The 229,125-nt window shown below is 61.1% G+C and carries 224 protein-coding genes, 2 tRNA genes and 4 pseudogenes (1 of these 230 only partly in view); 113 read left to right on the top strand and 117 right to left on the bottom strand.

Annotated features, from left to right (window positions below):
- Nucleotides 1-274, bottom strand: partial view of a response regulator transcription factor gene (locus tag KHO23_RS01140; protein WP_211608753.1) — the 5' end (the start) only. The gene continues 563 nt to the left of window position 1, outside the view; the window shows 274 of its 837 coding nt (coding positions 1-274); the start codon lies at nt 272-274; its stop codon lies off the left edge, out of view.
- Nucleotides 275-453: 179 nt separating this feature from the next.
- Complete coding sequence (locus KHO23_RS01135) at nt 454-1,770, bottom strand: MFS transporter (protein ID WP_211608752.1); 1,317 nt, start codon at nt 1,768-1,770, stop codon at nt 454-456.
- Between the two features lie 98 nt (nt 1,771-1,868).
- On the opposite strand from KHO23_RS01135, the gene KHO23_RS01130 reads away from it, so the two are divergent.
- The 7 genes from KHO23_RS01130 to KHO23_RS01100 all read left to right on the top strand — a co-directional run bounded on the left by KHO23_RS01130 (nt 1,869) and on the right by KHO23_RS01100 (nt 8,530).
- A complete protein-coding gene (locus tag KHO23_RS01130) occupies nt 1,869-2,756 on the top strand; it encodes a LysR family transcriptional regulator (protein WP_211608751.1) in 888 nt (295 codons plus the stop codon).
- Nucleotides 2,757-3,238: 482 nt separating this feature from the next.
- Nucleotides 3,239-3,955, top strand: a complete 717-nt coding sequence (locus KHO23_RS01125; RefSeq protein WP_211608750.1) for a c-type cytochrome — start codon at nt 3,239-3,241, stop codon at nt 3,953-3,955.
- Nucleotides 3,952-5,334: a c-type cytochrome gene (locus tag KHO23_RS01120; protein ID WP_407946024.1), complete on the top strand. Its 1,383-nt coding sequence runs from the start codon at nt 3,952-3,954 to the stop codon at nt 5,332-5,334. The genes KHO23_RS01125 and KHO23_RS01120 overlap by 4 nt, the downstream gene beginning before the upstream one ends.
- A gap of 26 nt (nt 5,335-5,360) precedes the next feature.
- Nucleotides 5,361-5,537, top strand: a complete 177-nt coding sequence (locus KHO23_RS01115) for a hypothetical protein (protein ID WP_211608749.1) — start codon at nt 5,361-5,363, stop codon at nt 5,535-5,537.
- A 2-nt stretch (nt 5,538-5,539) separates the two neighbouring features.
- Nucleotides 5,540-6,112 (top strand): cupredoxin domain-containing protein, encoded by a 573-nt coding sequence (locus tag KHO23_RS01110; RefSeq protein WP_211608748.1) that lies wholly within the window; start codon nt 5,540-5,542, stop codon nt 6,110-6,112.
- On the top strand, nt 6,099-7,724 hold the full coding sequence (locus KHO23_RS01105; protein ID WP_211608747.1) for a b(o/a)3-type cytochrome-c oxidase subunit 1: 1,626 nt from the start codon (nt 6,099-6,101) through the stop codon (nt 7,722-7,724). The genes KHO23_RS01110 and KHO23_RS01105 overlap by 14 nt, the downstream gene beginning before the upstream one ends.
- Entirely contained in the window at nt 7,721-8,530 is an 810-nt protein-coding gene (locus tag KHO23_RS01100; protein ID WP_211608746.1) for a c-type cytochrome, read from the top strand. Before KHO23_RS01105 ends, KHO23_RS01100 begins: the two co-directional genes overlap by 4 nt.
- Nucleotides 8,531-9,325: 795 nt before the next feature.
- On the opposite strand, the gene KHO23_RS01095 is transcribed toward KHO23_RS01100, so the two are convergent.
- Nucleotides 9,326-10,906, bottom strand: coding sequence for a methyl-accepting chemotaxis protein (locus tag KHO23_RS01095; RefSeq protein ID WP_211608745.1), 1,581 nt, complete (start codon nt 10,904-10,906; stop codon nt 9,326-9,328).
- A gap of 311 nt (nt 10,907-11,217) precedes the next feature.
- Here KHO23_RS01095 and KHO23_RS01090 point away from each other — a divergent pair, with 311 nt between their 5' ends.
- On the top strand, nt 11,218-12,018 hold the full coding sequence (locus KHO23_RS01090; RefSeq protein ID WP_211608744.1) for a bestrophin-like domain: 801 nt from the start codon (nt 11,218-11,220) through the stop codon (nt 12,016-12,018).
- Between the two features lie 35 nt (nt 12,019-12,053).
- On the opposite strand, the gene KHO23_RS01085 is transcribed toward KHO23_RS01090, so the two are convergent.
- From KHO23_RS01085 to KHO23_RS01065, 5 genes are all read right to left on the bottom strand, one after another.
- Complete coding sequence (locus KHO23_RS01085) at nt 12,054-12,437, bottom strand: GtrA family protein (protein ID WP_211608743.1); 384 nt, start codon at nt 12,435-12,437, stop codon at nt 12,054-12,056.
- A 7-nt stretch (nt 12,438-12,444) separates the two neighbouring features.
- Nucleotides 12,445-13,179 (bottom strand): class I SAM-dependent methyltransferase, encoded by a 735-nt coding sequence (locus KHO23_RS01080; RefSeq protein ID WP_211608742.1) that lies wholly within the window; start codon nt 13,177-13,179, stop codon nt 12,445-12,447.
- Between the two features lie 18 nt (nt 13,180-13,197).
- Nucleotides 13,198-14,247, bottom strand: coding sequence for a glycosyltransferase (locus tag KHO23_RS01075; RefSeq protein ID WP_211608741.1), 1,050 nt, complete (start codon nt 14,245-14,247; stop codon nt 13,198-13,200).
- 104 nt (nt 14,248-14,351) lie between these two features.
- Nucleotides 14,352-15,635 (bottom strand): glycosyltransferase family 87 protein, encoded by a 1,284-nt coding sequence (locus KHO23_RS01070; protein ID WP_211608740.1) that lies wholly within the window; start codon nt 15,633-15,635, stop codon nt 14,352-14,354.
- Nucleotides 15,632-16,864, bottom strand: coding sequence for a glycosyltransferase family 87 protein (locus KHO23_RS01065; protein ID WP_211608739.1), 1,233 nt, complete (start codon nt 16,862-16,864; stop codon nt 15,632-15,634). The genes KHO23_RS01070 and KHO23_RS01065 overlap by 4 nt, the downstream gene beginning before the upstream one ends.
- A gap of 1,073 nt (nt 16,865-17,937) precedes the next feature.
- Here KHO23_RS01065 and KHO23_RS01060 point away from each other — a divergent pair.
- From KHO23_RS01060 to KHO23_RS00980, 17 genes are all read left to right on the top strand, one after another.
- Nucleotides 17,938-18,108 carry a Flp family type IVb pilin gene (locus tag KHO23_RS01060; RefSeq protein WP_211608738.1) on the top strand — a complete coding sequence of 57 codons (171 nt, stop codon included), beginning with the start codon at nt 17,938-17,940 and terminating at the stop codon, nt 18,106-18,108.
- A gap of 150 nt (nt 18,109-18,258) precedes the next feature.
- Nucleotides 18,259-18,423, top strand: a complete 165-nt coding sequence (locus KHO23_RS01055) for a Flp family type IVb pilin (RefSeq protein ID WP_236066715.1) — start codon at nt 18,259-18,261, stop codon at nt 18,421-18,423.
- A gap of 109 nt (nt 18,424-18,532) precedes the next feature.
- A complete protein-coding gene (locus KHO23_RS01050; protein WP_211608737.1) occupies nt 18,533-18,718 on the top strand; it encodes a Flp family type IVb pilin in 186 nt (61 codons plus the stop codon).
- Between the two features lie 28 nt (nt 18,719-18,746).
- Nucleotides 18,747-19,283 carry an A24 family peptidase gene (locus tag KHO23_RS01045; RefSeq protein ID WP_211608736.1) on the top strand — a complete coding sequence of 179 codons (537 nt, stop codon included), beginning with the start codon at nt 18,747-18,749 and terminating at the stop codon, nt 19,281-19,283.
- A gap of 89 nt (nt 19,284-19,372) precedes the next feature.
- On the top strand, nt 19,373-20,770 hold the full coding sequence (locus KHO23_RS01040) for an ATP-binding protein (RefSeq protein ID WP_211608735.1): 1,398 nt from the start codon (nt 19,373-19,375) through the stop codon (nt 20,768-20,770).
- A 37-nt stretch (nt 20,771-20,807) separates the two neighbouring features.
- Entirely contained in the window at nt 20,808-21,644 is an 837-nt protein-coding gene (gene cpaB / locus KHO23_RS01035) for a Flp pilus assembly protein CpaB (protein ID WP_211608734.1), read from the top strand.
- A gap of 104 nt (nt 21,645-21,748) precedes the next feature.
- On the top strand, nt 21,749-23,701 hold the full coding sequence (locus KHO23_RS01030; RefSeq protein WP_211608733.1) for a type II and III secretion system protein family protein: 1,953 nt from the start codon (nt 21,749-21,751) through the stop codon (nt 23,699-23,701).
- 21 nt (nt 23,702-23,722) lie between these two features.
- Nucleotides 23,723-24,034, top strand: coding sequence for a hypothetical protein (locus tag KHO23_RS01025; protein WP_211608732.1), 312 nt, complete (start codon nt 23,723-23,725; stop codon nt 24,032-24,034).
- Between the two features lie 23 nt (nt 24,035-24,057).
- Nucleotides 24,058-25,311, top strand: coding sequence for a TadE/TadG family type IV pilus assembly protein (locus KHO23_RS01020; protein WP_211608731.1), 1,254 nt, complete (start codon nt 24,058-24,060; stop codon nt 25,309-25,311).
- Nucleotides 25,312-25,350: 39 nt separating this feature from the next.
- Entirely contained in the window at nt 25,351-25,860 is a 510-nt protein-coding gene (locus KHO23_RS01015; protein ID WP_211609806.1) for a TadE/TadG family type IV pilus assembly protein, read from the top strand.
- Entirely contained in the window at nt 25,857-26,321 is a 465-nt protein-coding gene (locus KHO23_RS01010) for a TadE/TadG family type IV pilus assembly protein (RefSeq protein ID WP_211608730.1), read from the top strand. The genes KHO23_RS01015 and KHO23_RS01010 overlap by 4 nt, the downstream gene beginning before the upstream one ends.
- 26 nt (nt 26,322-26,347) lie before the next feature.
- Nucleotides 26,348-27,556 (top strand): AAA family ATPase, encoded by a 1,209-nt coding sequence (locus KHO23_RS01005; RefSeq protein ID WP_211608729.1) that lies wholly within the window; start codon nt 26,348-26,350, stop codon nt 27,554-27,556.
- Nucleotides 27,557-27,576: 20 nt separating this feature from the next.
- On the top strand, nt 27,577-28,947 hold the full coding sequence (locus tag KHO23_RS01000) for a CpaF family protein (RefSeq protein WP_211608728.1): 1,371 nt from the start codon (nt 27,577-27,579) through the stop codon (nt 28,945-28,947).
- Between the two features lie 51 nt (nt 28,948-28,998).
- Nucleotides 28,999-29,976, top strand: a complete 978-nt coding sequence (locus KHO23_RS00995) for a type II secretion system F family protein (RefSeq protein WP_211608727.1) — start codon at nt 28,999-29,001, stop codon at nt 29,974-29,976.
- 48 nt (nt 29,977-30,024) lie between these two features.
- Entirely contained in the window at nt 30,025-30,987 is a 963-nt protein-coding gene (locus KHO23_RS00990; RefSeq protein ID WP_211608726.1) for a type II secretion system F family protein, read from the top strand.
- 273 nt (nt 30,988-31,260) lie between these two features.
- Nucleotides 31,261-32,685 carry a sigma-54 dependent transcriptional regulator gene (locus tag KHO23_RS00985; protein ID WP_211608725.1) on the top strand — a complete coding sequence of 475 codons (1,425 nt, stop codon included), beginning with the start codon at nt 31,261-31,263 and terminating at the stop codon, nt 32,683-32,685.
- A gap of 299 nt (nt 32,686-32,984) precedes the next feature.
- Entirely contained in the window at nt 32,985-34,082 is a 1,098-nt protein-coding gene (locus KHO23_RS00980; RefSeq protein ID WP_268963869.1) for a hybrid sensor histidine kinase/response regulator, read from the top strand.
- Nucleotides 34,083-34,118: 36 nt separating this feature from the next.
- Here KHO23_RS00980 and KHO23_RS00975 read toward each other — a convergent pair whose 3' ends face one another.
- From KHO23_RS00975 to KHO23_RS00950, 7 genes are all read right to left on the bottom strand, one after another.
- The gene (locus KHO23_RS00975; protein ID WP_211608723.1) at nt 34,119-34,457 is read right to left on the bottom strand and encodes a hypothetical protein; all 339 of its coding nucleotides are present in this window, start codon (nt 34,455-34,457) and stop codon (nt 34,119-34,121) included.
- Nucleotides 34,458-34,739: 282 nt separating this feature from the next.
- Nucleotides 34,740-35,366, bottom strand: coding sequence for a class I SAM-dependent methyltransferase (locus tag KHO23_RS00970; RefSeq protein ID WP_211608722.1), 627 nt, complete (start codon nt 35,364-35,366; stop codon nt 34,740-34,742).
- A gap of 166 nt (nt 35,367-35,532) precedes the next feature.
- Nucleotides 35,533-35,748 carry a GDCCVxC domain-containing (seleno)protein gene (locus KHO23_RS34930; RefSeq protein WP_236066714.1) on the bottom strand — a complete coding sequence of 72 codons (216 nt, stop codon included), beginning with the start codon at nt 35,746-35,748 and terminating at the stop codon, nt 35,533-35,535.
- Nucleotides 35,748-36,035 carry a mercury resistance system periplasmic binding protein MerP gene (gene merP / locus KHO23_RS00965; protein WP_211608721.1) on the bottom strand — a complete coding sequence of 96 codons (288 nt, stop codon included), beginning with the start codon at nt 36,033-36,035 and terminating at the stop codon, nt 35,748-35,750. Before merP ends, KHO23_RS34930 begins: the two co-directional genes overlap by 1 nt.
- A gap of 9 nt (nt 36,036-36,044) precedes the next feature.
- Nucleotides 36,045-36,395, bottom strand: coding sequence for a mercuric transporter MerT family protein (locus tag KHO23_RS00960; protein ID WP_211608720.1), 351 nt, complete (start codon nt 36,393-36,395; stop codon nt 36,045-36,047).
- A gap of 863 nt (nt 36,396-37,258) precedes the next feature.
- Nucleotides 37,259-37,804, bottom strand: coding sequence for a single-stranded DNA-binding protein (locus tag KHO23_RS00955; protein WP_211608719.1), 546 nt, complete (start codon nt 37,802-37,804; stop codon nt 37,259-37,261).
- 123 nt (nt 37,805-37,927) lie between these two features.
- Nucleotides 37,928-39,115, bottom strand: coding sequence for an MFS transporter (locus KHO23_RS00950; RefSeq protein ID WP_211608718.1), 1,188 nt, complete (start codon nt 39,113-39,115; stop codon nt 37,928-37,930).
- 283 nt (nt 39,116-39,398) lie between these two features.
- Between KHO23_RS00950 and uvrA the strand changes: the two genes are divergently transcribed.
- The 3 genes from uvrA (at nt 39,399) to KHO23_RS00935 (ending at nt 44,875) form a co-directional block, all read left to right on the top strand.
- On the top strand, nt 39,399-42,272 hold the full coding sequence (uvrA, locus tag KHO23_RS00945) for an excinuclease ABC subunit UvrA (protein WP_211608717.1): 2,874 nt from the start codon (nt 39,399-39,401) through the stop codon (nt 42,270-42,272).
- A 34-nt stretch (nt 42,273-42,306) separates the two neighbouring features.
- On the top strand, nt 42,307-43,392 hold the full coding sequence (locus KHO23_RS00940) for an AI-2E family transporter (protein WP_211608716.1): 1,086 nt from the start codon (nt 42,307-42,309) through the stop codon (nt 43,390-43,392).
- Between the two features lie 229 nt (nt 43,393-43,621).
- A complete protein-coding gene (locus tag KHO23_RS00935; protein ID WP_211608715.1) occupies nt 43,622-44,875 on the top strand; it encodes a PepSY-associated TM helix domain-containing protein in 1,254 nt (417 codons plus the stop codon).
- 163 nt (nt 44,876-45,038) lie between these two features.
- On the opposite strand, the gene purU is transcribed toward KHO23_RS00935, so the two are convergent.
- From purU to KHO23_RS00910, 5 genes are all read right to left on the bottom strand, one after another.
- Nucleotides 45,039-45,908 (bottom strand): formyltetrahydrofolate deformylase, encoded by an 870-nt coding sequence (gene purU / locus KHO23_RS00930; RefSeq protein WP_211608714.1) that lies wholly within the window; start codon nt 45,906-45,908, stop codon nt 45,039-45,041.
- A gap of 122 nt (nt 45,909-46,030) precedes the next feature.
- Nucleotides 46,031-46,879 (bottom strand): NUDIX hydrolase, encoded by an 849-nt coding sequence (locus KHO23_RS00925; RefSeq protein WP_211608713.1) that lies wholly within the window; start codon nt 46,877-46,879, stop codon nt 46,031-46,033.
- 72 nt (nt 46,880-46,951) lie between these two features.
- Nucleotides 46,952-47,566 (bottom strand): LysE family translocator, encoded by a 615-nt coding sequence (locus KHO23_RS00920; protein WP_211608712.1) that lies wholly within the window; start codon nt 47,564-47,566, stop codon nt 46,952-46,954.
- Nucleotides 47,567-47,611: 45 nt separating this feature from the next.
- On the bottom strand, nt 47,612-48,178 hold the full coding sequence (locus KHO23_RS00915; RefSeq protein WP_211608711.1) for an adenine phosphoribosyltransferase: 567 nt from the start codon (nt 48,176-48,178) through the stop codon (nt 47,612-47,614).
- A gap of 128 nt (nt 48,179-48,306) precedes the next feature.
- Nucleotides 48,307-50,310: a monovalent cation:proton antiporter family protein gene (locus KHO23_RS00910; protein ID WP_211609805.1), complete on the bottom strand. Its 2,004-nt coding sequence runs from the start codon at nt 50,308-50,310 to the stop codon at nt 48,307-48,309.
- 161 nt (nt 50,311-50,471) lie between these two features.
- Between KHO23_RS00910 and kdsD the strand changes: the two genes are divergently transcribed.
- From kdsD to KHO23_RS00855, 11 genes are all read left to right on the top strand, one after another.
- Nucleotides 50,472-51,455, top strand: coding sequence for an arabinose 5-phosphate isomerase KdsD (kdsD, locus tag KHO23_RS00905; protein WP_211608710.1), 984 nt, complete (start codon nt 50,472-50,474; stop codon nt 51,453-51,455).
- Entirely contained in the window at nt 51,455-52,015 is a 561-nt protein-coding gene (locus tag KHO23_RS00900; RefSeq protein ID WP_211608709.1) for a KdsC family phosphatase, read from the top strand. Before kdsD ends, KHO23_RS00900 begins: the two co-directional genes overlap by 1 nt.
- Entirely contained in the window at nt 52,012-52,620 is a 609-nt protein-coding gene (lptC, locus tag KHO23_RS00895; RefSeq protein ID WP_211608708.1) for an LPS export ABC transporter periplasmic protein LptC, read from the top strand. Before KHO23_RS00900 ends, lptC begins: the two co-directional genes overlap by 4 nt.
- Nucleotides 52,621-52,640: 20 nt before the next feature.
- A complete protein-coding gene (gene lptA / locus KHO23_RS00890; protein ID WP_211608707.1) occupies nt 52,641-53,312 on the top strand; it encodes a lipopolysaccharide transport periplasmic protein LptA in 672 nt (223 codons plus the stop codon).
- Nucleotides 53,309-54,094, top strand: coding sequence for an LPS export ABC transporter ATP-binding protein (gene lptB, locus KHO23_RS00885; protein ID WP_211608706.1), 786 nt, complete (start codon nt 53,309-53,311; stop codon nt 54,092-54,094). Before lptA ends, lptB begins: the two co-directional genes overlap by 4 nt.
- Before the next feature lie 187 nt (nt 54,095-54,281).
- Entirely contained in the window at nt 54,282-55,799 is a 1,518-nt protein-coding gene (locus KHO23_RS00880; RefSeq protein ID WP_211608705.1) for an RNA polymerase factor sigma-54, read from the top strand.
- Between the two features lie 171 nt (nt 55,800-55,970).
- Entirely contained in the window at nt 55,971-56,327 is a 357-nt protein-coding gene (hpf, locus tag KHO23_RS00875; protein ID WP_028199089.1) for a ribosome hibernation-promoting factor, HPF/YfiA family, read from the top strand.
- Between the two features lie 317 nt (nt 56,328-56,644).
- Complete coding sequence (locus KHO23_RS00870; protein WP_012431657.1) at nt 56,645-57,160, top strand: PTS sugar transporter subunit IIA; 516 nt, start codon at nt 56,645-56,647, stop codon at nt 57,158-57,160.
- A 142-nt stretch (nt 57,161-57,302) separates the two neighbouring features.
- Entirely contained in the window at nt 57,303-58,271 is a 969-nt protein-coding gene (gene hprK, locus KHO23_RS00865; protein WP_211608704.1) for an HPr(Ser) kinase/phosphatase, read from the top strand.
- 105 nt (nt 58,272-58,376) lie between these two features.
- Nucleotides 58,377-59,270 carry an RNase adapter RapZ gene (gene rapZ, locus KHO23_RS00860; RefSeq protein ID WP_211608703.1) on the top strand — a complete coding sequence of 298 codons (894 nt, stop codon included), beginning with the start codon at nt 58,377-58,379 and terminating at the stop codon, nt 59,268-59,270.
- 39 nt (nt 59,271-59,309) lie between these two features.
- Entirely contained in the window at nt 59,310-59,942 is a 633-nt protein-coding gene (locus KHO23_RS00855) for an LON peptidase substrate-binding domain-containing protein (RefSeq protein ID WP_211608702.1), read from the top strand.
- 27 nt (nt 59,943-59,969) lie between these two features.
- Here KHO23_RS00855 and mutY read toward each other — a convergent pair whose 3' ends face one another.
- Together mutY and mutM are read right to left on the bottom strand one after the other, a co-directional pair.
- Nucleotides 59,970-61,085 carry an A/G-specific adenine glycosylase gene (gene mutY / locus KHO23_RS00850; RefSeq protein WP_211608701.1) on the bottom strand — a complete coding sequence of 372 codons (1,116 nt, stop codon included), beginning with the start codon at nt 61,083-61,085 and terminating at the stop codon, nt 59,970-59,972.
- Nucleotides 61,086-61,092: 7 nt separating this feature from the next.
- Complete coding sequence (mutM, locus tag KHO23_RS00845) at nt 61,093-61,923, bottom strand: bifunctional DNA-formamidopyrimidine glycosylase/DNA-(apurinic or apyrimidinic site) lyase (protein WP_211608700.1); 831 nt, start codon at nt 61,921-61,923, stop codon at nt 61,093-61,095.
- 87 nt (nt 61,924-62,010) lie between these two features.
- Between mutM and KHO23_RS00840 the strand changes: the two genes are divergently transcribed.
- The 8 genes from KHO23_RS00840 to hisC all read left to right on the top strand — a co-directional run bounded on the left by KHO23_RS00840 (nt 62,011) and on the right by hisC (nt 69,269).
- Nucleotides 62,011-63,852: a tetratricopeptide repeat protein gene (locus tag KHO23_RS00840; RefSeq protein WP_211608699.1), complete on the top strand. Its 1,842-nt coding sequence runs from the start codon at nt 62,011-62,013 to the stop codon at nt 63,850-63,852.
- Nucleotides 63,852-64,484: a lipoprotein insertase outer membrane protein LolB gene (gene lolB / locus KHO23_RS00835; RefSeq protein WP_211608698.1), complete on the top strand. Its 633-nt coding sequence runs from the start codon at nt 63,852-63,854 to the stop codon at nt 64,482-64,484. The genes KHO23_RS00840 and lolB overlap by 1 nt, the downstream gene beginning before the upstream one ends.
- A 65-nt stretch (nt 64,485-64,549) precedes the next feature.
- Entirely contained in the window at nt 64,550-65,431 is an 882-nt protein-coding gene (gene ispE, locus KHO23_RS00830; protein WP_211608697.1) for a 4-(cytidine 5'-diphospho)-2-C-methyl-D-erythritol kinase, read from the top strand.
- 50 nt (nt 65,432-65,481) lie between these two features.
- Nucleotides 65,482-65,558 (top strand) — tRNA-Gln (locus tag KHO23_RS00825).
- A 46-nt stretch (nt 65,559-65,604) separates the two neighbouring features.
- Nucleotides 65,605-66,561, top strand: coding sequence for a ribose-phosphate pyrophosphokinase (locus KHO23_RS00820; RefSeq protein WP_120297551.1), 957 nt, complete (start codon nt 65,605-65,607; stop codon nt 66,559-66,561).
- 164 nt (nt 66,562-66,725) lie between these two features.
- The gene (locus KHO23_RS00815) at nt 66,726-67,346 is read left to right on the top strand and encodes a 50S ribosomal protein L25/general stress protein Ctc (protein WP_211608696.1); all 621 of its coding nucleotides are present in this window, start codon (nt 66,726-66,728) and stop codon (nt 67,344-67,346) included.
- 158 nt (nt 67,347-67,504) lie between these two features.
- Nucleotides 67,505-68,110: an aminoacyl-tRNA hydrolase gene (gene pth / locus KHO23_RS00810; protein WP_211608695.1), complete on the top strand. Its 606-nt coding sequence runs from the start codon at nt 67,505-67,507 to the stop codon at nt 68,108-68,110.
- A 79-nt stretch (nt 68,111-68,189) separates the two neighbouring features.
- The gene (hisC, locus tag KHO23_RS00805; protein WP_211608694.1) at nt 68,190-69,269 is read left to right on the top strand and encodes a histidinol-phosphate transaminase; all 1,080 of its coding nucleotides are present in this window, start codon (nt 68,190-68,192) and stop codon (nt 69,267-69,269) included.
- Between the two features lie 101 nt (nt 69,270-69,370).
- On the opposite strand, the gene KHO23_RS00800 is transcribed toward hisC, so the two are convergent.
- From KHO23_RS00800 to rsmD, 3 genes are all read right to left on the bottom strand, one after another.
- Nucleotides 69,371-69,628, bottom strand: a complete 258-nt coding sequence (locus KHO23_RS00800; RefSeq protein ID WP_211608693.1) for a YfhL family 4Fe-4S dicluster ferredoxin — start codon at nt 69,626-69,628, stop codon at nt 69,371-69,373.
- Between the two features lie 63 nt (nt 69,629-69,691).
- Complete coding sequence (coaD, locus tag KHO23_RS00795) at nt 69,692-70,207, bottom strand: pantetheine-phosphate adenylyltransferase (RefSeq protein WP_120297547.1); 516 nt, start codon at nt 70,205-70,207, stop codon at nt 69,692-69,694.
- 112 nt (nt 70,208-70,319) lie between these two features.
- Nucleotides 70,320-70,934: a 16S rRNA (guanine(966)-N(2))-methyltransferase RsmD gene (gene rsmD, locus KHO23_RS00790; protein ID WP_211608692.1), complete on the bottom strand. Its 615-nt coding sequence runs from the start codon at nt 70,932-70,934 to the stop codon at nt 70,320-70,322.
- A 239-nt stretch (nt 70,935-71,173) separates the two neighbouring features.
- Between rsmD and ftsY the strand changes: the two genes are divergently transcribed.
- Nucleotides 71,174-72,316, top strand: a complete 1,143-nt coding sequence (ftsY, locus tag KHO23_RS00785) for a signal recognition particle-docking protein FtsY (RefSeq protein ID WP_211608691.1) — start codon at nt 71,174-71,176, stop codon at nt 72,314-72,316.
- 82 nt (nt 72,317-72,398) lie between these two features.
- Here ftsY and maiA read toward each other — a convergent pair whose 3' ends face one another.
- Nucleotides 72,399-73,043, bottom strand: a complete 645-nt coding sequence (gene maiA / locus KHO23_RS00780) for a maleylacetoacetate isomerase (protein ID WP_211608690.1) — start codon at nt 73,041-73,043, stop codon at nt 72,399-72,401.
- A gap of 25 nt (nt 73,044-73,068) precedes the next feature.
- Entirely contained in the window at nt 73,069-73,767 is a 699-nt protein-coding gene (locus KHO23_RS00775; RefSeq protein ID WP_211608689.1) for a fumarylacetoacetate hydrolase family protein, read from the bottom strand.
- Between the two features lie 242 nt (nt 73,768-74,009).
- Here KHO23_RS00775 and ybiB point away from each other — a divergent pair, with 242 nt between their 5' ends.
- Both ybiB and KHO23_RS00765 read left to right on the top strand, forming a co-directional pair.
- Entirely contained in the window at nt 74,010-74,981 is a 972-nt protein-coding gene (gene ybiB / locus KHO23_RS00770) for a DNA-binding protein YbiB (RefSeq protein WP_211608688.1), read from the top strand.
- Nucleotides 74,982-75,491: 510 nt separating this feature from the next.
- Nucleotides 75,492-76,475, top strand: a pseudogene (locus KHO23_RS00765) (2-isopropylmalate synthase); the annotation flags it as partial.
- A 129-nt stretch (nt 76,476-76,604) separates the two neighbouring features.
- On the opposite strand, the gene KHO23_RS00760 reads toward KHO23_RS00765, so the two are convergent.
- Complete coding sequence (locus tag KHO23_RS00760) at nt 76,605-76,988, bottom strand: nuclear transport factor 2 family protein (protein WP_074285529.1); 384 nt, start codon at nt 76,986-76,988, stop codon at nt 76,605-76,607.
- 43 nt (nt 76,989-77,031) lie between these two features.
- The gene (locus tag KHO23_RS00755; protein ID WP_211608686.1) at nt 77,032-77,595 is read right to left on the bottom strand and encodes an acyloxyacyl hydrolase; all 564 of its coding nucleotides are present in this window, start codon (nt 77,593-77,595) and stop codon (nt 77,032-77,034) included.
- Between the two features lie 361 nt (nt 77,596-77,956).
- Between KHO23_RS00755 and rpoH the strand changes: the two genes are divergently transcribed.
- The 5 genes from rpoH to cydX all read left to right on the top strand — a co-directional run bounded on the left by rpoH (nt 77,957) and on the right by cydX (nt 82,391).
- Entirely contained in the window at nt 77,957-78,892 is a 936-nt protein-coding gene (rpoH, locus tag KHO23_RS00750; RefSeq protein WP_211608685.1) for an RNA polymerase sigma factor RpoH, read from the top strand.
- Nucleotides 78,893-79,235: 343 nt separating this feature from the next.
- Nucleotides 79,236-79,496 (top strand): cytochrome oxidase putative small subunit CydP, encoded by a 261-nt coding sequence (cydP, locus tag KHO23_RS00745; RefSeq protein WP_211608684.1) that lies wholly within the window; start codon nt 79,236-79,238, stop codon nt 79,494-79,496.
- Entirely contained in the window at nt 79,486-81,075 is a 1,590-nt protein-coding gene (locus KHO23_RS00740) for a cytochrome ubiquinol oxidase subunit I (protein ID WP_211608683.1), read from the top strand. The genes cydP and KHO23_RS00740 overlap by 11 nt, the downstream gene beginning before the upstream one ends.
- Before the next feature lie 34 nt (nt 81,076-81,109).
- Nucleotides 81,110-82,246 carry a cytochrome d ubiquinol oxidase subunit II gene (gene cydB / locus KHO23_RS00735; RefSeq protein WP_211608682.1) on the top strand — a complete coding sequence of 379 codons (1,137 nt, stop codon included), beginning with the start codon at nt 81,110-81,112 and terminating at the stop codon, nt 82,244-82,246.
- A 28-nt stretch (nt 82,247-82,274) separates the two neighbouring features.
- Nucleotides 82,275-82,391, top strand: coding sequence for a cytochrome bd-I oxidase subunit CydX (cydX, locus tag KHO23_RS00730; RefSeq protein ID WP_211608681.1), 117 nt, complete (start codon nt 82,275-82,277; stop codon nt 82,389-82,391).
- Between the two features lie 147 nt (nt 82,392-82,538).
- On the opposite strand, the gene nagE is transcribed toward cydX, so the two are convergent.
- From nagE to KHO23_RS00705, 5 genes are all read right to left on the bottom strand, one after another.
- A complete protein-coding gene (gene nagE, locus KHO23_RS00725; protein WP_211608680.1) occupies nt 82,539-84,317 on the bottom strand; it encodes an N-acetylglucosamine-specific PTS transporter subunit IIBC in 1,779 nt (592 codons plus the stop codon).
- 97 nt (nt 84,318-84,414) lie between these two features.
- Nucleotides 84,415-86,979, bottom strand: a complete 2,565-nt coding sequence (gene ptsP / locus KHO23_RS00720) for a phosphoenolpyruvate--protein phosphotransferase (RefSeq protein ID WP_211608679.1) — start codon at nt 86,977-86,979, stop codon at nt 84,415-84,417.
- 38 nt (nt 86,980-87,017) lie between these two features.
- The gene (locus KHO23_RS00715; protein WP_211609804.1) at nt 87,018-88,025 is read right to left on the bottom strand and encodes an SIS domain-containing protein; all 1,008 of its coding nucleotides are present in this window, start codon (nt 88,023-88,025) and stop codon (nt 87,018-87,020) included.
- Entirely contained in the window at nt 88,018-89,121 is a 1,104-nt protein-coding gene (nagA, locus tag KHO23_RS00710; protein WP_211608678.1) for an N-acetylglucosamine-6-phosphate deacetylase, read from the bottom strand. The genes KHO23_RS00715 and nagA overlap by 8 nt, the downstream gene beginning before the upstream one ends.
- Before the next feature lie 67 nt (nt 89,122-89,188).
- On the bottom strand, nt 89,189-89,923 hold the full coding sequence (locus KHO23_RS00705; RefSeq protein ID WP_120297531.1) for a GntR family transcriptional regulator: 735 nt from the start codon (nt 89,921-89,923) through the stop codon (nt 89,189-89,191).
- 373 nt (nt 89,924-90,296) lie between these two features.
- Here KHO23_RS00705 and KHO23_RS00700 point away from each other — a divergent pair, with 373 nt between their 5' ends.
- Complete coding sequence (locus KHO23_RS00700) at nt 90,297-91,223, top strand: bifunctional helix-turn-helix transcriptional regulator/GNAT family N-acetyltransferase (protein ID WP_211608677.1); 927 nt, start codon at nt 90,297-90,299, stop codon at nt 91,221-91,223.
- An 18-nt stretch (nt 91,224-91,241) separates the two neighbouring features.
- On the opposite strand, the gene KHO23_RS00695 is transcribed toward KHO23_RS00700, so the two are convergent.
- Both KHO23_RS00695 and KHO23_RS00690 read right to left on the bottom strand, forming a co-directional pair.
- The gene (locus KHO23_RS00695) at nt 91,242-92,054 is read right to left on the bottom strand and encodes a MetQ/NlpA family ABC transporter substrate-binding protein (RefSeq protein ID WP_211608676.1); all 813 of its coding nucleotides are present in this window, start codon (nt 92,052-92,054) and stop codon (nt 91,242-91,244) included.
- Between the two features lie 163 nt (nt 92,055-92,217).
- A complete protein-coding gene (locus KHO23_RS00690; protein WP_211608675.1) occupies nt 92,218-93,783 on the bottom strand; it encodes a methyl-accepting chemotaxis protein in 1,566 nt (521 codons plus the stop codon).
- Nucleotides 93,784-94,059: 276 nt separating this feature from the next.
- On the opposite strand from KHO23_RS00690, the gene KHO23_RS00685 reads away from it, so the two are divergent.
- Nucleotides 94,060-94,350 (top strand): YciI family protein, encoded by a 291-nt coding sequence (locus KHO23_RS00685; protein ID WP_211608674.1) that lies wholly within the window; start codon nt 94,060-94,062, stop codon nt 94,348-94,350.
- 76 nt (nt 94,351-94,426) lie between these two features.
- Here KHO23_RS00685 and KHO23_RS00680 read toward each other — a convergent pair whose 3' ends face one another.
- The 5 genes from KHO23_RS00680 to KHO23_RS00660 form a co-directional block, all read right to left on the bottom strand.
- On the bottom strand, nt 94,427-95,056 hold the full coding sequence (locus KHO23_RS00680) for an SCO family protein (RefSeq protein WP_211608673.1): 630 nt from the start codon (nt 95,054-95,056) through the stop codon (nt 94,427-94,429).
- A gap of 5 nt (nt 95,057-95,061) precedes the next feature.
- Complete coding sequence (gene cyoE, locus KHO23_RS00675; protein WP_201072274.1) at nt 95,062-95,967, bottom strand: heme o synthase; 906 nt, start codon at nt 95,965-95,967, stop codon at nt 95,062-95,064.
- A 6-nt stretch (nt 95,968-95,973) separates the two neighbouring features.
- Nucleotides 95,974-97,083: a COX15/CtaA family protein gene (locus tag KHO23_RS00670; RefSeq protein ID WP_211609803.1), complete on the bottom strand. Its 1,110-nt coding sequence runs from the start codon at nt 97,081-97,083 to the stop codon at nt 95,974-95,976.
- Nucleotides 97,084-97,114: 31 nt separating this feature from the next.
- Nucleotides 97,115-97,777, bottom strand: coding sequence for an SCO family protein (locus KHO23_RS00665; protein ID WP_211608672.1), 663 nt, complete (start codon nt 97,775-97,777; stop codon nt 97,115-97,117).
- A 72-nt stretch (nt 97,778-97,849) separates the two neighbouring features.
- A complete protein-coding gene (locus KHO23_RS00660; RefSeq protein ID WP_211608671.1) occupies nt 97,850-98,566 on the bottom strand; it encodes an SURF1 family protein in 717 nt (238 codons plus the stop codon).
- 111 nt (nt 98,567-98,677) lie between these two features.
- On the opposite strand from KHO23_RS00660, the gene KHO23_RS00655 reads away from it, so the two are divergent.
- Nucleotides 98,678-98,887 (top strand): twin transmembrane helix small protein, encoded by a 210-nt coding sequence (locus tag KHO23_RS00655; RefSeq protein WP_007179452.1) that lies wholly within the window; start codon nt 98,678-98,680, stop codon nt 98,885-98,887.
- Nucleotides 98,888-99,085: 198 nt separating this feature from the next.
- On the opposite strand, the gene KHO23_RS00650 is transcribed toward KHO23_RS00655, so the two are convergent.
- The 8 genes from KHO23_RS00650 to KHO23_RS00615 form a co-directional block, all read right to left on the bottom strand.
- The gene (locus KHO23_RS00650) at nt 99,086-99,943 is read right to left on the bottom strand and encodes a cytochrome c oxidase subunit 3 (protein WP_211608670.1); all 858 of its coding nucleotides are present in this window, start codon (nt 99,941-99,943) and stop codon (nt 99,086-99,088) included.
- 133 nt (nt 99,944-100,076) lie between these two features.
- The gene (locus KHO23_RS00645) at nt 100,077-100,286 is read right to left on the bottom strand and encodes a DUF2970 domain-containing protein (protein ID WP_211608669.1); all 210 of its coding nucleotides are present in this window, start codon (nt 100,284-100,286) and stop codon (nt 100,077-100,079) included.
- A gap of 35 nt (nt 100,287-100,321) precedes the next feature.
- Nucleotides 100,322-100,936, bottom strand: a complete 615-nt coding sequence (locus tag KHO23_RS00640; RefSeq protein ID WP_211608668.1) for a cytochrome c oxidase assembly protein — start codon at nt 100,934-100,936, stop codon at nt 100,322-100,324.
- A gap of 43 nt (nt 100,937-100,979) precedes the next feature.
- Nucleotides 100,980-101,114 (bottom strand): cytochrome oxidase small assembly protein, encoded by a 135-nt coding sequence (locus KHO23_RS00635; RefSeq protein WP_211608667.1) that lies wholly within the window; start codon nt 101,112-101,114, stop codon nt 100,980-100,982.
- A 123-nt stretch (nt 101,115-101,237) separates the two neighbouring features.
- Nucleotides 101,238-102,851 (bottom strand): cytochrome c oxidase subunit I, encoded by a 1,614-nt coding sequence (gene ctaD / locus KHO23_RS00630; protein WP_211608666.1) that lies wholly within the window; start codon nt 102,849-102,851, stop codon nt 101,238-101,240.
- Between the two features lie 44 nt (nt 102,852-102,895).
- Nucleotides 102,896-104,509 carry a cytochrome c oxidase subunit II gene (coxB, locus tag KHO23_RS00625; RefSeq protein ID WP_211608665.1) on the bottom strand — a complete coding sequence of 538 codons (1,614 nt, stop codon included), beginning with the start codon at nt 104,507-104,509 and terminating at the stop codon, nt 102,896-102,898.
- 66 nt (nt 104,510-104,575) lie between these two features.
- Entirely contained in the window at nt 104,576-105,049 is a 474-nt protein-coding gene (locus KHO23_RS00620) for a DUF2244 domain-containing protein (protein ID WP_211608664.1), read from the bottom strand.
- A 267-nt stretch (nt 105,050-105,316) separates the two neighbouring features.
- The gene (locus KHO23_RS00615) at nt 105,317-106,282 is read right to left on the bottom strand and encodes a methyltransferase domain-containing protein (protein WP_211608663.1); all 966 of its coding nucleotides are present in this window, start codon (nt 106,280-106,282) and stop codon (nt 105,317-105,319) included.
- 84 nt (nt 106,283-106,366) lie between these two features.
- Between KHO23_RS00615 and KHO23_RS00610 the strand changes: the two genes are divergently transcribed.
- Nucleotides 106,367-107,161, top strand: a complete 795-nt coding sequence (locus KHO23_RS00610) for a ComF family protein (RefSeq protein WP_211608662.1) — start codon at nt 106,367-106,369, stop codon at nt 107,159-107,161.
- Between the two features lie 18 nt (nt 107,162-107,179).
- Nucleotides 107,180-107,650 (top strand): tRNA (uridine(34)/cytosine(34)/5-carboxymethylaminomethyluridine(34)-2'-O)-methyltransferase TrmL, encoded by a 471-nt coding sequence (trmL, locus tag KHO23_RS00605; protein ID WP_035553679.1) that lies wholly within the window; start codon nt 107,180-107,182, stop codon nt 107,648-107,650.
- Here trmL and KHO23_RS00600 read toward each other — a convergent pair.
- The 5 genes from KHO23_RS00600 to KHO23_RS00580 form a co-directional block, all read right to left on the bottom strand.
- Complete coding sequence (locus KHO23_RS00600; protein WP_211608661.1) at nt 107,623-108,171, bottom strand: O-acetyl-ADP-ribose deacetylase; 549 nt, start codon at nt 108,169-108,171, stop codon at nt 107,623-107,625. The genes trmL and KHO23_RS00600 overlap by 28 nt on opposite strands.
- A gap of 94 nt (nt 108,172-108,265) precedes the next feature.
- Complete coding sequence (locus KHO23_RS00595) at nt 108,266-109,264, bottom strand: NAD(P)H-dependent glycerol-3-phosphate dehydrogenase (RefSeq protein ID WP_211608660.1); 999 nt, start codon at nt 109,262-109,264, stop codon at nt 108,266-108,268.
- Between the two features lie 21 nt (nt 109,265-109,285).
- Complete coding sequence (gene secB, locus KHO23_RS00590) at nt 109,286-109,756, bottom strand: protein-export chaperone SecB (RefSeq protein ID WP_028199036.1); 471 nt, start codon at nt 109,754-109,756, stop codon at nt 109,286-109,288.
- 177 nt (nt 109,757-109,933) lie between these two features.
- Nucleotides 109,934-110,194, bottom strand: a complete 261-nt coding sequence (gene grxC, locus KHO23_RS00585; RefSeq protein ID WP_167048431.1) for a glutaredoxin 3 — start codon at nt 110,192-110,194, stop codon at nt 109,934-109,936.
- Nucleotides 110,191-110,616, bottom strand: coding sequence for a rhodanese-like domain-containing protein (locus KHO23_RS00580; RefSeq protein WP_211608659.1), 426 nt, complete (start codon nt 110,614-110,616; stop codon nt 110,191-110,193). The genes grxC and KHO23_RS00580 overlap by 4 nt, the downstream gene beginning before the upstream one ends.
- Nucleotides 110,617-110,753: 137 nt before the next feature.
- Between KHO23_RS00580 and gpmA the strand changes: the two genes are divergently transcribed.
- The 3 genes from gpmA to KHO23_RS00565 all read left to right on the top strand — a co-directional run bounded on the left by gpmA (nt 110,754) and on the right by KHO23_RS00565 (nt 114,369).
- Entirely contained in the window at nt 110,754-111,500 is a 747-nt protein-coding gene (gene gpmA, locus KHO23_RS00575; protein WP_211608658.1) for a 2,3-diphosphoglycerate-dependent phosphoglycerate mutase, read from the top strand.
- 304 nt (nt 111,501-111,804) lie between these two features.
- Nucleotides 111,805-113,385, top strand: coding sequence for a S41 family peptidase (locus KHO23_RS00570; RefSeq protein WP_211608657.1), 1,581 nt, complete (start codon nt 111,805-111,807; stop codon nt 113,383-113,385).
- A gap of 225 nt (nt 113,386-113,610) precedes the next feature.
- Nucleotides 113,611-114,369 (top strand): HesA/MoeB/ThiF family protein, encoded by a 759-nt coding sequence (locus tag KHO23_RS00565; protein ID WP_211608656.1) that lies wholly within the window; start codon nt 113,611-113,613, stop codon nt 114,367-114,369.
- An 80-nt stretch (nt 114,370-114,449) separates the two neighbouring features.
- Here the strand turns inward: KHO23_RS00565 and ptsP (KHO23_RS00560) are convergent, their stop codons facing one another.
- The 7 genes from ptsP (KHO23_RS00560) to KHO23_RS00530 all read right to left on the bottom strand — a co-directional run bounded on the left by ptsP (KHO23_RS00560) (nt 114,450) and on the right by KHO23_RS00530 (nt 122,244).
- The gene (gene ptsP, locus KHO23_RS00560; RefSeq protein WP_211608655.1) at nt 114,450-116,198 is read right to left on the bottom strand and encodes a phosphoenolpyruvate--protein phosphotransferase; all 1,749 of its coding nucleotides are present in this window, start codon (nt 116,196-116,198) and stop codon (nt 114,450-114,452) included.
- A 303-nt stretch (nt 116,199-116,501) separates the two neighbouring features.
- The gene (locus KHO23_RS00555; RefSeq protein ID WP_211608654.1) at nt 116,502-116,771 is read right to left on the bottom strand and encodes an HPr family phosphocarrier protein; all 270 of its coding nucleotides are present in this window, start codon (nt 116,769-116,771) and stop codon (nt 116,502-116,504) included.
- A 108-nt stretch (nt 116,772-116,879) separates the two neighbouring features.
- On the bottom strand, nt 116,880-117,407 hold the full coding sequence (locus KHO23_RS00550; protein WP_211608653.1) for a PTS sugar transporter subunit IIA: 528 nt from the start codon (nt 117,405-117,407) through the stop codon (nt 116,880-116,882).
- Nucleotides 117,408-117,754: 347 nt separating this feature from the next.
- A complete protein-coding gene (gene gshB, locus KHO23_RS00545) occupies nt 117,755-118,711 on the bottom strand; it encodes a glutathione synthase (RefSeq protein WP_211608652.1) in 957 nt (318 codons plus the stop codon).
- 101 nt (nt 118,712-118,812) lie between these two features.
- Nucleotides 118,813-120,102 carry a glutamate--cysteine ligase gene (gshA, locus tag KHO23_RS00540; RefSeq protein WP_211608651.1) on the bottom strand — a complete coding sequence of 430 codons (1,290 nt, stop codon included), beginning with the start codon at nt 120,100-120,102 and terminating at the stop codon, nt 118,813-118,815.
- A 242-nt stretch (nt 120,103-120,344) separates the two neighbouring features.
- A complete protein-coding gene (locus KHO23_RS00535) occupies nt 120,345-121,862 on the bottom strand; it encodes an ammonium transporter (protein WP_211608650.1) in 1,518 nt (505 codons plus the stop codon).
- A 43-nt stretch (nt 121,863-121,905) separates the two neighbouring features.
- Nucleotides 121,906-122,244: a P-II family nitrogen regulator gene (locus KHO23_RS00530; RefSeq protein WP_006048089.1), complete on the bottom strand. Its 339-nt coding sequence runs from the start codon at nt 122,242-122,244 to the stop codon at nt 121,906-121,908.
- 397 nt (nt 122,245-122,641) lie between these two features.
- Here KHO23_RS00530 and KHO23_RS00525 point away from each other — a divergent pair, with 397 nt between their 5' ends.
- From KHO23_RS00525 to KHO23_RS00515, 3 genes and pseudogenes are all read left to right on the top strand, one after another.
- Nucleotides 122,642-122,899: an accessory factor UbiK family protein gene (locus KHO23_RS00525; protein ID WP_074285568.1), complete on the top strand. Its 258-nt coding sequence runs from the start codon at nt 122,642-122,644 to the stop codon at nt 122,897-122,899.
- Nucleotides 122,900-123,020: 121 nt separating this feature from the next.
- Nucleotides 123,021-123,774, top strand: a pseudogene (locus KHO23_RS00520) (magnesium chelatase domain-containing protein); the annotation flags it as partial.
- Nucleotides 123,775-123,916: 142 nt separating this feature from the next.
- A tRNA-Ala gene (locus tag KHO23_RS00515) sits at nt 123,917-123,992 on the top strand.
- A 192-nt stretch (nt 123,993-124,184) separates the two neighbouring features.
- Here the strand turns inward: KHO23_RS00515 and KHO23_RS00510 are convergent.
- Nucleotides 124,185-125,396: a hypothetical protein gene (locus KHO23_RS00510; protein ID WP_211608648.1), complete on the bottom strand. Its 1,212-nt coding sequence runs from the start codon at nt 125,394-125,396 to the stop codon at nt 124,185-124,187.
- 635 nt (nt 125,397-126,031) lie between these two features.
- Here KHO23_RS00510 and KHO23_RS00505 point away from each other — a divergent pair.
- Complete coding sequence (locus KHO23_RS00505) at nt 126,032-126,697, top strand: hypothetical protein (RefSeq protein ID WP_211608647.1); 666 nt, start codon at nt 126,032-126,034, stop codon at nt 126,695-126,697.
- A gap of 643 nt (nt 126,698-127,340) precedes the next feature.
- Here the strand turns inward: KHO23_RS00505 and KHO23_RS00500 are convergent.
- Both KHO23_RS00500 and KHO23_RS00495 read right to left on the bottom strand, forming a co-directional pair.
- Nucleotides 127,341-127,763, bottom strand: coding sequence for a PIN domain-containing protein (locus tag KHO23_RS00500; RefSeq protein WP_211608646.1), 423 nt, complete (start codon nt 127,761-127,763; stop codon nt 127,341-127,343).
- A complete protein-coding gene (locus KHO23_RS00495) occupies nt 127,764-128,090 on the bottom strand; it encodes a hypothetical protein (protein WP_211608645.1) in 327 nt (108 codons plus the stop codon).
- 492 nt (nt 128,091-128,582) lie between these two features.
- On the opposite strand from KHO23_RS00495, the gene KHO23_RS00490 reads away from it, so the two are divergent.
- Nucleotides 128,583-129,893: a DNA cytosine methyltransferase gene (locus KHO23_RS00490; protein ID WP_211608644.1), complete on the top strand. Its 1,311-nt coding sequence runs from the start codon at nt 128,583-128,585 to the stop codon at nt 129,891-129,893.
- A 64-nt stretch (nt 129,894-129,957) separates the two neighbouring features.
- On the opposite strand, the gene KHO23_RS00485 is transcribed toward KHO23_RS00490, so the two are convergent.
- Nucleotides 129,958-130,881 carry a hypothetical protein gene (locus tag KHO23_RS00485; RefSeq protein ID WP_211608643.1) on the bottom strand — a complete coding sequence of 308 codons (924 nt, stop codon included), beginning with the start codon at nt 130,879-130,881 and terminating at the stop codon, nt 129,958-129,960.
- 89 nt (nt 130,882-130,970) lie between these two features.
- Between KHO23_RS00485 and KHO23_RS00480 the strand changes: the two genes are divergently transcribed.
- Entirely contained in the window at nt 130,971-131,405 is a 435-nt protein-coding gene (locus tag KHO23_RS00480) for a very short patch repair endonuclease (protein ID WP_211608642.1), read from the top strand.
- 13 nt (nt 131,406-131,418) lie between these two features.
- Here the strand turns inward: KHO23_RS00480 and KHO23_RS00475 are convergent, their stop codons facing one another.
- On the bottom strand, nt 131,419-131,766 hold the full coding sequence (locus KHO23_RS00475) for a helix-turn-helix domain-containing protein (RefSeq protein ID WP_211608641.1): 348 nt from the start codon (nt 131,764-131,766) through the stop codon (nt 131,419-131,421).
- Between the two features lie 271 nt (nt 131,767-132,037).
- Here KHO23_RS00475 and KHO23_RS00470 point away from each other — a divergent pair, with 271 nt between their 5' ends.
- From KHO23_RS00470 to KHO23_RS00430, 9 genes are all read left to right on the top strand, one after another.
- On the top strand, nt 132,038-132,376 hold the full coding sequence (locus KHO23_RS00470; protein WP_211608640.1) for a hypothetical protein: 339 nt from the start codon (nt 132,038-132,040) through the stop codon (nt 132,374-132,376).
- A 188-nt stretch (nt 132,377-132,564) separates the two neighbouring features.
- On the top strand, nt 132,565-133,767 hold the full coding sequence (locus KHO23_RS00465; protein ID WP_211608639.1) for an FG-GAP repeat domain-containing protein: 1,203 nt from the start codon (nt 132,565-132,567) through the stop codon (nt 133,765-133,767).
- A gap of 83 nt (nt 133,768-133,850) precedes the next feature.
- Nucleotides 133,851-134,390, top strand: coding sequence for a hypothetical protein (locus KHO23_RS00460; RefSeq protein WP_211608638.1), 540 nt, complete (start codon nt 133,851-133,853; stop codon nt 134,388-134,390).
- A 41-nt stretch (nt 134,391-134,431) separates the two neighbouring features.
- Nucleotides 134,432-134,788, top strand: coding sequence for a lysozyme inhibitor LprI family protein (locus tag KHO23_RS00455; protein ID WP_211608637.1), 357 nt, complete (start codon nt 134,432-134,434; stop codon nt 134,786-134,788).
- Nucleotides 134,789-134,932: 144 nt separating this feature from the next.
- Nucleotides 134,933-135,262: a hypothetical protein gene (locus KHO23_RS34920; protein ID WP_236066684.1), complete on the top strand. Its 330-nt coding sequence runs from the start codon at nt 134,933-134,935 to the stop codon at nt 135,260-135,262.
- 426 nt (nt 135,263-135,688) lie between these two features.
- Entirely contained in the window at nt 135,689-136,831 is a 1,143-nt protein-coding gene (locus KHO23_RS35535; protein WP_407946031.1) for an SIR2 family NAD-dependent protein deacylase, read from the top strand.
- Nucleotides 136,832-137,013: 182 nt separating this feature from the next.
- Nucleotides 137,014-137,607, top strand: a complete 594-nt coding sequence (locus tag KHO23_RS00440; RefSeq protein WP_211608636.1) for a hypothetical protein — start codon at nt 137,014-137,016, stop codon at nt 137,605-137,607.
- Nucleotides 137,600-138,517 carry a Kiwa anti-phage protein KwaB-like domain-containing protein gene (locus KHO23_RS00435; RefSeq protein WP_211608635.1) on the top strand — a complete coding sequence of 306 codons (918 nt, stop codon included), beginning with the start codon at nt 137,600-137,602 and terminating at the stop codon, nt 138,515-138,517. Before KHO23_RS00440 ends, KHO23_RS00435 begins: the two co-directional genes overlap by 8 nt.
- A gap of 254 nt (nt 138,518-138,771) precedes the next feature.
- The gene (locus tag KHO23_RS00430; protein ID WP_211608634.1) at nt 138,772-139,731 is read left to right on the top strand and encodes a hypothetical protein; all 960 of its coding nucleotides are present in this window, start codon (nt 138,772-138,774) and stop codon (nt 139,729-139,731) included.
- Nucleotides 139,732-139,861: 130 nt separating this feature from the next.
- Here KHO23_RS00430 and KHO23_RS00425 read toward each other — a convergent pair whose 3' ends face one another.
- The 9 genes from KHO23_RS00425 to KHO23_RS00385 all read right to left on the bottom strand — a co-directional run bounded on the left by KHO23_RS00425 (nt 139,862) and on the right by KHO23_RS00385 (nt 148,210).
- Nucleotides 139,862-140,038, bottom strand: a complete 177-nt coding sequence (locus tag KHO23_RS00425) for a hypothetical protein (protein WP_211608633.1) — start codon at nt 140,036-140,038, stop codon at nt 139,862-139,864.
- 82 nt (nt 140,039-140,120) lie between these two features.
- Nucleotides 140,121-140,714, bottom strand: coding sequence for a tyrosine-type recombinase/integrase (locus tag KHO23_RS00420; RefSeq protein ID WP_211608632.1), 594 nt, complete (start codon nt 140,712-140,714; stop codon nt 140,121-140,123).
- A 381-nt stretch (nt 140,715-141,095) separates the two neighbouring features.
- Entirely contained in the window at nt 141,096-141,428 is a 333-nt protein-coding gene (locus KHO23_RS00415; protein WP_211608631.1) for a hypothetical protein, read from the bottom strand.
- A 126-nt stretch (nt 141,429-141,554) separates the two neighbouring features.
- Nucleotides 141,555-141,893 carry a hypothetical protein gene (locus KHO23_RS00410; RefSeq protein ID WP_211608630.1) on the bottom strand — a complete coding sequence of 113 codons (339 nt, stop codon included), beginning with the start codon at nt 141,891-141,893 and terminating at the stop codon, nt 141,555-141,557.
- Nucleotides 141,894-141,977: 84 nt separating this feature from the next.
- Nucleotides 141,978-145,067 (bottom strand): plasmid replication protein, CyRepA1 family, encoded by a 3,090-nt coding sequence (locus KHO23_RS00405; RefSeq protein WP_211608629.1) that lies wholly within the window; start codon nt 145,065-145,067, stop codon nt 141,978-141,980.
- A 173-nt stretch (nt 145,068-145,240) separates the two neighbouring features.
- Nucleotides 145,241-145,798, bottom strand: a complete 558-nt coding sequence (locus KHO23_RS00400; RefSeq protein ID WP_211608628.1) for a ribonuclease E inhibitor RraB — start codon at nt 145,796-145,798, stop codon at nt 145,241-145,243.
- Between the two features lie 148 nt (nt 145,799-145,946).
- The gene (locus KHO23_RS00395; protein WP_211608627.1) at nt 145,947-146,399 is read right to left on the bottom strand and encodes a ribonuclease E inhibitor RraB; all 453 of its coding nucleotides are present in this window, start codon (nt 146,397-146,399) and stop codon (nt 145,947-145,949) included.
- A gap of 91 nt (nt 146,400-146,490) precedes the next feature.
- Nucleotides 146,491-147,177: an H-NS histone family protein gene (locus tag KHO23_RS00390; RefSeq protein ID WP_211608626.1), complete on the bottom strand. Its 687-nt coding sequence runs from the start codon at nt 147,175-147,177 to the stop codon at nt 146,491-146,493.
- 190 nt (nt 147,178-147,367) lie between these two features.
- Nucleotides 147,368-148,210 (bottom strand): hypothetical protein, encoded by an 843-nt coding sequence (locus tag KHO23_RS00385; protein ID WP_211608625.1) that lies wholly within the window; start codon nt 148,208-148,210, stop codon nt 147,368-147,370.
- A gap of 163 nt (nt 148,211-148,373) precedes the next feature.
- On the opposite strand from KHO23_RS00385, the gene KHO23_RS00380 reads away from it, so the two are divergent.
- Nucleotides 148,374-148,589, top strand: a complete 216-nt coding sequence (locus KHO23_RS00380; RefSeq protein ID WP_211608624.1) for a hypothetical protein — start codon at nt 148,374-148,376, stop codon at nt 148,587-148,589.
- Nucleotides 148,590-148,636: 47 nt separating this feature from the next.
- Here the strand turns inward: KHO23_RS00380 and KHO23_RS00375 are convergent, their stop codons facing one another.
- The 5 genes from KHO23_RS00375 to KHO23_RS00355 all read right to left on the bottom strand — a co-directional run bounded on the left by KHO23_RS00375 (nt 148,637) and on the right by KHO23_RS00355 (nt 155,035).
- On the bottom strand, nt 148,637-149,041 hold the full coding sequence (locus KHO23_RS00375) for a DUF4145 domain-containing protein (protein WP_211608623.1): 405 nt from the start codon (nt 149,039-149,041) through the stop codon (nt 148,637-148,639).
- 823 nt (nt 149,042-149,864) lie between these two features.
- Nucleotides 149,865-150,491, bottom strand: coding sequence for a hypothetical protein (locus KHO23_RS00370; RefSeq protein WP_211608622.1), 627 nt, complete (start codon nt 150,489-150,491; stop codon nt 149,865-149,867).
- A 268-nt stretch (nt 150,492-150,759) separates the two neighbouring features.
- Complete coding sequence (locus KHO23_RS00365; protein ID WP_211608621.1) at nt 150,760-152,085, bottom strand: hypothetical protein; 1,326 nt, start codon at nt 152,083-152,085, stop codon at nt 150,760-150,762.
- 130 nt (nt 152,086-152,215) lie between these two features.
- Nucleotides 152,216-153,157 (bottom strand): DUF4365 domain-containing protein, encoded by a 942-nt coding sequence (locus tag KHO23_RS00360; RefSeq protein ID WP_211608620.1) that lies wholly within the window; start codon nt 153,155-153,157, stop codon nt 152,216-152,218.
- Nucleotides 153,158-153,202: 45 nt separating this feature from the next.
- On the bottom strand, nt 153,203-155,035 hold the full coding sequence (locus tag KHO23_RS00355; RefSeq protein ID WP_211608619.1) for a recombinase family protein: 1,833 nt from the start codon (nt 155,033-155,035) through the stop codon (nt 153,203-153,205).
- A 106-nt stretch (nt 155,036-155,141) separates the two neighbouring features.
- Between KHO23_RS00355 and KHO23_RS00350 the strand changes: the two are divergent.
- Nucleotides 155,142-156,008 (top strand): annotated as a pseudogene (locus KHO23_RS00350) (YifB family Mg chelatase-like AAA ATPase); the annotation flags it as partial.
- Nucleotides 156,009-156,151: 143 nt separating this feature from the next.
- On the opposite strand, the gene KHO23_RS00345 reads toward KHO23_RS00350, so the two are convergent.
- Nucleotides 156,152-159,193, bottom strand: a complete 3,042-nt coding sequence (locus KHO23_RS00345) for an autotransporter family protein (RefSeq protein ID WP_211608618.1) — start codon at nt 159,191-159,193, stop codon at nt 156,152-156,154.
- A 346-nt stretch (nt 159,194-159,539) separates the two neighbouring features.
- On the opposite strand from KHO23_RS00345, the gene KHO23_RS00340 reads away from it, so the two are divergent.
- Nucleotides 159,540-159,719 carry a hypothetical protein gene (locus KHO23_RS00340; protein WP_211608617.1) on the top strand — a complete coding sequence of 60 codons (180 nt, stop codon included), beginning with the start codon at nt 159,540-159,542 and terminating at the stop codon, nt 159,717-159,719.
- A 1,010-nt stretch (nt 159,720-160,729) separates the two neighbouring features.
- Here KHO23_RS00340 and KHO23_RS00335 read toward each other — a convergent pair.
- A complete protein-coding gene (locus tag KHO23_RS00335; RefSeq protein WP_236066682.1) occupies nt 160,730-161,407 on the bottom strand; it encodes a hypothetical protein in 678 nt (225 codons plus the stop codon).
- Nucleotides 161,408-161,591: 184 nt separating this feature from the next.
- Here KHO23_RS00335 and KHO23_RS00330 point away from each other — a divergent pair, with 184 nt between their 5' ends.
- Nucleotides 161,592-162,122 carry a TlpA disulfide reductase family protein gene (locus KHO23_RS00330; RefSeq protein WP_211608616.1) on the top strand — a complete coding sequence of 177 codons (531 nt, stop codon included), beginning with the start codon at nt 161,592-161,594 and terminating at the stop codon, nt 162,120-162,122.
- Nucleotides 162,123-162,199: 77 nt separating this feature from the next.
- Here the strand turns inward: KHO23_RS00330 and KHO23_RS00325 are convergent, their stop codons facing one another.
- The 9 genes from KHO23_RS00325 to KHO23_RS00285 all read right to left on the bottom strand — a co-directional run bounded on the left by KHO23_RS00325 (nt 162,200) and on the right by KHO23_RS00285 (nt 172,598).
- Nucleotides 162,200-163,552, bottom strand: coding sequence for a sigma-54-dependent transcriptional regulator (locus KHO23_RS00325; RefSeq protein WP_211608615.1), 1,353 nt, complete (start codon nt 163,550-163,552; stop codon nt 162,200-162,202).
- A 16-nt stretch (nt 163,553-163,568) separates the two neighbouring features.
- Complete coding sequence (locus tag KHO23_RS00320) at nt 163,569-165,569, bottom strand: sensor histidine kinase (RefSeq protein WP_211608614.1); 2,001 nt, start codon at nt 165,567-165,569, stop codon at nt 163,569-163,571.
- A 60-nt stretch (nt 165,570-165,629) separates the two neighbouring features.
- On the bottom strand, nt 165,630-166,910 hold the full coding sequence (locus KHO23_RS00315; RefSeq protein WP_211608613.1) for a dicarboxylate/amino acid:cation symporter: 1,281 nt from the start codon (nt 166,908-166,910) through the stop codon (nt 165,630-165,632).
- A gap of 440 nt (nt 166,911-167,350) precedes the next feature.
- Nucleotides 167,351-168,421, bottom strand: coding sequence for an ABC transporter ATP-binding protein (locus KHO23_RS00310; RefSeq protein WP_211608612.1), 1,071 nt, complete (start codon nt 168,419-168,421; stop codon nt 167,351-167,353).
- Between the two features lie 32 nt (nt 168,422-168,453).
- Entirely contained in the window at nt 168,454-169,245 is a 792-nt protein-coding gene (locus tag KHO23_RS00305; RefSeq protein WP_211608611.1) for an ABC transporter permease, read from the bottom strand.
- Entirely contained in the window at nt 169,242-170,180 is a 939-nt protein-coding gene (locus KHO23_RS00300) for an ABC transporter permease (protein ID WP_211608610.1), read from the bottom strand. The genes KHO23_RS00305 and KHO23_RS00300 overlap by 4 nt, the downstream gene beginning before the upstream one ends.
- Nucleotides 170,181-170,337: 157 nt before the next feature.
- A complete protein-coding gene (locus KHO23_RS00295) occupies nt 170,338-171,450 on the bottom strand; it encodes an ABC transporter substrate-binding protein (protein WP_211608609.1) in 1,113 nt (370 codons plus the stop codon).
- Between the two features lie 116 nt (nt 171,451-171,566).
- Nucleotides 171,567-172,352: a glycerophosphodiester phosphodiesterase gene (gene ugpQ / locus KHO23_RS00290; protein WP_211608608.1), complete on the bottom strand. Its 786-nt coding sequence runs from the start codon at nt 172,350-172,352 to the stop codon at nt 171,567-171,569.
- 54 nt (nt 172,353-172,406) lie between these two features.
- Entirely contained in the window at nt 172,407-172,598 is a 192-nt protein-coding gene (locus tag KHO23_RS00285) for a hypothetical protein (RefSeq protein ID WP_211608607.1), read from the bottom strand.
- Between the two features lie 196 nt (nt 172,599-172,794).
- Here KHO23_RS00285 and KHO23_RS00280 point away from each other — a divergent pair, with 196 nt between their 5' ends.
- Nucleotides 172,795-173,565: a DeoR/GlpR family DNA-binding transcription regulator gene (locus KHO23_RS00280; protein ID WP_211608606.1), complete on the top strand. Its 771-nt coding sequence runs from the start codon at nt 172,795-172,797 to the stop codon at nt 173,563-173,565.
- A 9-nt stretch (nt 173,566-173,574) separates the two neighbouring features.
- Here KHO23_RS00280 and KHO23_RS00275 read toward each other — a convergent pair whose 3' ends face one another.
- Complete coding sequence (locus tag KHO23_RS00275; RefSeq protein ID WP_211608605.1) at nt 173,575-175,242, bottom strand: Na/Pi cotransporter family protein; 1,668 nt, start codon at nt 175,240-175,242, stop codon at nt 173,575-173,577.
- 225 nt (nt 175,243-175,467) lie between these two features.
- Between KHO23_RS00275 and KHO23_RS00270 the strand changes: the two genes are divergently transcribed.
- On the top strand, nt 175,468-176,151 hold the full coding sequence (locus KHO23_RS00270; RefSeq protein ID WP_211608604.1) for a histidinol-phosphatase: 684 nt from the start codon (nt 175,468-175,470) through the stop codon (nt 176,149-176,151).
- A gap of 39 nt (nt 176,152-176,190) precedes the next feature.
- On the opposite strand, the gene KHO23_RS00265 is transcribed toward KHO23_RS00270, so the two are convergent.
- From KHO23_RS00265 to tauA, 3 genes are read right to left on the bottom strand one after another with little or no spacing between them, the layout of a single operon-like run.
- A complete protein-coding gene (locus KHO23_RS00265; RefSeq protein ID WP_211608603.1) occupies nt 176,191-177,060 on the bottom strand; it encodes an ABC transporter permease subunit in 870 nt (289 codons plus the stop codon).
- Complete coding sequence (locus tag KHO23_RS00260) at nt 177,057-177,854, bottom strand: taurine ABC transporter ATP-binding protein (protein WP_211608602.1); 798 nt, start codon at nt 177,852-177,854, stop codon at nt 177,057-177,059. Before KHO23_RS00260 ends, KHO23_RS00265 begins: the two co-directional genes overlap by 4 nt.
- A 42-nt stretch (nt 177,855-177,896) precedes the next feature.
- A complete protein-coding gene (gene tauA, locus KHO23_RS00255; protein WP_211608601.1) occupies nt 177,897-178,919 on the bottom strand; it encodes a taurine ABC transporter substrate-binding protein in 1,023 nt (340 codons plus the stop codon).
- A 241-nt stretch (nt 178,920-179,160) separates the two neighbouring features.
- On the opposite strand from tauA, the gene KHO23_RS00250 reads away from it, so the two are divergent.
- Nucleotides 179,161-179,640, top strand: a complete 480-nt coding sequence (locus tag KHO23_RS00250) for a hypothetical protein (protein ID WP_236066681.1) — start codon at nt 179,161-179,163, stop codon at nt 179,638-179,640.
- Between the two features lie 54 nt (nt 179,641-179,694).
- Nucleotides 179,695-179,829: a hypothetical protein gene (locus KHO23_RS35335; RefSeq protein ID WP_268963863.1), complete on the top strand. Its 135-nt coding sequence runs from the start codon at nt 179,695-179,697 to the stop codon at nt 179,827-179,829.
- Nucleotides 179,830-179,945: 116 nt separating this feature from the next.
- Here the strand turns inward: KHO23_RS35335 and lipA are convergent, their stop codons facing one another.
- The 3 genes from lipA to KHO23_RS00235 form a co-directional block, all read right to left on the bottom strand.
- On the bottom strand, nt 179,946-180,953 hold the full coding sequence (gene lipA / locus KHO23_RS00245) for a lipoyl synthase (protein ID WP_211608600.1): 1,008 nt from the start codon (nt 180,951-180,953) through the stop codon (nt 179,946-179,948).
- A gap of 13 nt (nt 180,954-180,966) precedes the next feature.
- On the bottom strand, nt 180,967-181,692 hold the full coding sequence (lipB, locus tag KHO23_RS00240; RefSeq protein WP_211608599.1) for a lipoyl(octanoyl) transferase LipB: 726 nt from the start codon (nt 181,690-181,692) through the stop codon (nt 180,967-180,969).
- Between the two features lie 145 nt (nt 181,693-181,837).
- Nucleotides 181,838-182,164, bottom strand: coding sequence for a DUF2917 domain-containing protein (locus KHO23_RS00235; RefSeq protein ID WP_211608598.1), 327 nt, complete (start codon nt 182,162-182,164; stop codon nt 181,838-181,840).
- 98 nt (nt 182,165-182,262) lie between these two features.
- Here KHO23_RS00235 and KHO23_RS00230 point away from each other — a divergent pair, with 98 nt between their 5' ends.
- On the top strand, nt 182,263-183,231 hold the full coding sequence (locus KHO23_RS00230) for a transcriptional regulator GcvA (protein ID WP_211608597.1): 969 nt from the start codon (nt 182,263-182,265) through the stop codon (nt 183,229-183,231).
- A 15-nt stretch (nt 183,232-183,246) separates the two neighbouring features.
- Here the strand turns inward: KHO23_RS00230 and KHO23_RS00225 are convergent, their stop codons facing one another.
- From KHO23_RS00225 to KHO23_RS00180, 10 genes and pseudogenes are all read right to left on the bottom strand, one after another.
- Nucleotides 183,247-183,516: a DUF493 family protein gene (locus KHO23_RS00225; protein ID WP_201072189.1), complete on the bottom strand. Its 270-nt coding sequence runs from the start codon at nt 183,514-183,516 to the stop codon at nt 183,247-183,249.
- Nucleotides 183,488-183,726 (bottom strand): annotated as a pseudogene (locus KHO23_RS00220) (D-amino acid aminotransferase); the annotation flags it as partial. The pseudogene KHO23_RS00220 and the gene KHO23_RS00225, both read right to left, overlap by 29 nt.
- A 124-nt stretch (nt 183,727-183,850) precedes the next feature.
- Entirely contained in the window at nt 183,851-185,080 is a 1,230-nt protein-coding gene (locus KHO23_RS00215; RefSeq protein WP_211608596.1) for a D-alanyl-D-alanine carboxypeptidase family protein, read from the bottom strand.
- 323 nt (nt 185,081-185,403) lie between these two features.
- Nucleotides 185,404-186,048: an alpha/beta hydrolase gene (locus KHO23_RS00210; RefSeq protein ID WP_211608595.1), complete on the bottom strand. Its 645-nt coding sequence runs from the start codon at nt 186,046-186,048 to the stop codon at nt 185,404-185,406.
- An 8-nt stretch (nt 186,049-186,056) separates the two neighbouring features.
- Entirely contained in the window at nt 186,057-186,380 is a 324-nt protein-coding gene (locus tag KHO23_RS00205) for a (2Fe-2S) ferredoxin domain-containing protein (RefSeq protein WP_211608594.1), read from the bottom strand.
- Nucleotides 186,381-186,607: 227 nt separating this feature from the next.
- Entirely contained in the window at nt 186,608-187,765 is a 1,158-nt protein-coding gene (locus tag KHO23_RS00200) for a VanZ family protein (RefSeq protein ID WP_211608593.1), read from the bottom strand.
- Nucleotides 187,766-187,796: 31 nt separating this feature from the next.
- Nucleotides 187,797-188,423 carry an ABC-type transport auxiliary lipoprotein family protein gene (locus KHO23_RS00195; RefSeq protein ID WP_211608592.1) on the bottom strand — a complete coding sequence of 209 codons (627 nt, stop codon included), beginning with the start codon at nt 188,421-188,423 and terminating at the stop codon, nt 187,797-187,799.
- A 34-nt stretch (nt 188,424-188,457) separates the two neighbouring features.
- On the bottom strand, nt 188,458-189,432 hold the full coding sequence (locus tag KHO23_RS00190; RefSeq protein WP_211608591.1) for an MlaD family protein: 975 nt from the start codon (nt 189,430-189,432) through the stop codon (nt 188,458-188,460).
- A 16-nt stretch (nt 189,433-189,448) separates the two neighbouring features.
- On the bottom strand, nt 189,449-190,327 hold the full coding sequence (locus KHO23_RS00185) for an ABC transporter ATP-binding protein (RefSeq protein WP_115781701.1): 879 nt from the start codon (nt 190,325-190,327) through the stop codon (nt 189,449-189,451).
- Nucleotides 190,324-191,457 carry an MlaE family ABC transporter permease gene (locus KHO23_RS00180; protein WP_211608590.1) on the bottom strand — a complete coding sequence of 378 codons (1,134 nt, stop codon included), beginning with the start codon at nt 191,455-191,457 and terminating at the stop codon, nt 190,324-190,326. The genes KHO23_RS00185 and KHO23_RS00180 overlap by 4 nt, the downstream gene beginning before the upstream one ends.
- A 106-nt stretch (nt 191,458-191,563) precedes the next feature.
- On the opposite strand from KHO23_RS00180, the gene KHO23_RS00175 reads away from it, so the two are divergent.
- The 3 genes from KHO23_RS00175 to KHO23_RS00165 all read left to right on the top strand — a co-directional run bounded on the left by KHO23_RS00175 (nt 191,564) and on the right by KHO23_RS00165 (nt 193,585).
- Nucleotides 191,564-192,469, top strand: a complete 906-nt coding sequence (locus KHO23_RS00175; RefSeq protein WP_211608589.1) for a biotin--[acetyl-CoA-carboxylase] ligase — start codon at nt 191,564-191,566, stop codon at nt 192,467-192,469.
- Nucleotides 192,466-193,281, top strand: coding sequence for a type III pantothenate kinase (locus KHO23_RS00170; protein ID WP_211608588.1), 816 nt, complete (start codon nt 192,466-192,468; stop codon nt 193,279-193,281). The genes KHO23_RS00175 and KHO23_RS00170 overlap by 4 nt, the downstream gene beginning before the upstream one ends.
- Before the next feature lie 64 nt (nt 193,282-193,345).
- Nucleotides 193,346-193,585 carry a hypothetical protein gene (locus KHO23_RS00165; protein ID WP_120297474.1) on the top strand — a complete coding sequence of 80 codons (240 nt, stop codon included), beginning with the start codon at nt 193,346-193,348 and terminating at the stop codon, nt 193,583-193,585.
- A 92-nt stretch (nt 193,586-193,677) separates the two neighbouring features.
- Here the strand turns inward: KHO23_RS00165 and rfaE2 are convergent, their stop codons facing one another.
- The 6 genes from rfaE2 to KHO23_RS00135 form a co-directional block, all read right to left on the bottom strand.
- A complete protein-coding gene (gene rfaE2 / locus KHO23_RS00160; RefSeq protein ID WP_211608587.1) occupies nt 193,678-194,160 on the bottom strand; it encodes a D-glycero-beta-D-manno-heptose 1-phosphate adenylyltransferase in 483 nt (160 codons plus the stop codon).
- Nucleotides 194,161-194,280: 120 nt separating this feature from the next.
- Nucleotides 194,281-195,153, bottom strand: coding sequence for a ferritin family protein (locus KHO23_RS00155; protein ID WP_211608586.1), 873 nt, complete (start codon nt 195,151-195,153; stop codon nt 194,281-194,283).
- A gap of 594 nt (nt 195,154-195,747) precedes the next feature.
- Complete coding sequence (locus KHO23_RS00150; RefSeq protein ID WP_211608585.1) at nt 195,748-196,542, bottom strand: PhaM family polyhydroxyalkanoate granule multifunctional regulatory protein; 795 nt, start codon at nt 196,540-196,542, stop codon at nt 195,748-195,750.
- A 178-nt stretch (nt 196,543-196,720) separates the two neighbouring features.
- Nucleotides 196,721-197,617: an enoyl-CoA hydratase/isomerase family protein gene (locus KHO23_RS00145; RefSeq protein WP_211608584.1), complete on the bottom strand. Its 897-nt coding sequence runs from the start codon at nt 197,615-197,617 to the stop codon at nt 196,721-196,723.
- A gap of 93 nt (nt 197,618-197,710) precedes the next feature.
- Complete coding sequence (locus tag KHO23_RS00140; protein WP_211608583.1) at nt 197,711-198,940, bottom strand: ABC transporter substrate-binding protein; 1,230 nt, start codon at nt 198,938-198,940, stop codon at nt 197,711-197,713.
- A 322-nt stretch (nt 198,941-199,262) separates the two neighbouring features.
- A complete protein-coding gene (locus KHO23_RS00135; RefSeq protein WP_211608582.1) occupies nt 199,263-200,246 on the bottom strand; it encodes a fumarylacetoacetate hydrolase family protein in 984 nt (327 codons plus the stop codon).
- Nucleotides 200,247-200,513: 267 nt separating this feature from the next.
- Here KHO23_RS00135 and KHO23_RS00130 point away from each other — a divergent pair, with 267 nt between their 5' ends.
- The 9 genes from KHO23_RS00130 (at nt 200,514) to KHO23_RS00090 (ending at nt 210,443) form a co-directional block, all read left to right on the top strand.
- On the top strand, nt 200,514-201,401 hold the full coding sequence (locus tag KHO23_RS00130) for an IclR family transcriptional regulator (RefSeq protein ID WP_211608581.1): 888 nt from the start codon (nt 200,514-200,516) through the stop codon (nt 201,399-201,401).
- A 161-nt stretch (nt 201,402-201,562) separates the two neighbouring features.
- Complete coding sequence (locus KHO23_RS00125) at nt 201,563-202,849, top strand: DUF3108 domain-containing protein (protein WP_211608580.1); 1,287 nt, start codon at nt 201,563-201,565, stop codon at nt 202,847-202,849.
- 155 nt (nt 202,850-203,004) lie between these two features.
- Nucleotides 203,005-203,793, top strand: coding sequence for an alpha/beta fold hydrolase (locus tag KHO23_RS00120; protein WP_211608579.1), 789 nt, complete (start codon nt 203,005-203,007; stop codon nt 203,791-203,793).
- Nucleotides 203,794-203,910: 117 nt separating this feature from the next.
- A complete protein-coding gene (locus KHO23_RS00115; protein ID WP_007179533.1) occupies nt 203,911-204,168 on the top strand; it encodes a BTH_I0359 family protein in 258 nt (85 codons plus the stop codon).
- 273 nt (nt 204,169-204,441) lie between these two features.
- Nucleotides 204,442-205,521 (top strand): homocysteine S-methyltransferase family protein, encoded by a 1,080-nt coding sequence (locus KHO23_RS00110; RefSeq protein ID WP_211608578.1) that lies wholly within the window; start codon nt 204,442-204,444, stop codon nt 205,519-205,521.
- A gap of 31 nt (nt 205,522-205,552) precedes the next feature.
- Nucleotides 205,553-206,650, top strand: coding sequence for an AAA family ATPase (locus tag KHO23_RS00105; protein WP_211608577.1), 1,098 nt, complete (start codon nt 205,553-205,555; stop codon nt 206,648-206,650).
- The gene (locus KHO23_RS00100; RefSeq protein ID WP_211608576.1) at nt 206,650-207,354 is read left to right on the top strand and encodes a DUF4276 family protein; all 705 of its coding nucleotides are present in this window, start codon (nt 206,650-206,652) and stop codon (nt 207,352-207,354) included. Before KHO23_RS00105 ends, KHO23_RS00100 begins: the two co-directional genes overlap by 1 nt.
- Nucleotides 207,355-207,358: 4 nt before the next feature.
- On the top strand, nt 207,359-210,076 hold the full coding sequence (gene metH, locus KHO23_RS00095; RefSeq protein ID WP_211608575.1) for a methionine synthase: 2,718 nt from the start codon (nt 207,359-207,361) through the stop codon (nt 210,074-210,076).
- Nucleotides 210,077-210,233: 157 nt separating this feature from the next.
- On the top strand, nt 210,234-210,443 hold the full coding sequence (locus KHO23_RS00090) for an acid-shock protein (protein ID WP_211608574.1): 210 nt from the start codon (nt 210,234-210,236) through the stop codon (nt 210,441-210,443).
- Nucleotides 210,444-210,581: 138 nt separating this feature from the next.
- Here the strand turns inward: KHO23_RS00090 and KHO23_RS00085 are convergent, their stop codons facing one another.
- A complete protein-coding gene (locus KHO23_RS00085) occupies nt 210,582-210,908 on the bottom strand; it encodes a DUF1840 domain-containing protein (RefSeq protein WP_211608573.1) in 327 nt (108 codons plus the stop codon).
- A gap of 447 nt (nt 210,909-211,355) precedes the next feature.
- On the opposite strand from KHO23_RS00085, the gene argS reads away from it, so the two are divergent.
- The 6 genes from argS to KHO23_RS00055 all read left to right on the top strand — a co-directional run bounded on the left by argS (nt 211,356) and on the right by KHO23_RS00055 (nt 218,410).
- Nucleotides 211,356-213,146 (top strand): arginine--tRNA ligase, encoded by a 1,791-nt coding sequence (gene argS / locus KHO23_RS00080; RefSeq protein WP_211608572.1) that lies wholly within the window; start codon nt 211,356-211,358, stop codon nt 213,144-213,146.
- Between the two features lie 61 nt (nt 213,147-213,207).
- The gene (locus tag KHO23_RS00075; protein ID WP_211608571.1) at nt 213,208-214,017 is read left to right on the top strand and encodes an SPOR domain-containing protein; all 810 of its coding nucleotides are present in this window, start codon (nt 213,208-213,210) and stop codon (nt 214,015-214,017) included.
- A 208-nt stretch (nt 214,018-214,225) separates the two neighbouring features.
- A complete protein-coding gene (locus KHO23_RS00070) occupies nt 214,226-214,864 on the top strand; it encodes a thiol:disulfide interchange protein DsbA/DsbL (RefSeq protein ID WP_211608570.1) in 639 nt (212 codons plus the stop codon).
- Between the two features lie 15 nt (nt 214,865-214,879).
- A complete protein-coding gene (locus KHO23_RS00065) occupies nt 214,880-215,653 on the top strand; it encodes an SDR family oxidoreductase (RefSeq protein WP_211608569.1) in 774 nt (257 codons plus the stop codon).
- A 3-nt stretch (nt 215,654-215,656) separates the two neighbouring features.
- Entirely contained in the window at nt 215,657-216,490 is an 834-nt protein-coding gene (locus tag KHO23_RS00060; RefSeq protein ID WP_211608568.1) for a helical backbone metal receptor, read from the top strand.
- A gap of 333 nt (nt 216,491-216,823) precedes the next feature.
- Complete coding sequence (locus KHO23_RS00055; RefSeq protein WP_211608567.1) at nt 216,824-218,410, top strand: ABC transporter substrate-binding protein; 1,587 nt, start codon at nt 216,824-216,826, stop codon at nt 218,408-218,410.
- Nucleotides 218,411-218,508: 98 nt separating this feature from the next.
- Here the strand turns inward: KHO23_RS00055 and KHO23_RS00050 are convergent, their stop codons facing one another.
- On the bottom strand, nt 218,509-219,579 hold the full coding sequence (locus KHO23_RS00050; RefSeq protein ID WP_211608566.1) for an MBL fold metallo-hydrolase: 1,071 nt from the start codon (nt 219,577-219,579) through the stop codon (nt 218,509-218,511).
- A gap of 188 nt (nt 219,580-219,767) precedes the next feature.
- On the opposite strand from KHO23_RS00050, the gene KHO23_RS00045 reads away from it, so the two are divergent.
- The 8 genes from KHO23_RS00045 to KHO23_RS00010 all read left to right on the top strand — a co-directional run bounded on the left by KHO23_RS00045 (nt 219,768) and on the right by KHO23_RS00010 (nt 228,437).
- Entirely contained in the window at nt 219,768-220,175 is a 408-nt protein-coding gene (locus KHO23_RS00045) for a MerR family transcriptional regulator (RefSeq protein WP_120297453.1), read from the top strand.
- Between the two features lie 122 nt (nt 220,176-220,297).
- A complete protein-coding gene (aceK, locus tag KHO23_RS00040) occupies nt 220,298-222,127 on the top strand; it encodes a bifunctional isocitrate dehydrogenase kinase/phosphatase (RefSeq protein WP_211608565.1) in 1,830 nt (609 codons plus the stop codon).
- 103 nt (nt 222,128-222,230) lie between these two features.
- Complete coding sequence (gene can / locus KHO23_RS00035; protein ID WP_211609798.1) at nt 222,231-223,022, top strand: carbonate dehydratase; 792 nt, start codon at nt 222,231-222,233, stop codon at nt 223,020-223,022.
- Entirely contained in the window at nt 223,015-224,208 is a 1,194-nt protein-coding gene (locus KHO23_RS00030) for an acetyl-CoA C-acetyltransferase (protein ID WP_236066680.1), read from the top strand. Before can ends, KHO23_RS00030 begins: the two co-directional genes overlap by 8 nt.
- A gap of 39 nt (nt 224,209-224,247) precedes the next feature.
- Nucleotides 224,248-224,925 carry an SDR family oxidoreductase gene (locus tag KHO23_RS00025; protein WP_211608563.1) on the top strand — a complete coding sequence of 226 codons (678 nt, stop codon included), beginning with the start codon at nt 224,248-224,250 and terminating at the stop codon, nt 224,923-224,925.
- Nucleotides 224,926-224,961: 36 nt separating this feature from the next.
- On the top strand, nt 224,962-226,092 hold the full coding sequence (locus KHO23_RS00020; RefSeq protein WP_211608562.1) for an acyl-CoA dehydrogenase family protein: 1,131 nt from the start codon (nt 224,962-224,964) through the stop codon (nt 226,090-226,092).
- A gap of 7 nt (nt 226,093-226,099) precedes the next feature.
- Nucleotides 226,100-226,549: a YchJ family protein gene (locus tag KHO23_RS00015; RefSeq protein WP_211608561.1), complete on the top strand. Its 450-nt coding sequence runs from the start codon at nt 226,100-226,102 to the stop codon at nt 226,547-226,549.
- A gap of 595 nt (nt 226,550-227,144) precedes the next feature.
- A complete protein-coding gene (locus KHO23_RS00010; protein WP_211608560.1) occupies nt 227,145-228,437 on the top strand; it encodes a dienelactone hydrolase family protein in 1,293 nt (430 codons plus the stop codon).
- A 321-nt stretch (nt 228,438-228,758) separates the two neighbouring features.
- Here the strand turns inward: KHO23_RS00010 and KHO23_RS00005 are convergent.
- Nucleotides 228,759-229,125, bottom strand: a 367-nt coding sequence (locus KHO23_RS00005; protein ID WP_211608559.1) for a transposase, incomplete at its 5' end; no start/stop codon positions are given.

Raw genomic sequence — 229,125 nt, 5'->3', positions numbered from 1 at the left:
CAATGGTGACGCCGTCATGCATTTCCAGCGCGGCCCGAACGCCTAGCAGAACGAAGGGATGATCGTCGGCCAGAATGACTCGAAGGTTCACTATGAATTCTCTCGGCTGTTGTAGGTGTATTCGGCGACCACGCAAGGGAAATCCCGCACGCTTCACACTTTCCTTGACGACCTCCCGGTTTGGGAAGACGTGCCAAGGGCGGCCATAAAACCACCGCCACAACTGAGCGAAAATCAGAGCACTCCGAAACCGGCAGACAATTTGATAGTCCATTGCGGCGCTATCAAAGTAGAAATACGCAATTATGCGAATCGAATACGCGAGAGTTTTTTCTCGCTGATTATTTCCGGCTGAAAAGCACTACAGCGATGAGAGCGCGTCCCGCCGCTCCCATCGCAGAGAAAACAACGAATGGAACCGGCAGCATCACGCTGCCGGCCACTATCGCGCCATCATGCAGCATCACAAGTGCGCACCGCCGCCAGCTTGCTGGCGCGCGCCGCGCGTGGAAATACGGGTAACGCGATCAATGCGCACACACTGGCTACCGCCCACACTATCGGCCACGAACCCACCGACAACAATGGCGGAATCGCGAGCGGAGTCAGGAACAGCGTGAGAAAGACACACGTGTTGCCGATCGCGAGTGCGGTACCGGCGCGGCTCGTCCCTGCGAGCGTCGCGAGTTCCGTGAAGGCAACGCCATGCCATGCGGACGCGCTGATGCCGCCTAGCACGATCATCAGCGCGAACACCGCTGTCATCGCCGCGTGGTGCATGCCGGCGAGACCCGTCACCAGGGCAAGCGATGCGAACAGCACGGCGGTCAGGACACTGCAGGCGCGCATGTAAGCGCGCCGATTGCCGCGCCGGTCGGTCCACGCACCGCTCCAGACCCGTGCAATCGCAGCGCCCAGTTGCACCGCCGCCATCGTCACGCTGATCGCCAGCACGCCGGCCCGGCTGAAGTCGTGAAGGAATACGGTACCGAACGTCACGACGGCAAGCTGCGGCACGCACAGTGCGCCGGCGCCGAGCGCTACACGCCATATGCCGATATCGCGTAACGGCGATACCTTCACTGGCACTGCGCCCGCAACGGCCGCGCTGCGAGCCGGTTTCGCGCCGTTGCCTTCAACATGCGCAGGTTCGTGCAACCAGCGCCATGCGAACACCGCGGTAATCGCGCACGCAAGCGCGAGCACCGTGTACGCGCTGGCAAAGCCGAATCTCGATGCGAGCACCGGCAAGACCAACGCCCCCAGGCCACCGCCAGCCGGCACCGCGGTCTGCCGGATGCTCATCGCGAGCCCGCGCTCACCTTCGCGAAACCAGGCCATCACCGCGCGGCCACTCGAACCGTTGACGCTGCCGCCGAGCAGGCCGACCAGCAACAAGCCGAGCGCGAGTGTCGCCATGTTCGGCACGTGCGCGCCGGACGGCACCACGAACAACGCCAGTCCGGCTAGCGCCGCGGCAGTCGAAAGAAGTCCGAGCAACAGCACGCGGCGATCGCCCCAACGGTCGGTCAGAAGTCCCCATGGCAATTCGCTAGCCGCAATGCCCAAACCAAGCATGCCGAGCACCAGCCCCAACCCTTCGTTGCCGAGGTGATAACCCGAGCGCAAAAACACGGCCGTAGTCGGAATTCCGGAAAAAGCGGCCGAAAAACTCGCGTTCGCCGCAAAACCAACTCCCAGCACCTTCCACCGATGGCTCGCTGCGCGCGCAGCCGGCACCCGTATCGCCGCAATCGATTCGTTTCTCATGTCAGCCTCCGCAATGAATGAATTGGCGGTATCCTACGGCTGACACAACCATCGGAAAAGCCGGAATTTCAGATGACTTCCATCGGATATACCGAATCATGAGTTCGCGCGGATTTGACCTCACACAACTACGCACTTTCGTCGCTGTCGCCGAGTCGGGCAGCGTCTCGGCGGGCGCGGAACGCGTGTTCCTGTCGCAGTCGTCGGTGAGCGAGCAGTTGAAGAAACTCGAGGAGCGCGCGGGCCAGCCGCTCTTCGTGCGCAGCAAGCAAGGTGTGACCGCCACGCCGGCCGGCAGCCGCCTGCTCGACCACGCGCGACGCATCATCGCAATGAGCGAAGCGGCGTTCGAAGACCTGCAAGGCCGCTCGCTCGACGGCGAGCTACGCATCGCCATCACGGACTACTACCGTCCACTCGACATCGCGCGCATTCTCAAAACGTTTTCGGAACAGCACCCCCGCCTGAAACTGCACGTCACCGTGCTGCCGAGCGCCGTGATCGACAGCAACGCCGGCGACGACGCATCGTTCGACATCGGCCTCTCGTTGCGGCTCGTCACCGGGAACATCAAATCCGGCAGCCGGCGCGCCGACGCGCAAAGCACAGTAGTGCGGCGCGAGAAACTGCTATGGGTCTGCGCGGCCGATGCCAGTCCGCGGCCGGCCACGCCTTATCCGCTGGTATTGCTGCCGTCGAGTTGCCAGTTGCAGCGCTTCGTCGTGAAGTTGCTCGACGAACACAAGGTGCCGTATCTGGTGTCGCATTCGGCCTCCGGCGTGGCCGGGCTGCAACTGGCATTGCGGGCCGGGCTGGGCATTTCCTGCCTGAACGAATCGTCGATTGGCGGTGGCGTGGCGGCGTGTGCGCCGAGCATTGGATTGCCCGCATTGCCTGCTGTCGAGTTTCATCTGTTGCCAGGGCGAATCGGCGAAAGCGAACGCGTTAGCAATGCACGCACCGCATTGATGCGTCTCTTCAGTTGACGTGCGGGGCGTCGATGCATGCGCCATGACTCATTAATCCCGGCTGAAACGCAGACCGGCAAATCAATCGCATTCGGCGATGCGGGCCACCTTCAATCCAGACGCAAAATAAATATTGAAGGCGCGCTAATCGACATCTATGCTGATCGGGTGCGCTGCCGATTGGTCCCTGAATTTTTATTGACGCATCGGATAAATTCCTGCAACCTGCTACACACCTACTAAACGCATCAGGCGTTATTACCATAGCCCGAAAGCCGTCATTCATCGGCGCACTCAGGCAGATCATTGTTTTGCCGAACAATTGCATTCCGGTATCTATTCAACGCTGTGCCTCCTTAATCAGTCCGTTTCGATTTGCTGTTCATGCAGTCGTTATATAAGAACGAATAGCAGGCTTGTCACGCATCGTTCATGGAATCCATGAGCGAACCCGTGAGAAATAAATAGCGAAAATAACCGTTCCCCCGACGAGGCCCGGCGTGCATCGTAGAACTATCGGATTTTCGATCCTGTTGGTGTTTTACGTCATGTGGCGTGGCGCGGCGTTCGCAGCCACTAACGCACCAGACGCGATGCCCTCGGCAATGGACGAGCGCGTGCGCGCTTGCACCTCGTGTCATGGCGTGCAAGGCCAAGGCCTGAACAACGACTATTTCCCGCGTATCGCCGGCAAACCGGCGGACTATCTGTTCAATCAGTTGACCGCGTTTCGTGACGGCGGCCGCACCTATCCGCCGATGGGTTATCTGGTCGCCTTCCTGCCCGACGACTATCTGCGCAAGATCAGCCAGTACTTCGCCGACCTGCAACCGCCCTACCCCAATTCCGATCACACCGAAGTCTCACCGGCAGTGCTCGCGGCCGGACAGCGGCTCGTCACCCAGGGCGATCCGGCGCGCAAGATCCCGGCGTGCATCGCCTGTCATGGAGCACGTATGACGGGGACGCAACCTGGCATCCCCGGTCTGCTCGGACTGCATGCGAGTTACATCGCCGGGCAGATGGGAACGTGGCGCTCGGGCACGCGTCACGCGCTTGCGCCGGACTGCATGCATTCGATCGCCGTCAAGCTGACCGACAAGGACATCACCGCGGTATCGAGCTGGCTCGCGCGCCAGCCGCGCCCTGCCGATCCGCGACCCGCGCCGGCGTCCGCGGAGCGGCTGCCGCTCGCATGCGGGAGCCAACCGCAATGAAGCCGACCTTCCGTTCGATCCGCCCTGTTTCGTATGCCATGACGACGCGCCGTCGCACTGCTGTTTCGCTCGTATCCGGCTTGCTGATTGCCGGCTTGATCGTCGCCGGCGGCGCCGTGCTTTCCGGCGGACAGCGAACGTTGCTAATCGCAGAAGCAAGCGCCGCTGAAGCCGTGCCTGCTGCCACGAATGCAACCGCCACTGCCGACAAAGCCGACACGCGCCCCGACATCGTCAAACGCGGCGAGTATCTGGCGCGCGCCGGCGACTGCGTCGCCTGCCATACCGCGCCGCGCGGCAAGCTGTTCGCCGGCGGCCTCGCCATGGAGACGCCGTTCGGCACGCTGTATTCGCCGAATATCACACCGGACGCGCAGTACGGCATCGGCACATGGAGCCAGGAAGCGTTCTTCAAGATGATGCGCACCGGCCGCACGCCGGACGGCGCGATGCTCTACCCCGCAATGCCGATCGCCCAGTACACCAAGGTGACTCGTGAAGACTCGGACGCGATCTTCGCCTATCTGAAGTCCGTGACGCCGGTACGTGAGCCGAACCACAAGCACACGCTGCGCTTCCCGTTCAATCAGCGCAAGCTCCTGTACGGCTGGCGCACGCTGTATTTCCATGAAGGCGAGTTCAAGCCGGACCCGACCAAATCGGTCGAGTGGAATCGCGGCGCGTATCTGGTCGAAGGGCTCGGGCACTGCACGATGTGCCACACCAAGATCAACATGCTCGGCGGCTCGTCGCAACGCGAGCAGTTCGCCGGCGGTCTGATTCCGGTACAGAACTGGTACGCGCCGTCGCTCACGTCGGATAAAGACGGCGGTCTCGGCGACTGGAGCATCAAGGACATCGTCGACCTGCTGCAGGCGGGCATTTCCGATCGCGGCGCCGTGTACGGGCCGATGGCCGAAGTCACCTATCACAGCCTTCAGTACATGACGGAAGAAGACGTCAAGGCGATGGCGGTCTATCTGAAAACACTGCCGGACAACCAGGGCCGCAAGTCGGGGCCGTCCGCGCCGACCAATACCAACGTGTTCGCGCTCGGCGAAAAGATCTACGCCGACAAGTGCGCGCTATGCCACGGCGCGAATGGCGAGGGCCAGTTGCAGCACTACCCGCCGCTCGCACGTAACCAGTCGATCGAGATGGACTCGTCGGTCAATCCGATCCGCATCGTGCTCAATGGCGGATTCCCGCCCGGCACCATGCGCAATCCCGAGCCATACGGCATGCCGCCCTTCGGTCAGGAACTATCCGATACCGATGCCGCCGCCGTCGTCACTTATATCCGCACTGCGTGGGGCAATCACGGCAAACCGGTGACGGCCCGCGAGGTCAACGAGTTGCGCAAGGCGCCGCTGCATTGAGTCGCTGAGCACTGGAGAATCTTTTGATGGAAGCGAACGATAGCCGCAGCCCGGCCCCACCTACGGATGAAGAAGTGGAACGCGTCGTCGCAGCCGGCCCGCATGGCGCGATCGCCGTGGCCGGTGTCGCCACCCTGATCGTCATGGCGATCTGGTTCGGCTTCTACTTTCTTGTCTTTCTGCCGCGCGGCGTCATCCACTGACCATGTCGACTGATTCCAATCACCAACCGGGCGCCGGCCACGAAATCGCCTTGCGTGCCGAGCGCCGCTGGGCGATTTTTGCCACGGCGCTGATCGTTCTGATGCTCGCCGTCATCGTTTTCTCGGGGCTGCATTGGGCGATGATGCCGCCTTCGCGGGTCGAGACGATCGATCCTTCGCGACTGCAACTATCCGGCGAATTCGTCGAAGACAACCTCGGCAGCGCCGTCGAGCCGGATGGCTCGGTGGTCGTCCGTTTCATCGCGCAGCAGTATTCGTTCACGCCGCAATGCCTGCTGGTGCCTGCCGACACGCCGATCACGATCCGCACGACCAGCGCCGATGTCGTGCACGGCCTGCTCGTCACCGATACCAACATCAACACGATGGTCGTGCCCGGCTATGTCGCCACGCTGAACACGCGCTTCGACAAACCCGCCGACCACACCATGCCGTGTCACGAGTTCTGCGGCTTCGGCCACCAGACCATGTGGGCGCATGTCAAGGTAGTCGACAAAGCGACCTTCTTCGAGCAAGCCCGACAATCACGGAGGCTCAGCTGTGTTTCACGCTAAGCGACTCGTTCTCGCGCATTTCTGGCTAGCCTTCATTGCGTTTCTGATCGCGCTGCTGCTCGGCGCGTGGCAGATGTTGGTACGCAGCCCGCTGGTGCCGTGGGTTGGCGACCCCGAGCTCTACTATCGATCGGTGACCGCGCATGGCTCGGTGATGGCTTACGTGCTGCCCACCCTGGTTTCGATGGGCTTTGGCTACGCGATCGTCGAACTCGCGCTGGCGCAGCGGCTCGTCGGTCTCAAGTGGGCGTGGGCCGCATTCATCATGCTTGCAGTTGGCGCGGTGATGGCGATGGTGCCGGTCGCGCTCGGCAAGGCCTCGGTGCTCTACACCTTCTATCCACCGATGATCGGCAGTCCATTCTATTACCTCGGTGTGGTGCTGGTGGTGGTCGGCTCCTGGATCTGGGTCGCGCTGATGCACGTCAATCTGCGCGTCTGGAAGCGCGCCAATCCTGGCAAGCCCATTCCACTCGCGATGTTCGCCAACGTGGCGGGCGCGTATCTGTGGGCGTGGACTGCGGTCGGCGCGGCGCTCGAAATCCTGTTCCAGATATTGCCGGTTGCCTTCGGCCTGACCAATACGATCGACGCCGGCCTCTCGCGCATCCTGTTCTCGTGGACGCTGCACGCGATCGTCTACTTCTGGCTGATCCCGGCTTATATCGCGTACTACACGCTGGTGCCGCGTGCGATCGGCGGACGGCTCTACAGCGATTCGATGGCGCGCGTGTCGTTCATTCTGTTCCTCGTGTTCGCGATGCCGATCGGCATTCACCACCTGTTCGCCGATCCACAGGTCGGCTCGGGGTTCAAGTTCCTGCATGCGGTGTTCACCGGCATGGTGTCGGTGCCGACGTTGCTGACGGTGTTCACCATCTGCGCATCGGTGGAAATCGCCGGGAGGCTGCGCGGCGGCAAGGGCGCGTTCGGCTGGTTGACCGCGTTGCCGTGGCAGAACCCGATGATGCTGGTGATCGCCTTTTCCTTCGTGATGCTGGGTCTTGGCGGTGCCGGTGGTCTGATCAACATGAGCTATCAGTTGAACTCGACTGTGCACAACACGCAGTGGGTGACCGGACACTTCCATCTGATTTTCGGCGGGGCGATCGTCATCATGTACTTCGCGATCGCGTACGAACTGTGGCCGCAACTGACCGGCCGCGCGATTGCGTCGGTGAAGCTGGTGCGTACGCAACTATGGCTGTGGTTCATCGGCATGATGGTGGTGACGATACCGTGGCATTACGTCGGCTTGCTCGGTGCGCCGCGCCGCATGGCGTATTACGACTACAACATGCCAGGGATGGAATCGCAGGCGTTCTGGGTTGGCGTGTCGGCGGTGGGCGGATTGATTCTGGCGGTGTCCGGCGTGCTGTTCATTTACATCCTCGCGAAGTCGCAATTCGGGCCACAGGTGCAACAACAGAGTTTCCGCTTTGCGAGCGCGGTGCAGCCGGTGGAGCACGTGCCTGCCGCGCTCAATAGCTTCGGCTTGTGGGTGGCGTTGATGATCGGGCTGACGGTCGTCAACTACAGTGTGCCGATCGTTCAGTTGCTCAGATTGCCGCAGACGTCGGTGCCGGCAGTTGTCGTTGGAGCGCAGCGATGAGTCAGGAACGCGTATTCAGCTTGCGCAACCCGTGGTTCACAGTGAGCCTGGGCGGCACGATTGCGATTGCCGTGGTGGCGATATTGATCGGCTTCATCTGGTTGCCGTCGGCGAATAGCGGTTTCAGCGAGCGTGGCTTGTGGGCGACGATTTGCAGCGCGGCGGGTGCGCCATCGAGTTGGTACGGCGGTGCCAATATTGCCGGCCCCGCGCCGAGCGAGGTCGTGGTCTTGCCGCCTTTGCGGCGGGTGCGTGCCGACGCGGATTCGATTGGCCGCGGCGCGACGATCGCGACGCAGAATTGCTCGATGTGTCATGGCGTGCTGGGCACGGTGCAGGTGACGGCGCCCGCGTTGGCTGGGCAGTATGCCGACGTGGTCTATAAAGAGTTGCGCGACTATCAGAACGGCGTGCGGCAGAACGCGGTGATGCAGCCGATTATTGCGGCTCGTAGCGATCAGAATCTGCATGATCTGGCGGCTTATTATGCGTCGCTGTCTCGCGCACCGGCGGCTGAGGTTTTGCCTACAGGCGTTGGACCGGATGCGAATGCTGTGAAGCTTGCGATGCAGGGCGATCCGCAGCGGAATATTGCGCCCTGTGCTGCCTGTCATGGACAGTTGGATCGTAAGGGGGCAGCGCCCTGGCTTGGGGGACAGTCGTCCATTTATCTCGCTGCGCAGATGCGGGCGTTTGCTTCCGGTGCGCGGCATAACGATATTAATGAGCAGATGCGGAATGTGGCGAGGCAGATGACTTCTGATGAGATTGATAGTGTGGCTAAGTATTACGCGGCTATGCAGTGAAGGTTGAGGATTTGCCTAGATTGCGCTTTTTTGTCTGTGTTTTTATGGCGTTGGTCTTTCCTTGATCTGTTTGCCTGCTCGGCGCTTTGTTTGGTTGTTTGACTGGGGCGTTGGCCTTTCCTTGTTTTCTTGGTGGTCTATTAGCGTTCCCCCTGTGCGGGGGGGCACCTACTTTTCTTTGCCTGCCGCAAAGAAAAGTAGGCAAAAGAAAGCGGCTTAAACCGCTAATTTTTAAGCGGGTCCCCCGCGCAGCCACGGTAGTGGTGCATCTGGAATCCGTGTCCTCGCACACTCCGCGTTAGTGACAAAGGTGTCATCCGCTCCCACTCCGCACTGCGTGCGTCGCGGACCGGTCTGCACGGGAAACCTTGGGGCTTCGGTTACGCGCAGCGGGAGCCATCGGCTTCGCCTCGGCGAGGCGCCGAATGCGCAAACACGATGGGATTCTGGAAGTGCCCCAAACCGAGTGCAGCAGGATCGCGAAACCGAAAAGATGGCTCTATGAAATACGCGTCGGCGCGCGCAGCGCCGCCGGAAGTATGACGGCCTTGTCACTCACGCCGAATGTGCGAGAACACCGATTCCAGATGCACCACTACCTCCTCCGAGCCAGGGGACCCGCTTAATAGTTAGCGGTGTGAGCCGCTTTCTTTTGCCTACTTTTCTTTGCGGCAGGCAAAGAAAAGCAGGTGCCTGCCCCGCACAGGGGCGACGCTAATAGACCGATAAGAAATCAAGGAAAGGCCAACGCCGCAGGCAACCAGACAAGCAAGCGTCGCGGAGACAAAAAAAACCTCAAACCGCGACAACCCCACCCCCGCTCCCCGTCTGAAACACAGCCACCGCCGAAGTCAACCTACGAGCCTGCTCTTCCAGCGAACCAGCCGCCGCAGCAGCCTGCTCAACCAACGCAGCATTCTGTTGAGTCACCTCATCCATCTGCGCAACAGCCAGGTTCACCTGATCGATCCCGGTACTCTGCTCAAGCGCAGCAGCCGCGATCTCACCCATGATCGAACTCACACGAGAAATCGCCTCGACGATCTCGGTCATCGTCGACCCCGAACGCTCGACCAGTTGCGAGCCAGCCTGCACTCGCGCTGTCGAAGCATCGATCAACCCTTTGATCTCCTTCGCCGCCGTGGCGCTTCGCTGTGCCAACGAACGCACTTCACTCGCCACCACCGCAAACCCACGCCCCTGCTCGCCCGCACGCGCCGCCTCGACCGCAGCGTTCAACGCCAGAATATTGGTCTGGAAAGCAATCCCTTCGATCACGCCGACAATGTCGGCAATCCGCCGCGAGTCGTCGACGATGCCATGCATCGTGCCCACCACCTGCCCGGTCAGATCGCCGCCCTGTGCCGCCAGACTCGACGCACCCTGCGCCAGCGCACTCGCCTGCTTCGCGTTGTCCGCCGTCTGCTTGACCGTCGAAGTCAGCTCTTCAATGCTGGCTGCCGTCTCTTCGAGCGATGCGGCCTGCTCCTCGGTACGTTGCGACAAATCGGTATTGCCTGCCGCAATCTCGCTCACGCCCGTATCGATGGACTCCGTGCCGTGACGCACGGCATTCACCGTCTCGATCAGCGAGTCCTGCATCTTGCGAAGCGCCGCGGCGAGACGACCCATTTCGTTGTTGCTCGTCACGTCTATCTGGCTGGTCAGATCGCCGTTGGCGATCCGCTGAAACTGCGCAATGGTCGCGTCGACGGGACTCACAATTGCGCGCACCATCACAGCCCGCCCGATCAACGAGCCCAACAGCGACAACGCCATGCCGATCGCCACCGCAACGCAGATTGCGTAGAACAAATCCTGCGCGTCCTGATAGCGCTGGGCGCCATGGTCGAGTTGCAATTGCTCAAGTGTGAGCATGGCCTTCTCGTACGCGCTGTAGAGCGACGGCAACCTGTGCGCCTGCAACTGCTCAAATGCCGTCTTGTCGCCGGACTTGAGCGCGGCCAGCGCCGGATCGACGCCCTCGTGCAGGAAGGTGTCGCGCTTGTCCTGCATGTCCTTGATCAGGCGCTGTTCGTCAGCATCCGTGCTCGCGCGGCTCACATAGTGGGCAAGACGATCGTCCGATGCTTTCTGGTACTGATCGAAGCGCTTGAGCACCGCGTTCGCACCGTCCTGATCGTTCAGGTCGACCAAAGATGCGTAGGTCGCCAGAGCCAGACGCAGGCGCAGCAACTGTCCGGCGCTGCCTTCGAGGTCGGCGACTGCGGGCGTGTCCACCGTGTACATCTGCTGCAGCGACGCGTTGCTCGAACGCAACGACAACAGTCCGGCGGCGGCGCCGACCAGCAGCACCACGCCGAAGAACACGATCATCAGAGTAAGGGAGGTTCGAATCGACAGATTTTTCAGCATCGGGTTGGTCTCCATTGGGCCGCCCGACCGAACGTTCAGAAAACTACCCTCGGCCACGCGTGCTGCGCCCAAGCCCATACGGCTAGGTTCGCAACGCTTGTTCAAAATTTAAGCGAACGCCACATAGATGGTCTACGGCGGGACGACAGAAAACTTTATGGTTGATGGCGCATACGGTTGCGATACATCAACATACGAGCGGAGGTCCGCCGCTGTTTGAGCAGGGGCATTTTCATTTGCGGGACTACCCGGGTGGTCGGCGGACTGCGGTTGGTAGAAAGTGACGAGGCGCGCATCTCCGGAGCATTTCTATGTCAGAAATAGGCTCGGCTCTGCTGGTTTTCGCTTTATTGCTTGTCGGAACCGGCTTGGGTGTGTGGGCGCGGCCGCTGCTGCCTGAGGAGCATAAGGCGCACGAAACCGTGCAACTTATCCAACTGGTTATGGGCATGCTTGTGACGTTTGCCGCTTTGGTGCTCGGGTTGATGACGGCGTCCGCAAAATCCAGTTTCGATACCGAATCGAATGACTTGCGCGCCTTTGCGGCCGACCTGATCGAATTCGACACGACCATGCGGGAATACGGCAGCGATACCGATGAGGCCCGACATCTGCTGCGCGTGTACACCGCGGCGGCGATTGCATCGACATGGCCCGGCGAGCCGGCGCCAACTGGTGACTATCCGAGAGACATCGGAACTCAGGACAACTCGCAGAAACTGGAGAACGTGCGGCTCGGCGATATGCTGACTGCGGTGGGCAGACAGTTGCGGCCATTGCGGGCGCATGATCCGTTACAACAGCGCGCGCTCGATGACGCGTTGACGCAATATCGGCGAACGGTGGATGCTCGATGGAAAATCATCGAAGAAGCACACAGCTCAATTTCTCTGCCATTCTTCATGACGCTGACGTTCTGGCTGTGCGTGATTTTTCTCAGCTTCGGATTGATCGCGCCGCGCAATGCGTTGGCACTGGTCACGATCACGCTTGGGGCGGTGTCGATTGCTTCCGCCATCTATGTCATCGTCGATCTGGATACGCCGTTCTCCGGGCCAATTGTGATTTCCAGTTTGCCGATGAGAGACGCGCTGGAGCACCTCAGGCGGTAAGAGGTTGTCACCTTTGATAGCCGTGGTGTGCGCACTCACGACTCTGCGTATGTCCACCGACGATGTGTGACAAAAGAAAGCGGCGTGACTGCGCAAATGACCATCGCAATCCCTATCCACGGTCCGGCCCCCGTAACCTGCGCGAGATACGACACCAGTCCGGTCAGAGCCGCACCGCCAAGCGACACGGTGACAAATCGCCAGACGTTCCGCACACGCAGCGAAGACGAAAAACTCCAGAGCGTATTGACGAGGTACGACCAGCAAGTCGCGCAAGCGAACGCGACCGTATTGGCAAGAGATTGCGACATACCCACGTGCAATATCAGCACGACGGCCACGCCGATATGCAGGCCGGTCGCCGACAGTCCGCATACGCCGAAGCGGATCAGTTTTATCAACTCAGTGCCTTTTTTCATGCCGGCGTCACTTCGCCGTCAGCACGGCGAGCAGCGACACGCCGCACGGCAACCCGCCATGTGAAACCCAGTGACGCTCGGCGCTGAAGATCCGATAGAGGAGCATGTTCAAAGCACCGGCTGGCGTGGTATCGCCACTCGACCGGTCGCGCCTGAGCAGACGATCGATAAACCGCACGGCAATCGCCAGCGGAAGCAGCAGCGTGTTGAAGTAAGTCACGCGTTCGATTCGATATCCTGCTTTGTCGGCGCACGCCGCGAGCCTCGACCGATCGTAGCGTCTGTGATGGTGAAGATAGACGTCGTGCGCGCTCCATAGCCATTGGTACGCCGGCACCGTCACGACGACCTTTCCGCCAGGGGCCAGTACCTCCCGCATGCGCGCAAGCGAGCCAACGTCGTCGGCGATGTGCTCAAGGCAATCGAAAAAGCAGATCAGATCGAAGCGTTCGCCGTCGAAAGGCAAGTCATCCGGGCAGCGCCCTGCGCGGATATCGAAACGCGTTCCGGTATTTTTCGCGGTGAGCATCCGCGCCGTCTCGTCCATCTCCATACCACTCACGCTGCCGAACTCGGCCAGCATGTCCAGATTGCCGCCGGTTCCGGAACCCACTTCGAGCACACGCGCACGGGACGGCAATGCAAGGCGGTGCAACACCGAACTCAAGACATCGCGCCGACCGCGAAACCACCAATGTCCGGCCTCGGTCTCGGCCATCTGCAGATAAGCATCAGGGGACATGATTCACGCCTCCACGAATCAGCGGCCGGCGAACCGCACGCGCTTGCGTGACGATTCGAGCCGGAGCGTGTTCGGCATGCGCGAGCTGTTGCGCCCGACGGGCAGCGTGCTGATTTTGCTATTTTCCTGATAGCGGCGACGCACGAGATAGACAGGCCGTCCCTTCGTCTCGTAGTAGATTCGGCCGATGTATTCGCCGACCACGCCAATCCCGATCAACTCGATACCGCCCATGAACAGCATCACGGAAAGCAGTGACGCGTAGCCCGGCACGGGATTGCCGAGCCACAGCGTGCGGCCAATGACGAAGCCGCCATACACAAAGGCCGCCGTGGCGATCGCAAGACCAATATAGCTCCAGCTCCGCAGCGGCACGGTGCTGAAACTCGTGATGCCTTCGAGCGCGAAATTCCACAGCCGCCAGCCGGAGAACTTCGAATGGCCGGCGCTGCGCGGTTCGCGCTGGTATTCGACAATCACGGTCCGATAGCCAACCCACGCAAACAGCCCTTTCATGAAGCGCCGCCGCTCCGGCAAGTTGCGCAATGCGTTGACGACCTGACGGTCCATCAAACGAAAATCGCCGACGTTTTCCGGAAGCTTCACTTCAGACAGCGCATTGTGAACGCGGTAGTAAATCGCGGCAGCGGTACGTTTCGCGAACGTGTCGCAAGCACGGTTGGTCCGTTTGGCGGCGACGACTTCCGCTCCTTGCCGCCAATGTTCAACCATGACCGGAATCAGGCTCGGCGGATCCTGCAGATCCGCATCGATAGGAATCACTGCGTCGCCCCACGCTTCGTCGATTCCGGCTGTGAGTGCCGCCTCCTTGCCGAAGTTTCGCGTGAGGTCGATCACACGTATGCGCGCATCACGCACGCTGGCGGCGATCAGCTTATCGAGCGTGCCATCGCTGCTGCCGTCGTTGACGCAGACTATTTCGAAACGCGTCGATTCAATCCCCTCGAGAACCGGAAGGATCTCGCTGAAGAACTGACCTACCGCCTCGCCTTCGTTATAGAACGGCACCACCAGTGAAATCAATGAAATATTATTTTGTTCAGACATGATTACCTCCCCGTAATTCTGATTTGACTCTGTGAGCCGGTGCGAAGCCAGGGCGCACATCGCTCACGTTTGTCGCCGGCGTTTCCTGCTCGCTGTGGTGATCTTCACTCGTCGGCGTAACGTTCGAACACCGGGGGCGCACGCCTTTCTAGCGCGATGCGCCGCACCAGCATCCCGAGCGTTGTCAGCGAGATCAAAGGCAAAAACTGGAACGGCCCGCAGGCAATAATCAACATGCCCCCGAGCGGCGCGATCCAGAGCACGATCAGCCATTCCCGTTCACCGCGCGCCCAGCCCGCGACCAGCGCGTGCCGGCAATACCACGCGATCAGCACACCGAACCAGGCGAGATCGTAGTCGTAGAGATAGGGGCTCACGAGCAGGCTCGCGCAGATCAAAGTTGCCGCACGCAGGGCGTACGAGCATTCACGGCTCCATGCGTAACAGACGGCTGCCGCGGCGATCAGCGCACTTGCGCCCTGCGCCGCGTAGGCGAGCACAACGGGTGCATGAACCAGCGTAGCGAGCGCGAATACACTCGGCACGCGTGCAAGCGTGGCGTGTGCTGACTCGATGCTGTAAGTGGCAATCCCGGTGTTATGCAGAAATGCTGTCAGCGTGTCCGTGCCGAACGCGAGCACCGCGAGCGCAAGCGTGACCCCGGCCGTCAACACGAAAGCCGCCAGCGCACGCCACGAACGGGCGCACAGCAGCGCCAGCGGAAACAGCACGACGAGCTGTGGCTTCATGCACAACAGGCCCAGACAGATCCCTGCAGCGACCGGCCGGCGACGCAACCATACAAGTCCGCCCCCTGCGAGCGCGGCTGTCAGCAAGCCGTTTTGCCCGACGCTGATGACGAAAAGCGCGCCGGGAAAGAACAGCACGGGCAGGATGGCCTGCCGATCCGGCACGATGGCCCGGATCGTCTTGACGAAGAGCACGTACGCGCCACCGAGCCACACCACCGCAGCGGCTTTATAGGGAAGGAGCGCGAGCGGAACGATCAGCAGCAGCGTGCTGGGCGGATACAGCCACGGCAGGATGCCGTTGACGGCGCCCAGGTACGGCACCGTGCCGATCTCGATCACGGACAGCGCGTGGACGTTATAGGCGTCGACTGCGTGCCCATGCAGGGCAAGAACTGCTGCGCTCCAGAACGGCAGGAAATCCACCACGAATGGGTTCATGCCGCTCAGCCCTTTCTGCTCGCTCAGCCGGATCAGAAAGATTGCGATGAACAATGTGTAGCACCCAAACGCGGTGATCGGGTATAGCCGCAGACGATCCGCGTTGAGCCAATGCGGACGTCTCTGCGGACCCGCTGCGTGCAATGCCGGCAACGGCCGGCATTTCGGCGACGCATGGCGGAACGCGTGCAGGTTCATGCCGCCTCCTGCACATCGAGCCGCGTGCGCCGCACGATAACGAGCAGAACAAGCAGCAACACGACCGGTCCGATTTGCGGCAAGTGAGTCACGCGATTGAAGAATTCATGTACCGGCAGCAGCCACGCAAGTACCAGAACGGCCTGCTCGCCGCGCCGCCAGCCCTTTTCAAACCCGCACGCAGCAAGACAGACGAGCGCAACACCGAGCCAGGTCAGTTCGTAGAACCATACGTAAGGATTCGCGAGCAGCGTGGCCACCGCAATCACCGCGGCACGCATCCGCAAATCGTCTGTGCGTCGCCATACATAGCACGCGGCCGCAGCAGCGATCAATGCGACACTGGCCTGTACGGCATAAGCCATGACGGCAGACGCATCCGCGAGACGCAGCGCGGCAAACGGCGTCGGAGAAGAAGGCCAGTACAGCGCGCGATTCTCGAGCACCAATTCTCGCGCCATGCTAGTGCCGACCATAAATGCGCGGAGCGACTGTGTGCCGCACACGAGCACACTGATTCCAACAAACCCCGCAGCACTGATTGCTGCGGCCCACATGGTTTTCCACGCACGCGCTGCGATCAGCACAACTGGAAATAACACGGCTAATTGCGGTTTGATTGCCAGCAAACCGATGCAGATGCCCGCGCGTACAGGATGCCGCTCGGTCCAGCGAACCGCGAACGCCATCAGCGCGGCGGTAATCAACGCATTCTGCCCAACGACTGCTGCAGCAAAGACGCCTGGATACGCAAGCACGACGAGGGCGGCAAATTGCGGGCGTCGAAAGTGAGCAGCGAAACCGGCAACGCCCTGCGTGCCGGCCGCAAACAGCCAGGCGCCGACGCACACGAACAGCAGATAGCAGATCGCGTACGGCAATAAGGAAAGCGGTGCAACGAGCAGCAGCAGTGTGGGCGGATAGAGCCACGGCAAAAAACCGTGCGCCCCAAAGAGCTCCGCTTCGGCCCGTGCAAACGTCGGATAGTCGTAGACCGCGGCCGGTGAACCGTTCAGCATCATGTGCGACGCAGTCCAGAATACTGAAAAGTCGACGCCGGGTCGGGAGACGTCCGTTGCCATGAAACCGCTGCTAGTCCACCCCCATGCCGCCAGCAGGATGGCGCAAAGCACGAGCATCGCGCAGCTGTACAGCAGCACGCGTTCGCGTGTCAGCCAGTTATGGATGCAACGTTCGGCGCCGAGCGCACCCCGATCCGAAAAGTACATGATCCCCGCCTCGCACGAAAGCCGGATATTTTTCTCATCCGGTCTATCTGATTTTTTGTTTCCATTCCTAAGCGAACGAAAGGATCATCGCGCGCTTGTGGTCGATTCATTGTTGTAGGAAATATTCTGACTTTCAAGCCATCGTTTTCCTAACCGACGGCGGCACCCGTCAGCAGCACGCGTCACCGCACAAATCCGACGCGTTTTTTAGCGTCCCGGAGGAGTCGCGTTTCAACATTGAAACGATTTGGACTGGCGAGCCCGCGGAAAGGATGCCGATCTGATCGATGCCGGCGTCCGAGCCGAACCAGGGTAAATCGCGAGACATTTTCCGCAGCGCGCCGAACGGCGGACCTCTCCGGGATTTCGCGCCTGGCGCATTGGGGTCCGAAATCGTCGCAGATTAGAAACACCCTGTGCGCCGGGAGTGGAATCGGGCGACAGCCAAATCGGGCTCAGCGCCGTATTTCCTGGCATTTGGGGAAGCTGGCCCAGAGCTTGCGAAGGAAAGGGCGCGGAAGTCGATGACGAGACGACCAGCACGATTCGGGTAGCAGGGACGAGGGAGAGCCTGAAGTGCGACTGGCGTCAACCACGGGGATGTTTCTCCACCTACGCAGCTGCGATCATTAAAGACAGCGCGGATGGAAAGAGAATAGCGGGTAGTCGCCGACTGACTAGCGGGCTCCGGCTTCGGCCGGAAGCCAATAACGAGCAACAGAAGGCGAGGACCACGACAATGAAGACCGATCAAACAAAACGACGGCCCCACCGTCGCCATAGCGACACCGGCTTCGCGTTCCCGGCAGCAATCACATCGATCATTCGCTGCGTGTGCCATCGCACAGACAATGATCTCCACAGACCATCCGCCCGGCAATTCGCCTTGCACGTGCTCTGCGGCCCGTTTTCTCGCAGTGACTCTTTCAACCCGATCGGCTTGCACGCATTAGCTTGCATTCCAACACGGTTGGCCTAGTCTCAGCGCCCTTTTTTTCTGCAGTGCCCAGCAGTACCTCCCCTCAGCCAATTCGGGCCAAGGGTTTTTAATTAGCTATCCAAAGGAGTTTGCCATGCAAAACATCATCGCCCAAGCTAAGCGTTTCGTTCGTGACGAAGATGGTGTGACCGCCATCGAATACGGACTGATCGCATCCCTGATCGCCGTCGCCATTATCGTCGCCGTAACGGCCGTTGGCTCAAAGCTGAGTACGCTCTTTACCACGATCGCGAGTGACCTGTAAGCGGCGCGCTGACGGACGATGACCAGCCGTTGAATTGTCCGTCTCCGCCGGGTCTTCGATTCAAGCAGCACTCCCTAACCAAGACAGGAGCGACCTATGAATGCGATGAGAGAAGCAGCACGACCCGTCGCGCCGCTTCAATTCCTCTGGATTGACGCAGCCCGTACCAAACGTTTCGTGCTGGACGAACAAGGCGTGACGGCCATCGAGTACGGCCTTATCGCGGCACTTATTGCGGTGACCATCATCGTTGCCGTAGCGCTAGTCGGGACAGATCTGAACGCGGTGTTCAACACCATCTCAAGTGAACTGTAGAGACGGGATTTGACGGGTGATCGGTTCTCCGTCTCTCCCGTCTTCCCAAGGACCATGACGTGTTTCACCGTCGAGCGGAACCGACGACGAGCCAATTCGGGAGATAGCCATGTACGCATGGAGCGACGTTGCAAATCAGTTGTTGCGGGACGACGGCGGTGTCACGTCGATCGAGTACCCGCTGATCGGGTCGCCCATTGCCGTGACGATCCTCGGCGCGGTCGCAACGCCAGGCAGCTCCGCGGGCAATCTCCATCAGCGCATCGCGACCAGAATCGCGACCGCGCGTGGATAAATGTAGACGAACCGGATCGAGACACGCCATGTTTCTGCCCCCACAACCTATTCCTGCATGCGTGATCGCGCTGGCCATCGTGACAGCCAGCACGGATCTCACTTGCCGGCGAATTCCAAACCGGATCATCGCGATCGGCCTCGCCGCTGCGCTTGTCGTGCAGGTCTGGCTAAACGGCCCGCTGGCCGGCAGTGCGGATTGGCTCGCAGGCGCCCTGACCGGTTTCGCGGTGTTGCTGCCCTTCTATCTGTTGCGGGGCATGGCCGCCGGCGACGTGAAGCTGCTGCTGACGATCGGCGCCTGGGTCGGACCGGCGATGACCGTCCGTATCGCCCTGGCAACGTTTGTCGCAGGCGGGGTCTGGTCGCTGTACGTCATCTTGCGTCACCGTCGCACGAGGCAATTGCTCGTGAATCTCTGGTGCATCGTTGGCAGCGCGTGGCGCCCTGGACAACAGATGGCCGGGAATCCTCACTACCAGCAGATCGAATCGGTTGGATCACTGCCTTACGGCGTCGCCATTGCCGTCGGGACATTAGGAGTGTTGTTCGCGTCGGCTGCCTAGCCGAAGAATCCGGGGCTGCCGCCCGCATGGGCAGCCAGAGCCGTACAGCCTGTGATGCCGGTCGCAATCCGGCGCTGGAGAAAAGAGCGATGAACCAGCAGAGCCATGAAAGCGGAAGTGTCGCGCAGGTTACGCACCTCCCGGAACCTGAACCGTCGTACGGCCGTCATGCGGAGGAATCCACCGTGTCGCTGCGTGCGCCGCGCACGCTCGCGGAAACCGGCCTGCCGCAGGAGTTCGTGACGCGTCTCGTACTCAAGTCCGTCCTGCTGCACGGCAAGTCGAATTTCGCGGATCTCGCCGAGCGGCACAAGCTGTCGGTGGGCGTACTCGACGACGTGCTGGCATTTCTCGTGCGCGAGCACCTGGTCGAGATCACCCACCGTGGCACGCATGACATCGACGTGCAGCTTCGTCTCACGGACAGCGGCCGCAATCTCGCACAAGACGAAATGACGCGCTGCAGATATTGCGGCCCTGCCCCCGTCGCGTTCGACAGCTATGCGGCAAGTGTGCGCGAACACTCGATTCGCTGGGTCCGCATCACGCAGAGCGACGTCAGTGCGGCATTCCACGACGTGGTTATCGACCACGCGCTGCTCGATGCAGCCGCGGCATCGCTCAATGCCGGACGGCCTTTGATGCTGCACGGCCTCGCCGGCAGCGGCAAGACGTTTCTCGCCGAGCGGCTCGGACTGCTGCTGCGCGGCAACGTGCCGATTCCCTATGCACTCTACGTCGGCGGCGAAATCGTGCAGCTTTACGACACGCTCGTGCATCGCGATGCACCCGAGCAGAATCAGGCGCAGGCGAGCGACCGGCGCTGGCGCATGTGCTCCCGCCCCGTGGTGATCTCCGGCGGCGAACTGACGCTCGAATCGCTCGACCTGCGCTATGACGCCACGGCCGGTTTCTACCAGGCGCCGCCGCACATGAAAGCGAACATGGGTCTGTATATCGTCGACGATCTTGGGCGCCAGCGTATCGCGCCGCACGACCTGCTCAACCGCTGGTTGATGCCGCTCGATCGGGGTGTCGATCAGTTCACGCTGCAATCCGGCTCGCGCTTCATTGCGCCGTTCGACGTGTGGCCGGTGTTCTCGTCCAATCTCGCTCCGGCCCAATTCGACGACGCATTCCTGCGCCGGCTCGGCTCGAAGCTGTACGTCGGCCCCTTATCGGTCGACGACTATCGCGCGGTCTTCAACGCGCGCTGTGCCGCGCTCAAGCTCACGGCCGTGCAAACCTCATTCGATTACCTGCTTCACAACCTGCATCTCCCAAGCGGCAAACCGTTCCTGGCCTGCTATCCAGGCGATCTGCTCAATCTGGTCGCCGCCACGGCGCACTACCGCGGCACGGCGCGCGAAGTGACGGGGGAAGGACTGCGCGAAGCATGGCACAGCTATTTCGGCACCGCGATGGACCACGACAGTACCTACCCACCTACGGCCGACCGGCCGGGCCAACAGTTGGCCGCCGGTTGACCGGTAAGTGTCCAACGACCTACGCAGGAGTATCACCATGAAAAACAGTCGCGCTTTAGTCATGCTGGCCGTCGCCATGCTGGCCGGTCTGGCCGCCGTGGTTTTTGCTTCACGATGGCTGATCCAGACCTCGTCGAATGCGGTCACGCCGATCGCCGTCGCAGCGGGCGACGTCAGTCTCGGCGAGCCGCTCAACGCCAGCCTGATCCGCACCGTCAACTGGCCGACGGGAAGTGTGCCGCCCGGTGCATTCACCGATCCTAAAACGCTCGAGGGCCGTGTGGTGCGTACAAGTCTCGGACGCGGCGAGCCCGTGATCGAGTCGAAGCTCGCACCGGTCGGCACCAAAGGCGGCCTCTCCGCTGTCATAGGCGAAGGCAACCGCGCCATCACGGTTCGTGTCAACGACGTGGTCGGCGTTGCAGGCTTCGCGCTGCCGGGCAACTACGTCGACGTCATCGTGAACACGCAGGAGCCAGGCAAGAGCGACGCTCAACAAAGCATCTCCAAGATCGTGCTGGAAAAGATCCTGGTGCTCGCGGTGGCCCAGCAGGTCAATCGCGACGACACGGCGCCAAAGGTTGTCAACGCGGTCACGCTCGAAGTCACGCCTGACCAGGCGGAAAAACTCGACCTCGCGCGCAGCGTCGGCACGTTGTCGCTGGTGCTGCGCAACCAGGTTGACAAGGCCACGCTGCCGACCGGCGGCGCCACGAAGTTCACGCTGCTCGGCACGCCTGTCGCCGCACCGGCCTCGGCACCGGCAGCGTTACCCGCACGTCCGGCGCGCGTGCACTACGCCGCACGACCAGCGGCGAAGCGAGACTGCGTCGGCGTGCTCTCGGGCGTGCTGGGCAGTGTCGAATGTTTCTAGGCCGGATGCGGCGGTATCGGCGAAGACGAGCCGCCGCAACTGGCACCACCAAGGCAAATAACGGAAGTCTCGATCGACCGATGTCGAGAAACGGGGGCAGGAAAATGAAAACGAAACTGAGGTTCTCAACCGGTGGTGCGATGCGTAGCCGCTCGCTGAGCGGCGTCGTACTCGCCTCGGCGTTGTGCACCGGATTGCTTGTCGCACAAAGCGGCGCAGCGCAGGAAGCGGTCGAGGGCCCCGCGCTCGCGAAGGCCCGGCCGAATGCACCGCTGCCGGTAGGCCGCGCGCCAACGCCGATGCTGGTCAGCATGGCACCGATGCCAGCCGGCGGGGCAGGCAGCGCTTCCGCGCCGCTGCGCGGCCCGAACTGTACCGGCGAGATCCACGAGCAGACCAGCGTCGTCGTGCCGGTTGGCAAGTCGACACTCCTGCCGCTCGCCGAACCGGCACGCAACCGCACGCTCGGCAATCCAACGATCGTGCAAGCCACGCTGGTGTCGCCGCGCACGCTTTACCTCGTGGGCATGGCGGTCGGCACGACCAACATGATCGTTCAGGGACGCAGCGGTGGATGCCAGATCATCGACGTGATCGTCAACATCGACGCCAACGGCTTGCAGCAATCGCTTGGGCAACTGTTGCCCAACGAGCGCGGCATCCGCGTATCGACCGCCGCGGGCAACCTGGTACTCGGGGGTCACGTGTCGAGTTCACCGTCTGCCCAGCAGGCCCTGGAGATCGCCAGGGCCTATGCGAGTGCCCAGCCCACCCAGCAATCGCAGAGCGGGTCCGGCACCCTCGGCAGCGGGCCCAACGTGAACCAGCAGAGTTCGAGCACCAGCAAGGCAGCCGACGTGATCAACATGATGACGGTCGATGCGCCGCAACAGGTGATGCTCGAAGTCAAGGTGGCCGAGGTGTCGAAGACGCTCATCAACCAGATGGGTGCGTCGCTCAACATTCAGGGCGGTTTCGGCTCATGGAGTGGCGCGCTCGTAAGCAATCTGCTGGCCGGCGTCACGAGCCTCATCGCGGGTAGCAAGGCGAACAACCGTCCGCTCAACTTCGCGATCGATGCGCAGAAGACGGACGACCTAGTCAAGATCCTCGCCGAGCCGAATCTGGTGGCGATCAGCGGCCAGGAGGCCACCTTCCTCGCCGGCGGCAAGATCTTCATTCCGGTGCCGCAGAGCAGCAGCACGGGCGCCACGACCATCACGCTGCAGGAAGAGGAGTTCGGCGTCGGCCTGAAGTTCACGCCGACCGTGCTGACCAATGGCCGCATCAACCTCAAGGTCGCACCTGAAGTGTCCGATCTGTCGCCGACCGGCATCACGCTCAGCGCAACCAACGTGAGCGGCGTGTCGATTCTGCCGCTCATCACGACGCGCCGTGCATCGACGATGGTCCAGATAAGCGACGGCGAGTCCTTTGTGATCGGCGGGCTCATGAAGAGCAACGTGACCGGGGCGCTGAAAGCCATACCCGGCATCGGCGAAGTGCCGGTGCTCGGCGCGCTGGCGCGCAGCACGTCGTTCCAGCAGGACCTGACGGAACTGGTGTTCATTATCACGCCGCATCTCGTCAAGCCGCTGCAAACCGCCGACCTCCCGCTGCCTACGGACAGCTTCTCACAAGCGAACGAGGCCGACGTCTACGCGACCGGCAACATGGAAGGCCGTCACCCGAAAATGCGTGCCGCGCCTGCCGGCGCTGCTCCGGCCGCTTCGCCGATGCCGGCTCCGGCTTCGGTGAGCCCACCGGCACCGCTGCCCTCGCCCGCACCGGCGCCGCAACCGCCCACCGGGCCCGTTGCAACAGCGTTGCCGCAGGCGGACCCGCAGGCCGCGGCGCCCAGCACCGACCGGTCGCGCGTCATGCCAGATGCGGCGCCCGCCAAGGCGGCCGCGCCAGCGGACACGGCGCCATCCGCGCAGACCGAACAGGCGGCCCGTGCCGCCCGTATCGAAAGCGCTGCGGCAAGGATCGCCGCCCGCAAGGTTCGGCAAGACGTCGCGAATGCGGACGCTTCCACCCACGCGGTCGAACATTGATGTGATGCCAAGGGGAATCTCATGAAACACGAACACTTTGCTTTCGCACGCTGGGCCGCGCTCATCGTGCCGGTCTGTGCAGCGCTGGGCGGTTGCCTGTCCAGCACGCCGATCTGGGACGCGCATTTTGGCGAGGCGCTCAAAACCGTCACCCAGGCGCAGATCATCGATCCGCACGCAGCAGAACACGCACAGTCGGCTCAGGGCGTGGACGGCAAGTCCGCCGCTTCGGCGATGGACACCTACGACAAGTCATTCCAACAACCCGCACCATCGCCGAACGCGTTTGTCATCGGCATCGGCAGCGGGGGCGGCGGGGCCAGCGGTCAGTAATAAAAACAGGCACGGGGGGCGTCATGCGTAGCGGCAATCAGTCAGGCAGGTGCGGTGCAACTCGTCGAGGCGAGCGCGGCGCCGTGTCCATCATCGTTGCGGTGTCGCTCGTGGCACTGATCGGCTTCGTCGGTCTCGCGCTCGATCTCGGCAAGCTGTACGTGACCCGAAGCGAGTTGCAAAACAGCGCCGATGCCTGTGCGCTGGCCGCCGCGCGCGATCTCACCGGCGCGACTGTCAATCTGTCTGTCTCCGAGGCGGCCGGCATCACAGCCGGCCACCTCAACTACGCGCTGTTCCAGAGCGGCGCCGTGCAGATGACAACAGAAAGCAGCGTGCTGTTCAGCGATTCGCTGAACAATCCGTTCCTGCCGAAGAGCTCTGTCGCCACTCCGGCCAACATCAAGTACGCGAAATGCACGACGTCTAAAGCGAACATTGCGAACTGGTTCATCCAGGTGCTTGGCGCGTTCAGCGGCACGAGCATAGCCAATGCAACCGTGTCCGCCACGGCCGTCGCAACTGTCGGTGCCGCGCAAACCACGTGCGCGATTCCGGCGTTCATCTGCAAGGCGGGAACGGAGACCACGCCGCCGACTGCAGGCGAGACGTATACGGTCGGGCAGTGGATCGCGTCGAAAACCGGCGCCTCGCCGGCTTACGGCCCCGGAAACTTTGGATGGGCGGCCCTCGACGGCAGCAACAGTGCCAATGAGATCAAGAATGAATTGACCGGGAATTATTGCGCCCTACCCGCCGTCGGCGCGAATATCGGCTCGACCGGCAACAAGGTCGCCGACTCAGGAGCCTGGAATACTCGGTTTGGTATCTATGGCACCTCGTACAAGGGACCTGCCGACGGCGAGCCCGATTTCACAGGGTTCGCGTACACCCCAACGACGTGGACCGCGCAGAGCAACGCATATAGCGACTTCGTCAACGAACGCAAAACGTTTCAGCCCTATCAGGGCGACAAGGTCACCGGCTCCAGCACCAAAGGCACGTATAGCGCCAGCAACTACCCGCTCGGCGCCGACCGGCGTCTCGCACTCGCCCCCGAACTGGATTGCGGCGTACTGGCGAGCAGCCACCAGGCTCCGGTCACTTCCTGGGATTGCGTGCTGATGCTCGACCCGATGGACACCGGCGGGACAGCCGGCCCCGTCCATCTGGAGTACCGCGGTTCATCGTCGAATCCGGGAAGCCCATGTGCCACGCAAGGCGTTCCTGGCTCCGGCAGCTCCGTCGGGCCGCAAGTACCTGTGTTGCTGCAATAGGGGACTGTCATGAACAAACGCTCTAACCGTCCAGCACGCATGCGCGGTGTCGCCGCGGTGGAATTCGCCATCGTGCTGATTCCGCTCGTGACGCTCGTCGCCGGCGTGGCCGAATTCGGCCACGCGATTTACCAGTACGAAGCACTCACGAAAGCCACGCGCGACGCCGCCCGCTATCTGTCCACTTACCTGCCGTCCGATACCGCCTACCCGATCGCGCAGGCTCAGTGCCTCGCCGTCTATGGCAGTACGACGTGCCCGGCGTCGGGCAGCGGAACGGAGCTCGTCACCGGTTTGACGACCTCGATGGTGATCGTGTGCGACAGCGCGCACACAACCAGTTGCGCCGACGCCTCCGACCCGGCGCAGTTCGCCAGCGTCCCGACCTACGACAACGACAACGGAGTCGGTCCTTCGAACGCAGCCGGCAGCATCAACCTCGTCGAAGTCAAGATCAAGGGGTATCCGTACTCCCCGATCCTGAACTACTTCAATCTGTCGACGCTGAGGTTCGGCAACATCGTCACCGTGATGAGGCAAGTGTCATGAACCAGCGCTCTGTTTCCCGGCCATTCCGGCTGCGCGCACAACGTGGTGCTGCCGCCGTGGAGTTCGCGCTGGTCGCAGGCATCCTGTGCACCTTGCTGATCGGCGTTTGCGAACTGGGCCGTGTGCTCTTTTACTGGAACACCGCGAGTGAAGCCGTGCGCCTCGGCGCGCGTACCGCCACGGTTTGCGATGCCGATGCCGCGGTGATCAAAAGCAGGATTACAAACCTGCTGCCTCTGCTCGCCGCGTCCAACGTGAACGTCACGTACACACCGTCCGGTTGCGATTCCGACGCCACCACGGCACGCAACACGTGCACGTTAGTCACCGTCAGCGTGACCAACGTCAGCGTGAGAACCATGATTCCGTTCGTGCCCCTCACGCTCACGATGCCCCCGCTCACGACCACCCTGCCGCGCGAAAGTCTCGCGTCGTCGACGGGCGGCACCGTCTGTCAATAACACAACATATCCAGGCAGCCACGATCATGATCAACATTCTCATTACTTCGGAAAACGCCGCACGGTTGGCCCAAATCGTGAGTCTGATCGGCGAATGCGGCAACTACCGCACGACCCGCATGGCCGGCAAACCATCGTCGCTGGTAGAGCGCGGCGACAGCCTGGACGCCTTCGATGTGCTGATCGTCGACGCATCGTCGCTCGAAGGCGCCGAGCTTCCGGTCGTCGGCAAGCTGTGCCATCAGCGCCCTCACGTCACGTCCATCCTGGTGATTCCCGATGCGTCGCAGCAGACGCTGATCGAAGCCATGCGTGCCGGCTTTCGCGACGTGCTCGGCTGGCCGCTCAACAAGGCTTCGCTCTGTGAAGCGCTTTCGCGCATCGAGAGTCAGCGGGCGTCGAGCGCCGCGCACGAAACGCAGATCGTGTCGTTCCTGTCCTGTAAAGGCGGAGCGGGAACCAGCTTCATCGCGAGCAACGTGGCTCATGCGATCGCAGAGAGTCAGCAAAAACGTGTGCTGCTGATCGACCTCAATCAGCTTTTCGGCGACGCGGCCTTTCTCGTCACCGACGAAAAACCACCCTCGACCCTGCCGCAAATGTGCGCGCAGGTAGAACGGATGGACGCGGCCTTCCTCGACGCCTGCCTCGTGCACGTGAGCGACACGTTCCATATACTCGCCGGCGCCGGTGACCCGATCAAAGCATCGGAGATCAAGGAAGAAAGACTCGAATGGATTCTGGGCGTCGCCGCTCCGCGCTACGACCTGGTGATCTTCGATCTCGGCCAATCGATCAATCCACTGTCCATCCTGGCGCTCGATCGCAGCAACCAGATTCATCTCGTCCTGCAGGCGAGCATGCCGCATGTACGCGCGGGCCGACGTCTGCAGGAGATTCTGGCGTCGCTCGCCTATCCGCCTGACCGTACCCGGCTGCTTCTGAACCGGTACACGCGCCATGGGGAACGCGCACGGGCCGCGCTGGAGGAAGTACTCGGCATGCGTCCCTATCAGGTCATCCCGGAAGACACCGAGACCGTCTCGGAATCCGTGAACCATGGCGTGCCTATCGCGAAGCTGAACCGCAATAACGCCGTGTCGCGCAGTCTGCTTGCGCTCGCGAACAACATTGTCAGCCTGTCGGCAGGATCCGAGGGCGGCCGCGTAAGGGGCGAGCCGCTGCTCACCCGCTTCTTCGGACGCAGCCCGGCACCAAAGCTCAAGGCTATGTGATACCACTCCAGGAGACCATCATGTCACTGCGTGAACAGATTTCCGCTCAAAACGTGCAGCCGTTCGGCGGGCGCGAAAACAGCCAGCACTCGCCGACTCACATGGCACGGAGTGCTTATCAGAAATTGAAACGAGAAATACATCAGTGCGTGCTCGATCGCGTCGAACTGGAACGTCTGGCGCGGATGCCGGTCGAGCAGGTGCGCCACGAAATCGGCGCGCTCGTTACGCGTATTCTCGAAGAAGAGAAGGCGCCGGCCAACGACCTCGAACGCCGGCAGCTGGTGATCGACGTCTATGACGAGATGTTCGGGTTCGGCCCCCTGGAAAGCCTGCTGCGCGATCCGACGATATCCGACATTCTCGTCAACACGCACCAGCACACCTACGTCGAACGCAAAGGGCGGCTCGAACTGACCGACGTGACGTTCTACGATGACGCGCACCTCATGAAGGTGATCGAGAAGATCGTGTCGCGCGTCGGACGCCGGATCGATGAATCGAGCCCGATGGTCGACGCACGTCTTCCAGACGGCTCACGGGTCAATGCAATCATTCCGCCCTCCGCCGTGGACGGACCGCTGCTCTCGATCCGGCGCTTCGCCGCCAATCCGCTGCAAGTCTCCGACCTGATCCAGTTGCAGAGCCTCACGCCGCCGATGGCGGAAGTGCTCGATGCCCTGGCGCGCGCCAAGGTGAACATCCTGGTGTCGGGCGGGACCGGCAGCGGCAAGACAACCCTGCTCAACGTGCTGTCGGGATTCATTCCGGACGATGAGCGCATTGTGACCATCGAAGACGCGGCGGAACTGCAGATGCGGCAGCAGCATGTGCTGCGGCTCGAAACGCGTCCGCCGAACATCGAAGGACGCGGCGAGATCACGCAACGCACGCTAGTGCGCAATGCCCTGCGGATGCGGCCCGACCGCATCATCCTCGGCGAGGTGCGCGGAGCCGAGGCGCTCGACATGCTCAACGCGATGAACACCGGTCACGAAGGATCGCTCGCCACCATCCACGCGAATACCCCGCGCGATGCGCTAACTCGCCTCGAAAACATGATCAACCTCGGCGGCCTGTCGCTGCCGACCAAGACCATGCGCCAGCAGATTTCATCGGCGATTTCGGTGGTGGTCCAGGCGGCCCGGCTGACGGACGGGCGACGCAAGATTGTCAGCATTCAGGAAATTACCGGCATGGAAGACGACATCGTCAACATGCAGGAAATCTTTGCGTTCAGGCGAACCGGTATCGATGAGAACGGCAACGTGCGCGGGCGGTTTTGCGCGACCGGCGTCCGGCCCAAATTCGCCGAGCGCCTGCACGCATTCGGCATCGCTCTGCCCGACTCGATCTACGATCCCGGACGCCATTTCGAAACAACCACGTGATCCAGCCGACCCAATCCGCTGACTGACTCGTTGCGGTCTCAGGAGACACGCATGACCCCGATCTTTTATGCATTCGCCATCTTGCTGTTCCTCGCTGTCGTGCTCGCACTCGAGGGCGGTTATCAGTGGTGGAACAATCGTCACGGTCCGGCCGCCCGCAGGATTGAATCGCGTATCCGGGCATTGTCCGCCGGCGGCCAGGTTCATAAGGAACGCTTGACGATCCTGAAGCAGCGCATGCTGAGCGAGTCGGCACTGCTCGACAAGCTGCTGATGCGACTGCCTCGCATCCAGACGCTCGACCTGTGGATCCAGCAATCCGGGCTCAAGTGGTCGATTGCGAGGTTGATCGGTACGACCTTCGTTCTGCCTGCAACCGTGCTCGCCGTGGCCACACTCACGCCCGTACCGACGATGTTCGCCGCACTCGGCGCCTTGTCCGCATCGGTGCTGCCGTTCCTCCATGTGAGCCGGCGGCGTAGGCAGCGACTGCGCCAACTTGAACGCCAGTTGCCTGACGTTGCCGATATGATTAGCCGCGCGTTGCGAGCAGGACATGCGTTCTCTAGCGCAATCGGCATGGTCGGCACCGAGTTCGCCGAGCCCATGGGGGGTGAATTCCGCATCACCTTCGACGAAATCAACTACGGTGTCTCACTGAACGAGGCCTTGATGAATCTCGCGACGCGCGTACCGATCCGTGATCTGCGTTACTTCGTGATCGCCGTCCTCATTCAGCGTGAGACGGGCGGCAATCTCGCGGAGATACTGGACAGCATTGCAACGCTGATCCGCGAACGCATGAAGCTGTTCGACAAGATCCGCGTGCTGTCGGCCGAGGGCAAGTTGTCGGCGTGGATACTTGGCCTGCTGCCGTTTGTCACTGCGGGGCTCATGATGGTCCTTAACCCCACTTTCCTTGAAGTGCTGTGGCAGGACCCGGCCGGCATCAAGGTCATCGAGACGGTGGTGTTCTCTATGTTATGCGGCGTGCTGTGGATGCGGCGCATCGTGAAGATTCGCGTCTGACTGCACTTTTCGCACACGCGCCGCAGATCAGGATATTAAGGAGCTGTCATGCAAACGCTCGACTCGATGCATATGCTGTTGCTGGTCGGCCTTTTCGCCGTGGTGTTCGGCGCGGTACTCGCCGCAATGTTGCTATTCTCGCCGCGCGATATGCGACGGCGTATCGAACAGGCAGGCGGGACCAGCCTCCCCATGTCCGACCCCGGCAGCATGCCGACAGGCTCAGCATGGCTCGAAAAGCTCGCCGAGATTTCGCAGCCGATTTCGAAACTGTCGATCCCGGCTGAGGGCTGGGAAAACTCGGCACTGCGCGTGCAAATGATGAATGCGGGTTGGCGCACGCAGGGGGCCGCCGCGCTCTATTTCGCCGCGAAAACCTTGCTCGCGCTCGCGCTGCCGCTGACTGCACTGACGTGGCTGGCCAATAGCTCGCTCGCGACGCAGCAGTACCTGTTGGTGTCCTTGCTCGCCCTGCTCGGCGCGATCGGCTACTACCTGCCGAATTTCGTGCTGACGCGCCGCATTGCATGGCGCAAACGCGCAATTTTCGAAGATTTTCCCGACGCGCTCGACCTGCTAACGGTGTGTGTCGAAGCGGGCCTCAGCCTCGACGCGGCGTTGATGAAAGTGGCGGGAGAAATCGAACTGCGCAGCCCGGTGGTCGCCAGCGAATTTCAACTGATGCTGCTCGAAATGCGCTCCGGATTTGCCAAGGAGAAGGCGTTACGCAATCTTGCCCTGCGCACCGGTGTTGAAGATGTCGATTCCTTTTGCGCAATGCTGGTTCAGGCCGAACGCTTCGGCACCAGCATCGGCGCCTCGTTGCGCGTGCTGTCGGACATGCTGCGCTCACGCCGCCGGACGCGCGCCGAAGAACAGGCGTCGAAGATCGCGCTGAAACTGCTGTTTCCGCTCATTTTCTGTATCTTTCCTGCCCTTCTTACCGTCCTGCTGGGGCCGGCATTTATCCATATCTACAGGACTCTCCTCCCCACTTTGAGCGGCGGCTAGCAGGTGGTCGAACGGGTTGGACTGCCAGGGCAACCTAGGTATAAACACACATTTATCCGCTGGTGAATCGGGACGTTAACCCTGTATAGAAGCTTTGCGTACCTCGTTGCGGCAGCATCAAGATTCTTTTTTTGCGGCGTTCGCAGCGAGTAGCATCGACCTGTCGGACGACGTTGCGGCGCCGATTTTCGGGCGGGCAGTGAAGTAAGAAAGAAGGAAAGGGGAAATATCGTGCCAAAATCACCTGACCGTTTTCCGACGAGCTCCTGCGTGATGGCCTGCTCAACTCTATCCGCGCCCCCGCCCCAGCCGGACACCCAGCGCCGTGTCATCTGCGTGGCTCGCGCCCCGGACGAGGCGCTCCTCGCGGAAATACGCTCGGCCGGCTGGGAAGTTGTCGTGGCGAAAACCGCCGCCGGCGCCGAGGCGGCAACGAGGAAATCAGGCGTCGCCGCGGGTCTCATCGATTTCGACAGTTTCACGCCGCGCGACTTTCCTGCCCTCAAGGCCTGTCTGAGCCAGACTGCGATCGGCTGGGTGGCAATCACGGCTGAAAGCCAATCGGCAAGCAAGGCAGTGCGCGAACTGATTCGCAACTATTGTTTCGACTACATCACGCTGCCGCTGGCGCCCGGCTGGATCTCGCACGCGCTCGGGCACGCGCGAGGCATGGCCGCCTTGGACTACGTCGATACGGCCACCGATACCCCGCTCGCGGATGGCAGCGCGATGGTAGGCACCAGCGAACCCATGCAGCAGCTTTTCAGCACTATCCGCAAAGTGGCCAATACGAACGCCAGCGTGTTCATCTTCGGCGAATCGGGTACCGGAAAGGAGCTCACCGCCCTCGCGATTCACAAGCGCTCGCCTCGCCAAAAAGCGCCTTTCGTGGCGATCAATTGCGGCGCGATTCCGCATCATCTTATGCAGTCTGAACTGTTTGGCTACGAACGTGGCGCGTTCACAGGCGCGGACGAGCGCAGGATCGGCCGCATCGAATCGGCGAACGGTGGCACCCTGTTTCTCGATGAAATCGGCGACATGCCGCCCGAAGCCCAGGCGGGCCTGCTGCGCTTTCTGCAGGAAGGCAAAATTGAACGGCTCGGTGGCAACGAGTCGATTTCCGTCGACATACGCATCATTTCAGCGACCCACGTCGACCTCGAAGCCGCGATCGACGCAGGACGCTTCCGGACCGACCTGTTCCATCGCCTGTGCGTGCTGCGCGTCGACGAACCGCCGCTGAGCGCACGCGGCAAGGATATCGAAATCCTCGCGCACTATGTTCTGCAGAAGTACAAGACCGACAGCACCCACAAGATTCACGGTTTCGCGCCATCGGCCATCGACGCCATGTGCAACTACCACTGGCCAGGGAACGTGCGCGAGTTGATCAATCGCGTGCGCCATGCGCTAGTCATGGCCGAAGGCAGGCTGCTGACGGCCTACGATCTCGACCTCGAATCGCAGACGTCCAGAGAGACGACGACGCTCGACCGTGTCCGCGAAAAGGCCGAGCGCAGTGCAATCGAAACCGCCTTGCTACGCCACGATTACCGGCTGGGAGAAACCGCGACGGCCCTCGGTATCTCGCGCGTCACGCTATACCGGATCATGAAAGCATATGGAATGCGGGTTGCGGGGGGCGCTACTTTGGACGATTCGGATGCTGAACTGGGCGGGGAAGCTTCCATTTGATAAAGGAAAACCCCGCATAAAGGCGGGGTTGATGTTTACGGTTTCTGGTTACAACAGGTCCGAACGGTTCTGCTCACCAATCCTGTGTCAACTAGGTAGGGATTCAATACTTGCATTGCTCTTGTGGATTCATCGCAAAAATTTCGCAAACAAAGTTGGCCTTTGGGCAGCAGTTGTTTACGTTTTTTGTCGGTATCTCTCTCTGGCGTCAGGGGGTGCGGAGGGAGCTTGAAGGGGGAGTTATCCACACACTCTTGAATTGATCGGTAACGAAGCATTAGGCGCGCAAGGACGACTTCATTGCAATGCTCGGCCACGAACTGCGCAATCCCATTGCGCCCATTGATAGCGCACTGACTGCAGCGCGGAAACTCTCCACCGGACACCCCGCCGTCCTGTCTGCGCTGGATATCGCGGCACGGCAGACGCGACTACTGAAGCGACTGGTCAGCGACCTGCTCGACGCGTCGCGGATAAGGCACGGCAAACTTTCAGTCCGTCCATCGTATGGGTTGCTGCAGGACATCGTGGCCGACGCGGTGGCTGCGGTGAAGGCCGACCTTAGCAACGGTCAGCACCGACTGCGCGTCACGGTTCCGACATATCCCGTCCGCGTTCATGCTGACCCCGCCCGCCTCACTCAGGTCGTGGCGAATCTATTGTCGAACGCTTTCAAATACACGCCGCCCGACGGCGACATCGCCCTGGTGGTCGAAGCACCGGATGTCAGCATTGAGTCGATGCACAACGCTTCGCCTCGCAGCGCTGTCATCACGGTGACGGACAACGGCACGGGCATTTCAGCTTCCATGCTGCCCCACGTCTTTGATATGTTCGCCCAGTCACCTTCAGCACGAAAGCGCGCGGAAGGGGGGCTTGGAATCGGACTGGCAGTCGTGAAGAATCTGGTGGGCGCACACAACGGCACCGTCACCATCGCGAGCGCAGGCGAAGGTCAGGGTACGGAAGTTACCGTGCGATTGCCGATTGTCTGCGAGGGTACGAAAGAGCCCGCCGTGGCCACGATGCTCAGGGTGGCACCGGTTCGCATCCTTCTGGTGGACGACAACGCCGACACCACGGAAGCACTGGGCACTTTGCTGGAACTGGAAGGCCACGAAGTGAGACGAGCGCAGAGCGGGCCTGAAGCGCTATCGATAGTGGAGTCGTTCACTCCCGATGTTGCCCTGATTGATATCAGCATGCCCGGCATGAATGGCCTTGAGCTGGCGCGACTCCTCAGGCAACGCGCGCAGTGTTCCCTGACGAAGCTGGTGGCTGTGACGGGCTATACCCATGACGCCAGCAGACTTCAGACGGACGAACGGGTATTCGACTTTTATCTTACCAAACCACTGTCGCTGGACGACCTCGCGGATGTCGTGTTGTGCCCGTAGGGCCGTGTGAGCATATTGGCCAAGACCTCTGCAGCCCTACGTCGGAGTAAATATCACTGCTCCAACGTCGGCGATGTGCGTGAAGCTTCGGACAAACCGGTAGGTCTGGTCGCCGACCGTTATCCGGTTTATACCAGCCTGCGTCAGCTCGAGTATCTCGTCAGCCACGCCCGCCGCAATGGTTCCATGACCCGTCAGCTCGTTGTCCTCGTCCGCCGGGTTGCCGATGTAGACAGCACAGACGTCTGTACCGTGGCGCATCATGACGACGCACTCCCCCTCATCGAGCGAGAGTTCGAGATATTCGAGCAGCGTCACCAACGACCCAGGCATCGGTCCCTGCGGGTCGTAAGCCAAACCAGAATCAGTAGTCATATTTCCCCCCGTCAAATCTGTCGGTCCTGAACAGAAAGCTCGCCCTCGGGCGCCGCTGGCTTAACTATAACCGCCCATGTTCGAATGCGGGACATATTGGAACGTCCAACGAGAAACAGCTTCGCACACGTGCGCCGATAGCGTAACTTCCTCCGCCCTGAGCTTCATCAGAGGGTCATTGTTGGCGAGCACGCTGGATCACGGCGACTCGCAACCGTCGGTACCACAAGGAGAGGCTTCGATTGTTTGGGATAACGGCGCCTGCGCCGCGCGCTTCGCGCGCTACTCAGGCCCGCTTGAGCTCACGCAGTAGCAGTACGTAAACTGTTGAATTGAACCCGCCGGCGTCTGATGAATCTCCGTTAGATGTTTCACGAGTTCAAAGCGGGCGCCGAATTCATCGTGTAGAGCATCGGGGTCATAGCGGACAACTTCGAGACCACTGCACCTGGTTGGGCCGTCAGGACCAAAGGTTGCAACGATGACGTGGCCGCCGGGCCTAACGGCGTTCGCGACCTGGCGCACGTACCTCGCACGCTCATTGGCATCAGTCAGGAAATGAAAGACAGCTCTGTCGTGCCACACGTCATATTCGTGCTGTACGAAAGGAAACGTCGTCACATCACGACACAACCAGTCTACGTCTGCCGATTTGCTTCCAAGACGCTCTCTTGCCACGGACAACGCCGTCGAGGAAATATCAAGAACTGACGGTTTTTGATAACCGTGCGCCAACAGGTCATCGACCAACGTAGACTCGCCGCCGCCGACATCGATGACGCGGGCGTCACGATTGGGGGCAGCTTCTTCGATGAGTTGAAGTGACAACTCCAGGTGGGGTCGATACCAGCTGACCTCGGTCGGCTGCTTCGTTTGATAAACCGTTTCCCAGTGAGCTTCCGATTTCACGATTTTCTCTCGTGCTGTCCCGTTTGGTTACGGTAAATGAGGTACTGGCGTTTCGTGATTGTTCAAACTGCCCGTCGCGCGGGGTTGCTACCTGTCGGAGCGCCAGCTTTCGGAAGGGCGCGCTGATTCTGTTCGGGCCATGAAGATAGGCTACGACGCATCGGGTTTAACCAGCGCAGCACGAGCCGGACTGCTGCATCGGTGGGCACTTGCTGGTGCCGTACGAGCAGTACACGCAGCAATCGCCGGATTTCGGTCTGAATACTGTCTTGCAATGCTCGCATTCGTAAAACCACACACAGGCGTCGGTGGGCATCGTCTCTACTTTCCTGTGCCCGCACGCCGGGCACGTGATGCACGAATCCAGCACGACCGCAGTCATCATTGCACCTGCTTTACGTGAGACGGATAGCCCGCATCAGTCGTCGCGTTCGTCAACGCGTCGACCGAAGCCTTCTTCGGGTCAAATACGACCTCCGCGCGTTTGCTTGCGAAATCGACTTTTGCCGATGTCACCCCGGGCACTTTCTCAAGTGCTTTGCGAACGGTAATCGGGCACACAGCGCAATCCATGTTCGTGACGTCAAGGGTGGCCGTGCGAAGCCCCTCGGCGAGAGCCGTGGATGCGGTCAGCGCAGTCGCGACAAGCACAGCAATCAGTTTCTTCATGGCAGGTACTCAATAGAAGAGCGGCGCATACAGGGGGAACGACATCAGTGCGAGCGCGGCCGGCACCACGACCCAGAAAATGACGCGTTGACGATTTCGCACCGAAGGCACCGCGCAGGCTTGGCCCACCGCACATTCTTCCGACCTGGCGTAGAGCCTGCGGAAAGCGACCGCGAAAAAGGCGATGGATAGGGCGACAAATAGGGGTTGCAACGGATGCAATGCGGTCAGGCGCGAGCCCCAGGTGCCCCCGACTCCCAGCACGACAAGGAGCAAGGGACCCGCGCAGCATGCGGACGCCCCAAATGCGGCAGTAGCTCCCGCGAGCAGGGAGCCCGTGGTGGCCCAACGAGGTCGCATGGCACTTCCTTTTCGGACTGGTTGAGTCTAGTCTAGGTGCGTACCTAGGTACGGAGTCAAGTGCACCATGCAGGAAATGACCATCGGGCAGTCGGCTGAAGCGGCGGAGGTCAACGTCGAAAGGCAAGGTGTCGTGCCCACTCATCGACACGCTCATGAACGACAGTGAAATAACCCAGTGAGCGCGTTAGCGTGACGCGTGCCGGTAACGTCATTGACCGCCACCATGTTGCCGGTCTGCTCAAAGATTTCGTTCCGATGCGATAGCACAGGAGTATCTCCATATTCATCGTCAGCACCGCAGTGCGTGGACATGGGAGGTCGAACTGCGGCCTTGGGTAGAGAAGTTTTAGGTGGCGCCGTACGCTTGATCAGGCGGATTCGGGCGTGACGCTTATCGGCAGATAGCGAGACTGCACTCGTCTTGGTACAAAGAAAGATTTTTCTGTCTGTCCCGTGATGATTAGCCCCGATAGGCGCTTTTTCAGGGTGGGCGAGGATGCAAGATTCGGAATCGCAGCCGCGCCTCATTGGGCGCGAAGCGCCACGACATGTGGCTGATACGGGCAGGAATATGAGCGCCTCAAAAAGCGCCCAGGGATGCGTGTGCGGGATGAATCGCGAACGCGGACGGACACTGACAGGGACAACCGAGGAAAACGACGATGGGCATGCCGGCGCGGTGCCGACAGCGCGAGTCACCGAATGAAACTGTTTTGTTTCGACGGGGCGTTCGTGCGCCTATAGAAATGAGAAGGCGAGAGGAAACTTGCGTCTCGCCCTCGCCCGGAAAATCATTCTGAATCAGTCTCCTGCGTCAGAATCCGCCCGCTGGAACTTGCGGACTTCTGCTCACTCGACCCTCAGAACGGAATATCGTCGTCCATCTCATCAAAGCCGCCGCCGGCCGGCGCGCTCGGACGGCTCGAACCGCCGCCGCCACCGCTGCCGCCACGCGAAGCGCCGCCGCCCGAAACCGCACGGCCGCCACCACCGCCACCGCCGCCGCCGCTACGCTCCGACGGCTCACCGCGGCTGTAACCGCCTTCGTCGCCACCGCCGCCCATCGAGCCGCCACGGCCACCCAGCATTTGCATCTGCTCGGCGACGATTTCGGTCGAGTAACGGTCGGTGCCGTCCTGAGCCTGCCACTTGCGGGTACGGATGCGCCCTTCCAGGTACACCGACGAGCCTTTCTTCAGATACTCGGACACGATTTCTGCAAGCCGGCCGAAGAACGACACGCGGTGCCATTCGGTTGCTTCCTTCATTTCGCCGGACGCCTTGTCCTTGTACCGGTCCGTCGTAGCAAGGCGGATGTTCGCCACTGCGTCGCCGCTCGGAAGATAACGGACTTCCGGATCGGCTCCGAGATTGCCGACGAGAATGACCTTGTTCACGGATGCCATGAGTTTCTCCTGTTGATTCCGTTGCGGGCGGCGCGGCAATGCACGATTCGCGTCTCAAGCCAGCGGGCCGGAGACCGGAACTGCGCCTCAGCCCGCCGCCAGGTGAGTTCTGAGTGAGCCTTTTTACGCCTTGCGCGGCGGCTGTTTCATCTGTGCGGCGATTATAAGCCAGCACAAAACAAGCCCCGAACAAGTAAAGAAAACGGCGCTCTGACCGTCCGCTTTCAGCAGCAAGCCGCCGACCACGCCGCCCAGCGCAAGACCGATCGACTGGGTGGTGTTGTACACGCCGGCTGCCGCGCCCTTACGGGTTCCCGGCGCCAGTTTCGACACCAGCGAAGGCTGCGACGCTTCAAGAATATTGAAGCCGAGAAAGTAGACAAAAAGGATCGCCGCCACACTCAGAATCGTATGCGGTGCGACGCCCAACAACAACTGTCCGATCAGGATAAGACCGATCGCCGACAGCAGCACGATTTTCATTTTCCCGCGTTTTTCCGCGGCAATGATCGCCGGGACCATCATCACGAACGAGAGGCCCATCACCGGCAAATACACCTTCCAGTGCGACGCGACCGGCAGGCCGCCCGCTTCGAGAATGCGCGGCACGACGAGGAACAATGCGGTTTGCGTGGCATGCAGCACGAGCACGCCAAAGTTCAGGCGCAGCAGTTCGACGTTATGCAGCACCTCGGCGAACGGCGCGCGCACATGCACGGGCTTGGGCGCATCGGGCACGACCCACAGCACGAGGCCGACCGCCAGAATCGAGAAAATGCCGACCAGCGTGAACAAGCCGCTCATGCCGACCCACTGGAACACAATCGGCGCACCGACGATCGCCACCGCGAACGAAATGCCGATGCTGCCGCCGACCATCGCCATCGCCTTGGTGCGATGCTCCTCGGAGGTGAGGTCGGCGATAAACGCGATCACCGCGGACGACACCGCGCCCATGCCCTGAATCACCCGGCCGACGATGATCCACGTCATGTCGTGCGCGCCCGCCGCGACGAAGCTGCCGAGCGCGAAGATCAGGAGACCGGTCGCAATGACCGGTTTGCGGCCGATTTTGTCGGAAATCCAGCCGTAGAAGATGTACAGCATCGACTGCGTCACGCCGTACGCGCCGAGCGCGATACCCACCAGCAGCACGTTGTCGCCGCCCGGGATGGTCTTCGCGTAGATCGAGAACACCGGCATGATCATGAAGAGACCGAGCATGCGCAGCGCGAAGATGGCGGCGAGCGACACGGTCGCGCGCATTTCAGGCGCGCTCATGCGTGAGGATGTAGCGGACGGATTGGACATCGGGAGCGTTCTTTGAATGAGCGGGGCGGCAGGCAAGCGGCGAGCCATTCGAGCCGGCAGCCTTGCTACACGCTCGTCTGGCGTCTCGCGGCGCCTTGTACTCGCGGAAGATGGCCCCAGTTAAACCTCTTTCCCGCAGCGTTCGGCCGCTGCCTTACAGCTTGCCTTGTGCCTTCTTCGGGCTGTCAGGAAGCCGTAACGGCGGTCTTGAAAAGTCGTTATAGTAGCAGGTTTAGCCTCTTCCTCTTTCCGCCAGGTCATGGGCCAAGTCTTGGAATAACGCGTGGAACAAATCCGTATCCGTGGGGCTCGCACCCACAACCTGAAGAACGTCAATCTCGACCTCCCCCGTCACAAGCTCGTCGTGATTACGGGCCTGTCCGGCTCGGGTAAATCGTCGCTCGCGTTCGATACGCTCTATGCGGAAGGACAGCGGCGCTACGTCGAAAGTCTCTCCGCTTATGCCCGCCAATTCCTGCAATTGATGGAGAAGCCGGACGTCGATCTGATCGAAGGCCTGTCACCGGCGATCTCGATCGAACAGAAGGCGACTTCGCACAATCCGCGTTCCACGGTCGGCACCGTCACCGAAATTCACGACTATCTGCGCCTGCTGTTCGCGCGGGTCGGCACGCCGTATTGTCCGGACCACGAAATTCCGCTGGAAGCGCAAAGCGTCTCGCAGATGGTCGACGCGGCGCTCGCCCTGCCGGAAGAAACCAGGCTGATGATCCTCGCGCCGGTGGTGGCGAACCGCAAAGGCGAGCACGTCGAACTGTTCGAAGAGATGCAGGCGCAGGGCTTCATCCGTTTTCGGGTCCGTTCGGGCGGCGGCACGGCCAACGAAGGCGTCGCGAAGATCTATGAAGTCGACTCGCTGCCGAAACTCAAGAAGAACGACAAGCACACGATCGACGTCGTCGTCGACCGTCTGAAAGTGCGCGGCGATATGAAGCAGCGTCTCGCTGAATCATTCGAAACGGCACTGCGTCTCGCTGACGGTCGCGCGATCGCGCTGGAAATGGACACGGACAAGGAGCACCTGTTCAGCTCGAAGTTCGCCTGCCCGATCTGCTCGTATTCGCTGCAGGAACTGGAGCCGCGCCTCTTTTCGTTCAACAACCCGATGGGCGCGTGCCCGGAGTGCGACGGCCTCGGCCAGATCACTTTCTTCGATCCGAAGCGGGTGGTCGCGCATCCATCGCTGTCGCTCGCGGCGGGCGCGGTGAAAGGCTGGGACCGGCGCAACCAGTTCTACTTCCAGATGCTGCAAAGTCTCGCGGCCTTCTACGAATTCGACATCGACACGGCCGTCGAAGACCTGCCGGAGAAAGTCCGCAAGATCCTGCTGTTCGGTTCGGGTAAGCAGGAAATCCCGTTCTCGTACATCAACGAACGCGGTCGCACCTCCGTGCGCGAGCATGTGTTCGAAGGGATCATCCCGAATCTGGAGCGCCGTTACCGCGAGACCGATTCGGTCGCGGTGCGCGAAGAGCTCGCCAAGTATCAGAACAACCAGCCCTGCCCAGCCTGTGCCGGCACACGGCTGCGACGTGAAGCGCGCTTCGTGCGGATCGGCGCGGACGGCGACGCGCGCGGCATCTTCGAAATCAGCGGCTGGCCGTTGCGCGACGCGCTCGGCTATTTCCAGACGCTGCGGCTCGAAGGCTCGAAGCGCGAGATCGCCGACAAGGTGGTCAAGGAGATCGTCGCGCGGCTGATGTTCCTGAATAACGTCGGGCTCGACTACCTGTCTCTCGAACGCAGTGCGGAAACGCTGTCGGGCGGCGAGGCGCAACGCATTCGACTCGCCTCGCAGATCGGCTCCGGTTTGACCGGCGTCATGTACGTCCTCGACGAGCCGTCGATCGGCCTGCATCAGCGCGACAACGACCGGCTGATCGCCACGCTCAAGCATCTGCGCGATCTCGGCAACTCGGTGATCGTCGTCGAACACGATGAAGACATGATCCGCATGGCCGACTACGTGGTCGACATGGGGCCGGGCGCGGGCGAACACGGCGGCATGGTGATCGCCGAAGGCACGCCCAAGCAGGTGGAGGCGAACGCGGCATCGATGACCGGGCAGTACATGTCCGGCACCCGCAACATCGAATACCCGGACGAACGCAAGGAACCGGACGAGCGCCGTCTGCGTATCGTCGAGGCATACGGCAACAATCTGCAGCACGTGTCGCTCGATCTGCCGGTCGGCCTGCTGACCTGTGTGACCGGCGTGTCCGGGTCGGGCAAGTCCACGCTGATCAACGACACGCTGTATCACGCGGTCGCGCATCACCTGTATGGCTCGTCCACCGAGCCGGCGCCGTACGAATCGATCGAAGGACTGGAGCATTTCGACAAAGTCATCAACGTCGACCAGTCGCCGATCGGCCGCACGCCGCGTTCGAATCCGGCCACGTACACGGGACTGTTCACGCCGATCCGCGAACTGTTCGCGGGTGTGCCGGCGGCGAAGGAACGCGGCTACGAAGCGGGCCGCTTCTCGTTCAACGTAAAGGGCGGCCGCTGCGAATCCTGCCAGGGCGACGGCGTGCTGAAGGTGGAAATGCACTTTTTGCCGGACGTGTACGTGCCTTGCGACGTTTGCCACAGCAAGCGCTACAACCGCGAAACGCTCGACGTGCAATACAAAGGCAAGAACATCAGCGAAGTGCTCGACATGACGGTGGAGAGCGCCTATGAGTTCTTCAAGCCGGTGCCGGTCGTGGCGCGCAAGCTGAAAACTTTGCTGGACGTGGGTCTAGGCTATATCCGGCTGGGTCAGTCTGCCACCACCCTGTCGGGCGGCGAGGCGCAGCGCGTCAAACTATCTTTGGAACTGAGCAAGCGTGACACCGGTCGCACGCTATACATCCTGGACGAGCCGACCACCGGTCTGCACTTTCACGACATAGCGTTGCTGCTGGAAGTGATTCATCGTTTGCGAGACCAGGGTAATACCGTCGTGATCATCGAGCATAATCTCGATGTAATAAAGACCGCCGACTGGGTCATCGATCTCGGCCCCGAGGGTGGAGCCGGTGGCGGTCAGATCATCGCGCAAGGCACGCCGGAGCAGGTTGCCAAGTCAAAGGCAAGTTTTACCGGTAAGTATCTGGCGCCGCTGCTGAAACGCATTGCCAGTAGAAAGTAACGCTGTACAACACGGGTTGGAGACGGAATAAGCCATGGCCAAGCGGAATCAGGCGAGCGACGACGGGCAAGTGCAGGACCTACGCCCACGCCCGGTCAGGCTGACGAGCGACATGAGCCTGCCGAAGCTATCGGCGGTCGAAATCGGCAGTTACGTGCTGATGCTGATCGGCATGTGGGCGGTCATCGAACTGAAGCTGCTCGGCGCCTTGCTGGCCGGGCTGCTGGTGTTTCAACTCGTGCACACCATCGCGCCGCGCATCGAACGGCACATGTCGAGCCAGCGCGCGCGCTGGCTCGCGGTGGTTATCCTGTCGACCGTCATTGTGGGTGCGCTGACAGGCCTCACGCTTGGCATTATCGAGCATTTTGAAAACGACGTGCCGAGCGTCCAGATGCTGCTCGACCAGGCGATGCAGTTGATCGACCAGGCGCGCGGCCGGATTCCGCAATTTATCGCCAACACTCTGCCAGTCGATACCGAGCAGATGAAGACGAAGGCAGCCGAGTTGATGCAGACGCACGCGAACATGTTGCAGCAAAGCGGCAAGAGCGCCGCACGCGGCTTCACGCATATCCTGATCGGCATGATCATCGGCGCGATCATCGCGGTCGGGGCACAGAAGCATATGCAACGGCTGCCGCTGTCCACGGCGTTCGTCACGCGCGTGACCCGTTTCGCCGACGCCTTCCGCCGCATCGTATTCGCTCAGGTCAAGATTTCCGCGATCAACGCGTTCTTCACCGGCATCTTCCTGCTGGTAATCCTGCCGATCTTTCACGACACGCTGCCACTCTCCAAAACGCTGGTGCTGGTGACGTTTATCGTCGGCTTGCTGCCGGTGATCGGCAATCTGATCTCGAACACGATCATCGTCGCGGTGGCGCTCTCGGTGAGCTTTCCGGCGGCGGTCATGTCGTTGATATTCCTGATCGTGATTCACAAGCTGGAGTACTTCCTGAACGCGCGTATCGTCGGTGGTCAGATTGAGGCGCGCGCCTGGGAACTGTTGATCGCGATGCTTGTAATGGAAGCCGCGTTCGGTCTCCCCGGCGTGGTCGCGGCGCCGATTTTCTATGCGTATATCAAGCGGGAATTGATTTATCTGCGGCTGGTGTGAGCGCGAACCCGTCTGCGATGCGGGCTTAGCGGATGCGGTGAATAGCGGCGCTTCGGTGCCGCTTTTTTTACCTGCGCCGTCTTCAGAAGGCCAGATCCGCGCGGCGCCCAGCGCTTACTGAAAACTTGCAGCAGGCCACACGATTCGCATAAGATGAGAACAATTCCCATTTACAACGCGACACCGTGACCCGCCGTTTCCCCTCGTTTTCCAATTCGCCGGCTCGCTTATGAGGCGGCAGCTCGTCCGCCTGCACCGCTGGTTCGGTATCGCCATTGCGCTGTTTCTGTTCGTCGCCGGCCTGACTGGCGCGATCATCGCGTGGGACCACGAACTCGATGCGGCGCTGAACCCGTCGTTCTTCAAAGTGCGCACCGCCGGCCCGGCGCTATCGGGGCTCGAGTTGGCACGTCGCGTCGAAGCGGCCGATCCGCGCCTGCAGGTAACGTATTTGCCGCTCGCCGCTGAACCCGGCCACACGTTGCAGATGATGGTGCTGCCGCGCACCAACCCCGCCACGCAGCAGCCCTACCCGCTCGGCTTCAATCAGATTGCCGTCGATCCCGCCACCGGCAATATCCAGGCGCGGCGCGAATGGGGCGCCGTGTCGCTCGCGCGGCTCAATCTGGTTCCGTTCATCTACAAGCTGCACTACACGCTGCAATTGCCATTCACCGGCGGTGTCGACATCGGCACGTGGCTGATGGGCATGGTCGGGATCGTGTGGCTGTTCGATAGTGTGATCGCGCTATGGCTGTCGTTTCCGAGCTTCAAGGCATGGCGCAAGTCGTTCGCGTTTCGCCTCGGGCGCGGCGGCTATGCGCTCACCTTCGATCTGCACCGCTCAGGCGGCGTGTGGATCTGGGGCTTGCTGGCGATCGTCGCGCTGACGTCGGTGTCGATGAATCTGTCGGCACCGGTCGTTCGGCCAATCGTGTCGCTGTTCTCGACGCTCACGCCGAATCCGGTCAACAACCCCGAAATCCTGCGCGCGCCGCAGCCCGGCGACCCGTTGCTGAGTCGCGAGCGTGTGGTGCAACTCGCAGAACAAGCCGGTCAAGCGCAGAACCTGAAGGTGCCGCCGGGCGGTCTTTACTACGCTGAATACCTGCACGCCTACGGCGTCGGCTTCTACGCAACCGGCAATGATCACGGCGACATCGGCCTCGGCAATCCGTGGATGTATTGGGACGCGGCAACCGGCAAACTACTCGGCGCGCAAATTCCCGGCAAGGGCACGGCGGGCGACATCTTCATGCAGGTGCAATTCCCGCTGCACTCGGGACGCATCCTGGGTCTCGGCGGCCGGATTCTGATTAGCGCGGTGGGGATTGCGGTCGCCGTGCTCAGCGCAACGGGACTGCTGATCTGGCTGAGAAAACTGAATGCGCGCGGCCGTTCGGCGCAAAACGCACAACTCGCACGACTCGCACGAGTTGCACACGACACGCGGGATGAGGGCGGCTCCGCGATACGCTCCTGACCTGACGAACCTGACGAGCACGCACCGGACTCATTCGGCCCGCACTTGCGGCGGCTCGCGCTGCCCTGAAAGAAGAGCGCGCCGAACAGCCCCCTTTGAACGCTTGCAGCAGGGTCATGCGGCCATGGTTGGCCGCCCCCACTGCAAAGTGCATCAACAACGCTTAACGAAACACCACGGTCTTGCTGCCGTTCAACACGACGCGATGCTCGACGTGCCACTTCACCGCACGCGCGAGCGTCACGCATTCGACGTCACGGCCGATCGCCGTCAGCTGCTCCGGCGTCATGCTGTGATCGACCCGCTCCACTTCCTGCTCGATGATCGGACCTTCGTCGAGATCCGTTGTCACGTAATGCGCGGTCGCGCCGATCAGTTTCACGCCACGGTCGAACGCCTGGTAATACGGCTTCGCGCCCTTGAAGCTCGGCAGGAACGAATGGTGAATATTGATCGCGCGGCCGGCGAGCGATTCGCACAGCTGCGGCGACAGAATCTGCATGTAGCGGGCGAGCACCACCAGATCGGCTTGATGCTCGTTGATCACTTCGAGCACGCGTGCTTCCTGCGCGGCCTTGGCATCCGGCGTGGCGCCCATCAGCGGGAAGTGATGAAACGGAATGTCATAGCTGGCCGCGAGCTGATAGAACTCCTTGTGGTTCGAGATGATCGCCGGAATCTCGATACCCAGTTGACCGGTGCGGTAGCGGAACAACAGGTCGTTCAGGCAATGGCCGATCTTCGACACCATGATGACGACGCGCGGTTTCACCGAAGCATCATGCAATTCCCAACGCATGCCGAACTGCTCAGCGAGCGTCGCGAACGACGTACGCAACAGGTTCAGGCCCGGATCGCCGCCCACCTGCTGGAAATGCACGCGCATAAAGAACTCGCCGGTGCGGCTGTCGCCGAACTGTGCGGAGTCGAGAATATTGCTGCCACGCTCGAACAGAAAGCCCGAAACCGCGTGGACGATGCCGGGCCGGTCGGCGCACGACAGTTTGAGAATAAAGCTGTGATCGGTCGACATGACCTGGGTGACTCCCTTCTTTTGTGCGTGATTTGTTCGGTGCGTCCTGCTTGATGCAGCGTGCTACGGTGTGACCCGGCGTGCTCGTCGCAGCAGCGCCTGGCAGGTGCTTACTCAGGTGCCTATCCAGGCGCCGGCGGTGCAAACAATGTCTCGATGCCCGGACACGCGTCTTCGTCGATCCAGCGCCGGCGCAGCAGGCAATCCAGCGTCGCGAGGCTCGCGTCCACCGTCATCGCGCCTTCTTCGATCCAGCGCGCCGCTTCGTCGATGCGCGCAAGCCGGTGTTCGCCCACTTCCCCGTCCTGGTTACGCGGCGCGAAATCGGCCGGCAGCGCGAGGTCGTAGATGAAAATCTGTTCGGCCTGTGTGCCTTCCGGCAACGATTGCAGCACATGCGCGGTGCGGCCAGCCGTGGCGCGCGCGGCAATCTCCTCGGGAATGCCGGCTTCTTCCCAACACTCCTTGATGATCGTCGCCTCGATGCCGAAGCCCCAGCCGATCCCGCCTGCCACGACATTGTCGAGCATGCCCGGGTCGGTCGCCTTGGTGTCGCTGCGGCGCGCGATCCATAGTTGCGGGGCGCCATCCGCGTATTCTACGACGCCGTTCAGATGCACCGCGTAGGTCATCGTGCCGAAGAAGCGCGACGCCGCGCGTTCGATGTACGCGAGCGGCGGCGCATCGAACCCATTGCGGATCGCGTAAGTCTCATTGCGCCAGCCGGGAATACGGCCCTCGGCGGCAAGCGCACCGATTACGGAACCGAGCGCGGCACTGCGCAAATCTGCGGTGTTGAACGCAGGCGCGAGCGTCATGCGCGTGGCGTCGATTTCAAACACATCGGGCCAGCGCGCGAGCAACGGCACATCGCTCGAGCGAACCCAGCCGACCTGCTCGGCGTCGATCCAGAACGGCAGATGCGCGTGGCTATCAAAGCGGCGCGCGGCGGTGATGCAAGGCAAAGTCATTCAAAGCTCCAAACTGGTCTTCTGGCGCGCCCCGTTGCCGACGTTCGCCCAGTCGCTTAAACGGTCTCTCTTTCAATCGCGCAAGGCGACGCGAATCCCGATCGCGATGAAAGTCGCGCCAGCGAGCCGGTCGAGCCACACACCCACGCGCGGCCGGCGCTTCAGCCAGCCACCGATCATTCCCGCGCATACGCCGAACAGCGAAAACACCACCACGGTCTGCAACATGAACAACACGCCGAGTTCCAGCATCTGCACCGTGACGCTTTGCGTGCCGTGCGGCTGCACGAACTGCGGCAGGAACACGACAAAGAAGAGCGTCACCTTCGGATTCAGCAGATTGCCGAGCACGCTCTGACGGAACACCGCCTTCAACGGTTGCGGCGCGCGCTCGTGCGCGGTGGCGAGGCCCTGGCTGCGCAGCGCCTTGATGCCGATCCAGACCAGATACGCGGCGCCGGCCAGCTTGATGACTTCAAACGCGACCGGCGACGAACGCAGTAACGCGGCCACGCCAAGCGCGGCCAGGGTCGTATGGAACGTGATGCCGGCCGCAAAACCGAGCGCGGCGACGAGACCCGCCGCGCGGCCTTGCGAGATGCCGCGCGCGAGCACTTGCAGATTGTCGGGGCCGGGCGCCATCGTGATGGCGATCGAGGTTGCGAGGAACAACAGGAAGTTGGGCATCTTTCTTACCTTCTTTGAGTGCAGGAAGAAGTTCGCGTTTCGCGATCAATGGCCGCCGAATTCAGTCACGGTATAGAGCGGCAGGCCGCCTTTACGCAGCAAGGCCGAGCCGCCGAGTTCGGGCAGATCGATAATCGCCGCACCTTCGACCACCACCGCGCCGAGCCGCTCCAGCAGAATCTTGCCGGCCATCATCGTGCCGCCGGTGGCGATCAGATCGTCGATGATCACGACACGGTCGCCCGGCTTGCAGGCGTCCTCGTGAATCTCGACGGTCGCGGTGCCGTATTCGAGCTCGTAGGATTGCGCGACCCGCTTGTACGGCAGCTTGCCCTGCTTGCGGATCGGAATGAAGCCGAGGTTCAGCTCGTAAGCCAGAATCGGCCCGAAGATAAAGCCACGCGCATCCAGCCCGGCGACGTAGTCGAGCTTCGCGTCGATATAGCGCTGGACGAACAGGTCGATCAGTACGCGCAGCGACTTCGGCTCCTGCAGGAGCGGCGTGATGTCGCGAAACTGCACGCCCGGCTGCGGCCAATCGGGCACAGTGCGGATATGACTTTTGATGTAGTTGGCCGCATCGAGCGGCGCGCTCGCGAGCGCGTTGGACATGATGTCTCCGGATGGACCTCGACGGGTCCGATGAAAGGCTAAATCAGGTGCGGCCGGCCAGGTGCGGCCGGCTCAGGTGCGGCCGCCAGCGCCGACCCGGTGAAAGCATGCCAGGCCGACCGTACTCGTTAGGCCGCAGCCGCGCCCGCGCGGCGATGCTTCGAGAGCCGCTCCTCGGCTTCGGCCAACTGTTCGGGCAAACCGCGCAACACCACGATATCGCTCGCGCGCAGCTTGGTGGACGGGTCCGGCTCGACGCCACGAATGCCGTGCCGGCGAATTGCCGTTACCTCGACGCCCAGCTCGAACAGCCCCAGTTCCGCCAGCGTTCGACCCACCGCGTCCGAATTTTCGTCGACCGGCACCGATTGTAGCCGCACCTGTTCGTGGCCGTCGTCGTCTTCCACGTCGTCCGCGCCATGGAAATAGCCGCGCAACAGCGCATAACGCTCGTCACGCATTTCCTCGACTCGCCGCACCACGCGCCGCATCGGCACGCCCATCAGCACCAGCGTATGCGAAGCCAGCATCAGGCTGCCTTCGACGATCTCAGGAATCACCTCGGTCGCGCCGGCGGCCAGCAGCTTTTCCAGATCGGCGTCATCCACCGTACGAACGATTACCGGCAGCGTGGGCTCAAGCTCGTGAATATTGTGTAACACGCGCAATGCCGACGGCGTGTTCGCGTAGGTAATCGCGATCGCCGCGGCGCGATGGATACCGGCCGCAAGCAGCGATTCGCGCCGCCCCGCGTCGCCGAACACCACGGACTCGCCCCCCGCAGCCGCGGCCTGCACGCGATCGGGATCCAGGTCCAAAGCGACGTACGACAACCCCTCGTGTTCCAGCATGCGCGCCAGATTCTGCCCGGCGCGGCCGTAACCGCAAATGATCACGTGACCGCTCTGCTTCAGGCTCTGCGTCGCGATCCGCGTCATCTGCAAGGACTGCATCATCCATTCCGTCGAGGACAGCCGCAGGACGATGCGGTCCGCGTTCTGGATCAGGAACGGCGCGGCCAGCATGGACAGCAGCATCGCCGCGAGAATCGCCTGCAGCAGAGTGGCGTCGACGAGATGTTTGTCGAGAATCAGATTCAGCAGCACGAAGCCGAACTCGCCGGCTTGCGCGAGCCCGATACCGGTGCGCATCGCGACGCCCGGTGAGGCACCGAACAGGCGCGAGAGCCCCGTCACCATCACCGCCTTCAGCAAGATCGGACCGACCAGGAAACCCAGCACGATGAACGGGTGTTCCCAGATCACACGCGGATTCAGCAGCATGCCGGTCGTGACGAAGAAGAGCCCCAGCAGCACGTCGCGAAATGGCTTGATGTCCTCTTCCACCTGATGCCGGTAAGGCGTCTCGGCGATCAACATACCGGCAATGAACGCGCCGAGCGCGAGAGACAAGCCGAACTTGTCCGTGATGAACGCCGCGCCGAGCGTCACCAGCAGCAGATTGAGAATGAACAGTTCCTGCGAGCGGCGGCGAGCAACCACGTTGAACCAGCGCGTCATGAAGCGCTGCCCAACTATTAACAATAGCGCCAACGCCACGACAATCTTGATGGCCGCCAGCCCGAGCGCGCTGACGAGATCTTTCGAATCGCCGCCCAGTGCCGCGATGACGATCAACAGCGGCACCACCGCCAGATCCTGGAACAGCAGCACGCCGAAGATATTGCGGCCGTGCTCCGTTTCGATCTCGAGCCGCTCGGCCAGCATCTTGCTCACGATCGCCGTTGACGACATCGCGAGCGCGCCGCCCAGCGCCACGCTCGCCTGCCACGTGATATGCACCCAGCGCTCCAGCACGAAACCGAGCGAGACCGCCACGGCAATCGTGCCGATCACCTGAAGCAGGCCGAGGCCGAACACCAGCCGGCGCATTGAGCGCAGCTTGGAAAGCGAAAACTCCAGCCCGATGGAAAACATCAGGAACACGACACCGAATTCGGCGAGGTTCTGCGCGCCCACCGAGTCGGGAATCAAACCGAGCGCGTGCGGCCCGACCACGATGCCGACCGTCAGATAGCCGAGCATCGGTGGAAGATTCAGAAAGCGAAAGATCACCACGCCCGCCACTGATGCCAGCAGCAGGAACAGCGTCATTTCGAGCGGGGAAATCATCGGCAAAAACGCATCGGTAAAGCGCCCTCGTTCGTCAGCGGAACCGCGCACGCAAACCGCCGTGCGACAAGGTTGTGGGGCCGTTAAAGACAGCAATAAAGGCAGCGGCTTGGCACAGCAGGCCCGGCGCGGCGAACAAGCGCCTTTGCTATACTCCGCGAATGATAGCGAAAATCAATGGCGACCGGGCACTCGCGCTCGCTCGCGACGTGCTCGACATCGAAGCGGACGCCGTGCGCGCGCTTCGCGATCAACTCGACGATGGCTTCATCGGGGCGGTCGACTTCATCCTGGGTTGCCGCGGGCGCGTCGTCGTTTCCGGCATCGGCAAATCCGGCCATGTGGCCCGCAAGCTCGCGGCCACGCTCGCCAGCACCGGTACACCGGCGTTCTTCGTTCACCCGGCGGAAGCCAGCCACGGCGACCTCGGCATGGTCACGGCAGACGACGTGTTCCTCGCGCTGTCCAATTCCGGCGAAACTGAAGAACTCGTGGCGATCCTGCCGCTCATCAAGCGAATCGGCGCGAAGCTGATTGCAATGACAGGCCGTCCGTCGTCGAGTCTCGCACAACTGGCCGACGTGCACCTGAATTCCGGCGTATCGAAAGAAGCCTGTCCGATGAATCTTGCGCCGACCGCCAGCACCACCGCCGCGCTGGCACTCGGCGATGCGCTCGCGGTCGCGGTGCTGGACGCACGAGGCTTTGGCCGGGACGACTTCGCCCGCTCGCATCCGGGCGGCGCGCTGGGCCGGCGCCTGCTCACATATGTGCGCGACGTGATGCGCACCGGCGACCAGGTGCCGAAGGTGACGCCCGATGCAACCGTGCGCGACGCGCTGTTCCAGTTGACCGCCAAGCGCATGGGCATGACGGCGATCGTCGATCATAACGACCATGTAACCGGCATCTTCACCGACGGCGACTTGCGCCGCGTGCTCGAACGCGACGGCGATTTCCGCGAACTGTCGATTGCCTCGGTCATGACCGCCGGCCCGCGTACCATCGGCCCGGATCACCTTGCTGTCGAAGCCGTGGAACTGATGGAGCGTTACCGCATCAATCAGATGCTGGTCGTCGACGAAGCAGGCAAGCTGATCGGCGCACTCAACATGCACGACCTGTTCTCGAAGAAGGTGATCTGATGCCCGTCGCCCCCCTTACCGCCACTGAACGCGCAAGCCGCGTGAAGCTGATGATTTTCGACGTCGACGGCGTGCTGACCGACGGCGGCCTGCTGTTTACGGCGGAAGGCGACACGATGAAGGCATTCCACTCGATGGACGGCCACGGCATGAAGCTGCTGCGCCAGGCCGGCATCGAAACGGCGATCATCACCGGGCGCCAGTCGGGCATCGTCGCGGCGCGGGCGAAGGAAATGAATATCACCCACGTCTATCAGGGCGTGCAAGACAAACCCCAGGCGTTTGCCGACCTGCTCAAGCAAACCGGCATGACGGCGGAAGAATGCGGCTATATGGGCGACGACTGGGTCGACCTCGGCGTCATGCTGAAGGTCGGCTTCGCGGCGGCGCCGGCCAACTCGCATCCTGAAGTGATCGCGCGCGCCCATTGGGTCAGCGAGGCGCGCGGCGGCCACGGTGCGGCGCGTGAAGTCTGCGATACCCTGCTGCGCGCGCAGCACAAATATGACGCACTGCTCGCGGCAGCCTGTAGCGGCGAACAGCGAGGCCTCGTCGGATGAATCAGTTTCGCTGGACCTCGCTGATTCCGCTCGTCGCGATGGCGGCGCTCGCCGGCATTACATGGTGGCTGCTGCAAGCCACGCTGCCGCGCCAGAACGAAAGTGTGGTGCGTCCCAAAGAGCACACGCCAGACTACTTCGCAGACAACTTCTCGGTTTCCGAACTCGATCAATCGGGCTCGACGCAATACCGTCTGACCGCCCAGTCGCTGATCCATTACGAGGACGACGAGCTGAGCGACCTGGTCAAGCCGGCCATGCGAGCCTTCCAGCCCGGCAAGCCGATCGTCACCGCGACCGGCGACACCGGCAAGGTGAACGCCGACGCCTCGATCGTCGATCTGTATGACAATGCGCGCATCCTGCGGGCCGCCGGCAACGGCGATCCGCAGATGCAAGCGGATTCGCAGCATTTTAGGGTGCTGGTCAACGACGATGTGATCGAGACCGAAAAGCCGGTTAAACTTCAGCGCGGCATGTCTGTGATGACTGCCAGCGGCATGAATTACAACAACGTCACCCGGGTGATGCAGCTGTTCGGCAATGTGAAGGGCGCGATTGCCGCGTCCGAAGGCTCCGCCAGCTCGCCCAAGCAACCCGGGTAATCCATTCCAGGCGTGACTGCATGAACGAATCGTTCCCCCGTTTTGATACCGGCCGCTCGCGCACCCTGTCCGCGTGCCGCGCCGGACTCGCTGCGCTGATTGTCGCGTTGCCGCTCGCCGGCTTCGCGCCGCTTGCGCACGCCGACCGCGCCGACAAGGACAAGCCGCTGAACGTCGAAGCGGACAACATGACTTATGACGACCTCAAACAGGTCAACATTTTCACCGGCCACGTGGTCGCGACCAAGGGCACGATCGTGATCAAGGCCGATCGGGTCGAGGTGACGCAAGACCCGCAGGGCTATCAATACGCCACCGGCACCTCGAGCGGCGGCAATCTGTCGTATTTCCGCCAGAAACGCGAAGGCCTCGATGAATACATCGAAGGCACGGCCATTCGTATCGACTACGACGGCAAGCAGGATCTGACCACGCTCACCACCAACGCCACCGTGAAGCGCCTGCAAGGCCTCTCCACGGTCATGGACCAGGTGCACGGCAGCGTCATCACCTATGACGGCCAGAACGACTTCTACACCGCGAAGGCGGGCAAGGACGTCGCCGGTCCGGGCAACCCGACCGGCCGCGTACGCGCGATGCTGGCGCCGCGCAATGGCGGCGCCGCGCCGCTGAACGGCGCGTCGGCCACGCTCGCGCCGTCCACCACGATCCAGGGAGCACCGAACCAGTGAGTTCTTCCGCGTCCCTCCCCAATCGCAAACCGGCCGGCACCAGCAGTTCACTGGTGGTCCGCAACCTGAAGAAGCGTTACGGCTCGCGCACGGTCGTCAAAGACGTCTCGCTCGACGTGAAAAGCGGCGAAGTGGTCGGCCTGCTCGGCCCCAACGGCGCCGGCAAGACCACCTCGTTCTATATGATCGTCGGCCTCGTGCCGCTCGATGCAGGTGAAATCGATCTGGACGGCAAGTCGATCAGCTTGCTGCCGATTCACAAGCGCGCGTCGCTGGGCCTGTCGTATCTGCCGCAGGAAGCGTCGGTGTTCCGCAAGCTCACCGTCGAGGAAAACATTCGCGCGGTGCTGGAATTGCAGCACGAAGACAACGGCAAGCGGCTCAGCAAGGACACCATCACGGCCCGTACCGAGGCATTGCTCGACGAACTGCAGATCGCTCATCTGCGTGAGAATCCGGCGCTGTCGCTGTCCGGCGGCGAGCGCCGACGGGTGGAAATTGCGCGTGCGCTGGCCACCAATCCGAGCTTTATTCTGCTCGACGAACCGTTCGCGGGCGTCGATCCGATCGCGGTGCTGGAAATCCAGAAGATTGTCAAATTTCTGAAGCAGCGCAATATTGGCGTGCTAATCACCGATCACAACGTGCGCGAGACCCTCGGCATCTGCGACCACGCCTACATCATCAGCGACGGCAGCGTGCTGGCCGCCGGTGCGCCGAGCGACATCATCGAAAACGAAAGCGTGCGGCGCGTCTACCTGGGCGAACACTTCCGCATGTAAGTGCACAAAGGAGACGGCCGGCCGTGCGAGCGAGCACCCGCCGGCCTCTTTGCGGCATCCGCACATCCGCTTTTTTGACCTGGGCCGTTCCGCGCCCAGCGCCGCCGAAAACGGGCGCACGCGTAATTGCGCATGTCGCAATGTATCGCGGTCGTGGCAAACTCTCTACAATGAATCTCAACTTGCCATGAAAGCCAGCCTCCAACTCCGCCTATCGCAGCATCTTGCGCTGACCCCGCAACTGCAGCAGTCCATCCGGCTGCTTCAGCTGTCCACGCTCGAACTGCAGCAGGAAGTCGCAATGGCGATCTCGCAGAATCCGCTCCTCGAGAACGAGGACGACTGGATCGCGAGTCCCCTGCGCGTGGCGGCCGACGGTTCGCTGATCACCCAGTCGCCCAATTCCTCCGCGCCGCCCGACCAGATGGGCGGCAATACGTCGTCTTCGTCCACCAGCAGCAGCGAGCGCGCCGAGAACGGCGAGCCGCAGGGTGTCGACGAGTACAACGGCCTCGCGAACGACGGCAACGGCGAGTCGTCGCAATGGGATCTCGGCGACTACGGCCGCTCCGGCAATGCCTCGGACGACGACGATCTGCCGCCGCTGCAAGTCCACGAATCGAGCACCTCGCTGCGCGATCACCTGATGGCGCAACTTCGCGTCACCCAGGCGAGCCAGCGCGACCGCGCGCTGATCACCTTCCTGATCGAATCGCTCGACGACGACGGCTATCTTGCCGCCACGCTCGACGAAGTGCTGAACGACCTGCCCGAAGAGCTCGAAGTCGATCTCGACGAAATGAACGCCGCGCTCGCGCTGCTGCATAGCTTCGACCCTGCAGGGGTCGGCGCACGCTCCGCGTCGGAATGTCTCAAGTTGCAATTGTTGCGGCTCGAACAGTCGCCTACGCGCACACTGGCGCTCGACATCGTTGCCCATTATCTGGAACTGCTCGCGGCACGCGACTTCACGCGCCTGCGCAAGCATCTGAAGGCGAACGACGACGATCTGCGAGATGCGCATATGCTGATCCGCTCGCTCGAGCCATTTCCCGGCGCCGCTTACGGCAAGGCGGAAGCGGACTATGTCGTGCCGGACATCATGGTGCGCAAAACGGCACAGGGCTGGCAGGCGGAACTCAATCCGGATGTGGTGCCCAAGCTGCGCATCAACCATCTGTACGCGAATATTCTGCGCAATAACCGGGGCGATCCGGGTAGCGGATCGTTGCGTCAGCAACTGCAGGAAGCACGCTGGCTGATCAAAAATATCCAGCAACGTTTCGAGACCATCCTCCGGGTCGCACAAGCCATTGTCGAGCGTCAAAAGAGCTTTTTTGTGCACGGCGAAATTGCCATGCGCCCCTTGGTTTTGCGAGAAATTGCTGATACGCTGGGCCTACACGAGTCAACTGTCTCGCGTGTGACAACCGGTAAATACATGCTGACCCCATTCGGGACGCTTGAATTTAAGTTCTTCTTCGGATCACACGTTTCGACTGACACGGGCGGCGCGGCGTCTTCAACGGCGATCCGTGCGCTCATCAAGCAACTGATAGGAGCGGAAAACCCGAAATCTCCTCTTTCAGACAGTCGCATAGCCGAACTGCTGGCTGAACAGGGCTTCGTGGTCGCACGGCGTACCGTGGCGAAATATCGCGAAGCGCTCAAGATTCCGGCAGTCAACCTGCGCAAGTCTCTGTAGCCCGCCGCCTCCCGCGACGGGCATTTACCGGCCGCTCCGCAGTTTGGCGGACAGGCCGGCCGATGCGACCTGCCAGAAGTCAGTCACCGGGGGGCGACTCAGGCAAGCCGACAGATCGACCGGACCTACGTCATCGTGCGGAACAAGCGGCCTCTAGCTTGGAGAAGCACTATGAATCTGCAGATCAGTGGACACCACCTCGAAGTAACGCCTGCGTTGCGCGAATACGTGATCACCAAACTGGATAGGGTGCTAAGACATTTCGATCAGGTCATCGACGGCAGTGTGGTCCTCTCGGTCGACAACCACAAGGAAAAGGAAAAGCGTCAAAAGGTTGAAATCAACCTGCATCTTAAGGGTAAAGATATCTTTGTCGAGAGTTGTGACAGCGATCTCTACGCTGCGATCGATCTGATGATCGACAAGCTCGACCGTCAAGTGATACGCCATAAGGATCGCCTGCAAGGCCATCAGCACGATGCGATCAAGTACCAGCCGGCACCGCTACTGGATGTGCCGCCGCAATAAGGGAAATTAGAAGGCATCTTTACTTTCCTTCGTTTTTCCTCATTTGCCCGCATTGGCTCGTATTTGCCAATACCCAGCCAAACCGCCCGAGACCGGGCGGTTTTTCGTTTCAGGGCACCTTTTTCGCGCAGTGGCACAGATCGGATCGATCTCGCAAAGAAACCCATGATGCATCGATGGCGCGCCGCACCATCCGTGGCTACCCTGTTCTATAATGTTCCGGTTACCATCGGGGTCAAGTTAGCTCAAACGGAAATCGGTCGGCCGGAGTCCTGCGCTTTCGGACTCCACTGCACGTCGCCGTGAGCATCAAACGAATGGAACGCCACTCAAACGCCCCAGCGAGGAGAACCCAGGCCACGTTTTCGCCTGTCAACATGAATCGTTTAGCCAAATTTCTTCCCCTCGAGAACGTCGTTGTCGGTCTATCGGTCACCAGCAAAAAGCGCGTGTTCGAGCAAGCGGGCCTGATCTTCGAGAACCAGAACGGCATCGCCCGCAGTACGGTCACTGACAATCTGTTCGCGCGTGAGCGCCTCGGATCGACTGGGCTCGGCGAAGGCGTCGCGATTCCGCATGGCCGGATCAAAGGCTTGAAGCAACCGCTCGCCGCGTTCGTTCGCCTCGCGGAACCCATCCCCTTCGAATCGCCCGACGGCCAGCCCGTCTCGCTGCTGATCTTCCTGCTCGTGCCCGAGCAGGCCACCCAGCAGCACCTCGAAATCCTTTCGGAAATCGCCCAGTTGCTGTCCGATCGCGAGGCCCGCGAGCGTCTGCACACGGAAGAAGACCGCGAATCATTGCATCGCCTGCTCACTCAGTGGCAACCTTGATGCATCGGCGGTTATCCGCACGCCGGTGATTCACCCCGTTACCCGCCTAAGTGCGGGTACAACAACCTGGCAAGGCAAACGGCCCGCGTTAGCACGGCCGCCCCTTCGCCCGGCAAGCGGCCCACACTGGAGTCACTGACTCATGGATACGTCCAGCATCAACGCCCAGAGCATTTTCGACGACAACGCCGCCATGCTGAAGCTGAGCTGGCTGACGGGGCATGAAGGCTGGGAGCGCGGCTTTTCTTCGGAATCGGTCGCCAACGCCACGTCGAGCGCCGACCTTGTCGGCCACTTGAACCTGATCCACCCGAACCGGATCCAGGTGCTCGGCGACGCCGAAATCGACTACTACACGCGTCAAACCGACGAAGACCGCTCGCGCCATATGGCCGAGCTGATCGCGTTGGAGCCGCCGTTTCTGGTGGTGGCGGGCGGTGTCGCGGCGCCGCCGGAGCTGGTGCTGCGCTGCACGCGCTCGTCCACGCCGCTCTTCACCACGCCAATGTCCGCCGCTGCGGTGATCGACAGCCTGCGCCTGTACATGTCGCGCATTCTCGCGCCGCGCGCCACGCTGCACGGCGTATTTCTCGACATTCTCGGCATGGGCGTGCTGCTCACCGGCGATTCCGGCCTCGGCAAGAGCGAGCTCGGGCTGGAATTGATCAGCCGCGGGCACGGCCTCGTCGCCGACGACGCGGTGGATTTCGTGCGCCTCGGCCCGGATTTCGTCGAAGGACGCTGCCCGCCGCTGCTGCAAAATCTGCTCGAAGTTCGCGGTCTCGGCCTGCTCGACATCAAGACGATCTTCGGTGAAACCGCGGTGCGTCGCAAAATGAAGCTGAAACTGATCGTGCAACTGGTGCGCCGTCCCGACGGCGAATTCCAGCGGTTGCCGCTGGAAAGCCAAACCGTCGATGTGCTCGGTTTGCCGATCAGCAAAGTCACGATTCAGGTTGCGGCCGGCCGCAACCTCGCGGTGCTGGTCGAAGCGGCCGTGCGCAACACGATCCTGCAACTTCGCGGCATCGATACGCTGCGCGACTTCATGGATCGTCAGCGTCTGGCCATGCAGGACCCGGATAGCCAGTTTCCCGGCAAATTGATCTAAATCCGCGACACCCCGCAGCGCCGTGTCAGGACCGCCAACGGCGGCTGCGGCGGCACGCGCACGGGGACCAGATGCTATGATGAACTGTACGGATTCCACGACTCCATGCGCATAATCCTGATCACCGGTATTTCCGGCTCCGGCAAGTCAGTTGCCCTGAACGCGCTTGAAGACGCAGGCTATTACTGCGTCGACAATTTACCGCCGCGTTTTTTGCCGCAACTGGCCAACTATCTCGCCGACGACGGCCACGAACGCCTCGCGGTCGCCATCGACGCGCGCTCGAGCGCCTCGCTCGACGAAATGCCTGCGATGATCCGCGACCTGTCGCGCGCCCACGACGTGCGCGTGCTCTTTCTGAACGCAAGCACGCAGTCGTTGATTCAACGTTTTTCCGAAACGCGCCGTCGTCATCCACTGTCCGGTTCCACCGCGCACGATGCGGACGTCGGCTTGCTGACGTCGCTCGGTGAAGCGATCGAACGCGAACGCGAACTCGTGGCGGGCCTCGTCGAATTCGGCCATCAGATCGACACCAGCAATCTGCGCGCGAACGTGCTGCGTGCATGGGTCAAACGCTTCATCGAGCAGGAAGATGCGGGGCTCGTGCTGATGTTCGAGTCTTTCGGCTTCAAACGCGGCGTGCCGCTCGACGCCGATTTTGTTTTCGACGTCCGCACGCTGCCGAACCCGTACTACGATCATGAGTTGCGACCGCTCACGGGCCTGGACAAACCGGTGATGGATTTTCTCGACGCGCTGCCGGTCGTGCATGAAATGATCGACGACATCGAAAAATATCTCGTCAAATGGCTGCCGCATTTCCGTGACGACAATCGCAGTTATCTAACGGTCGCGATCGGTTGCACGGGCGGCCAGCACCGCTCGGTGTTCATTGCGGAGACGCTCGCCGCGCGTCTCGCAACGTCGGCAAATGTCATTGTGCGGCACCGCGATGCGCCGGTTCCTATCGGCGAATCATCGAAGTTAGTGGCTTAACCGGCCGCGTCGCGCGGCCTCAACTCGAAGCGTTGCGCCATGTCTTCTTCTACTGTGCTTGCCGATGTGCCGCTGTTTCCGCTGCATACGGTGCTGTTTCCCGATGGACTGCTGCCGCTGAAAATCTTCGAAGCACGCTACCTCGATATGGCGCGCGACTGTCTGCGAGACAAAACGCCGTTCGGCGTGTGTCTGCTGAAAAGCGGCGCCGAAGTGGCACGCGCCGAAGAGCCCTCGGTGCCTGAAGCAATCGGCTGTCTCGCCGAAATCGAAGAGTGCGATGTCGAAGCCTTCGGCATGCTGCTGATTCGCGCACGCGGCACGCGGCGGTTTCGCCTGCTTTCCCATCGTGTGGAGAGCAGCGGCTTGCTGGTCGGCATGGCGGAGCCGCTCGGAGAAGACATCCCGCTCGAGGGCAATGAGCAACTGGCCAAATTCGGCGCGTGTGCGGAAGTGCTTGAACGGATCATCGCAACGATCCGCGAACGCGATCCGGACAGCCTGCCGTTCGCGGAGCCGTTCAGGCTGGAAGATCCGTCATGGGTGTCGAACCGGCTCGCGGAAGTGCTGCCGATCGCCCTTCGTGCAAGACAAAAACTGATGGAATTGCAGGACGCAGGCGCCCGGATCGACGTGGTTCATCACTATATGCAGCAACATCAGCTGCTTTGATTTGACGTGCTTTTTGCTCGGGGTTGGCTAGAGCAGCGAGCCGTGCAAACTATCCAGCAGTTTGCGCACCGGCGCGGGTACGCCGAATGAATCGAGATCGCTTAACGCGACCCATGCAGTGTCCGCGTCGCCTAGTGCAGCCAACGCGCCTGCGCCACGATCCAGCTCGGCAAGCCGCGGTTCGATATCCAGCTTGAAATGCGTGAAAACGTGGGTAAGCGGCGCGAGCGGCGAGACCGCTCCGTCACCGCCGAAAGCACGCGCACGCTCGGCCAGCGTAGCTTCGTCGGCGGCTTCCGGCAGGCTCCATAAGCCGCCCCAGATGCCCGACGGGGGGCGCTTTTCCAGCATCACGGCGTTACCGTTGCGTAGCACCAGCATCCATGTGCGGCGCGTCGGCACAGCTTTCTTCGGTCGTGCCGTGGGCAGTTCGCGCTGACGTCCGGTCACGTTGGCCACGCAGTCGGGAGCGAACGGGCAGCGTAGGCAGTCCGGCTTGCCACGCACACATAACGTTGCGCCAAGGTCCATCAGGCCCTGCGTGTAGGCACTGACATCGTCGTCCGATGCGTTGGACGGCAGCAGCGATTCCGCCAGCGTCCACATCGCGTTCTCGACTTTCTTTTCGCCCGGAAAGCCCTCGACGCCAAATACGCGCGCCAATACGCGCTTCACGTTGCCGTCGAGAATCGTGGCACGCGCGCCGAATGCGAACGAGGCGATCGCCGCGGCCGTCGAGCGGCCGATGCCCGGTAGTTCAGCAAGCGCGTCGGCAGACGCAGGGAACGCCCCGCCATGCTGCTCGACGACGACCTGCGCGCAGCGGTGCAGATTGCGCGCGCGAGAGTAGTAGCCGAGGCCTGCCCATAACGCCATTACGTCGTCTGCCGGCGCGGCGGCGAGCGAGGCAACATCCGGACAACGCGCAAGAAACTTTGCGTAGTACGGAATGACCGTCGATACCTGGGTCTGCTGCAGCATGATTTCCGACAACCAGATGCGATACGGATCGCGCGTGTTCTGCCATGGCAGATCATGACGGCCGTGCTGGCGCTGCCACGCAATCAACCGCGCGGAAAAATCAGACATGACTGGAAAAGCAGGCGCGGCAGACGCGGCAGAAGGGCTTAAACGAGAAGGCATTGATAATTTAGCGCTGGCAGGTGGGACAGAAATACGTGGAACGCTGCCCCTGCACGATCTGTTTGATCGGCGTTCCACACACGCGGCATGGCAGGCCCGCGCGATCATAGACGAAATAGTCGAGCTGGAAGTAACCGCTTTCGCCGTCGCTGCCGACGAAATCGCGCAGCGTGCTGCCGCCCTTCTCAATCGCCGCGGCGAGCGTGATACGCACCGCGTCCGCCAGCAACGCGTAGCGCACGAGCGAGACACGACCCGCCGCGGTGGTGGGCCGGATACCGGCGCGAAAGAGGCTTTCGGAGGCGTAGATATTACCCACGCCGACCACGATCTCCCCTGCCAGCAGCGCCTGCTTCACCGACACCTTGCGCCCGCGCGTGAGCCGGTGCATCAACGCGCCGGAAAACGCCGGCGAAAACGGTTCGACACCGAGGCCCGCGAGCAGCGGATGCTCGAGTACGTCGCCGGCTTCGCGCGGGTGCCACAGCACCGCGCCGAAACGCCGCGGATCGCGATAGCGCAAAATGAATTCGTCGAAAATCCAGTCGACGTGATCGTGTTTCGCCGCGGCCGGCGGATGCGGCACATGACGCAGCACACGCAGCGTGCCGGTCATGCCCAGATGCACGATGAACCAGCCGGCATCAATCTCGAACAGCAGATACTTGCCGCGCCGCTCGACCTTGCGCACCACGCTGCCGCGCAAGGTTTTCGCAAGGTCCGCCGGAATCGGCCACCGCAGCGCGGGCGTACGCACCTCGACGCGTTCAACCTTGCGCCCGGACACATACGGTTCGATTCCCCTTCGGGTAACCTCAACTTCTGGCAACTCTGGCATGTCTAACTGGTCTGCAACTTGCGTCGTTGGTTGTGCGCGTATTGTAGCGAGCGCGTTACAATCGTCCGAAACATTGAACGGATTTCCATGAACTTGTCCTTCGTGAAGCTGTTTTCGAAGCGCCCGGCTAGCGCATCCCGCGTGCCGAACGCCGTGTCCGCTCGCCGCATGCTCGGTGCCGCCGCGCTCGCCGTCTGGGCGCTGGCTGCCGTGCCCGCGCACGCGCAGGATCCATCGCCGGACTCGGATGACACGTCTGTCACCCTGCCTGACCCGCTCGGTCCGGCGACGGCAGAAGACCAGAAGTCTCTGCCGGGCGTGCCGCTGTCCAGCCAGATCGTATTCCAGGTGCTCGCCGCCGAGGTCGCATTGCAACGCGACCAGCCGGCGCCCGCCTACCAGACCTACCTCGCGCTCGCGCGCGACACGCACGATCCGCGCATGGCGCAACGCGCCACGGAAATCGCGTTGGCCGCGCAAAGCCCGTCGGACGCTTTGGCCGCCGCGCAATTGTGGCAGCAGTATGCGCCGAATTCGGAACGCGCCGCGCAACTTGACGCGTCCCTGCTCGTGTTGTCCGGCAAGCCTGACGACGCTGAACCGATCCTCGCCGGGGAACTCGCGAAAGTGCCCGCCGACAATCGCGGCAGTGCGATTCTGGCGTTGCAGCTGTTGCTTTCGCGCGGTCCGAACCGGATCGGCGGCCTGCATGTCCTGCAAGACCTGCTGAAAAACGACCTGAACCGGCCGGAGGCGCAACTGGCCATCGCGCGCCAGCAACTTGTTTCCAACGACGCGCCGGGCGCGCGCAAGTCGCTCGAACAGGCGCTCGCGCTCAAACCAGACTATTTGCCGGCCGCGCTGACGCTGTCGCAGATGGGTCCGGAGGAGCGCAAGGAAGGCATCGCGTCGCTCGAGAAGTACGTGCAGCAGAACCCGAAATCGCATGACGCGCGCCTCGCGCTCGCGCAGATGTATCTCGCGAGCGACCGTCTGGACGACGCGCAGAAGCAGTTCGAGATCATGCACAAGAACAACGCGGCTGACCTCACGCCGCTGATGGCGCTCGCGCTGATCAAGATCCAGCAGAAGAATTTCAACGACGCGCAGACCTACCTGACCCAGTACGCACAGCAAGCCGAAAAAACGCCGAACGCCGATCCGGGCCAGGCGTATATCTATCTTGCGCAACTGTCGCTCGAACAGAAGAACGAGGCGGCAGCGAGCAGCTGGCTGAACAAGGTTTCGACATCGAGCCAGCAATATATGCCTGCGCAGATCACGCGTGCGCAATTGCTCGCCAAGCAAGGCAAGACGGAAGACGCGCGCAAACTGCTGGCGGGCCTGCAGGCACCCGATCCGCGTGACCAGGCGCTGATTGCCCGCACCGACGCGGCCATTCTGTTCGACGCGAAGCGTTACCCGGAGGCGGAATCACGCCTGCAACAAGCAACGGCGGCCTTCCCCGACGATCCCGATCTCACCTACGACTACGCCATGGCCGCCGAAAAGACCGGCCATTACGACGTCATGGAAGCGCAGTTGCGCAAGCTGATCCAGACGCAGCCGGACAATCCGCAGGCGTATAACGCGCTCGGCTATTCGCTGGCCGATCGCAATCAGCGCCTGTCGGAAGCGGATAAGCTGGTCGAGAAGGCCTCGTCGCTGGCACCGAACGACGCCTTCATCATGGACAGTGTCGGCTGGGTCAAGTACCGGATGGGCGATACATCGGATGCGATCAAGCTGCTGCGCAAAGCGTACGACCTCCAGCCGAACGCCGAAATTGGCGCGCACCTCGGCGAAGTGTTGTGGAAAACCGGCGCGCAGGATCAGGCTCGCGCCGCTTTCCGTGACGCGCGCAAGCTCGAACCGGACAACGACACCCTGGTTAAAACGCTGCAACGCCTTCAGGTGAACGATCTTTGATGCGTCTTTCCCGCTTGATCTCCTATCCCGGGGCGCCGCGCGGCGCGGCGCTCGGATTCGTAGCGGCGGCGGTTGTCGCGTTGGCCGGTTGTGCATCGGTGAAGCCGCAGGGGCCGTCCACGTCGAATGCGGCGACATCCGTCTCCACGCAGACCACCCGTGCCTATCAAGGCCGGTTCGCGATCCAGTACAACGATCAGAACGGCCAGCAGCGCAATGCTTATGGCAACTTCACCTGGCAGGAAACGGGTGACACGGTCACCCTGCAATTGCGCAATCCGCTCGGTCAGACACTGGCGATCGTGACTTCGTCGCCCGCTTCGGCCACGCTTGAACTGCCGAACCGTCAACCGCTCACCGCCGACAATGTCTCCACGCTGATGCAGAATGCGCTCGGATTTGTGTTGCCGGTCGAAGGGCTGCGCTACTGGCTGCAGCCTTCGCCGGCACCGACTTCGCGCGCCAGGACCGAGAAGGATCCGGATCAGCCCTCGCGCTTGAAACAGATCACGCAGGACGGCTGGACGATCGATTACCTGGCCTATGCCGAGGCGCCGGCCACCGGCGTGAAGCGTCTGAACCTGAGCCGCTCGGAACCGCCGCTCGACATCAAGCTCGTGCTGGACCAATAGTCGCGCGTGTTCGCACAACCCTTGCCGCATCTTTGGCGCCACTATGGCGCATGTAGCCCTGACTCATGATTGAAACGACCGATTCGCTGCGCGATTGCCTCGCGCCCGCGAAACTCAACCTGTTCCTGCACATCACCGGCCGCCGGGCAGACGGCTATCACACGCTGCAAACCGTCTTCCAGTTGCTCGACTGGGGCGACACCCTGCACTTCAAGCGGCGCGACGACGGCCTCATCACGCGCAGCACCGAAATCGCCGACGTTCCGCCGGAACACGATCTCACCGTGCGCGCCGCATCGCTCCTGAAGGCGCATACGGGCTCGCCCGAGGGTGTCGATATCGAAATCGAAAAGCGCCTGCCGATGGGCGCGGGCCTCGGCGGTGGCAGTTCCGATGCGGCCACCACACTACTCGCGCTCAACCGTCTCTGGAAACTCGATTTGCCGCGACTGGAGCTGCAGGCGCTGGCGCTGAAACTCGGCGCCGACGTGCCGTTCTTTATTTTTGGAAAAAATGCGTTCGCCGAGGGTGTCGGAGAAGCTTTGGACGTTGTACAATTGCCGCCGCGCCATTTCCTAGTAGTGACGCCGAGGGTTCATGTTCCGACTGCAGCGATTTTTTCCGAAAAAGCGTTGACAAGAGATTCGAAACCCCTCATAATTACGGACTTTCCTGCAGAACTTAGCTGCAACACTGAATGGCCAGAAAGTTTCGGCCGCAATGACATGCAGCAGGTTGTCGTGGGAAAATACGCGGAAGTAGCGCAAGTGCTGCGGTGGTTTGAAAACATCGCACCAGCGCGGATGTCTGGGTCAGGTGCAAGTGTATTTGCAGCGTTCCGTAGTCAAGCTGAAGCAGAAGCGGCGCAAGCCAAACTGCCCGGCGAATGGAACAGCGCAGTGACTGCAGGTCTCGATCAGCATCCACTCTTTGCTTTCGCGTCATAAGTTTTGCCTCGTCGAACGTTCCCTCGTTCGGTGAAGCTCAAAGTTAGTGTAGGGGAGTCGCCAAGTTGGTTAAGGCACCGGATTTTGATTCCGGCATTCGAAGGTTCGACTCCTTCCTCCCCTGCCAAAAATTCTCGCATTTCCCTCGCCCCCCAGCCTGAAGCAGGTGCACGATGAGCAGCCATGACGGCCTGATGGTTTTTACTGGCAACGCAAATCCCGCGCTTGCACAGGAAGTCGTCAAAATCCTCGGTATTCCCCTCGGCAAAGCAATGGTTAGCCGTTTCTCGGACGGTGAAATCCAGGTCGAGATTCAGGAAAACGTGCGTGGCAAGGATGTCTTCGTCCTGCAGTCCACCTGCGCACCGGCGAATGACAATCTGATGGAACTGATGATCATGGTCGATGCGCTCAAGCGCGCATCCGCCGGCCGGATCACCGCAGCCATCCCCTACTTCGGTTATGCCCGTCAAGATCGTCGCCCGCGTTCAGCGCGCGTCGCCATCTCGGCGAAGATCGTGGCGAACATGCTGGAAATCGCCGGTGTCGAGCGGATCATTACGATGGATCTGCACGCCGACCAGATTCAAGGCTTCTTCGACATCCCGGTCGACAACATCTACGCTACGCCCGTGCTGCTCGGCGATCTGCGCAAGCAGAACTACGAGAACCTGCTGGTCGTTTCACCGGACGTCGGCGGCGTGGTGCGTGCCCGTGCATTGGCCAAGCAACTGAATTGCGATCTCGCGATCATCGACAAACGCCGCCCGAAGGCGAACGTTGCCGAAGTGATGAACATCATCGGTGAAGTCGAAGGCCGCACCTGCGTGATCATGGACGACATGGTCGACACCGCAGGCACGCTTTGCAAGGCAGCTCAGGTTTTGAAGGAACGCGGTGCGAAGCAGGTGTTCGCTTACGCCACCCACCCGGTTCTGTCGGGCGGTGCAGGCGAGCGTATCGCAGCTTCGGCACTCGACGAAGTCGTTGTCACCGACACGATCCCGCTCGGCGAAGAAGCTCGCTCGTGCCCCAAGATTCGTGCGTTGAGCAGCGCCGGCCTGCTTGCCGAAACGTTCTCGCGGATTCGCCGCGGCGATTCGGTGATGTCGCTGTTCGCTGAAAGTTAAGTATTTGCGAAGGCGCCGCGCGCATTGCAGTACCGCGCGCTGCGCTTTTGCACAATTGGCATGAACGAACGAAGGTTCGTGCCATCGCTCTGGGGCCTCAGCCGAAAAGGCTTGGAGGCCCCGTTTTTACTGCCTGGTCGCGGGCAGTGCATTGGAGATTTAACATGAAAGTAGTCGCTTTCGAGCGTTCTTTGCAAGGTACGGGTGCGAGCCGCCGCCTGCGTATCTCGGGTAAGACCCCGGGCATCGTATATGGCGCTGGTGCTGACACGCAATTGGTCGAACTGGACCACAACGCACTTTGGCACGCGCTGAAGAAAGAAGTTTTCCACTCGTCGATTCTCGACCTGGAAATCGGTGGCAAGTCGCAACAGGTTCTGCTGCGCGACGTGCAATACCATCCGTTCCGTCAGCTCGTGCTGCACGTGGACTTCCAGCGCGTCGACGCGAAGAAGAAGCTGCACACCAAGGTGCCGCTGCACTTCATGAACCAGGAAACCAACCCGGCAGTGAAGCTGTCGAGCGCGGTGATCTCGCACGTCCTCAACGAAATCGAAATCGAGTGCCTGCCGTCGGCACTGCCGGAATTCCTCGAAGTCGACCTGGCGAAGATCGAAGCGGGTCAGTCGCTGCACGCCAAGGACATCGCTCTGCCGGCAGGCGTGGCACTGGTTGCTCACATTGAAGCAGAAAACCCGGTCATCGCAACTGCGACGATCCCGGCTGGCGCAATCGCTGAAGGCGACGCCGCTGCTGCTGCTGAAGGCGAAACGCCGGCTGCCTAAGGTCCTCTTGGCCCTTTCGGCACCAAGCAAGCAATCCTCTCGATCCGTTTCAATGAAACGGTCGACGTCACCCGCCGAGGTTCGCCCCGGCGGGTTTTTTTTCGGTTTTTTTCGGCTCGGCCGTGTTCGGCGTCCGGGCCAGATGGACCTACGCAATCATGATCAAGCTGATCGTCGGGCTCGGCAATCCGGGCGCTGAATACACCGCGACGCGCCACAATGCCGGCTTCTGGCTGGCCGATCAACTGGCGCGCGAAGCCGGCACGACAATGCGCGACGAGCGGCGCTTCCACGGTTTCTACGCGAAGGCCCGGCTTCACGGCGAAGAAGTGCATCTACTGGAACCGCAGACATATATGAACCGCTCGGGGCAGTCGGTCGTGGCGGTCGCTCAGTTCTTCAAGATTCTTCCGGACGAAATCCTGGTCGCACACGACGAACTCGATATGCCGCCCGGCAGCGTCAAATTGAAACTCGGTGGCGGCAGCGGCGGCCATAACGGGCTGAAGGACATCACCGCGCATCTGTCCTCGCAACAGTATTGGCGGCTGCGGATCGGCATCGGTCATCCGCGCGATCTCATTCCCGAAAGCGCGCGAGCCGGTGCCAAGCCGGACGTCGCCAATTACGTGCTGAAACCGCCGCGGCGGGAAGAACAGGAAGTGATCGATGCGTCGATCGAACGCGCGTTGGCCGTGATGCCACAGATCATCAAAGGCGAACTCGAGCGGGCGACGATGCAACTGCATCGCAATAATCCCTGAGCGACGGCTTGCTCGCGCCTACATCGCTTTATCACCGTTTCGCCCATTTCGCCCGTTTCGCCATCGCCAGGAGAATCGCTTGAGCCGCTACTGGAGTGACATCGTCCACCGTCTGACGCCGTATGTGCCGGGCGAGCAGCCCGTGGTTGCGCATCCGGTGAAGCTGAACACCAACGAGAATCCTTATCCGCCGTCGCCGCGCGTGCTTGACGCGATCCGTCATGAACTGGGCGACGCGTGCGAGTCACTGCGGCGCTATCCCGACCCGACCGCGCGAAAGTTGCGCGAAACGGTAGCCGCGTACCACGGCATCCGGCCGGAACAGGTATTCGCGGGCAACGGCTCGGACGAAGTGCTCGCGCTCACCTTTCAGGCCTTGCTGAAGCACGACAAACCGTTGCTGTTTCCGGATATCACGTACAGCTTCTACCCGACCTACGCGCGGCTCTTTGAAGTCGACTATCGGACGGTCGCACTCGACGACAGCTTTGCCATCCACGTCGACGACTACGCAACGCCCAACGGCGGCGTACTGTTCCCGAACCCGAACGCGCCGACTGGACGACCGCTGCCGCTCGCCGATATCGAGCGCCTGGTGGCGAGAAACACCGAATCGGTCGTGGTAATCGATGAGGCCTATGTCGATTTCGGCGCCGAATCGGCCATCGCACTGATCGACCGCTATCCCAACCTGCTGGTGATCCAGACAGTCTCGAAGTCGCGTTCGCTGGCCGGCATGCGCGTCGGCTTCGCGTTCGGCAATCCGGAATTGATCGACGCACTGAACCGCGTGAAAGACAGCTTCAACTCGTATCCGCTCGACCGTCTGGCACAAGTCGCGGCCGTCGCCGCCTACAAGGACGATGCGTGGTTCCGCGACAACTGCGCCAAGGTGATTGCCAGCCGCGAGCGGTTGGCGGCAGGCTTGACGGCACTGGGCTTCGAGGTGGTACCGTCGGCGGCGAATCTGCTGTTCGCGCGTCACGAAGGCTACGACGCGGCGACGCTCGTCGCACGGCTAAGGGAAAGGGAAATCTTCGTGCGCCACTTCAAGGCGGCGCGAATCGACCAGCACCTGCGAATCTCGGTCGGCACGGATGCCGAATGCGGCATTCTGCTGGATGCACTGCGCGACATTTTCAGCGCTTACGTTGGGTAACGATCAGGCAACGATCGGGACAGCCACGCGCCCAACACCGGGCGTTGTTGTAAAAGAAAACGGCGAGGCAGACGCCTCGCCGTTCACGATCATTCAAACCCTCACGCGCCCTTCGCAGCCTGCAGCGCGTGGTACTTCGCCATCAAACCGTCCGCCGTTTCCAGATGCTCAGGGTCGCGCGGAATGCACTCGACCGGGCACACCTGAATACACTGCGGCTCGTCGAAATGGCCGACACACTCGGTGCATTTCTTCGGGTCGATCACGTAGATTTCCGGGCCCATCGAAATCGCGTCGTTCGGGCACTCGGGCTCGCACACGTCGCAATTGATGCACTCGTCGGTAATCATCAAGGCCATACTTCTCTCACTTCGCGCCGGCCGAAGCCAGCTTTGATCCGTCAATCCGACAGTTTACGCCGGTTACGGTTGTCCCGCCGAGACGCCGTCATTCGGATCCAGCGCGGCAACCTTCTCGGTCAGCCATTTTTCGACCGACGGGAACACGAACTTGCTGACGTCGCCGCCCAGTTGCGCGATCTCACGCACGATGGTGCCGGAGATGAACTGGTATTGATCGGACGGCGTCATGAACATGGTTTCGACGTCCGGCAGCAGATAGCGGTTCATGCCGGCCATCTGGAACTCATATTCAAAGTCCGAGACGGCGCGCAGGCCGCGCACGATTACGCGCGCGTTATTGCTGCGAACGAAGTCCTTCAATAGCCCTTTGAAGCTCATCACCTGAACGTTCGGGTAGTGCCCGAGCACTTCATGAGCGATGTCCAGACGCTCTTTCAGGGTGAAAAATGGCTTCTTGTTACGGCTGTCGGCAACGCCCACCACCAACGTATCGAAAATGCTCGACGCGCGTCGAACGAGGTCTTCGTGACCGCGCGTCAGCGGGTCGAACGTGCCCGGGTACACGGCGACTACCATGAGACTTCTCCTCTCTTCAGACAAAAGGGCACGTCAAAGCGTCCACGCGACGCATTTGGCACCGACCGCACGCGTGACGGTAACCCATCCGCGGCTTGTTTTGGAACGCGCATTATTCCTTATTTTCGCGCTGCAGCAAATGAAAGTGGACAGCCCCCGCTTTGCCATGCCGCACGATTTCCCATCCAGCGAGTGTCTCGTTCCCATCGAGTTCGAGCGGAACGCCCGCCTCCACATACAGAAACCCTTCCGGGCTCAGCAGCGGCACGGCCAGAGCAAGCGCCTTGTCGAGCAGATCGCCGCCGAACGGCGGATCGAGGAAAACCACGTCGAACGATCCCGGTGCGAGACTCGCCGCGAGGCGCAAGCCGTCGGCTTCCGCGATTTCGATGGTGCGCGCCGACAGGTGCTCCTGGTTCGAGCGCAACTGGTTGGCGGCCCGCGCATTGCGCTCAACCATTAACACCCGCGCCGCGCCGCGCGAGGCGGCCTCGAAGCCAAGCGCGCCGCTACCGGCGAACAGATCGAGGCAGCGCTGGCCGTCCAGCCGTTGGCCGAGCCAGTTGAACAGCGTTTCGCGCACGCGGTCGGGCGTGGGGCGCAGGCCGTCGAGGTCGAGGACGGGCAGCGGCGTGCGCTTCCAGTCGCCGCCGATGATACGGATGGCGTGCGGCTTGCCGCCTTTGGACGAAGCGCCGTGAGCGCGTGAAGGAGCAGAACGGGGCATGCAGTTTCGAATACGTGATAGGGACGCCCGCGACGCCGATGCGCGTGGGTTGGAGGCCAACGTTACCACAGGGGCGCGCGGCGTCCAGCCTGGCCATTCGGTCAATACGACGGGCGGCGGCGCGCCTGATAAAATATGCGGCTTCCAGCGCCTTGCATCCCGCATCGCAACGCTGCCTGCCGCTCCCACGGGCTTGTCCCGGCTGCGCGCATCGGCGCGCGCTCTCACCACGCCAGATCATGTTCAGCTTTTTCAAACGATTCAAGGGTTCGAAAGAGTCCGATAACGCGCCAGAAGAATCGCAGACTGCGCCGGAAGCCTTGGCGCCAGAGCCCGTCGCGCCGCCGGCTCCGCAGCCGGCAGATCCGGTTAGCGCCGATACGCAGCCGGCAACCGCGGTGTCAGTCAATGAACCGGAACCCGAGACAAGCGCGCTCGAAACCGTCGAAATCGTCCCGCCACCCATGCAGGACGCAAGCGCAAAGCGCTCGTGGCTCACTCGCCTGAAGACCGGCCTGTCGAAAACGAGCTCGAGCCTGACCGGCATTTTCGTCGGCACGAAGATCGACGAGGATTTGTACGAAGAACTCGAGACTGCACTGCTCATGTCGGATGCGGGTGTGGAAGCCACGGAGTTCCTGCTCGAATCGCTGCGCGAGAAGGTGCGCAGCGAGCGCCTCACCGATCCTCTGCAGGTGAAAGCAGCGCTGCGTACGCTGCTGATCGACCTGCTCAAGCCGCTGGAAAAATCGCTGATGCTCGGCCACGCGCAGCCGCTGGTCGTGATGATCGCGGGCGTGAACGGCGCGGGCAAAACCACCAGCATCGGCAAGCTCGCCAAGCATTTGCAGAGCTTCGATCAGTCGGTGCTGCTGGCTGCGGGCGACACCTTCCGCGCCGCCGCGCGCGAGCAACTTGCAATCTGGGGCCAGCGCAACAACGTGACCGTGGTGTCGCAGGAAAGCGGCGACCCGGCAGCCGTGATTTACGACGCGGTGGGCGCCGCGCGTGCACGCAAGATCGACGTCATGATGGCGGACACGGCCGGCCGTCTTCCGACCCAGCTGCATCTGATGGAAGAACTGCGCAAGGTGAAGCGCGTGATCGGCAAGGCGCAAGACGGCGCGCCGCATGAGGTGCTGCTGGTGATCGACGCGAACACCGGCCAGAATGGCCTCGCGCAAGTGAAAGCCTTCGACGACGCACTCGGCCTCACTGGCCTGATCGTCACCAAACTCGACGGCACAGCGAAGGGCGGCATTCTTGCGGCAATCGCCCGTCAGCGCCCGATCCCGGTGTACTTCATCGGCGTCGGCGAAAAGGTCGAGGACTTGCAGCCTTTCAGCGCCGAAGAGTTTTCAGACGCGTTGCTGGGCGGTTGAATATCGCAACGTTCGTCGCAGAACAAGCAAAAAGGGCACTCTTCCGAGTGCCCTTTTTTCATTCAACATTCAAGCCACGGTGTCATTCCGCGTCGGGCTGAACACCAGGCGCGGCACGAGCGAACACGTCGAGTTGCATCGCATGATCGTAGATGCGCTGAATCGTTGGAAACCTCGCCGTGTCGACGTTGAAGCGCTGCGCGTTGAACACTTGCGGAATCAGGCATGCGTCGGCCAGAGTCGGGCTGTCGCCGAAGCAAAGCTTGCCGGTGCGCGAATCGCCCGCCAGATGCGCCTCGAGCGTCGCAAAGCCCGCTTCGACCCAATGCTTGTACCACGCGTCCTTCGCGTCGTTGTCCGCACACAGCGTGTGTTTCAGGTACTTCAGCACGCGCAGATTGTTCAGCGGATGAATCTCGCACGCCACCTGCAACGCTACCGAGCGCACATACGCGCGATCGGCCGCCGTCCCGGGCAATAGCGGCGGTTCCGGATGCATTTCCTCCAGATACTCGATGATCGCGAGCGACTGCGGGATCACTTCGTTGCCGTCGACGAACGTGGGCACGATGCCATCCACATTCACCTTGCGGTACTCAGGCTTCAGTTGCTCGCCGCCATCGCGCACGAGGTGCACCGGGACATAGTCGTACGGCAGATTCTTCACGTTCAGCGCGATGCGCACGCGATAAGACGCCGAGCTTCGGAAGTAGCTGTAAAGCTTCATGTTGTGTGTCTCCTCCAACCGCTCGTCAGACTACGCGCACGCTGAGCTCGCCGAGCCCGTCCACGCCGCCTTTCATGAGGTCGCCCTGCACCACCGCGCCGACGCCTTCCGGCGTGCCGGTGAAAATCAGGTCACCCGGTTGCAGTTCGAACAACGTCGACAGACAGGCAACCGTCTCGGCCACCGACCAGATCAGTTGCGACACGTCCGAGTTCTGCTTTTCCTCGCCGTTCACCGACAACCAGATCGCGCCCTTGCCGACGTGGCCGACCGTCGTTACCGGATGAATCGGGCCGAGCGGCGCCGACTGATCGAAGCCTTTCGCGGTATCCCACGGACGGCCCAGCTTCTTCGCTTCGGCCTGCAGATCCCGGCGCGTCATGTCGAGACCGAGTGCATAGCCATACACGTGGTCGAGCGCGCTTTCGGCTGGAATGTTCTTGCCGCCTTTGCCGATCGCCGCCACCAGTTCCATCTCGAAGTGGACGTTCTTCGATTGCGGCGGATAGGGAAATTCACCGGTCGCACCCGGCGCGACATACAGCACGGCATCGGCCGGCTTGGTGAAGAAGAACGGCGGTTCGCGGTCCGGATCGTGCCCCATCTCGCGCGCGTGCGCCTCGTAATTGCGGCCCACACAGTAGATGCGACGCACCGCGAACTGCTCGCTGGCCCCCACGACCGGCACCGCGACTACCGGTGCGGGTGCAAATACGTAACTCATCCCGTTCTCCGTTTTTTGAATTGCGCCGCGCCCGCGCGGCCATAAAACATCGAGTGTAACGCGCAGCAAAGCGCAGCGCAGCCGATCGGCGCAGGCACGCGAACCGGCGCTCCCGGCAGATCGTCTCACCGGAGCGCCGGACCGCCGAACCGCCATAGATGCGATACTCACACTGAAGAGTGTCCCTTGAATACCGTAGCCGACCGCCCAAGGCGGTACGCCACCTCGTCCCACTGCGCCCGATGACCGACTCCGCCGACACCGCCAATCCTTTCCCCTGCGCCCGCTATATCAAGGAAATCGGCCGCGGCCCGAATGGCGCCCGCGCCCTGACCGCTGAGGATACGCGCGCGCTGTACGGCGCCATGCTTGACGGCCGCGTGGCCGATCTCGAACTCGGCGCCGTGCTGCTCGCGTATCGCGTGAAAGGCGAAACCGCCGACGAGCTCGCCGCCATGCTGGCCGGCGCGCATGCGTCGTTCGAACCGATTCATTTGCCGCACGCGGCATTTCGCCCCGTATCGATTCCCACGTACAACGGCGCGCGCAAACAGCCCAATCTGGTGCCTCTGCTCGCGCTGCTGCTGGCGCGCGAGGGTGTGCCCGTGCTGGTGCATGGCGTCACCGAAGATCCCGGCCGCGTGACGAGCGCCGAGATTTTCACGCATCTGCAGATCCCGCACGCGCAATCGCACGCCGATATCGAAGACGGTCTCGCCGAGCGGCGTCTCGCCTTCGCGTCGATCGAGGTCCTCGCACCGAAGCTCGCGCGCCTTCTTTCGCTGCGCCGGCGAATGGGCGTGCGCAATTCGACGCATACACTCGTCAAGATCCTCCAACCGTTCGCGCCTGCGGGACTGCGGCTCGTGAACTACACGCATCCGCCGTATCGTGACAGTCTCACGCAACTGTTCAGCACGCATCCGGACGCCGCAGCGGGCGGCGCCCTGCTCGCGCGCGGCACCGAAGGCGAAGCGGTGGCCGACACGCGGCGCCAGGTACAAGTGGATTGGCTGCATGACGGCATCTGCGAAACGCGCGTGCCGCACGAGCGCTCGTCGCCCGACGCGCCTGAAGTCGACTTGCCCGAAGCTCGTGACGCCGCGACCACGGCCGCGTGGATCGGCGCCGTGTTGCGCGGCGAGGCGCCCGTGCCGAGCGCGATCGAACGGCAAGTGGAGTTGATCGTCGACGTCGCGAGAACATCCGTGTAACGCGCAAGGTGTGAGTGCAAAGCAGCGCGCTCACACACCGAATATGAAAGCCGCGGGTTGACAGGCCACTGCGAGCCGTCATACATTGGATCCATGCGTTCCCTTCCGAACACCCTCCGAGTTACCTCCGGCCGCCTAGCGCGGCCACTATCGCTACGTCTAGCGTAAGTCAGGCGTAGCGCCGCGCATTGGCAACTTTCGTTGCCCACAGCGCGGTCCTCAAAAGCAGTTCCGCAGTTCCCAGCATTTCCCGTTTCACCCCCGACCGTAGTTCTTCACAACCTGTAGTCGTTTGCATTCGTCCGTTTACCGCTCGGACGAAGCGCGAGGGTCAAATGCACGTTGCATGGGCATCATCCACATTCGTTTTCGCCGTCACCATGACGTTGTTCGTTCGTGCCCGTTCGTTGTTGCCGCTAGCCACCGGCTGGGGCGCCGTGCATCCGTGGCAGCCCGCCAGCCACTCGAGGCCACACCCTTTCGCATACGACACAACGAACGAGGCTCTTCATGTTGCGCAATCCCGCTGAGAAATACCGTCCCTTCCCCACCGTGCGCCTAACCGGCCGCAAATGGCCGAGCCGCACGATCAATCAGGCGCCGATCTGGATGAGCACCGATCTGCGTGACGGCAATCAGGCACTGATCGAACCGATGAATGCCGCGCAAAAACTCGAATTCTTCGAGATGCTGGTGGCGATCGGCTTCAAGGAGATCGAAGTCGGTTTCCCCTCGGCCTCGCAAACCGATTTCGATTTCGTCCGCAAACTGATCGAAGAAAACCGCATTCCCGACGACGTGACGATCGAAGTGTTCGTGCCCTCGCGCGCCGAACTGATTGCGCGCACGTTCGAAGCGCTCGAGGGTGTGCCGCGCGCTATCGTGCACCTGTACAACGCGATCTGCCCGTCGTTTCGCAAGATCGTCTTCAACCAGTCGAAGAACGAAATCAAGGCGCTGGCGATAGAAGGCACACGCATCATCAAGGAATGCGCTGAGGCGCGGCCCGATACGCACTGGACGTTCCAGTATTCGCCCGAGACCTTCAACACGACCGAGCTCCCGTACGCGCGCGAAGTATGCGACGCGGTGGCGCAAACCTGGCGGCCCACACGCGATCACAAGATGATCGTCAACTTGCCGGCGAGCGTCGAAGCCGCGACACCCAACGTGTTCGCCGACCAGATCGAATGGATGGACCGCAATCTGAGCTATCGCGACAGCATCGTGCTGTCCGTGCATCCGCATAACGACCGCGGCACCGCCGTGGCCGCTACGGAACTGGCGCTGCTGGCGGGCGCGGATCGCGTCGAAGGATGTCTGTTCGGCAACGGCGAGCGCACCGGCAACGTGGACCTCGTGACGGTCGCGATGAACCTTCACATGCTTGGCGTCGACCCGGGCCTCGACTTCACCGATATTGATGCGGTGCGGCGCGTGGTCGAGCGCTGCAACCAGATTCCGGTGCATCCGCGGCATCCGTATGCGGGTGATGCGGCGCAGCGGCCGGTGTGCAGCGATGAGGATTTGCAGCGCGTAGCGGCTTAAGCGGCCGCTCGTGCAGTCCGAGCGCTCACAAGGCGCAACGGGCGAAACGGGCGAAACGGAGTGAGCTCACAAGGCTCACTCGATCGCGCAACGCGTCGCCTGCCAGGCGATCAGACGCCATTGTCCGTCTTCCTGTGTATGAATCGCCGTGTACGCGATCGGAAACAGCAGCGCCCCGTTATTCGCCTCCATTTCGATCAGCGCGCGCCCGGTGACGACGCAGGTCTCGCGCCCCACCGGCAGCACCTCCTGGGACTGCACTTCGATCTGCCGATAGCGGCGGCGCCCCGCGGTAATTCCGTCGATGAACTGCCGCTTCGTTTCGCGTTTGCCGTTCGTATGGACATAGCTCACGTTGTCCGCGAGCAGCGTATCGAGCGACTGCCCGTCGCCGTCGACCATCGCACGAAAGCGCTCCCGCTCGAGCCCGCGAATCGCTTCGATTATCTTTGCCGCCATTGCTCAGCCCCTCGCACCGGTGAGCCGAACATGGCCACGGTCGTCAGAAGTTATATTGCAAATATAGCTGGTGGAAATTTATACCAGGATTGGGCTCTTTGATACCGCCGTTGGAAATATGCTGGAAGCGGTAGCCCGCCTGGTACTGCTGGAGGTTGCCGAACTGCACGCCAATGCCCGCCATGGAGGCGAACTGGAACGCCGTGGAGACCGTGTAGTCAGAAGAGATTGTGGGACTCGACAACAGCCGGATGCCCGCCCCCGCTTCAATATAAGGGCGAATCGCTCCCGAGCCCTTGATGAAGCGGATGATTGGCGTCACGCCGAATTCGCCGATGTTCTCGTGCACGTCGCCTTCGTTCGTATGCCACCAGGCCACGTGAGCTTCGCCGATCAGCGAAAAATGCCAATCGCCAATTTTCCACCACGTCAGATTCGGGTCCCAGACGAGGCCGAGATCGAGTTTTTCCAGGTGGTGATCCGCCACGCCGGCGGCGACCTGCACACCGAACTGGTCAGCTGAAGCGAATCCCGCCGCGCCGAACAGAACAGCCGCCGAAACGCCTTTTAGAGCCAGACCACGCAAAACGTTTTTTTTGTTCTTCATGGGGCACCCGAGCTAAGCGAACGTGGGTCAGCGGACACCGTCCCGCTTGTTCTAACGACAATCCCGATTCGGCGGATCGTATGAAGAAATCCAATTCTTAGCAATTAGTCTCTTCAGATTTAAAGAATAGTGGTCATTTATGGGAATGAAGGCACTCTATCGGGTAAATCCTACTGCTAGCGTGCGGTCGGCAACAGAAACGCCTCATGGCTATCAAAACCTAAATTTCAATAGGAAAATACGGAACTTGGATGCCCCTACGGCCTCTAAGTATTAGCACTCGGCAAATCAGAGTGCTAACATCCAACGCTGGAGTCGTTACCTGAACACGCTTTTGTCTGATTCCAAAGGAGTTTCCTACGTGAGCCATGCAATGACCCTTCCGAGTACTTTGAGCCCGTCGTCGGCTAAGGCCGCTTCGGCAGGTGCGCTGGCGCTCTCGCATTCCTCGCTGCTGCCCGGTCAACTGGGCAATATCGACGCCTACATCCAGGCCGTAAATCGGATTCCGATGCTGACGCCGGGGGAAGAACGCCAGTTCGCCACCGAATTTCGCGAGCAGGACAACCTCGAGTCCGCGCGCCGTCTCGTCCTGTCGCACCTGCGGCTGGTCGTATCGATCGCGCGCAACTATCTCGGTTATGGACTGCCGCACGCCGACCTGATCCAGGAAGGCAATATCGGCCTGATGAAGGCCGTGAAGCGCTTCGATCCGGAGCAGAATGTACGGCTGGTGTCGTACGCCATGCACTGGATCAAGGCTGAGATCCACGAATACATCCTGCGTAATTGGCGGATGGTGAAGGTCGCCACCACCAAAGCGCAGCGCAAGCTGTTTTTCAACCTGCGCAGTCACAAGCAGGGCCTGGGTGCATTCACGCCGGACGAGATCGAAGGTCTCGCCACAGAGTTGAATGTGAAGCGCGAAGAAGTCGCCGAGATGGAAACGCGCTTGTCCGGCGGCGATATTGCGCTGGAAGGCCAGGTCGAAGACGGCGAAGAATCGTATGCGCCGATCGCCTACCTCGCCGACTCGCATAGCGAGCCGACCGCCGTGCTGGCCTCGCGTCAGCGCGACAAGCTGCACAGCGACGGTATCGCGAGCGCGCTGGATGCGCTGGACGCCCGTAGCCGCCGCATCATCGAGGCACGCTGGCTGAAGGTGGAAGACGACGGTTCGGGTGGCTCGACGCTGCACGAACTGGCCGACGAGTTCGGCGTGTCGGCCGAACGCATTCGTCAGATCGAAGCGAGCGCAATGAAGAAAATGCGTGGCGCGTTGGCTGAATATGCGTAAGGCTTAAAACCTTTCGTCGTGCCGGCTCGTCCGGCACGCGCCGGCTAGCCGCAAAGCCCTGCCCTCACAAGAAGGCAGGGCTTTTTTTTGCACGCTCGACGATGCCTGCGCTCGATCGCAGGCGCACCCACTCAAGAACATGCCCACTAAACACGTGTTTCTTGACGTATCACAACCCTCATAGCAATACTGTGCGCGCGCGGTGACGTTCGCGACCCAATGCCGCAGCGCTGAACTTACGCGCGCAAGGTCCTTGCTCCTAGAATCTGGATGCACTCGCCAGACCGCTCAGGCGGCCTGGACTCAGCCGGATTCACCGGTAAGAAGTCGCCTTCGACCGATCATGACCATAGCCCTGAATCGCCATAACACCCCTCGCTCGAGCCTGCGCAAACGGCTCGCCGCGTGGGCGCGCGGTCCGACGCTGGCGCGGGATATCGCCATCGTCCTCGCCATCAAATTCGCACTGCTGATGGTGCTCAAGTACGCGTTCTTCAATCATCCGCAGGCGGAGCATATGTCGCTGCCGCCTGAACAAGTCGCGCAGGCGCTCCTGTCCGCGCCTGCCTCGCATCCGTCCCAAGGTGATCAACATGCCCGTTAGCGAAGTCGTAGAACTGTCGCGCCTCCAGTTCGCCATCACGGCGCTTTATCACTTTCTGTTCGTGCCGCTCACGCTCGGTCTGTCCTGGTTGCTCGTCATCATGGAGTCGGTCTATGTGATGACCGGCAAGCAGATCTACAAAGACATGACCCAGTTCTGGGGCAAGCTGTTCGGCATCAATTTTGCGATGGGCGTCACCACCGGTCTCACGCTGGAATTCCAGTTCGGCACCAACTGGTCGTACTACTCGCACTATGTCGGCGACATTTTCGGTGTGCCGCTGGCTGTTGAAGGTTTGATGGCGTTCTTCCTCGAGTCGACCTTCGTCGGCCTGTTCTTCTTCGGATGGAAGCGGCTCTCGAGAGTGCAGCACGTGTTCGTCACGTTCCTCGTCGCACTCGGCTCGAACCTGTCGGCGCTGTGGATTCTGGTGGCCAACGGCTGGATGAACAATCCGGTCGGCGCCACCTTCAACTATCAGACCATGCGCATGGAACTCGACAGCATCTTCTCGGTGCTGTTCAATCCGGTCGCCCAGGTGAAGTTCGTGCACACCGTATCGGCCGGTTACGTCACCGCTTCGATGTTCGTGCTCGGCGTATCGTCGTGGTATCTGTTGAAGCGCCGCGACACCGAATTCGCCTTGCGCTCGTTCGCCATTGCCGCCGGCTTCGGTCTGGCGTCGACGTTGTGCGTAATCGTGCTCGGCGACGAATCCGGCTACCGTACCGGTGAAGTTCAGCAGGTCAAGCTGGCTGCGATCGAATCCGAATGGGAAACGGCGCCCGCCCCGGCACCGTTCACGATCATCGGCATTCCGAACCAGAAGGAAGAACGCACCGACTACGCGATCCGTATTCCGTATGCACTCGGCCTCATCGCCACGCGCTCGATCGACGAACCGGTGGTCGGCCTGAAAGACCTGATGGCGGAGAACGAGGTACGCATCAGGAACGGCATGCTCGCCTACGCCGCGCTGCAAAAGCTGAAGCTGGGCGACGCCACGGACGAAGCCAAAGCCGCTTTCGACGCGCACAAGCGAGACCTCGGCTACGGCCTGATGCTCAAGCAGTTCACCCCGAACGTCACTGACGCCACACCGGATCAGATCGCGCAGGCCGCCAAGAAGACGATTCCGCCGGTGGCGCCCGTGTTCTTCTCGTTCCGCCTGATGGTCGGCCTCGGCATCCTGTTCCTCGCGACCTTCGTGCTGGCGTTCTGGTTCTGCGCGCAGCGCTCCCTGCTGCTGGAGAAGCGCCGCTGGTTCCTGCGCTGGGCCGTGTGGGCAATTCCGCTCCCGTGGCTTGCCGCGGAGTTCGGCTGGATCGTCGCTGAAGTAGGCCGTCAACCGTGGACCATCGCCGGCATTCTGCCGACCGCATTGTCCGCCTCGAGCCTGACACCGGGCGATCTCTACTTGAGCATTGCCGGCTTCGTCGTGTTCTACACGGTGCTGTTCATCATCGAAATCATGCTGATGTTCAAGTACGCGCGGCTCGGACCTTCGTCGCTGCATACCGGGCGCTATCACCACGAACAGCCGCTGAATCAGCCGCTGCCGACCAACACGGCCGCATGATTCGCCGCCACTCTGTTCCAAGGGAAAGATCATCATGGATTACGCAACCCTCAAACTGATCTGGTGGGTGTTGATCGGCGTGCTGCTGATCGGCTTCGCGCTCACCGACGGCTTCGACATGGGCGCGGCGATTCTGCTGCCGTTCATCGCGAGAACCGACGCGGAGCGGCGCATCGTCGTGAACACGGTCGGCGCGACGTGGGAAGGCAATCAGGTGTGGCTCATCACCGCGGGTGGCGCGATGTTCGCCGCGTGGCCGCTGGTCTACGCCGCGTCGTTCTCGGGCTTCTACTTCGCAATGCTGCTGGTGCTGTTCTCGCTGTTTTTCCGGCCGGTCGGCTTCGACTACCGCAGCAAGCGTGAAGACCCGCGCTGGCGCAGCGCGTGGGATTGGGCGTTGTTTGTGGGCGGCTTCGTGCCTGCGCTGGTGTTCGGCGTAGCGTTCGGCAACCTGCTGCAAGGCGTGCCGTTCTCGTTCGACACGGATTTGCGCGTCACCTATCACGGCAGTTTCTTCGCGCTGCTCAACCCGTTCGCCGTGCTATGCGGGCTTGTTAGCGTGTCGATGCTGGCCGCGCACGGCGCAGCCTTCGTGAAGATGAAGGCGGACGACGTCGTGGCCGAGCGTGCATCGCTCGCGCTGCGGATTGCTTCGTTCGCCGCCGTCGTTCTATTCCTCCTAGCCGGCGCCTTGATCGCCACGATGATCGGCGGTTATCAGATCGTCGACGCCGCGCCGTTCGATACCGTTGCTAATCCGTTGCTGAAGAACGTGATCGGCGCACCCGGCCTGTGGCTCACCAACTACGCAAACTATCCGTGGATGGTGATCGCGCCGGTGGCCGGCCTGGTCGGTGGCGTTCTGGCTTTGTTGCTGGCGCGTTCGCGCTTTGAAAAGTGCGCCTTCCTGTCGACCTCGTTGATGGTCATCGGCGTGATTCTGACGGCAGGCTTCTCGATGTTCCCGTTCATCATGCCCTCCTCGCTCGATGGCCGCAGCAGCCTCACCGTTTGGGATTCCACCTCGAGCCGCATGACGCTGCAGATCATGCTGATCGCCGTGATCATCTTCCTGCCGATCATCCTGATCTACACGAGCTGGGTGTATCGCGTGATGCGAGGCAAGGTGACCGCCGCGGCGCTCGAAGAAAATCATCATTCGATGTATTGATCAGCAATACGATTAACAGGAGTTTGTGATGTGGTATTTCAGTTGGCTTCTCGGCATTGGCGTGGCGTTGGCGTTCGGCATCATCAACGTAATGTGGCTGGAATCGCGCCGGCCTTTGGAAGCAGGCAAGCAGAAAGCACGTTGATGCATTCGTTGCAGGATGAGCGCCATTAGGCGCAAGCCGGTAAACGCAAAAGCGGCACCTTGAATTCAAGGTGCCGCTTTTTTATTGCCGCGTCATCGGAAGATAAGCGCGGCAATGGAGCAGCGCAGGCCGCTCCTTAACGTTGCATTACGCGGGCTGCGGCGCCGTACCGGCCCCCGTATCGGGCGACAGACGCGTCGCCAGTTGCGCGGCGTAGCGCTGGGCCGCATCACCCACTACGATATGGAACGTATCCGCCGAGACCCACGCCGTATCGAGCGTAGCAAGACGTTGACGATCGACCGCCGACGGATCGCGAACCACGATACGCAGGCGCGTTGCCGCCACGGCATCCAGCGACACGACGTTACCCGCGCCGCCGAACACGGCGAGCCAGCGCAGCGGGTCCGGGTCGAGCGAACCGCCATGAGCAGCGCTTGCGGCCGCCACAGGAGTTGCAGCGACAGCAGACACCGGAGCAACCACCGGCTTCACAGCATGGCCACCGCCTTGCGCGATCACCGTGCGAATTTCATCGGCGATGATGTCCGCTTCCGGTCCGATGATCACCTGTACGTTGGTCGAGCCGCGCTTGAGCACACCACGCGCGCCGATCGTCTTCAGTTCGCTTTCCGAGACCTTGGTGGAATCGACCACCGACAGACGCAGACGCGTCGTGCAGGCATCCACCACCGACAGATTCGACGCGCCACCGAGCGCAGCGATATAACGCTGTGCGCGCGGCACGGCGGCACCCGCAACCGGCGAAACGAATCCGCCTGCCGTGAACGACTCGATCTGTTCTTCTTCGGCGGCGGGTTCGCGGCCCGGCGTTGCCATGTTGAACTTGCGGATGAAGAATCGGAACAGCCCGTAGTACACCACCGAGTACACGAGCCCGATCGGAATCGCCCACCAGCCCTTGGTCGACAGGCCGTAGTTCAGCACGTAGTCGATTGCGCCTGCGGAGAACGTGAAGCCGAGGTGAATGCCGAGCGCCGAGCAGATTGCCAGCGACAGACCGGTCAACAAGGCGTGGATCACGTACAGCACCGGTGCGAGGAACATGAAGCTGAATTCGATCGGCTCGGTCACACCCGTCAGGAACGACGTCAGCGCCATCGAGAACAGCAGGCCGCCAACAATCGCACGGCGCTCCTTCGGTGCTTCATGGAACATCGCGAGACACGCGGCCGGCAGGCCGAACATCATGACCGGGAAGAAGCCCGTCATGAAGGTGCCCGCAGTCGGGTCGCCTGCAAAGAAGCGATGCAGGTCGCCCGTCACCGCGACGCCGCCCGGCGGCGTGAAACTGCCGAACACGAACCACGTCAGCGAATTGAGGATGTGATGCAGGCCCGTGACGAGCAGCAAACGGTTCAGCACGCCGAACACGAATGCGCCGAGCGCACCTGCCGTAGTCAGCCAATGGCCGGCCGTATCGATCACGGCCTGCACCGGCTGCCACACATAACCGAACGCGATGCCGAGACCCAGACAGACCACGCCGGTGACAATCGGCACGAAGCGTTTCCCTCCGAAGAATGCGAGGTAGTCGGGCAGCTTGATGTCCTTGTACTTGTTGTACAGCAAGCCCGCGACGATACCCGCCACAATCCCGGACAACACGCCCATGTTGAGCTTGTCGTTGATGTCCTTCATCACCGCGACTTCGATCAGATAACCGATCGCACCCGCGAGACCTGCCACGCCGTTGTTGTCTTTCGCGAAGCCGACCGCCACGCCGATTGCGAACAGCAACGGCAGGTTATCGAAGATCGCGCCGCCGGCGTCGGCGATCATCTTGATGTTGAACACATCGGGTTGGCCCAATCGCAGCAGCAGGCCGGCAACCGGCAGCACTGCAATCGGCAGCATCAGCGCCCGACCCAGGCGCTGAATCTTCAGAAACGGATTCCCATCCATTGATACCTCCAATCCTTGTCTCGTTGTCGACTGTTGTCGTTGAGTTTTGTTGCAATACGTCCTGACTATGCGAAGCTGGTTGCGGACTGTGTGGGGTTCAGTCCAAAGGCCAGGTTTCGCGGCTCACTGCTCTTACCGCCTGCGCCGACTCGAGCGCCAGGGCATCCTGGGCGCGTTGACGGCACAGCTGATAATCGAGATTGCGCACACGCGCCTTGATGCCCGGCACCGATACCGGATCCACCGAAAGCTCGGTCACGCCGAGGCCGATGAGCAGCGGCATGGCCAGCGGATCGCCCGCCAATGCGCCACAGACGCCAACCCATTTGCCATGCTTGTTCGCGCCCTGCACGGTCGCTGCGATCAGGCGCAGCACCGCGGGATGCAAACCGTCCGCCTGCGCCGCGAGATCGGCCTGGCAACGGTCCATGGCAAGCGTGTATTGCGTCAGATCGTTGGTGCCGATCGACAGAAAATCCGCGTGTTGCGACAGTTGATCGGCGAGCAACGCAGCCGACGGCACTTCGATCATCACGCCGACTTCGATCGGTTCGGTACGGCCCGATTCCCGGGCGAATTCGTCGATGCGTTTGCGGATGCGGATCAATTCGCCGACATCGGTCACCATCGGCAGCAGAATGCGTACGGCGCCGAGCGGCTGCACCGCCAGCAGACCGCGCAACTGATCGTCGAGCAGATCCGGGCGCACTTGTGCGAGGCGGATGCCGCGCAGGCCAAGCGCCGGATTCGGTTCGGGCGGCAGCGTCAGGTAGTCGACTTCCTTATCCGCACCGACGTCCAGCGTGCGAATGATTGCGGTGCGCCCGCTCAATGCATCGACGATGGCCTGGTAGCTCTGGCGATGTTCGTCGGTGGTCGGCGCTGCGGCGCGGTGGATGAACAGCAGTTCGGTGCGCAGCAGGCCGACGGAATCGGCACCGTTATCGACGGCGGTCTTCGCGTCGTCGAGCGTGGCGATGTTTGCGGCGACTTCGATCGCGCGTCCATCGGAAGTCACTGCCGCCTGCTGCGACGTGCGGCGGTTCGCTTCGCGCACGTCGGCAAGACGGTTGCGCTCGAGACGTGCGCGTTCCACGTCGAGTTCGGTCGGCGCAAATTCGAGGCGGCCGGTGGTGGCGTTCACCACGACCTGCGTGCCTTCGGGGATCGCGAGCAACGCATCGCCGACTGCCACCAGCGCCGGAATACCGGCCTGACGCGCAAGAATCGCCGCGTGCGAAGTCGCACCGCCGCGCGCCATCACGAGTGCGGTGACGCGCGAGCGATCCAGTGACGACAGATCGGACGGCGTGAACTCTTCAGCCGCCAGCACCGCTTCTTCCGGCAGCGTGCGCGCCGCCGCATTCGTATAACCGAGCGCGCGCAACACGCGCTTCTCAATGTCGCGCAGATCGGCTGCACGTTCCGCGAGCAATGCGTCTTCGATATTCGTCAGGATGGCGATCTGTGCACGGATCGCTTCGCGCCACGCAAAACCCGCGCTCTTGCCGAGGCTGATCAGATCGCGCGCGGCGTCGACCAGCGTGGGATCTTCGAGCAGGACGCGATGCACCGCGAAAATGCCCGCCTCACCCACAGCACCGCGTTGCGACGCATCGCGCACGGTGGTACCGAGGTCGGCGTCGACGCTAGCAATCGCCTTGTCGAGCAACCGGCTTTCAGCCGCCGACGTGCCGTTCGCCTTTTCCGGCGGATCGATATCCGCATCGTCCCAACGCACCAGCTTGCCGACGGCGACGCCCGGCGACGCGCACACACCCGCGAGCGTATTCGGCGCGAGCGCTTCGCCCGCCGCATGCGCAATCACTTGCGGCGCCGGTGAGCTTTGACGTGCCGGCTTTTCTTCGACTTCGCCGTGCGCTTCACGTGTCAATTCGTGGGCAATCGCTTCGATCGCGGCTTTGGCTTGCGGGCCGACGCCGAGCAACTCGACGGTTGCACCCTCGCCGGCACCGAGACCGAGCAAACCGACCACGCTCTCGATCGCAGCCTTACGCCCTTCATAACGCACTTCGACGCGCGCATCGAAACCACGCGCGGCTTCACGAGCACGCGCCGCCGGCCGCGCATGCAAACCGCCGGCATGGATCAGCGTGACTTGCTGACGGGCTTCTTCGGTTACGTTGGTGGCACTCGCCTGGCGCGAGGCGTGCGCCGCCTCGCCGCCGCGAGCGCGCAGCAGCAGCAACGGCGTTTCGCCTGCCTTCAGCATGCCGTCTTGAGCGCGCTCGACAATCTCGAACGCATCCGAATTGGCAATCGCGATGACCGAGACGAGACTCGGCGCGTTCAGCGCGACCTGGTCCTGATCGAACTCGATCAGGATGTCGCCGGTGCGCACCTGCGCGCCTTGAGCGACCATCGGCGCAAAACCCTTGCCGTTCAGCTCTACCGTGTCGATGCCGATATGCAACAGAATCTCCACACCGTCGGCCGTCGCGAGCGTGACCGCGTGACCGGTGCGCGCGAGATGGGTGATGGTGCCGTCGCACGGTGCGACGAGTCGCCCCTCGAGCGGATCGATGCCGATGCCGTCGCCGAACATGCCGCCCGAAAACACAGGGTCGGGCACGTTGGCCAGCGGCACGACCGGACCGGTCATCGGCGCGAGCAAAACAATATGGCCTTCAGAATGGCTCATCAAGCGGGACTCCTCGACACGTCGCATCTGATTTCTCGTCAGTGAGTTTCGGTGACTTTGTTGAGATGGCGTGGCGCGTCAGGATTGCGCCCGCGCGCGGCGGCAAGGCCGGCGGCCATCACGTAAAAGGACAGGATCGCGGCGATCGGATCGAGCGCCGCATGAGCGGTGGTGGCGAGCGGCAGCGTCGCTTCGGGCACGTCGCTCGGTGCGGCAAGCAGCACGCGGGCGCCGCGCGCCTGCATGTCGCGCGCGAGTTGCAGCAAGCCGGCTTGCTCAGGACCGCGCGGTGCGAAGACCAGCAGCGGATAGTCGCGGTCGATCAGTTCCATCGGACCGTGCCGCACTTCCGCGCTCGAAAACGCTTCGGCCTGAATGCCGGAGGTTTCCTTCAATTTCAGCGCGGCTTCCTGCGCGATCGCGAGACCCAGACCGCGGCCGATCACAATCATGCGTTCAATGCCGCGCAGTTCATCCACCGCCTTCGACCAGTCGAGTTTGCCTGCGGCGTGCAGGGCGTCGGGCAACGTGTTCAACGCGCCGAGCAGCGCGCGGTCTTTCTGCCAGTGAGCCACCAGTTGCGCGGAGATCGACAGCATGGCGATGTAGCTCTTGGTCGCCGCGACGCTCAGTTCCGGACCGGCCATGAGCGGCAAGTGAAATTCACACGCGTCGGCCAGCGGCGAACTCGGCGCATTCACGGCGGCCACCGTCAGCGCGCCGGCGTTGCGCAACGCTTCCATCGTGCCGACCAGATCCGGGCTCTTGCCCGATTGCGAGAACGCCAGCGCGAGTTGATCGCGCACCTGCAGCGGCGCTTGCTGGAGCGTCGCAACCGACATCGGCAGCGAGGCGACCGGCACACCGAGGCGGCTCATCGTCAGGCTTGCGAAGTAACTCGCTGCGTGATCCGAGCTGCCGCGCGCGACTGTCAGCGCGACATGGCGTGGTTGCTGGGCGAGCTTCGCCGCCAACGCCTCGACGCGCGAGGTTTCCGTGAGTTGCACGGCGACCGTTTCTGCGGACGCCAGCGCCTCTTTAAGCATATTCGACAATTGCTTCTCCTTCGACGTATGTCGCGGTCAACGCCAGTTCACGATCGAACACGACCACATCGGCCCACGCGCCGCGTGCGATGCGGCCGCGGTCTTCGATGCCGAGGTAGTCGGCGGCGTAGCGCGACAAACGGTTTGAAACATCGGCGATCGGCAAGCCGATCGATACGAGATTGCGCAGCGCCTGATCCATCGTCAGGGTGCTGCCGGCGAGCGTGCCATCGGCGAGGCGCACGCCGCCGAGGCACTTCGTCACATGCTGGCTGCCGAGGCGGTATTCGCCGTCGGGCATGCCGGTGGCCGAGGTGCTGTCCGTCACCACGTACAGACGCGGAATCGCGCGCAACGCGGCGCGGATCGCGCCCGGATGGACGTGCAGCAAGTCGGGAATGATTTCGGCGAATTCGGCGTGCGCGAGCGCGGCGCCGACAAGACCAGGATTGCGGTGATGCAACGGCGACATCGCGTTGAACAGATGCGTGAAGCCACACGCGCCATGCTTGAGCGCGGCAACGGCGTCGTCATAGGTGCCGAGCGAATGGCCGAGCTGCACGCGCACGCCGCGCGCCGCCATCTCGGAGATGATCTCCATATGGCCGGCGATTTCCGGCGCCAGCGTGACCACGCGAATCGGCGCGATCGACAGATATTTCAGCACTTCGTCCATCACTGCCGACACGGCGGCGTCAGGCTGCGCGCCGAGCTTGCCGGGGTTGATATACGGCCCTTCCAGATGGACGCCGAGCACGCGCGCGCCGCCTGGCGTGCGAATCCGCGCGTTGTTGCCCAGACCCGCGACGACGCTCATCAGTTCGTCGCGAGGTGCGGTCATCGTGGTGGCAAGCAGGCTGGTCGTGCCGTAACCCGCATGCGTACGGGTGATGGTTTCGATCGCGTCGCCGCCTTCCATCACGTCGGAACCGCCACCCCCATGCACGTGCAGATCGATGAAGCCGGGCAGGATGTAGGGCGCGTCGTTCTTCGACGGGTCGGCGCGTTCGCCGGTCAGTGCCGTGATGCGGCCGTTTTCGAATTCGAGCGTGCCGTGAATCCACCCATCGGTGGTGAGTATGTTTCCGGTCAGCATGAGTCTCTCTGGTGAGGCGTAATGCGGGGTGTGACTGAAATGCGCTCGATGGCGCCGCACGTGCTGCTCAGGTGCGCAATTCAGCAACAAAATCGTAGTAATCGTCGCGGCAATAGGTGTCGGTCAGTTCGATCGCACGCTGGTCCGCGCTATAGCCGATGCGGGTAATGACCAGCAGCGCCGAGCGCGGTTCGATATCCATCAGTGAGGCAATCTCGCTCGAAGCATTGACCGCGCGAAAGTGCTGCAAGGCGCGCACGACAGCGGCGCCGCGCTGTTCGAGATAGCTGTATAGCGACACGCCGATGGCTTGCGGGTCGGGCACGATCGCCGCCGGCAGCGCCGAATGCTCGACCGCCATGACGATGCCGTCCGCGCGCCGCAAGCGCCGCAGACTCGCCACCGCCGCACCGGGTGATAGACCGAGGTGCACCAGCTCATCACGGTTGGCGGCGCGGATATCGCGCTCGAGCCATACCGAATCTGGCCGGAAACCCCGTTGCTGCATCTTCTTCGTGAAACCGGTGAGCCGAGACAGCGGGTCTTCGACGCGCGGCGTAATGAAGCTGCCCGCGCCCCGCGCCCGACGAATCAGGCCTTGCTCGACCAGCAACTCGATCGCTTTGCGCGCGGTGATGCGCGACACGCCGATCGCATCGGAGAGCGTGCGCTCCGACGGCAGCGCCTCACCCGCCGACCACACGCCGCAGTGGATCGCCGTCGCCAGATTGCGCGCGAGCTGCAGATAGAGCGGCGTGACGTTGCGGGCGTCAGGCATCAGTGCGGACCAGCGAGTTTCCATGGGGCTCCGGCGGTCGTCTCGAAGAATGCGGCCTACGAAAATGAGAGCCCATTATATAACCAACATAATACCAGTCAATCGACTGGTCCCATGGTGGTATGGATTGGCGGAAAGCCTTGCTGGATAAGGGTGAGGCGGTGATTTGGGGGCTTGGGAGGGCGGTTTGCAGGGATCGGGATTTACCCGTATTCGAGATGCTGGACAGCATCGCCGTGGTTCATATTGGTTCTCTACCTGGCTGGCCGGATGCCCCAAAATCGATACCTTTTCGATACCAGTTTGATACACGACTGACCCGCACAGCTTTTTTAATGAGATGCCTTCCAATATAGTGCTGTGTAGCAAGCCAAAAAAATCCCCCGGGGAGCCGCATTTGACAGATTCCGAGGCGCTGCGGCGCGCTCAGGCCGTCCGCCATTTCAACCGCTTCTATACCCAGCACATCGGCGCTCTGCATGAGCATCTGGCAAAGAGCGCCTTCTCGCTGACGGAGGTGCGTGTTCTGCACGAACTGTCGCGCGGACGCGCGCAGACGGCCTCAGTGCTCGGGCGCAATCTCGGCCTCGACAGCGGCTACCTCAGCCGCCTTCTGACCAGCTTCGAACGACGCGATCTGATTACGCGGCGCCCCTCCGACTCGGACGCGCGCCAATGGCTGATTGCCCTTACCGACAACGGACACGCGGCCTACGCGCCGCTCGACGCAGCGGCGATCGAGGAAGTATCGGCGCTGCTGAACGGTCTGACGGTGCTCTCCCAGGATCAGTTGATCACCGCGATGAAGGTGATCGAACGGCTTCTCGACACCAAGCCGAAGCACGAACTCGTGATCCTTCGGCAACCACGTGCCGGCGACTGCGGCTGGCTCGTGCATCGGCAAGCGCAGTGGTTCGGGGCGCAATACGGCTGGGATCAATCGTTTGAAGGCTTGCTCGCGCGTGTCGTCGCCGATTACTCGCAGCGCAGCGACCCGGTGCGCGAGATGTGCTGGGTCGCCGATCAGGAAGGGATGGTGGTCGGCTCGGTGTGCATCGTCGGGGTCTCGACGACGGTGGCAGGCGTCCGGCTCCTGTGGGTCGAGCCGGACGTGCAGCGGCTTGGCATCGGCACGCAATTGATGAGCGAATGCGTGCGCTTCGCCCGGCGCGCGGGTTACACGAAACTCACGCTGACCACGGCCAGCACACTCAAGGAGCCGCGGCGCCTATGCGAGCGCGCCGGCTTCCAGCTCGCCTGCACAACCGCGGAGCGGCGCTTCGGCAAGGATCTGATGATCGAGCGATGGGAGTTGGAGTTGTAGGATCGGACGTGGCCGCGCTTAGAACGACGGGACCACCGAACCCTTGAACTGCGTCTTGATGAACTGGCGCACGTCTTCCGACTGGTAAGCCGCAACCAGCTTCTTGACCCACGGCTTGTCCTTGTCCTGCACGCGCACGGCGATCAGGTTCGCGTACGGGCTGCGGATGTCTTCGAGCGCGATCGCATCTTTGGTCGGCTGCAGACCGGCTGCCAGCGCAAAGTTCGTGTTGATCGCCGCAGCGTCGACATCCGACAGCGAGCGCGGCAGTTGTGCTGCGTCGAGCTCGACCAGCTTGATCTTCTTCGGATTCTCGGCGACATCCAGCGCTGTGGCGTTATTGCCGTTCGTCCCCGCGCCGGCCTTCAGCTTGATCACGCCTTGCGCCTGCAACAGCAGTAGCGCGCGGTTTTCATTCGACGGGTCGTTCGGCACCGCGACCTTCGCGCCTTGTGCAAGATCCTTCAGCGACTTGAGCTTCTTCGAATAGACGCCGAGCGGCGAAATGTACGTCAGGCCGGCATTGACGATCTTGTAGCCGCGTTGCTTGATCTGGCTGTCGAGGTACGGCTGGTGCTGGAAGCTGTTGGCGTCCAGATCGCCTGCATCGAGCGCGGCGTTCGGCTGCACGTAGTCGTTGAATTCGACGACCTTCACGTTCAGGCCTTCGCGCTTCGCCACTTTCGAGACGACTTCCCAGATTTGCGCATCCGGGCCACCGATGGTGCCGACCTTGATGACCTTGTCGTCCGCGTGTGCGCCGAAGCTGGTAACGAGCGCCGCACCGGCGACCACGGCCGAGAGGGCTTTAAGGATGTTTCTGCGCTGCATGTAGTTCTCGCTTTTTCTGATCGATGTCAGATTCGGGTGGAAGCCGGCGGGAGCGCTGCTGCGCTTGCGCGCTGCGGTTGAGTGCTCCGGCAGCGTGCCGCCAACTGGACCGCAAATGGTCTCATATGCCCGGCGAGATGGGAAATATCACAATCGCATATCGTTATACGTCTTGAGCGGCCGCGCTCACGCGAAATGCGCTGACGGTGTCGCGCAGACGCCCCGCCTGATCCTGCAATGACGCCGCGGCAGCCGCGGCCTGTTCGACCAGCGCCGCGTTCTGCTGCGTCACTTCGTCCATCTGCGTGACCGCGCGGCCCACCTGCGCAATACCGCTGCTCTGCTCTTCGGACGCCGCCGCGATTTCGCCCATGATGTCGGTGACGCGCTGCACCGCTTGCAGAATCTCGCCCATCGTCGTACCGGCCTGCTGGACCAGCGTCGAACCGTTGTGCACCCGCTCCACCGAGGCGCCGATCAACTGCTTGATCTCCTTGGCCGCCGTACCCGAGCGCTGCGCGAGGCTGCGTACTTCCCCGGCGACAACCGCAAAGCCGCGGCCCTGTTCGCCGGCGCGCGCGGCTTCGACCGCCGCGTTCAGCGCCAGAATATTCGTCTGGAACGCGATGCCTTCGATCACACCGATGATGTCGGCGATCTGCCGCGAGCTGTCGTTGATCTCGCCCATCGTACCGATCACACGGCTCACCACGTCGTTGCCGCGCATCGCGATGTCCGACGCGTTGTGCGCCAGCCCGCTCGCCTGGCGCGCGTTGTCCGCGTTCTGCTTGACCGTCGCGGTGAGCTCTTCCATGCTCGCCGCCGTCTCCTGCAACGAGGCCGCCTGCTGCTCGGTGCGCTGCGACAGATCGCCATTGCCGGCGGCGATCTGCTGGGTCGCCGAGGCAATCGATTCCGCCGAGTGGCGAATCTCGCCGATGGTCCGCTGCAAGCGGTTCTGCATCTCGTGCATGGCCGCCATCATGCTGGTCTTGTCGTGCGGACGAACATCGACGATCTGCGTGAGATCGCCTCTCGCGATGCTCGCGGCAAGGCGCGCCGCCTGGTCCGGCTCGCCGCCAAGACTCGCGCGCACGTTGCGGATGATCAGCACCATTGCCAGCGAAATGATCGTGCCGATCACCAGCACGACGAGCAGGTGGCCTAGCAGTGTTTCGTAGTAGATCGTGTCGATGTCCTTAATGAACACGCCGCTTGTGATGTTCCAGTCCCACGGCGCGAAACGCACCACGTAGCTGATTTTCGGCACCGCGGTTTCGCTGTGCGGCAAGCGTCCGCGATATTGCGCGAAACCTCGGCCGCTCGACCTGGCGGCGTCGACGATCGTCACATACAGCAGCTTGCCGTCCGGGTCCTTGAAATCGCCGACGGGTTTGCCGGTCATTTGCGGCAGCGTCGGGTGCATCAGCACGACCGGCTTCGAGTCCATCACGAACAGATAGCCGGACTCGCCGTAACGCATCGTGGCGAGACGGGCGAGCGCCTCGCGCTGGGCGTCGGCCTCGCTCATCTTGCCGCTCTGCGAAAGCGCGTAGTAGCCGTTCACGACGCCTTGTGCCGCGTCGACGAGATTCACCATGCCCGCCTTGCGCTCGGCCAGCATCGTGCTACGCGTTTCGATTGCGCTCCACAGCCCGACGCCAAGCAGCCCCAGCCAGACGAGCGCGAGCGACAGCCATAGTTTGCGATTCAAACTCATCCTGCTCATTGTTGTGGTCTCTCTCGTGTGATTCGTGTTCTGTTTGCGGGCCGGCGGCGCCATCCGCTTGCGCGGTGCGAACGCGCTAACAAGCTGACGCGCAAACGATTGCCACAGGTATATCGGCATCGCGGCCGGTCAACTTGAGGCAAGCTGTAAGGAAGCGACGGCCGGGGCGAGCGATGTGCCGACGCTCACCGTGCGCAATGAATCGTTCGTTGACCGATAATCGAAGGCCCATGCCGCGAACCCAGGCGGCCTTTTTATTCGCTTACGAGAATGCCCATGTACGTCATCAATCTCATCTACACCGCATCGCTCGAACGCATCGACGACGCACTCGAAGCGCACCGCGCGTTTCTGGCAAAACAGTTCGAAGCAGGGGTATTCGTGGCCGCCGGACCGAAGGTGCCGCGCGACGGCGGCATCATTCTGGCGGTGCGCATCGAGCGCGATAAGCTGGATGAGATTCTCGCCAGCGACCCGTTCGCCGAACAGAAGCTCGCGCGTTACGAGGTGACGGAGTTCAAGACGACGCGGCTAGCGCCGGGGATGAATTTGCCGATGCCGGCTTGAGGACGACAGCGAAGGAAATTGAATTCGGACGGCTAAGGGCGCGTGGCAAACGCACGCGCCCGCCTGCATCAATGCATCAATCGAGCAGCAGCTTGATATCGTGCACCCAGGGCGTGGCGCCCTGGCCGTCGCGCGCGAACAGACGCAGCTTGCCGTCCGTGTCGAACACATAGCTCGCCGCCGTGTGGTCCATCGTGTAGCTATCGGGCGTCTTGCCCGGCACTTTCGCGTAGTAGACGCGGAAGTCTTTGGTGATCTTCGTGAGTTGCGCCTGGTCTGCAGGACGCAAGCCGACGAACGTCGGGTTGAACGCCGGCACATATTGCCCAAGCAGGGCCGGCGTGTCGCGGTCGGGATCGACGGTGACAAACAGCACCTGCACACGCTTCGCGTCTTCCGGGCCGAGTTGCTGGAGCGCTTGCGAGAGCTCGGCCATCGTGGTCGGGCAAACGTCCGGGCAGTGCGTGTAGCCGAAGAACAGCACCACCACCTTGCCCTTGTAGTCCGCCATTGTGCGAACCTTGCCGGACGTGTCGGGCAGCGAGAAGTTGCTGCCGAATTGCGTGTTGCCGGTAATGTCGAGGTTCTGGAACGCCGGCGGCTGCTTGCCGCAGCCCGCTACCAGCAGCGCGCCGCCGAGTGCGCAAGCGATCACGGTGACACGCGCGGCGGCACGCGCCGTGCGCACAAAGCGTTGTGTGAGCATGGGTGTTACGCGCCGATCACGACGCGCGCATAGTGATCGATCAACAGCGCGGCGAAAAGCAGCGACAGATAAACGATCGAGTAACGGAAGGTCTTACGCGCCAGGTCGTCGGAATATTCCCGATAGATCTTCCACGCATAGGCGAGGAATACGGCGCCGAGCAACACCGCCGCCGCGAGGTACACCACACCGCTCATGCCGGAGATGAACGGCATCATGGTGACGGCGAACAGGATCACCGTGTACAGCAGAATATGCAGGCGCGTGTACTTTTCGCCGTGCGTGTTCGGCAGCATCGGCAGACCGGCATTTTCGTAGTCTTTGCGGCGATACAGTGCGAGCGCCCAGAAATGCGGCGGCGTCCACACGAAAATGATCAGTACGAGAATCCATGCGTCGCCCGGCACATGACCGGTGACGGCGGCCCAACCCAGCGCCGGCGGCATTGCGCCGGACGCGCCGCCGATCACGATGTTCTGCGGCGTGGCGGGTTTGAGCAGCAGCGTATAGATAACCGCATAGCCGACAAAGGTGGCGAGCGTGAGCCACATGGTCAGCGGATTGGCGAACGTGTAGAGCGTCCACATGCCAAGCCCGCCGAGCACGGCCGAAAAGAGCAGGATTTGCGGGGTCGTAATTTCGCCGCGCGCGGACGGCCGCCACGACGTGCGGCGCATCTTCGCGTCAATCTTCTGTTCCATCAGGCAATTGATGGCGAATGCCGCTCCGGCCAGCAGCCAGATGCCGACGGTGCCGCCGATCAGGACGGTCCACGGCACCATGCCAGGCGTCGACAGAAACATGCCGATGACTGCGCAAAACACAGCGAGCTGCGTGACGCGCGGCTTCGTCAGGGCGATGTACTGGGAGACCCGGCTACCGGGCGTTTGGGAGAGAGTTGTGCTGTCCATGTGGGGTCACGCTGGCGCGGCATCGCGCGCAGGCAACACGGCGCGGCCGGGACGGCTATAAGCGATTCGAAAGTTTAACATAACGAGCAGAAGCAGCAGGATTGCGGCCCCCCCGTTATGCGCGACCGCAATGGGCAACGGCCATTGCAGGACGATGTTCGACAGGCCGGTGATGAACTGGATCAACACCACCAGCAACACGCCGTTTGCCGGCCGCCGCAGCGACTCGAAACGGCGTAGTTTCAGCGCGAACCACACCAGATAAGCGACCACGACGATCGCGAACGTGCGGTGGGTCCAGTGAATCGCGACTAGCGCATCTTGCGTGATCATGTCGCCGTCGCCGGTCATGCCCAGGGCCCGCCACAGGTGAAAGCCGTGCGCGAAGTCCATCGGCGGGATCCATTGGCCGTTGCAGGTCGGGAAGTCCGTGCAGGCGAGCACAGCGTAGTTGGTGCTGACCCAACCACCCAGTGCGATCTGCGCGACCAGCAGCACCAACCCGGCAATCGCCGCCGCGCGCCAGCGCGCGGCTTCTGGCTCATAGGCGGGCAAAGGTGTCTGCCGGGCGGCCAGCCAGCCGAGCGTGCCGAGCAACGCGAGGCCGAGCAGCAAATGGGTCGTCACGATGATCGGCTGCAACTTCATGGTCACCGTCCACGCGCCGAACGCGCCCTGCACGAGAATCAGCAGCAGCAGCGAAGTCGGCCACCATGGCGACACATGCAGCGGACGGCGCTTGAACCGTGCAGTCCACGCAATCAAGGTCTGCGCGATGATCAGCACACCGATCGCCATCGCAAAGTAACGGTGGATCATCTCGATCCAGGCTTTGGTCATGCTGACCGGGCCGGTGGGCATTAATTGATGCGCGGCGGTAATCGCGGCGTGCGCAATGAACGGCGACGACGTGCCGTAGCAACCGGGCCAGTCGGGGCAGCCGAGACCGGAATCGGTGAGGCGCGTAAAACCGCCGAACATCACCAGGTCCAGCGTCAGGAAAGTGGTGAGCCACACCAGCTTGCGGAATTTGTTGTCGTCGGCCTTGCCCCATACATAGGACAGCGGCAACAGCGCGATACACAAGCCGATCAGGGCCAGTTGCAGAAGTTGCAATGCGGACATCTTTCTTACCCTGGTTGCGGCATCAGCCGATGCTCGACCATTTGAGCAGCTTGGTCACGTCGCCCTTGATCTTGCTGGGGTTCGGATCTTTCGGGAAACGCATCATCAGATTGCCGTTCGGATCGACCAAGTAGATGTGGTCGGTGAGTTGAGTGCCGGCGTCGGCCGGCAACCAGGCGGACACCTGCGCCGGATTGGCGACCAGCATGTCGGTGTCGGGATAGGCCTTTTGTATCACGTCGGACACGTTGCCCGCATCGGTGCGCAGCCACACTTCGACGACGCGTTCGCGTTCCGGGCCCTGAGCTGCGCGGATTTGTCGCATGAAGTACAGCTTGGTGGCGCAGGCTTTGTCGCACGCGCTGCTGTCGACGGAGATCATCAGCCAGCGGCCGCGCAGCGACGCGAGCTTGAGCGGCTTGCCGTCTTCGCCCGTCACGACGAGCGAATCGGGAATCGGCCGCTGCGGTTCGACCAGCGTGCCATAGCTCGTGCTGCCGCCGGTCGGCTTGACCACGTAATAGACGAAATACGAAACGGCGATCGGCGCGGCGCAGATGACCGCCAGCAACAGCAACATCCAGCGACCCCGCTTCCACGATCCCTCGCCGTTGGGTTGACCAGGCATCACTTTCGAAGCTGCGGGTTTGCCGGCTTGCGGCGAACGGGGAGATTGCGTCGGCACTACAGGACCTCTTTCAAAGATTGCGCGGCTTCGATGCCCTTGCTCGGGGTACGGGAAGCCGCAGGCGATGCGTTACACGCTCGGCGCGTGCTCTTTCTTTGCGGCGCGGCGCGCGGCGTACAGGCCGAAAACGAGCGCCGCGGCCGCCATGCCCCACCACTGGAACATGTAGCCGTAGTTGGTTTCAACGCCGGTTGTTGGCGCCGGCCAGTCGCGCACCAGCTTGTCCCCGTCGTCGCTCAATTGCTGGATCACGAACGATTGCAACGGCAGCCCGGTTTCCGCAGCGTAGGCTGCGGTATCCAGATTCTGGCGGATCTTCTGATGAGCGTCCGACCCGCCCTGCCCCAACTCGAAAGCACGCGTGGCATCGGCACGCGCAATGCCTTCGATTTCGATCTCGCCTTGCGGCGTGGTGTACGGCGCGATGGTTTCGCGATTGCTCATGTTGCGCGGCAGCCAGCCGCGATTCACCAGCACATAACCGCCGTCGGCCAGTTTAAAAGGCATCACGACATAAAAGCCCGGCTGATCGTTATACGGGCGATTATCCAGATAGACGACTTTGTCCGCGACGAAACTGCCACGCGCCTTCACGCGATGGAATTCGATGTCCTTCAGCACGACCGGCGCAGCGCTGACAGGCTGCGCGGGCGCGTCTTCGAACTGCGTGATGTGGGCTTCGAGCGCTTCCTTCTGATGCGCGCGGTCGCGCTGCCAGAAACCGAGCCGCACCGTCACCACGATGACGAGCAGAATCAACAGTGCGGGACCGAGGCGGAACTTCATCGGACGCGCTCCACCAGCGCTTGCGGCCTCGTCTGGAACGTGCGGCAGACGCTCGCGCGCGGTGCGATAATAAACGCCTTGCCTCTGCGCTTCCTGGTTTCAGTTGGTTCCATGCACATTCTCGTTCCCATCGCCTTCGTCCTGATCATCGCCAGCATGGTGTCGGCGTTGTATTTCATGATGCATGACAAGGGCAAAACCAAGCGGATGGTCTGGTCGCTCGCCACGCGAGTGGGCCTGTCGATCTCGCTGTTCCTGTTCATCCTGTTCGCCCACTGGATGGGTTGGATTCAGTCGACCGGCATTCCTTACGGGCGTTGATTCGGCGGATAGAACTTCACGCCACACGACTCACCCAACGCACCCACCGCGCCAAACTCACCAAACAAAACGCCGCCCTGACAGGGTCGAGGGCGGCGCTGCATAACGTGCGTACTGCTTGTGCGCGGCGCCCTGAGAGGCGATGCGCAAACGGCCTGCACCCGTTCCGAAAAAACGGTCGGCGCAGGCCAGACTGCGTTACAGCCAGTACACGACGATGTACAGCCCAAGCCACACGACGTCCACAAAGTGCCAGTACCAGGCGGCGCCTTCGAATGCAAAGTGATGCTCCGCCGTGAAGTGGCCGCGGATCATCCGCACCAGCACCACAGCCAGCATCGTGCCGCCGAGGAACACGTGGAAACCGTGGAAGCCCGTCAGCAGGAAGAACGTCGAACCGTACACCCCCGAGGACAGCGTCAGGTTCAGTTCGTTATACGCGTGGAAATACTCGAAGCCTTGCAGGAACAGGAAGCAGACGCCGAGCACCAGCGTAGCGGCCAACCAGATGATCGCCTTCTTGCGATGATCCTCACGCAGTGCATGGTGCGACACCGTCAACGTAGCGCCCGACGACAGCAGCAGCGCCGTGTTGATGGTCGGCACCGGCCACGGCTGCATCGACTTGAAGGTCGAGACCAGCGCTGCCGGACCGTTGTTCGGCCACACCGCCGAGAAATCCGGCCAGATCAGCTTGTAGTCGAGGCTGCCGAGCTGATGCAGCGCGATTTCGCGTGCATAGAACAGCGCGCCGAAGAAAGCACCGAAGAACATCACTTCGGAGAAGATGAACCAGCTCATGCTCCAGCGGTACGACTTGTCGACATTCTTGCCGTACATACCGCCTTCGGATTCTGCGATCGCGTCGCCGAACCAGTGCCACAACGTATAAAGCAGCCACAGCAGACCGACGACGACGCCAAGCGGTGCCCAGTCATGATCGTTGATCCAGGCCGCAAGCGATCCGAGCATGACCAGCAACCCAACAGCGGCGCTGATCGGATGCCGCGACGGATGCGGTACGAAATAGTACGGGCTCTCGTTTTGACCGCTCATTCTTGATTCTCCACTTCAGTCCAGTTGTTCCGGAATCTCCGGCTGTATCTTCGGCGGCGCGTCGATACCGCACCGCTTCACTCTAATTCGTGGGCTTCTGCTTCGCCCTTTACTACGCGTGAGGCTGAACGCCTCAGCCCACCACCGCGCGCACGATCAGGATCAGCACGCCGATGAAAACGGCCGCACTGATCAATGCCGCCACGATCACATGCACCGGGTTCAGCTGCGCGGCGTCGGCTTCCAGATCGCGGCGCTTGCGCACGCCAAAAAACGACCAGAACACGGCCCGCATCGACTGACCAAAACTGCTCTTGCGCGGACTACCGCCGTTATCGCTCATGTTGTCCCGGTTTCCTTCACCCGCGGGGTGACCCGTCAGGCGGGATTGGCGGCGGTTGCCGCCGTGTTGGCCGTGGGCGCTGCGCCCCCGGCCGTCGCCGCTGCCGGCGTATTCAATTCAAAGAACGTGTACGACAACGTGATCGTTTTCACGTCCTTCGGCAACTTCGGATCGACCACGAACACCACCGGCATCCGCTTCGTCTGATTCGCCGTCAACGTCTGCTGCGTAAAACAAAAACACTCGATCTTCTTGAAGTACTCAGTGGCCTGCTTCGGCGCGTAGCTCGGAATGGCTTGCGCCTGGATCGTGCGCGCCTGCTCGTTGCTGACCTCGTACATCACTGTCGTCACTTCGCCCGGATGCACGTCGAGACTGCGCTGCTCCGGCTTGAAACCCAGCGGGCCGCGCGCGTTCGCATCGAATTCGATCGAAATCGTGCGGCTCATGTCGACCTGCGTATTCTTGGCCTCGCGCGCCGTGGCATCACGCTGCACGAGGTTGTTGATGCCGGTAATCTGGCAGATTGCGCGGTACATCGGCACCAGCGCAAAACCAAAACCGAACATCATCAACGCGACGACGAACAGCTTGATCAACATCGAACGGTTAAAAGAGCGATCGGCCTGAGCCGGCGGTTGCGTCGACATCTCAATCCTCAACAAACCTGCAAATCAGACTTGAACCACCGCGTCAGGTGAACCACTTCTGATGAATGATGACGCTCGCAAAAAAAACCGCGGCGATGACAAACATCACAATACCGATCCGCCGGTTGCCCGCGCGAACCTGCTCGGGCGTACGTCTTTCTTGAGGATTGCGCGTCATGCTCGACTTTCTGAATACTTTTGTGACTACAGGGGGCCGCCATTGCTGCTCGCGTGGCGAGCCCGGTTCTGGCGGCGGCTTACACACGCCGCTGCCTGAACCGGCACCCTCATTGAACGCCGATTACTCGACGGTCGGCGGGTGTTCGAACGTGTGGAACGGAGCCGGGCTCGGCACGGTCCACTCGAGGCCCGTTGCGCCGTCCCACGGCTTGTCGCCAGCCTTTTCGAGTTCGCCGCCGCCACGGTAGGCCGGCAAGGCAACCGCGAACAGGAAGTAGACCTGTGCCAGACCGAAGCCGAAGGCGCCGATCGAAATGACCTGATTCCAGTCGGTGAACTGTGCCGGGTAGTCAGCATAACGACGCGGCATACCTGCGAGACCGACAAAGTGCATCGGCAGGAACGCGAGGTTGAAGAAGAACATCGACGCCCAGAAGTGGATCTTGCCGCGCGTTTCGTTGTACATCCAGCCGGTCCACTTCGGCGCCCAGTAGTACCACCCGGAGAACAGCGCGAACAGAGAACCCGCCACTAGCACGTAGTGGAAGTGCGCCACCACGAAATAGGTACCGTGATACTGGATGTCGAGCGGCGCCATAGCGAGCATCAGGCCCGACAGACCGCCGAACGTGAACACCAGCAGGAAGCCGACCGCGAACAGCATAGGCGTTTCGAAGGACAGCGAACCGCGCCACATCGTCGCGACCCAGTTGAACACCTTCACACCGGTCGGCACGGCGATCAGCATCGTCGCGTACATGAAGAACAGCTGGCCCGTCACCGGCATGCCGGTCGCGAACATGTGGTGCGCCCAGACCATGAACGACAGAATCGCGATCGACGAAGTTGCGTACACCATCGAGCTATAGCCGAACAGCGGCTTGCGCGAGAACGCCGGGATCACCTGCGACACGATCCCGAACGCCGGCAAGATCATGATGTACACCTCGGGGTGCCCGAAGAACCAGAAAATGTGCTGGTACATCACCGGGTCGCCGCCGCCTGCCGCGTTGAAGAACGACGTGCCGAAGTGGCGATCGAACAGCACCATGGTGATCGCGCCTGCCAGAACCGGCATCACGGCAATCAGCAGATACGCGGTGATCAGCCACGTCCAGACGAACATCGGCATCTTCATCAGCGTGAGGCCAGGTGCGCGCATGTTCAGGATCGTCACGACGATGTTGATCCCGCCCATGATCGACGAAGCACCCATCAGGTGGACCGCGAAAATCGCGAAGTCCATGCCCGGGCCCATCTGCGTCGACAACGGCGCGTACAGCGTCCAGCCCGCGGCGGTCGCGCCGCCCGGTGCGAAGAACGAACCGACCAGCAACACCGCAGCCACCGGCAGCAGCCAGAAGCTGAAGTTGTTCATCCGCGCAAAAGCCATGTCCGATGCGCCGATCTGCAGCGGCACCATCCAGTTCGCGAAGCCGACGAAGGCCGGCATGATCGCGCCGAACACCATGATCAGGCCGTGCATGGTGGTCAACTGGTTAAAGAACTCGGGGCGCATGATCTGCAGACCCGGCTCGAACAGTTCGGCACGGATCATCAGCGCCATCACGCCCCCGGAGAGGAACATGGTGAACGAGAAGATCAGGTACAGCGTACCGATGTCCTTGTGATTGGTTGCGAACAGCCAACGACGCCAGCCATGCGGCGTTTCGTGGGCGTGGTCGCCGTGCACGTGCTCGTGGCCCGCGACTACATCGTGTCCGATGCTAGACATGACAATCTCCTAATGCGAATTCTGCGGTGCTGACCATGAACACGTCAGGCAGCCGGGCTGATCTGGACACGCCGGGCTTCTTTCGCGTCGGTGCCGCCCGTGATCGTTTCCGGCTTCTTCAAAATGATGTGGTCTTCGGCAATGCCAGCTGCTTTCAGTGCGTCGCGCACGGCTTCGGCGCGCGTCTTCGCGAGCTTCGCGTTGACTTCGGCGGAACCGGTTGCGTCGGTGAAACCCGACAGCGTGAACTTGGCGTCCGGATGCGCTTTCGCGTAGGCCGAGGCCGCATCGACCGCTGCTTTCGCGTCGGCCGGCAGCGTGCTCTTGCCGGTGTCGAAGTAGATGCTTGCCGGCAATGCCGCTGCTTGCGTCGCCGCAGCACTGTCCGAACCGGCTGCGGCCGCTTCGGCACCGGAGGCACCTGCTGCGCCGCTAGCTGCCGCACCTGTGTCGGCCAGATGATTGCCGCCTTCCGGCATCTTGCCGTTGCGCGCATCGAGCACCTGCTTCGGCTGGAGAATGTCGCCGGTGTGGTTGCCCCACGAGTTACGTTCGTACGTGACGACCGACGCGATTTCGACGTCGTTCAGCGTCGGTGCCCACGAAGGCATCGCGTTCTTGCCCTTCAGCACCAGACTCACGTGCTCGGCGATCGGGCCATTGGCGATCTTGCTGCCGTCCAGCGCCGGGAATGCGCCTACGCCCTTGCCGGTCGGCTGGTGGCAGACCGCGCAGTTCGCTGCGTACACCTTGCCGCCGCGCTCCATCAGCTCAGCCATGGTGTAGGTCTTGTTCGGGTCGTCCTGGCCAGCGGCCATTTTCTGCTTCTGCGTGTCGACCCACTTCGCGTAGTCGTCTGCCGACAGCACCTCGACTACCACCGGCATGAACGCGTGTTCCTTGCCGCACAGTTCGGTACAGAAGCCGCGGAACGTGCCGGTCTTGTCAGCCTTGAACCACGTGTCGCGCACGAAACCCGGAATCGCATCCTGCTTCACGCCGAAAGCCGGCACGTACCAGGAGTGGACCACGTCGTTCGCGGTGGTGATGATGCGGATTTTCTTGTCGACCGGGACGACCAGCGGATTGTCGACTTCCTGCAGATACGTGGTGGAAATCGGCTGACGGCCATCGGTTTCCGCACGCGGCGTGGCCAGCGTGGACAGGAAGCTGATGCCTTCACCCGGACCCTTCACGTAGTCGTAGCCCCACTTCCACTGGTAGCCGGTGACCTTGATGGTGACGTCGGCATTCGTGGTGTCCTTCATCGCGACGACGGTCTTGGTGGCGGGGAGCGCCATCAGCACGACGATGACGAACGGCACGATCGTCCAGATGATTTCGACGGTGGTGCTTTCGTGAAAATGGGAAGCCTTGTGGCCTTTCGATTTGCGGTGCGCAAACATCGAATAGAACATCACTGCGAACACGCCGACGAAGATCACCGTGCACAGGATCAGCATGAACGTGTGGAGGCTGTAGAGCTCCTCAGCGATTTTCGTCGCCGGCGGCTGGAGATTGATCTCGTTGACGGCAGGGCCGCCCGGAACATCGCCCACTGCCAGGGCCGCACCGGCGAAAAGCAGTCCGCTCATCGCCAGCACGCCCATGAGGGCTCGCTTGATTGTTTTCATAGCTTCCTTACCCAAAATTTCCATTCAAACCCTCGACCCCGCTGGCAGGCTGCCTCGCGCTCCCCGTGAACGCCGCACGTCTCAACACGTCTAACACCGCGTGAGCCACATACGCAGTTCGCCTGCAAACTGCGCGCGCCGATACTGCGCGAGATGTTGCCCGATCATGATCGTCTGGCCGCGCGAGACCAGTTTGATCTGGTCACGCGGCGTTGCGCCCGGTTCGATCCGCACCCAGCGCGGATTGAATTCGAACTGCGTGAGCCGCTCGGCGCTGACCTGCTCGATCACGAGCCGGTTCGGAAACAGCCGGACACGCTCGTAATCGACAGCATGACGCGCATATATGGCAAACGCGATGCCCACCGCCAGCAATTCGATACCGGTGAACGGCAACACCAGCCAGGCGCCGACCAGAACCAGCATGAAAGCAATTGCCAACGAGAACAACGCAAGCGACACGTAGAAACATACAAACTGCTGCGGCGATATTGAACAGTTGCGCTTCATCGTCCAGTCTTTCAGAACGGGTTCTGAATCCGCCAGCAGATCAGATGCTTCCATCGCTGCCTCCTGCCGACCGTCACCAATCACCGCCGCGTCACTTCATATTGCAGCCCTGTGCCTCGGGCCTGCCGCCCCAAATGTGGGAACTCCGGGCGACAAACTGACGCATTATAGGCGCGATCCATGGCATCCACAAGCAAGCCTCAATCGGCTCACAAGCCAGGTGCGACAAGCCTCCGCGCCGTTTTGACGCAGCTTTCGCGCGTCTTTTGAAGCGGTAATTTCAGACATAACAGATGTCCTCTTTACCGCCTCACTGATTCCTCACCGACTCCTCGACGAACCTCGCCCGATATCCTCGATCCGCACGATCCCATGACCTTCGGCCGTGGTACGCGGCACGGCTTTCCAGGCGTGGCCGTAGATCACTTCGAAGGTCAGCGCGATCGTGCCGTCGGCACGCCGGCGGGCTTCGAGCGCCGCCAGCAAAGCCTTGTGCAGCCTACGCGCGACGGCATTCGAGGTGGCCTCGCGCTCGAACGGATAAGCGCCCCAGCGGCGCACGTCCGCGAGCAGCGACTCGGGTGACTTATACGTAATAGTGAGCGTCTCCTGGTCCATCACGGGAATCTCGAAACCGCTCTCGACCAGCATATCGCCCAGGTCATGCATGTCGACAAAGTCGATCACATGTTTGCGCGACGCCACGCCGTGCGCGGCCTCGACCTCGGCGTAGGCACCGCGCAATTCCTTCAGCGAATCGGGACCGAGCGTGCTGAACATCAACAGCCCATTTACTTTCAGCACCCGTTGCCACTCGGGAAACACAAGGTCGGGCCGCGAGTGCCAGTGCAGGGCGAGATTGGACCAGATGAATTCGAAGGCGCCGGCCGCGAACGGCAGTGCCGAAAAGTCGGCCTGCGCGAAACGCGGACCGCGGGCGCCGAGCGCCTTGCCGAGCGTGGCCGGCAGAAAGCGCCGCCAGCTCGTGTCGCCGGAATCGTGAAGGAGTGCGCGGCTGAGCATTCCGTGCGACAGGTCGGTGCCGAACACCGGTGCCTCGGGGAAGCGTTCGCGCAATGCGGGGATGTCTTCGCCCGCGCCGCAACCGGCGTCGAGCACGCTCGCCGGCGTCACCTTGATGTAGTCGAGTCGCTCGCGCATGCGCTGCGCGATTTCGCGCGGCAGGAACGCGACGTTGTCGAAGGTGGCCGCACGGCGGTCGAAAATCTGCCTGAGGCGCCGGGAATCATAGGCCGGACGGCCAGTTTGAGACGAAGTTGGGGGCATGGGTGTCGTACTGGCGTAGAGCACGAAGTATACTCGCTCGCTTCCGTCCATTCAGCGTGAAAGGCCTTCGCGGGCGGTCCCATCATGCCATTCCGAAAAAATTCCTCGTCTCCCGGCGGCTCGAACGCACTTTTTGCACGCTTCACGCGCGGCTTATATTCGGCGTGGCCGCATATGATGCACGCCGCACTGCCAAACTTGTGCGCGCTGTGCGGCAATTTGTCGCACAAGACGCTATGTGCCGGTTGTGACGAGACATATTGGAACGAAGGCAGGTTGCGTTGCACGGTGTGCGCGGTCCCGTTGTCCGGAATGCGCTGGGCGGGTCACGCGCAATATCGTTGCGCGGATTGCATCGGCGAGCCGCCGCCGTTCGAGGCGACCTTTGCTCTCGCCGATTACCGCCAGCCGCTCGACGCCTTGGCACTCGGCCTGAAATTCCGCGCCCGGCTGATGCTGGCGCGCGAGTTCGCACATCGTCTTGCGCGTCTCGCACAAGACAACTGGATAGAAGCGGCCGAAAAACCCGATGTGCTCGCACCCGTGCCGCTAGCCGACAAACGTCTTACCGAGCGCGGCTACAACCAGGCCTGGCAGATTGCGAGGCCCCTGGCTCGCGCGCTGAACGTACGCAGCGACGCCACCTTGTTGCATCGTGTGATCCACACCGCGCCGCAGTCGCGGCTTGATCTGGACGCGCGCCGCCTGAACGTGGGTCGCGCGTTCCGGGTCGCCAAACCGGTACGCGACCTCCATGTCGGCATCGTCGACGATGTGATGACGACCGGCGCGACGCTCGAAGCGCTGGCACGTACGCTCAAAGCGGCCGGCGCGCGGCGCGTCACCAACTTCGTCGCCCTGCGTACGCCGAAAAACTAGTCTCTACCTGAAACCATCATGTTCAATGTCGTTCTCGTCGAACCGGAAATCCCGCCGAACACCGGCAACGTTATCCGCCTCTGCGCCAATACCGGCGCACGGCTGCATCTGATCGAACCGCTCGGCTTTCCGCTCGACGACGCCAAGTTGCGCCGTGCCGGACTCGACTATCACGAGTATGCGCAGATGAACGTGCATGCCGATTGGGCCGCGTTCGTCGCCAAAGAGACGCCCGATCCCGCGCGGATGTTCGCCTTCACCACCCGTGGCTCGGGCCGGTTTCACGAGCATGCGTTTCAATCCGGCGACTGGTTCGTGTTCGGCGCCGAAACGCGCGGCCTGCCTGACACGGTGCTCGATCAATTTGCCAACGAGCAGCGCGTGCGTCTGCCAATGCGGCCAGGCAACCGCAGTCTGAATCTCTCGAATACGGTGGCCATAGTCGTGTTCGAAGCGTGGCGTCAGACCGGCTTCGACGGCGGCGCCTGACGGCATTTCAACTCGGCCTCGTAAAGCGCGAGCATGGCTTCGTCGAAACAGGCGAATATCACGCGCTCGATTGTTGGCGTGCGCGGCAAGCTTTCGAGTACGGTGCCGACGGCGATCCGCACCGCCTCGTCGGCGGGAAAATGGTAGATGCCGCAACTAATCGCGGGAAACGCAATGCTCGCGCAATGCGCCTGATGCGCCACCTCGAGCGAGCGCTGATAGCAGGAGGCGAGTAGGTCGGCCTCGCCATGCGCACCGCCCCGCCACACTGGGCCGACCGCGTGAATCACATATTTGGCCGGCAAGCGGTACCCGCGGGTGAGCTTGGCGTCGCCGGTCGCGCAGCCGCCCAGCGCCTCGCACTCATGCACCAATTCCCTGCCGGCCGCGCGGTGAATCGCGCCATCCACGCCGCCACCGCCTAGCAACGAGGTATTCGCGGCGTTGACGATCGCATCCACGGCGAGCGTCGTGATGTCGACCGCGCGCGCTTCTAGCGTGCAATTCTTGAAACTGAGCATGGGAACCTCGCTGATCCGAAGCGTCGATAAAACGTGGACAGCGATAGCGGGCAGCCGTTCAGCGCTTTCGCGCCAAACGGCTGAAAAACAAGACTTATTCTGCCTTCGAATCGCGCCGCAGCAGGGCGCTGACGGCGTCGCGAGGCGCTACGCCGTCGAACAGCACGGCGCAGACTGCCTGCGTGATCGGCATCTCGATCGCATGAGCGCGAGCGATCGCCAGGACGGCTTGCGCACAACGCACACCCTCTGCCACATGACCGAGCCCGCCGAGGATATCGTCGAGCGTACGGCCCGCGGCGAGCTGCACGCCGACCGTGCGGTTGCGCGACAGATCGCCGGTGGCGGTCAGGATCAGATCGCCCAGGCCGGTCAAACCGGTGAACGTCTCCGCCCGTCCGCCGAGCGTTACGCCGAGGCGCGACATTTCAGCGAGACCACGCGTAATCAGCGCCGCACGGGCATTGAGACCGAGGCCGAGGCCATCGGAAATTCCTGTGGCAATCGCCAGCACGTTCTTCACCGCACCGCCCACTTCTACACCGACGATGTCGTCGCCGGTATAGATGCGCATGGCGCCATGATGGAACGCGGCAACCGTGCGCTCGCGGCACGCCAACGACGCACTCGCGATCGTCAACGCGACCGGCAAGCCCTGCCCGACTTCGCGCGCGAAGCTTGGACCCGACAGCACGCCGTTGCTGCCGTGCCCCGGCAATTCAGCCGCGACCACCTGATGCGGCAACAACTGCGAATCGGCTTCGAAACCTTTGCACAGCCACACCACATGCGCCGGCACTTTGCCCGCGTCGTGCATCGCCCGGAACAGACCCCGCAGACCGGCGACGGGCGTCGCCACGACGCATAACGCGTCGTCGGCGAGCGCATGGTCGAGCGCCGCGTTCAGATCGGCTTCATAGCGAACGGACGGCGGCAAGGCAACGCCCGCCAGATAGCGGGCGTTTTCGTGCGAAGCGGAGAGCTCGGCGATGAGCGCGGGTTCACGCGCCCACAGCACCGTGTCGTGCCGCGCGGCCAGATGGCCGGCGAGGGCTGTGCCCCATGCACCGGCGCCGAGGACAGCGACCTTCATAGCCGGCACCGTACGGACGCGTTAATGCGTGACGCCGTTTTGCACCGCGCCTTCCTGGCCGCCCATTTGCGCGAGACGTTGCTCGTACAGCGCCTGGAAGTTGATCTCGGCGAGGTGGATCGGCGGGAAGCCTGCGCGTGTGATCGCGTCGGCGATGTTCGAGCGCAGGTACGGGAACAGGATCGTCGGGCAGGCAATGCCGACCAGCGGGTCGATCTGCTCAGCCGGAATATTGCGGATGTCGAAAATGCCGGCTTGCTTGGCTTCGATCAGGAACGCAACCTTGTCCGACACCTTGGCCGTGACCGTGCCCGTGACGAGGATTTCGAACACGGTGTCGGCGAGGCGCTCGGCCTTCACGTCGACTTCGACTTCGACCGACGGCATTTCCTGCTCGAGGAAGATGCCCGGCGAATTCGGCTGCTCGAGCGACATGTCCTTCAGGTAGATGCGCTGGATATTGAAGAACGGCTGGTTATTCTCGTCGGACATGATTGAGTGATTCCCTGATAGGTATGCATGGCGGCGGCCCATGGCTTCATGGGCCGCCAGATCGTTGCGGCGCATCGCCTGCCCTCGAAGGTGTCCCTGAAGGGCCGGCATGCGCCGACTTGTATTTCACCCGCCTCATTCACGCACCGGCCGGCGCATGAATTCAGGCAGTTTGACTCAGGCGGCTTCGAGCAGAGGCATCAAACCGCCCGCGCGATCGAGCGCGGACAGGTCATCGTACCCGCCCACATGCGTCTCGCCGATGAACACCTGCGGCACCGTACGACGACCGGTCCGGGTCATCATTTCGTCACGACGGGCCGGGTCTTTGTCGATCAGTACCTTTTCAACGTGCTCGACGCCGCGCGACTTTAAAAGACGTTCGGCCATCTGGCAATACGGGCACACCTGGGTGCTGTACATGATCACTTTGTTCACTTGGCTGCTCCTTGCTTCACAACCGGCATACCGGCTTTCTGCCAGGCGTCGACACCGCCTTCGAGAACGTGGACTTCGGCATACCCTGCATCTTGCACGATACGCGCTGCCTTGTTCGACTGCAGGCCGGTCTGGCATACCAGCAACACCGGGTTGCTCTTGTTCTTCACGAGTTGCGCGACTTTCGCCTGCAACTCTGCAAATTCAAGGTGCCGTGCCGCGGGCAGATGACCCTTGGCAAAGTCGGCGGACGGACGCAGATCGATGACCGCCGCATTGCGCCGGTTGATCAGTTGAGTCGCCTCAGCGGCCGACAGGCCGCCGCGGCCACGCCGGCTGATCGTCGGCCACAGCAGCAACCCACCGGAGATGAGGACGATTGCGATCAGTACAAGGTTTGTGTAATCAGTGAAAAACTTCACGGAAAATCCGCCGAAAAAGAGAGAAATCGAAAAGGGCAATCCACCCATTATAAAATAACCGTCTGACGCGATGGCGACGCTCCTCTAGAGGACCCTCGCAACGCTTTACCGCTTCCTTACTACCGACCGGCAATCTCATGTACAAACTCGTTCTCATCCGCCACGGCGAATCGACGTGGAACAAGGAAAACCGCTTCACAGGCTGGGTCGACGTCGACCTGACCGAGAAGGGCAATCTTGAAGCGCAACAAGCGGGCGTGCTACTGAAAGAATCGGGCTACACCTTCGATATCGCCTACACGTCGGTGCTCAAGCGCGCGATCCGCACGTTGTGGCACGTGCAGGACCAGATGGATCTGATGTATCTGCCGGTCGTGCATTCGTGGCGTCTGAACGAGCGCCACTACGGCGCGCTTTCGGGTCTGAACAAGGCGGAAACTGCCGCCAAGTTCGGCGACGAACAAGTGCTGGTGTGGCGCCGCAGTTACGACACGCCGCCGCCGGCGCTCGATCCGTCGGACGAACGCGCCCCCTTCAGCGATCCGCGCTACGCCAAGGTGCCGCGCGAACAATTGCCGCTCACCGAGTGCCTGAAAGATACCGTCGCGCGCGTTCTGCCGTTGTGGAACGAATCGATTGCCCCGGCCATCAAGTCGGGCCGCAAGATCGTGATCGCCGCGCACGGCAACTCGATCCGCGCCATGGTGAAGTACCTCGACAATATTTCGGACGACGACATCGTCGGCCTGAATATCCCGAACGGCGTACCGCTCGTCTACGAACTCGACGAAAACCTGAAGCCGATCAAAAGCTACTATCTGGGCGACCAGGACGCGATTGCGAAGGCGCAAGCCGCTGTTGCCCAGCAAGGCAAGGCGGGCTGAGCCCGTCCTCGAGCCGCAACCCCGCGCGGAACAACGCGGCCGGGTTGCGGCAAACTGGCCGCGCCGCCGGGCGGCACATACCGGCCGGCGCGTCCCGCACCTCCCGAATGCGCCATCTGGCCGCCATCCTGCTGTTACCGGACATTACTTCACCGCCGCGGCGCCGATCTCCCGAACCAGGCCCGGCCCGTGCTGTCGAATCACGATTGCCTGTGCTGCGCCCTGACTGGGCGGGTGTGCAGTTATACTTGTCCGTCCCCATCTCTATCGACGCTGCCACGCGCTTCCGACCGCAACAGACTCTATGCGAAAGAACCTGAAAAATATCGGCCTGATTGCCGCGGGCCTTGCTACCGGCGCATTTGCCACCCTGCAACTCTCCGCTTCGGCCCAGCAACCCGCCAGCGCCGCCTCGAGCGCCGTTGCGCCGTTGCCGCTGGACCAGCTCAGGCTCTTTGCCGAGGTTTTCGGGCAAATCAAGCATGAATACGTCGAACCGGTCGACGATAAGAAACTCCTCACCGCCGCCATCAAGGGCATGGTGTCGAGCCTCGACCCGCACTCGTCGTATCTCGACAAGACCGATTACGAAGAACTGCAGGAGCAGACCAAGGGTCGCTTCGCGGGTCTCGGTATCGAAATTTCGTCTGAAGATGGCCTGATCAAGGTGATCTCGCCGATTGAAGACACGCCTGCATTCCGCGCCGGCATCCGTCCGGGCGACCTGATCACCCGCATCAACGACAAACCTGTGCGCGGCATGACGCTCGACCAGGCCGTCAAGCAGATGCGCGGCGATCCGGGCACCAAGGTCACGCTGACCATCTTCCGCAAGACCGACGACCGCACGTTCCCGCTCACGGTGACGCGCGCGATCATCAAGGTCCAGTCGGTCAAGATGAAGATTCTTGCGCCGGGCTACGCGTATGTCCGCATCACCAGCTTCCAGGAACGCACCACGCCTGATCTGGCTGCCAAGCTGCAGGACATCGCCCGACAACAGCCGAACCTGAAGGGTCTGGTGCTCGACCTGCGCAATAACGGCGGCGGCCTGCTGCAAAGCGCGGTCGGCGTGGCCGGCGCGTTCCTGCCGGCGGATTCGGTGGTGGTGTCCACCAATGGCCAGATTCCGGATTCGAAGCAGGTCTACCGCGACACGTACGATAACTACCGCCTGCAGTCGTTCGACAGCGATCCGCTGAAAGATGAAGCACCGATCTTCAAAACTGTGCCGATGATCGTGCTGACCAACGCCTACTCGGCGTCGGCTTCGGAAATCGTCGCGGGCGCGCTGCAGGATCAGCATCGTGCACTGATCGTCGGCAAGACCACCTTCGGCAAGGGCTCGGTGCAAACCGTCCGCCCGATGACAGCCGAGACGGCACTGCGTCTGACCACGGCGTACTACTACACGCCGAGCGGCCGTTCGATCCAGAACAAGGGCATCCGTCCTGACATCGCGGTCGATCAGTACGCGGAAGGCGATCCGGACGACGCACTGGTGACCCGCGAAGTCGACTACTCGAACCACCTTGCGAACACGCAGGATCCGAACGAGAAGAAGGAAGCGGATCAGCGCGAACAGGAGCGCATGGACCAACTGCGCCAGCTTGAAGAGCAGAACGACAAGAAGACGCCGGAACAGCGTCAGAAGGATCGTGAGCGCAAGCCGGTCGAGTTCGGTTCGACCGACGACTTCATGCTGCAACAGGCGCTGAACAAGCTGGAAGGCAAACCGGTGATGGAGTCGAAGTCGTTGACCGAGCGGCGCCTGGCGCAGAACAAGCCGGCAACGTCGGCGTCCGCGCCGGTGGCGGTGAAGCCGACGCAACCGGTACCGGGCGCATCGGTCCCAGCCTCGGCACCTGCTGCGCAAAGCAACTAAGCCGCAAACCCAACGTGCCTTCGCAGCGGAACATGCTGCGAAGGCACGTCGCAGTGGACGTCGCAGTACACCTTGCCGCACACATCGCGGCAGACATTGCTGCAGATACTGGAATACCCAGCCCCAGCACGAACACCCGCTCCCCCGCGCGATTAAAATAACGAAACCGCGCACGGCAGACCACCGGTCCTGCATCTCATTGCGCGACACTCCACGCGCCCCGCCATGAATGACGATCAACTCCTCCGCTATTCCCGCCATATCCTCGTCGACGAAATCGGTATCGAGGCGCAGCAGCGCTTTATCGACGCGCACGCGATCGTCGTCGGTGCGGGCGGGCTAGGTTCGCCTGCAGCGATGTATCTGGCGGCGGCAGGCGTCGGCCGCTTGACGCTGGTCGATGCCGATACGGTCGACCTGACCAATCTGCAGCGGCAAATTCTGCATGTGACCGCATCGGTCGGGCGCAAGAAGGTGGAGTCCGGGCGCGACGCGATCGCGCAGATCAATCCTGAGGTCGTGGTGAACGCGGTCGCCGAACGCGTCGACGATGCATGGCTCGATCGCGAAGTGCCGCACGCCGCCGTCGTGCTCGATTGCACCGACAACTTCGCGACGCGCCACGCGATCAACCGGGCATGCGTGAAACATGGCGTGCCGCTGGTGTCGGGTGCGGCGTTGCGCTTCGACGGCCAGATCAGCACCTTCGATTTCCGCGACGCCGCGTCGCCCTGCTACGCGTGCGTCTTCCCTGAGGATCAGCCGTTCGAGGAAGTCGCGTGCTCGACCATGGGCGTGTTCGCGCCCACGGTCGGCATCATCGGTTCGATGCAAGCCGCTGAGGCGCTGAAAGTGATCGGCGAAATCGGTACGCCGCTGGTGGGCCGCCTGACGATGCTCGATTCGCTGCGAATGGAATGGAACACGATGCGCATTGCGCGCCAGCCGGATTGCCCGGTATGTGGGCAACAGCATCAGACCTGACGCCATGCCAAGACGCTGAATGAAAAAACGCCGCACATGTGCGGCGTTTTTTCAGTTGAGCCCAATCCGGGCTTTCAGTTTCAGGCCAGCACCACGCGCTTGAGCGCCGCCTGGACTTCTTCCGGTTCGAACGACGCCAGCACGTCGGCCACCGGCTTCTCGAGCGTCTTCAGATGCGAGCGCAGCACTTCCTGCTTGACCAGCAGCAACTGGCTCGGATGCATTGAAAACTCGGTGAGGCCCATGCCGAGCAACAATCGCGTCAACGCCGGATCGCCCGCCATCTCGCCGCACACCGACACCGGCACGCCCGCCCGCTTCGCCTCGCGCAGCGTGAAGGCGATCAGATGCAGCACCGCCGGATGCAGCGGGTCGTACAGGTGCGCGACCGAGTTATCCGCGCGATCGATCGCCAGCGTGTACTGGATCAGATCGTTCGTGCCGATCGACAGGAAATCCAGCCGCTTGAGAAACAGCGGTAACGCGATCGCGGCGGCCGGAATCTCGATCATCGCGCCGACCTGCACGTTTGGATCGTAGGTGATGCCGGCATCGTCCAACTGACGCTTGGCTTCGCGAATCAGGTCGAGCGTCTGATCGATCTCCTGTGCGTGCGCGAGCATCGGAATCAGAATCTTCACCTTTCCAAACGCCGACGCGCGGAGAATAGCGCGCAGTTGCGTCAGGAACATTTGCGGTTCCGAGAGACTCCAGCGAATCGCCCTCAGCCCCAAGGCGGGGTTCGGTGCGGTTTCGTATCCGTCGCCCCCGCCCATCGAATCGAGCGGCTTGTCGGCGCCGACGTCGATTGTACGGATCGTCACCGGCAAGCCGTTCATCAACTCCACCGCACGGCGGTACGCACCGAACTGCTCTTCCTCTTCCGGCAAATGGTGCTTGTGGTTCATGAACAGAAACTCGGTGCGGAAGAGGCCCACTCCGGTTGCGCCCGAATCGACCGCCGCGCGCGCGTCGTCCGGCAACTCGATGTTCGCGCACAGCTCGATGCGTGTGCCGCACAGCGTTTGCGTAGGCGAAAACTTCAGCCGTTGCAGCTTGCGCTGCTCAAGCGCCTTTTCGCTCTGACGGTATGAGTATTCCTCCAGCACGATCGGCGCGGGATCGACGATCACAATGCCGTGATCGCCGTCGACAATGATCAGGTCGTCCTGCCTGATCAGCTGGCTCGCATGCTGCACGCCGACCGCCGCCGGAATGCCGAGGCTGCGCGCGACGATCGCCGTGTGCGAAGTCCGCCCGCCCAGATCGGTGACGAAACCCTGAAACGTTTGCGTTTTGAATTGCATCATGTCGGCCGGCGCGATGTCGTGCGCGACCACGATCATCTCGTCGCAAGCACCGTGCACACCATCCGCCAGCGCCCCCGAAGCGCCGGCGAGCGCCTTCAGCACGCGCTCCACCACCTGTTCGATGTCGGCTTTGCGCTCACGCAGGTATTCGTCTTCGATATCGTCGAAATGGCGCGACAGGCGCTCGAGTTGTTCGGTCAGCGCCCACTCGACGTTGTAGCGGCGCGTGCGGATCAGGTCGATGGTTTCCTGGACGAGCATCGCGTCGTTCAGGATCATGGAATGGACGTTGATGAACGCGCCCATTTCGCTCGGTGCATCCACGGCAAGATCGGCACGCAACGTGTCGAGCTCGTAATGCACGTGTAGCTGGGCCGCGCGAAAACGCTCGATCTCGCCCTCGATCTGGGCGGGTTCGATCAGATAGTGGTCTACGTCAAGTGCAGCCGGGGCGATCAGATAAGCCCGCCCGATGGCGATACCGCGTGACACGGGAATTCCATGCAGCGTGAAGGACACGCGCACCTCCTCTAGTTGTGTAATGCCGCGGCAAACCGCTGCAATGCTCTCAGACTCTCACGATCATTATAAATTCCGCGCCCTTTGCAAGTACGCCAGGGCTGTGTGCAGCGCAGCACGAAATACCGTAACCGACCACGACAAGGCGCCCTCATCCACCTTGCGCTCCGGCAGCACTCTCCACGCGCCGCCAGCCCTATCGGCTCATGGCCCCTCGCACCGATCGCGCAGCGATTGTCTCGCGCTAAAAAAAATGCCGCGGACAACCGCGGCATTTTGCTTCAGGCAAGGGACCGCGCGAATTTACTGACCTTCACCGAATTTATCGGCAATCAGTTTCAGCAATGCGTCCATGGCTTCTTTTTCGTCGGCGCCTTCCGTTTCGATCAGCACCGAGCTGCCTATACCCGCGGCCAGCATCATCACACCCATGATGCTCTTGGCATTGATACGGCGGCCATTGCGGCTCATCCAGATTTCCGCCTGGTAGTTGCCCGCGAGTTGCGTCAACTTGGCCGACGCGCGCGCGTGCAGCCCCAGCTTGTTCACAATAGTCGTTTCCTGTTGCAGCATGTGATGGTCCGAAGCGCGGGTAAGTGTTGTGGTGAAAGGTGAAACTGCAAACCAGCTGCGCTCGGGTCGCAACCCGATCGCAATCGTTTTTAAAGCCGTGCGATCCGCTTACAACCCGGTCGAGCCGGCTTTCTGAGTCAGGTCGGCCTCGGGCGGCAACGCGGGCAAACAGTTCGCGGCAGCGGCATCAGGCGGCAAAGCCGGCAAACAGTCGCTGCACCCCGCGGGTGGCGCAACCGGCGCCGGCGTGGCAGGCCCGATTGCGTGCACGCCCTTGGTGGCCCCGGCGAGCGCCTTGTCGGCCAGCGTGTCGAGCGGCGTCGCGCGATAACAGACCGCGCGCACCAGCATCGGCAGATTGACGCCGCACAGCACACGGACGTTCGGCACCGAAGCGAGCCGCCCGGCGATATTCGCCGGCGTGGCGCCGAACATATCGGTGAGCACAAGTGCGCCGTTTTCTTCCTTGAGCCGCTCGATTTCCGAATGCGCGAACGCGACCTGCTGGGCGGGATCGCAATCCGGCGATACGTCGATCACGCCGATACGAGCCGGCAAGCCACCGTAAATGTGCGAAATACAATCGCGCAACGCGGTGGCGAACGGAGCGTGCGCGATGATCAGAATGCCTGCCATGTCAGCCTTACTGCAAAAGAACGGCCCCGAACCGTGGACCGGGACAAAGCCCGGTTCGTAAGCGCCCTCGACCGGCCGTGGGTCGTGAGGACCGGAACGCACCATCTGACGAGCGGTCCGCGGCGCCTGATGCCGCGGCGGCGTGCGCGGAAAACCGCTCGCTTACAGTCCGAAATAGTCCGCAATCCATGCCTGCAGTGTCCTGCAGACGCCATCGATTCGGCTTGGCGCGGGAGAGCGGGCATTGTATCAGGCTCATTTTCGCGCCAAAGCCGGTGTTTCGCTTGATGCGGATTTACTACACCTTCACAGTTTGGGGGCGATGGCGGCCATTCAAGGGTTGCGCCTCAAGCTGCCGCGCGCTCCAGTGCATCGATGAACATCGCGGCGACGTCGAAGCCCGTCTGATCCATGATCTCGCGAAAACACGTCGGGCTCGTGACGTTCACCTCGGTGAGCCAGTCGCCGATCGCGTCCAGCCCGACCAGCAGCAGGCCGCGCGCGGCGAGCACCGGCGCGAGCGTGTCGGCGATTTTGCGGTCATGCTCGGTGAGCGGGCGCGCCACGCCCAGTCCGCCGGCCGCCAGATTGCCGCGCACCTCATTGCCCTGCGGGATCCGCGCGAGCGAAAACGGCACCGCTTCGCCGCCGATCAGAAGAATGCGCTTGTCACCCTCCTTGATCTCGGGGATAAACTTTTGCGCCATCACCGAACGCGCGCCGTCGTGGCTCAGCATCTCGATGATCGAGCCGAGATTCATGCCGTCGGCCTTCACGCGAAACACGCCCATGCCACCCATGCCGTCTAGCGGCTTCAGGATCACGTCGCCGTGTTCTTCGTGGAAGGCGCGCAAACGGGTTGCGTCGCGCGTCACCAGAGTCGGCGCCACGAACTGCGCGAACTCGCCGATCGCCAGCTTTTCCGAGTGATCGCGAATCGCCTGCGGCTTGTTGAAAATGCGCGCGCCGCCGCGCTCGGCCATTTCCAGCAGCCACGTCGACGTCACATATTCCATATCGAACGGCGGGTCTTTACGCATCACGACCGCGCTGAAGGACTTCAGCGATTTCGGCGCCGCGGCTTCAGCAGCGTACCAGGTGTCGCGATGCAGATCCGTTACGTCGCCGACAATCGCAAAACGCTGCACGTTCGCCTCGACGTCGCCGCCCGTCCACGCCAGATGCTTCGGCTCGCACGTGTAGAGCGCGTGACCGCGGCGCGCGGCTTCGGCCATCATCGCGTAGGTCGAGTCTTTGTAGATCTTGAACTGCGTAAGCGGATCGGCAATGAAAAGAATGTCCATGAGGATTCCGGTGCGCCCTTAGGGCTTGGCATTGATCGTAAATATAGTCGCTGAAAATGGCGATGGCGGCACGTATGCCGCCATCGTCCACCTCGCGAGGCTCAGACCTGAATCGCTTCCGGATCGGTCTTTTCCAGCTCGACCGATGCGGCCAGCAACCCGAGCCGCGCCACCACGCCGTACATATAGAAGCGGTTCGGCACCGCCGCGCCTGGCTTGGCGTGAGCATCCGGCAGCGCCGTATGTTCGAACCCGAGCGGCACGAAGTGCATGCCGGGCGCGTTCAGATTCTGATCGCGCTCGCGGCTGCCATGCACGCGGTAGAAGCCGCCCACCACGTAACGGTCGATCATATACACGACCGGCTCGGCAACTTCCTCGCCGATCCGCTCGAAGGTGTACACGCCTTCCTGCACGATCACGTCATGCACTTCGAGGCCGTCTTTGGTGGTAGCCATCTTGGCGCGTTCGCGCTTGGTCAGCGCGGCCACTTCCGACGCGTCGTGCACGGTCATCACGCCCATGCCATAGGTGCCGGCATCCGACTTGATGACAACATACGGTTTCTCGGAAATACCGTACTCGCGATACTTCTTGGCGATCTTCTTGAGCACGCCGTCGATCGCATCCGCCAGCGCTTCTTCGCCGGTGCGTTCCTGGAAATCGACGCCTTCGACGTGCGCGAAGTATGGATTGATCATCCACGGATCGATCTCGACCATCTTCGCGAACTTCTTCGCGACGTCGTCATAGCAGGAGAAATGCGTCGATTTGCGGCGAACCGCCCAGCCGGCATGCAACGGCGGCAGCAGATACTGCTCGTGCAGGTTTTCCAGAACCGGCGGAATACCGCCTGACAGATCATTGTTCAGCAGAATCGAACACGGGTCGAAATTCTTCAGACCGAGTCGCCGCGGCGAGCGCTCGAGCGGTTCGAGCACGAGCTTCTGCCCGTCGGACAAGGCAATCGTGACCGGCCCGACGATGCTTTCGTCGAGCGTGCCGAAACGCACGTTCAAGCCGGCCTGACGCATGATCGCGGCCAGACGGGCGACATTCTCGAGATAAAACGCGTTACGCGTATGGCGCTCCGGAATCACCAGCAGATTCTTCGCGTCCGGGCAGATCTTCTCGATCGATGCCATCGCGGCCTGCACGGCAAGCGGCAGCACTTCCTGCGGCAGATTGTTGAATGCGCCGGGAAACAGATTGGTGTCGACCGGCGCGAGCTTGAAGCCCGCGTTACGCAGATCGACTGAACAATAGAACGGCGGCGTGTGCTCCTGCCATTCGAGCCGGAACCAGCGTTCGATGGCGGGCGTAGCGTCGAGGATCTTCCGCTCGAGATCGAGCAGCGGGCCGTTTAACGCCGTAACTAGGTGCGGAACCATTGATCACTCGCAGACTGGAGAAAAAAGATTGTAGAGCAAATGCTTTGTCCATTTGGGGACGGTTTCTCCATTCGCAAGCCGATACGAATGCATTCTCGCTATCGCCATGATAGGCGGAGAAAACTGCTGTTTACAAGATACAAGATACGCGCCAAGAAAAAAGCCCGCCATGAAGGCGGGCCAAAGTCGCTGCGCTTGATTCTGATCCGCAAGCCCTGGAGCTTGCGGTGACGAAACGGTCCTTATTCGACGTGTTCGCCGTGCAGGCTCACGTCCAGGCCTTCGCGTTCCTCTTCTTCCGTCACGCGGATGCCCATCACCATGTCGATGACCTTCAGCAGGATGTAGCTCACCACGCCGCTGTAGATCAGCGTCGTCAGCACGCCCTTGGCTTGCAGGATCACGCTGCCGTCGGCGCCGCCGATGTCCTTGACCGCGAACACGCCGGTCAGCAGCGCACCCACGATACCGCCGATGCAGTGCACGCCGAACGCGTCGAGCGAGTCGTCGTAACCGAGCTTGTGCTTGAGCCACGTTGCCGACCAGTAGCAGATCACGCCTGCCGCGATGCCGATCACGAGCGAACCCGTCATACCGACGAAGCCCGAAGCCGGCGTAATCGCCACCAGACCTGCCACGGCACCCGACACGATACCGAGTACCGACGGCTTACCCTTGGTTGCCCATTCGGCGAACATCCATGCGAGTGCTGCCGCTGCGGTTGCCACTTGCGTTGCGAACATCGCGAAACCGGCACGGCCGTCTGCCGCCACCGCCGAACCCGCGTTGAAGCCGAACCAGCCTACCCACAGCATGGCGCCACCGATCAGCGTGAGCGTCAGGTTGTGCGGCGCCATCGCTTCCTTGCCGTAGCCGACACGCTTGCCGAGCACCAGTGCGCAGACCAGCGCCGCGATACCGGCGTTGATGTGCACCACCGTGCCGCCCGCGAAGTCGAGGATGCCTGCGCTAGCCAGCCAGCCGGTCGGTTCCCAGACCATGTGCGCGATCGGCGAGTAGACGATGATCGACCACAGCGTCATGAACACCAGCATCGCCGAGAACTTCATACGATCTGCAAACGCACCCGTGATCAGTGCCGGAGTAATGATCGCGAACGTCATCTGATAAACGACGTAGACGGTTTCCGGGATCGTCGGCGCGAGGTGGCTGACGGTCAGCGTCGTGGCCTTGTCGCCGTGGATGTAGTTCATGCCTTGCATGAAGAAGCGCGACAAACCACCGATGAACGAACCGCCCGGCGTGAAGGCGAGGCTGTAGCCGATCACAACCCAGATGATCGACACGAGGCAGGTGATCGCGAAACTTTGCATCAGGATCGCGAGCACGCTCTTCTTGCGGACCATGCCGCCGTAGAACAGCGCCAGACCCGGGATCGTCATGAACAGCACGAGCGCGGTGGAGGTCAGCATCCAGGCGGTGTCGCCCGAATTGATCTTCGACGAATCGACCGAGAACGGCGCGGTCGGCGCTGCCGGTGCGGCGGCAGCGGATGCGGCCGATGCATCAGGTGCGGCTGCGGCGCTGGCGGCCGGTGCGGCGGACGCGTCAGCGGCCGGTGCCGACGCCGCGGCGGCAGCAGGGGCTGCCGAGGCGTCCGGTGCCGGCGCGCTCGCCGTCGTATCGGAAGCAGCTGCCGAGGCGGCTGCGGGGGCGGAAGCGTCGTCCGCGAGGGCGGCGCCGATACCGCCCGCGAGCAGCGAACCGGCCATCAGCATGGACATCAATAATTTGCGCATCTTCGTTTCCTCTTGTCGCTATCTGTGTCGCTATCTTTTGGTATTACAGAGCGTCCGCGCCGGTCTCCCCGGTGCGAATCCGAATCACTTGCTCGATCGGGGTGACAAAAATCTTGCCGTCGCCAATCTTGCCGGTGCGTGCCGCGCGTTCGAGCGCCTCGATCGCCTGGTCGACGATGTCGTCCGAGACAGCTGCCTCGATCTTCACCTTCGGCAGGAAATCGACGACGTATTCAGCGCCCCGATACAGTTCCGTGTGGCCCTTCTGACGACCGAAGCCTTTGACTTCCGTCACCGTGATGCCCGAGACGCCGATGGCCGACAAGGCTTCGCGCGCCTCATCGAGCTTGAACGGCTTGATGATTGCGGTAATGAGTTTCATGACATCCCTCTCTTAGTTGCGTAACCCGTTGCGTAACCTGTTCGCGTACCCGTAACCCGCTCGAGTGGTCTCGTTTCGCTGCCGGTAAAAAGCCGCCGGCAGTGCGCGCGGGGCAGTAACAGCAACTCGCGTGCCATGTTGTGTCAGACTTCGCCTGGGGCGCGTTGCAAAAGGGGCGCAAGCGCCCCTGGCCGGATGGCCAACGTTGGCGGGGCATGCTGGCGCGGCGCATGGATCGTTGCTAGAGTGTTCGAAGGCTTTTAACGTTTGAGCGCGCACCAAACGGGCTCATGCGGCAGCGGCAGGCAACCGGTCATGCACCAAGACGGCCCATTCCACGTGACAAAGCACAGACGCAACGAAACATGCACATTTTTTGTGCACCAAAGGAAACGCCATGAAACAACCGAACGACGTCTTTAACGATTTTCAGGCCCGCATGAGCGAGCTGTTCAAGAACTCGCCGGCCAAAGATGTCGAACGCAACGTGAAAGCCATGCTGTCGCAGGGCTTCTCGAAGCTCGACCTGGTCACGCGTGAGGAATTCGATACGCAGACCCAGGTGCTGGTGCGCACCCGTGCGCGCCTCGAAGAGCTGGAGCGCCGCGTCGCCGAGCTCGAGCAGAAGCTGCCGGTCACCACGCAAACGTCTTAAGGATTTGCTCGCAGCGCCTTAGCTGCGCAGTGCTGCTCATCACTGGCAAGCGAGCCGTGACGTCATCAGCGTTTTAGGGGACTCGCGCGCGCCCTCGGCGCGCCGTCCGACGGGAGAAAACATGTCGCTTGCCGTGGTGCGCAGTCGCGCGCCGGCCTCTGGCCGCGCGCCCGAAGTAACCGTCGAGGTTCACCTCGCGAACGGATTACCCTCTTTTTCGATTGTCGGCCTTCCCGATCTGGAAGTGCGCGAAAGCCGCGAGCGCGTGCGCGCGGCGCTGCAGAACTGCAGCTTCGATTTCCCCGTGCGGCGTATTACCGTCAACCTCGCGCCGGCCGATTTGCCGAAGGAGTCCGGCCGCTTCGATCTGCCGATTGCTTTAGGCATTCTGGCGGCGAGCGGGCAGATTCCGCCGGAATCGTTGCTGCACCGTGAATTCGCCGGTGAGCTGTCACTGACCGGGGCGCTGCGGCCAATGCGCGGGGCTTTCGCGATGGCGTGCGGAACGGCGCGCAGTCGTGCTTCTCACGGTGGCTCGGTCGGCGCTTCTGCTTGTAGTTCAACTTTCAATACGTCCGGCGAGCAGACGACGCCCGGAGGGTGCATTCAGCACACGCCGCAGCTCTATCTGCCTGCGGCAAGTTCAGCCGAGGCCGCGCTCGTGCCGGGTGTCGATGTCTACGGCGCCGCCGATCTGCCGTCGCTTTGCGCGCATCTTGCGGGAGCGCCTGACGCGCGACTCTACCCGGTCGCGGCACCCGACCTTGGCGAGAACGCACCCGCCGCCATTGCTGACATGACCGACGTGATCGGCCAGCGCGGCGCGCGCCGCGCACTTGAAGTCGCCGCGGCCGGCGGACACCACGTCTTACCTTGTGGCCAATTAAACCCGTCACAAGGGATTCGCCGGACTTCTGAGTTCGTCCCCTGGTATGTCGACACCAATTCCGACGCGTCGCCGTTAGCCATTACGAATTGCCCCCTAAAAATCGCCTGTGATAGACTTGGTTCAACGTTGGGGGGGTAGCTCAGCTGGGAGAGCGTCGCGTTCGCAATGCGAAGGTCGGGAGTTCGATCCTCCTCCTCTCCACCACGAATCTGCTTTAGAAACAACGCACTACGTCTTGCGCCGTAGTGCGTTGTTTTTTTCTGAAGCAGGTTTTGGCACACTAGGTGTGGCCGGTTTGGGGCACCGGGTGCCGACATAGGCGAGAAAACACTTCTTTTCTGACAAGATTTTTTTAGCTAGGCTCGCGTCTGCATTGACAGAGGTGCTTCCACCCCATTAGAGGGTAGGGCTGAAACCAGGCGTCGCACCGTACTCCGGAGTGGATGTAGCGAGCGGGTCAAGTTTGGACGCCACAGCGAGTGCCCAACTCGCCCATTCATTACGATCGCCGTCAAATGCACGCGTTGCCATTGCCGTCGGCGACGACAGGACTTCATCGACATATGCACGAATCTGCTGAGCCTGCTGGCGCGCGCTGATCTGCTCAAGAAGCCGGGTGATCTGGTCGCGCTCGGTCTGCAGGCGCGCTTCGCGTTCGAGTCGTTGAGCTTCGTCGCGTGCCCGGCGGGCTTTGTCGACCCTCTCGTCAAAGCTGTGCCTGTTCATCCAATATGAAAACGCCCGCGATTTCCGATACTGCCGCTCGCCGGCCAGCACGATCGCAACGCCAATTTCCCGCAGACGGTCTTCCAGTTTGCCCTCTTCGTCATCACGCCAGAACAGCTTTTCTTCGGGTTCGCCATGCTGCCAGCGGGCGACTTCGACCTCGACCGCCATCGATTCCTTTTTTGTGCTGGCTGTCCGGGTGCGCGGTCGCAGCACGGCCAGCATTTCTACCCGGAATTTGACGTACTGATCACCGACATGCGCGTTCACCTCGCGGCCATCATGCCCCCGCGCGAAACCCTGCGCGTCGAGCCGCCCAAGCAATGTGAACAGGTTGCTCAGGAACACGAGGCGCCGCTGTTCGAAGCGGCTTTCGAAACGGGGCTTGTCCCACGCGAAGCGGTTTCTCGTAATCGCGTCGCGGCGCTCGTCGTCTTCCCGCAGCAACCGTGCGATCTGGGGGTGCGCACTTTCCAGCGTGCGCGCGAAGCGGAACTTCGTTGGCAGCGCGCGACGGATCCGCGCTTCGACTTCGTCCAGTGTTTCGTCATGGACCGGCGGAGTGGGGGGCAGCTCCTCCCTCACGCTGACGTCAGCGTCTCGACTGCAGAGATGCCCCTCATCACGCTCCGGCTGGAATGCCTGCGGCCGCCCGGCGCCTACCGTGACGTGGTCCGACATGCCAGGCCCGCGTCGCGGTAGCGGCGTGCGCGCGACACGCTGACCTGCGGCCAGCCTCGCCCAGTAGCCGCGGGGCGGAACCGGAATGTTGCTGCGTCGGCACGCCTTTGCAAGCCCAACACCAGAAATGCCCAGTGACTTCGCCTGCGTCGTCATCGGCCCGGCCCAGACCAGGTCGTAGAGCTGCTGCCGCGTGAACATATATCCCATAAGAGGCTCCCTGATGGACTGTGGCAAGACACGGGAGCAACTATTTTCTCCTCGTCAATCTGCGCGGTGTTCGCCTACCATGCATCGACAACATGAAAACCATGATGGACACCTACCGTGACCTGTAGCTGACGACTGATGTCATCGTCCTGATGTCTCCCGAACATCCGAAAGCGGGCACATGATTCGATACGTCCTGAGAGGCAGCTCAGGTCGAAATCTGTCGCTTATCGATCCCGAGTGTGTTTCGAATGCGAACGTGCACTCATACGAATGCGTGTGGACATCGTTCGTCGGTCACAGCGATTCAATGAGTTTGCGTGTCGAATCTTGGCACGCCGAACACTCTTAACCCGTAGCCAATTAAACCCAATCGCACCAACTTTGCCCTGATCCCGATCTTGCTGCCGGGATGTTCGCACCAATCCGACTAACCGGACTAGCCGATTCGAGCGAGTACGGCCAAACGCGGTCGACCGACATGGATAGTGAGATCGTTGGTACTCATCAGTTGGCCCGTCTCCGAGGAAAAGGAGAGAAAGAATCTAGACATAAATTCCTTTCCTGCATTTTTCTATGGACGTGCTACACTTATTTCTACGCATACGAAAAGGAACGGGGAAGAAATGACAAACGTCTACCAAACGCCGGAAAAATTCTCGACGAAGACAACTCTTTTTCGTATTGGGGAAGAGTCGTTGCGGAAGGAAGGGTGGGAGGTAAATTCCGTGCCTGGCGCCGGAGCGGGAAGCGTGCGGCGAATTACGCGCGGGAACGAGAGCAAGCTGGTCAGCATCCGGACGACGCAGGACACCTATATCGCATTCCCGCGCGACCGCGAGGACAAGCGGTGGGTGACCCTCTCGGACGTGGATGCCGTGGTGGCAGTGTCTGTCGATGACCGGCACAACCCACAGAACGCCAACGTTCACTTTCTCGACGCCGAGGAGGTGCGAGCCCGCTTCGACCGCAGCTATGCTGCTCGGATGAAAGCAGGTCACAGGATTCCCATTGGCCGCGGTGTGTGGGTTGGTCTTTACCAAAAAGAGGCCGCACATCCGCCTAGTCATGTCGGCGGTGGCATTGGCCTCATGTATCCGCCGATCGCACAAGTCCCACTCTCTGCCGAGTTCCGTGCATCCGCGACTTCGGAAGAGGAGGAGCTTGCGGTAGATGCAGCGCAGCCCGAGGAAAAGTCCGAAGCGCCCCTCACTATCACTGAGGCGAAGCGCCGCTTGGCGGAGACTTTCGGAGTCTCGCCGGACAGCATCAAAATCACGATCGAAGCCTAGAGGGCACCCGGCATTGACGCACGCGAGCCCAGCGTCGCTCGAAGACGGCGGCTCGCGCTGGATTACTGGAGCTCATTTGGCCGCTTTACGAGGCAATGATTGGGGCCCTGCCCTGTTGCGCCATCGCCTCGCGATCCTATCGGCATCAATGAGTCACAACGGCTCCATCTTCGGGTTGACGTCCGTTACGGAGCAATCTGGGTCGAGATCTGCCGCTCGTCCGTTCCTAACGAATACATTTCGAATGCGAACGACCATTCATAGCGAACGCAAGCGGGGGATGTTGTTCGAACAGCTGGCCGGATCAATGCAACGAGTCAGCGGCGTTCTTCGGTGCGCCGAATGTTTTGACTTGTGGCCAATTAAACCCTATTTGTAACCGAGCTAGCCTGGCGTCTGTTTGCTCGTGGTCGCTCATGCGACCAACTGATGGCCTCACTACAAATAGGCGCCAAATGAGTTCTCCTTCCCGCAATCGGCGACTGTCGGCCAAGAAGCGACGCTCACCCACTTCGCCGGTGAGACATTCGATTGTCGCTATCGCGGCATTTAGCGGTCACTCGCGCATTACATAAATCGTGGGGCGATTCATTTACTCTGTAGGCCAACTCAGAGAAAGCGCTGGATCGAGGTTTAAATGCAGCTATTCGAGGCCCAGCAGTTCAACGTCATACTTGGCGCATACATCGAAAAAGTCCTTATTGTTGGAGGTCACTAGCGCGTTAACCGATAGGTTCACGTCTTCGATCATCGCTCGTAGCATGAAGTCAGTAAGGCTGAAATTGCCTCGCGGGTTGCCAAAAACACCTTCCATCGCTCCAGGGCGGTATGGAACATCACTGATCAGCTCCGCATTTTCCCCTTCTACGAAACTCCGGAAGCGAATCGAGTCCTCCCGTCTCCGGGCAAGCCGAGTATCGACGAACTCGAACATCGTCGGCCAAGGTATCAATATCCTATGGCGGCTAATGTATTCTTCGAGCTTTTGCGCCGCTTTGTAGTGCCGATCGCGTTCGTAGAAAAGCCCTATCCAGTAACACGTGTCTACCAACACCTTCTTGGCCATTTATTGATCGTCCTGAGTCTGCGCCCGGTCTCCGAATCCTTCCCAAGGCGATGCCTTTCTCTTGCCGATTATGAATCGCCCCTTGTTGCGGCTGTCCTCATCGTTTCGCCAGATCAGATAAACGCGATCGCTTTTTCCGAAAGAGACATTGGCGTTCAGTTCCTCCGCCACGAAATCGGGTACGTTTCTACCGTTTGGGACCTCGACCGAGAAATACGCGAGGCTATCTCCGCACTCGAAAGCTTCCACGTTGTCAAGCCACTTATAAAGGCCCTCGTAATCACCTTTGACCCCCAAATCGTAAGATAGCCAAACCGTCTTTTGCATCTTCGCTCCGCAAGTAAGTGTAAACGCCCAAAGGATACACTCGCCATCGATCGAAACTGGTCTTTCCGGCTAACCCATCGCCGGAGCAAGCCTCGCTTTCGGTAAGCCGAACCGAACGGCCGTTGCGCCTGGAAGCCGCCGTTGATTTTGTCCATGCGTGGAAGGCTGTTCGGGGTCGATACCTGCCGCACCAGTTCGGAACGAACACATTTGAACGCTGCCGTGTATCCATTGCGAACACAAAGAGGTGGGACATCGTTCGAACCGCCAGCGTGATCGATACAACGAACACCGCCATCGATTTCGGTGCCCCGAACATCTTGACTTGTGGCCATTTAAACCCTCTTTTACCCACCCAATTACGGTGGCCATAGACGGACGCGCCCAAGATTACACTCCGCATAGATCGGACCCCAAAAAACCGATCGACAATGGCTGATCGGCAAGATAAAATGCGGCGATTCATGCATGTACTATCGAGGTGGAGAGATTATGGCGCGTCCTATCGGGATCGACCTGTTCGCGGGAGCGGGCGGGTTGTCGCTAGGTTTTGAACAAGCAGGTTTTGACATCGCAGCAGCAGTCGAGATCGACCCGATTCACTGTGCGACCCACGAGTACAATTTCCCAAAGACGAAAACTATCTGCGCCAGCGTAGTCGATCTCTCAGGGGAGGAGATCCGTCAGCTTAGTGGCATCCAAAACGGAGAAATCGATGTAGTATTCGGCGGAGCTCCGTGTCAAGGTTTTTCGATGATTGGAAAACGGGCGCTGGATGACCACCGAAACCAGTTGGTGTTCCACTACGTTAGACTGGTCAATGAACTTCAACCCAAATATTGCGTTTTCGAAAACGTCAAAGGCTTGACGCTGGGCAAGCACGCGCAATTTTTGAGGGAACTCATCGACGCGCTGGGTGACGCCGGTTACAACGTTGTGCTGCCCTATCAGGTGCTGAACGCCTCCAACTTTGGCGTGCCGCAGTCAAGGCAGCGACTGTTCTTGATCGCTGCTCGCAAGGACCAGACGATGCCGACGTACCCAACCGGGCCGGAGACTACGGCAACGACGGTGCGCGAAGCAATCGCCGACCTTCCCGATGCGGACCAATTTGCCGAACTTCAGATCAGTGATTCTGTGCGCGTTGGATGGATAACCGAATCCACTTACGCTCGTCGCCTGCGCGGCATGGCCGAAGATGACACCGACTATAGCTATAGGCGAGTGTTCGATCCAAACATCCTCACGTGTAGCTTGATCACCGAGCACACAGAGGTATCGAAAGCTCGCTTTCTCGCGACGCCTCCGGGTCAGACAGAAAAGATAAGCCGCTTTTTGCGACTTGATCCCGAAGGTCTTTGCAATACCCTCCGCGCCGGCACAGACAGTGCACGTGGCGCGCATACTTCACCACGGCCAATTCACCCCGTGTACCCGAGAGTACTTACGGTTCGGGAAGCCGCAAGACTACACTCCTACCCCGATTGGTTCAGGATGCACGTTACCAAATGGCATGGCTTCCGGCAGATCGGCAATAGCGTTCCACCATTGCTCGGACGGGCCGTCGCGTCGACGATCATGCATGCTTTGGGACAGACGGCAACAAGGCCCGAAGAAACGCTCGATTTGGGAGAACAGTCATTGCTCTCGATGAACATGGGAGAAGCGGCGACTTACTTTTCCGTTTCTCGCCATGTCATCGCTCAGCGAGACCGGAAGTCGACGGATAAGAGAACTGTTGAGAACATCGAAGACCATGGCATCGAGCCCGCCGTCGAGCACTTCGAACTGACGCCGTCTTAATAGCAAGTCGCCGCTGGGTCCTCTCCATAGTCGCCGGCCGCTCGCAAGAGCGGTCGGATGCCCCTCAGATACCTTTTACGGTCGGAAGAAGGGTATACATGGCGTCACGGTGAAAAACGGGCGAACTGAAACTCGGTGCTTCGGCACGACTAACCGCGCTGAATTCGACCACGTACACGCCCTTGCCGCGGACTGCGGCTATCGCAATCGGTATAACGATGTCGTTATCGGTTGACTCAAAAGCCGCTTTTACCTGCCTGGCAATCTGCTCAGTCAGAATTCGCTGATTGCCCTGCTTAGCCTCCACTGTGATCAGCACTCCGCCCGATTGGTTCTCCAAACCGGGCTCGCATTTCGCTAAAAATAGCGCGTCGATCTGAACGCGCCGGAGCTTGACGTCCATTTGTAGGTGGTTCAGCTCTACAGCTTCTATCTGCTTTTTCTCGCCAATGGCAAAATGGCTTTCAACGATACGGAGGTTAACAGCTACCTGCAAAAGCCACGACTCGTCCGTACGCCCCAGCGCCTTCGACGCTACGGGAAGGCTTAGGCTTTGAACAGGAAAGGTCGGCGTGTCAGCGGTCGGGCGAAAATTAACCTCAAATCCTTCCGAGGTGCCCGCCACGACGGGAAGAAATTCGAATACCTTGCCGTCGCCGGTCGCTTGTTCGCCGACAAATCCCAGTTGGCGCACCCTGTCTGGCCATATTCTCGCCGCGCCCGTTCCTCGAACGATATCCTTCATGAAGTTGAAGGGATTACTGTCCAGTTTTATCGTCGTCCCGTGATGCTCATTGCAGAAGCGTTTTGCGTCTTGCACGTCGGTCGCGGTGACTATGGTTCTTTCAAGCCTGCCTGAGACCGGGTCGTACAGGCTGTCGAAGATGTGCTCTATAACAATGGTTTTTTGGCTTTTAGGCATGAGGCGTGCATAGTTGTCTTCTGAAAGCTCAGTCAGCTTACCAAAAATCCCGCGAATCCCTGGCACGATTCGCGCTCAACAGCGTAAAGGCTGCGCATCGGATTTTTGTTGCGACCGTTAATTTAGATACATCCTAGCCAGTGGTAACTGTGCAAATGGACAAACTATCGCGCGAGAAACGCAGTTGGCTGATGTCTCGAGTAACGTCGAAGAACACCACTCCCGAACTCTTCGTTCGCGGCTTGTTGCACCGGATGGGCTACAGATTTCGGCTGCACGGACCAAATCTACGCGGCAGACCCGATATCGTTTTTTCTAAGAAGAAAAAGGTTATTTTCGTCCACGGATGTTTCTGGCACGGACACCGAGACTGTCGGCTTGGGCGACTGCCGCGCACCAACTTGGACTTCTGGGCCCCTAAGATCGAACGCACGCGAGCGCGAGACACCGAAACGGTCGCCGCCCTCGAAGCACTGGGGTGGAAAACACTTGTGGTCTGGCAATGCGAATTGAAAAACGTTGAATTGCTGACTGAACGCCTTGAAGAATTTTTAGGCACTGCACGATCAACAGCGTCAGCGGCCCATTAGGGAGTCACCGCTGTCAACGCTCACCGAAACCTTGCGCAATCTGTCTGATGATGCTGACGAGTAGCTGGCGCTTGTCATCGGCCAATCCGTCAAACAAGTCCACCATAGTCCTCGCCTGATCGATTCTTCTGCTTGACACATCGGTCAACAGCTCCTCTATCCCACAGCTGAAAATTTCCGCTAGTTCGGCAAGTCGCACGACTGATGGAACTGCTACGCCTGTCTCCATTCGAGACACCGCTTCCCGTGTGATCCCCAGCGCCTCCGCAACTCTTTCTTGCGATAGCCCAGCGGCAGCACGCCGCAATGCTATAGCTTGCCCAACGGCCTTCACTAACCCGGCCTTCTGTAGCTCGTCCATATGTGACCTTTTACGCACGGTCGTAATGGTCCGCTGAGCCCTAAAGAAATCCCATGAAGTGCCGTATCACAGTGTGACGTTTAACATCATATTTTCAAAAGAAATTTGTCGAAGATGCAATGTTCCGGCTTTCAAGTGTATTTCGTCGCCCGACGCGGTCACCCAAAGATTTGAAGCGTAAACCATTGATTTTTCTAGCAAACATATGTACGAATCCCCAAACTCTGGATAGTATTTAACTGTCGATTTGACGAACCATTTGGAGAAAGCTATGAACACGAAACCGGAATCGAAAACGACGGCTGCCCCTGTGACCACTGCCGAAGTACCGGCAAGCACGAACGCGAAGCCCGTCCGCAAATCTCCCGCAACCGAGACGCCGGAGAAATTCCGCGCTGCCTTGCAGGAACTGGACGCGGAACGCACGGCACTCGCGAAGTCGGCAATCGAAGATTTGAAGCCCGGGCGCCCGTTCGATCCGGTGGTCATCCGTCAGATCAACCGGATCGAGACGAAGAAAAACCGCCTGCTGATTTCCCGCTTTGCGTCGTTGCTTCGCAAGAACGATCCGGAAGTGCAGGCCATCGTCTATCAGCTCGTCCAGCTCTAATCGCGAACCGTGCCTGACGTATTGAATAACCGGGCGTACAAGGATGCGCCCGCGCTCCGAATCTGCGTTGCCTCGTCAATGACGTGGCAGCGCGTTTGGCCGTTGAGTTTGGCTACATAGCCATCGGGCATCGTGCGTCAAACTCAACGTAATCGAAGAAGCAATACCAACTCAGACGAGAACAAAAAATGATGTTGAAAGTTGCAACAGCATTGGCTATCGGGGTAAGCGCAGTATTGGTTTCAGCTTGCGGAGGTGGTGGTGGAAGTAGTTCGCCAGCGTCTGCACCCGCAGCGGCATCGACACCAGCAGCAGCCACGCCCATTCCGGTCCAAAAGACTTCGTACCTGAACAAGGTCACGGCCGCTGCCGCGCTAGGTCCACAAACGCTACCGGTTGAAGTCACGCAAAGCAATTCTGTGGCCTTTGCCGACTTCTTTCATGACGGCACGTATTCGATGGTTACGCACAGCCTCGAATACAATCCGAGCGACCCATCGACAGCGAACAAATACGGCCACATCCATTTCTACAAGAGTGTGAATGGTCAGTGGATCGATCACACGTCCGATATCTTGTCGAACAACGTTGGCTGTCTCCATCCCCGAAAGGCCATCGTCGGCGATCTCAACGGTGACGGTAAGCCTGATGTGTTCTTCGCCTGCACGGGTTTCGATGCAGCGCCGTACTCGGGCGAACAGCCTCACATGCTCCTGAGTCAGCCTGACGGCACGTACAAAAACGTCACTCTGCCATACACGGGGTACTTCCATAGCGCTTCGGCGGCCGATTTCAATAGCAACGGCTACGATGATATTGTTGTGACCGACACGAATGTGGCGAAAACCCCATACTTCCTCACCAACAACAAAGACGGCACATTCAGCCAAAACTTTACGCGCCTGCCGAAGGTCATTGCATACGGAACAGATGGAACGCCGCTTGGCGGCAACTGCCCCTCGTGCTTTGCCGAAATCTTCACGGCCGAGCTAATCGACTTCAACAACAGTGGCAAGCTCGATCTGTTCTTCGGCGGCAATGCGCCGGACGACAAACAAGGCAACTGGGTGCCGACAATTTTCAAAAACAACGGCGACAACACGTACTCGCAGTCCAACATAACCGAGCTTCCGTATAACCAGCAATTCGAAACGGCACTCGACATCCTGTCAGTGAATGGAGCGATCTACACCACGAACGTTCACCTGACATACGACGCTAGCATCTACGGCTTCAGCGATGTCGAAAAGATCGTTGGTAATGTGAACACTCAGATCTACTCGAACAACGCAGCGTTCCCCAATGGCATCACTTGGCTGAACTGGATCATTCCGTATCAAGGAAAGATCGACAGCTTGTCTGCAAGCTACGGGGTTTCGGTCACGCAGTAATCGGTCGTAACCATCATCACCTGCCACTGAGAATCTCGCGCTATCCGTTGGGTAGCGCGAATCCAACGTTGAGATAGCCCATCATGCATACGCTCGCCATACTGTTCGCAGCAGCCACAGTTGGATTTTTCGTTCTGCTAGTTCGCCCGCAATTGGCATTACGCACCGGCAACAGTGTCCCATCGCGGCGCAAACTTCTGATTCCGTTTTTTGCGTGTTGGATACTCGCCGCAGTCATGTCTCACGCTGCGCGGAAGTCAAACGATAGTAACGACTTTCAATCCTCTAACGGCGGCGAAAATTCGTCCGTAATTCGAGCATCCTACGCATCCCCTGAGCGCAAAGAGCTTGCCGCCATATTTGCAGGAATAAAAAAGCTAGCTGATCTTTCCGACAACGGTGAACTACAGGAACAGCAGCGTCCGGGTTGTAACGCGAGTGTCGTTCAGTTAGTCCACGCAACGGTGCCTTTGAGCGACAATATCCATGCCCATCTGAATGCGCTCCGAAATAGCAAAACTCCTGATGCTGAAAATGACCTGAGCATGTCGCCCGTCTATCAAGAGGCTTCCCAGATGCTCGGTGCGAGGCTCCGCAACACAGAACGGGTTTGTGGGATGTAACGCGCCCGTCTATCCACCCTCTACGACAACACATAGAAAAAATGAAAACCCGCATTGTCTTCGCTTCGCTCATGCTAGCCGCGTCAACAGCAGCGTTCGCCGATGGCCCGGCCTTCAACTGTGCGAAAGCCTCGTCCAAGGTCGAGAAGATGATTTGCGCCGATTCGACGCTATCGTCTGCCGACTCGGTCAACGCCGATATGTACAAAGAGGCGCTACAGGCATCAGACAATCCGAATCACGTCAAACAGGAACAGCGCCTGTGGCTCAAGACACGAAACACCTGTCAGACCGTCGATTGCATCGCGAAGGCGTATGACACGCGATACAACCAGCTTCAACATGAACGCCTCGTGAATAGCGGGGCAGTCAATACGGACGGGTCTATCGGACATTGATGTTCTCGATTCCCATCGTAATGAGGTGGCGATCCAGCCACCTTCACACGACACGGTCGCTGATCCGACCAACGAACCAGGGCACCCGCCCTGGTTTTTTTTCGCCTATCGAAACCACATTACCGCTGGCAAGGAGTAAACGAAATGTCCGACACCAATGACCGCACCACATCGGCGACCAATGATCGGTTCGCGGGTTTCGCTTTCCCGTTGATCGAACTCGGTCGAGTCGTTGTCACTCGCGCCGTACTCGAACACCTCGAACGTGAAGCCGCCGATATCTATCCGTACCTACATCGTCACGAACATGGCGATTGGGGCGACGTCACGCCGAACGATGCCGAAGCAAACCTGTTGGGAGCGATCCACGGCGGACGCACGTTTTCGGCATACGAGGTCGCGGGCAAGCGAGTGTGGATCATCACGGAAGGCGACCAGTCCTCAACGTGTGTACTATTTCCGAGTGAATATTGAGCGCGGCAGTCGAACGCGAGCACCGATACGATGACAACGACGAGCATAGCGGACCTGCTAATCAATACCCAACGTGACCTGCGCGTGACTGACGATATCGCAGCGGGAGCATTGACAGAAACCGTCAAGCTTCTGAAGGCGGCGATACCGTTTCTGTTACCGGTACGCATCGTGACCGGACATTTCTCGCCACTCGAAATCGCTCGCGAAGCTGCCGACGAGCCGTACACGCAGATCGTTCTGAAATGGTTCATCGAATTTGCGACGCACCCCAAGTGGGAAGTCGATGATCTGACTGATTTCATTGGCAAGGCCCGGCATGTGGTCTCCGATCAGATCGAACACTTCCTCAAACAGAAACAAAGCGACGTACCACGATCCCTACGCAAGCTCGCCCAGCTCGAATGCGACCTTTGCGATGGCGTGATGATCCGGTGGCTATCTGTCACAAATTTCGTTCGACTGTTTGATCTTGCTTTTCGTTGGGACATTCATTGCCTGACGAACGATACGCAGGGTGTACTGGATGAACTCGGATTGACCAAAGAGTCGATGTTCGATCTGCCTGATTCGGAAATCGTCAGGCTCCAACTGCTCGAACGGATCAAAGCCGAGAACAAACAACACGTCGCCGATTTTGAGACGTTCCTTCGTGACGATTTGGAGGGCGTCAAGCTCGAACAGATCGTGATCAGCGTGACGAATGCCCACGCTGCCGTGCACAGCGAATCGATATACCGATCACTGGCCATGACCACCATAAACGAACAACTGAAGATCGCCGACTGGCTACGCGACGCTGACGGAATCCTGATTACGGCTGGCGCAGGTATGGGCGTCGATTCGGGATTGCCGGACTTCCGTGGCGAGAATGGCTTCTGGCGAGCGTACCCGGCGTTGAAGGCCGAAGGCTTCGGTTTTCAGGACATCGCTAACGGCGAAGCATTCCGAAATCATCCGATACGAACGTGGGGATTCTACGGGCACCGGCTCAATCTCTATCGCCGCACTGTTCCACATGCCGGTTACGACATCCTTCGGCGCTGGTCATCGATGACGGCGCGCGGCGCGTTCGTGTTCACCAGCAACGTGGACGGGCACTTCCAGAAGGCAGGCTTTCCAGAGAACCGCGTTGTCGAATGCCACGGTTCCATCCACTTCTTGCAATGCTCCCGCGCCTGTTTGCACGATGTCTGGTCGGCGGGTCAATTCCAACCCGAAGTCGACGACGAGCAATGCTTCCTGACATCACCGCTTCCGCGTTGTCCGAAGTGCGGCAGCGTAGCCCGACCGAATATCCTGATGTTCAACGATTGGGACTGGACTGAAACTCGTGAGAAGCGTCAGCGTATGCGATTCGAAGCGTGGCTGTTAAGCGTCGAACGATTGGTCGTTATCGAGGTAGGTGCGGGCGGCGCCATTCCGACTGTTCGAAACATAAGCGAACGAAACGGCCCGCGCGTCATCCGAATCAACACCGACGACTACGCTATCGATCCACAGAAAGGTATTGGATTGCAGGGAGGCGCACTTGACCTACTTCGCGCGCTTGACGAGAGCTTAAACTAAGGAACGCTAGATTCAAGCATATGGCGTAGATGGTGTATATTTGGCAACCCGCTTCAAACCCAGTGGAGTAATTGACCGTAGCGAATCAGCAACCATTCATCGGTGTGCCCGATCAGTGCGGCATCTGGAAAACAAAAGTGTTGATGCTGAAGGCCGTATAGTGCAGCGTCCATGAGGTAGCGATGCAAATTAAGCTGATTCCAGCGATATCGTTGTTTTTGGGATCTTATTTTCCTCTAGCGCTGATCCTGGCCGTTCAGGACATACCGAATGAGGACTGGGGCCGACCGCTTTGCAAATCTCTCCAGTTTTGGCGATCATGCGATATCCCACACGTTGCGCATCCGACGATGGCCTATCTTTTCATAGTGGCCACCGGTGTGAGCCTTGTCTTTTTCCTATGGCTGCTGAGACACCTGAACGGCACAACGGAGATGACGATAAAGGAAAGCAAGTCGATCCCTAATGATTTGATCAACTATGCGTTCCCGTACATCGTGTCATTCATGGGGGTAGAGCTCGGCAGCACGGGCAAGGTTGTTGGCTTTGGTCTATTCATGATCTGGTTGTTCATCATCACGTACCGGTCTGGTCAGATCCTCATGAATCCATTGTTGCTGGCAGCCGGGTGGCAACTTTACGAAGTCCAAGCAGACATCGAGGGCAATCGTAGAACACTGCGAGCGCTTTCGAGAGACAACGTCGTACCCGACCAGGCACTTAGGTCCTGCCTCGTCCAAGGGATCTACGTTTTGAAGGCAAACAAAAATGACTAAAGAGCAAGCCCTCAATGGGTGCAGAAATTTCGACCTAGCAGGCGCAAGCTTATCGTTATGGACTTTCAAAAAACGCCAAGCGGGAGGCTTTAACGCTAAATCCATCGAGGTGACCGACGCGCTCGTGGAGGAACTGAAGCGCATCGTTAGCGCGTCACTTCTGGCCCATACGGAGGTCGAAGACTACGAACTTACAGCCCAGCGCAACGAAGTGAGCTGCTTGCACGTTGGAACAGACGAAACATGTTTTTCAGACCTCGCGGCACTTGTTGACGCACCGGCCGAGGAGCATCGGATTGCTGGCGAAAGAGATTTACTGAATGTCGCGGGCTATCTGCTACGCCTTCGAAGTGGCACTCAGATTCTCTATTGCGTAAAACGGGTTACAGACTCATGGAAAACAAGAAAGGCCAGGAGCGTCATCAACGTTGTGATGCGGGCAAATCAGATGGATCTTGTCGAGGATCGTAGTTTCACAATTGCAAAGTCTCTTGACTTCGTGGTCTTCGGTGAGGACCTGTTCATCATGGATAAGCGAGCTTTCGAAACGATACTGAGCTACAAGGTCGAGTACGCGAATTCATTCGACGAATTGCAGCAGGACGCTGCTTTCACAGCCAGATTTGCCGACATGGGGCCGTTGATTGAACATGTAGGGACTAACACAATGCATCTGCGGCGAATGGCCGTCATACAGCAGAAAGGGCACTACTCAGACAACGCCTACATGACCCGCCTAAGACAAGTCAACGTGCAACAAGGCTGGAACATTCAATTCGATGATGCTGGTCGTATCGTTCCGACAGGCGAATCGATGAGGGCCATTATGCAAGTGTTGCTAAACCACCGTTTGTATTCGCAATTGTCGCTCGACACCTTTGACGTTCCTTCGAGTTCTGCTGTCCAGTAATTTAGTCTGTTGATTTCCGCAGAATTCTGAGCCAATGTTTGATCTAGAATTCTGCGGCGCCTTCCGCCTCGCTCGCCGGCCTGCAACTCCCATGCGGCTCCTTTGAAGCGCGCGTACGCGGGCGATTGCTCCTCTTAACTACGCAATCAGCTGTCTGTCGTAGGCGCAGCCGCAGCAAAGCCGAACAGCTTGCAGGCTGCTATCGATTGTGAAAAAGCAAAGTCCCAATACTTCAATACAGAACGGATCTCAACATGGCAGCGCTTGACCTCACTGAAATCGCAATTCCGACCGGCGGAAAAAACCGCGACCAATTTGAACTGTTTGCGCGAGAATTTCTTTCGATGAAAGGCTTTCTTGTCTTGAATGACCCAGATAGAGGGGCAGACGCCGGGCGTGATCTGATCGTTGAGGAAATTCGTCAGGGAATTGTAGGCGAGACAAAGGTCCGATGGTTGGTGAGTTGCAAACACAAAGCACACTCCGGCTCGTCAGTGTCTCCGAGCGATGAACCGGACATCCGTGATCGACTTGAGACCCATGAGTGCTCTGGATTCATCGGCTTCTATTCGACAGTTCCAAGCAGTGGACTTGCAACGAAGCTGGAGGCTTTGCAAAAGACGAATCCCTCGTTAGTTTTCGATCAGGAAAGAATTGAGGCTGAACTTCTCGCCTCGCGAGAAGGACTTATTCTTGCCCGTCGATTCATGCCGATTTCGGCAGCCGTATGGGAGAAAGACCATCCCAAAGCCGCCAGAATATTTTCGCAGGAACCGTCACTACGATGTGCAGCATGCAGCAAGGAACTCCTCGGAGAACATCCCAGTGGTATCGTTGTTGGATGGAAGACGTATTCAGAGGAATACGACCCAGGGTTCAAACCTAAGCACGAGCATGTGTACTGGTGCTGCAAGGGTCCCTGCGACGACAAGCTCGAAACAATGTATGGGCGACCGGGTTTGATCAGTGGATGGGAAGATCTGCCCGATCTGATGATTCCAATCGCCTACATACGATGGGTAATGTCTACACTAAATGAACTGCAAGATGGTCAGCAATATTCACCACAAGCGTTCGACGCAACAAAAGACATGCTTCTAAACCTGTTCCCAATGATTGCCAGAGAGCCGTCGATGCAGAACCACGAACGAATCAGCAATCTGAGCGCCATTCCTTCGTATCTCGGTGGCTGGGGTTACGATGACGGAAAGTAAGAATCCATTGGACAGCAGCCGTAGATGCGAGCATTGAATACACGTCGTCGCGGGTCTGCTTCGACCCCGCCGGAGTATCCGCGACGATGCCCACGCCCCTCTCGATCAACGTCAGCGCAAACGTGGACCGTCACTCATCGAGTTCGAGGTAGGCGAACATCTCTTCGACTGTCATCACCGTCGTCCACGGACCATCTTTCGCCTTCAGAATAGCTAATACAACGTTATCATCAAGACCGGTGTCGTTCGTTCTGGCGATCCGCGCGAGCAATTTCAGATCGCGCTTTCGCGCGTTGTTGTTGATCATCCGGATGCGTTTCCTAACCTTCACGATATCTCCCTCCGTTAAACTGTCGTTGGTCCAATGTCTATCGGTCGAGTTAGCACACTCAGAACAAGTCGGCGCTGATCTGCTTCAGTCGTACCGGGTTGTCCTCAACATAACGTGCAGTCATGCCGATGGACGCATGGCCCATCAACGTTGAGACAGCTTTGATGTCCACACCTTTCTCAATCAAGGTCGTCGCAAACGTGCGACGACCCGAATGGCTCGATGCGCCCTGCAATCGAGCCTTCGCATACATTCGATGGAAAAGCTGTTGCAATGTGTTCGGTGAAAACTGGCCGCCCTTCTGCGAACGGAACAACGATGCATCGTAGTTGAACAGAATACCTTCGATCGCCTTCCGTTCGTTCAGATAGTCACGAATCGAATCGACAACTTTCGGATTCGTCAGGTACGCGTGGCGTTGCTTGTTGCCCTTCGTCATCGAACCATCAAGGTTGATTTCGTCTAGCAGTTCACCATCTGAGCCGAGGACATGGCGGATTCGTAGCGAAGCCATTTCTTTCGCACGAAGGCCGAGGCCGAACGAGCAATAGAGAAGCGCGACGTTTCGCTTCGCGTGCGTCTCTTTCTTCATCGCGTTGACGACTCGACGGAACTCCGATTCCGTGAACACCTTCGCCTGACCTTCGCGCATGGATTACCCGTGGAATGTTTATTAATTTAGTTATACGAACGATTTATAAACATTCTATCCAGCCCTCTGGGCTTCGTACACTGGCAGGATGGCTTGCTGCAACGGAATGTTTACTATTTGTAATTAGTAAACATTTTGCTGATCGGGCAGGGACGGTCGTTGACATGCCAGATATGAACCAGTGGGCTAGACCGCCCGACCGTCCCTGACGGCGACCTAGGCGGCTGACCTTTGATCTGTCCATGTCGGCCATGTCCGATGGGTGTCTGGTCAACCGTTGCGGTGTCAACTCACGACCTACGATACTTACCACACAACAAAATGTGTTTGCACCGGCCCTGCCTCACGCTGTTGTCGTCATGTCAGCGCACATGCGTCAACCTAGTCTTCGCTTAGGTCTTTGCTGGCCTTGCTCGTCAGCGCGTCATCAAGTTCTGCCAGCAAGCTGCTCAGCTCGCGTTTCTTTGCTGGCTTCGGTGTCGGACCTTGCGGGCAAGGTCGAATCTTGAAATTGACCGTTGCGAGAAGATCGCAATCAGACAGGTCGCCATCGATCACGTTGCTACGCCGATGCTCTGCCGCGATTGCGTCCGCGAGTCCTTTCATAAGCAGCGGCTCGACATCGATCACTAGGCGCGACCTTTTGCGGCTCAGAATATGAGTTCTTAGACATCTTAGATATCCCACATCTGCTTTTACGATATCGATTTCCAATTTTGTCATCCTCAAAGATCGTGCCGGTGCTAACTCACGACCTACGATACTTACCACTCATCTGATTGTGTTAGCACCGACCCACGGTTCAGGTCGCTGCTAACAGGACTACGCTTGCGCGCAGTCCTACCAGCTTAGAAGCTCTTTGCGCGTCGTTTTCTTTTCTGTCAGCGCCTCATCAAGCTGTGCGATCAGGCTGATGCCGTTACGTGCATTCTCACGACCGGTCGTTTTGCGTCCATTGGGCCGAACCGACAGATCGATCGTCACCATCAGCTTGTTGCCCGATGCGCCACCATCCTTTGCGCCGCGTCGCCACTCCGCTATCTCGATTGCATCCGCGAGTCCCTTCATCAAGAGCTTTTTTACATTCTTCACGGCGGTCGTCTCAGTGCCATTCAGAATGTGCATTCGCAGTTGTTCCAGATCCTTCCAGCTCGCACGCGTTGCGATATTAACTTCCATGTCTTCTCCCAAGGTATTGCAGGTGCCAACTCGCGACCTACGATACTTACCACGCGCAGGATTCTGTTTGCACCGGCTGCGCCGTCAATTTTCGACCGCGACGTAGCCGCGCTTGCGTTTGCGCAGCATCGCCTCTTGCTCCTTCTTCTTGCGTTTTGCCCGCTGAGTATCGGTCTCGAACTGGAGCGTGGGTACAGATTTTTCAGCTCGCGACAAGCGCCGCTCAATGATTTCTTTCACCGTCTCCCACGAAGCCTCGGCCAGTGGGTAGATGTTTATGACCACGCCATCGCGTTTTTGCCGGATTGTGTCGCCGAAGCTGAGGCCGGTCAGGTCAAGGATGTCGCTCAATTGCCGCGCGGCCTTCTTCGACACGTCACGCCGCACAGATATTTTGAACAGCTCCTGAATCTTGCTGGCGTTGCGCTGGCAGACCTCGGCGAAGCGGCCAAGCGTTTCCTGCGACACACGTACATCGGGCTTGATGGACGTCTCTTCGTCCGCGATGCCCGCAGCCGACAGCAATTCGTGCAGCAGCAATTTCTTGGTCGGCTCGTGCGACCGGTCCGTCACCATGTATTGAGCGTCGGATTCGGCCCGTGCCTTCGCCTCCAGATGAACAAGCGGCGTCAGATAGATCTGCATGAGCTTCACTTTGTCCCGGTACGCACCACGATCATCCAGCGCAACCAGCTCAGGCGTGATGTCAGTGCGATAGAACGTCTCGATTTCGTACCTGCGCATGGACAGGTCATCGTCCTTGCCGATCACCATCCCAACAGATTTACGTTCGCTGAGTACACGATATCGGTCGTGATCGATCTGAGACGCAGCGCATAGCGCCGCATTGCGCCGTGCCTCGACAGCGATCTTTGCCGCGTCCATCTTCTCCTTGCCCGCCAAGACGCCACTTCCGGGAGTGGGCTTCACTGTTTCGACCTGCCAGCCATTACGGGTACGCAGTTCGACCAGATTTTTCCGCAACAGGTTCTTCGATGCCCGCGAAACCGACACCACGTTTGCGTACACACTCAGGTAGGTTTCATCTACTTCCGGTGTGCCATCATGCGCTATCCGCAGCAGTGCATCGCTCAAAGTGCCGTTGTCCTCTGCTTCCTGCCGGATCACGTTCGGGTCCGTCTCGAAGCCGAACTGCTGTGGCGACACCCAGACCCGGATCGACTTCGGGTGCCGTACACGCGCAATCTGCTGGTCGATATCGAAATGGGTGTTGACCCGAGCCTCGAAGAACCCGAACACGTTATCAATCAACTGTGCGTTGTCCCGGAACGTAATGTCGATGCCCGTTCCCATAGTAGGCGATGCGATCACCACGTCATAATTCAGGAACTCCGACTTCACGCCGTTGATGAACTGCATCACGTCCGGATCGCTAACCGTATCCGACGTGACCAGCAGGACTCGCCGTGAGTCGCCACATTCACGGCGCAGCAGTTCGTCTAGTACTTCGGCCTTGTGCTTCGAGTTGGTCGTGACGAAGTGTCTTCCGCCAGCCTTCACGGTCTGGACCATTTCCTCAGTCAGTTGGCCGTCGTCCTCGTAGAAGTAGACCGGGCAACGGCTCTCCTTGTACGTATTCAGGTAGAAGCGATACGGCGTGTCCGCGCCGACCGACTGGAAGGCTGCATCGACCGTAATTTGGCCGAGGTCTGCGTCTGACATGATGACCGACTTCGCCGAGCGCAGGTAATGGAACAGCTTGAGCGCACATTCCCGACGTTTGCCTCGCATGGTATCGCCGGTCAGGTGCGAGAACACCTGCTCGGACTCGTCGATGATCACCATGTCGTACTGGCGATGCCGTGGGTTCAGCAACTTGCCAACACTGTCTAGGCAGACTGCGTAGTGGGTGTCGGGCTGCTCGTTGCGCAGCTTTCCGCCTTCCCTGTAGTAGTAGCACGTCAGTCCGAGACGTTCGGCCATGCTACTGATCAGTGTCCGTCGATGGCCGAAGAGCACGACAGATTTGCCCTCGTCCTTGCAGCGCTGCACGACCTTTGCGATCCACTCCGTCTTGCCGGACCCTTTCGGGCTGCGCAGGAACGTCACGCCATCTCGCGGCTGCGTATCGAGGTGATCCAGATACTTCGTGCCGAACGTGAAGTGACTACGATCAGCCTCTGCGATTGCAGCGAAGCCATCCGGCGCGTCGTACGCCACAACGGTCGAGATTTCCTCGCACGGGGTCTCGCCAGATCCCTTCGGCCCGCGCACGAATACCATGCTGTCGTTCGGAGCGTCGTCGGGCGCATCGCCGTCCAGATTGGCCGGATTTTCCCAATATTCTTTCTCGGCGACGATGCCCTCGACCTGATAGAAGTCGATCTGCGTGGAATGTCGCTTCATGCCCGGCGGCCAGAACGTCGCATTGCATTTCCGGCAGTGAACGCCAGCGACGTCGTATTGGCTGCGCACGACAAACGCACTCGCTCGGTTATCAACATGCACCGGACAATGGACCGGCGTGTAGTGCGGCAGATCAGCGACCGGCATTTCCCGACCGCTCTTGAGCTTCACCTGCTGGTCGACCGCGAGCGAAACGTCTGAGCGCCGCGTAGCCGGGCTACGGCTCACAGCAATACCATCGGCATTGCGCTTTGAGTCCGCCAACTTCTCTTCACGCCCGAGGATCAGAATTTCTTCCAGTGCCTCGTCGCTCATAACCTTGTCGAATACGTTGGGGTTCGAGTCCTTCGACCCAAAGAACAGGTGGCAGGCGTCCTTGCACGCGCCGTCGCCGCCGAGCTTACGGATGATGCCCGTGTAAGCCGTCCGCATTTCGGCTACGTCCGTGATGATGCGAGACAACCGAAAGCCAATGCGTGCCCGATGATGTTCTTCGATGTGGCTCGGCGTCGTATAGACGATGCAAGCGTTCGCCATAACGAAAGGGTCGCCCAGAATCTCTTCCAAACGCCAGCCGTTGTCGATATCCACTGCCAGAAGATTCGTACCGACAAAATTTTTTTCGCTTCGTCGTCCGTTATGCTGCGCGCAAAAGGCATGCCCCTGATTCACGTGCTCGGCCAGTTCTTCGGGCGTCAGTTCGACGTTTTCGAAACCAGTTGCGGCGATGTTCCAAAGCGGAGAATTTTTGTCTTCGATTTTATTGATGATGTGCCGGTTCACGGCAATCTTGACCTTTTGTGCCATTGTATTCCTTGTCATGTTTGACGGAATCGTGGCGTGACGATTCCGCTTCGCTGGTTATGGTCGAGTTACCAGTTCGACCGTCGCGAAGGTCAGCAGGTGGCCGTCCATTTCATTGGTAACGGCGCGAAGCGGTGACGACCGCCCTGCTGGCTTGCGACACGTCTATTTATTGGTTATGCCGCAAGCGATTGCATTACGTTAGAGTCGCCGTCATTCGCCGACTGATCGCGCGGAGCCACCGTCACAAGGCTCCAAACAGGGCCATCGTGCTCGGACTGAAGCGATTCGTCAGGCACGTCAGCAGACATGGACTGAAATTCGCAGCCGTCGTAATCACCTCCAGCCTTTTCGACCATTTTTTTGATGATGCAACGCCAATGCGCCATGTGAGGAAGGGTCGTGTTTCCAATGCGGAAGAAATCGATGCGCCACAAGGGAACCCCAATGAACTTCATCACATTCACGTCGATGTAGCCGTTGGAAACGAGCTTCTTTGTGAAAAGGTCCGCCGCCTTTTTCGACTTGAAATACGTGACATGGCGAATCTTGCGCAATCGATCCGGAATATCTCCCGCTTCCTTCGCGTGGTTAAGCATCGACACGACCGTTGCAAGTTCGACCGCATCGTGAGAATTTTTCAGATATGCGTGCTCTTCCGGCAATACGACGGTCTTTGCGCTCTCGCTATCGATCTGACCAAACCACTTAACTTCGAAATCTTCATTTTTCATCTTCACTTCTCCTTAAAGCTATATAGTCATGCTTAAGATATGGAACTTATGAGTTCCACAACCAATCGTCTATTCACTATCTCGATGCGAAGTAGCGGCTCTACAGGATCGATGCTGCAACGACCAGCACTTGCCGCCCGCTAGAGGATTATTTCTGCGTTACGCGGTGAGAAACCATGAAGCGCCCCAGGAAATTCCACCCGTCATACTCTCCGCCGAATTCCGTAAATTTTCCGTGGATCGCCTGGCACGACTCCACCAACTCATGGAAAGAATCGGGTGCGTTTTCCAAGAAACATACGAGCCAACCGCCATCCGGGTACTGCGCGGTGAAGATCTCGCCGCAACCGTTTTCGGTGAGCCATTCCTCGAACGATTCATCAACCTCCTTAGACCAAATGGATCCAGAATGCGAGATCAGACGCTGTTCCTTCGGCTTCGCACGGCGCTCACGCATCTCTGCAATCACCCCTGATACGCCCTCAGCGTCTTCACTCGAAAGCTTGCTCTGCAGTTCGTTGAGCCACATCCAGCAATCCGGATCGCGAACAAGTTCAGGCTCAACACAGTTACGGAGAATCGGTTCAATGGTCTTATTCATGCAATCACCTTTGATTTTTTTGTTTATATAAATCGGTGTACTAATTAAAGTGCTTGATGTACGCCGTCTGTTTACGTCTTCTAGTCGTGGTTTAGCTGAGGTTCGAGGCGATAGCGTTGGTAGCAGCGTCCGAACCGCCGCGAGTTACATCGAGTGCGGCCACGTTCTCAGCGGTCATCTCCGCGCCACTGCTCGAAATCGAAGGTGCGTGTCCGTCCATGGGCGCATCGTTCGAAGCAGCGTCCGCGACGTTCGAAGCCGGCGCCTCAACGGCGCCGGAACCGCCCGACGATCTGGACTTGCTCTTCGCTGCTGCCTTTGCTGCCTTCGCTTCCTTCATTGCCGCGTCCTTTGCGTCTTCCTTCGCGATCCAATCCGGATTCAGATAACGAGGATCACCCATGCGACCCTTACCCGTCTTACCGATCAGCCATCCGGGCAGGGTCCCCCTGCCGGAGTGCGTCTCTTTGGTTTCCGGATTCCAATATTTGTGGATGACAGTAACGGCCGGTTTGGCTGCTGCGAAAGCCGCGCGCACCTGTTCCAACGTAATCCCGTGCGTAGTCATGCGTTCGACGATCTCGGGAAGAGCTTGATTGCACGCTTGCTGACGCATACCTTCACGACGCTCCGCGAGTGCGTCCATGCGTTGTTTGAGCGCGGCGGTTTCGGCTTCGTAGCGCGCAAGTTCCGCGTCAATTTGCTGGTAGCCAATGCTTACGAACTGCGAAGCTGCTTCGATTGCGGTGGGCGTTGCCACGATTTCGTTCCGGTTCATCTCGTTCTCCTTGTATCGGTTAGTGAACGAGATGAATGATGAAGGAACGTCCATCTGCTTTTGGGGAATCGCTTGTAGCCATACGATTCCTTGACAAGCATCCGATTTCGATGTAGAAAATCGCTTGAATCGAAAAAGCCCGGAGACATGCGGATAATCCGGGCTTCGGCTGCGATCCTGCTGCGACCTTCTACGTTTTCATGTTGGACGGAAACGTTCCGCGAATCGTGCCTTCGATGCAGGCCGCGTAGAAGTCATTCAGGTTGGTCAACGTTCGCGTGTAATTCTTTATCTCATCGGCAGAACGTTTGCCCTGTTCGAATAGCTGTTGATTCAGCTCGCCATGGATGCGCCAGTTTAGACCGAGCATGGACCGTGCTTCCGGATCGTCAACGACCTGCTGGATGAATTTCTCAGCCATAGCCTTCGTAGAAACACCTTCCGGCCTCATGTCGGTTAGAAACTTATAGGCCAGCGAAGCTCGTCGGACCAGCTTCAAGACATCTTCCCGCGACTTCCCCTTGATCTGACCGATTTCGTACTTTGGTCCATCGCCAAGGATATCGGGGTTTTCTTCCACGAAGTCAGCCAACACCTCCAGAAGCTGCTCCTTCCTGAGCCCCTTTGGAATTTTAACCAACGCAGCATGGTCCGATTTCTGGAGGCGTGACCAGAGCGCTACACCGCTTTTTTCCGCTTCAGGAAGAGCAAATAGAGGATTTGTGGCAAGACTATAAAGCAGCCTCAAGCTTTCTGGATCGTCCTCGGGCGACACATGAATGTCGCCCCAGTCTTCGTATAGTTCCGCGATTCGCACATGCTTCGCCTCAAGCACCGAACACATTTCGGCGTCGCCGCTTCGCTTGGCGTCGCAATACGCCTTGAAATCTGCGTTCTTGCGAAAGCAGATCGTCCATTCATACATCATGAACTGATGAATTGCTTTCTTCGACGTCGAATCCGAATCAGGCTCTTTATCGTCCAGATCGATCTGGTCAATCCAATCGAGCGGGTCAATCTCGCTTAAATGCATGGTTCACGCTTCCGGTCGCGGGTGCAGACCGGAAATGATAAGCGAACGTCAGATCAGACGCACACATCACTTCCTCTTCGAAACGCCTCCGTCCACTGCGTACCTATGGCGATAAATACTTGAACGCGCGAACAACAAACCCCGGTCGCGAAGTGGAGACAGTATGAACGAACATCAGCAGCAACGAGCTGACGAGGCTTACCACGAACGATGGATGACGCGATATGGATTCGTGCCACCAGCCGATCCGGAACACCCGATTACGAAGAAATTCTGGGAACTCGAAGAAGCATGGCACGAATGGCACACAGCATTCGCGTGGAGGCAATTGCAGAAGGCCGTTGCAGAAAGAGATGCGGCGTTCGCGGAGCAAGACTAACCGACTGTGAGTGGGGTGATGGGCTCAAGTAACCACGCGTCAGTGCACTAGGGTTTCCCGATCCGAGGAGGAACCCGCTTCCTAAGCTCATTTACCTTCGACTCGTGGAGGTAGACCGTCTCAACGATATGCTCGGCGATATCGACAAGCGTAATTACGTCTTTCGTCGTGGGTCTAAAGTCTCGATGAATCGCGGCGTGGCCTGCTTCAAGGATTGCCTCTATCCGCTCGCGCTGAATCCGGGAAACATACCCGAGCCTCTCGAACTCCGCGATATTCTTAAGAAAACTGCCTTTGTCGCCAGCCTTCGAGATCATCACTTTTTCGACAAGGGATCGGACGCCCATAGCCGCTAGACTCCGAAGATTGTTGTGGATGGCAACGTAAATTTCCTTGAGCAACTCGTCAACGAACCCGTCTTCGGCGGGCAATTCAATCCACAACTGTTCCATCCATTTCGGACGCGGACGAAAAATAGCGGGAGGAAAATAATTGACCGCGGACTCGGGCTCTTCGGAGAACCATGAGGTATGCCGAAGTTTAATATTTTCGCAACCCAGACACTTAAGTGTCTCGTATGTGTCGCTACCCGAGACGTTGTGGTCGTCATCGCTCCATGACGTCGTTTCGGAGTGTACGACTTCATGATTTCGATTGCCCCCGCATGTATTGCAGTGCGCTTTTGTTGTTCCCATGCCTCGCCCTCGGAGCGCCGTTTAAACAAGCGATTGTGACACAGCTCTCGAGCGCTAATCGAAGGAATTGGTCCTCGTGAACGGCCTGCTCATATACCGTTTGTGACGGACCGCTTTTGGCCGAACGGGGGCGAATCGCCGATGTTCGAACGGTATCTGCACATCCATAGTACAGCCCAAGACAAACATTCAGCGACGCATCCTTTCTTTCGTTCAGATCGTCCGAGCAACCGGCCCGTCTGATCACCGGCACCTACTCGCCGACCATCCGACTCGTGAGTGTTCTTCGATGGCGAACTGTAGAACCCAAGCCTCTTACGCCGCGAATCGTATGCGACCGTGCTTCCATTGCTGGTCTTTTCTTCGAAGCCGATGATGCGACCCATCTCGTCACGCACAGGTTTCGTGACCATGAAAATTTCCCTTGTAGTGAAATTGCAAGGAAATGCTATCTAGCCTACAAGGGATGGGCGCAGAAATTTGCGGCCGAGGACGTGCCGGTGACAACACCCTACAAAGAAACACTGAATACTAGAGGACGTGTGTTTGCGTCGATACCGACTATGATCGCAGACAGCCGTCAGATAGACGGTCTGCAAAAGGCGCAGATTTTCCGTTGAGCCTTCTCTCGTCGCCAGAAGATGAGATCAAGATTGTGCCGACGCCAGTCGATTCCTTCGCTTAGTTTGAGCGCAAATCGCTGAAACTCAGCGCTGTCTTCAGGCCGGAGCTTATAGATCCGCTCCCACTTCGGCAACTCGACGGGTTGCACACATCCGCACTTTGCGGCGGCTTTTAAACAATCGGTAACGTGCTGATCAAGGGGGACTTCGAAAAGATGCTCCATCTGATCGAGCTTGTACGCATCTATTAGTGCGCGATTACGCGCAGCATCGGCCAAAAATAGGTTAACGAATTTTCGCGCGTATCCCCAGCCATAGTGCCCAGTTTCGCTATTAGTTGCGTCAACAATGAATTTATTCCGATGAAAAAAGGCTTTTCTGACCCGGGCCGTTTGTTCGTCTAACCATAGTCCAAATTCATCGGGGTCGTTGGTGAATCGCGTCAGTTCCTTCAGCGAAATCTCGCGGAGTTGCATACGGATGGCCTTTTGCTCATCAGCACCAGGGTTAAGTCCCAACGCTGACGATGGACTAATGACCGTTTCCGCAAGCCTTTGACGCATCCTGTCCGGCAGCTCGTACACAGATTTTCCTTGTTCGCACTTAGGCGGAGATCACCGGCACTGAATGTTACACAGGCACCCTGAGCATCTGCGACCTCGTTCGCAGGGCTTCCATGTTGATCTGCACTTACCTGCAATTCGGCGTTGCGCAACGAGGGCGATGGCCGATCAAAATCGTAGTCAGATGTCGGAATCTCGATTGGACATCTGATCGAACGCAAGAATAGTCACTACCCCATCACTCCACGCAACACTTTGTGTTGCAGTGAAGCGGCCTGCTAGGCCGGCTTCACTTGGTAAAACGTATTGTCACACGCAACGGGGAGCCGTCCGGTGGCTGACGAGCGTCACCTGCCGTTAAGTTGTATTCTCCGTCCGGCGCTTCTACATACATTGCTTCGCCATCCTCTGGAATCAAGCTAGAGTACTCGTGACCCACGCCGGTCGGAAGACTCACTCGATTGTCATAGTCCCACAACTCTTTACTCTCTAATGCGACTTGCCAGTGACCGTTCACAAGCGCTCGACCGATGAAGGTGATCGATGCGCCATTCCAAAGCTTACGCCGATGGCCAAGAATGAGTTCGATGGAGTGCGACCCGCTATCTGCGATACGACTCTGACTGGGCGACGAGTTGATCGCGGCGGCGCTAACATTGAGCGGGATAGGGTCGTTTGTCAACGGCTGTGGGCCGCCGTCAACTTGTCCGGGACTGTCGGGTACGACGTGAAAAGTCGGCGACATGCTCATAGGTTGTTGTGTAATGGTGAACGATGGGATCTTCACCTGTGCATTGTTCACAAAGACGTTCTGACTCTGCTGTTGTAGGACATCTCCCGTTTTCGCGATTGCGGTTGCGTTCGACACAGCGCGCTGTGAGGGTCCGGACTTCCCGCGCGAAGAGTACATAAGGTTGAGTATGTAGCGCGCCATTTCAGAACGGCAGTCCTGGGTGGACTTTATAACCGCAGGTAGATCTGCACGTGACGGCCCTCGGTAGGCGGAACCACTAGTGTTCAGCGAACCCGATGCGTCAGCGCTTCCCAAGCCCCAGCGCTTCAATAGGCCGGGCAAGGCAGCTTTAGCTTGCAGCTTCAGTTCGCCCCGCACATCGTCTCCGTCGAATCTGACGTCGCCACAGATTTTCTGACTGGCGTCCGCAGCTAATGTTATGGCGCTGTGGTCATCTGCATCAGTCGTTGCCTGCACATTCGCTGCGTTCGCGTAGAAGGTTGAGATTGCCAACATGGCACCAACGAGCATGGCAACGGGCACTTGGTTCACTGAATCTTCCTCCTGATTGTAGAAATAAAGGTATTCGTCAGCGAGGCTTCTAGACTGTGCCGCCAACGGCGCTCCGAGCACGGGAGGAATCGCGGAATCGGCGAAGGCTCGATCGGTGCGAAAAGACAGGACGCCGGATATCGGTGCCCTAACGATTAAGTTGTTTGCCGCTGACTGCCCGACATTCTGGTTCACCGGCGTGCCGTATGCGAAGCACATCGAATCTATGGCAAAGAAGCCAATGCATAGAACTGAATATTGTAGTTTTGTAAGCATCGACAAGGAAGCTAACGTGGAAATCAACGGTCTGTCAGTAATAATCAACCGCATCGCTGCTTCAGCGATTCTACCGTTTCGGCGCAAAAGTTTGCCTTGAATCCGACTTACCGAAAGCACCCAGAACGGGACGCGGAAATGTGCCGACGATAGCGGATTGATATCTCACTACCCGTGCGCCCGTCTAATCGAGCGTGAACGCCCTCTGGTCGAAATCGGACGACTCGCTTAGGTAGTCGTCCAGCACGAGGAACGCACTTCCCAACTCGTTGAGATTTAAGAGCAGACAATACCTCTCAACCTCGCCATCCGACGATATCGGCACGATCTCTTCGTCGGGTGATTGATACCAATGGTCGAATGGTTGCGTGTAGAGAGCGTCGCCATCCGGGTCACGACACAGATAGCACTGGTTCATCCATTCGTTTACAGCTTCCTGCCGATGCAGCTCACGATCAAGGAAACATTCGGCCCACGGTAAGAGGTGAGCTAAGACGGCTTCGATACCCATGCCCGTTCCGTAAACCATTGGCCATGTTTCGGATTCTTCTTCACAGGAAATTGTAAGCTGGAACCGCGGTAACGACTTGTTAACCCAATCGTCAAAACTTACGCGCACTTCGTATCCCTCATCAACTCTCTCAATCCATCGACGGTCGATACGCAGCCCATTTAACTTTCTGACATACGGTTCGGGTTGAGTCAACGCTCCGAACGCACGGAATGTTCGCTCAACTTCGGAGAAGACGTGCGACTTTGGAACGAGAATTTTCCAGTTTTTCCCCGTACTTTCCGCTGTGGTTTCTGAGATGATTTGCCAATACATCTGCTTCGACTCAGGATCGTAGAGAACGATCACAACGGGCATCGAGTGCTCCGTCCAGTACGTGACATGCTTATCATCCGTTCTGAAAACGTAGCCGTCCTCTGTCTCTTCATCAAAGAAACTCTTGCCCGACTTTATCTGAAGGGCGACTATCTTCCCGGTCGGACCGTCCTTCTCGACAATCTCGACGTGCGCGTCAATGCCATAGTCGTGTGTTATCTGCTCTCTAAACAGCCAGCCATTCGTAGAAAAAAAGTAATCGAGCGCTGCCACTCCTAGTCTGTCGATCTGTGCTTTCATCGAGAACTTACCTGATGTGAACTTGCAGTGTCACGGTGCTTCGTGTTAGTCCTGAGCGGGTTGCGACATCCTGACCTTAAACTCCATCAGGTTATCAAGCAGTGCGCCGATGCTTGCTGCGTGAACCGCCGTGCCTTGCTCGCCTTCGGGAACCTCACGGTGCAACACCTCGGGATTGTCGAGATCCGGTCGAATCATCCGAACAGCATCGCTACGAGAAATCATCGTGAAACATCGCTCGTTGACGTTCGGCGCCAGTTTTAGTCTGCTTGCGATGTGTTGGTCCGCTGCCTTCGTGTTGGCTCCCATGCTGATCAGATGTGCTCGCAGCCTCTCGACAAAAAGCGGCTTGTCGATATAGCCGCCGGGATACATCGCGATTCGAACGATGAGCCGCTTGATATGCTGGCTCAACCGCGCTCGCACATCGTACAGCTCGTCGCCTTCCAGTTCGCTGATCCGTTGTAGCAAGTCGTCAATCGATGCTCGAACAGCCGTCACGTCAACTGTCGCATTCGCGCGGACATCATATTTCTGTCGTGTCTCTTCCAGTTCGGCATTGATCGTCGTCCGCTCCTGTTCCAGTTTGTCCATATGCGCCAGCAACTGCGGGAACTTTGATCCGCCCGATTCAATGGCTTCGAGAATGTTCGCTTGTTTCAGTTGATTGTCAGCATTCGATGATTCGAGTACCGCTATCCGCGCACTCAGCGCAGCAAGTTCAGACTTGACCGTATCGCGAGTCTGGAGAAACGAATCGAAATCGAACCCCTTGCAGTACGTCAGAACACTACGTTCGAACTGCGGGTATTCCCACGCCACGTAGTGGCAACCCTTTCCCGCTTTCGCTCGCGCACAGACCAGCAACTTTGCACGCGGCCCGCTATGCCCCTTGTTCACATACACCATCGATCCATTGCAGTAACCGCAGCGAAGAACTCCCGAGAACAGATTCGAGAGCGTTTGGCCCTTCCGTCCGGCACTATTCGTCCGGCGCGACTGACGCGCTGTCTTCGCAAGAACGTAATCTTCGTCCGAGACGATTCGCGGAAAGTAGTCTAGAGCCGGATCGCCCTCGGGAACACGCTTGCCATTGACGAGCGTATGAGGCTGAAATTCGCCAAGGACTGCCCGGTTATCGAGGATCTTTTTGATGTACGACGCGTGCCACTGGTTTGCTGAACGCGTCCCGAGCGTGGGAATCTCTTGCTGGTTCAGTCGCCGCGCGATGGTTTCCGAGCCGATGCCGTCTCTCGACCACTCGAACATGCGCTGAACAAGCTCCACGCGATCCGGTATGAGCGAGTAGGCCGTCCTATCCTCATTCAGTTTCAGCCACGCCGGGGCCATTTCGGTCAGCTTCGTGTCACCGATCCTGCCACGCTTCGCCTTCCAGGCCTCCTTTAATCGCCGACTTTTGGTTAGCGATTCTTCATGCGCGCGGGACATCACAACAATCGAGATGATCAATTCCGTGAATTGCTCGTTTATCTTTTCCTTGCTGTACTCCCTGCCGTCCGCCAGCGTTACAAGACGGATTCCGCGATTGATGATCGACATGAAAATCTCAAGCGCATCGGTGACCTTCGCTCGCGAAAGCCGGTCGAGCGACTCGACAAGCAAATACGATCCCGGTTCGACAGCACCTGAATCGATCGCCCGGAGAAACGCACCGAGTTCGCCGGTTCTGATGTTCGACTTGTCGAAAGCCGATACCCCGAGATCACGGTACGTCAGGTTTTCATCAAGGGTCAGCCCATGAGCCTCGGCGTACTTCTGCGAGAGTTCAGTTTGCCGCCGGAATGAGTCGCCGGATTGTTGTTCTGGCGTCGAAAAGCGGATGTATGAATACGCCTTTGGCGTCGGGGTAGCAGGCACGGCACGGCTGGCAGAAACGGGGGAGGTCTAATCTATCACAAGGTCATATGCTATAGCCGCCTGATAGGGTCTAATTAGCCCATTGGGTTTATTTGGCCCTACGTCCTTGCTGGTCGGGCCACCTGGTGCGGGCAAATCGATGCTCGCCGCTCGCCTGCCAGGCCTGCTTCCGCCCATGACCGACGACGAAGCGCTCAGCTCGGCAGCTTTGCTGTCCGCCAGCCGGACCGGATTTACGCCCTCACAATGGCGGCAACGGCCGTTTCGCGCGCCGCATCATTCGTCGAGCGCGGCGGCGCTGGTCGGCGGGCGCAATCCACCGCAACCCGGCGAGATCACCCTGGCGCATCTGGGTGTCTTGTTTCTGGACGAGCTACCGGAATTTGACCGCCATGTACTGGAAACCCTGCGCGAGCCCCTCGAAGCCGGTCGCATCACAATCTCGCGCGCTGCCTTGCAAGCGGATTTTCCGGCCGCCTGCCAGTTGATCGCCGCAATGAACCCGTGCCCATGCGGCTGGCGCGGCGACCCTAACGGCCGCTGCCGCTGCACGCCCGAGATCGCGGCGCGCTATCTGCGCAAGCTGTCCGGACCGCTTCTCGACCGGATCGACATCCAGATCGAGATTCCTGCGCTCACGCCGGCGGAGTTGTCGGCACGTGCCACCGCCACAGGTGAATCCAGCGCGACGATCGCACTGCGGGTGAATGCCGCTCGCGAGCGGCAACTGGCCCGGCAAGGCAAAACCAATCGGGAACTGGGCGGACGGGAAGTGGACGAGGTTTGCCGCCTCGACTCAGCCGGTGAAGCTTTGCTGCGCCAAGCCAGTGAGCGCTTCGGCTGGTCGGCCCGTGCTTACTACAGAGTCCTGAAGGTGGCGCGAACCATCGCCGATCTGGCCGGCTCCACCATGCCGAGCGCGGCGCAGATCGGCGAAGCCATTCAATATCGGCGCGTGATGACCACGACTTGACACGACCGGGCAGTGTAAGGCGGCCGCAGCCGTTCCGCCCGATCGCCATGGAACCACGCCCCGCAGGATCTATGGTTTGGGAGGGGCCAGGTGCGTGGTCGCACTGCGGCCACGCACCTGGCGCGACTGCAACGCAACACCTCTCACCACGAATATTTCACGCCGGCCATGCCCGTCAGTCGCTGATAACTGCTTCCCGCAAAGCCCCACGCGACATTGCCCCACGTCTGCCAGTGATGCGCGAACCTGTATTGCACACCGGCTTTCAGCTCACCCGTGCTGTTCGGCACGCCGTCCAGCGCGATGGATATGCCGTCCACGACGATCGTGTTGCGCCGGTTGTTGTACCACCAGTTGGCCTCAAACGATGCCTGGATCGTGTTTCCGGCGCTGGTTCCAAAATCCCGGTAAAAACGCGCGCCGAGCCGGCTCGTCAAGCCACCGGAACGTTCGTCCCCGACTTGCGCACCGTTGACCTCGGTATGCGTGCCCGCGCTGTAGTCCGTGTAGAGGATCTGGCCTTGCGGTTCAATCACCCAATCGCCGTTGAAGGGTTTCATCGCGTAGCCGACTTCCAGGGAACCCGTCCAGCTGTGCGAGCTGTACCGTTCTCCGGGCAACAGATCGCCCTGCACCTGATTGTCGAAGTTGCCGTATTGGACCCAGCTGTCCACGTAAGCGCCGAGCCGGGTTTTCTCGTCGGCAAACCAGCTCGCATAGCCGCCGACCGCGTATCCGCTGACGGTGCCATGCGCTGAGAACGGATTACCTTCCGCGCTCGCGCTGGTGCGCATATTGCCGTAGGCCGCCATCAGACCGACATGCACGCGGTCGATGCTTTGTATCCCCGACCATTGCGCAATGTCGCCACCGGCCTGCAGCACCTCCCCTTGTGTATTCACGCCGAGTTGGCCGTCGGCGCCGTGACCGCGCAAGCTTGAGCCGGCCACGCGCGCCCAGCCGGCCCCCGTTGAAGCGCGTCCGGCTGCATCGCCGTCCGTCTGATACGGCGTATCGCCCAGGCGGTCATGCAAGGTCTGGACGAACATGGTCTGCGCCGCATACTGGTTGCCAAGATACGCGCCGAGCTCGGGCCGCAGGAGCTTCGGCGGAACAGGCGTTGGCGTTGGCGTTGGCGTTGGCGTTGGCGTTGGCGTTGGCGTTGGCGTTGGCGTCGGTGTCGGTGTCGGTGTCGGTGTCGGTGTCGGTGTCGGTGTCTGCTCGGAGCGCAAATACCACTGACCGTTGTTCGGATCGCTCACCCCGCCCTGGAACAGCCGGTACTCGTACGGACCACCGACCACCCGGCCATCGAGCGTGAACGCCCCGCTAGCAGAGCGGCTGGCATCCAACACCTGCACGACCTGGATGCCGTCCGTCGGCGTAAACGCGCCCACGCCACCCACGCGCTGCACGCTCAGATGCGTTGCGCCCCCCGCAGCGACACTCGTCGCGTCCGCCACCAGCATATCGCTCTGCGAACTCGCACCGCCTTCATTGAGCACGCTGTCGATCAGCAGCCGGCCGCCATTGGAAATGTAGGTGCCGCCCGTCACGACCAGGCGGTCTCCGGCAACGCCGTTGGCCATCGTAATCGTGCCGTGGTTGTCGAGATTCCCGGCAATCGTGAATACGGCGTCCGGGCCGTTGGCGAGCGCCGGCAGCGCGTTGCCGACGCCAATCAGTCCCATGTTGAGCACCGGCGCGCTCACCTTGCCGTAGCCGCCGAATGACCCGGTCGCGTCGACGGTGACCTGTCCGCCGCCGGCGAGCCCCGCGCCGGGATGGGACGCGTCTCCGATCGCAAGCGTACCGGCCGCGACGTTCGTGGTGCCGCTGTACGTTTGCACGCCGTTCAGGACGACTTTGCCCGCGCCGGCCTGCGTCAGCGAGCCGGTGCCGCTGATCGCTCCGCCATAAACCAGGCTATCCGAACGATCGAATACCAGCGCGCCGTTATTGACCACGTCACCGGCGACACTTCCACTCGTCCCGCCGTTGCCCAGCTGCAGCGTGCCAGCGCTGATTGTCGTGCCGCCGGTGTAGTTGCTGTCGCCAGTCAGGATGAGCGTGCCTGCAGCCAGTTTGCCCATCGCGCCAGAACCGGTGACAGCACCATCAAAAGATGACGTGTCTGAACGGCTGAATATCAAGTCGCCGTTATTTACCACGTCGCCAACAATGCTGCCGCTGGTGCCACCTATGCCAACTTGCAGCGTGCCGACGTTATTGAAAGTGCCACCGGTATAGGTATTGTCGCCAGTCAGCAGGATTCTGCCGTTGGCCGTTTGCGTGAACGAACCGGTACCGCTAATCGCCCCGGAAAAGCTTATGCCATTGACCCGGCTTACCACTAGTGCGCCATTGTTGGTGACGTCGCCGACAATGCTCCCTCCGCCGGCAATTTGCAGTGTGCCGCTACTGATTGTGGTGCCGCCGGTATAGGTGTTGCTGTTATTCAAAATGAGCGTGCCGGTACCCGCCTGGGTGAGCCCGCCGTTTCCGCTGACGACATTGCTGTAAACCACCGTATCTGAGCGGTTAAAGCGCAACTGGCCGCCATTGCTGACCGACACGTTGCCGCTCACACTACCCGTGGTGCCACCATTGCCGATCTGCAATGTGCCGCCATTTGAAACACTGCTCCCCGCGCCTGCGCCGCCGTTGGTAAGCTGGCCAGTGACAATCAGTGCGCCGTTTTGCACAATGAGCGCCGAGGCACTGGCAGCAGTGGTGCCAACGGTGCCTCCCAAGGTCCAGGTGCCAGTATCCAGCGCTGAGATCGTGGACAGCCCGCTAAAAGTATTGTTGGCTGCGCCATTGCCCTGCAACGCCAGCGTATTGTTGGTGCCCGTGCTGGTGACTGAACCATTCAGCACGCTACCCGTTTGCAGAATTAGCTGGTAGTTGTTGCCGGTCATACTGATAGCGGTGCCGTTTACTCCTGTAATAGTGCCCGAGTTGGTAAGCGAACCTCCTGCACTGCTTTGCATCTGCACACCCAAAGTACCCGATATGCTGCCGCTATTGATGATCGTTCCGTTACTAGTGCCGCGCACGACCATTGCAGGAGCCCCAGTTGCCGTAATCGAGCCCGCAGTGTTAACCGTATAGGCACCGTTATCGATCAGCAGCCCTGGGCTGCCATTGCCTCCGATGATCCGACCGGTGCTGCTCTGTGTCACGAACGCTCCTGAGCCCAATCTGATTGCGCCCGAATATCCGGAAATATCGCCGTCATTCACAATCGTTGTAGATCCGGCCGCCCCGGCGAGAATCCCCCAAAACTGTGCGCTACTTATGCTGGCGCGAGCATGATTGCGAATGGCGCCCCCATTAGTGAACTGAACACCGTAGGCTCCGACAAAGTTGGTGCCATTGATGCTGCCGTAGTTATCCAGTTGGGCACCATTGACGGTAGTCGCACCAAGCTGAACTCCTCCGCCAATTGCGCTGACTGAACCGTAATTGGTTAATTGCCAGTTCTGCGAGTTATCGCCGGAAATGCCAACGTTGGTGCCGGTGTTATTGATGACGGTCGTGGCCGGTGCTACAAAAATGCTGGACGTAGGATCGAGTTTTTGCAGAAAGACTGTGCCAGTTGAACTATTGATTGTCGTTGCTGCACAGATTTTTTCGACCGGCAGCCACATTGCCAGCCAGGGCGAGCTGAAAGTCAGCATCCGGATGGCAGCGCAGATCAGTGGATAACGCAAGCGCGCATTGAGTGGTTTTGCGGTGCGGTAAGACTGGCGCATATTAGCGACCTTTTGTATTGGTTAGTTGCGCAGCGCGCACCGCTAAATCAAGAAAAATGGTTTGGTTGTATTCAGTGAATTTGCCAAAGGGCGGCACATAACGTACCAAAGCGGTGAACGGCCGCTTGGCTCGGCGAGTAGCGCCACCTAAGAAAATCGCTCCTGCCCTGACTGGATCGCTTGCGTATCCTGTCTATCTCTGCAATCAGATCCAAAGGTTGTGTAGCCGTTTGGAAAATAGCTCCCAAACTCAAAAAGGCGAGCAAACTTCGTTGCCTTAAAACGCATAAAGTAGGCGCAGCTTTCGCGCAAATTTACTAGGCAAGGGAGGAAACAGCAAGGACGCGAATAGAATCCGGCACGGTAGCTCAGTCCGTTGGCGTAACAAGTTGATGCATTTTGAATTTAGTGAGTTCGCTTTGAATTCCGTCTGGGATATATCACCCCGAGCACGCCCGCCTGCAGCCAAAAGATTTGCTCAGCCCCACGGAAACGAACTTTGGTGTTCTGATCCGCCTTCCTCGCGGACGTGTGCGGGAAGCTCCCATAACAAGTCATCGCGGGCGCTGCGTCATCATGGAGCGCCCACGAAATCTAGCGACACTTCGAGTCTGATGTGCGCCGCGTCCCCAGCAAAAAACGCCTGTCAAGACTTGACTTATGCACAAGTGCGCGTTCCAGATAAATCTGGAAACATCTGAAAGGCACACGCAAGCGCGCATCCAAATGGCATTGATTTAATTGGGTTATTTCGACCGCGCGGAGCGGACTCGCGCTGACAGAAGGCCCACGGGATGGGCATCAGCGGCAGAAAATGCGAAGTTCTCAACAGAGTTATCCACAGGGTCTGTGAGTAATCGAAAAACTTCAACGTAAACCGGGAATTAGCGCGCGATCCTGCGAAGGAACTTTCACTGTGCACTTGGATCTTGTCGCGCGCTGAATCGACCGAAAACGCCGCTTTCAATACAGTTGGAACGACGAAAAAAACTGGTCGACCTGTTCCTGCTGCAGAGGCCCGGAAGCAATGATCGCCGCCTGATACACATGCCGGCCACGCGCGACCAGCCGCGCATAGACGGTGCGCGTCTCATGTTGCGAGCCGGCTTCGCCGGTCAGCTTCATTTCCAGGCCCAACACCTTACCGCCAGCAGCGAGCGGAATTTGCACCGCATGCGCGTCCGGCGCGGCGCCGACGTTACGGGCAAGGCCCGTGCGCAGGAATTCGAGGGCGGCGCGCTGCGTCGCTTCGTCGTCGCTCGGCAGCATGACGGTGCCAACCGCGAACACGGCGTCGCCGGCCTCGGCTGTCTGCATGGCCATTTGCATCTGCTTTCCGTCGATCATGACCGTACGTTGATCGTTGCCCGGTTTGGCCGGCAGATCGACGGCGTAACCGTTGTCGTTGTTCATGATGGTGCGCCAGTCGAAGGTCGGCGAACACGCCGCCAACGCGCCGCTCAAGGCCAGCACGCAGGCTACCGTGCCGAGCAACGGGCGCGCCTGCGGCAAGCGGGAAGCGGCGTCGGCCGGGCGGCCATCGGCGACATCGGCCGGGGAGACACTTGAGGAACGGCTAACGGAAGGGCCAAACGGGATTGTCGAGATCCGGGCGAGGAAGCGAAAAGCGGTTCGGAGCATGGGGACAGAAGAACGGGGTAACCGGAACGTAAAGTCCTATTATCCCCTCCCGGGCCGTCCGCTGCCGCACGGCCGGAATGGGGCTACAATAGCGAAGCTTGGCAGCACCGGATTTAATCGTCCTAAAGCGGTCCAAACCAACGCACTGTCCCGCGCATTCTGCGCGACTCTCGAGGTTCCGTTCATGAGTTCCACCCCGTCCACCGCCGCACGGCGCACGAATCCGATTCGCTACATCATCATCGCCGTCGTGGCCGTCGCGATTGCGATTGCCGGCTATTTCGCGTTCGCCGGTCAGCAGCGCGTGCCCGATGCGACCTTCACGTTGCTGTCGGGCCAGAAAGTCTCGACCGCCGACCTGAAAGGCAAGGTCTACCTGGTCAACTTCTGGGCGACCAGTTGCGACACCTGCATGAAAGAAATGCCGCAGATGGTCCAGACCTATAACCGCTTCAAGGGCAAAGGGCTCGAATTCGTCGCCGTCGCGATGAACTACGACGCGCCGATGTACGTGGCCAACTACACGCAAACGCGCCAGTTGCCGTTCAAGGTTGCAATGGACGACGGCACCGCCGCCAAGCAGTTCGGCAACGTCCAGCTCACGCCGACCACCTTCCTGGTCGACAAGGACGGCAAGATTCTGAAGCGCTACGTTGGCGAGCCGCAATTCGCGGAACTCGACCAGTTGCTGGAAAAAGCGCTGAACGCGGCCTGATTACCGCGCAATGCGTGAGTAAAAAGTCCTGATTCAAACACGCCGGCGTCGCACCTCGCCGCCGGCGTTTCAAATTCTCACCGCTCCCCTTCCCCTTTGGCCGCGAGGCCATATCGCTTGATCTTCTCGTAGAGCGTCGCCTTGCCCAGTTGCAGCTTGTCCGCCGCAACCGCGACCACGCCTCCTGCCTGCTCCAACGCCTCGGCGATCACCGCTCGCTCGAATTGCTCGACCCGCTCCTTCAACGGCTGGGTCGCGGCGTCCTCGTCGGTGAAAGACATGACCGGATCGTCGGCCACGCCGAGCACGAAGCGGTCGGCGGCATTGCGCAATTCGCGCACATTCCCCGGCCACTCGCGCTGCATCAGGCCGGCACGTTGCCGATCGGTGAGAATCGGCGCGGGGCGCTGATAACGCACCGCCGCATCCAGCAGGAAGTGTTCGAAGAGCGGCACGATGTCTTCGCGACGCTCGCCCAACGGCGGCAGCGCGATCGTCACCACGTTCAGCCGGTACAGCAAATCGCGCCGGAACGAGCCGTCCGCGACATGCTCGGCCATGTCGCCCTTCGCGGCCGCCACCACGCGGCAATTCACGCGAATCGGTTGATTCGAGCCGAGCCGTTCCAGCACGCCGTCCTGCAAAACACGCAGCAACTTGACCTGCAACGCAAGCGGCATGCTCTCGATTTCGTCGAGAAACAGCGTGCCGCCCGAAGCATGTTCGAGCTTGCCGATCCGGCGCTTTGCCGCGCCGGTGAATGCACCCGGTTCATAGCCGAACATTTCCGACTCGAACATCGGCTCCGGCAGCGCGCCGCAATTCACCGCGATAAACGGCTTGTCACGCCGCGGCGACAGTTCATGCAGACTTCGCGCGATCAACTCCTTGCCCGCGCCGGTGTCGCCATTGATCAGCACCGACGCGTCGGTCGGCGCAATATTCGCGATCAGCCGCCGCACCTGCTCGATCGCCGGACTACGGCCGATGATGCGCGGGGCCACCGAGTTCTGCCCGGCCAGTTCACGGCGCAGCGCGTGGTTCTCGAGCACCAGCTTGCGGCGCTCCAGCGCACGTCGCACGGCTTCGATCAGGCGTTCGGACGCGAACGGTTTTTCGATGAAGTCATACGCGCCGTCACGCATGGCCTGCACGGCCATCGAAATATCGCCATGGCCGGTGACCAGAATCACCGGCACGTCGGGCGCGCGCTCATGGCACTGCGCGAGCAGTTCGAGACCGCTCGCCCCGGGCAAACGAATATCGCTGACGATCACCCCCGAATAATCCGCGCTGATTATCTTCGCAGCGGATTCCGCCGAGGCATGGCCGATGACGTCGAAGCCCGCCAGTTGCAAACTCTGCACGCTGGCGCGCCGCACCAGTTCGTCGTCTTCGATGTACAGCACTTGCAAGCCGTGGTTCAGCATGTCGTTCTCGTTTGATTCAGGAACCGGTGGTGAGCGGGTCCGAGGTAGGGCTCGTCTGCACGCGCGCGCGGCGCAGCGTCAACACGAATAATGCACCGCCGTCCGGCGCGTTGCGCGCCGCCAATGTGCCGCCGCAGTCGCGCGCAATCGACGACGAAATCGCGAGGCCGAGCCCCAGCCCCTGGCCCATTTCCTTCGTCGTGAAGAACGGTTCGAACAGACGCGGCAGCACGTCGTCGGGAATGCCGGGGCCGTTGTCGCGCACGGCAAACGACACGCTCGACTCCGCGGCGTCGATCTCGATCGAAATGCGCGGCGGCGTCGTCTCCGCCGTTGCGTCGAGCGCGTTGCCGAGCAGATTGATCAGCACCTGTTCGAGCCGCAGATCGTCGCAATGGGCGACCAGCTCGGGATGATCGTCGGCGAGATTCAGCGGTGTGCGCACGCCTGTGCCTGTGTCGAGCAATGCAAGCTCGACGTCGACGCCTTGCAGGCGCTTTTGCAGCAGCGCGATGACGTTGCGCAACGCTCGCATGATCGGCGCACGCGCACTGCGTGGCCGCGCGCGTCCCACGAACAGCTTCAACTGATTGGTGATCTTGCCCATGCGCTCGGTGAGCGCCGCGATCGCTTCGAGATTTTCTCGCGCCGAGGCCTGGTCGCCGCGTTCGAGCAGCACGCGCGTGTTGTCCGAAAAACCGCGCAGTGCCGCGAGTGGCTGATTCAATTCATGCGTGATGCCGGCCGCCATCTGACCGAGTGCGGCGAGTTTGCTCGCCTGGATCAGTTCATCGTGCGCGGCGCGTAGTTCCTGCTCGGCGCGCGTACGTTCGGCGACTTCCTTCTGCAACTGTTCGTTCGCTTGCGAGAGGTCCGCGGTGCGCTCGGCCACGCGACGGTTCAATTCAGCGTAGGCCTTTTGCAGCAGGGAACGGCTGCGCATCATCTCACGCACCCGGGCGCGGCGCATTCTCCAGTAGAACGCGAGCAGCACCAGCGACACGTATCCAAAGCCGGTAACGATGGTCGCTTTGCGCGCGTCGGCGTCGACCGGATCGACAGGGGACATCGTGATCAGATGCCAGTCCGGTTCGCCCATGCCGCGCCGCGACGCCAGATAACGCGGCGAATAACGGCCGCCGCCGATGCGCACAATCTGTGCATTGCCTTCGAGCGTGCGCTCGATCGTCACCGGCAGCGGCGCGATCGGTTGCTGCGCATACTGACGCGCCTGATAAATCGAATCGGCGACCTGTCCCGACAACGGCCGGATCGTGTGATATTTCCACGCCGGCATCGACGACAGAAAGATCACGCCGTGGTCGTCGGTCACAACCAGCGGCTCGGACGCATCCGCGCCCTGGAACCATTCGAGATCGAGTTTGACGACCGCTACGCCGACGATCTTGCCGTCACGCCGCACCGGCTGTGAAATGTAGTAACCCGGCGCCTGCGAGATCGTGCCGATGCCGAAGAAGCGGCCCACGCCGCCTTTGACTGCATCGAGAAAGTACGGCCGGAATTGATAGCCCGCGCCGATGAAGCTGCCCGGCCCGCGCCAGTTGCTCGCGGCGACGCAATAGCCGTCGAGCGGAATGATGTAGGTGACCGTCGCCCGCGCGTGGCGATTGAGGTCCTCGAGGTACAGATTGGCGCGTTCGACGTTGGCCGGGGTGGGATTGACCAGCACGTCCTGCACGATGGGATGTTCGGCCAGCAGATAAGGCAGCGATTCGTAGCGCTCAAGCGTGCTCTTCAGCGCGCTGGTAGTGCGACCGACCCGCACCGCGGCGTTGCGCCGCAACGTGTCGATCCCGCTCTGCCACGCGATGCTGTAGGTGAGCCCGCACGCCGCCACGAGCCCGGCGACGAGCGCGAAGAGGATCAGCAGGCGGCGCGTCACGTTGGCAATTCCCGATCGGTGTGGATCGGATATTGTGGCATAAGGCGACGCGCCGTCGGCACGAGCTTCGTCGGCCGACGGCGCGGGGTCACGGTGCGCGGCCGCCGCTTCCATTCGTGAGCGTCCGCGACCGTGATTGGGGATGCTGGGGAGCCGTACTAGCCGGTACGCGACTTAGGCCTCAGCCGGCTCCTTGACTGCCACATCCCCTCGCAACGCAGCGTTCAGCTTGCTGCGGTCCAGTTCCTTTTCCCATGCCGACACCACCACCGTCGCCACACCATTGCCCACGATGTTCGTCAACGCGCGGCATTCGCTCATGAAACGGTCGATACCGAGAATCAGCACCATTCCCGACAGCGGAATCGTCGGCACTACGGCGAGCGTGGCGGCCAGCGTGATGAAGCCTGCGCCCGTTACACCGCTCGCGCCCTTCGAGGTCAGCATCGTCACCGCCAGCAGCGTGAGCTGCTGCGTCCACGTGAGGTCGGTGTTGGTAGCCTGAGCGATGAACAGCACGGCCATCGTCATATAGATGTTGGTGCCGTCGAGGTTGAACGAATAACCGGTCGGCACTACGAGGCCCACCACCGAGCGCGAGCAGCCGAGCTTTTCGAGCTTCAGCATCAGTTGCGGCAGCGCGGCTTCCGACGAGCTCGTACCGAGCACGATCAGCATTTCTTCCTTGATGTAGCTGACAAAGCGCAGGATGTTGAAGCCCACCGCACGCGCGATGATGCCGAGCACGACCACCACGAACACGATCGAAGTCAGATAGAACGTGCCGATCAGCTTGAGCATCGGCAGCAGCGAGCCGATGCCGTACTTGCCGATCGTGAACGCCATCGCGCCGAACGCGCCGATCGGCGCGAGCTTCGTGATGATGCGCACGATGCCGAACAGCACATGCGAGAGCCCGTCGATAAAGTTCGTGACGACCTTGCCCTTCTCACCGGCCGTGGCCAGCACCGCGCCGAACAGCAATGCGATCAGCAGGATCTGCAGGATTTCACCTTGGGCGAATGCGGACACCATCGTGTCCGGAATGATGTGCATCAGGAAGTCGACCGTCGTCTGGCCATGCGCCTTCGCGGCATACGACGCGACAGCCTTGCCGTCGAGCGTGGCCGGATCGATGTTGAATCCGACGCCGGGCTTGAGCACGTGCGTCGCGATCAGGCCGAGCACCAGCGCAAACGTCGAGACGATTTCGAAGTACAGCAGCGCCTTGCCGCCGACGCGCCCGACCTTCTTCATGTCTTCCATGCCGGCGATACCCGTCACCACCGTACAGAAGATGATCGGCCCGATCACCATCTTGATCAGCTTGATGAAACCGTCGCCGAGCGGCTTCATGTCGATGGCGAAGTCCGGCGAATAGTGGCCGAGCGCGATGCCGATGAGGATCGCCACGATCACCTGGACGTACAGCACTTTGTGGATAGGTTTCTTCACGATGTTTCCTGCGATATGGGTGAGCTCAAGGCCTGCCACGCTGCGCATCATGCGAACGAATAGTCGTCACGCCTGTGCACGGCATTAGGCCGCGACAAGACGACGAATTCAGAAATACCGGGAAGGGAAATCAGACATCGTTGTCTCCTTGCTTTAGTTGTCGGACCGTTGCGGCCGCGAGTTCTGAATTGCAAGGTCGATGCCAGCTTGATGCAAAGTATATCGCCTTGATTTTTATAGGTTTTTCAGCGACGCAAGGTGTGCGTCGTCCGGGATTCCGGAAATCCGGACGAGGGGTGTCGGGGAATCCGGAATCCGTCGAGGCGGCGCACTCGGGAAAACCCGAAGCGTTTTTTGGCTGCGGCTTTTGCCTGTTTCAGCTGAAACGAGCCGGCTTGTGCGCGCGGCGCTCACCTACGTCAGGCACTGCGATCCGGCTTCTAAGCACCGCCCTCTTCCAGCACCAGCAAGTTTTCGTGCGAGAAACCCAGCGACACCGGTTGACCGCGTTCGGGCAAGCCGCGATTCGGGTCGTTGAACACATCGAGCGAAATGACGGCGTCTTTCACGCGCGCTCTGATGCGCACCACCGCACCGAGGAAATTCACTTCCTCGACGGTCGCGTTCAACGTGTTGCGGCCCGGCGCGGCCGGCTCCAGCACAATGGCTTCGGGCCGCAGCGCGAGCATGCGTTTCTTGCCCGCGTCGTCTGCCGGCAATTCTTGCGTGGTGGTGAGTTCCTGACCGTCGACGGCCATTCTTCCGGTTTTCGGGTCGACCACATGCCCTGCCAGAATGTTCAGCGTGCCGACAAACGAAGCGACAAAGCGCGTACGCGGATAGTTGTAGATCTCCGAAGGCGAACCGACCTGTTCGACGCGCCCCTCGTTCATCACCACGATGCGGTCCGAAATCGACAGCGCCTCTTCCTGATCGTGCGTGACGAAAATCGACGTGATGCCCAACTCACGCTGCAACGCGCGAATGTCTTGCCGCAATGAAATGCGAATCTTCGCGTCGAGCGCCGAGAGCGGTTCGTCGAGCAACAGCACCTGCGGCTTGCCGGCAAGCGCGCGCGCCAGTGCCACGCGCTGCTGCTGACCGCCCGACAGTTGCCACGGATAGCGCTCGCCCAGATGCGGCAGCTTGATCAGTTGCAACATCTCCTCGACGCGCTTGTTGATCTCCGCCTGGGGACGGTGCGCGATCTTCAGCCCGAAGCCGATATTGTCCGCTACCGTCATGTTCGGAAACAGCGCATACGACTGAAACACCATGCCGACCTTGCGCTGACGCGTGCGCAAATGCGTCACGTCCTTGCCATCCAGCCGGATGATGCCGCGCGTCGGCGATTCGAAACCAGCGATCATCCGCAGCACCGTGGTCTTGCCGCAGCCGGACGGTCCAAGGAACGTGATGAATTCGCCGCGCTCGATCTTCATGTCGAAATGATGCAGCGCCGTGTTTGCCCCGAAGGCCTTATGCAGATTTTCGATCTCAAGGAATGCCATGATTCGCTGCCTTAGTCAGTCAAACTTACTCGTCAAATTTTCTGGCCGCTAAGCGCGCGGGCCGAGCCGAATACCTGAATCAAACCCATCGACGCCCACGTAATCACGAACGCGATGATCGCGAGCGCCGACGGTTCGTACGCGCGGTTCGCACCGATCAATTGCAGATACGGGCCGAACGCCGGGCGGTCGAGCAGGCTCGCCAGCGTGAACTCGCCGATCACCACGGCAAAGGTGAGAAACGCGCCGGACAGAATGCCCGAGCGGATATTCGGGAAGATCACCTTGAACAGAATCGTCGGCCAGTTCGCACCGAGGCATTCGGCGGCTTCGGTCAGCGAGCGCACGTCGACCGCGCGCAAACCGGCGTCGACTGCGCGATACATGTACGGCAGCGAAAGTGTCACGTAACCGAACACCAGTAACAGGTCGGTCGCGCGTTCGTTGCCGGTGAGCGGCAGAATCGAACTGCTGTTATAGATGCGCAGATAGCCGAACACGATCACGATCGCCGGCACCACCAGCGGCAACAACGTAATGAATTCGACGACCGGCCGCAGCTTCGGCAGCCGCAACTGCACGTAGTACGCAGTGGGCACCACCAGCAACACGCCGACAATGATCGTCAGCACCGCCATCAGAATCGAATAGCCGAACGAGGCCTGAAAACGCGGGTCGCTCAGCACGACGCTATACGCTTCGAAGCTATACACGCCACGCTTCATGCGCAGGCTGAATTCGAAGGTGGCGAGCAACGGAATCAGAAAGTACAGCGAACCGACGACCATCGCGGTCCACGCGCCGACGCGCGATTGGCTTTTCATCGACGTCCCCTTTCAGCACGTGAACGCAACCAGATGTAGCCACCGTTCGACAGCCCAGTCACCAACACCATGCCGAGCGCGAGTGCGTAGCCAAGGTTCTGGTTGTGCATCACGTCGCCGCGAATCTGTGCGTACAGGAGGATCGTCACGATGTTCAGCGAACTGCCGGTCAGCGCGTAAGCCGTGGCGACGGCGCCAAATGAGTTCGCGAACAGCAGCAGCGTCGCGCCGAGCACGCTCGGCCACAACACCGGCAACGCCACGTGGCGCCAGTATTGGAAGGCCGTGCCGCCCAGGCAGTCACAGGCTTCACGCCATTCGCGCCTGAGGCCGTCGAGCGCGGGCGTGACGATCAGCACCATCAAGGGAATCTGGAAGTACAGGTAAGTCAGCGTCAGCCCGGAGAAGCTCAGGATGCTGAAACCCGTGGAGTACAGATTGAAGCCGAGGTACTTCTTCAGCAAGACGGTCACGAGACCGACGCGCCCCAGCGTGCAGATGAAGGCGAACGCGAGCGGCACGCCCGCAAAATTCGAGGCGACGCCGGAGAACGTCATCAACGTGGGACGAATCCAGCCCGGCAGTTTGCCCTGCACCGCCGCCCACGCGAGCAGCGAACCGATCACCGCACCGCCAAGCGCGGACGCGGCGCTCACCTTGAAGCTGATCCAGTAGGCGTCCATCACCGTGGGCTGGAACAGGTCGCGGAAATTGGCGAGCGTGAAATGGCCTTGCGGATCCTGGAACGCGCCGACCATCAGAAATCCGGTCGGCAGAATCAGGAATAACAACGCGAAGGTAAAAAACGGCACCACACCGATCCAGGCGAGGAACTGCGACGCGCGACCCGGACCGTTGACGCGAGGCGTTGGCGTAGGCACAGGCGGAACCAGTAATTCCGGCTGCACCGATCCGGCATCCGATGAAGCGCTCATAGCTCACCCTTGGGGCATTCTGGCTCACGCCTGACGCGCCGCTCTCGTTGAGCGGCGCGTCATCTTTGAAAACTGCACGTTGCGATTGGAAGCAGCGGCCTGTACAGCGAGCGAATGATCGCTGGACAGGCCGCCTCAACCGCGCGCGCCGCGACGATTACTTGACGTTCGCGCCGACCGCTTCGTCCCAGTGCTTCGTGATGGTGTCCTTATACGCGTCCTGTTCGGACAGCGTCGGGAACACCACATTCTTGTACGACGACGGCGACGGCAGCTTGTCGAGGAGAGCCTGCGGCACCTTTTTCGCCGCCACCAGTTCGTTGTAGCGCATCGGATGGCAATAGCCCGTCAGCCAGCCGATCTGGCCTTCATCGGAGTACAGATATTCCATCCACAGCTTGGCGGCGTTCGGATGCGGCGCGTAGGCGCTGATTGCCTGAACGTACACACCGGCGACCACGCCCGTTTTCGGAATCACCACCTGCACCTTCGGATTGCCCTTCAGCGTGTCGCGGTCGGCGAGCGCGTTGTAGTCCCAACGCACGACGATCGGCGTGGTGCCCTGCGCGAGCGATGCGGCCTTACCGATCACCGGCACGAAGTTGCCACTCTTGTTCAGGTCGGCGAAATACTTGAGACCGGCCTTGTCGGCCTTGCTCACATCGCCCTTGCTTTGCGACAGGCCCGCGGCGAACACAGCCTGGATCGCCTGGTTGGCCGTACGCGGGTCACCTGCCAGTGAGACGGCGTTCTTGTAGTCGGGCTTGAGCAGATCGCTCCAGTCGGCCGGCGCCTTGTCGATCATGTCGGCGTTCACTTCAAACGACAGCACGCCGTAGTAATCGCCATACCAATAGCCGTCCGCGTCTTTTGACTCTTTCGGGATCGAGTTCCACGAAGCGACCTTGTACGGCTGCAGCAAACCTTCGGCCTTCGCCGTCGGACCGAACGACAGACCCACGTCGATCACGTCGGGCGCTTGCGGCCCCTTGTTGCCCTTGTTCGCCTTGATGGCTTCCACTTCGTCGCCCGAGCCCGCATCCGGATTCAGCTCGTTGATCTTGATGCCGTACTTCTTCTGAAAGCCGGCCACCAGTTGACCGTAGTTGCACCAGTCGTGCGGCAACGCGATCACGGTAAGCTGACCTTCCTGCTTGGCGGCTGCGATCAGTGCGTCGAGCGGCGCGGCCGAGGCGCTGCTCACGCCGGCTGCGGCGACACCCGCAACGGCTGACATCGAAAGTAAACGAGCTAACGCGGTGCGCTTCATAGTCTTCCCCATCCTCTGCCGAAATTGCTACGTTTGGAAAATTTCTAGTGTCTAACTGCTTCCAGCTCTGTGGGCGCGCGTCTGAACCAGCTCGCACGCACGCGCCCGCGTCATGTTCAGTCCGGATTCGCCGGCGCCGAAAACATGTCGTAGTCCAGTCTATCGATGCGATCTGTACAAATCATGTCGACGCCCCATTGGGCCAGCAGCTTTGCACGCTCGGCGTCGTTCACCGTGTAGGCCAGCACGCGCAATCCGGCCGCCTTGATTTCGGCAACCAGCGGCTCGCTCAGATGCCGGTGGCTCGCGTGCAAGGACACGCAATCCAGTTCCCGCACGATGCGCAGCCAGTCCACCGGGACCTCTTCGAACAGCATGCCGCGTTGCACTGAGGGCGCTGCATCGCGCGCCGCGGCGAGCGCCTCGAACGAGAACGATGACAGCAGCGGCGGCGTCTGCCCTTGCCACAAAGTCAGCGCGCCGTTTGCGACGAGACGCCCGGTGATCTCGTCGCGACCCGGGCAGGGTTTGATTTCAATGTTGGCGGCAATGCCGTCCCGCGCGCAGCGCCCGGCGGTCTCGGCGAGCGCCGGCAGGCGCGTGCCGGCGAACTGCGGACCGAACCAGACGCCGGCATCGAGCGCGGCCAGTTGGTCCCACGTGTGTTCCGCCGCGGCGCCATGGCCGTTGGTCGTGCGTTCCAGCGTGTCGTCGTGCAATAGAAAGAGCTGGTTGTCGGCGGAGAGCTTGGCGTCGAATTCGACCATGCGGTAGCCGTAGCGCACGCACGCGTCGAAACCGGCCAGCGTGTTCTCCGGCGCCAGTGTGCCGCCGCAACGATGCGCAACCAGCCGCGGATACGGCCAGTCTGCGGATAAAGTGCGATCAATCCCGTTTGCCACGTCTCGTTACCTTCCTGATTGAGCGGATCAAGTATGCTCTCGGCACGTTCCAAGCTACCCGCGACGCCCTGCAATCTGATTGTCAGGATGCCGAACCGTGCGGTTTCCAGGCAGCGCCGCATGCAGCAGCGAATGGTTCAGGCGGCGGATTCCAGAATCCATAATGGCAACGACATGAATCATGCAAATTGCCAAAAAACGCCGCAAAATGCTCGAAATCGGATATTCCAATTCCTTTCCGAACATTTGACGTTCGAAATCGGCACGGCGCTTCGATTTGCGAAGGCTAAGATGAAATACACAAACTTGCAAGCTGCCAAAAAAATACAACACAATCCGGCTAAAGTAGTACGCTTGACATCGTCCGGACACACATCCGTGTCCACGATGGCACTATTAAAAAACGAGCCGTGTGAGCGCGTTCGCATCCAAGGAAAAATGCATGTGGCAGGAAGACCGTCATCAGAGAATTCGCGCGTTGCTGTCCACGCTTCAACGCGTGTCGACCGAACGGATCATGGCGGACCTCGGGGTATCGCGCGAAACCGTACGGCGCGACCTGCTCGATCTGGAAGCTCTCGGTGAACTGAAGCGCGTGCATGGCGGCGCAATCAAACCCGCCGACGAGGCACCGATCGCCGAGCGCGCCCACATGCGCGTCAAAGCCAAAACCGCGATCGCCAAGGCGGCCACCGGGCTGATCGCGAGCGGGCAGACGCTTTTCATCGACGCCGGCACCACCACCGCGGCGCTCGCCGAAGAGCTGGCGAAACTGGCGAACCTGACGATCGTCACCAATTCCATCGACGTCGCGCTGAAAATGCGTGGCGCCGTGGATCAACCGAAAGCGGCCAACGAAGTGATTCTGCTCGGCGGCTCGATCAGCGATCGCGCCATGGCGACCACCGGCGCCACCACCGTGCTCGATATCCAGCGCTATCGTGCGGACATGGCCTTGCTCTCGCCCGTCGGAATCGATCACCGGCATGGCGCGACCAACTACGATCACGCTGAGACCGAAGTGGCGCGCGCCATGGTCGCCAACGCGGACCGCGTAGTGATCCTCGCCGATTACAGCAAGATCGGTCAGCGCAGCCGGATCTCGTACTGTCCGGCCGACCGGATCGATGTGCTGGTCACCAACAAAAAGGCAGCCGAAGCCGCCGACTTTGCGTCGCTCAAAAAGAAGCTGAAAGAGATCGTTCTGGCTTAGGGTCCAGGACTACTCCTTCACATACATCGTATCGAGCACGCGCTTGCGCAAGCGCGTGTCGCGCAGTGCGCCGGCTGCGTCGAGCACCGGATAAGCCGTCGAACAGAACAGCGAATTGAGCCGCTTCATGTCGCTGATCAAATCCAGATGCAACGCGCTCGTCTCGATGCTGCGCAAGGTTTGTCCAGCAAGCCGGTCAAGGTGTTTATAGGAATACGCGCGCTCCAGATCGCGAAAGCGCTCCTTCTCCGCTAGCAGCCGCTCGGCGCAACGCAGATCGTTATTCAGAAACACCGACAGGCCAAGCTGCAGATTGCTGACGAGCCGCGCCTGCAGGTCGTCCAGTTCGCCTAGCCCCTCCTCCGAAAACGACAGCCGGTGCGCGATCTTCTTTTCCTCGATATCGCAGACGATCCGCTCGATGATGTCGCCCGCGTGCTCCAGGTTGATTGTCAACGAGATGATGTCGGTCCAGCGGCGGCTGTCGGCTTCGTCGAGTTGCTCGCGGGAGATCAGCGTCAGATAGTTTTTGACCGCGGCGTAGAGTTGGTCCACGTCGTCGTCCATACGGACCGTTTCGCGTGCCTTTTCGAGGCTGTTGTCATGGATCAGGTCCGCGACGTTATCGAGCATGGTGCGCACGATGTCGCCGATACGCAGCACCTCGCGTGCGGCATGCGCGAGCGCGAGCGTGGGTGTGGGAAGCGCGGCGGCATCCAGATGCAACGGCCGCAATTCGCCGTTGGGCAGTGGCCGGTCCGGCAACACCCGCGTGCAGATGCGCGCCACCGGATTGATCAGCGAAAGGCATGCGCAGCAACGCAGCGTGTTGTATATCACGTGAAAACCGACTACCGCTTCGCGTGGATTCGCGATCAGCACCGGCAGCCCGCGTGCAAGCAGCGGTGCGAACGGCAGGATCAGCAAGGCGCCGGCCAGCTTGAAGGCCAGGCTGCCCAAGGCCAGGCGCCGCGCCGCCGTGTTCTGCGCGAGTGTGCCCATTAGCGCCAGCAAGCCGCTGCCGAGATTCGCGCCGATCACGAGACACAGCGCCACCTTCAGTGAAATCACGCCGGACGAGGCGAGCGTCGCTGTCAGCAGGACCGCGGCGAGACTCGAATAGGACAGCATCGCAAATGCCGCGCCGACCAGCGCGTCAAGCATAGTGTCGCCGGTTAGCGCGCCGAACATCACGCGCACGCCGGCGCCTTGCATCATCGGCTGGGCGGCTTCGACGATCAGGTGCAGCGCCAGCAGAATCAGGCCGAGCCCGATCAGCGTACGGCCAACCTGACCGAGGCGGGTTTGCTTGCGCGACAGAAAGAGCGGCACGCCGGACAGAATCAGGATCGGCGACAGCCATGACAGATCGAGTGTCAGCAACCGCGCCATCAGTGCGGTGCCGACGTCGGCGCCAAGCATGATCGCGAGGCCGCCAGTGAGCGGCAGGAGACCTTGCGCAGCGAACGACGTGACGATCACCGCCGTTGCATTGCTGCTCTGCACGAGGCTGGTCACGCCGACACCCGAGAGGAAGGCTCGCCAGCGGCTGCTGGTACTGCGCCCGAGGACGCTGCGCAGATCGGCGCCGAGCACGCGCAGGATGCCGGTACGTACGATGTGCGATCCCCACACGAGGAGCGCCACACCAGCCAGAAGGTTAAGGAGAATCAACATAAGGCGCTGCGCTTCCGTTCCTGCTGCCATGACCCGAACCGCATGCCCTACGAACTGGCACCCGGGGCGTTTATGACAGTAGTGTTGCACATTTCTGCCTTATTGTAATTTTGTGCTTTTAAATATACGCTCGCGCAAAGCTGTGAATTGCTGTGTGCCGGCCGATGGCCCGGCATGCGATTCGCTCAACTACCTTGTTTGCCCACTTCATCACGAGGACCCTGGATGAGCCGCAACCTTGCCCTGTTCGACCTGGACCATACGCTGCTGCCGCTCGACAGCGATCAGGCGTGGGCCCACTTTATCGCCGGATTGGGTATAGAAGGCGCTGCGCAGCACGCGGAAGAAATCGACGGGTATTACCGGCAATACGTGGCCGGTACGCTCGATATGACGGCCTACCTGAACTACACGTTGGCCCCGCTGGCTCGCCACTCGCGCGAGCAGCTCGACGTGTGGCATGCGCAGTTCATGAAGGATGTGATTGCGCCGGCCATCCTGCCGGCTGCGCGGGAACTCGTGCAGCGCCATATCGAAGCTGGCGACCTGTGCTGCATCGTCACGGCCACCAACGTGTTCATTACCAGGCCGATCGGCAAGGCGCTCGGCTTCGAACATCTGTTGGGGATCGATCTCGGCACCGAAGGCGGCGATCCTTTGGCGCGCTTTACGGGAAATGCGGTCGGCGTACCGACCTTCCGCGAAGGCAAGATCACGCGCACCGAGGGCTGGCTGGCTTCGCTCGGCCATCGTCTGCAGGACTTTCCGCAGAGCTGGTTCTATAGCGATTCGATCAACGACGTGCCGTTGCTCGAGCGCGTCACGCATCCGGTCGCGACCAATCCCGACGCGCGATTGCGCGCCATAGCCGCGGAACGCGGCTGGCCGGTGATTGAACTGTTTGCCTGAAACTGCGCGGGCCGGCGCGGGCCTGGCGCGGCCCGCCAGCTACACACGCCCCTTCCACGGCATCAGCCGCCGCTCCAGCGCACGCATGCCGAGATCGAACAGCCACGCGATCAGTCCGATCAGCACGATGCCCATCACCACCACATCGGTACGCAAAAAGCTCGACGCGTTGAGCACCATCTGACCGAGGCCGGCGGTGGCCGCGACCATCTCGGCGGCAACGAGGGTGGTCCAGCCGAAACCGATGGCGATCCGCAAACCGGTCAAGATCTCAGGCAACGCAGCCGGCAGGACCACATAGCGCACGATCTGCGCGAAGCGGCCACCTAGCGAATACGCAGCATGAATCTGCTCGATGGTCGCGCTGCGCACACCGGCACGCGCCGCCATCGCAATCGGCGCAAAGCAGGCGAGATAGATCACGACGATTTTCGCCGTCTCGTCGATGCCGAACCAGATCACCACCAGCGGCAGATACGCAAGCGGCGGCAACGGCCGGTAGAACTCCAGCGGCGGATCGAGCAAGCCGCGTGCAACCCGGCTCACGCCCATCAAGATCCCAACCGGCACCGCCGTGACCGCCGCCAGCGCGAACGCGCCGAACACGCGCAGCGCACTCCATGCCAGATGCTCGGAAAGCGGCAAACCGCCTTGAATGCGTCCGTGCCAGGCGTCCAGAAACGCGGCCCAGACAGCCTCGGGCGTCGGCAGAAATAGCGGAGGCAGCCAGTGCAGATGCGTGGCGAACCACCATAGCGCCGCGAGCGTTGTGACCGAGAGCGCGCTCAGCGCCGCGGTCGAACCTTCGCCCGGCAAACGCCAGCCGCTCACCGGACGCGCTTTACGTTGCGACGGCTCGCTTTCCTGGGTGAGCGGCACCGTACCCAAAGATTCGCGCGAAGCCGTCACGACAGTACCTCTTCCTGATTTCGTTCGTGCAGCCGGCGCACCAGCCGTTCGCGCCATTCGATAAACTCCGGTGACGACTTGACCGCGCGCGCGTCGCGCGTCTCGAGAAAGCGCCGCGCGAATGGCAGGTCGTAGCTCTCGGCGATACGGCCCGGCCCCGGCGTCATCACGACGAGGCGCGTTGCCAGAAACAGCGCTTCCTCCACGCTATGCGTAATGAAAAACACCGTCTTGCGCGTGCGGCCCCAGACGTCCAGCACGAGTTCCTGCATCGACTCGCGCGTCATCGCGTCGAGCGCGCCCATCGGTTCGTCCATCAACAGCACTTGCGGATCGCTTGCCAGCGCGCGTGCAATGCCCACGCGCTGCTGCATGCCGCCCGACAGCGCATAGACCCGCGAGCGAGCATGCTTCTCGAGCCCGACCAACGCCAGCATCTCCAGCGCGATGCGCTCGCGCTGCGCCTTCGGCACACGCTGAAATCGAAGGCCAAGCGCAACATTGCCGAGCACGTCGAGCCATGGCATCAGCGCGTACTTCTGAAACACGACCCCTCGGTCTGCGCCGGGTCCAGCCACGGGTTCTCCGTTCAACCGCACCTCGCCTCCCGTCGGCTGAATGAAGCCGGCGATGCAGTTCAGCAAGGTTGTTTTGCCGCAACCGGACGCACCCAGCGCGACGACGAACTCGCCGGGTTCGATGCGCAAATCGACGTCGGCGAGCGCGACGTGCGGCGCCGCGCCGCGTGCGCCTTCGTAAGCGACGTGCAGCCGCCGTATCTCAAGACCGCTCATCGCCATGCCTCATGATGCTGATGGATACGCATGCGCAAAACGTCAATGCGCCGCGCGCTGCACGAACTGCGGATCGACGCCGGTCGAGTAATCGGCCAGCACGTTCTGGATCGTGCCTTGCGTCTTCAGAAACGCAGCCGTCGCAGCGAGCGATTTAGCCGCGCCGGATTGCGCACCGCCGCCAAGCCACGCGTTCGACGCCTGTTGGGCCGGCGTCGGGAACGCATACAACGCGAGGCTTGCGGGCACTTCCTGCGCGGTGGCGCCGGATTCCTTCGCAACCGCTTCGACCTGGGGCGACGTTGCTGTCCACGCGGACGTGTGATCGCGGTAGCTCGCATCGGTTGCGGCCAGCACCTTCACAAAACGCGCGACGAACTCGGCGTTCTGACTGGCGAACTTACGGTCGACGACGAAACCGTCGAACGTCGCCTTGCCGGTTTGCTGCGCAACCTGACCCGATGTGATCAGCACTTTGCCGTTCTTCTTCACCTTCGCCAGCACTGGGTCCCAGATGTAAGTCGCGTCGATGTCGCCGCGCTCCCACGCCGCCGCGACTTCAGGCGGGCGCAGATTGACGATCTTCACGTCGGACGGATTCACGCTGGCGTTCTGCAGCGCGACCAGCGCGTGAAAGTGCGACGTGGAGACGAACGGCACACCGATCTTCTTACCCTTCAGACCGGCGACGCTCGTGACGCCGGAACCGTCGCGCGCAACCAGTGCTTCGGCATCGTTGATGTTGTCCAGAATCCAGAACAGCGAGATATCAACGCCCTGCGACAACCCGGCTGCAATCGGGCTCGACCCTGCTTCGCCGAGTTGCACCGAGCCGGAAGCCAGTGCGCGGATCACGTCGGCGCCGCTGCCGAGCTTGCGGTAGGTGACCTTGTAGCCGGTGGCTTTCTCGACAACGCCGGTGGCCTGCGCATAGCGCCATGGCACGACCATGTCCTGATACGCGATCACAACTTCTTTGGTGTCGGCGTGTGCAGCGGGAGAAAACGACGCGGACAGCGCGAGCAGCGTAGCGAACGCGGCGAGCGGACGGAGGAAGCGATTCATCGGGAAGCCCCTTTTAGTGCGTGTTGTCTGGGAGGCTTTCGACTATAGGGAGTTTGTCCGCGGGCGGTTCTAATTAATCCGCGATTGCTAATGACGCTGTTCGAGCATTGCTTTTCACGTTCGGTTGGATAGGGCCGCCGATTTCGATGTTTGTGATGCGGCTCAAGCGGATGATGACGGCTTGGGACGCCTTAGCGCAAGCTGGCCGTTCGGCGGATTGTGGTGCTTCCGCGGTAGCGGCATGATCAGCGGGTTGCCTTCAATTCGCATTCCTATGGTCGATTATCTTAGCCGCTTGAGCTGGTTGTTTTTCAACGTCGGCGTGCCTGTTTTTGCGCCGGTTGCATTACTTCCCTTATTGAATTTTTCGCGCTGCTACCGGCACGTGGCGCAAGGCATTGCGCGGCGATCCATTCAGGATGGCCAGCTCTTCTGGGTCGTCATTTCGATGTGTGCGAGTGCATGCTACGAGATTGGTTGTGCTTTGAGCGCAGCGCCGACGCGCAGCACATTAGCGCTCATGTTGGCCGCGCTTCTCTGGCACGTGCTCATCATCGTTGTAGCGTCAATACTGGTGTGCCAGGGCGCGGCCGATGCAGCGACTCGTCCGGCACGTCACGCGAGAGAGCGGGAGCGTGATGGATGGTTGATGTGGTTTTCGCTGCTCGCAACCGTTGTCGTCGCAGTCTCCTTCTCCGCATCTCATTATTCGTTTACCTAACTAATTTAGATGCGCTGAGCTATACTTTTCATCCTGGCCTCAAGGAGATCCAGCATGCCCAATTTGATCGACCGTCTCATCGAAGACCGCGCATTTCGCAATCGTTTCATCCTCTTTCTCTACCCGTTCACGATCATCGGCGGAATGATATCGGTTACCTGCAGTCTGCTCGCACGTTACTACCGCTAAGCAAAGCAGGCAGATCGCCGGGCGGAATTGCTGAGCCACCCGCTCCCGCGCCAAAAAAACAAAGCCCGCAACACGTGCGGGCTTTGCATTTTCAAACTAACTACACACTCAACCGTTCAGACCACTCCAGCTCCATGCGCCTGCAGATCGGCGTGGTAGCTCGAGCGAACCATAGCGCCCACGGCTGCGTGCGTGAAGCCCATCTTGTACGCTTCTTCTTCGTACATCTTGAACGTGTCCGGATGCACATACGAGCGCACCGGCAGATGGTGCTCCGAAGGCTGCAAATACTGGCCGATCGTCAGCATGTCCACATTGTGCTCGCGCAGATCGCGCATCACCTGCAGGATCTCTTCTTCGGTTTCGCCAAGGCCAACCATCAGGCCCGACTTGGTCGCGACGTCCGGATGCAGCGCCTTGAAGTCCTTCAGCAGCTTCAGCGAATGCGCGTAGTCCGAACCCGGGCGCGCTTCCTTGTACAAACGCGGTACCGTTTCGAGGTTGTGGTTCATCACGTCGGGCGGTGCGGCGTTCAGAATGCCGATCGCACGGTCCAGGCGGCCGCGGAAGTCCGGCGTCAGAATTTCGATGCGCGTTTCCGGCGACAGTTCGCGCGTCTGGCGAATGCATTCCACGAAGTGAGCCGCGCCACCGTCGCGCAGATCATCACGGTCCACGCTCGTGATCACCACGTACTTCAACTTCAGCGCGGCGATGGTGCGAGCCAGATTGCCCGGCTCATCCACGTCGAGCGGATCGGGGCGGCCGTGGCCAACGTCGCAGAACGGGCAGCGGCGCGTGCACTTGTCGCCCATGATCATGAACGTCGCGGTGCCCTTGCCGAAGCATTCGCCGATATTCGGGCAGCTCGCTTCTTCACAGACCGTGTGCAGGTTGTGCTCACGCAGAATCTGCTTGATTTCGTAGAAGCGCGAATTGCCGGTGGCCGCTTTGACACGGATCCAGTCAGGCTTTTTCAGCTTTTCGATCGGGACGATCTTGATCGGAATACGGGCGGTTTTGGCTTGTGCTTTCTGTTTCGCGGTAGCGTCGTAGGCAGCGGCGGTAGCCGGCACGGCGTCGGGGGCGGGAGAAGCTGCGAGGTTCGCGGTAACGTCAGTCATTCGTTCGGTCCAGTCAGGCGGTAAGAGCACCGGCCTGCGGTTGGGCGACGGCCGCGGGACTGCCGTCGAGGTTTGCGGTGAGGCATGCTGCAAAGGTACGGGCCACCTCGTCCCAGCCGGCGGCAACGCCCAGCGCTGCCATATCGACTGTTTCGAGCCCCGCATAGCCGCATGGATTGATGGCCAGAAACGGCTGCAAGTCCATGTTCACATTCAGGCTCACGCCGTGATAGCTGCAGCCGTTGCGGATTTTCAGACCCAGCGCGGCAATCTTGGCACCGGCATGCAGCCCGGCGTCCGGCCCGGGCGCCACGTAGATACCGGGGGCGCCCGCCTTGCGTTCTCCGGCGAGATTATACGCCGCGAGGGTGTCGATCACGGCCTGCTCGATCCGCGTGACCATCTCGCGCACCATCAGCTTGCGCCGGCGCAGGTCCAGCAGCAGGTAGGCGACGACCTGCCCGGGCCCGTGATAGGTGATCTGGCCGCCCCGGTCGACCTTGACCAGCGGAATGCCGCTATCGGCAGCCAATAGATGCGCCGGGTCGCCGGCCTGGCCGAGCGTAAAGACGGGAGGATGTTCGACCAGCCAGATTTCGTCGGGTGTATCGGCGGTGCGCGCGTCGGTGAACGCGCGCATCGCTTCGAAACTGGCTTCGTAGGGTTCGTTGCCAAGCCAGCGCAGCGTAAGCGGCGCCGTGGCGGGCAAGGGAGACGGGGAAACCGGGGTGGCACACATGATCCCGACAGTTTACCGAAATCTGGGAAACCCCGCCGGACGTGCCGGCACGCCGCGCGATTGGCAAGCATTAGATTCGGCGTTGCCGTCGCGGCCGTTCAGTTGCGGCGCCGGTTCGCCGTCGCTGAATGGCCCCACGGCATCGTCACACCGTGCGCCAGCCCCCACGCATACGGGCCGCCAGCCGTTCGCCGACCCGCGCGAGCCAGTTCAGCGCACGTTCGTCGCAGCGCGTCGGCACCGAAAAGGCCACCTTCGCATGCGTGCTGCCCTCAGCGCTCAACCACAGCCGTTCACCGCGCCGCAGCCGCAGCGTGTGGCCGGGCTGCAGCCAGTAGTCTTCGGTGTCGTCGCTGCGCGTGACCCACACCGCGCCGCCGTGCACTACCAGCTTGGTGCTGCGTGCTACCTTCATAGGAATGGTTTCGCCGCTGCGGATTTCAAACCCGATGCTAGAGGAAATTTCTCGCATGATGCCCTCGCCAAAGTTCGTTTCATGGCTACAATCGTAGGCGTAGCAAGGGTTTACGCAAAACGATCTATTTTCACCTCTATGTGAGAAATATTGCGATGGACCTCCGGCAACTACCCCCACTGAACGCCATCAAGGCGTTCGAAGCCGCCGCCCGCCACGAGAGCTTCTCGCGCGCAGCAGACGAACTGTTCGTCACGCACGGCGCCGTCAGTCACCAGATTCGCGCGCTCGAAGCAGAATTGGGCGTCACGCTGTTCGCCCGCGACGGCAAACGCGTCCGGCTCACGGACACGGGTCGCCGCTACGCCACGCGCGTGCGCGCCGGGCTGACGGCGCTTGTCGACGCCACCCGCGAAATCCGCGCCGGCGATCGCGAGCGGCGCCTGGTCGTTTCCATGCTGACTTCGTTTGCGGCGCGCTGGGTGACGCCGCGCCTCGGCAGCTTTATCGAGGCGCATCCCCAGTGGGACCTCGAACTGCTTTCCACCAACGCGTTGACCGACTTCGCGCGCGACGACGTCGACGTGGCGATCCGCTTCGGCTACGGCAAATATTCGGGGCTGCACGCGGAGTTGCTGCTGGAGGAGATCTTTTTTCCAGCCTGCTCGCCGAATTTCAACGGCGGCAAGCTGCCGCAAACGCCCGCCGACCTGGCCAAAGTGCCCCTCCTGCGCTCGGACGACGAACTCTGGCGCCCGTGGTTCGACGCAGCCGGCCTCGCCGACTGGCCAGAACCGAAGCGCGGTGTGCTGTATCAGGATTCGTCGAATCTGCTGCAGGCGGCCATCGACGGTCAGGGGGTCGCGCTCACACGCCGTTCGTTGGCGATGCACGAGATCGCAGCAGGCCGCCTTGTGCGGCTATTCAATGTGGATGGGCCGAGCCCGTGGCAGTACTACTTCGTCTGCCCGCCGCAGATGCTCGAAACCGCGCGCGTCAAGGCGTTCCGCGCCTGGGTATTCGAAGAAGTGGGACGGTTCAAACAGCTTTTCGAGCAAGCTTGCGAGGCGGGTCCTGAAGCTTGCGCCGATCTGGCGGCGGACGCCTTGCGCGTCACGCCGTAAACACAAAGCCTGGCGTTAAAGCACCACCTTCACCATCGGATGGCCGGTGAGCGCGCGGTAGATATCGTCGAGCTGCGCCTGGCTCGTGGCGCGCACCGTGACCGTCAAACCCGTGTAATTGCCGCCGCTGGACGGTCGCGTTTCCACACGTTCGGGGTCGACTTCGTTATCGAACTGCCGAACCACCGTGACCATCGTCTCGGCGAACTCGGGATGCGACTTGCCCATGATCTTGATGGGAAAGTCGCACGGAAACTCAAGCAATGATTCTTTCGCGGGATTCACTTTCTACTCCTTGCTGCGCTTCGTGCGCTTCGTGCGCTTCGTGCGCTTCCTTGGCCTTGGCACGCTGATAGGCCGCGTACAACGCTGCAAACACGGCGCCCGGCTTGCCGTTGCCAACCGGCTGACCGTCGAGCTGCGCGGCGGCGCGTACAGCGCGCCGTCCTTCACCATCCAGATATCCGAAGACGAACCCTCGGTCAGCATGCCGTCGCCGAAAATAAAACCGCGATCGAGAACCGGGACGCGCGCTTCGGACCTAGGCACCCGCTCGCCGTTCAGATAGGCGATCGGGTCGAGCGAAACGTCGGAAACAGCGGACATCGCCCTTGGGCTCTTACTTCTTCTTGTTGAACATCAGCATCAGCGAATCCCACACACGGCCGACCACGCCGGCTTGCGGCACAGCCTGCAGCGCGACGATCGGGAATTGCGCCAGCACCTTGCCGTCGGCCACGAGCTTCGCGGTGCCGACCTGCTGACCGTTCGCAATCGGCGCGATCAGCGGATCGATCTGCTCGATCTGCGGCTTCACCTTGTCGCCCATGCCCTTCGGCACGGTGATGTACTGATCGCCCTTCACGCCGATCTGCACAGTGTCTTGCGCACCCTTGTAAACGCGCGGCGTGCCCACCACCTGATTCGCCTTGTACAGATGCACCGTGTCGTACGCGGTGTAGCCGTAGTTCAGCATCTTCAGGCTGTCCTGCACGCGGTCGTGCTCCTTGGTCTCGCCCATCATCACCGAGACAAGACGGCGCGACCCTTCGGTCGTGCCCGGCAGCGAACGCTTCGCGCTGGCGATCAGGCAGTAACCGGCGGCTTGCGTGTGACCGGTCTTCAGACCGTCCACCGTCGGGTCGATCCACAGCAGACGGTTGCGGTTCGGCTGCTTGATCTTGTTGTACGTGAATTCCTTGACCGAGAAGATGTTGTAGTAGTCGGGGAAGTCACGGATCAGACGCGCAGACAGCACCGCGAGGTCGCCCGCCGTGGTGTAGTGCTGCGGGTCGGGCATGCCGTTCACGTCGGCGAAATGCGTGTTCTTCATGCCGAGCTTCGCCGCTTCGGTGTTCATCATGTTGACGAACTGCGCTTCGCTGCCGCCCACCAGTTCGGCCAGCGCGATCGCCGCGTCGTTACCCGACTGGATGATCATGCCGTACACCAGATCGTGCACGGTCACCGGCTTGTTCGCTTCGATGAACATGCGCGATTCGTCGGTGCGCACGCGGCGCACCGCTTCGCTCGGCATTACCGTCTGGTCCATCGTGATCTTCTTCGTCTGCAGTGCTTCGAAGACGAGGTACGCGGTCATCAGCTTGGTCAGCGAGGCCGGTTCGACGCGTTCGTCGGCATTGCCCGATGCGAGCACCTGATTGCTGGTTGCATCGACAAGCACCCACGAGCGCGCATTCACCGCGGGCGGCGGCACTTGTGCGAACGCCGTGCTGGCCACGAGCGTGGCCGGCAACACGATGCCTAGAGTCACGGCACGGCTAAGCGTAGAGGGAACGAAAGAAGAAACTGACGGGAATGACGTGCGGCCGGAGGTGGAGAAACGCATAGGGTCGATTCGTGCGGAAAAATACATCGCGCGCAGGGCGCATAGTTTTGAGGAGCCGGTCGGCGAGCGTCAGGCCGTAAAAAAACGGCACGGCGCCCATTGGACTTCCGGCCACGCGATCGGTTCGCGCAGCACGCCTCGCATCCGGCACCGCTGCGCGCGAGAATGAAGCTACGCGTCGCGCGAACTGCCGGGTGGGCGATGCTGCGCCCAAAAAAGAGCGCCCATTATACGCGCGCTATCCTGGTATCTTTGACCAAAGGGTGGCGATTAATTTGCGTTTGCGCGTACCTGTACCCCGGAAAACACACGCCGCGCGCTCGTCAACGCCACGCGTCGACAATGATCCGCTTCAGGACGTGCAGCTTGCGATGCAGAAAATGCTCTGCCCCCGGAATCACGACGACCGGCAATTCCTGCGGTCGCGCCCAGTCGAAAACCGACTGAATGGGAACGGTCTCGTCGGTTTCACCGTGAATCACGAGTGTGTTTTCCGGCACGGGTGCGACTTCCCAACGGCTCGCCGCGGTGCCGACGAACACGAGCCGCTCGATCGCCTGACCTTCTTCGCGTAGCTTCGCGGCTACGTGCGACAGCACAAAGGTGCCGAACGAAAAACCCGCCAATACGAGGGGCAGATCGCCCTGCCCGGCTTGTGCGCGCATATGATCGAGCACGGCGCGCAGATCGTCGCGCTCGCCGATGCCGGCGTCATGCTCGCCTTGCGTTTCGCCGACACCCCGAAAATTCGAGCGGTACGTCACGTAGTTCAACTGCACAAGCGTGCGCGCGAGTGTCTGCGCGACCTTGTTGTCCATCGTGCCGCCGAACAGCGGATGCGGGTGCGCGACCAGTGCGATGCCGCGCGGCGCGGCGCCGGTTTCACGCATGTCGTCGGGCAAATCCAGCGCGACTTCGATCTTGCCGACCGGGCCGTCGATCAGATACTTCTTCGTATGTGCATTCATGACGAGGCTTATTGATCGATTTTCAGACGCTCGACGATCTTGCCGTTCACGAGGTGCGAATCGACGATTTCATCGATGTCGCTCTCGTCGACGTAGGTGTACCAGACCCCTTCCGGATAGACGACGAGCGTCGGGCCGAGTTCGCAGCGCTCGAGGCAACCGGCCTTGTTGATCCGCACCTGGCCGGGGCCGGCGAGGCCGAGTTGCTTCACGCGTTTTTTCGCGTACTCCTGCATCGCCTGTGCGTTGCAATTCGCGCAACTCGGTCGCTCCGCGCCGGGTTCGCGCTGATTGAGGCAGAAGAAGACGTGGTACTTGTAGAAGGAGTCCATGATGTCCGGAGGCGAGACTGTAAGAGTAGGAATGGCGCTTGAGGCGCTGCGGCGCTTCAGGTATGCGGACGATTATAGCGAGCGGGGCCGGCGGTCGCTGAATGGAGAGCACACGGCGGTTCGCCGGCCGGCCGGGGTTGCAGCGCACTTTCCGGCGTGCGTCCTGCGCCGCTTCGCACGACTCATCTGGCTGCGCGCATGCACTGCGCCCTCCCTTCACGTGTACCTCAGGCGCGCTTCACGCGCCGCTTGAGCCACACCTGTTCGACGAGATAGGCGAGCCACACCAGCGCCGCATACGGCCAGATCCACGCGATCCAATGTGCGAGACCATTGAAGTGCAGATACCGGCCCTGGCGCCAGTCGGCCAGCACGGCATCGAAATACGGATTCACCGGCAGCAGGTTGACGAACACCAGCGCCACCGCGAGCGCACCGGCCGCGAGCGCAGCACGCACCGCGCGCCGCAAGCGCAGCGTCAGCAGTGCTGCCACCGTGCCGCACGCGAGCCCTGCCAGTGCGCCGGGCGTCGCCCAGTCGAAGGCGAGGCCGGATTGCGATTGCAGAAAGGTCGCGCCCGCCTTGACGCACAAGGTCGCGACAATAAACACGATCAAGAGGCGCGCGAGCGGCGCATGGCGGCGCACCGTCAGCGAAGCCAGGACGAGTGCCCCAAACAGATTGAGCGTGGTGATGACGGCTTCCCAGGCGTCGTCCGGCAGCCAGGCGGCAACCAGCGCCGGCCACGCGCCGACGTGCCAGGCCGGCGGCGTCCATGCGAGCAAGGCGTCTTGCGTCGTCGAATCGAAACGCAGCCAGAGTTCGCGCGGCCAGTTGCCGAGACCGAAGAGGCGCGGCGCCGGGTACATCGTTGCGAACGGCCACAAGGCGACGAGACACGCGAGCGCCGCCCTGTCGCGCTCGAACCAGAGGAGCCGCAAACGCCGCAGCAAGCCGCGATCGAGCAATGCGTCGGTGGCCGGCGACATGATCGCCGCGCCGAGCAGCGCGCCGAGCGCATTGGCGGCCAGATCGAGGTTGGAGGCAACGCGCGTCGGCAGATAGGTTTGCACGGCTTCCATCACGCCCGACAACAGCCCGCCAAGCAAGAAGGCCAAGGCAACCGCCAGCGGGCCGCGCCAACGCGGATACACCGCGAGCACCATCAGCGCGCCGAATGGCATATAGCCCAGCACGTTCGTGACGACGTCGAACGCCGTCAGGTACTGCGGCATGGGATCGGACAGATAGGCAAACGGAGCGAGGCCAAGCGAACGCCAGCCGGAAAACGGATACCACGAACCGTAAACGATCAGCGCCGTGTACAGCCCCAGCGCCTGGCGGGCAAGCGCCGAAGGACGGCGCTGCCAGGGCTTCACGCTCATGCAGCGCTCCGTTGCGTGCGCTGCAGGCCGGTCATTGCGCGGCGACCAGCGCCTGCACGCCGAGCCAGGCGCCGATCTGCGCGACGAGATCGTCGCTGGCCGCGGCGAGCGCCTGCGCGCCGCCGGCAGCGTCCGCCGAACGGGACGGCGCACGCGCGATGAAGGTGCGCTGACCGATCACCTTACCGCTTTGGGTCAACGTGACGCGCACGGTGACCGCAGCGTGGCTTTGCGACTGGCTATCGAAGACCTGCTCGAACTCGCTCAGATCGACCTTCAGGACCGGGGCGTGCACGCCGTCGGCGCCCGTCAGCACGGTGCCACGCGAACTGAGGGCGCCGCGCAGACGCTGGGTCAGCAATTGCGACGGCGCCATGGTCCAGTGGCTATTCGCGTACGACGCCGTCTGCTGGGCGTCGGCGTAGCTGAGCCGGTAAATCAGCTTGTTGGATTCCAGGTTGGCGGATGCGGTGACATCGAGCACCTTCACCGCCGGCAGCGTGCCGGCCGAGGCCGCCGGGGCCGGCGGCCCGAGGTCGTAGCGGATATCCGAGATCGCCGCGGGGTTGCCGGCGCAGCCTGCAGCCAGCACGCCGAACGCGAGCAGCATCGCAAGCGCGGCACTCGAGGACAACAATCGGTGAATCGAGCGTGACATAACCATGTTCCTTCTTCAAAACCTTCAATTCATTTCATTGGGCGACGTGCGTAGCGGCGCGGGCGGCCGGCCACGTAAAGCCGGCTTCGCCAGGGCCCGGCGTCGCGCCCGGCGCACCGAACAGCACGCTGCGCGGATTGGTGCTGAACGTGTCGGCCGCGCGGTCCACTGAACGCGCCGCGGAGCGCACGTCTTCGGCGAGCGAATTGACGCGCGGCAGCGTGTCATAACCGACGCGCGCCGACAGCTCCTGGATCGAACTGTCCATCGACGCCAGCGCATCTCCCGCTTGCTGCGCCGCTGTCCCGACCTTGTTCAGGTTGGTCTCGAACGGCCCGTCCGGGCGGTTCAGACTGGTGATCAACTGATTGGTCGATGCCAGCGTGCGATCCAGTTCGTTGATCGTGGCGGGCAGCTTGCCGGCTGCCGGCGCCATCTGCTGGGTCAGCGTGGCGACACCGTCGGCGGCTTTCTGGATGCTCGCCGCCGTGCCTTGCAACTGGCTGACCATTTCCGGCGACAACAGATTGTCGACGTCGTCAGTGACTCTTTCGAGTTTGCGTATCAGGACGTCGCCGCGCTGCTGCAACTGATCGAGCAAGCCCGGGCGCATCGGCAATTGCGCCACCTGTTTCGTCGACGACGCGAGCGGCGTCGGATCGCGCCCACTATCATCCAGCTGGATGAAGGCGATCCCCGTCACGCCCTGGAACCCGAGGCTGCCGAACGTGGAGTGCGTAATCGGCGCGTGCGTGTCGACCAGAATGCGGATCAGAATCTGCCCCGGATGATCCCGGTCGAATTTGATCGACTGCACCTTGCCGACGTCGAGCCCGCGATAGCGCACCGCCGCGTCGGTATAGAGCCCCGTGACGTTGGTGCGCGCGATCAGATCGTATGGCACCCGCACGGAACGATCGACGTTGAACAGAAAAGCCGCCACCGCGATTGCAGCCAGCAAGGCCACCGTGAAGATCCCTGCCCAGAAGGCATGTGATTTGTTTTCCATTGTCAGGTTCCCTGGTTCACAGCGGCAATTCGGACGATGCCGATTCGAGCGCGGCGCGCGGCAATTTCGCGCGGCGTTCCGGCGGCAGCGCCTGCAGCGCACGACGCCCGCGCAGGCCGAGGAAATATTCGCGGATAAACGGATGGTCGACGCCCGCCGCCTCCTCGACCGGCGCGGCGACCAGCACCTTGCGATCCGCCAGCACGGCGACGCGGGTGGACAGCGCGATCATCGTGTCGAGATCGTGCGTGACCATCACCACCGTCAGACCGAGCGCGCGATGCAGCGCGGAGATCAATTCGACGAACTCGTCGGACGCCTGCGGATCGAGGCCGGCGGTCGGTTCGTCGAGAAACAGCAACTCGGGCTCGAGCGCGATGGCGCGCGCAATACCCACCCGCTTGATCATCCCGCCTGAAAGCGCCGACGGCATCTTCGACGCATGCTTGCACGGCAGGCCGACCATCTCGAGCTTGAGCATCACGATGTCGCGCAACAGGTCGGCGGGCACCTTGCCCAGTTCGCGCAACGGCTGCGCGACGTTGTCGAATACCGAGAGCGAAGAGAACAGCGCGCCGCGCTGAAACAGCATGCCGGAGCGGCTGCGCATGAGCAGCGCGTCTTCAGGCGAAATGGTGGCAATGTCCTGACCGAACAGCTTGATGGTTCCCGACGACGGCCGTTCCAGCCCGAGAATCTGCCGCACCAGCGTGGTCTTGCCCGAACCCGATCCGCCGACGATCGAGACGATCTCGCCGCGCCGCACGTCGAAATTCAGATGCTGATGCACGATGTTGCGGCCGTAACGCTTGGTGATGTCGATCACCTCGATCACCGGCTCCGCGATCTCGGGCATCGGTTGGCCGCGTACGGCCTGGGTGAGTGGCGCGATCATCCTAGCCCCACGTTCTGGAAGAGGATCGCGAACACCGCGTCCGCGAGAATCACGATGGTGATCGAGGTCACCACCGAGGTCGTCGTGCCTTCGCCGAGACTTTGCGAATTGGCCTTGATACGGAAACCGAAATGACAGCCGACGATGGCGATCAGCATGCCGAACGCGACGCCCTTGCCCAAGCCGATCCACAGATTCGCCACCGGCACGACGCCGGGCAAGGCGCGCGCGAAGTAGCTCATGTCGATGCCGAGCACAATCTTCGCGGCGAGCGCGCCGCCGGTCAACGCGATGATATTGGTCCACATGACGAGGAGCGGCATGGCCACGCCGAGCGCGACCACACGCGGCAGGATCAGCCGCAGGCCGTGCGGGATGCCCATCACGCGCATGGCGTCGAGTTCCTCGGTGACGCGCATCACGCCGATCTGCGCGGTGATCGCCGAACCCGAGCGGCCCGCCACCAGAATCGCCGACAACACGGGCCCCAGTTCGCGAATCACCGACAGCCCAAGAATGTTGACGATGTACTGATTCGCGCCGAAAAGCCGCAGTTGCTGCGCCGACAGATAGCTCAGCACGATGCCGATCAGGAATGCGACCAGCGCGGTGATCGGCAAGGCCTTGGCGCCGGCGTTATAGACGTTCGCGGAAATCTCGGTCCACGGCGTGATTTTCGGCTTGCGCAGAATCGCGAGGAGATCGAGCACGACCTGCCCGAGCATGCCGAATCCGCCGTACAGATGCTCGAAGAACGAGAAGATAGCCAGACCCAGACGGGTGAACGGATCGAACCTGGTCACCGGCTCGACCTTTTCGCGCACTGTGTCGAGCAGCGCGATGCGCTCGAAAATGTCGCGTTGCGTATCGGTGAGCGTGGTGTCCGGGGGCATCTTGTGACCCCACACGCGCCACAGTGCCTGGCCGCCGACGTGGTCCATCCGGTCGATGCGCGACAGGTCCCACTGACGGATGCCTTCTGCATTAGTCAGCGAGCGCAATAGCGGGATCACGTGGCCGGTGGCCTTGTCGCGCGCGAGTGCGAGCGCCGTCCACTGGCCGGAGAGCCGGACGATCTTGCCTTGGCTGCCAGCCGCGACTTCAAGGCCGGGCGGAGTGTCGTAGTTCAAGGATCGCTGCAATCTGGTTATCGGATTAGGGGTCATTGTAACGAAGGCGGGGCGGATGAACCGTGCTCGCGGGCTCACAGCGTTCGCTGTCGCTACAATATGAGACATGAACGCCTCCAAGACCCCACCCCAAGCCGCTGCGGCTTCCGATTGGCGCATCGACCGCGAGCGTGCCGTCGCACTATTCGGTCCGCACGCGCATGACTGGCCGATCGAAATCGTCGAGGAAACCGGCTCGACCAACGCCGACCTGATGACGCGCGTCAAGGCATTGCCGCGCAAAGCCAATGCGCTGCCGCGGCCGATCGTGCGGGTCGCGTATCTGCAAACCGCGGGCCGCGGCCGCCGTGGCCGCCCGTGGTATGCGGAGCCGGGCAACGCGCTGCTGTTTTCGGTGGCGTGCGTGCTGCCGCGCCCGCTCGAAGGGCTGGCGGGTTTGAGCCTCGCGATTGGCGTGGCGCTGGTCGACGGGCTGCGCGCGTTGCCGGTCGCGGGTCCTGGACAGATCGCACTGAAGTGGCCAAATGACGTCCTGCTCGAAGGCGACAAGCTGGCCGGCATCCTGATCGAAACCGCGTGGAGCACGGATGACGCGAGCGCGGTCGTGATCGGTATCGGCACCAATGTGAAGGGCGCGGACGAACTCGCCGCCAAGGTCGGCGCGCTGAACGCGAACGTGCCGGCGCAAGCACGCGGCACCGTGCCGACCGCGCTGCAACGCGCGCAGCCGAATGCGAACCTCACCGATACGCTGGCGGCGGAACTGAACGCACTCGAACCCGCGTTGCAGCGCTTCGGCGCAGAAGGCTTCGCACCTTTCCAGGCGCGCTGGAACGCCGTGCACGCCTACGCGGGCCGCGAAGTCGTGCTGCTGGAGCAAGGTCAGGAGCTGGCGCGCGGCGTGGCAGCGGGCGTCGACGAACGCGGGCAACTGCTGCTCGACACGGCGGCGGGCCGTCTGACCGTTGCGACCGGTGACGTCTCGCTGCGTCTGGCCGACGGTGCTGCATGACGAGCAGCGCGCCTTCTCTGTTGATCGACGCGGGCAATAGCCGCATCAAGTGGGCGCTGGTGCAGCCGGACGGCACGCAAATCGCGGCCGGCGCCCTCGCGCACGGCGGCGCTGACCAGCCTGACTGGTCGAATTTGCCGGCGCCGGGCGGCGCATGGTTATCGAACGTTGCGGGCGAAAGTGTCGCGGCACGGATTGCCGCGCTACTCGACGCTCACTGGCCGCACCTGCCGCGCACGACGATCCGCGCCTGCGCCCAGCAATGCGGCGTGACCAATAGCTACACGACACCGCATGCCCTCGGCAGCGATCGCTGGGCCGGCCTGATTGGCGCGCACGCGGCGTTTCCCGGCGAGAATCTGCTCATTGCGACATTCGGCACGGCGACCACGCTGGAAGCGTTGCGCGCGGACGGCTGCTTTGTCGGCGGCCTGATTGCGCCGGGCTGGACCTTGATGATGCGCTCGCTAGGCGAGCACACCGCGCAACTGCCGACGCTCGACGCCAACGCGGCGCGCGGCCTGCTCGACCCGGACGCCTCGTCTGATCGAGACCGTCGCGGCCCGTTCTTCGCAACCGATACGCCGCGTTCGTTGTCGGCCGGCTGCACGTTGGCGCAGGCCGGATTGATCGAGCGCATGTGGCGTGATTTGCAGGACGAATGGCAGGTGCCGGTGCGCCTCGTGGTGAGCGGCGGCGCCGTGGACGAAGTGACAAGCGCGCTAAAAGTGCCGCATACTCGCCACGATTCGCTGGTGCTGTCGGGGCTTGCACTGATTGCCGCCGAACGCGCGATGGAACACGACGCCTGAGTCGCGGCCATACGGATAACCGCGGGATAACGGCGGCCGAACTTATCGACGGGGAAGACTAACGATGCTGCGCTGGCTAATCGCCATCTTGTTTCTTGCCAACATGCTGGCATTCGTCGCAGTGCGCGGCGTTTTCGGCCCGGCGCCCACAGCCGGCAACCGCGAGCCGAACCACCTGAACCGCCAGTTCCATGCGGAGTGGTTGAAGGTGCGACCCGTCACGGCAGCCGAAGCCGCCGACCAGGCGGTCGTGGGCGGCCCGGCGCCAACGGCGCCGATTGCTGCATCGGCGCTGCCGCAATAACGAAGCGGCGGCGGGTGCCGGAGGTAGAGCCGAGCGCCCGCACTACGGGTTCGCCGCGACGAAGATAAGAACGCACCGCCCGGACAAATACCTCACCCTTGCGCGCGAACCTTCTTCAATAGCGCGGTGGTCGAGCGCTCATGCTCGAAGGGAATCGCCAAAGCCTTGCCGCCCCATCCCCGCACAATGGCCGACTCGGGCAAAACATCCATGTCGTAGTCGCCGCCTTTGACGAGCACGTCCGGCCGCAGCGCCGAAATCAGCTCCACGGGCGTCTTTTCGCCAAAGCACACCACGTAATCGACGCTCTCCAGTGCCGCCAGCAAAGCCATCCGATCGGCCTCGTTATTGATCGGCCGGTCGTCCCCTTTGCCTAGCATGCGCACTGACGCATCGCTATTCACGCCGACGATCAGGCAAGCGCCGAGCGCTTTGGCGTCGGCAAGATAAGTCACATGCCCGCGATGCAGGATGTCGAACACTCCGTTGGTAAATACAACCGGCGCAGGCATCGAAGCGCGAAGCTTCGCCAGCGCGTCGCGCGTAAAAATCTTGCGTTCAAAAGTGGCGGCCATGATGGAGTCGCGAAGAAAAAAGAAGTGCCGCCACGATACACGGCGACAGGCATGAAGCAAAACGGCCCAGCAAGCTCACGCCTGCCGGGCCGTTCGTAAATCCTTCAACCGACTAAACCATCAAGCCGGCTGTTCAGCCGATTTCTGATCGGCCTGCAGGCGCGTAACCACTTCCTTGCGATAACGGTTCAGTTCCTGCGCCGTATTGAACGTGCGCTCGAACAGAATCGACAGGTTGTGCAGAATCCGCTCGACCACTTTCTTTTCCCAGCCGTCGTCGAAACGGATCTGGTCGTCGAGCCAGCGCTCGAGCCATTCCGGATCCGGCAGACGCGATTGAATCGTGTCGCGCGGGAACAGGGCCTGATTCACGTGCAGGTTGGTCGGATGCAGCGGCTTTTCCGTGCGGCGCGCCGATGCCATCAGGACGCCGATCTTGGCGAACGCAGCACGCGCGATGTCGCCGGTTTGCACCATGGCTTTCTTCATGTAGCGCAGATACGCGCCGCCATGACGCGCTTCGTCGCGCGAAATGGTTTCGTAAATGGCCTTGATGACCGGCTCGGTGTGCCATTCGGCAGCACGGCGATACCAGTGATTCAGGCGGATTTCGCCGCAGAAGTGGAGCATTAGCGTTTCGAGCGGTGGCGCCGGATCGAATTCGAAGCGCACGGCGTGCAGTTCTTCTTCGGTCGGACACATTTCCGGCTTGAAGCGGCGCAGATATTCCATCAGCACCAGCGAATGCTTCTGTTCTTCGAAGAACCACACGCTCATGAATGCGGAGAAATCGCTGTCGTGATGGTTGTCACGCAAGAACATTTCCGTGGCGGGCAACGCCGACCATTCGGTGATCGCGTTCATCTTGATCGTCGCTGCCTGCTCGTCGGTCAATAGCGATGCATCGAACTTGTCCCAGGGAATGTCTTTCTCCATGTCCCATCGAACGGATTCGAGCGATTTATAAAGTTCCGGATAAAGCATGGTGTTCATAGTCCCACCCCTGTTCTGCGCATACTGTCTGTGTCTGTTACTACTACGTGTAGCAATTTTGCTGATGACGAACGAAACGCACCGTTTTGTGCATCGTTTATCGGCCAAGCATTCAATTTTACGCGGTAATCGGCCGCCCAGACGCATTGGGCAACAAAGAAGTCCAGCCGTTTGCGTGGCGCCGCCAACCAGAAGTTACGCGCTACGCGGCCAACCGTGGGTGAGGGATACCCTATGCCTGAGGTCGAGCCAGTTTGCGATGATTCCGCACCGCCCAACCCTGCGCCGGGTGTACCGGCGGCGAATGGAGCAAGGGCGGCTGGATTGGTTGTTTTCAGCGCACGCCCAAAAGCCAAATGAAGCTTACACAATGATAGCACGCTGACTTTACGGATCCCGTGCACTAGAAGACGCATTTCCGCTGCCAGATTGACGTCTCTCAATAAACCGTCCGATTCGCGGAGTGTCGCCGACGATCGGGGTCAAAACCATGACAGGCGGCGAATTTGCATCGTTTGGCTGCGTTTGCACCGCCGGTCCGTCAGGTTTTGCACCGTCGTCGCATGGATCGGCGGCCTGGCTTCATTTCTACCGTTAAACGGTCTTCTTCGTCGCTCGCGGAGCGGCGCTCGAACTGCCTGCGCGTTTCGCGGACGTTGAAGTCGACGTCGTGGCCCGCTTCGCTGCCGGCCGTTTGGTGGCGGGCCCTGAGTCTGCGGCCGCCTCGTCCGGCGCATCAGCGGCATCCCTCGCAGATGCCGAAGCCGCTGCGGGCGAGTCCGTCGCCGAACCGCCTGATGCGGCGGCTGCCGCGGCTGGCTGTGTCATCGCGAACTGGGCGATCTGATTGAACTGCGATTGCAGCAGATTCCACCAGGCAGAGGCGTCGAACGGTGGCGTGGCGGCGGCCTCGCCTTCGTCGGTTGCCGGCTCGGCGGCGGCCGATGAGTTCGCACTGCTCGAAGCCGAAGCCGTCGCCGGATGCGGCCAGCCAGTCGGCCCAGGGCTCGGCGCGGCAGTGGCGGAAGCCGGCTGCGCCATCGACGACTGCGCGAATGCGCCGAACGCACGCAGCGTCGCGAGCGTGGCGCGTTGCACTTCGAGCGCCTGAATGGCGGACTGCAGCATGTTCAGATTGAGCTTGAGCCACTGCTCCACTGCGCGCATATCCTTGATGCGCTTGTCGAGTTCTTCGACGTTGGTCAGCGGCGCCATCATGTCGGACATCATCGACAGCGACGGCCCGAGGCTGCTGCCAGCCTGCGCGCCTGAAAACGCCGAGCTGAACGGCGAGAGACGCATCATCCCCCACATCTGTTCGAGCATTTCAGCGGGCGGAAAACCGGGGAAGCCGGGAAAGGGCGGCGTGGTGCCAGGTGTATCGGTCATGCTTGTCGCCTCGCTGCATAAAGGGAAGGAAATAGCGCCGTCCCGCGCGCGTCCGGTTCGATCATACCGCGCGTGGCGCTGCGAACCACGCCTGGTTCGGGCTGCTGTTCGCCCCACCCGCGCGGCACCTCACGTGCCGGCTGGCGGGGCTTTGCGCACTACGCGCCAGTCTCCGGATTCAGGAACGTTCACCACCGGAGTGGCCACCGCCCGGCGTCTGGCGCGGCCGCCCGCTCCACGGGTCCGCGCCGCCAAAATCCGGTGGACGCCGCTCACGCAGCGAACTCACGCCTTCGCGCACATCCGGCCCGGCGAAACCCATGAATTCGAGTGCCAGCGAGGTATCGAACGCCGGCCCCGCCGAGCGCAGCCAGTTGTTCAACGCGTACTTGGTCCAACGAATCGCCGTTTGCGAGCCGTGGGCCAGTTTCTGCGCGACCTCGAATGCTTTGGGCCGCAAATCGTTTTCGTCGACGGCGAGCGAGACGAGGCCAATCCGCTCGGCCTCCTCGCCGCTCACCGGCTCGCACAACAGCAGGTAATACTTGGCCTTCGCCATGCCGCACAGAAGCGGCCAGACGATGGCCGCGTGATCGCCGGCGGCAACGCCCAACCGCGTATGACCATCGATAATTCGCGCCGACTTCGCCGCAATCGAGATATCGGCGAGCAGTCCGGCCACAAGCCCCGCGCCGACCGCCGGGCCATGCATCGCCGAAACGATCGGCTTGCTGCAATTGATCACGTTGTAGACCAGATCGCGCGCCTCGCGCCACACGCGTGCACGGACGTCGAAATCGGTCGCCATGTCTTCGACCAGTTGCAGGTCGCCACCGGCCGAAAAACCCCTGCCCTCGCCACGAATGATCGCGACCCGCGTGTCGGGATCCCGATCGATATCGCGCCAGATTTCTGCGAGCTCGAAGTGCATCCGCGCGTCGGCCGTAGCCAGCCCGCTTTTGTTCGCGCCCTCGCCGCTCATCACGACTTCGAGCACGCCGTGCGGATGGCGGTGCAATTGCAGCGACTTGTAGTGCGCGTAGAACGCGTCGTTACTGTGTGGTGCTTGAGACATGGTGAGCAGTCCGTCTATCTGGTGAAACCGTCGCCTTAAGGGTACATCCGGCACATCCGCGCGCTATGTCAGCGCAAACCCGGTGCAAACGCGTTACGGCTGATAAACCCACTTCGCATTCTTGATTTCAACCATCACGCGCGCCCGTTGATCCAGTCCGAGGTGATCGGTGGCGCTCATGTTGACCACCCCGTTGCTATCCGCGAGACCGCGCGTCGCTTCCAGCGCGTCGCGCAACGCATGGCGGAATTCCGGCGTGCCGGGCGCGGCCGCCTTAAGCGCGATCGGCACCGCGTTGCCGAGCAGCATGCCGGCGTCCCACGTGTACGAACCGAAGGCCGACACGCTACCCGGTCCGCGCAATGCCTCGAAGCGCGCGATGTAGTCGAGCGCGAGACGTTTGGCCGGATGGTCCGCCGGCAATTGCGCGGCAACCAGCACCGGGCTCGCGGGCAGGAAGGTGCCATTGCAATCGGCGCCGCACACGCGCAGGAAGTCGTTATTGCCCACCCCGTGATTGTGATAGATCAGCCCTTTGTAGCCGCGCTCGCGGAGCGTTTTCGGCGGCAGCGCGGCGGGTGTGCCGGCCGCGCCAACCACTACCGCGTCCGGATGGGTCGCAAGAATCTTCAGGACCTGACCGGTCACGCTCGGATCGGTACGGTTGAAGCGCTCGCTCGCCACCACGTCGATGCGATGCAGTTGCGCGAACTTGGCAACTTCAGTGTAGAAAGTTTCGCCGAGCGCGTCGGCCTGGCCGATGAACGCGATCGTTTTGACGCCGTGCGCGCTGGCGTGCGCGGCGATCGCCGAGGCCATCATCGCGTCGGTTTGCGGGGTTTTGAATACCCAGTGGCGTTTTGCATCCACGGGCTCAATGATTTTTGCCGACGAGGCGAGCGAGATCATCGGTGTTTCGCCATCCGCGACCACGTCGATCATCGAGAGCGAATTCGGTGTGATCGAAGATCCGATGATTGCGTCGACGTGATTCTCCGAGATCAGCTTCTTGGTGTCCTGCACTGCCTGCGTGGTGTCGGACGCGTCGTCGAGCACGATGTATTCGACACTCTGCCCGCCGATCTGTTTGGGCAGCAGCGTGACCGTGTCGCGCGCGGGTATGCCGAGTGACGCGGCCGGCCCGGTCAGCGACAGCACGAGGCCGATCTTCACCTGCGCAAGGGCGATGGCGGGTAGCGCGGCACATAGCGCGGCGGCAAGGCGGGCAAGCCCGCGCCGTGATGGTGTTGCGTGCACACTCGATGGGCGAGCGTCCTGGGTTCCTCGCCGGTTTCCCTGTTCGAAGGATTCAAATCGCGGCATGCTGTCTCCTCACGTCGGTTTTTCGTTTTGATGTACCGCCGATGTGCTGCTTGTGCCCTGCTCACGTGCGGCTTCGTCTCGGCTTCGTGTCGATTTGGCGTCGGTTTGACAATCAACGCGCAGCCGCTGCCCCGAGCCTGCCGGCGCGCCAGTCAGTGTAGCGGCGCGTCGTGGCATCGGCATCGGGCTAAACCCTTTCGTCAACGCCGAAGCCGTGTGCGGACGCGGTCCCGATGCCGCGTACCGCACAAAGCCGGCGGCTTAACGTGGCACCTTAGCTGGCACCTTAGCTGGCACCTTAGCTGGCGCCTTAGCTGGCGCCTTAATCCAGCGGCGCGATGCCCTGATCGATCGAACCGAAAATCGACTTGCCGGCTTCGTCGAACATCTCGATCTTCACGGTATCGCCGAACTTCATGAACTCGGTTTGCGGCGCGCCGTGCTCGATCGTCTCGAGGCAACGCTTCTCGGCGATACAGCAATAGCCGCGCTTCGCGTCCTTGTTCGACACCGTGCCCGAACCGACAATCGCGCCGGCGCGCAGGTTGCGCGTTTTCGCCGCGTGCGAAATCAGTTGCCCGAAGTGGAACACCATGTCGGTGCCGGCGTCAGGCTGGCCGACCTTTTTGTTGTTCCAGTGGACGATCATCGGCCGGTGCAGGCGCCCTTCGCGCCAGCTCTCGCCGAGTTCGTCGGGCGTCACCGCCACCGGCGCGAACGACGTGGCCGGCTTGCTCTGGAAAAAGCCGAAGCCCTTCGCGAGTTCGGCAGGGATCAGATTGCGCAGCGATACGTCGTTGACGAGCGTCACCAGACGCACGCTCCTGAGCGCCTGATCGGGCGTGGCGCCCATCGGCACGTCGGAGGTGATCACTGCGACTTCCGCTTCGAAGTCGATGCCGAATTCTTCAGATGCGCACAGCACATCGTCTTTCGGGCCGATGAAGTCGTCGCTGCCGCCTTGGTACATCAGCGGATCGGTCCAGAATTCCGGCGGCATTTCCGCGCCACGCGCGCGGCGCACCAGTTCGACATGGTTCACGTACGACGAACCGTCGGCCCACTGGAACGCGCGCGGCAGCGGCGCCATGCACGCTTTGGCGTCGAACGTGAAGGTGTTGCGCGCGCGGCCCTGGTTGAGCGCGTCGTACAGGTCCTGCAGTTGCGGCGCGTAGAAGGCCCAGTCGTCGAGCACGCGCTGCATGGTGGGCGCGATCGCGTCGGCGACGGCCGCGGTGTGCAGGTCGCGGGACACGACGATCAACTGACCGTCGCGCGTGCCGTCCTTCAGCGTGGCAAGTTTCATAGAGGAGTGAACCGTTAGTGACGATAGAAGGAATCTATTCTACGATGGTGAATCGGCGCGACCCAAGTGCTCGTGCCCGGCGGCGGTTTGCGCAACGTGGCGGCATCGACGTCGAACCCGGCCTCGAACCCGACTTTGAGGACCGATTGCCGGGCCTCGTTGTCGGGTTGACCATAAACGCCGTTGCCGGGCCCGGCCGGGAACCTCCGTCCAGTTTCCTTTTCCCACTGTCTTTTGAACGTTAAACGCGCTCCATGCGCCTCGCTCATGCCTCCAATTGCTCGCACCGGCGCGATCCGTACGGACTCCGACTCCGCTGAACCGCACGAAGCGCCCGAATCCGATGAAGAAAGTGTCGAGACGGGCGAAGAAAAGCTGCGCTCCGGCATCCAGTCGATCGAAGTCGGGTTCAGATTGCTCGACGTGCTGACCCACGAACCGCGCGCGATGATGCTGCGCGATCTGGCGCAGCGCGCGGGCATGAGTCCGGCGAAAGCGCACCGCTACCTGGTGAGTTTTCTGCGCCTCGGCGTGGTGGCACAAGACCCGCTATCGGGCCGTTACGAGCTGGGCGGATTTGCGTTGCAATTGGGGCTCGCGCGGCTTGCCCGCGTGGACGGCGTGAAGCTCGCGCGCATTGCGCTCGCCGAACTGCGCGACCGTCTCGATCTGACGGTCGGCATCGCGGTATGGGGCAATCAGGGGCCGACGATGGTCCACTGGATGGAATCGAGTCATCCGGCCAAGGCGTCGCTCAAGCTCGGCGACGTGATGCCGCTGCTCAGTTCCGCCACCGGTCTGCTGTTTGCCGCCTATCTGCCGCCGAGCAAAACCGCCGCAATGCTGGAGCGCGAACTGGCCGATTCGCGCCGCTCATCGCATCTGGGCGGCCCGCGCTCGCCGGACGAGGTCGAGCGGCTGCTGGCCGACGTGCGGCAACACGAAGCAGCGCGTGTCGAGGGCATGCTGCTGCCGACCATCCACGCGTTCTGCATGCCGGTGTTCGACTCGACCGGCGATCTCGCGCTCGGCCTGATTGCGCTCGGTCATGAAGGCGCGTTCGATATCCGCTGGGGCGGCGAGATCGATACGGCGCTACGCGAATGTGCGCAGAAGCTCTCGTACGAGCTCGGGTATAGTGCGACGCCGCGCTGATGCGCTGAGTTGAGGAACACTGTTCGCCGGCGGGTGGTCGAACCCGTTCGCTGCCAGCTCAGTGCCCGGGTCTGACGCCGTTCACCGCTGCCGCCACGTAGGGGCGCTGGACGTGTCCCCACCCATCCCGTTACCGTCCACCCGTTCAAATTCATTCGTCAATGTCTTCACCGTCTGCCACCCGCCGCTCTGATCGCACGCCGCCCGCTGGGCCGCGCGCCGGTTTGCGGGTGTGGCGATGGATTGCGGTTCTGCTGGTAGTGACCGTTCTGCACTGGATCGCGGCGCAATGGGTCGAGCGCAACCGCGCGACGCTGAACCCATCGGACAACCAGCATGTGCCTGTGCAGGTCGCACTGCTGACACCTGAACGTATCGAGCGCAAACCCGCCGACGCGCAGCCAGCCGCGGCGCCTGCTCCGGCGCACAAGGCCGTCGCGAGCAAGCCGCGCGAACACGTGTTGACGGCGACGCAACCGGCAAAGCAGGCACCCGCGGTCACGGCCGCATCGGATGCCGCGGCGAGCGCATCGGCCGCAGCGAGCGCTACCGACGCCAATGCCAATGCCAATGCGAGTGCAACCGCCACCGGCACAGCCAGCGCCCCTGCCGCCGCCAGCGCACCCAAAGCCGCAGCGGGCGTGAAGTTCTCCGTTCCGCCATCCGGAGAACTGCAGTACGACACGTTCTACAACGGCGTGCGCAATCAGCCCGGCACAATTCACTGGTCCAGCAACGCACAGAGCTACGAGATGGTCGTTTCCGTGCCGCTGCCGTTCGTCGGCACATTCGTGTATTCGAGCCACGGCCGGATCGACGCATTCGGCCTCGCACCGGATCAATACATCGAAAAACGCGGCCGTCGCCCGGAAGACGTGGCGATCTTCAATCGCACCGACAAACAGATCGCCTTCACGCGCACCCCCGCCACGCTGCCGCTGCCCGACGGCGCGCAAGACCGTTTCAGCATGGTGATGCAGCTTGCCAGCCTCGTGCGCGGCGACCCCGCCGCGTACAAGCCAGGGGTGACGCGGCAATTCTTTGTCGTCGATAACGACAGCGGCGAGAACTGGCCAGTCGAGACGATCGGCGACGAGACCATCCGCACCGCGCAGGGTTACCTCGAGACGCGCCACTTCAAGCGATTACCTCGTCATGACGGCGATCTACGCCGCATCGACGTATGGCTCGCGCCGTCGCTCGGCTGGCTGCCCGCGCGAATCATGCAGACCGAGCCGAACGGCACGCAATTCGAACTGGTGTGGCGCGGCAAGCTCAACGCAGACAGCGCCGAAAGTACCAATGGCTCTAGCAGCTCTAGTGGCAATACTTCGCCTGACATGCCGGCAAGCCAGCCGCCCACTAACGTTCCCGGAACAACGACGGAAACCGCTCCCGCTTCGTCGGACGATTCGACCGTGTCCGGCAACCCGGCCGAAAAGTCCTGAACTCCAGCAGGGTCTCGAACAGATCGTTGAAACTTCCGCGCCGGCGCTCACTCGCATATTGAGCGACAACCGTTCGCGCGGCCGCCACGTTATAGTGAAGGCGGGAGAAGCGCGCAACCGGCTCTTTCCACTGCGTTCCCCTTCAAGGAGCCCGCATGCAAGTGAAAATCAACGGCATCGAGACGCGCTATGTGCTGAGCAATGAAGGCGGCGGCCCGTGGCTGACGTTCATTCACCAGCTCGGCGGAGATCTGTCTGTGTGGGACCCACTCGCCGGCTATTTCCGCGGCGACTTCACCGTGTTGCGCTATGACCTGCGCGGCCATGGCAAGACCGCGGTATCGAGCGAGCCTTTCGGCATTGCCGATCTGTCGCGCGATCTCGCCGCGCTGCTCGATGCGCTCGGCGCGCCCACCACACATCTTGTCGGCATGTCGATGGGCGGCATGATTGCGCAGCAATTCACACTGGACCACCCGTCGCGCGTCGACACGCTGACCGTTGCCGACACCACGGGCGGCACGCTCCCCGACGGCCGCGCGCTGTGGGATCAACGCGCGGCGGCGGCCCGCACGGAGGGTATGGCATCACTGGTGCCCGCGACAATGAGCCGCTGGCTAACGCCCGATTTTCAGGCTGAGCATCCCGAAGCCGCCGAGCAGATCCGCGACGTGCTGACCCATACGTTGCCAGAAGGCTACGCCATGGCGTGCGAAGCGCTGCGCGATTTCGATGTACGCAGTAAGCTGGGAACAATCCTCCGTCCAACCTTAACCGTGGCGGGGCGCCACGACACGGGCACGCCGCCTGCTGCAACGCAGGCAATTGCAGACGCCATCGAAGGCGCACAGTTCGAACTCCTCGATGCCGCTCATCTTGCGCCCATCGAACAATCTCACCGTTTTGCTGCACTGCTTGAAACGTTTCTTGAAAGGCCGGTCTAACCGGTAGGTTCGGAACTTTACAAGCGTCAATCCGGACCCACCCCTTGAATTCCACACCACAAGCTCCATCTATGGCGCAGGAATGGCCAGGAGCCAACGGAAATAAGGAGTGTCGCCATGCAAATGATCTATAACAGCCCCAACTATTGTGTCGTCGAGTTTCCGCCGCAGGAAGGTCCGCTGGCCATGAAATCGGGAGGCTACGAGATCGTCGACAAGAACATGCAGCGGGAAATCTACATAGACGGTGCAATGGCAGCGCGTTTCCGCGAGCATGTGCAAAAGCTGATCGAAGAGGAGCCGTCACTGGATGAGGTAGACGAATTCCTCGGGCAGTTCGACAGCCTGATGCATCAACCGGTGATTCTTCACTAACTCAAGGGTTTGACGTAACGGTTTGGCGACAACCATTGACCGCGCCGTCCGGCATAGCCGGCGGCCTTTACAAGTCGGTCAGCAGTCATAACGCGGCCCAGCAGGCTTTCACCTGACTGGGCCGCTTTGTTTTCCATCGTTTTGATTCCGCCACGGCCGCAGCCGGCGCGGCCTGGCGCGCCCCCGCCCGTCCGGCCCGCGTCCGGCGGAACCGCCCCACTGCGGCTACAATGACAGGTTTCCCGAAAAAGCCGGCGCAAGCCCTCGTCCGCCATGAACCAGCCTGCTCAATCCGCCACGCCAGTCCGTCCCGACGCCGCTTACACGCGCGGCACGGCGCTGCCCGCGCTGCTCAAGTCGCGCATCCTGATTCTGGACGGCGCAATGGGCACGATGATCCAGCGCTACAAGCTCGATGAAGCCCGCTATCGCGGCGAGCGCTTCAAGGATTACGGTCGCGACATCAAGGGCAACAACGAGTTGCTGTCGATCACGCAGCCGCAGATCATCGGCGAGATTCACGAGCAGTATCTCGCGGCGGGCGCGGACATCATCGAAACCAACACGTTCGGCGCCACCACGGTTGCGCAGGCCGACTACGGGATGGAAGACCTCGCCGTCGAGATGAATCTCGAATCGGCAAAGCTGGCGCGCGCCGCCTGCGACAAGTACTCGACGCTCGACAGGCCGCGCTTTGTCGCCGGCGCGATCGGACCGACGCCAAAGACTGCCAGCATTTCTCCAGACGTGAACGATCCGGGTGCGCGCAACGTGACGTTCGACGAACTGCGCGCGGCGTACTACGAGCAGGCGAAGGCCTTGCTCGACGGCGGCTGCGATCTGTTCCTCGTCGAAACGATCTTCGACACGCTCAATGCAAAGGCCGCGCTGTTCGCGCTGGACGAGCTGTTTGAAGACACCGGCGAGCGCCTGCCCGTCATGATCTCGGGCACCGTCACCGATGCATCGGGCCGGATTCTCTCGGGACAAACCGTCGAGGCCTTCTGGAACTCGCTGCGTCACGCCAAACCGCTCACCTTCGGTTTGAACTGCGCGTTGGGCGCGGCGCTAATGCGCCCGTACATCGCCGAACTGGCCAAGCTGTGCGACACCTACGTGTCGTGCTATCCGAACGCCGGTTTGCCGAATCCGATGAGCGATACGGGCTTCGACGAATTGCCGGCGGATACGTCGGGATTGCTGAAAGAGTTCGCGCAGGCAGGCCTCGTGAATATCGCCGGCGGCTGCTGCGGCACGACACCGGAGCATATTGCGGCCATTGCTCAGCAGTTGGCTGGTGTGAAGCCGCGGGTGTGGGCAAACTATCGGGAAACCGATACCGAAACGGCTTGATCGCGGCGCGTACCTGAACGGGGATCGATCGATGGCTGGCGTCACCAAACTGACAATTGCGGGTTTCAAATCGATACGTAAGTTGCGTGACTTCGAGTTGCGCAATCTCAACGTGTTGATTGGCGCCAATGGCGCGGGGAAGTCGAACTTTATTGGTTTGTTTCGGATGCTGGCGGAGATGTATGAGGGCCGGTTTCAATTGTATGTTCGGCAGCAAGGTGGCCCTGATACGTTGTTGCACTTTTCGCGGAAGGCGACGGATGCAATCCGTGCCGAGTTCTATTTTGGCGACTGGGACCATTACACGTTCGAACTCGTTCCAACCAACGACAACCGCCTTATCTTCGCTCGTGAGAACTCCGGCTTCTTGTTGCATAAGGAGGACGGTGAGCCAATTGCAGGCGGTACAGTTTCGGGGACGCGTGATGAGTCGTTCCTGACACAATTGGTCGGAGAAGACCGCCAAGGTCATCTTGTATCGATTGTTAAAGGAACTCGTGTCTACCACTTCCATGACACGGGCGAGAAAGCCAAGGTCAAGCAATCCCATGCGCTCAACGACACACTACGTCTCAAAGTAGACGGCGCCAACCTCGCCGCCTACCTGCGCATGCTTAAAGCCGAACACGCCGAAAGCTATCGCCAGATTGTGGATACCATCCGCATGGTCGCGCCGTTCTTCGACGATTTCGTGTTCCGCTCAGATGCAGCGTCGAAGATTCAGCTCGAATGGACCGAACGCGGCGACCCCGATACGCCGTTCACAGCACACGCACTGTCTGACGGCACATTGCGCTTCATCTGTCTTAGCACGCTTTTGCTTCAGCCGTGGGACCTGATGCCCGCGACGATCTTGATCGACGAGCCAGAACTCGGCCTGCACCCGTACGCGATCAATCTGCTCGCCGATCTTTTCAAACGCGCGTCTGAGCAAAAGCAATTGATCGTCTCTACGCAATCCGTCGAACTGCTGAATCGGCTAGACCCGGAAGACGTGATCGTGGTCGACCGCAAGGACAACGCTTCAACCTTCCATCGCCTCGACGCCACCCAATTGCAGGATTGGCTCGACGACTACTCGTTAGGCGACCTCTGGAAACAGAACGTATTAGGCGGGAGGCCGGCGTAATGGTCGAATTGATCGTTGTCGGCGAAGGCCAGACCGAGGAAACTTTTGTACGCGATGTGCTCGCGCCGGCACTCAGCGCAAGTCAGATCTACGCGAGCGCACGCCTCATCAACACATCGCGAGACCAGCGCGGCGGCGCGCTCAGCCTGGAACGCGTGCGCAAATTCATTGGCCATACGCTGCGCCAGCGCGCCGACACCTACGTCACGACGCTGTTCGATCTGTATGGGCTGGACAAGACGTTTCGCGGAGTCGCAGAAACCAAGGGCCTGACGCCAGCCGCACGCGCGGCCCGCATCGGAAAACTGCTGCACGAAGACGTCGTCGCCTTCGCTGATTGCCGCCCGGAACGCTTCATTCCTCACGTCCAGCCGCACGAATTCGAATCGCTGCTATTTTCGGACATCACCTCGCTATGCGACGTCGAACCTGGCTGGCAGGAACAAAGCGCACCGCTGATTGCAGCGCGAGCCGCCGTCGACGATCCCGAATGGATCAACGATTCGCCGCAGACCGCGCCTTCGAAGCGTCTTGAACAATTGCAGTCGCGCTATCGCAAGGTCCGCCACGGCCCCGTCGCGGCCGCTCGCATTGGTCTCGACAGGATTCGCGAGCAATGCCCGCATTTCCGCCAATGGTACGACCGCATCGTGAAGCTGCCTGCGCTACAGGCGCAGCAACCAAACATTGAATATACGAGCTAACGCCATGACCGATCACACCATGCGCCTTTCCGGCCTCGAGCCGTTCAACGTCACGTCCGGGACGCTTTTCATCAACGTCGGTGAGCGCACCAACGTGACCGGTTCGAAGGCGTTCGCGCGAATGATCCTGAACGACCAGTTCGACGACGCAATCGCGGTCGCGCGGCAGCAGGTCGAAAACGGCGCTCAGATCATCGACGTCAACATGGACGAGGCCATGCTCGATTCGAAAGCGGCGATGGTCCGCTTCATGAATCTGATCGCCTCGGAGCCGGACATCGCGCGCGTGCCGATCATGATCGACTCGTCGAAATGGGACGTGATCGAAGCGGGCCTGAAGTGCGTGCAAGGCAAGGCGATCGTCAACTCGATCTCGCTGAAGGAAGGCGAAGAAGCGTTCCGTCATCACGCGAACCTGATTCGCCGCTACGGCGCGGCCGCCGTCGTGATGGCCTTCGACGAAAAAGGCCAGGCCGACACGTACCAGCGCAAGACCGAGATCTGCAAGCGCTCCTACGATTTCCTCGTCAACGAAGTCGGCTTTCCGCCGGAAGACATCATCTTCGATCCGAACATCTTCGCGATTGCAACTGGCATCGAAGAGCACAACAACTACGCGGTCGACTTCATCAACGCCACGCGCTGGATCAAGGAAAACCTGCCCTACGCGAAGATCAGCGGTGGCGTGTCGAACGTGTCGTTCTCGTTCCGCGGCAACGATCCGGTGCGCGAGGCGATCCACACCGTGTTCCTGTATCACGCGATTCAGGCGGGAATGGACATGGGCATCGTCAACGCGGGTCAGCTCGGCGTGTATGCCGACCTCGATCCGGAGTTGCGTGAGCGGGTTGAAGACGTCGTGTTGAACCGTCGCGAAGACGGCACCGATCGTTTGCTTGAAATCGCCGACAAGTTCAAGACCGGCGCCGCGAAAAAGGAAGAGAACCTCGAATGGCGTAACCAGCCCGTCGAAAAGCGGCTTGCGCATGCGCTCGTGCTCGGCATCACGAACTTCATTATTGAAGACACCGAGGAAGTGCGCGCGAAAATCGCCGCAGCCGGTGGCCGTCCGATCAACGTGATCGAAGGCCCGCTGATGGACGGCATGAATATCGTCGGCGACCTGTTTGGCCAGGGCAAGATGTTCCTGCCGCAGGTCGTGAAATCGGCGCGCGTGATGAAGCAGGCGGTCGCGCATCTGATCCCGTACATCGAAGAAGAAAAGAAGCTGATGGCCGAAGCCGGCGCCGACGTGCGTGCGAAAGGCAAGATCGTCATCGCCACGGTGAAGGGCGACGTGCACGACATCGGCAAGAACATCGTCTCAGTGGTGCTTCAGTGCAATAACTTCGAAGTGGTCAACATGGGCGTGATGGTGTCGTGCAACGACATTCTCGCCAAAGCAAAGGTCGAGGGCGCGGACATCATCGGCTTGTCCGGCCTGATTACGCCGAGCCTCGAAGAAATGGCCTACGTCGCTTCCGAAATGCAGCGCGACGACTACTTCCGCGTGAAGAAGATCCCGCTCTTGATCGGCGGCGCGACCACTTCCCGCGTGCACACCGCCGTGAAGATCGCACCGCATTACGAAGGCCCCGTGGTGTACGTGCCGGACGCATCGCGCTCGGTATCGGTGGCCTCGAGCCTGCTGTCCGATGAAGGCGCGGCGAAGTACGTCGACGACCTCAAAGCCGACTACGACCGTATCCGTGACCAGCACGCCAACAAGAAAGCCCTGCCCATGGTCACGCTCGCCGAAGCCCGCGCGAACAAGACCAAGGTCGATTGGGCCGGCTACCAGCCGGTCAAGCCGAAGTTCATCGGCCGCCGCGTGTTCAGGAACTTCGATCTGAGCGAGCTGGCGAACTACATCGACTGGGGTCCGTTCTTCCAGACCTGGGACCTCGCCGGCCCTTACCCGGCGATCCTGAACGACGAAATCGTCGGCGAATCGGCCCGCCGCGTGTTCTCGGACGGCAAGTCGATGCTCGCGCGCCTGATCCAGGGCCGCTGGCTGCAGGCCAACGGCGTGATCGCGCTGCTGCCGGCCAACACGGTGAACGACGACGACATCGAGATCTACACGGACGAGTCACGCTCGGAAGTGGCGCTCACGTGGCGCAACCTGCGCCAGCAAAGCGTGCGGCCCGTGGTGGACGGCGTGATGCGCCCCAACCGCTCGCTCGCCGACTTCATCGCGCCGAAGGATTCGGGCGTGGCTGACTACATCGGCATGTTCGCGGTCACGGCGGGTCTGGGCGTGGATGTGAAAGAAAAGCAGTTCGAAAAGGATCACGACGACTACAGCGCGATCATGCTCAAGGCGCTCGCCGACCGCTTCGCCGAAGCCTTTGCCGAAGCGATGCATGCCCGCGTGCGCCGCGATCTGTGGGGCTATGCGAACACCGAAACCCTGTCGAACGACGACCTGATCGCCGAAAAGTACCACGGCATCCGCCCGGCGCCGGGCTACCCGGCCTGTCCGGACCACCTGGTGAAACGTGACATGTTCGACGTGCTGCAAGCCACTGAAATCGGCATGAGCGTGACCGAATCGCTGGCCATGCTGCCGGCGGCCAGCGTCTCGGGCTTCTACCTGGCACACCCGGACAGCACCTATTTCTCGGTCGGCAAGATCGCCCAGGACCAGCTGGAAGACTACGCACAACGCATGTCGTTGTCGAAAACAGACGCTGAACGGGCTCTCGCGCCTTTGCTGTAGGCCTTGCGGAGCGGGAAACCTACTATATCGGGCACGCTAGGCTGAAGATTTGCGGCAGTGTAATTTTCGGCTTTGTAGACTGAAATGGTTTCACCCCGCCAGACGCGGCCAAAACGCGTCGGCTTATCTAATTGCAATCGTCAACGGAGAGAATCATATGAAGAAGCTGACGCTGTTATTGACTGCTGTTTCGCTCGCCGCAGGCGCCTCGGTGGCGCTGGCCCAGCCTGCGGCCCCCGCGGCCTCGAGTTCGGTCAGTTCCTATTCGCCGCCTACGCAAAAGCACGTCAAGAAGCCCAAGAAGCAAAAAATGAAGAAGGGTGCGTCGGCACCGATGGCCGCCCCGGCGGACGCCGCCAGCCAGTAAGCAGGTTCGGCAGACGGTCCGCCAAGGCCCGTGAAAGACAAAGAGCCCGCTGATGCGGGCTCTTTTCATTGATGAAACGCAGTCTGCGCCGCGCCGCCAGGCGCCGCGAGCCGCCACCGCTGGCGGACCGCTCCGGAATCAGAGACCCCAGACGATATCCGCGTTTTCCTTCTTCGCTGCACGCAGCATGTCGAGGAACGGATACGCGCGCTGGGCGAGTCCCGGCGGAATCTCATGATGTTCGTGGCCGTCTTCGCCTTCGTGGAAATGGCCTTCGTGCTCGGCACGTTCCTGTTTATCGACGTTGATCGCCGCTTCGAGTTTGCCGATCGCAACGTCAAGTTCGTCGTGGATGATCACACCACGCTCACCAAGTCGCTTGCCAACAATGCCGACGAGGTACTGGGCAAGATTCTCCAGCATCATCACATCCGGGCAGGCCCGGCATTTGAAAGTAACCAGCATGACTGTTCCCTTTTTCGTTATGTTGGATCGACGCGCACGCAGTTCGAAATTCGCCGCCGGCGCGCGCTACGTTGACACGCCGATCAGGCACGGCGGCCACGGCCCTTGGTGGGCATCTCATTGAACATATTAGCACCTGCTAAAATCCGTCTGAACGGAAAAGCGTGCCGCAATGCGCCGCGCGCGGCGCGGCACAGGTGACATGGCCGGCCGGCTGGCCGCAACCGCCTGCCGCCGCGCCAGGCCGCAGGCGCGGGCGCCTCGGCATGCCGCCGTGCACCGCGCTTACCGCGCTGCACGCGACGTGCCCGATGGCGCCCCGATGTGCCCGGCGCGTCCCGGCCGGTGCGTCGCCGCTTTCCACGCTTCTGACGAATCGGCTGCGCTTCGCGCGCGGCCGCCGCTTCTTCCGCATCACCGGATTGCCTCACTGGACTCGCAACAAGCATGCTGCCTGCACACAAACATACCCTCGAAACACTGCTCGCCGACACGGTGAAGCAGGTTGCTGACGCAACCCAGGGCGCGACCGAAGCCGCCTTCGTCTCGCCCACGATCACGCTGGAGCGCCCCAAAGTGGCCGCGCACGGCGACGTCGCCTGCAACGTGGCGATGCAACTCGCCAAGCCGCTGCGCGCCAACCCGCGCCAGCTGGCACAGCAGATCGTCGACGCGCTGCTGGCGCAGCCGCGGGCCCAAGGTCTGGTCGAAGCGGCCGAAGTGGCCGGCCCCGGCTTCATCAACCTACGCCTCGCGCCCGCCGCCAAACAGGCGGTGATCGCCGCGGTGTTCGCCGAACAGGCCGCCTTCGGCCGTTCGCAGCGCGACGCCGGCAAGCATGTGTTGATCGAATTCGTCTCCGCCAACCCGACCGGCCCGCTACACGTCGGCCACGGCCGCCAGGCGGCGCTCGGCGACGCGCTCTCGAACGTGCTCGCCTCGCAGGGCTACGACGTGCATCGCGAGTTCTATTACAACGACGCCGGCGTGCAGATCCACACGCTCGCCGTCTCGACCCAGGCGCGCGCCCGCGGCCTCGCCCCCGGCGACGAAGGCTGGCCGGCTTCGGCGTACAACGGCGAGTACATCGCCGATATCGCGAAAGACTATCTGAATGGCGTCACCGTGGCCGCGAGCGACGGCGAGCCTGTGACCGGCGCGGGCGACATCGAGGACCTCGACTCGATCCGCCGCTTTGCGGTCGCCTACCTGCGCCGCGAGCAGGACATGGACTTGCAGGCGTTCGGCGTGAAGTTCGACCAGTACTACCTTGAGTCGTCGCTGTACAAGGAAGGCCGGGTCGAAAAGACCGTCGAGGCGCTAATCGCCGCCGGCAAGACCTACGAACAGGAAGGCGCGCTGTGGCTGCGCACGACGGATGACGGCGACGACAAAGACCGCGTGATGCGCAAGAGCGACGGCACTTACACGTACTTCGTGCCGGACGTCGCCTATCACGTCGCCAAGTGGGAACGCGGCTTCACCAAGGTCATCAACATTCAGGGCTCGGACCACCACGGCACGATCGCGCGCGTGCGCGCCGGCCTGCAGGGCCTCGGCGTCGGCATTCCGAAGGGCTATCCCGACTACATCCTGCACAAGATGGTCACGGTGATGCGCAACGGCGAAGAGGTGAAGATCTCGAAGCGCGCCGGCAGCTATGTGACGGTGCGCGACCTGATCGAATGGTCGGGGGGCGCGACGCCGGGCTCGGAAGCCGCCGTCGACCTGATCGACGAAGAGACAATTCGCCGCGGCCGCGACGCGGTGCGCTTCTTCCTGATTTCGCGCAAGGCGGATACGGAATTCGTGTTCGACATCGACCTGGCGTTGAAACAGAACGACGAAAATCCGGTGCATTACGTGCAGTATGCGCATGCGCGGATCTGCTCGGTCATCGCCGAATGCAAGGCGCGCTACAGCACGGACGAAAGCACGCTGGCGCAGGTGGACGTCTCGCCACTCGTCAGCGAGCGCGCCATGGCCTTGCTGAACAAGCTCGCTGAGTTCCCGGACATGCTGCACCACGCCGCCGACGAACTCGCGCCGCACGCGGTCGCGTTCTATCTGCGCGACCTCGCCGGGGAATTCCACTCGTTCTACAATGACAGAGCCGAACGCGTGCTGGTCGACGACGCTGCCGAGCGCAATGCGCGCGTCGCGCTGCTCGCGGCCACGCGTCAGGTGCTGGCCAACGGTCTCGCGACGATCGGCGTCTCCGCTCCCGTCAAGATGTAAGTCCTCCGGCGCAACATGCACGCGGCCGTCGTTATAATCGACGGCTGTTCCAGGATTCTTTTTGCAGGTGATTCATACGATGGCAAAACCACGCCGCACAACAAAGCAATCGCAATCGAAGCAAACCGGGGGCACTTTTCTCGGCATCGTGCTGGGCCTGATCGTCGGTCTCGCAATCGCGGTAGTGGTGGCGCTGTATATCACCCGTGCGCCTACGCCGTTCGTCTCGAAGGTCGCGCCGCCCGCGGCGTCTGACGCCGGCGCGAGCCAGGCGCAACAGTACGATCCGAACCGTCCGCTACAAGGCAAGACACCGGGTCAGCCGGTACCGCAAGCCGCGCAACCGGCGCCGCCGAACACCGCACCGGGCCAGACCACCCCGCAGACGCAGTCGGGCATGCTGGAAGAGCCGCAGATCGTCGAAGTGCCGCCGTCGAGCGGAAACGCGAACGGCACGGCAGTCGCTCCGAAACCGGCGCCGGATAACGGCAACGGCACAGCCGCCGCGCCGGCGAAGAAGCCGCAGGCTTCCGCACCGGCCGCCACCGCGGCAGGCTCCGCGCCGAAGAGCGCGTCGCCCGCCACGGCTGCCAACGCCAAGCCCGGTTCGGGCGCGGCAGCGGCTGACGCGAACACGGGCTACTTCCTGCAAGTGGGCGCCTACAAGACCTCGGCCGACGCCGAGCAGCAGCGTGCGCGTCTCGCGTTCCAGGGCTTCGAATCGAAGGTCACGCAGCGCGATGCAGGCGGTGTGACGTACTACCGTGTGCGGATCGGCCCGTTCTCGAAGTTCGAAGACATGAATTCGAGCCGTCAGCGTCTGTCCGACGCGGGCGTGGATACAGCCGTGATCCGCTTTACGAAGCAATAAGCGAGCAATAAGCAAACAACAAACAAACGGTGATTTGCCGGAACGCGCCGCCGCCGAACTATCGGCGTGCGGCGCGGGTCACAAGCACAACCGACAAGCAAAACCGACGAGCACAACGGACGACTAAAACGTCTAACGCCGACATTGAAAACGGTGACGGGCATTTGCGTGGCGCCACCGCTTTACCGCTTACCTGGGTCAACACAACATGAAAAAACTGCTGAGCATTCTGTTCCTCTCGCTGGGTCTGGTTGCCGCCACGGCGCATGCATCGCCGACCGCGCCGGTTTCGGGCAAGGACTACACCGTGCTGGCCACGCCGCAACCTACCGACGCGCCAGCCGGCAAGATCGAAGTGACCGAATTCTTCTGGTACGGCTGCCCGCACTGCAATGAATTCGACCCGTTCCTCGAAGCCTGGGTCAAGAAGCAAGGTCCGGACGTGGTGTTCAAGCGCGTGCCGGTTGCCTTCCGCGACGACTTCATTCCGCACTCGAAGATGTATCACGCACTCGACGCACTCGGCCTGCAGCAACAACTCACGCCGAAGGTTTTCAATGAAATCCACGTCAACAAGAACTACCTGCTGACGCCGGAGGACCAGGCCAAATTCCTCGCGAAGAACGGCGTCGATCCGAAGAAGTACATGGACGCGTACAACTCGTTCTCGACGCAAAGCGCGTTGCAGAAGGACAAGAAGCTGATGGAAGACTACAAGATCGACGGCGTGCCGACGCTGGCCGTGCAGGGCAAGTATGAAACCGGCCCGGCTGCGACCAACAGCCTGCCGGGCACGATCCAGGTGCTCGACTATCTGGTGCAGCAGATCCGCGCCAAGAAGATGTAAAGCCGAGGCGCCGGAATGAGTTCACCTCTGAAGGTTTTCATTACCGGCGCCTCGAGTGGCATCGGCCTCGCGCTCGCCGCCGAATATGCGCGGCGCGGCGCGATTCTCGGCCTGGTTGCCCGCCGCGGCGAAGCGCTCGCCGCCTTCCAGCAGTCCCATCCGCAGAATTCCATCTCCACCTATTCCGTCGACGTCCGCGACGCCGAGGCGCTCGCCAGTGCGGCCGCGCAGTTCATCGCACAACACGGCTTGCCGGACGTCGTGATCGCCAATGCCGGCATCAGCCGCGGCGCGGTCACCGGGCACGGCGATCTGCGCACCTTCCGCGAAGTCATGGATGTCAACTACTTCGGCATGGTCGCCACCTTCGAGCCGTTCGCCGCCGCGATGGTTGCCGCGAAGAAAGGCACCCTGGTCGGGATCGCCAGCGTCGCCGGCGTGCGTGGCTTGCCGGGGTCGGGCGCGTACAGCGCGTCGAAGTCAGCCGCGCTCAAGTATCTCGAAGCGTTGCGCGTCGAGATGCGTCCGCTGGGCGTCGGCGTGGTCACCATCGCGCCTGGCTATATCCGCACGCCGATGACCGAGCACAACCCGTACAGCATGCCGTTCCTGATGGACGCCGACCGCTTCGCCGTGAAGGTCGCGGGCGCGGTCGAACGGCAGACGCGCTTCGCGGTGTTCCCGTGGCAGATGCGCATCGTGGCGATGCTCCTGCATGTGCTGCCGCGCCGGGTTTACGACCTCGTCTTCGAACGCGCGCCGCGCAAGCCCCGCGCCGTCACCGAGTAAATCATGCAGCCGCGTGCGGTCGATGCAGCCGGCGTCGCGCACGAAACATGGGATGCCCATGCGTCGGGCGCCCATGCCCGCATCGTCTCGCTCGTGCCGAGCATCACCGAATTGCTGTTCGCTTTGGGGCTCGACAGGCAGATCGTCGGGCGCACTGGTTTTTGCGTGCATCCGCGTGAACAGGTGCGGCAGGTGCGCAAGGTCGGCGGCACCAAAGCCGTGAATGTTGACGCGATTCGTGCCTTGCGGCCCACTCATCTGATCGTCAATATCGACGAAAACGAGCGCGACACCGTCGAGTTGTTGCGCGCGTTCGTGCCACATATCGTCGTCACCCATCCGCAGACGCCGCAGGACAATCTCTCGCTGTACGCGCTGCTGGGCGTAATCTTCAACCGCGAGCAGGAAGCGCAGCGCTTGAGTGAAGCGCTCGAAGCGCGTCTGCACGAGGCCGCCTCGCGGGCGTTTCCCAAGCAAAACGTGCTCTACCTGATCTGGCGCGAACCATGGATGACCGTTGCGCGTGATACGTACATCGCCGCGATGCTGAGGCTCGTGAACTGGCAGACGCTACCGGATGTAAAAGGCGGAGCGTCCGGTGCCGCGCGCTATCCCAGGCTCGATTTCGACCATGCGCCGTGGCTCGAAGGCGTCGACCGTATCCTGCTCTCCAGTGAACCGTATCGCTTCACACAAACGCACTGCGACGCGCTGAAGCGCGATCCGCGTCTCGCCGGCAAGCGCATCGAGTTGATCGATGGCGAACTGGTGTCGTGGTACGGCGTGCGCGCGATTGACGGCATTGCCTACCTGCTTGGGCGCGCAGCCGCGTCGTGAGCATGAGCGGTAGCGCAGAACCAAGGCCACCTCGCCGGCTAACGCCGCCTGGAGCCCACTCCCGGCAAAGCCACCGCGCGAGGCCACGTGCTTGCGCACCGATTCTCGCCGTCCATATGGATATGCGGATTAAGTTGTTGTCGTCGCAACCACCCTTCGATAAGCTTTCGCGAAGGCCGAACAGCGCACGGGCTGCCACACTTAGGCCATGCGCCAGCGCCGGAAACGTATCAGAATAAAGAGGGTGGGTCGCCCGTCGCCGGCCGTCCCCCGTCACCGGAACATAAACACAACCAGACGCACTGCCTGACTGCGCTTGTTATGGGAGATCCTATGCGCTTCAAACTGCTCGCAGCCGCCGTACTGTTCACGGCGCCCGCGCTCGTGCTCGCCAAACCGCTGACCGTCTGTACCGAGTCGAGCCCCGACGGCTTCGATGTCGTGCAGTTCAATTCGCTCGTCACGACCAATGCGTCGGCCGATGTGATCTTCAATTCGCTGGTCTCGTACGACGAGGCCGCGAAGAAAGTCGTGCCGTCGCTCGCCGACAAGTGGGACGTGAGCGCCGACGGCCTCACCTACACGTTCCATCTGCGCCCGAACGTGCAGTTCCAGACCACCGACTACTTCAAGCCCACCCGGCCGCTGAATGCCGATGACGTCGTCTTCACGTTCGACCGCATGCTCGACGACAGCAATCCCTGGCACAAGGTGGCAGGCGCGAGCGGTTTTCCGCATGCGCAGTCGATGGGCTTGCCGAAACTCATCAAGTCGGTCAGCAAGGTTGACGACAACACCGTCAAGTTCGAACTGAACGCACCGGACGCGACCTTCGTGTCGATCCTGACGATGGGTTTCGCCTCGATCTATTCGGCTGAATACGCCGACCAGTTGCTCAAGGCCGGCAAACAGGTCGATCTGAATTCGAAGCCGATCGGCACCGGTCCGTTCGTATTGAAGAGCTACACCAAAGACGCGGTGATCCGCTACGACGTGAACCCGACGTATTGGGGCGCGAAACCGAAGATCGACCGCCTGATCTACGCGATCACGCCGGACGCCACGGTGCGCGCGCAAAAGGTGAAAGCGGGCGAATGTCAGATCGCGCTGTCGCCGAAGCCGCAGGATCTCGCCGAAGCGAAGGGCGACACGTCGCTCGCCATCGTGCAGACACCGGCCTTCATGACCGCCTTCGTCGCGCTGAATACGCAGAAGAAGCCGCTCGACAACCAGAAGGTGCGCGCCGCCCTGAACATGGCGTTCGACCGCACCACCTATCTGAAGGCGATCTTCGACAACACCGCGACCCCGGCCGTCAATCCGTATCCGCCGAACACGTGGAGCTACGACAAGGCCGTCAAGGCATGGCCGTACGATCCCGTGAAAGCGAAAAAACTGCTCGCCGACGCGGGCTATCCGAACGGCTTCGAAACGACGATCTGGGTGCGTCCGAACGGCAGCGTGCTGAACCCGAATCCGAAGGCCGGCGCCGAGTTGCTGCAAGCCGACTTCGCCAAGATCGGCGTGAAGGCGGATGTGAAGGTGATCGAATGGGGCGAGTTGATCAAGCAGGCAAAGCTTGGTCAGCATGACACGCTGTTCATGGGCTGGGCCGGCGACAACGGCGATCCGGACAACTATCTGTCGCCGCTCTTCAGTTGCAATGCAGTCAAGTCAGGCATCAATTTCGCGCGCTTCTGCGATCAGGATCTGGACAAACTGATCGCCGACGGCAAAACAACGCCCGACCAGGCCAAACGCGCGAAGGCGTATGAACAGGCGCAGCAGATCATCCACGATCAGGCGCTATGGATTCCGCTGGGTTACCCGACGGCAGCGGCCATCACGCGTACCAGCGTGAGCGGCTATCGCGTGAGTCCGTTCGGACGGCAGAACTTTGGGACGGTGGCGGTGCAGTAAGGCGCTGCAATAACTTTCTGCCACGCCGCATGAAGAAAAAAGCCCGATTGCGAAAGCAATCGGGCTTTTTCTATTGACGGTTCAACCTATCGAATCGATCAGGCCGAGAACCGGATCACCCCATCCGTATCCTGTGTGCGCTTCAACTCACCGGCCAGCCACAGCAGATGCAAGTGCGCCAACGCCTCGCCCATTGCGAACGTCATCTGATGGATGTCGAGTTGGCGCTTGAACATCAGCGGCACGATATCCGCGGCGCTCTGCGGCTTCTCCGCACAGGCCTCGCGCACTTCAGCCAGACGCGCGTCATGATGCTCACGCAATTGCCTGATACGCGTACGCACGCCGCGAAACGGCTTGCCATGCGACGGCAGCACGAGCGTGTCTTCGGGCATCGTCTCATAGCGGCCGAGCGATTCCAGATACAGCGCGAGCGGCGTGCTTTCCGGTTCCATGTCGAACACCGAAACGTTCGTCGAAATGCGCGGCAGCACCATGTCGCCGGAAATCAGCGTGCCGGTCTCGTCGCAAAGCAACGCGCAGTGCTCCGGCGAATGGCCGAAGCCGGTCACCACCCGCCACGTTTTGCCGCCGATCTTCACGCCATCCGCCTCGCGCAGGCGGCGGTATTGACCGGGAATCGCCGGCACGAGGCTCGAGTAGTAGCTCGTGCGATTACGCAGTTTCTCGAGCGACGCCTGATCGTTCAGACCATGCCGCGCAAAGTGCCGCGCCGCGCCCTCGCCGCCCGCATTCGAACCGTCGCCGGCCGCCATCACGCGTGCCTGCATGTATTCGCCGAGCGTCATCCACAACCGCACGTCCCAGCGCTTTTTGTCGCCACCGGTGCAGATCCAGTGCGCGAGGCCGATGTGGTCCGGATGGCAATGCGTGACGATCACGCGCAGCACCGGGAGGCCGTCGAGCACGGAGTCGAACACTTTCTCCCAGTTCTCCTTGATCGTGTCCGACGTAATACCGCAGTCGACTACCGTCCACCCTTGCTGACCGTCGATTTCATCGCGTAGCAGCCACAGATTGATGTGGTCGAGCGCGAACGGCAGCGGCATGCGCAGCCAGAACACGCCGGGTGCGACTTCCATCGCATGGCCCGCTTCGGGCAAGGTGTCGTTGAACGGGTAGTCGAGTTGATGTTCGAGTGCATTCATTGCGGTTGTCTTCCTCCGTCGGCCGTCCGGCATGGCGAGGTATGCGATGCCGGATAGCGTGGTTGCGGCCCGGTCGGGACATACCCGTGCCGTATTGCGCCGTAGTTGCGTTTCGATCAAGTTGACGATAACGTAAACGTCGATTCTATCGTTCAATCCGATTTTATGCCCGGTTACGGGACGCCCCGATGAACACGCAATACACGATCACCGAGCTCGCACGGGAATTCGACGTCACGCCGCGGGCAATCCGTTTTTACGAAGACCAGGGTTTACTCTCACCCAGCCGCGAGGGTTCGAGCGGCTTGCGGCGCGTCTATTCAGGCCGCGACCGAACCCGTCTGAAGCTCACGCTGCGCGGCAAGCGGCTCGGCTTTACGCTGTCGGAAATCCGCGATCTGCTCGACGTCTACGAGTCGCCTACCGACACCGTGCCGCAATTGCACGCCTTTCTTGCCACGGTGGCGCGCCATCGCGACGTGCTCGAACGTCAACTGGAGGATCTGAACGCGACGCTCGAAGACCTCGCGCAATACGAATCCCAGGCGCGCGCGTTGCTGGAGAGCGGTGCACGCGAAGAAACCCGGTCTGCCTGAGCGGAAAGAGGCACGGAAAGAGGCGTCGAAAGAGACGCGGAGCGCGGCGCAATGCGGCGAGGGCCCACCCGGACGATACAATCGCGGGTGACTTCACGACATGGGACGAATGCACGGTCGACATGAATCACTTCCCCAAACTGTTGTCGTCACAGATCGGCTTTGACGTCGCGCAGACGATGCTCGAAGGATTCGATCGGCACTACCGGATTTTCCGCGACGCCGCGATCCATGCCAAAACGCTCTTCGAAGCGGGCGACTGGCATGGCCTGCAAACGCTGGCGCGAGAGCGCATTACCTCGTACGATGACCGCGTCGAGGAATGCGTCGAATTGCTCGAAGACGAATACGACGCCGAAAATATCGACGACGAAGTGTGGCAGCAGATCAAGCTGCACTACATCGGTCTCCTGACCACTCACCGCCAGCCCGAGTGCGCGGAGACGTTCTTCAATTCGGTGTGCTGCAAGATCCTGCACCGCTCGTATTTCAACAACGACTTCATTTTCGTGCGCCCGGCGATCTCGACCGAATACATCGAGAACGACGAGCCGGCGGCGAAGCCGACCTATCGTGCGTATTACCCCGGCAAGGACGGTCTTGCCGCGACGCTCGAACGCATCGTCACGAATTTCCAGCTGGAGCCGCCGTTTGAGGACCTGACGCGTGACGTCGCGTGCGTGATGCAAGCGATCCACGACGCGTTCGGCGTGTTCGACGAAGCGCCGAACTTCCAGATTCACGTGCTGTCGTCGCTGTTCTTTCGGAACAAGTCGGCGTATATCGTTGGACGGATCATTAACGGCGATCTGCTGTTACCGTTCGCCGTGCCGTTACGTCATGTGAGACCGGGCGTGCTCGCGCTCGATACGGTGCTGCTCAAACGCGATCAGTTGCTGATCATCTTCAGCTTCTCGCATTCGTATTTCCTGGTGGACATGGAAGTGCCCTCCGCTTACGTCGAATTTCTCGGCACGATCATGCAGGGCAAACCGAAGGCGGAAATCTATACGTCGGTCGGTTTGCAGAAGCAGGGCAAGAATCTGTTCTATCGCGATCTGCTGCACCATCTGAAGCATTCGAGCGATCAGTTCATCATCGCGCCCGGCATCAAGGGGCTCGTGATGCTGGTGTTCACGCTGCCGTCGTTTCCGTACGTGTTCAAGCTGATCAGAGACCACTTCCCACCGCCGAAGGAAACCACGCGCGAGCAGATCAAGGGGAAGTATCAGCTCGTCAAACGGCATGACCGCCTGGGCCGCATGGCCGACACGCTCGAGTATTCGAGCGTGGCGCTGCCCGTTTCGCGGCTCGACGAAGCACTGGTGCGCGAACTCGAAAAGGAAGTGCCGTCGTTGATCGAACACGACGGCGACAACCTCGTGATCCGCCACATGTACATCGAACGCCGGATGGTGCCGCTCAATCTCTTCCTGCAAAATGGCAATGACGAGGACATCGATCACGGCATCAAGGAATACGGCAACGCGATCAAGGAATTGATGCAGGCGAACATCTTCCCTGGCGACATGCTATACAAGAACTTCGGCGTGACGCGTCATGGCCGCGTCGTGTTCTACGACTACGATGAAATCGAATACCTGACTGAATGCAACGTGCGCGCGGTGCCCGCGCCTCGTAACGAGGAAGACGAAATGTCGGACGAGCCGTGGTACCCGGTCGGTCCGCACGACATTTTCCCGGAGACATACGGCACGTTTTTGCTCGGCGACCCACGCGTGCGCCGGTCCTTCATGCAGCATCACGCGGACTTCTTCGATCCGGCGCTATGGCAACGGCACAAGGATCATCTATTGAAAGGCGAACTGCCCGACTTTTTCCCGTACGACAGCAGCGTGCGCTTCTGCATCCGCTACCCGGAACGATTCGCCGACGCGACGTCCGGACTATCGGAAAACCCAGCAGATGGACGCACCGTACGAGCGGCTTGAATCTCAAGCGCCTCAAGCGCTGCCCGCATCGTTGAATGCATCGTCCGAACCCTATGTAACGACATCGACCGGTCAATCGGTCGAGCAACCGCCCAGACTCACCATGAATACGAACGCTTCTCCCGCTGCGAATCCGCTGGCTCATCTGTTCGACAATAACGACGCGTGGGTGGCCCGCAAGCTGTCCGAAGATCCGGAGTACTTCTCGCGCCTCGCGCACCAGCAAACCCCTGAATATCTGTGGATCGGCTGTTCCGATTCACGTGTGCCGGCCAATCAGATCATCGGCCTGCCGCCGGGCGAAGTGTTCGTGCACAGAAATATCGCCAACGTGGTGGTGCATACGGATCTGAACTGTCTCTCGGTGATCCAGTTCGCCGTCGATCTGCTGAAGGTCAAGCACATCATGGTGGTGGGTCACTATGGCTGCTCGGGTGTCGGCGCGGCGCTGCACGGCCGGCGCGTGGGTCTCGCGGACAACTGGCTGCATCACGTGCAGGACGTGCGCACCAAGCACGCCGCGTTGATCGAAGAGTGGCCGCTCGGTGAGGCGCGCCATCGGCGTCTGGTCGAACTGAATGCGATCGAGCAGGTCATGAACGTATGCCGGACCACCATCGTCAACGACGCGTGGGCACGCGGCCAGGAACTGACCGTGCACGGCTGGGTTTACGGCGTGCACGACGGCAAGGTGCGCAGCCTCGGCATGACCATTGGCGACCCGGCGGCACTCGATGCAGCCTATAAGCGCTGCATCGCGGCGGTATCGGCCGGTGGCGCGTACAAAGCGGACAATGACATGGTCGCCGCCGATGCGGCCCAGCTCGGCGACGTGCCGGCCATCGTCGAAGGTGTGGTCAAGGAACTGAAACATGAAGGAGACACGCATGAGTGAGACAAAAGCTGATCCGATCGTGATCGTCGGTGTGGCCCGCACGCCGATGGCGGCATTTCAGGGCGATTTCGCTTCGCTGACCGCACCGCAGTTGGGTTCGGTCGCCATCGAAGCCGCCGTGCAACGCGCCGGGTTGAAACCCGAGCAGATCGACGAAGTGGTCATGGGTTGCGTGCTGCCCGCCGGCCTCGGCCAGGCGCCCGCGCGTCAGGCTGCGCTCGGCGCCGGCTTGCCGTTGAGTACCGGCAGCACCACGGTCAACAAGATGTGCGGCTCCGGCATGCGCGCGGCGATGTTCGCGCATGACATGCTGGCTGCGGGTTCGGTCGACGTGATCGTCGCGGGCGGCATGGAAAGCATGACGAACGCACCGTACCTGCTGCCCAAAGCGCGTAACGGCATGCGCATGGGCCACGGCCAGGTGATCGACCACATGTTCTACGACGGTCTCGAAGACGCCTACGAAAAAGGCCGTTTGATGGGCACCTTCGCCGAGGAATGCGCGGCCTCGTTCGACTTCACTCGCGAAGCACAGGATGCGTTCGCCGTCGAGTCCCTGAATCGTGCGAAGCGCGCGAACGAAGACGGCTCGTTCGCATGGGAAATCGCGCCGGTGAAGGTGGAAAGCCGCAAGGGCGACGTAACCATCGATCACGACGAGCAGCCGTTCAAAGCGAACCTCGACAAGATCCCGACGCTCAAGCCCGCGTTCAGCAAAACCGGCACGGTGACGGCGGCGAACTCGTCGTCGATTTCGGACGGCGCCGCGGCGCTCGTGATGATGCGTGAATCGACCGCGAAGCGTCTCGGTGTCGAACCGCTTGCCCGCGTGGTCGGTCACTCCACTTTCGCTCAGGAACCGGCGAAGTTCACCACCGCGCCGGTCGGTGCGATTCGCAAGCTGTTCGAGAAGAACGGCTGGCGCGCCGACGAAGTGGATCTGTACGAGGTCAACGAGGCATTCGCGGTGGTCACGATGGCCGCGATGAAAGAACATCATCTGCCGCATGACAAGGTCAACGTGAATGGCGGCGCGTGTGCACTCGGCCATCCGATCGGTGCATCAGGCGCGCGGATTCTCGTCACGCTGATCGGCGCGTTGAAAAACCGCGGCCTGAAGCGCGGCGTTGCGACGCTGTGCATCGGCGGTGGCGAAGCGACCGCGATGGGCATCGAGCTGGTTTGACATGCTGTTTCCAGGCACTTGAGAGCGTGAGGTGACTCAATGAAGACAGTGTTGATCGTCGGTGCATCGCGCGGCATCGGCCAGGAGTTTGTGCGGCAGTACAAGAAAAGCGGCTGGCGCGTGCTCGCCACCGCGCGCGACGACGCCGCGCTCGGCGCGCTGAAAGCGCTTGGCGCGGAGACCTTCTCACTCGACGTCACCGCGCCCGAAGAAATCACCGCGCTCGGCTGGAAGCTCGACGGCGAACGGCTCGACGCGGCGGTGCTGGTGTCGGGCGTGTACGGCCCGCGCACTGAGGACATCGAAACGATCACGGCCGACGACTTCGACCAGGTCATGCACACCAACGTGCGCGGCCCGATGCAGTTGATGCCGATCCTGCTGCCGCTCGTCGAAGAAGCCGGCGGTGTGTTCGCGGTGATTTCGAGCAAGATGGGTAGCATCGGCGACGCAAGCGGCACGACCGGCTGGCTGTATCGGGCGAGTAAGGCGGCGCTCAACGACGCGCTGAAAATCGCCTCGCTGGATACCACGCGCGCAACGTGTATTTCGCTGCATCCTGGCTGGGTGCGCACCGACATGGGTGGCGCGCAAGCGGCGATCGATCCGGCACGCAGCGTAACCGGCATGCGTGAAGTGCTCGCGCAGGCAGCGGCGGCGCGCGAGGCATTCAACGGCCGTTTCTATCAATACGACGGCACAGCGCTCGACTGGTGAGGCGATACATGAGGAGACTAACGAGGAGACCACGCCATGGTGCTTGATCAGGACCACCTGATGGTCCGCGACGCGGTGCGCACCTTCGTCCGTGACGCGGTCACCCCGCACGCGGCGCAATGGGATCGCGAGCGCACCTTTCCGAAGGACGTGCACCGCCAGCTCGCCGAACTCGGCGCCTATGGCGTGCTGGTGCCCGAAGCGTACGGTGGCGCCGGCCTGGACGCGCTGGCGCTCGCGCTGATTCTCGAAGAAATCGCGGCAGGCGACGGCGGCACCTCGACCGCGATCTCCGTCAACAACTGCCCGGTATGCAGCATTCTGCTGACCTATGGCAACGACGCGCAGAAGCGCGACTGGCTCACGCCGCTCGCACGCGGCGAAATGCTCGGCGCGTTTTGCCTGACCGAACCGCAAGCGGGCTCCGACGCATCCGCGCTGCGCACCACCGCGACGCGCGATGGCGACAGCTACGTGTTGAACGGCGTCAAGCAGTTCATCACGAGCGGCAAGAACGGTAACGTCGCGATCGTCATGGCCGTGACGGACAAGGCGGCAGGCAAGCGCGGCATCAGCGCGTTCATCGTGCCGACCGACACGAAGGGGTACGTCGTCGCGCGAGTCGAAGAAAAGCTCGGCCAGCATTCGTCGGACACGGCGCAGATTATTTTTGAAGATTGCCGCGTGCCGGCCGCGAATCTGATCGGCGCGGAAGGCGAAGGTTATCGGATTGCGCTATCGGGGCTCGAAGGCGGGCGCATCGGTATCGCGGCGCAGAGCGTCGGCATGGCGCGCGCCGCGTTCGAGGCGGCGCTGGGCTACGCGAAGGAGCGCGAGAGCTTCGGCCAGCCGCTGTTTTCGCACCAGGCCGTGCAGTTCCGCCTCGCCGACATGGCGACCCAACTCGAAGCCGCGCGCCAGTTGATCTGGCACGCGGCCTCGCTGAAGGACGCCGGGCAGCCCTGCCTGACCGAGGCCGCGATGGCCAAGCTGTTCGCTTCGGAAGCCGCCGAACGCATCTGCTCGGCGGCCTTGCAGATTCACGGTGGCTACGGCTATCTGAGCGACTTCCCCGTCGAGCGTATCTACCGGGATGTCCGCGTGTGCCAGATATACGAAGGCACCAGCGACATCCAGAAAATTTTGATCGCCCGCGGTCTTGCCTGAACGTCTGATGAATAAGCCATTGTTGTCAACGCAACGACCCTCCGACTGCCCATGCGGCGGCGCTGCGCCCGATCAGCGCAGCGGCGCCAAACCGCCCCGCTTCGCGCAATGTTGCGGCCGCTATATCGATGGCGGCGAAATCGCGCCACGGGCGCTCGAACTCATGCGCTCGCGTTACAGCGCATATGTTGTGGGCGCAACGGATTATTTGCGTGCGACCTGGGCGCCGCACACCTGCCCCGCGGATCTCGACGCCGACCCTGCCGCCCCCGACCCGCCGCGTTGGCTCGGACTGCAGATCAAGGCTTTCGCTGAGACCGGCGCCGACCATGCGACTGTCGAATTCGTCGCACGATACAAGGTGGGCGGGCGCGCCCACCGGCTGCACGAACTGAGCCGTTTCGTTCGCGGGGAAGACGGATGCTGGCGCTATATCGACGGTGACGTGAGCGAATAGACCTTACCTTCCACAGTCTTACACGACCCACCGACCCAACGACGCAGATCGCGCTGCGATCACATATGGCCCTCAAACGAGGGCTTTTTTTTCGTGTTGGCTCGACGCCACAGCGCGCGTATTGCGACAAATTACTTCGCGCAGCCAGGCACCGTCCAAGGGGCGCTTTGCGGCCTCTCGGGGGGAAAACGCACGCAGATCCGCACGCGGCAATTGTTTCGTTTCGGGTTCTCCTTTATTGCACAAAACAAAATTGTCGTGCCAGGATGAGGCCGTAGGTTTGTGACGTCACATTGCGAGAACAGGTCCATACCGATTCCGCAAAATGCGCAGGCGCCCTGCCGATAGCCCTCCAGTAAGGGTTCGACGGCGGTTCCGGGCAGCATGTGTGGCGCTCATCATCGGCGCGTGGGGTCGCGTCGGCCGTTTGGGTTCATCCCGTGCGATCTCGATTAGCGTGCGTGCGCCTCGCGCACTACGTACGCGAGTGAGTTTTTGTTTGTCGAAAACGCCGATGAAAGGCAGTTGTCAGCAACGGCATTCGACTGACAAGGCAACACGGTGTTCAGGGCAGGTTTTTGAGGCAGGTGCGTCAATGGTGTTGAGCAAGGTTCTGACGAAGTGTGCGGTGACGTGTGCGACGGCGATGTGCGTCGTCGCGTTCGCGCATGCCGAGCCGCTCGCCGACACCCAGGCAGGGCCTCTCACCCGCGCGCACGTGCCGCGCATTGCCCTTGACGACGACGTCTATCTGCCCACCGCTGGCCTCAACGAACAGATCATCCGCGTGCCGGTCGACGCTGCCGGCACGGTCACGCTCGAAACGACGATCTACAAGCCGGACGGCGCGGGTCCGTTTCCGATGATTGTGTTCAACCACGGCAAGATTCCTGGCGACCCGCGCGCGCAGGAGCGCAGCGACCCGCTGCCGTTCGCGCGCGAATTCGTGCGCCGCGGATACGTCGTGGTGGCGCCGAACCGCCAGGGCTTCGGCCGTTCGGGCGGCACTTATCAGCAGGAAGGGTGCGACGTCGAACGCAATGGTGTCAGCCAGGCCGGCGACGTGGCCGCGACGATCGATTACATGTCGAAGCAGCCGTACGTGGATGCGGCGCACATTGTGGTGGCCGGCACTTCGCACGGCGGCCTGGCAACGATGGCTTACGGTCCCGAGGCGACAAAGGGTGTGCGGGCCTTGATCAATTTCTCGGGCGGTTTGCGGCAGGACGCGTGTGCCGACTGGCAGGGCAACCTGACGCGCGCATTCGGCGCGTATGGCGAGAAAACGAAGGTGCCCTCGCTGTGGTTGTATGGCGATAACGATTCCGTGTGGACGGCGCCGCTGGTGGCCGGCATGTATGCTGCGTTCGCCGCGCACGGCGCGAGCGCGAAGATGGTGGATTTCGGCAACTACAAGAATGACGCGCACCGGCTCGTGGGCGATCGCGATGGCGTGCATGTGTGGTGGCCCGCGGTCGAGGCTTTCCTCGCTCGGGTAGGGATGCCGACTGCCTTGCAGTATCGGGTTTCGGATCCTTCGTTGCCGAAGCCAACTGGATTTGCTGCTGTCGATGCGGTCGACTCTGTGCCGTTTGTCGACGAAGCTGGCCGTAATGGGTATCGTAATTTCCTGCATCAGTATCCTAGCCGGGCTTTTGCTGTGTCGGACACGGGCGCGTGGTCGTGGGCCGAGGGTGGCGATAATCCGATGTCGGTGGCTATTGCTAATTGCCAGAAGCAGAGTTCGGCGCCTTGCCGGTTGTATGCGGTTAATAACTCCGTTGTTTGGGGGGATGGGGCTTCGGGGGTCTCGGGGTCTTCGCAGACGGCGGATTCTTCCTCAGCGGGCTCGGCCGATGATCGGCGGGCTATTGCTAGTCGGAATTGAGGTTTGGGTTTTTGCCTGCTCGGCGCTTGTGCTTCTGTATGCCTGTGGCGTTGGCCTCTTCTTGAATTCTTATCGGTTTATTAGCGTCGCCCCTGTGCGGGGCAGCACCTACTTTTCTTTGCCTGCCGCAAAGAAAAGCAACCGTATTGGAAGTCAAGCGGCGAACAGGTGCTCAAGGTAGCAAGTGTCAGAGGCAGGGAGCATTTTGCGCGCATGAGTCGTCCTCGCGACCGGCACGATTGAGCAACCTGCACGAGGATTGGCATGGAGGGCGCGAGTGCCTGGGTTAGCGCACCACAGGCGGCTCAACCATGCTGGAAGTCAGTCAGCCGATGGACTCCAGGGTGTCGAGTTGTGGACCATAGCGTTGAGTGTAACGATGAGCTTGCGAATGCACGCGGTCATGGCCACCTTGAACGGTTTGCCAGCCTTGCGCAGGCGGTCATAGAAGGCCCTGATGGTCGGATTGAAGCGCAGCGCCGGTATGCAGGCCATGTAAAGCGCGCGCCGCACGATGGCGCGACCGCCCTGAACGCGACGCTTGCCGACATGCTTGCCGCTGTCGCAATTGAACGGGGCGACGCCGGTGAGTGCGGCGATCTCGCGGCGGTTCAGCGAGCCGAGCTGGGGCATGAAGGCGATCAGCGTGGCCGCAGCGCCGGGGCCGATGCCGGGCACCGAGCGCAGC

The sequence above is a fragment of the Paraburkholderia haematera genome, from assembly GCF_905220975.1.
Classification (GTDB): domain Bacteria; phylum Pseudomonadota; class Gammaproteobacteria; order Burkholderiales; family Burkholderiaceae; genus Paraburkholderia; species Paraburkholderia haematera.
Note: the sequence above shows the minus strand (reverse complement) of the source record. Positions and strands in the feature narration are given on the sequence as shown.

Coding starts and splice junctions, on each gene's coding strand:
- KHO23_RS01135 (WP_211608752.1), bottom strand. CDS start 1,770: ATGAGAAACGAATCGATTGCGGCGATACGGGTGCCGGCTGCGCGCGCA.
- KHO23_RS01130 (WP_211608751.1), top strand. CDS start 1,869: ATGAGTTCGCGCGGATTTGACCTCACACAACTACGCACTTTCGTCGCT.
- KHO23_RS01120 (WP_407946024.1), top strand. CDS start 3,952: ATGAAGCCGACCTTCCGTTCGATCCGCCCTGTTTCGTATGCCATGACG.
- KHO23_RS01115 (WP_211608749.1), top strand. CDS start 5,361: ATGGAAGCGAACGATAGCCGCAGCCCGGCCCCACCTACGGATGAAGAA.
- KHO23_RS01110 (WP_211608748.1), top strand. CDS start 5,540: ATGTCGACTGATTCCAATCACCAACCGGGCGCCGGCCACGAAATCGCC.
- KHO23_RS01100 (WP_211608746.1), top strand. CDS start 7,721: ATGAGTCAGGAACGCGTATTCAGCTTGCGCAACCCGTGGTTCACAGTG.
- KHO23_RS01095 (WP_211608745.1), bottom strand. CDS start 10,906: ATGCTGAAAAATCTGTCGATTCGAACCTCCCTTACTCTGATGATCGTG.
- KHO23_RS01090 (WP_211608744.1), top strand. CDS start 11,218: ATGTCAGAAATAGGCTCGGCTCTGCTGGTTTTCGCTTTATTGCTTGTC.
- KHO23_RS01085 (WP_211608743.1), bottom strand. CDS start 12,437: ATGAAAAAAGGCACTGAGTTGATAAAACTGATCCGCTTCGGCGTATGC.
- KHO23_RS01080 (WP_211608742.1), bottom strand. CDS start 13,179: ATGTCCCCTGATGCTTATCTGCAGATGGCCGAGACCGAGGCCGGACAT.
- KHO23_RS01075 (WP_211608741.1), bottom strand. CDS start 14,247: ATGTCTGAACAAAATAATATTTCATTGATTTCACTGGTGGTGCCGTTC.
- KHO23_RS01070 (WP_211608740.1), bottom strand. CDS start 15,635: ATGAACCTGCACGCGTTCCGCCATGCGTCGCCGAAATGCCGGCCGTTG.
- KHO23_RS01065 (WP_211608739.1), bottom strand. CDS start 16,864: ATGTACTTTTCGGATCGGGGTGCGCTCGGCGCCGAACGTTGCATCCAT.
- KHO23_RS01060 (WP_211608738.1), top strand. CDS start 17,938: ATGCAAAACATCATCGCCCAAGCTAAGCGTTTCGTTCGTGACGAAGAT.
- KHO23_RS01050 (WP_211608737.1), top strand. CDS start 18,533: ATGTACGCATGGAGCGACGTTGCAAATCAGTTGTTGCGGGACGACGGC.
- KHO23_RS01045 (WP_211608736.1), top strand. CDS start 18,747: ATGTTTCTGCCCCCACAACCTATTCCTGCATGCGTGATCGCGCTGGCC.
- KHO23_RS01040 (WP_211608735.1), top strand. CDS start 19,373: ATGAACCAGCAGAGCCATGAAAGCGGAAGTGTCGCGCAGGTTACGCAC.
- cpaB (WP_211608734.1), top strand. CDS start 20,808: ATGAAAAACAGTCGCGCTTTAGTCATGCTGGCCGTCGCCATGCTGGCC.
- KHO23_RS01030 (WP_211608733.1), top strand. CDS start 21,749: ATGAAAACGAAACTGAGGTTCTCAACCGGTGGTGCGATGCGTAGCCGC.
- KHO23_RS01025 (WP_211608732.1), top strand. CDS start 23,723: ATGAAACACGAACACTTTGCTTTCGCACGCTGGGCCGCGCTCATCGTG.
- KHO23_RS01020 (WP_211608731.1), top strand. CDS start 24,058: ATGCGTAGCGGCAATCAGTCAGGCAGGTGCGGTGCAACTCGTCGAGGC.
- KHO23_RS01015 (WP_211609806.1), top strand. CDS start 25,351: ATGCGCGGTGTCGCCGCGGTGGAATTCGCCATCGTGCTGATTCCGCTC.
- KHO23_RS01010 (WP_211608730.1), top strand. CDS start 25,857: ATGAACCAGCGCTCTGTTTCCCGGCCATTCCGGCTGCGCGCACAACGT.
- KHO23_RS01005 (WP_211608729.1), top strand. CDS start 26,348: ATGATCAACATTCTCATTACTTCGGAAAACGCCGCACGGTTGGCCCAA.
- KHO23_RS01000 (WP_211608728.1), top strand. CDS start 27,577: ATGTCACTGCGTGAACAGATTTCCGCTCAAAACGTGCAGCCGTTCGGC.
- KHO23_RS00995 (WP_211608727.1), top strand. CDS start 28,999: ATGACCCCGATCTTTTATGCATTCGCCATCTTGCTGTTCCTCGCTGTC.
- KHO23_RS00990 (WP_211608726.1), top strand. CDS start 30,025: ATGCAAACGCTCGACTCGATGCATATGCTGTTGCTGGTCGGCCTTTTC.
- KHO23_RS00985 (WP_211608725.1), top strand. CDS start 31,261: ATGGCCTGCTCAACTCTATCCGCGCCCCCGCCCCAGCCGGACACCCAG.
- KHO23_RS00975 (WP_211608723.1), bottom strand. CDS start 34,457: ATGACTACTGATTCTGGTTTGGCTTACGACCCGCAGGGACCGATGCCT.
- KHO23_RS34930 (WP_236066714.1), bottom strand. CDS start 35,748: ATGACTGCGGTCGTGCTGGATTCGTGCATCACGTGCCCGGCGTGCGGG.
- merP (WP_211608721.1), bottom strand. CDS start 36,035: ATGAAGAAACTGATTGCTGTGCTTGTCGCGACTGCGCTGACCGCATCC.
- KHO23_RS00960 (WP_211608720.1), bottom strand. CDS start 36,395: ATGCGACCTCGTTGGGCCACCACGGGCTCCCTGCTCGCGGGAGCTACT.
- KHO23_RS00955 (WP_211608719.1), bottom strand. CDS start 37,804: ATGGCATCCGTGAACAAGGTCATTCTCGTCGGCAATCTCGGAGCCGAT.
- KHO23_RS00950 (WP_211608718.1), bottom strand. CDS start 39,115: ATGTCCAATCCGTCCGCTACATCCTCACGCATGAGCGCGCCTGAAATG.
- KHO23_RS00940 (WP_211608716.1), top strand. CDS start 42,307: ATGGCCAAGCGGAATCAGGCGAGCGACGACGGGCAAGTGCAGGACCTA.
- KHO23_RS00935 (WP_211608715.1), top strand. CDS start 43,622: ATGAGGCGGCAGCTCGTCCGCCTGCACCGCTGGTTCGGTATCGCCATT.
- purU (WP_211608714.1), bottom strand. CDS start 45,908: ATGTCGACCGATCACAGCTTTATTCTCAAACTGTCGTGCGCCGACCGG.
- KHO23_RS00925 (WP_211608713.1), bottom strand. CDS start 46,879: ATGACTTTGCCTTGCATCACCGCCGCGCGCCGCTTTGATAGCCACGCG.
- KHO23_RS00920 (WP_211608712.1), bottom strand. CDS start 47,566: ATGCCCAACTTCCTGTTGTTCCTCGCAACCTCGATCGCCATCACGATG.
- KHO23_RS00915 (WP_211608711.1), bottom strand. CDS start 48,178: ATGTCCAACGCGCTCGCGAGCGCGCCGCTCGATGCGGCCAACTACATC.
- KHO23_RS00910 (WP_211609805.1), bottom strand. CDS start 50,310: ATGATTTCCCCGCTCGAAATGACGCTGTTCCTGCTGCTGGCATCAGTG.
- kdsD (WP_211608710.1), top strand. CDS start 50,472: ATGATAGCGAAAATCAATGGCGACCGGGCACTCGCGCTCGCTCGCGAC.
- KHO23_RS00900 (WP_211608709.1), top strand. CDS start 51,455: ATGCCCGTCGCCCCCCTTACCGCCACTGAACGCGCAAGCCGCGTGAAG.
- lptC (WP_211608708.1), top strand. CDS start 52,012: ATGAATCAGTTTCGCTGGACCTCGCTGATTCCGCTCGTCGCGATGGCG.
- lptA (WP_211608707.1), top strand. CDS start 52,641: ATGAACGAATCGTTCCCCCGTTTTGATACCGGCCGCTCGCGCACCCTG.
- KHO23_RS00880 (WP_211608705.1), top strand. CDS start 54,282: ATGAAAGCCAGCCTCCAACTCCGCCTATCGCAGCATCTTGCGCTGACC.
- hpf (WP_028199089.1), top strand. CDS start 55,971: ATGAATCTGCAGATCAGTGGACACCACCTCGAAGTAACGCCTGCGTTG.
- KHO23_RS00870 (WP_012431657.1), top strand. CDS start 56,645: ATGGAACGCCACTCAAACGCCCCAGCGAGGAGAACCCAGGCCACGTTT.
- hprK (WP_211608704.1), top strand. CDS start 57,303: ATGGATACGTCCAGCATCAACGCCCAGAGCATTTTCGACGACAACGCC.
- rapZ (WP_211608703.1), top strand. CDS start 58,377: ATGCGCATAATCCTGATCACCGGTATTTCCGGCTCCGGCAAGTCAGTT.
- KHO23_RS00855 (WP_211608702.1), top strand. CDS start 59,310: ATGTCTTCTTCTACTGTGCTTGCCGATGTGCCGCTGTTTCCGCTGCAT.
- mutY (WP_211608701.1), bottom strand. CDS start 61,085: ATGCCTTCTCGTTTAAGCCCTTCTGCCGCGTCTGCCGCGCCTGCTTTT.
- mutM (WP_211608700.1), bottom strand. CDS start 61,923: ATGCCAGAGTTGCCAGAAGTTGAGGTTACCCGAAGGGGAATCGAACCG.
- KHO23_RS00840 (WP_211608699.1), top strand. CDS start 62,011: ATGAACTTGTCCTTCGTGAAGCTGTTTTCGAAGCGCCCGGCTAGCGCA.
- lolB (WP_211608698.1), top strand. CDS start 63,852: ATGCGTCTTTCCCGCTTGATCTCCTATCCCGGGGCGCCGCGCGGCGCG.
- ispE (WP_211608697.1), top strand. CDS start 64,550: ATGATTGAAACGACCGATTCGCTGCGCGATTGCCTCGCGCCCGCGAAA.
- KHO23_RS00820 (WP_120297551.1), top strand. CDS start 65,605: ATGAGCAGCCATGACGGCCTGATGGTTTTTACTGGCAACGCAAATCCC.
- KHO23_RS00815 (WP_211608696.1), top strand. CDS start 66,726: ATGAAAGTAGTCGCTTTCGAGCGTTCTTTGCAAGGTACGGGTGCGAGC.
- pth (WP_211608695.1), top strand. CDS start 67,505: ATGATCAAGCTGATCGTCGGGCTCGGCAATCCGGGCGCTGAATACACC.
- KHO23_RS00800 (WP_211608693.1), bottom strand. CDS start 69,628: ATGGCCTTGATGATTACCGACGAGTGCATCAATTGCGACGTGTGCGAG.
- coaD (WP_120297547.1), bottom strand. CDS start 70,207: ATGGTAGTCGCCGTGTACCCGGGCACGTTCGACCCGCTGACGCGCGGT.
- rsmD (WP_211608692.1), bottom strand. CDS start 70,934: ATGCCCCGTTCTGCTCCTTCACGCGCTCACGGCGCTTCGTCCAAAGGC.
- ftsY (WP_211608691.1), top strand. CDS start 71,174: ATGTTCAGCTTTTTCAAACGATTCAAGGGTTCGAAAGAGTCCGATAAC.
- maiA (WP_211608690.1), bottom strand. CDS start 73,043: ATGAAGCTTTACAGCTACTTCCGAAGCTCGGCGTCTTATCGCGTGCGC.
- KHO23_RS00775 (WP_211608689.1), bottom strand. CDS start 73,767: ATGAGTTACGTATTTGCACCCGCACCGGTAGTCGCGGTGCCGGTCGTG.
- ybiB (WP_211608688.1), top strand. CDS start 74,010: ATGACCGACTCCGCCGACACCGCCAATCCTTTCCCCTGCGCCCGCTAT.
- KHO23_RS00760 (WP_074285529.1), bottom strand. CDS start 76,988: ATGGCGGCAAAGATAATCGAAGCGATTCGCGGGCTCGAGCGGGAGCGC.
- KHO23_RS00755 (WP_211608686.1), bottom strand. CDS start 77,595: ATGAAGAACAAAAAAAACGTTTTGCGTGGTCTGGCTCTAAAAGGCGTT.
- cydP (WP_211608684.1), top strand. CDS start 79,236: ATGACCATAGCCCTGAATCGCCATAACACCCCTCGCTCGAGCCTGCGC.
- KHO23_RS00740 (WP_211608683.1), top strand. CDS start 79,486: ATGCCCGTTAGCGAAGTCGTAGAACTGTCGCGCCTCCAGTTCGCCATC.
- cydB (WP_211608682.1), top strand. CDS start 81,110: ATGGATTACGCAACCCTCAAACTGATCTGGTGGGTGTTGATCGGCGTG.
- cydX (WP_211608681.1), top strand. CDS start 82,275: ATGTGGTATTTCAGTTGGCTTCTCGGCATTGGCGTGGCGTTGGCGTTC.
- nagE (WP_211608680.1), bottom strand. CDS start 84,317: ATGGATGGGAATCCGTTTCTGAAGATTCAGCGCCTGGGTCGGGCGCTG.
- ptsP (WP_211608679.1), bottom strand. CDS start 86,979: ATGAGCCATTCTGAAGGCCATATTGTTTTGCTCGCGCCGATGACCGGT.
- KHO23_RS00715 (WP_211609804.1), bottom strand. CDS start 88,025: ATGCTTAAAGAGGCGCTGGCGTCCGCAGAAACGGTCGCCGTGCAACTC.
- nagA (WP_211608678.1), bottom strand. CDS start 89,121: ATGCTGACCGGAAACATACTCACCACCGATGGGTGGATTCACGGCACG.
- KHO23_RS00705 (WP_120297531.1), bottom strand. CDS start 89,923: ATGGAAACTCGCTGGTCCGCACTGATGCCTGACGCCCGCAACGTCACG.
- KHO23_RS00695 (WP_211608676.1), bottom strand. CDS start 92,054: ATGCAGCGCAGAAACATCCTTAAAGCCCTCTCGGCCGTGGTCGCCGGT.
- KHO23_RS00690 (WP_211608675.1), bottom strand. CDS start 93,783: ATGAGCAGGATGAGTTTGAATCGCAAACTATGGCTGTCGCTCGCGCTC.
- KHO23_RS00685 (WP_211608674.1), top strand. CDS start 94,060: ATGTACGTCATCAATCTCATCTACACCGCATCGCTCGAACGCATCGAC.
- KHO23_RS00680 (WP_211608673.1), bottom strand. CDS start 95,056: ATGCTCACACAACGCTTTGTGCGCACGGCGCGTGCCGCCGCGCGTGTC.
- cyoE (WP_201072274.1), bottom strand. CDS start 95,967: ATGGACAGCACAACTCTCTCCCAAACGCCCGGTAGCCGGGTCTCCCAG.
- KHO23_RS00660 (WP_211608671.1), bottom strand. CDS start 98,566: ATGAAGTTCCGCCTCGGTCCCGCACTGTTGATTCTGCTCGTCATCGTG.
- KHO23_RS00655 (WP_007179452.1), top strand. CDS start 98,678: ATGCACATTCTCGTTCCCATCGCCTTCGTCCTGATCATCGCCAGCATG.
- KHO23_RS00650 (WP_211608670.1), bottom strand. CDS start 99,943: ATGAGCGGTCAAAACGAGAGCCCGTACTATTTCGTACCGCATCCGTCG.
- KHO23_RS00645 (WP_211608669.1), bottom strand. CDS start 100,286: ATGAGCGATAACGGCGGTAGTCCGCGCAAGAGCAGTTTTGGTCAGTCG.
- KHO23_RS00640 (WP_211608668.1), bottom strand. CDS start 100,936: ATGTCGACGCAACCGCCGGCTCAGGCCGATCGCTCTTTTAACCGTTCG.
- KHO23_RS00635 (WP_211608667.1), bottom strand. CDS start 101,114: ATGACGCGCAATCCTCAAGAAAGACGTACGCCCGAGCAGGTTCGCGCG.
- ctaD (WP_211608666.1), bottom strand. CDS start 102,851: ATGTCTAGCATCGGACACGATGTAGTCGCGGGCCACGAGCACGTGCAC.
- coxB (WP_211608665.1), bottom strand. CDS start 104,509: ATGGAAATTTTGGGTAAGGAAGCTATGAAAACAATCAAGCGAGCCCTC.
- KHO23_RS00620 (WP_211608664.1), bottom strand. CDS start 105,049: ATGGAAGCATCTGATCTGCTGGCGGATTCAGAACCCGTTCTGAAAGAC.
- KHO23_RS00615 (WP_211608663.1), bottom strand. CDS start 106,282: ATGCCCCCAACTTCGTCTCAAACTGGCCGTCCGGCCTATGATTCCCGG.
- KHO23_RS00610 (WP_211608662.1), top strand. CDS start 106,367: ATGCCATTCCGAAAAAATTCCTCGTCTCCCGGCGGCTCGAACGCACTT.
- trmL (WP_035553679.1), top strand. CDS start 107,180: ATGTTCAATGTCGTTCTCGTCGAACCGGAAATCCCGCCGAACACCGGC.
- KHO23_RS00600 (WP_211608661.1), bottom strand. CDS start 108,171: ATGCTCAGTTTCAAGAATTGCACGCTAGAAGCGCGCGCGGTCGACATC.
- KHO23_RS00595 (WP_211608660.1), bottom strand. CDS start 109,264: ATGAAGGTCGCTGTCCTCGGCGCCGGTGCATGGGGCACAGCCCTCGCC.
- secB (WP_028199036.1), bottom strand. CDS start 109,756: ATGTCCGACGAGAATAACCAGCCGTTCTTCAATATCCAGCGCATCTAC.
- gpmA (WP_211608658.1), top strand. CDS start 110,754: ATGTACAAACTCGTTCTCATCCGCCACGGCGAATCGACGTGGAACAAG.
- KHO23_RS00570 (WP_211608657.1), top strand. CDS start 111,805: ATGCGAAAGAACCTGAAAAATATCGGCCTGATTGCCGCGGGCCTTGCT.
- KHO23_RS00565 (WP_211608656.1), top strand. CDS start 113,611: ATGAATGACGATCAACTCCTCCGCTATTCCCGCCATATCCTCGTCGAC.
- KHO23_RS00555 (WP_211608654.1), bottom strand. CDS start 116,771: ATGCTGCAACAGGAAACGACTATTGTGAACAAGCTGGGGCTGCACGCG.
- KHO23_RS00550 (WP_211608653.1), bottom strand. CDS start 117,407: ATGGCAGGCATTCTGATCATCGCGCACGCTCCGTTCGCCACCGCGTTG.
- gshB (WP_211608652.1), bottom strand. CDS start 118,711: ATGGACATTCTTTTCATTGCCGATCCGCTTACGCAGTTCAAGATCTAC.
- gshA (WP_211608651.1), bottom strand. CDS start 120,102: ATGGTTCCGCACCTAGTTACGGCGTTAAACGGCCCGCTGCTCGATCTC.
- KHO23_RS00535 (WP_211608650.1), bottom strand. CDS start 121,862: ATGCGCAAATTATTGATGTCCATGCTGATGGCCGGTTCGCTGCTCGCG.
- KHO23_RS00530 (WP_006048089.1), bottom strand. CDS start 122,244: ATGAAACTCATTACCGCAATCATCAAGCCGTTCAAGCTCGATGAGGCG.
- KHO23_RS00525 (WP_074285568.1), top strand. CDS start 122,642: ATGAAACAACCGAACGACGTCTTTAACGATTTTCAGGCCCGCATGAGC.
- KHO23_RS00510 (WP_211608648.1), bottom strand. CDS start 125,396: ATGTTCACGCGGCAGCAGCTCTACGACCTGGTCTGGGCCGGGCCGATG.
- KHO23_RS00505 (WP_211608647.1), top strand. CDS start 126,032: ATGACAAACGTCTACCAAACGCCGGAAAAATTCTCGACGAAGACAACT.
- KHO23_RS00500 (WP_211608646.1), bottom strand. CDS start 127,763: ATGGCCAAGAAGGTGTTGGTAGACACGTGTTACTGGATAGGGCTTTTC.
- KHO23_RS00495 (WP_211608645.1), bottom strand. CDS start 128,090: ATGCAAAAGACGGTTTGGCTATCTTACGATTTGGGGGTCAAAGGTGAT.
- KHO23_RS00490 (WP_211608644.1), top strand. CDS start 128,583: ATGGCGCGTCCTATCGGGATCGACCTGTTCGCGGGAGCGGGCGGGTTG.
- KHO23_RS00480 (WP_211608642.1), top strand. CDS start 130,971: ATGGACAAACTATCGCGCGAGAAACGCAGTTGGCTGATGTCTCGAGTA.
- KHO23_RS00475 (WP_211608641.1), bottom strand. CDS start 131,766: ATGGACGAGCTACAGAAGGCCGGGTTAGTGAAGGCCGTTGGGCAAGCT.
- KHO23_RS00470 (WP_211608640.1), top strand. CDS start 132,038: ATGAACACGAAACCGGAATCGAAAACGACGGCTGCCCCTGTGACCACT.
- KHO23_RS00465 (WP_211608639.1), top strand. CDS start 132,565: ATGATGTTGAAAGTTGCAACAGCATTGGCTATCGGGGTAAGCGCAGTA.
- KHO23_RS00460 (WP_211608638.1), top strand. CDS start 133,851: ATGCATACGCTCGCCATACTGTTCGCAGCAGCCACAGTTGGATTTTTC.
- KHO23_RS00455 (WP_211608637.1), top strand. CDS start 134,432: ATGAAAACCCGCATTGTCTTCGCTTCGCTCATGCTAGCCGCGTCAACA.
- KHO23_RS34920 (WP_236066684.1), top strand. CDS start 134,933: ATGTCCGACACCAATGACCGCACCACATCGGCGACCAATGATCGGTTC.
- KHO23_RS35535 (WP_407946031.1), top strand. CDS start 135,689: ATGATCCGGTGGCTATCTGTCACAAATTTCGTTCGACTGTTTGATCTT.
- KHO23_RS00440 (WP_211608636.1), top strand. CDS start 137,014: ATGCAAATTAAGCTGATTCCAGCGATATCGTTGTTTTTGGGATCTTAT.
- KHO23_RS00435 (WP_211608635.1), top strand. CDS start 137,600: ATGACTAAAGAGCAAGCCCTCAATGGGTGCAGAAATTTCGACCTAGCA.
- KHO23_RS00430 (WP_211608634.1), top strand. CDS start 138,772: ATGGCAGCGCTTGACCTCACTGAAATCGCAATTCCGACCGGCGGAAAA.
- KHO23_RS00425 (WP_211608633.1), bottom strand. CDS start 140,038: ATGATCAACAACAACGCGCGAAAGCGCGATCTGAAATTGCTCGCGCGG.
- KHO23_RS00420 (WP_211608632.1), bottom strand. CDS start 140,714: ATGCGCGAAGGTCAGGCGAAGGTGTTCACGGAATCGGAGTTCCGTCGA.
- KHO23_RS00410 (WP_211608630.1), bottom strand. CDS start 141,893: ATGGAAGTTAATATCGCAACGCGTGCGAGCTGGAAGGATCTGGAACAA.
- KHO23_RS00405 (WP_211608629.1), bottom strand. CDS start 145,067: ATGGCACAAAAGGTCAAGATTGCCGTGAACCGGCACATCATCAATAAA.
- KHO23_RS00400 (WP_211608628.1), bottom strand. CDS start 145,798: ATGAAAAATGAAGATTTCGAAGTTAAGTGGTTTGGTCAGATCGATAGC.
- KHO23_RS00395 (WP_211608627.1), bottom strand. CDS start 146,399: ATGAATAAGACCATTGAACCGATTCTCCGTAACTGTGTTGAGCCTGAA.
- KHO23_RS00390 (WP_211608626.1), bottom strand. CDS start 147,177: ATGAACCGGAACGAAATCGTGGCAACGCCCACCGCAATCGAAGCAGCT.
- KHO23_RS00385 (WP_211608625.1), bottom strand. CDS start 148,210: ATGCATTTAAGCGAGATTGACCCGCTCGATTGGATTGACCAGATCGAT.
- KHO23_RS00380 (WP_211608624.1), top strand. CDS start 148,374: ATGAACGAACATCAGCAGCAACGAGCTGACGAGGCTTACCACGAACGA.
- KHO23_RS00375 (WP_211608623.1), bottom strand. CDS start 149,041: ATGGAACAGTTGTGGATTGAATTGCCCGCCGAAGACGGGTTCGTTGAC.
- KHO23_RS00365 (WP_211608621.1), bottom strand. CDS start 152,085: ATGCGGTTGATTATTACTGACAGACCGTTGATTTCCACGTTAGCTTCC.
- KHO23_RS00360 (WP_211608620.1), bottom strand. CDS start 153,157: ATGAAAGCACAGATCGACAGACTAGGAGTGGCAGCGCTCGATTACTTT.
- KHO23_RS00340 (WP_211608617.1), top strand. CDS start 159,540: ATGACGGTCGTGGCCGGTGCTACAAAAATGCTGGACGTAGGATCGAGT.
- KHO23_RS00335 (WP_236066682.1), bottom strand. CDS start 161,407: ATGCTCCGAACCGCTTTTCGCTTCCTCGCCCGGATCTCGACAATCCCG.
- KHO23_RS00330 (WP_211608616.1), top strand. CDS start 161,592: ATGAGTTCCACCCCGTCCACCGCCGCACGGCGCACGAATCCGATTCGC.
- KHO23_RS00325 (WP_211608615.1), bottom strand. CDS start 163,552: ATGCTGAACCACGGCTTGCAAGTGCTGTACATCGAAGACGACGAACTG.
- KHO23_RS00320 (WP_211608614.1), bottom strand. CDS start 165,569: ATGGAAGCGGCGGCCGCGCACCGTGACCCCGCGCCGTCGGCCGACGAA.
- KHO23_RS00310 (WP_211608612.1), bottom strand. CDS start 168,421: ATGGCATTCCTTGAGATCGAAAATCTGCATAAGGCCTTCGGGGCAAAC.
- KHO23_RS00305 (WP_211608611.1), bottom strand. CDS start 169,245: ATGAAAAGCCAATCGCGCGTCGGCGCGTGGACCGCGATGGTCGTCGGT.
- KHO23_RS00300 (WP_211608610.1), bottom strand. CDS start 170,180: ATGAGCGCTTCATCGGATGCCGGATCGGTGCAGCCGGAATTACTGGTT.
- KHO23_RS00295 (WP_211608609.1), bottom strand. CDS start 171,450: ATGAAGCGCACCGCGTTAGCTCGTTTACTTTCGATGTCAGCCGTTGCG.
- KHO23_RS00285 (WP_211608607.1), bottom strand. CDS start 172,598: ATGTTCGGAAAGGAATTGGAATATCCGATTTCGAGCATTTTGCGGCGT.
- KHO23_RS00280 (WP_211608606.1), top strand. CDS start 172,795: ATGTGGCAGGAAGACCGTCATCAGAGAATTCGCGCGTTGCTGTCCACG.
- KHO23_RS00275 (WP_211608605.1), bottom strand. CDS start 175,242: ATGTTGATTCTCCTTAACCTTCTGGCTGGTGTGGCGCTCCTCGTGTGG.
- KHO23_RS00270 (WP_211608604.1), top strand. CDS start 175,468: ATGAGCCGCAACCTTGCCCTGTTCGACCTGGACCATACGCTGCTGCCG.
- KHO23_RS00260 (WP_211608602.1), bottom strand. CDS start 177,854: ATGAGCGGTCTTGAGATACGGCGGCTGCACGTCGCTTACGAAGGCGCA.
- tauA (WP_211608601.1), bottom strand. CDS start 178,919: ATGAATCGCTTCCTCCGTCCGCTCGCCGCGTTCGCTACGCTGCTCGCG.
- KHO23_RS00250 (WP_236066681.1), top strand. CDS start 179,161: ATGATCAGCGGGTTGCCTTCAATTCGCATTCCTATGGTCGATTATCTT.
- KHO23_RS35335 (WP_268963863.1), top strand. CDS start 179,695: ATGCCCAATTTGATCGACCGTCTCATCGAAGACCGCGCATTTCGCAAT.
- lipA (WP_211608600.1), bottom strand. CDS start 180,953: ATGACTGACGTTACCGCGAACCTCGCAGCTTCTCCCGCCCCCGACGCC.
- lipB (WP_211608599.1), bottom strand. CDS start 181,692: ATGTGTGCCACCCCGGTTTCCCCGTCTCCCTTGCCCGCCACGGCGCCG.
- KHO23_RS00235 (WP_211608598.1), bottom strand. CDS start 182,164: ATGCGAGAAATTTCCTCTAGCATCGGGTTTGAAATCCGCAGCGGCGAA.
- KHO23_RS00230 (WP_211608597.1), top strand. CDS start 182,263: ATGGACCTCCGGCAACTACCCCCACTGAACGCCATCAAGGCGTTCGAA.
- KHO23_RS00215 (WP_211608596.1), bottom strand. CDS start 185,080: ATGCGTTTCTCCACCTCCGGCCGCACGTCATTCCCGTCAGTTTCTTCT.
- KHO23_RS00210 (WP_211608595.1), bottom strand. CDS start 186,048: ATGAATGCACATACGAAGAAGTATCTGATCGACGGCCCGGTCGGCAAG.
- KHO23_RS00205 (WP_211608594.1), bottom strand. CDS start 186,380: ATGGACTCCTTCTACAAGTACCACGTCTTCTTCTGCCTCAATCAGCGC.
- KHO23_RS00200 (WP_211608593.1), bottom strand. CDS start 187,765: ATGAGCGTGAAGCCCTGGCAGCGCCGTCCTTCGGCGCTTGCCCGCCAG.
- KHO23_RS00195 (WP_211608592.1), bottom strand. CDS start 188,423: ATGTCACGCTCGATTCACCGATTGTTGTCCTCGAGTGCCGCGCTTGCG.
- KHO23_RS00190 (WP_211608591.1), bottom strand. CDS start 189,432: ATGGAAAACAAATCACATGCCTTCTGGGCAGGGATCTTCACGGTGGCC.
- KHO23_RS00185 (WP_115781701.1), bottom strand. CDS start 190,327: ATGATCGCGCCACTCACCCAGGCCGTACGCGGCCAACCGATGCCCGAG.
- KHO23_RS00175 (WP_211608589.1), top strand. CDS start 191,564: ATGAACGCCTCCAAGACCCCACCCCAAGCCGCTGCGGCTTCCGATTGG.
- KHO23_RS00170 (WP_211608588.1), top strand. CDS start 192,466: ATGACGAGCAGCGCGCCTTCTCTGTTGATCGACGCGGGCAATAGCCGC.
- KHO23_RS00165 (WP_120297474.1), top strand. CDS start 193,346: ATGCTGCGCTGGCTAATCGCCATCTTGTTTCTTGCCAACATGCTGGCA.
- rfaE2 (WP_211608587.1), bottom strand. CDS start 194,160: ATGGCCGCCACTTTTGAACGCAAGATTTTTACGCGCGACGCGCTGGCG.
- KHO23_RS00155 (WP_211608586.1), bottom strand. CDS start 195,153: ATGAACACCATGCTTTATCCGGAACTTTATAAATCGCTCGAATCCGTT.
- KHO23_RS00150 (WP_211608585.1), bottom strand. CDS start 196,542: ATGACCGATACACCTGGCACCACGCCGCCCTTTCCCGGCTTCCCCGGT.
- KHO23_RS00145 (WP_211608584.1), bottom strand. CDS start 197,617: ATGTCTCAAGCACCACACAGTAACGACGCGTTCTACGCGCACTACAAG.
- KHO23_RS00140 (WP_211608583.1), bottom strand. CDS start 198,940: ATGCCGCGATTTGAATCCTTCGAACAGGGAAACCGGCGAGGAACCCAG.
- KHO23_RS00135 (WP_211608582.1), bottom strand. CDS start 200,246: ATGAAACTTGCCACGCTGAAGGACGGCACGCGCGACGGTCAGTTGATC.
- KHO23_RS00130 (WP_211608581.1), top strand. CDS start 200,514: ATGCCTCCAATTGCTCGCACCGGCGCGATCCGTACGGACTCCGACTCC.
- KHO23_RS00125 (WP_211608580.1), top strand. CDS start 201,563: ATGTCTTCACCGTCTGCCACCCGCCGCTCTGATCGCACGCCGCCCGCT.
- KHO23_RS00120 (WP_211608579.1), top strand. CDS start 203,005: ATGCAAGTGAAAATCAACGGCATCGAGACGCGCTATGTGCTGAGCAAT.
- KHO23_RS00115 (WP_007179533.1), top strand. CDS start 203,911: ATGCAAATGATCTATAACAGCCCCAACTATTGTGTCGTCGAGTTTCCG.
- KHO23_RS00110 (WP_211608578.1), top strand. CDS start 204,442: ATGAACCAGCCTGCTCAATCCGCCACGCCAGTCCGTCCCGACGCCGCT.
- KHO23_RS00105 (WP_211608577.1), top strand. CDS start 205,553: ATGGCTGGCGTCACCAAACTGACAATTGCGGGTTTCAAATCGATACGT.
- KHO23_RS00100 (WP_211608576.1), top strand. CDS start 206,650: ATGGTCGAATTGATCGTTGTCGGCGAAGGCCAGACCGAGGAAACTTTT.
- metH (WP_211608575.1), top strand. CDS start 207,359: ATGACCGATCACACCATGCGCCTTTCCGGCCTCGAGCCGTTCAACGTC.
- KHO23_RS00090 (WP_211608574.1), top strand. CDS start 210,234: ATGAAGAAGCTGACGCTGTTATTGACTGCTGTTTCGCTCGCCGCAGGC.
- KHO23_RS00085 (WP_211608573.1), bottom strand. CDS start 210,908: ATGCTGGTTACTTTCAAATGCCGGGCCTGCCCGGATGTGATGATGCTG.
- argS (WP_211608572.1), top strand. CDS start 211,356: ATGCTGCCTGCACACAAACATACCCTCGAAACACTGCTCGCCGACACG.
- KHO23_RS00070 (WP_211608570.1), top strand. CDS start 214,226: ATGAAAAAACTGCTGAGCATTCTGTTCCTCTCGCTGGGTCTGGTTGCC.
- KHO23_RS00065 (WP_211608569.1), top strand. CDS start 214,880: ATGAGTTCACCTCTGAAGGTTTTCATTACCGGCGCCTCGAGTGGCATC.
- KHO23_RS00060 (WP_211608568.1), top strand. CDS start 215,657: ATGCAGCCGCGTGCGGTCGATGCAGCCGGCGTCGCGCACGAAACATGG.
- KHO23_RS00055 (WP_211608567.1), top strand. CDS start 216,824: ATGCGCTTCAAACTGCTCGCAGCCGCCGTACTGTTCACGGCGCCCGCG.
- KHO23_RS00050 (WP_211608566.1), bottom strand. CDS start 219,579: ATGAATGCACTCGAACATCAACTCGACTACCCGTTCAACGACACCTTG.
- KHO23_RS00045 (WP_120297453.1), top strand. CDS start 219,768: ATGAACACGCAATACACGATCACCGAGCTCGCACGGGAATTCGACGTC.
- aceK (WP_211608565.1), top strand. CDS start 220,298: ATGAATCACTTCCCCAAACTGTTGTCGTCACAGATCGGCTTTGACGTC.
- can (WP_211609798.1), top strand. CDS start 222,231: ATGAATACGAACGCTTCTCCCGCTGCGAATCCGCTGGCTCATCTGTTC.
- KHO23_RS00030 (WP_236066680.1), top strand. CDS start 223,015: ATGAGTGAGACAAAAGCTGATCCGATCGTGATCGTCGGTGTGGCCCGC.
- KHO23_RS00025 (WP_211608563.1), top strand. CDS start 224,248: ATGAAGACAGTGTTGATCGTCGGTGCATCGCGCGGCATCGGCCAGGAG.
- KHO23_RS00020 (WP_211608562.1), top strand. CDS start 224,962: ATGGTGCTTGATCAGGACCACCTGATGGTCCGCGACGCGGTGCGCACC.
- KHO23_RS00015 (WP_211608561.1), top strand. CDS start 226,100: ATGAATAAGCCATTGTTGTCAACGCAACGACCCTCCGACTGCCCATGC.
- KHO23_RS00010 (WP_211608560.1), top strand. CDS start 227,145: ATGGTGTTGAGCAAGGTTCTGACGAAGTGTGCGGTGACGTGTGCGACG.